Origin of the sequence: Aliivibrio sp. S3MY1, assembly GCF_028765575.1 — a bacterium.
Lineage (GTDB): Bacteria > Pseudomonadota > Gammaproteobacteria > Enterobacterales > Vibrionaceae > Aliivibrio.
Genome location: NZ_JARACO010000001.1, coordinates 115,343 through 346,028, shown reverse-complemented (window position 1 = coordinate 346,028; position 230,686 = coordinate 115,343). Strand labels below are relative to the sequence as shown.

Here is a 230,686-nt window from a genome sequence, read left to right as displayed (position 1 = left end):
ATCTATGTCTTTAAATACATCAGTAATAGTTTCATCTAATGTTCTCGGAGTTTGGTTATCCCAACCAGAGAGATCGACAAACTTGGCGTTAATGCCAACGGTTTTTAGCTTTAACGCCGTGTTAAAGGCACTGTGAGCTTCACCAATAGAAGATAGAAATTCACGCACTTGAGGTAAATAACGACGCAATGAAAACTGACCGTATTGACAGGTTTCAAGAATATTAGAAATACAAGTTTTAGCTTCATCAATTCGTGAGCAAATGAATTTATCAGCTCTTAAACGATTTAGCGGATCAATAAATAGATGTTCATTGGTTAATAGCATACGATTTTTCACATACTCCAATGCTTCATCCCAGCTGTCGTCGCGCTTAGCGATCAGCTTATAAACACCAGGTTTACCTGTTTTTTTGCACTCAAGTAATGAATCGGTAATGCCACCATAGGCAGAGACCACAAAAACGCGATTATATGGATTCTGAGGGCGAAGAAATATGTTGTCTAAAACGGCGTCAAACGCAGTCATAGAAGTACCGCCGATTTTTTCTACGGTATAAGTCATGGGTAAATCCTTTTTGACTTTGAGAGGGAGAATCCTCTTGAGTCACCATGAACCCAAGTGGATTTACTGCTAACTTAAATAAGCACTAGGGGGAATTAGTGCTTAATCTAAGATAGGGTAGACGCCGTTTTTATCATGAACTTCGGCCCCTGTGATTGGTGGATTGAAGACGCACGCCATCACCATTTCTTTATCTTGATAAGCACGCAAGTAGTGTTCGTCATGCTTATCAAGAATGTACAAGGTGCCCGGTTTGATTGGGTAGGTTTCACCGCCAATGACTTCAATTTCACCTTCGCCACTCATGCAATAGACTGACTCTAAGTGGTTTTTGTAGTGAATGTGAGTTTCTGTATTTTCATAAATAGTCGTAATGTGGAAAGAGAAACCCATGTTGTCATTCTTCAACAACATTCTTACGCTTTCCCATGTTTCTGATGCTACGCGTCGTTCGCTATCACGACATTCGTCTAGTGTTCTAACAATCATTGTTTCGTTCCTGATTAAGATGCTTTTTTGAAGTGTTTTTCTGCAATATTATCAATTGCGTTTTCAAAGATGGTTAGGCCTTCTTCTAGCTCTGACTCTGTGATCGTCAGTGGACAGAAGAATTTCACTACTTCATCAGATGGACCTGCAGTTTCAATGATCATGCCGTTCTTAAAACAATCTTTAGCGATATCACTTGAGATAATGCCGTCTTTACACTCAATACCAATCATCATGCCGCGACCTTTTTGTTGAACAAACAATTTAGGGTAGCGTTTTACAGCACGAAGAATGACATCACTGACTTTTTGAGAGCACTGTTTGATGTGTGTTTCAAAATCTGAGTTTGCCCAGTAAATCTCTAGTGCTTTTGCTGCAGTAATGAACGCGTGATTATTACCACGGAAAGTACCGTTATGCTCACCTGGTTTCCATTCATCTAATTCTGGTTTTAGTAAGACAACCGCCATTGGTAAGCCGTAGCCACCAATAGATTTAGATAGCGTAACCATATCTGGTTTAATACCTGATGGCTCAAAACTGAAGAAGGTGCCAGTACGACCACAGCCAGCTTGGATATCATCAACAATCATTAGAATATCGTTGGCTTTACAAATCTTGCTTAAACGCTGTAGCCATTGATTTGATGCGACGTTTAATCCACCTTCACCTTGTACAGTTTCTAAAAGCACAGCAGCAGGTTTATCTAAACCACTTGAGTTATCAGATAGCATGGTTTCAAACAGATTAAGGCCATCGATATCGGCATAACCTTCAAAAGGAATGCGAGTGATGTTGTTTAAGCTAAAACCTGCACCTTGGCGATGGTGTTGATTCCCTGTCGCTGCCAATGCTCCTGCAGTACAACCGTGGAAACCATTAGTGAAAGCGACAATGTTAGTTCGGTTAGTGACTTTACGTGCCAGTTTTAAAGCGGCCTCAACGGCATTGGTTCCGGTTGGACCGGTAAATTGAACTTTATAATCTAGATCTCTAGGTTCTAGGATGTAATTATTCAATGCATTCAAGAAAGTGGCTTTTGCACTTGAGTGCATATCTAAGCCATGCGTAATGCCATCATTTTCGATGTATTCAAGTAAAGCTTGCTTTAAGACTGGGTTGTTGTGACCGTAGTTGAGTGATCCGGCTCCAGCAAGGAAGTCTAAGTAACGTTTGCCGCTTTCGGTTTCTAGCCAACATCCTTTTGCTTTTTGGAAGACAACTGGAAAACTGTTTGAGTATGAACGTACTTGTGATTCTTGCTTCTTGAAAATATTCATGATGAGTCCGTTTATGATTCCTATTTTATTTTAGAGCGATACGATACAAATATTCAGTATCGTGTTTGCCTTTGAAATGGGCTTCTTTGTCTAGAAACGTGGTTACCTCACCTTGGTCACCGTGTTCGGCATCTAGCTTTTTAAATAGCGACCATGAAGCGGTATTGGCTTTGGTGATGGTTGTTTCTACGAATTCGGTGTGTTTGATGTTTTTACGCTGTAAAAGCTCATTTAGCATTGAGTAAGCTAAACCTTTACCTCGGTAGCGAGGAGAGACAGCGACTTGCCAGATGAATAATGTTTTTGGGTCATCAGGCTTATGGTAACCAGAGATAAAACCAGCAAGGTTGCCGTCTTTCTCTGCTAAAACACAGGTCTTACTGAAATGGGTAGATTGAAGGAAATTACAGTATGAAGAGTTGATATCAAGAGGGGGACACTCGGTGATCAATGTGTAAACATCGTCACCGTCTGTCCTTGATGGCTCTCTAAATGTCCATTTTTTGCTGGGTTCAATATCCATGCTTGAACACAAGATTCTGGGCGCTGCAATCGTCATATGTAAATACATATCCTTTGTACTCTAATTAAATTCCTTTTTATTATTGACATTTTCAGAGGCGTAAAGGCAAGTGAATCACAAAAAAAGTGTATTTATTAGTCGTTTAATGCGACATTGATCTCGTTTCTATGTTTTTATTTGGTTAGTGTTCTATGTGTTTTTTGTTGGGTGAAATAGATCAATTTGATGTTTTTTATAAAAAAATAGCCCATTCTAGTGGGCTATTTATCGTGTTTTATTACTAAATATTGTATTTGCTCAATCGAGTGCCGAATAAATTAACGCAAGACAACAGGCTTTTATAGATATCGAAAATCAATCAGAACAAGTAGAAGGCATGGTTGATGGAGATGAGGTTTGAATGCTCATTATGATCCATGTATCTAGGTATTAAAGATGTATGTTCTCTGAAAAACTCAGCTGAGCTTGAGAATTACGGCTAATTTACTTTTTATTGAGTAATATAACCGTTATTCAGACACTTCGAGTAAATAATCTTCAACTTGTTCAGATAGCCAGTCAATAATAACGCCGCGAGGCATGTTACTTTTTGTCATTTCAGCAAAAGATTGCCAATTCATTGCTCGATTATGCTTTAACACTTTTAAAGTACCATCACGTAAGTGTTCATTAATTAATAAAGCTGGCACAGAAGACCATCCTGTTTTATCTAATACTGCATTTCGTAGATGTTCATAAAAAGTCAAAGCAATGTACTTACTTGATTTAGGTTCAGTCACCATTAATTCATCTTCATCAATGTAGTTCATTATGATTTCAGTATTACTTTCTAAATCGGTTCTACTGACTTTTCTTAGTTGGCTTAATGGATGATCTTTATGCGCAACAGACATTAGGCGGATCTGCCCTAATTCATTTTGTTGAACATGCATCAGTTCATTATTTATAGGCAGTAAACCATAAGCGACATCAACAATATTTTGCTCTACCATTTCTTCCAATTCAGGGGATGGAGCAACATAAATTGAAATACTTGTGCTTGGAAATTTACGACTCATTTTGCCCAAGATCTGACGCCAAATAGTCTCAGGTAAAGCATCGTCACGCACAATTCGAATGGTTGATGCAACCCCATGGTTATATTGAAAGCATTTATTCTCGATGTCATTACTGATGAGAGAGATTCGTTGAAAGTCATGAACTAAAGACTCCCCAATTTCCGTAGGAGTAATTCGATTACCAGTACGGTTTAGCAGAGTAACGCCTAATTCATCCTCGAGAGTATTGAGGGCTGCGCTGACAGTAGTTCGACTTTTTTGAAGCTTACGTGACGCTTCTGCAATTGACCCAAATTCAACAGCATATAAGAACATCTCAATTTGACTGGTTTTCATTATGTATACCCGATAAAGAGAATAATAAAGGATGAAGAATGAATGGCGACGAAAAACTCGACGCTGACTGATTATCCTATCACCAATTTTAGATATATGATGCGTGGTATAAATAAAAAAGACGAAAAATAAGTCGATGGAGAACAAAATGTCATATTCAATTAAGAAAGAAAGGCAATTATTATTGGCCTCAACGTTTTCAGCGCTGTTGTTTGCCATGATAGGAATTATATTAGGTACACTTATCCATTCATTAGTTATTGTGTTTGATGGTGTTTATTCATTAGTTAGTTTATTTTTAACATTATTGTCATTAGGTGCGGTGTTCTACATTCGAAAAGAAGAGGTAGCGAAAAATATTAAGCGCGTTAAGGTAATTGAGTCTACTGTGATTTTAGTTAAAGGGATCGCAATTACCTTAATGTGTGTACTTTCATTTATTGCTGCAGTTCAAGCAATCATGCAAGGTGGTCGCGAAGTAAATACTGGTATCGCATTGGCTTTTGGTGTGTTTAGCATGATTGGTTGTTATGGCAGCTATTGGTTAATGAAAACTCAAGGTAAAGAGGTTAATTCAGCATTAATCGATGCAGAAGCAAAGCAATGGTTAATGGATACCGTTATTAGTGCTGCCGTTTTTGTGGGCTTTATGATTGCGAAAATATTATTACTAACATCACTCGCGCATTATGCTCAATTAGCCGATCCAATCATGGTGGTATTAGCTTCAATTTATTTCATCATCGTACCTGTAAAAATGGTTATTAATTCAATAAAAGAGTTACATGAATTAAAGAACCCTTCACTGATGAGCGCTAAGTTCGTTCGTCCTTAGGGGAATCCATAACCACTAAGGTGCCGATTGAGTTGACCTGAGATATCTCTCCAAGTACGTTTGAATGAAACTGCTTATAAGATGAGAGGCTCTCAGTCTCAACACGTAATAGATATTCATTTGCTCCTGTAATATTGTGGCACTCTGTCACTTCTTTCGATTCCATTATCTGAGCTTCAAAATCTTTTTGTGATTGTTTACTGTGATTAGATAATCCAATCGTCACATACGCTACAAATCCCACTCCGCATTTATTTGGATTTAATACCGCCCGGTAGCCTTTAATTGTTTCATTTCGTTCTAATTCTTGTACACGTCTCAGTGTTGCTGATGGTGATAATCCAATACGGTCAGATAGCTCTACATTAGTGAGTCGCCCATTCCTTTTTAACTCTTGCAATATTCTCTCGTCAAACCTATCCATTGCGACTAATCCTTGCGTATTAATTTTATTTTAAACAAATATAGACAGAAAATTTACTCAGTCTCGCATTAAGATACAAGCAGAATTTATTTTTATAAGATGCTTATTATGGATTACACCTATTTACTTGCTTTAACCACATTTGCTTTTGTTGGCGCGTTTACGCCTGGTCCAAATAACATCATGTTGATGACTTCTGGAGCGAACGTTGGTTTTGTGAGAACGATTCCTCATATGCTGGGTGTGATCTTTGGTTTTGCGTTTATGCTGATATTAGTAGGATTTGGTTTAGTTCAAATTTTTCAGACCTATCCACAACTAGAGAAAGCATTACAAATTGTCAGTGCTGCCTATTTATTATATTTGGCGTATAAAATTGCGAGTAGTAAGCCTGTAGATAATATTAATGGCGATTATAAACCGATGTCGTTTTTACAAGCCGCGAGCTTCCAATGGATTAACCCCAAAGGATGGTCAATGGCGTTATCGGTAATGAGTATTTATGCGACCAGCGCTGATATGTTTAGTGTGTTTCTAATCGCATTCGTGTTTATTTGTATTAATGTGCCTACCGTTAGTTTTTGGACAATTGCGGGTAAAGAGCTACAAAAAAGATTGAAAACACCAAAGCATTTGAAGTTTTTTAATTACAGCATGGCAGGGTTACTTGTCGGCTCTATGGTGATGGGTTTTTAATTGGTTTTCTTTGTTAATCGGGTGTTGCTGTCTTGGATGTGTTATCTTTATGTATATCACCTCTAACTACACGATTAACAAGGCTATTCTATGTATCGACATTTCTTTTTGCTTCTCATCACTCTTTTTACTTCATTGTCATTACAGGCAGAAGAAGTGACTTATTCAGAACAAGTGTATTTAGAACGTCCATTAATGGAACGTTATATTTTAGATGAACTAAAAGCTTTACGTATGGATCAACAAGATCTAGAGCGACGTTTAACGATACAAATTACCGATCGCGAGTTGACGGTTGCTGATAAATCATTAAATTATTCAAATACAACGGTAACGTACTTTTTTTATGTCATTGCGGCGGTTGCTTCTCTTATTGCGTTGATTGGATGGCAATCATTAAAAGAAATGAAGCAAAATACCAAAGAGATGGCAGATAAGCAGCTCAATAAAATTGCCCAAGATTATGAGAAAAAGTTTGTAGCATTAGAGCGAGATCTAAAACGTAAAACCCGAATTATCACTGAGAATAACCGTGAAATTGAAATTATCAATGAAGTTCATAACTTATGGTTGAGAGCTCAAAGTGTTCAAACACCTGAACAGAAAATGGATATTTATGATGAGATCCTAAAAGTAAGACCGGGTGATTTAGAAGCATTAACGTATAAAGCGGATGCGGCAATGGAGATGCGTGAATTTCATTGGGCATTGAATTTATGTAATCGTGTTTTAGAAGTGGATGATCAAAATGCACACGCATTATTTCAACGTGCGTGTGCGTATGCGCAATTAGGGGCTGAAGTGCAAGCCATTGATGACTTGCAACGTTCTATTGAGGCAAGTACGTCTATGCGTGAACTTGTATTAGAAGAGACAGACTTTGATCCATTAAGAGGTTTAGAGCGTTTCGAAACACTATTAGAAGAATATGCAAATAACGTATCTTAAATAGGTATCATTTATTCGCCAAGGTGCTCGAAAATAAAGTCTATAAAGCAACGTACCTTGGCTGACATGTGTTTACGACTAGGGTAAACCATGAAGATATCAATGGTTATTCAGAGTAATCAGCAAATAGCTCAACCAGTCTTCCTGTTTCTAATTCATCGGTTAAATGAAAGTGAGGGATGCGTGTTATCCCTTGCCCTGCCAAACTAACGCCATAAATGAATTGTTTGTGGATGAACTATAGTTATCCCATCGCAAACAAGAGCAATATATTTGAAAAGAGCAGGACATTTACTACTCTTTTTATTCAAACTGATTATGAAGGTATTCCTATGAAAATTTTAGCATTAGCAGCAAGCAGCAGTTCAACATCAATTAATAAACAATTAGCAACGTATGCAGCAGGTTTAGTGGCTGGTGCTGAAGTGGAAGCGTTAGACATTAATGATTATGAAATGCCTATTTTTAGTGAAGACAAAGAAAAAGAGTTAGGCCAACCTGAGCAAGCGAAAGCATTTTTCCAAAAAATTGGTGAAGCAGATGCCGTTGTTATTTCTTATGCTGAACACAATGGATCATATAGTGCAGCATTTAAAAATGTGTTTGATTGGACTTCTCGTGTCGATATGAAAGTCTACCAAGGCAAACCTGTAATCATGCTAGCTACGTCACCTGGTCCTGGTGGTGCCGCGACAGTACTTGCTGCTGCAACAGGCTCTGCGCCTTATTTTGCTGCAGAGGTTAAGGGCTCACTTTCTGTACCTAGTTTTTATGATAACTTTGATATAGAAAAAGGTGAGTTACGTAACGAAGAGTTGATTGCAGAACTAAAAACGATTATGTCGACACTATAAAATATCAGAGAAAGACGGAGGCGTATCCACTTTGTGGTTACGCCTTTTTTTATACAATAAATTTTCAGAGTAAAAACAAAAAAGTGAATATATAAAGTCAAATAGGCACCTTTTGCATCACAAACTATCAACAAATGAACAAGCTTTCATCATTCAATACTATTATTTGCAATTGTTATGAATGAGAATGGATAGGCATCAACTATTATATGGTCATGATTTATATAGGACGTTTTTTATGATTAAGAAGTATTTTACTGCTTTGTTATTAATGATGAGTATGATGGCTTCAGCCTACGCTCAATCAGTTGATAACATGGTTACGGTTCAACAAGAGTTAAAAGAAAGAGTGGTACAGTTATCTACCGCTGACCCAGCCGATAAATTGTTTTTCGAAGATGTATTACGTCGTAAAAATGACAAAACTCGAGCGGATATTGAATTACAGCTGCAAGAAAACCCAAGTGCTAAAGGACTTGATGGTGTTGTTCGTTCAGAAATGATCCTTATGGGGGAGCTATTAAAGCTAAGTCATCAAGATTTAGTTGAATTGACTAAAGCGGTTCGTAAAGCGAAAGGCGATGAGAAGGATGATTTAGAATTTGCCGCACAAAAACGTCTTGGCATCATGGATATGTATTATGAAGAAGCATTTAAAACATTATCATGGGGTGAAACACTAAATATTGATTTCACCAAAGAAAAAACAGCTATTTTAAAAGAGCTAACAAACCGTGCTGATTTATTGACAAATATTATTCATTATCTTGAATCACAAAAATCAGACATTGCGAAACGTATGCAATATGCGTCGGTAGAGAAGAAAGATCTGCTAACGCAAGATGCGACGAACTTAACTGAACGAGTTTCATTAATGATTGCGAGTTTAGAAGTAACTACTACATTAATGGAACAAAATAATATCGATATTACAGAGTATAAACAGTTTATCTTCTCTGTAACTGGTGATATCAATAGTGATGTATTAGATATTAGTGTTGCGTATGGTTTAACAGAAGAGTGGGTTACTCGTTTTAAAGATTGGGCGGTAGAGAATGCGCCATCTATTATTGTTAAATTAGTTATTTTCTCGCTTATTCTTTGGATGACAAGTTTCCTTTCTCGACTTGCTAAAACAGCAATTAAGAAAAGTGTGTCTCATTCTAAAATGAAGTTCAGTAAGTTAATGCAGGAGTTCTTTGTGTCTATGGGCTCAAAGTTCATCATGATGATCGGTATCTTGATTGCGTTATCTCAAATTGGCATTAATTTGGGTCCACTGTTAACTGGTTTTGGTGTTGCAGGTGTGGTTATTGGTTTTGCATTAAAAGACACACTATCTAACTTTGCATCTGGTATGATGATTTTGATTTATCGTCCATTTGACGTGGGTGATTTGGTGGATCTTGGTGGTATCGTAGGTAAAGTTAATCGTATGAATCTTGTATCTACTACAATCAAAACAGTAGATAATCAGAATTTAATTTTCCCAAACAATAAGATTTGGGGTGATGTGATTAAGAACGTAACAATCGAAACTGAGCGTCGTGTAGACATGGTATTTGGTATTGGTTATCAAGATGATATTGAAAAAGCAAAAGCCATTTTTACTGATATCCTAGAAAGTCACCCATTGGTACTAAAAACACCAGAATCTATAGTGAAACTGCATACATTAAACGAATCGTCAGTGGACTTTATTGTTCGTCCTTGGGTTAAAACAGATGATTACTGGAATGTATATTGGGAAGTTACAGAAACGGTTAAGAAACGTTTTGATGCTGAAGGTGTAAGTATTCCATTCCCACAACGCGATGTTCATGTTTATAAGCACGATGCATAAACATATAGTGAAGTAGAAGTAACAAAAAAGAGTGGCCAAACGGTCACTCTTTTTTTTGCATTAATTTATGTCATCTTCAGATTTTATTATTATCGGTGTTGGTTTTTTGAATTTCTTAACGATAAATGAAATAACAAAACAGATAGCACCAACAATAAGGGCTGAGCGTAAAATAGTGAAGCTATCATGCTCTAATTGCTGAATATGAGGACCGACAGAGGCAAATAAGCGCAAGCTGAAAAAGGCGAGTAAAATAAATGGGACAATTTTTTTCATGCGTTAATGCTCCGCTCAATGAGATGATGATGTTTAACTAATGAAGTTATCATAACTAAAGCGGAGCATAATTTAATCGTTTTTATCGGTAATGTTAGATTACGATTTTGTTCAAGCTTCTTAAATCACCTCCTTAAAGGGGAGGTGGTGTAATCATAAGGTACTGATGTGATTCTGAGCGCTCGGCAATAATCAAAATAGTTGAAGAAAATTCTTTACAATCTTCTGCACTAAGGTATTATTCATCTCGCTCTGTTGCTCAGAGTTGTTAATGAACATCAAGTAAAGTAAGCCTTAGTATTTCTTCGTAATGTCGTTATTCTCAGTGTTTCCCTTAGCTTTGTCGTCACATTTAATAATTCAAGCTCTAAGCGCATCGCATTATGCGATTTTTTATGAATTTAAATATAAGGGACATTACATGTCTAAAACAACTGGTATCGTTAAATGGTTTAACGAAGAGAAAGGTTTCGGTTTTATCACTCAAGATAACGGCGGCGCTGACGTATTCGTACATTTCCGTGCTATCGCTTCAGAGGGTTTCAAAACTCTTGCTGAAGGCCAAAAAGTTTCTTTTGAAGTTGAGCAAGGCCAAAAAGGCCCTCAAGCTGCTAACGTTGTAGCTGCTTAATTTCAAATAAGTTGCGCAGGTGGTATTCGTACCATTTGCGCTGCTTTTAAATGCTTTATTAATACTCGATTTAGTTCTACTTTGTAAGATATCAACATTTCAAACATCCTCTCCTGTTTCGTACTTGTCTAAAAATCTCTTAGTTACTTCTACCATCTTAGTTTTAATCCAATCATTTTCTGTAACATAAATTCTATTACTCTATTTAAATAATTTTTAGCCTAGCTATTAGCTTTATATCAGGTCTAAAATTAACAAAATTTCTTATTTATAAAATCCAAAGGTATTTAATGAACGTAAATTTTACTATTTTCAAAAATAATGTTTCATGGGACGCTCTAATTCACCAATTAAACAGTGATGTTTTATTACGTAACATACTAATGAAAGGCGAGTTAGACTCGTTTGATATTGATTTTTCATATTGTGAAGAGACAGGTAAAGGCAGTATTACCAATAGTCATAATCAGTGCATTGGTGATTTTTCAATTGCGTTTTAATTAGTTATCACAATATTCCGGTATAGTGCTAATTGAACACAGGGATTTACTCCATTTAACCCTAATCTCGACTCTATTCCAATGTATTTGGCTATGATTTTTACTAGAAAGCCAACAGAAACCGAAATAACAATTATATTAATATTATCCTCTTCTAAAAGTTAGGTATCGTGACACCGACAGTTACTAAAGCCTTGTTGCATAAAACAAGAGTTAAATATTTCTTGGTAGTTTTAGTTATTTTTTATATCAGTAATGTTTCGGTGTGGAATGATAAAGTGATGGGACAGAAGTTTCGATAGGGTATGTAAGTTTTTATAAAATAAAGAGCCCTACCGAAGAATGCGTAGGGATATAATTTAGTAGTAATTAATTTGCTAGAAAGTAAAGGCTAAATTTCCTGATATACCAAATTGGTTATCACCTGCATATGAGCCTGCGAAGTCTAAACTTACGACATCAAATGGGCTAATACCAATTCCCGCAGTTATTGAATTTTCGAGGGTATCCTCTAAGTCAATTTCGTAACCTGCACGTAATTGAGCCCAACCCCACGCATTTGCTTCGACACCAAGGCGAATAAATTGTGTATCATCATCTAGTTTGGTAAATCGTGTTTGTTTTGTTAGATCTGCATCAAGTGCGACAGTAAATAATTCCGCAGCATAAGCAAGGCCTAACGTTGCTTGAGTATTTAACTCATATGTGTCTTTCATTCCATTATATTCAGCGTCAATCTCCTGAGAAATTACGTCTTTAATTGCCAGTGCTGCACGGAAATTATTTTTATACCAAACGGCACCTAGATCGAAGTTGAATGCATTTTTTGTGATTTCACTTTGATCATAATCTTCTAAATCAAACTCAGCGACAGAAACCTGTTGTGCGTAGGTTGTCATTTGCTGAAATTTTGGCGTAACACCAAATGAGAAGCGTTCTTCAGCAATTGTAAATTCTTTTGCAATCGCTAAACCAAATTCAGCATAACCAAATGCCATCATATCGACAGTAGAGTTGGTGTAGCGATCTTGCACATTACTATCATTTGTGATTGTTGGTGCGGCAATAATTTCAGTATAGCCACGGCCGTATAAATTGGTAGCAATCGCTTTTGTTGGTAGAGCAACAGCAAACCCTAAGCCTGCTGTTACTGTTAGCGGCTTATTATTGTTTAATTGGTTAAGATAGCCATTCAGTTCATCTTCCATTCCTGCGGGGGAGCCAGAATTTTCGTATTTTTCAATGGCACTTTGTAAATCATCAATAGTTGTTAATGTATCGTCAGTATCACGAGCGCTTGCATTGAAAGCGGGAAGCAAGAGTCCGAAGTCATCATTATCCTTAAAGCTTGCTGCTAATGCTGGGTTATAAAATGGGGCAACGAGGTAATCGGCAGTTGCAACGCCGGTATTGCCCATGGCGTTTCCGCGAGCATCAGCAACTTGATTTGCTGCTAATAGGTGGTTACTGAATAAAATAGAGCTAACACTTAAGGAAAGCAGAGTTAATTTTTTCATTTTATTTAAGAATCCATTTCAGAGTAGAGTTGTACATAATTAGTGATTATTAATCATAAGTTTGACTATTTTTTAAAGGGAAAAGTGTGATGTAGTTCTCTTTTTTGAGTCTAAAGTATAAAGAGTTGTTTATTCTCTATAAATTGTTTATGTGAATAACTGTTATTTGAATCATAAAAAGAAAGTAAAAATACGTAATACTTTTAAATATTCGTGATCTCGATCCTAGCAAAGAGATCCACACTACTATAAATTGAAAGGTCATTGAGATTTATGACAGCAGCTCAAAGATGAGCGAGTGATTAAAGGATGTATTTTATGAAAAGAACAAGAAAAGCCCAATTGCAACGTGCGCGAATTCAATATTGGAAAGACACTGCAAAAGACACGGCTAAAAAGTGGTAAAAATAGAAAACTCCTGATGATCAGGAGTTTTTTGGTTTTAGGGCTTTCATTTATACTAATGTTTCTTTAAGTTTTTTAATCAGAGTCTGGTATCTATTTGGTAAATCTCTATTTCTCTTTTGAACTAAAAACAAACTCTCTAAAACGGGATTTGTTGGTTGATGTATATGTAAATCCTGTTTATAGGGAAAGGCATCAATCGCACTTTGTGGAAGAACCGTAAATCCAACGCCTTGTGCAATAGGAAGTAAAATCTGGCTTAATTGATTAATATAACTGGTTATTGGTATTTCATTCACATTACCTTTTGCTAGGGCTACATCTTGGCAAAGATCAAAATAAAGTGACAGATAATGTTCTGCATCGGGGTGCTTTATTAATCCTAATGCCAGTAAGGCATCCCAAGTTATGCTCGTGTTTTTATAGTGTTTCGGTAACACTAAACAGAGAGACTCTTTACTCACTTCTTCACTACGAAATAGGGTTGGCGTTGGTTGATGAGTAACAATGCCAATATCAATATACCCTCGTTGGATCTCATCTAATATTTTACTGTTTGGCGCAGCCTCAACATGAGTCACTAAATTGGGGTGGCTCTTTTGTAGATTGATAAATTCTGGATATAGGGATAAAGCTAACGCCCCTGAGCAGGCAAACTTACACAATCCTTTATATGGGTCATCAAAACTTAACGCTTCAACTAGGGTAGCTGCATCGAGTTGCTGCTGGTGTGCATAATTGTATACTAGGCGACCTTGTTCGGTGAGCTCGACGCTTTTCCCCTCTCGCTTTAATAAATCATAGCCACATGCCAGTTCTAGTTTTTTAATGTGCTGACTGACCCCTGGCTGAGTCATAAAGAGTTTTTCTGCAGTCTGAGTAAAATGGCCGATATCAACCAAAGTACAAAAGGTATTAAGCCAAAGAGGATTAAGCATAAATCACCAAGAAAATGAGACCAAAAATAGATAACAAAAGATTATTAGATTGAGAATAATTGATAATTTCTTGTTTGATAAGGGGGTGGTGCGATTTATTTCACCTATGAGGTGATGACTTTTTGTTTTAGGTTATTTACACTCGCCGAAAATAGTTAAGAGGAATAAAAAATGGACTGTCCAAGTTGTGAAGAACATATTGGCTGGGAGTGGGTTGAAGAAGAAGCTATTGAGCCTAATGAGATTTTTGAGTGCCCTGAGTGTGAAGAATCGCTACGCTATCTGATCGATGAAGGGACGTATTTAGGCCCTCAATATAAAACGGTAGAAGTGGTGAGTTAAACATCACTCCTACTATTTAGTGTGGTTATTATGAAAGTTTAAAGGTAGCTACTTTTAAACTTAAATTAACGGCTTGCTCTTTTAGTGAATGGGATTGAGCTAAACTATCTGTTGAATCGATAACAAGTAGGTCTGTCACATCTTTAATGGATGTGACATTTTGAGTTATCTCACCAGTTACGTGAGTTTGTTCTTCAGCCGCTGTCGCAATTTGAGTTGCCATGTCGCTGATTAAAGTAACTGACGAGCTAATTTCTTCGAGCGCTAGTGTTGCTTTATCTACATCTTCTACAGAGCTATTTGCTAGCTCAGAGCTACTTTTCATCAAGTTAACTGCACGACTTGTTGTTTGTTGAAGGATATCAATTGTCGATTTAATCTCTTCAGTTGACGTGTGAGTACGTTGTGATAACACGCGAACCTCATCAGCAACAACAGCAAAGCCGCGCCCTTGCTCTCCTGCTCGTGCTGCTTCAATTGCAGCATTTAGTGCTAATAAATTTGTTTGTTCAGCGATACCTTGAATCGTTGCCAATACGGTATTGATCTCTTGAGAGTGCTGCTGAAGTTCACTGATTACCATACCTGCTTCATTAACTTCATTTGCTAGGTTATTGATTGATGCTTTTGTTTCAATAACAAGAGAATGACCTTTTTGGGTGCTGCTTGATGAGTGTTGTGCCGCTTCTGCCGTTTGTTCGGCGTGAGACGCAATTTCATGCGTGGCTGATGCCATTTCAGTTACAGCGGTAGCAACCATGGTAATTTCTTGTTGTTGAAGATTAAGCTCTTTAACTGAATTATTTACACGGTTAGTACTTTGTTCTGAATCTTCTGTTAACTGTTGAGATTGCTGACGAATATGCTGAATAAGCTGTTGTAAGCTTTCCATAAAGGTATTGAAGTTATTCGCTAGTTCACCTACTTCGTCTTTATTTTCAACATGGATTCGTTGAGTTAAATCACCACTGCCGTTTGCAATTTGTGCAAGTGCTTGAGATACATTGTTTAATGGGCGGAATAAGATATTACACAATAGATTGAATAATAACGTACAAATAATGACAACAATTGCGGTTACTAGAATTTGGCCTGATACAGCATCAAATAGAGGAGCAACGAGTGAGTCATAATTAATTACACTTACAGTAATTAAGCTTGTACCCTCAATTTTTTGAGCATACATAATGTACTTCTCACCATCTAATTCAATAGAGATGTCAGAGCTACTGTTTGTTGCTTGTTGAACTGTTGAAAAATCCAAACCTAAAGTTGAGACTGATTTATTCAGCAGCTTGGTATTTGGATGAGTAAAAATATTGCCTTTATTATTTGCAATAAACATGAATCCTTCACCTGGAATAATCACTTTTTCCATGCTATTTAGGATATCTGTGATCTCAACATCTGCACCAAGAACCACTTGTTGACCATGAAGGTTTAATGCTTTTCCTAAAGAAACAACATTTGCTCCTGTTGCTGCGGCAACGGTTGGATTGTCCATAAATACTTTTGAAGGAGCAGCAACTGCATTTGTGTACCACCCCCATTTTCTTGGGTCATCATTACCAGGTGGAAGGAGCACACCATTTGCATTAGCTTGAGAACCGTCTGGATAAGCGAGGAAGACATTATCAAATTTTGCAGAGTCACGAACTTGTTTTAAATGAACAACGATAGCATCCGCATTTGCTTCTTGAGGTAATGAGGTTAGTGCTCGTTCTTTAGATAAAACCCAATCCGTAACGTATTGATTATAAGATGCTGTTGTACTTTCTAAGCGTTGCTCTACTTCAGTATCTAAACGCCCTAAAGAAGCATTAAATGAAAGGGCTTCAACTAATACTCCCCCGAGTATAATTGCAGCGCTTGCGGAGATAGCAAGCTTGTTTTTAAGCGATAAATTTTTTAGCATGTTAGTTCCATATTTTTAGTTATGTAACGATTATTTAGTGAATAGTGATATTCAAGCGTTGTTATAATAATTTTAAGGTCCAAGATAAATTATCTCATAAATATCACATTGAAAATAAGAATGTAAATGTAAATGTAAATGTAAATGTAAATGTAAATGTAAGAGTTATTTAATTTTTATATATTAAAAGTGCCTTTTTATTTAAATGATAAAATAGCACTACTGTTTGTATTGTTAGGAAACACTTAAATTGAATACGTCATATAAATACACCGTAGCAGGGTGTGCTGCCATTTTATTATGGAGTTTAATTGTTGGGTTGATTCGTAATGTGACCGAGCAATTAGGACCGATTGGCGGTGCTGCAATGATATACAGTGTTGGTTCGCTGTTTTTAATGATTGTTATTGGGTTACCAAAACTTAGTTTGTTTTCACCGCGTTATTTACTGATTGGTGGTGGTCTATTTGTTAGTTATGAAATGTGTTTATCGTTAGCGCTTGGTATGGCAAACAGTCGTAATCAAGCGGTTGAGATGAGTATTATTAATTATTTATGGCCTTCATTGACAGTTCTTTTTGCTGTGCTTGCTAGTAATAAGCCCGTAAGTAAGGTGATTTACCCTGCAATACTCTTGTCTTTTTTTGGGGTGGTATGGACATTGAGTGGCGATGACGGCTTATCTACTTCTCAGCTAATGGCTAATGTGGCAACTAATCCTATTAGTTATATGTTGGCATTGACGGGCGCATTTCTTTGGGCGATTTATTGTAATGTCACTAAAAAACTAGCGAATGGTAAAAATGCAATTACGTGGTTTTTTATCGCAACGGCGGTGTCCTTGTGGTGCAAATATGCAACCAGTGATGAAGGTGCAATCGTCATGAGCTGTGATGCAATAATTGATTTATTACTGGCTGGAATAGTGATGGGTAGTGGTTATGCGTTATGGAATATCGGGATTATTGGTGGCAACATGGTACTGTTAGCAACGTTCTCATATTTTACACCTATTTTTTCTACGTTCTTTTCTGCGTGGATTCTAGACATTGATCTAACAATGCAGTTTTGGCAAGGGGTTATAATGGTGACATTAGCGTCATTAATATGTTGGTGGCTTACCCGAGAACAAAGGTAAATATAAGCGATACATAGTAAGTGAAGCCCTTTATTTGCAACAAGGAATGTTTATGAAAATCGAACACAATTTCTCCAACCAAGCTATTGATGCGTTTATTAAAATCAGCGCGCTTTCTGTTCTGGTCTTATGGTGCTTTTCTATTCTTAAGCCTTTTTTATTATTAATGGTGTGGGGCGGTATTATTGCGACGGCTCTTTACCCCATTGTTGCTTATCTTGGTAAAAAAACGCCAATCAGTGAAAGTAAGTTGAGCATACTCTTAACCATCATTGGTGTCGCATTGCTGCTTATTCCTTTAGTCGCACTATCTACGGGGATTTATACCAGTGGAACGGAGTTATTTTTAGGGTATCAGGATGGAACTATTGCGATACCAAAACCAAAAGAGAGCATGCAAGAGTGGCCAATTATTGGGCATGAGGCGTATTCGTTTATGTCTCTTGCGTCTTCAAATCTTGAAAGCCTGTTATTTAAGTACAGCGCAGAAGTCAAAGTCGTTGCGAGTAAGGCTGCTTCTTTAGTCGGCTCTCTTGGCGGTGGTTTTATTCAGTTTATTATCTCAACCATCATTGCGGGTGTTTTCATGGCAAATGCCGCTAAATGCGAGCGTGCCTTTATTCTTATTTCAAATCGCTTAACCGGAGAGCATGGTGAAGCGCTAACGAAATTATCAAAAATGACGGTGAGAAGTGTCGTTCAAGGGGTTATTGGTGTTGCCGTGATACAAACGGCCATGGCTGGACTTGGTATGGCCGTTATTGGCATTCCGGCGCCAGCTCTGGGGTTGTGGGTATTCTTAGTGCTTGTTTTTGCTATTATTCAATTACCACCGATTTTAGTGCTTTTACCTGTTATTTTTTATGTTTTTAGTGTTGATACCACTACATCGGGCGTGTTATTTGCTATTTGGTGTGTATTGGTGAGTAGCAGTGATGCAGTATTAAAACCAATATTATTGAGCCGTGGCTCTCATATACCAATGATCGTTATTTTGCTCGGGGCATTAGGTGGGATGGCGATGTCGGGTATCGTTGGGTTATTTGTAGGGGCGGTAGTTCTGAGTTTAACCTATCAATTACTAACAGTATGGCTAAATAGCGAAGCGAAAGGGGAAAATACGTAGTTCAGGGCTGTGGGTTAACCATATAGATTGATGAACACAGTTATGTATATGATTTATCGTTAATTGTAATAAATCATATTTATAGACTATGAGAACTATTTCCTCCTGATATAGTCTTATTAAGAGTTAATTTTTGGAGTAGATAATGGCGAACATAGTTGTATTGCATGGTTTATATATGCATGGTGTGGTAATGAAGCCTCTTGCGGAACGATTGAAAAAGAAGGGACATACCGTACAAATCATTAGCTATAATTCACTGCGTATTAATGAAATGGTACTGTTTAAACGCATTCATAGCTGTTTATCTGTATCTAAAAAAAATGTCGTTCTTGGACACAGTTTGGGTGGCATTTTAGCCGTGCATTTTGCTAACTATCATCAAGATATTAATACCCCTCTAGACGCCATTGTAACCATTGGTTCTCCACTTCAAGGGGCTTCTATTGCGAAAGAACTTCAAAGTAAAAAATTGGGTTTTATATTAGGAAGCTCGCAGGCACAGGGCTTGGTAGATATAGCTAAATTGACCGCTAATTGTCCTATTGGATCTATTGCAGGGACATTACCTATTGGGTTACGCCCGCCAATGATTCGAGATCACCAACCTTCAGATGGGACAGTGACGGTTCAAGAAACTTTACTTCCAGAGTTGACAGATCACTTGTGTTTAAACTATTCCCACACGAGTTTGCTTTATGCGACAGAAACAGCAAAGCAAGTGGATTACTTTATTGAGAATCATAAGTTTAAAAAGGAAGAAGAGGCATGAGAAAGTAGATAGTCCGTTATCTACCTCTATAATGTTCGATAAAGTATAGATTAATCCAATTCTTGATCTTCAAGTTGGCGTTCTTTTCGTAATCGAGCTTCTTCCATTACGGCGTTGATTTCAGCCATTAAGCCATCAATATCGGCATCTTTACCATCATCAATAAATACGCCCGTAAGCTTTGTATTTGGTGTTAATTCACCACTTTCATACAGTGCCCACATTTCTTTTGCGTATTCAGAGCCAAGCAGCTCTGGAGCGTATTGACCGTAGTACGTTGTCATGTTGTTTACATCACGCTCAAGCATCCATTTTGCATTGTTGTTTGCAGAAGCATCTACCGCTTGAGGTAAATCGATGATCACAGGACCAAGATGATCGACTAAGACGTTAAATTCAGATAAATCTCCATGCACAATCCCTACACATAACATACGAGTGACGTATTGGATCATTAATTCATGGTCACGCAGGGCTTGTTCTTTGGTTAATGTAATGTCGTTTAAACGAGGGGCTACAGAGCCCTCATCGTTGGTCACTAATTCCATTAAGAGAACACCATCAAAACAGCCATAAGGCGTCGGTACACGAACATCAGCTTCAGAGAGCTTGTATAGCGCATCAATTTCTGCGTTTTGCCATACCTTCTCTTGCTCGTCTCGTCCGAATTTAGAGCCTTTTTCCATTGCACGAGCTCGACGGCTATTCTTGACTTTTCGTCCTTCACGGTACGCTACCGCTTGTTTAAAGCTACGTTGTTCAATCTCTTTGTAGATTTTGGCACATTGAATATTATCGCCACTACGTACAATGTAGACCGAGGCTTCTTTACCACTCATTAATTGGGTTAGAACTTCATCTATTAAACCATCTTCAACTAATGGTAGTAATCTGTTTGGTATTTTCATTGCACCTCATATGAGCATAGATAGACGTCGCAACTTGTGACGTATTTTTGAGCTATGTATAAATTTATGTAGGGCATTATGCCTATATTTCTCTTGGTCACAAGTTTTGCTTGGTAGTTATTTATTATCTTGTTTGTGATCACACAGTGATTTCTTCTCATTCAGACATAATTTATAGACTACAGATCCGATCTAACACAAGTTTTGTAGCGGTTATTTCTGGTATGTTTTTATCTCTTTCGTAATCGCATAGCTTCTTTTTCTTAGATTGAGAATAGGCTAAGTCGCGATGTTAAATAGACATAAGGCAGTTAGAAGATGGATATTTTATTATTAAGTAACGGTAAGATCGCGGGTAACAATTTTGTGATGGAATTTGCAAGTGAAGCGATTGTTGAGCAAATTAAACGAACAAAAGCTAAGAATCTTGTGCTTATTCCTTATGCCGTTATTCGCTCTAGTCATGATGATCGTGTTGCCTTGGTTCAACAAACATTTGATCACCTTGGGTTAGATTGTAAAGTTACTGGTCTACATCGTTCAGAAGACCCAGTAAAAACCATCCAACAAGCAGATGGTATTTTAGTGAGTGGTGGCAATACTTGGGTGTTAAATAAGACTCTGCATGATTTAGGTTTAGTTGGTCCAATTCGTAAAGCGGTATTAACTGATGGGGTTCCATACATTGGTTGGAGTGCTGGGACTAACATCGGTTGTCCAACGATTCGCACCACCAATGATATGCCTATTATTACCGGGGTAATCCTTCCTTCATTGAATCTAGTGCCATTCCAAATTAATCCTCATTATCTAGAAGCATCAGTTGAAGGGCATTTTGGTGAAACTCGTGACGAGCGTATTCAAGAATTTCTAGAAGTGAATAAACATGAGCCAGTAGTAGGAATACCAGAAGGCACATGGTTACATATCCATGATGGTAAGCTGAGTTACCACACTGCCAATGAAAAACCACTTAAGTTATTCTCTCACGGTAAAGATCCTGTTTATTACACTGCTGAAGACGATGTACAGTTCTTAATGGAACACAGCTGCTAAATCATGAGCTTATAGAGTGATAAATTAAGAGAGGCCAAGTTATCAAATAACGTGGCCTTTTATTTTTTAGTTATCACTGAGGCTTGCAAGTACCACATCGGCCGCTTCTAATGCGCCTTCTAAATAACCGCCATTCTCTTGTGCGGCTTCTGTTCCTGCAAAATACCAATAAATAATCATCTCCCATTTGTTCAAGTTGGTATGCCGTGTATAACCCACTAAGTCCCGCACCAACAATAAGATATTTGGTTTTCATTATTCGTCTCCTACGCTTGTAGCTGATGTAAGTGGTGGCTTGTTTTTATCCATACGAGACACTTTATTTGAGTAGTGGTAGCCTGTAGTGAATGCCCGATAGGTAGACGTAACCAATCAAATTTTTGATAGTTACTGCCTTGATGAGTAAATTCGCCCTCTACGACAAGAATTTCTATTCCACCGTGGTTTTCTAGTTCAATGCTTTGTTCTTCTTTCCACTTTTCAAGGCGAACGGTCTCTTGCTTGAAGTCGTGTAGAGGCTGAAATAATACGCCTGTACGATTATTGTCTTTAACAAACTCTTGTTCTAGAGTTTTGATATGTACCGGCGTGGTATCTCCTTCTTGATATTGACCTAGCTTTACTAAAATCATGCAGCCATCTTTTACTATTGGCGCGTGAGATGTGCCGACAGGGTTGCGTATATAAGTGCCAACAGGATAACAGCCATGTTCGTCAGCAAATGTCCCCTCAAGCACTAAAAACTCTTCACCACCAGTATGAACGTGTGATGAGAAATAGCTGTTTGGTTCGTAATTTACCAAGGTTGTTGCGATTGCAATTTCACCGCCATCACGCTCTAACATTTTTCGTGATACTTCTTTAATAGGTGATGGGATCCATGTTGATGCCGTGAAAAAAGCATTTGCTTGTAGCGATAAGTCAGTATGTAATTTCATGATAAACCTGCGTGAATAGCGAGTAATTAAGTCTATTGTGTAATGTTTATCTAGGCGTAACAAATCAGAACTTCTACACTATCGATAAAGAATTTCTTTAGCGTCTTGTTATGGGGTAAATAGAATATTATGAAAGTTAACCATTTGAATGGGCTAAGAGCCTTTGAAGCGGCAGCAAGACATCTGAGTTTTTCTTTAGCGGCAAAGGAGCTAAATGTCACTCCTGCAGCGATAGGGCAGCAAGTGAAATTACTGGAAGAGTGGCTTGGTGTCTCTCTGTTTGAGCGACGCTCTTCTGGGGCTTCTCGTTTAGTATTAACCAAGGAAGCTCTGCAAGGTTTACCTGATATTACACGTGGATTTAACGCTTTATCACAAGGGCTAAGCCAGTTAAAACCGATAGAGCTCAACCCTATTTTAACGGTTGCTGTTAGTCCTGCTTTTGCTGCTAAATGGCTATTAATGCGTATTGATGACTTTCAAACATCACACCCTGAATGGGATCTTCGGTTAGATACCAATATTCGAACGCTTGATTACCTTGCTGAGAGCATTGATATTGGCGTCCGATATGGAAAAGGGAATTGGGAAGGGTTAGAAAAAGTATTACTAATGACGGAATCTGTTTTTCCTGTTTGCTCACCTGATTTAGTAAAGAAGGGGTTGTTTAGTTTAGATAACCTTGCAGATTTTCCCTTATTGCATGATTTGTCTTTACCCAAAGAGAGTGGGTTCCCTTCTTGGTCTAGTTGGGCAAAGCAAAATAATATCCATACTATAAATACAGAAAAGGGACTGAAAATTAATAATTCAGCGTCTGTTATTCAAGCGGCGATCAGCGGGCAAGGCATAGCATTAGGTCGAAGTGTATTAGTGCAAGAGGATTTAGAGTGTGGTCGACTGGTTAAGCCCTTTTCTGACTTGAAATATCATATCGAATTGGCGTATTACATTGTCTGGAAACCAAATGGACTGGAACATGAAAAAGTTAAGGTATTTAAAGATTGGTTGCACAGCCAACAATGAAACCAAAGTACCGATATGTAGGCTTAAATCAAACCAAATGAAGATAAAATAAAGATCCCAAGCGTACAAGTGACCAATGATGTCACTGTCGTTTGGGCTATTATGTTAGCAGCCAGTGTTGAATTTCCACCCATTGCTCTTGCCATGACATAACTAGCGGCAGCAGTTGGAGCTGCACTCATAAAGAATAAAAGTCCTAAATCTATCCCCCTAAAGCCGAATAATATCCCTCCTGTCGTAATTAATAATGGACTTAATATCAGCTTATAACTACTTGCAAACCACGTTGCTAGGCTGTCTTCTTTCATTGAAGTTAGATTGAGTGAACCACCGGCGCATAATAGTGCTAGTGGTAAGGTCATGTTAGCGAAATATTGTCCTGCTTGAGTAACCATCTTAGGAATTGGAACAGAAAGAAAAGAACATACAACGCCCAATAAAATCGAGAGAATTAATGGGTTCTTAGTCAATGTTTTTACAATTACACCAAATGCTTGTTTTTCGTTATGTTCATCTTTTGGTGTCAGTGCGATCACGGCTTGAATATTGTAAAGCACGGTTGTAGCAGCAACATAAATAGCGGCTAAGGCAACCCCTGGATCACCATAAGCATTGGCAACATAAGCAAGGGCAATAATTGCGGTATTAGCTCGAAAGCCACCTTGGATAATCACGCCATGATCTTGTTTGTTTTTAAAGACAAATCGAGTTGAGACCGTAGTAAATAGGAAGAACATAAAATTGGCAATCAAGCCATAAATAATCAAACGGCCGCTGGATGAAAAGTCATGATCTGCATTCACGATGCTTAAAAATAACATCGCAGGTAAGGTTACTTGGAACACTAACTTTGACGCGACTTCAATAAAATTATCGTTAATTAAAGCGATACGTTTAAGTACGACTCCCAAAAAAAGCATTAAGCAAATTGGGCCTGTAATTGACGCTGAAAACAGTAGTTGAGTGATTAAATTATCCATGACATCCTTGAGCTATGTAATTTATCCTTATCCATTGTAATAGAAGGAGTGACAACTACTCCGCCCATTCCCCTTTGTCATACTCTTCTTTGACTGATTTAGCCGCATCGCGTGAAGCATGGCCTATGGCTGTGGTTACATCACGAGTTGTATGTCCAATGGTTCTGCCAGCCTCTTTGAATTCTGCACAACCAGTTAGTCCTAGTAATAGGAATAATAAAAAAATTCCTTGTTTTGGCGCTAGCATAGTGACCTCTATCAATGAGTTCTTACTGTTCTCATTTATGTTAAATATTCTTACTTATGGTTATATCAAATTGCGGTAAATAAAAGAATATTATTTATCATCACTAATGAATGGCTGTTTTAATTTAGGGGTTATGAAATAGCAATAAAAGCGACATAAATCTTCAATATTACTGTCATCAAGTCTCTTTAGTCTGCTTCTTATTATATAAAACGGTCGCATAAAAATAACAATTTCAAAAGGGAAGTAGGATGAGCAATTTTGTAGAGAAAGAATCAGATTTTAGCAATATGGTGAGTGCACGTTTATCTCGTCGAGGTTTTCTGATGGGTACAGCAGCGGCAGGCGCTGGCGCTTTTTTAGCGTTAAACCCAGTAGCAAAAGCCATTGCTGGTAGTATGGATAGTCCATTATTAAACTTTGAGGCTATTCCCACATCTACCAGTGATTCCATTATTCTTCCTAAAGGCTATAGCTCTAATACGTTGATGTCGTGGGGCGATCCTATCTTTGCTAACGCTCCACAATTTAACCCTGATGGAAAGAAAGATTCAAAAGCTCAAGCACTGCAATTTGGTGATAATACCGATGGCATGAGCGTGTTTCCATTGTCAAAAGATCGTGCCATTCTTGCTGTAAATAATGAATACACTAATTATGAGTATTTATTTGCGCATCAGGGTAAGGCTATGACGGCTGATGATGTTGCCAAAGCACAAGCGGCGGTAGGGATAACCATTGTTGAACTTGTAAGAAAGAACGGTCAATGGACGATGGATCCAACCGGTAAAGCAAACCGCCGTATTACCGCAAATACAGAGATGTTAGTCACAGGGCCAGCAGCAGGTCACGATTTATTAAAAACCAAAGCAGACCCAACAGGAAAAAAAGTCTTGGGTACTTTCAATAACTGCGCAAATGGTGAAACACCTTGGGGCACTTATTTAACCTGTGAAGAAAATTTTGATTCCTTTTTTGGTTCAGAAACAAACGTAAAAGTAAGCGCAGACGACAAACGATACGGTATTGATGCTGAACAGAGTAAATATCAATGGCATAATTTTGATGACCGCTTTGATGTTGCTAAAAACCCAAATGAACCAAATCGTTTTGGTTGGGTGGTTGAAATTGATCCGAATGATCCAACCTCAACCCCATTAAAACGAACCGCGCTAGGTCGATTTAAACATGAAAATGCCGCATTAGTAGTGAATGATGATGGCCATGTCGTGGTGTATCTTGGTGATGATGAACGTGGTGAGCATTTGTATAAGTTCGTATCAAAAGATAAATACCAAGAAGGTAATAACGCAGCCAATCGTAACCTTCTTGAAGAAGGCACCTTGTACGTTGCTACATTTTCAATGAAAGACGACAAGTTAGAAGGCGATGGCCAGTGGCTAGAACTCACTTATGGTAAGAATGGTTTAACCAAAGAAAACGGATTTAATAGCCAAGCTGAAGTGATGATTTTTGCTCGTCGAGCAGCAACACAAGTGGGCGCAACCACAATGGATAGGCCTGAATGGGTCGCCATTCATCCAGATAAAAAACACGTTTTCTGTACATTAACGAATAATAAATATCGTGGGGTAAAAGAAGGTCAAGATGTCGATGGCGTTAATCCACGAGCTGAAAATCATTACGGTCAAATTGTGCGTTGGGCACCAACTAATGCAAATCATGTGAGTGATACGTTCAAATGGGATTTGTACCTAATAGCAGGGAATCCAACGGTTCATAAAGGCAATTTGTACGCTGGCAGTGACAACATCAATAAAGATAATATGTTTAATAGCCCTGATGGTATTGGTTTTGATAAAGCAGGACGTCTATGGATTCAAACTGATGGTAATTACTCAAACAAAGGGGACTTTGCAGGACAGGGTAATAATCAAATGTTGTGTGGTGATCCTAAGACTGGAGAAGTGCGTCGTTTTTTAACTGGGCCGATTGGCTGTGAAATTACCGGACTCACTTTTTCTGAAGATCAAAAAACCATGTTTGTTGGTGTACAGCACCCATCGGGGCATTTTCCACAAGGGGGGAATAACAAACCACGCTCAACAATTGTGATGGTAACGAAAGATAACGGTGGTGTGATCGGCAGTTAGGATTTCTATATTTAGATACCAAAAGTGGCTTCATTACGAAGCCACTTTGAGTGAGAATATTTAAATGTAGAGTAATTTAAGTATTATTCTTCGTCTTCTTCTACAGTCCAATAGATAACGACCTCTTTCTTACCCCATTGTCTTGCTTTTTTTACATCGTCACCCATGTAAATATCAATTTTCTTTTTCCAGCGCTTATTCATTTTATCAAGAACTCGGTATGTACCATCAAGCCCTTCGATTCTTACTTCTTGATTGTGAGTCAGCCCCATCTCGATAAGATCTCTTGATACAGCAATGGATTTCATTCCCGGTTTAAGGGTGTCTCCCCAAGCAGCAAGGTTTGGTGTGTCATCGGTTTCACCGACACTTGATGTGTATGCACTTGCGGTTACTTTTAGAGATTGTTCGCCCCCTGTGCAGCCAAAAAGTGAAGTCATAACGAGTGCTACAAGAAGATAAAAACGAATTTTCATGATTTTTCCTTTGAATATAGGGGGGAATGCGTGATAAATGTATCCGCACATAATCCCTTTTTTTTATTGGTGCATTGAAAGCTAATGAGTCAATTTGAACGGTTAATAAAAGAACACTGAGCCAAAGGGATGACTCAGTGTTTATTTATTGGGTTATTGTTACGATCTTGCGTTTACATCATCACCAAGCTTGCTGTTCCTAAGAAAGCAAAGAAACCGACCACATCGGTCACGGTAGTTAAAATAACAGAGCCTGCAAGCGCAGGATCTAACTTAAACTTATCTAAGGTGATAGGAATAAGAACGCCAAACAGAGCCGCGGTAATAATATTTACGATGATCGCGAGTGAAATTGTGGCACCTAACGCGAACGATTGGAACCAAGCACCAGCAAGACCACCTATGATTAATGACCATAACAAACCGTTGATTGAACCAATTCCCAATTCATTTTTTAATAATGCAAAACGGTTACCTGGGGTGATTTGATTCAGTGCCATTGCACGAACCATTAAGGTTAATGTTTGGCTACCAGCAATACCACCCATAGAAGCCACAATCGGCATTAACACTGCAAGCGCAACTACTTGGGTGATCACATCTTCAAATAAGCCAATGGTTACAGAAGCTAAGATAGCGGTGAGTAAATTAATACCAAGCCAAACGCCACGCTTTTTTGAACTTTTAATGATAGGGGAGAATAAATCATCCCCTTCATCCATACCTGTACCGGCCATTAAGCGAGTTTCGTAAATTTCACGTTGAGTATTAATCGCAAACTGCCAATCTAATTGACCGATTAAAATATTTTCATCATCAACAATTGCGACGCTTGGTACGGCTGAGTGTTCAATAGCTTCAATACTTTCACTTAATGGTTGGTGAACATTCAGTACTAAACAATCTTCTAGTTTTAACGTATTAATTTTAACAGAATCATCAGCGGTTAAAATATCCGTGTATTGCACAATACCGTGAAATTTATGCGCTCGATTAATCAAGTGCATGTATTGGTGTGATTGAAATAAATTGGTTTTTAACAGTTTTTTAGCTCGACCTACGCTGACGTTAAAAGGCAGCGTTGCAATTTTACGGTCAGCCCAATGACCAACTTCGTCATCGTCGTATTGTTTTGCATCGTCATACAAGTCTAACTCATCACGGCTAATAAGCTGTAAAGCAAGACTGAAAATATCGTCAGGGAGAGACTCCGCCCACTCAATTAACGATAAGTTATCCAGTTTAGCTAAGGTGAAGTTTAACTCTGCATCTGACAGTTCTTCTAGAATTGCTACACGAGCATCAGCACGCATTTCAGTTAATACTTCAATGTGCATCTCTAATGGCAGGTGACGCCATAATTGCACACGGTCATCAACTGGAAAAGACTCTAAAATACGGGCAATAGAGCCGGTATCTAGCCCGTGTTCTACAAATTCACTCAGTAAGCGTATTTGTTGCTGTTGGTCGTCGGCATTGAATAGCGTTTCGAGTTGGAATGATAAATCTTGATGTTCGTTCAATGTCGTACTCCGTGGATGGAAGCAGGATTTAAAAGTAATCTGTGATTATAGTAACTAGAAAGCGTTTATTAAACCCTTTAATACAATGATTTACCTAAGTTATAGATAAAATTAAGGACTCAGTAGAGCCCTCAAGCTTGTTACTATACTTAATCTGAACAAGTTAGACGCTTTTTGTGACCATATTGGGGTCAATTGCCGTAATTTGTTCGATAAGTTCAGCTTTATCACTTTTTTCTTGCCACACTAAATATAGCGCTTGTTCCATCACTGGTGCGTCTTCAATTACATAAAGATCGCCATTATCGACACTTTGATTAATAACTGGTGCAGGTAAGTAACCAACACTTGGGTGTGTTATTAAGTAATCCAAAGCCATTCTCGATGAGTGAGTGTGCAGAATGGGTGTTTTTTGTAATTCATTTATCTTGCTATGTTGAATAGAAAAACGTGCACCCCAATCTAAATACACCAAAGGTAAAGGTTGAATGCTGCTTATTGTGCTATGAGCTTGGTTAGAGACCAGTTGCAATTGATAATTACGAATTTTGCATACTCGAATACCATCTATTTTTGGGGGCTCACTAGTAATAAATAGATCGACACTTTTATCGAGTAATGATTTAGCGAGCTCTTGTCTAGGAATAGATTCTAAACGTAGAGCTAATCCTTGAACGGTATCGTAAATACTGTTGATCCAATTAGAAATACCATCGAACTCCCAAATGAGAGCACTCGCACCAATAGTTACTTGGGAGTTATAATCTTCGGTAAGCGCGACATCTTGCTTAGCTCGCCCCCACGTTTGTAAAATAGCCTCAGCATAGGGTAACAATCGTTCTCCAGCTGCAGTCAATTGAACATTATGACGTTGACGAGTGAATAATGGGTTTCCTAATTGTGACTCCAATTGGCGAACACGGAAACTCACGGCAGACTGTGTGAGAAATAAATGCTCTGCAGCACGCCCAAAATGGCGAGTTTTTGTGACTTCTAAGAAGGTTTTAAGCAGATCAGTATCCAAGGTATTCATCTCTTTGATGGTGATATTAGCCACAATAAAATATTTTAATTGAAAGCGCTAATATTTTTTGTTTTACAAGGCGCTCACTCTGAATTACATATACGTTTTCTGTGGTTATAAAGAAGCATCAAGTGAGAATAACAGCGAAATTTTATGATGATAAAAACTTCAAAAGAGGTTTTAGCCGTAGTGGTTTTACAATTCGTGAAGCGACTATTTTAGAAACGTACGGTCGCACCATGCAATCTTTGCTAAATGGTGTGTTTGTGCCTGAATCTGATGCAGAGCACCGTTTTGTTGAACAGGTAAAGGATCAACCTACGGAGATCTCTGAATTTGCTCAATGTTGGCTTAAATATCAAAACAAGATCAATTTTAAACCAAAATTCTATACATTATGTAGCACTCAACGTTCGTCAGCAGATAGATCTGATGACAACGATGACTCGCCATCAAACGATCTTGATTAAATAATTTTTCAAGTATCAATAAAAAACCGGATATTTATATACCGGTTTTTTTATGTTTATATTACTTCAAATATGGTAAGAGCTCTTTTGCCATAAACTCAGCAATCCATAGTTGCGCTTCAGGTTTTGGGTGCAGCCCATCCTTCATCATCCACTCTGGTTTTATGATCACTTCTTCTAAGAAAAAGGGCAGAAGAGGAATGTTATGTTTCTCACTTAATGCGGGGTAGAGTGATCCAAATGCTTGGCTATAGCGTTTTCCATAGTTAGGTGGCACTTGAATTTGCATGAGTAACGGTTTTGCATTGGCAGCGGTAATTTGAGTAAACATACTCTCTAAATTCGCGCTAATTCTTTGTGGCGGAAAACCTCTCAATCCATCATTAGCGCCCAATTCGATAAGGACGTAGTTAGGCTGATGCTGTTTCAGAAGGGTGGGTAATCGATCTAACCCATTTCCTGTTGTATCACCTGAAATACTGCCATTAACAACCTTGGTTATTTTATCTCGTTTCTCTAGTTGTAGAGGCAGCAGTGAAGGCCAACTTTGCTCAATTGGCATGTTATAGCCAGCGCTTAAACTATCACCAAGGATAAGTAAGGTTTCGCTATAGGCTTGCTTAACAATAAATAATTGACTGCTCAGTAGAGCAATCAAAAGAGTGAGGATTTTACGCATGTTCAACCTTTAATTAATCGAGTCGCAATAGAATAACAGAAATAGGGATACCGACGTATAAGGAACAGTTAAAGAAGTGTAAAGGAAATTGATGATCACGAGTCTATTGGGTATAAAATACGCGTAATAGCATAAGAACCTAGATAGTAAGAACGACTTCAAAAGGAAAGGACAATGACCACAGCCATAAAAGTGAGTTCAGTAGGAAAATCAGTGATCTCAAATGATGCAGAACTCATCATTTTAAAAGACATCTCTTTTGAGGTTCAATCAGGACAAAGCGTAGCGATTGTGGGAACTTCTGGTGCCGGTAAATCAACCTTAATGACCTTGCTTGCTGGATTAGACACTCCAACGTCTGGGGATATTGAATTATTAGGGCAAAGTTTATCTCAATTGGATGATGAGGCTCGTGCTCAAATACGCAGTGAATCGATTGGTTTTGTTTTTCAAAGCTTCTTACTTATCCCTTCTTTAACTGCGCTTGAAAATGTCACCTTACCTGCGATTTTACGTGGTGAGGGGGAAGATATAGCAAAAGCAAAACAGTTGTTAGACTCCGTTGGCCTTGCAGGGAGAGAAACACATCTTCCCTCTCAACTTTCAGGTGGAGAGCAGCAACGTGTGGCATTAGCGCGAGCGTTCATGACTCAGCCTCGTATTCTTTTTGCAGATGAACCAACAGGTAACTTAGATCAATCCACTGCGGAACATATTATTGAACTCTTATTTGAGATGAACCAAAAACATGGCACCACATTGGTTCTTATCACTCATGATCCCAAATTGGCAGAGCGATGTGAGCGAACACTTACCATCAATGCAGGACAGATCCACGAAGAGGTGAAGTGAAATGAAGGAAAAATCATTAGCGCCAAGCTCTTCTCGAAATAGAAAGTCTTCGGGGAAAAATCGAGCGTCTGGCAACAAAATGATATTACGTTGGAGTTGGCGTGAGATCTGGCAAGGACAGTTGTGGCCTGTAATGGCTGCATTAACCTTGATCGTTGCTTGTGTTGTCGCCTTGTCTGCATTGGCGATTCGAGTAGAAAAAGTCATGACAGATCAAGGTCGCTCCATGATGGCGGCGGATCTGGTATTCAGTTCAGCCAATCCAATCCCTGAATTGATCTTACAACAAGCGCAAGAGCAGGATGTGACGTTATCCTCTCAAGTGCGTTTTCAAACCATGGCATTCAGTGATTCAGGAATGCAGTTAGTGAGTGTGAAATCGGTAGAAAGTAATTACCCACTTCGCGGTGAGCTCTTATTAAACGGGGCTGATAACCAAATCCATAGCCAAGTTAAACCGGGAGAAGCGTGGATAGCTGATCGCCTTTTATCATTACTTGAACTCAATATTGGTGATGTTATTGCCATTGGTGATGCTGAACTGCCAATCAGTGGCGTGATTGAATCAGAGCCAGAGTTAGCGTTTAACCCATTTAGAACCATGCCAAGTGTGTTTATTCATCAGGCAGATTTAGATAAAACCGGTGCTATTCAGCTTGGCAGTCGAGTTCAATATCGCACTTTATTTAAAGGTAATGATAGTGCGATATCGTTATTGCAAAGTGATTATGAATTGCAAGCAGGAGAGCGTTGGATAAGCGAAGAGACTCAAGGTCGAACCGCTGATCTAATGCAAAAAGCCAAACAGTATTTGTCACTGACTATCTTGATGGTGATATTAATGGCATCCGTCACCTTGGTATTAACGTGTCAGCATTATGCGACCAGTCGTGCTAATACGGTTGCCATGTTAAAAAGCATGGGTGCAAGTAAGCAGTGGTTGAAACGGTGGTTATTAAGCCAAGTAGGTTTGATGTTCTTTACTGGCGTAATTGCAGGTTCATTGATCGGTCTTGGGTTAGAGTTGTTACTGCGTATCCCACTGGCAGGAATTTTACCAGAAGACTTACCAAGTTACGGTTGGCAGCCATTTGCGTTTGGCTCGGTTGTGGCGCTGTTTATCGGCTTACCGGCTTTAGGCATCCCGCTATTGCGTTTATTAGACACTCCTGCGATAGCGGTACTTCAATCTCAAATGACCGCATCGTCTAAAAAAGGCTTATGGTTAATTGCAGTTCCAGTAGTCGCTTTCTTATTTATGTACGGAAATAACAGCCTAGTTTGGATGGTATCAGTTGGCTTAGTGGTGCTGTTTGTTTTACTGGCTGGTATTAGCTATGGCTTAGTACATCTGTTTGGACGCTTTAAATGGGGGGCGGCGATGACCCTAGCGCTTAGTCGCATTAAACGTTCTCCAAAAAACAGCATGATGCAATTAGCCGCATTGTCGGGTTCATTGATGTTAGTTGCCGTGATCTGGTTAGTAAGAACCGATTTATTGGGCGATTGGCAACAAACGCTTCCACCAGATGCACCGAATGTATTTGCGATGAATATTGCCCCTTACGAGCAACAAGAATACTTACAAGCATTAGATAATGAAAAGCTAGACAGATCGGATGGTTATCCAATTATTCGTGGGCGGTTAACTGAAATTAACGGGGAAAGCACCAAAAAGAAAATGAAAGGCGAAGGACAAGGCTCAGATGCACTACGTCGTGAGATTAACTTTACTTGGCGTGATGAGTTGCCGGTTCATAATCAAGTCACAGCAGGTGTATGGACGAAAGAAAATGGAGTCTCTGTTGAGCAAGATGTGGCGAATGATTTGGATATTCAAATTGGCGATACGTTGAGTTTCTCGGTAAACAGCCAGCCTTTTTCTGCGGTAGTTAATTCGATTCGAATTGTTGACTGGCAGAGCATGAAACCGAACTTCTATTTTATATTTACTTCCGATGTTATTGCTGATTTACCGGCAACTTGGCTTGTAAGTTTTAAGGTTGATGACAATGAAAATTCCTTGTTGAATCAATTGGCTCGTGATTACCCAACCGTGAGTTTGTTGGATTTTAGAACCATGGGTGGAAAAATCCAAGCGATGCTCGCGCAAATTACGTGGTCGTTGAGTGTATTGGCAGGTTTGGGTGTGGTGAGTGGCGTATTGTTGATATTCACTCTACTGCGTTTAAGTCTGTATCAACGTCAGCGTGAAATTACCCTTTATCGAACGCTTGGAGCAAGTCGTCAACGCATTAGTCAGACGTTATGGTGTGAGTATGGGGTAATGGCATTAGCCGCAGGTTTTGTTGCGGTGATGGGAGCAGAATCCATCGTATTTAGCTTAGTGAAGTGGGGCTTTAAACTTGAACCCACATTGCACGTAGGTATGTGGATTGTGCTGCCGTTACTCGCCATGATGATTGTATTTATGAGCTTAGTAAGTGTGATAAAACAGTTACTAAAACCGTTAAAGTAAGCAGCTATCATTCGTTAATTTAATAATATGATTGAAGGAAGACGGTATATATTATTCCTTCAATCGGCTCTTTGATATTTGTTAAGATTAATCTTATGCACTATATAACGTTAATCTAAAACGCGTTTAATGATAATCTGATTTGGAAATTGTGTGGTTATATTATTAATTGTATAAGGTGACGTTCCCTGTTTAATATCATTAATAGGTGCTTCTGTTACCACTTCAATGGTTACACCAAATTCATGAGCTTTGGACTCAAATTTATCAAACACTTCTTTTTCTTGTTTAGTTAACTTGGTTAAATCTTTACCTTCTAATTCTAGTACTTGATCTAATAATAATTGGTCTTCTAATTTCATTTTATATCTTCTCGCTGAAAATGTTATTTTGACTCTACTCCTTAAATTTTATAATTAAAAGTATAAATATTTACTGAAGAATAGGCTTTAAGGGTCTTTATATCAATGAGTTAAACTCTGGTTATTTAAGGTTTCAATATTGTTTTATTTGCACTTTATAAACGCCATACATATCAATTTTGTTATTTAAAGTAAGCTAATTAAATAGTGTTTTTTACTTCAAATAGACTACAGTTAATAAGAATAAAGAAACAGTTGATATGGAATTAAACTAAGGGTAATGTGAAAAATAGAGGATGTTAGAACTACTAACTATTTATAACTCATATTTAATAAAGTCAATAAGTTGAGTTATAAATGTTAATGTGGTTTTAATTTTACATATATAACATTAACGGTATTTAATTATGAAAATGAGAAATGTTTTATTTACACTTATATTAGCATGTTCATCTACTCTTGCATTGGCTAACGATCAAACCGCGAATTATCAGGATCAATTCTCAAAGCCTGTTGATGGGATAAATACAGTAGAATCTGTATTGAATGCCAGTGCTGTCATTGAAGATACGCCAATTTTACTTTCAGGGTATTTAGTTGAGCCTGTAGGTAAAGAAGTGTATGTATTTAAGGATGATACAGGAACAGTAAATGTCAAAATTGACGGTGATAAGATGCCAAGCTTGCAAGTCAAACCAAACGATAAAGTGACGCTGAAAGGTGAAGTAAATAAAGAAGATAATTACCTTATTTATGTAGATAGCATTACTGTTGATTAATAAAAATATGGGTCATTATGGTATTGAAACATATTAACCCTGTGAGTATGAGAGGCAATACATTACACTGCCTCTCTTGCTTATTTAAAGGATTATTATGAAAACTTTATTTTTAACTGTAGCCCTGACTTTTTCTGCGGGCGTTGCTGCAAATACAACGGCAGAGTCAACGGATATGATTGGTGATCAATCAATGGTTGTTAGCGCACCTGTAGATATGAAAGCCGTCATGAAAGAGATGAGATTAGAGTATAAGTTAGGTGAGCGAGCGACCTCTATTGAGGATATGAATCAAGTTGTGACTAAACTAGAATCTCTCATTGAACAGTTAAAGCAGGGCGAATACACCCCAGAAAAACAAGCCATGTATCAAGAAGGGTTTAATAAGTTATCGGTTTCTGTTGCTCTGGTTAAAACAGAGCTGGATGCGGGTGATTTAGAGAAAGCACAAGCGGTCCTTGAGCAAGTTGACGAACTACGAGTTGAATACCACAAAAAGCGTAATCCAAGTATTTGGAGTAAGATCTTTGGATAATAAAGCCTAGATCTCAAGAATAAAAAAATGGAGCCAATTAGGCTCCATTTTTACTATTCTTCGATATAGAGCGATTAACTGTTATACATTTTATCGAAATTCTTCTGATTCCAACCAACCATCACTTGATCACCAATCTTAAGAACAGGGATAGTGCAATTCTAGCGTAGAATAGTTTAACTATTCAGTTAACTTAATCCTGACAATATAAAACTACCGCCATATATTTTTTTTGCGTATTATTCCACAAAACAATTAGAGGAGAACCCTACATGGCAAGAATTACAACAGAAGAAAGAGAAAGAAAGAAAGCTCAGTATGACGCGCTCATATTAAGTATCTTTTTAGAAGAAGGGTGGGATGCGATAACCTACGACAGACTAGCGAAAGACTTAGGCATAGGTAAGAGTTCAGTACAGCGTTATTATGAGAACCGTATGCTTTTTGCAACGGCATTACAGGGTAAGTTAATGCCAATGGCACTACGTAGACTTGATATGACAAGCAAAGAAGCATTTATAGATAGCTGGGAATTGGCTATTAATGATGACCAAGACCATGTCTTTCGTGAAATAGTTCGTATGTTAATGACAAATATACTTCATGTGGGAACATCTAAAGCAACGGCAATGGCTGTGAATCGCTTAATTTCAGTATTGAGTACTAGTATTGGTGAGAATGAAGCAGTTGAGGCAGTAAAGGCATCTCTAGGGTTAACAATGTTTGTTTATATGAATCAGTAACTTAATGTAATTCAATTAATGAGCGATAAAATAAGATTAAATTTATTGCGTACTAGTATTGACACTTGGTTCTGTATCTGTAGAATGGCCGCCAACAGAGAGGGGAAACAACTTCCCTCTTTATTTAAATATAAAGTGTACAAGTACACATTATTACTTACAGGAAAAGTATTATGAAAAAGTCAATCTTAGCGTTATCAGTTCTTTCGGTTCTTTCTTTCGGTGCTTCGGCAGCAGCGCCTACAACAATCTCTGATGTTTTAGTTAAAAAGCTAGATGGTGTTGAATTTACAGAAAATCTACCAGATGGTGTTTCTAAAATTAGTAAAGTTGTAGTTGATACTACAACTGGTGTTATCACTTACTCAACATTCGATTCTTCTGGTGTAGAAACAACAGGGCTAACGTTTGATACACAGAATCCTGATGGTGATAACGCAACTACTGATGCTTATACTGGTGATAACGTTTTTGCTAAACTGGTTGCTAACCACGAGAAAGGTTCTTTCTTACCTGTAAACGGTGAACTACCAGTAAACGGTGATGATAGAAATTACAACGATTTACGTTCTGGTAACCACAACGCAGCAATCAAATTAAAAATAAAGAAAAACACTGATGCAAACGGTTTTGCAAATATGGATATTGCAGCTAAACACGGTATTGAAGACTTATCAGTTGTAGAGTTTACAGTTGATGGTGATAAAATCACGGTTGATACAAATGGTTCTGCGCCAAACGGTGAAATTGTTCTTTCTAAAGAGCAAATGGCAAAATCAGCTAAAGACGCAGTACTAAAAGAATCACTAGTACGTAATCCAGTAGGTGAAGTACCTGTTACACCAGTAACGCCTATTGAACTACGTGATGATAAAACATTTAATGAACTAATGGGTAAGTGGGGTAAAGATTCTTCAATTGAAACAATTGAAAACCCTAATACTGGTGAAAGCATTAAAGTACTAACGTTTGTTTCACCTATCTCTGGTGAAGAACGCCAGATTAATCTATCTGACCTTAATGAAACTGAAATTGAAACTCTTAAAGTTGCAATGCGTGAACATGGTAATAACCTTGATTCTCATACTAAAACAGAAGTTCGTACGCATATTCGTACTCAGATTGAAAATCGTCCTGATGTAATTACAGATGTGCGTAAGAAAGAACTTATCAACGCAATGCTTGTAAAGAATGATGCAGGATTTAAATTAGAAGTAGATTCTAATGGTGATTTAGTTAAAAAGTTCTCTGATGGTACAACAGCAGATGAAGTAGTGACTTCTGATGATATTGCAAATGCGAAAGCGAAAGTTAAAAAAGAAGTTGAAAAACGTACTGATGCAGGTACACCACCAGTTGAAAACCCAGTGGTAGACCCTGCTAAAGCAAAAGAAGCAGTACAAGAACTTGTTTCTTACGGTTACTCTTCAACAGCAGTAGCTCAACAGCAATCAGAAAGTATTGCAGATAACGCAGCAAACATCGATAAACTATTCAACGTAACAGATGAACTACGTGAAGACCTTGAACTACAAGGCGCACGTAACATGGCTGCAATCTCAGCACGTGCATTTACTACAGAAGAAGGTCAATTCTCAGTTGGTGCAGGTCTTGGCGGTTCTGGTTCTGAAAACGCAATGGCGATTGGTGGTGCATACCAAATCAACGCTGAATGGTCTGTAAACTCAACGGTAGCATTCGATACTGGTTCGAACGTAGATTACGGTGTTGGTGTTAACTACACTTGGTAATATTCCTGTAAGACAATAAACTAGGTTCTCTCAGGGATTAGTCTCCTTCATTTGCCAAGGTTTCCCCTCTACATCGAAAGGTGTAGGGGGTTTTTTAGTTAATGGTTGTCTTTATTTTGATATTACCTAATTGTTATAAATTTCTCTTATTAAGAGTATGGTTAAATTAACTGTTATACATTTTATCGAAATTCTTCTGATTCCAACCGACCATCACTTGATCACCAATCTTAAGCACAGGGATAGAACGAGCACCCATGGCTTGTAATTCTTTGCGTCCTCGTTGCATTTTTGCATTGGTTAATCTATATGCAATTTTTTTAGAATCAAGGTAGCGCTGTGCGTCTTTGCAATGTGGGCATTTGTCAGCGACATATAAAACAACACGTTTCATTATTATCTCTCAGTTAAATCTAGTGATACAGATAGCGTAGCTTATACAAATAGGTACGGGAATAGTTTTCGACGCTCTTCAGGCGTTAACGCTTCTACTCGGGCAATATTTGTATCAGGAATAGCTTCAGGGTTTGGATAGTGTTTTAGCACCTTTTCCATGCTCTCTTCACGAATAAGGTGAAGAACTGGATATGGAGAGCGATTTGTTAAATTCTCATCATCTTCAGGTTCAGCGCCGCCAAAGCAGTAGTCAGGGTGGAAAGTGGCGATTTGGTAAATACCTTCCCACTCTTGCTGTTTAATAAGCGCATCAACCCAATCTAAGAAGAAGTTATAATTCATAAAATCTTGCAGCATGTTAGGGATAGCAACGAGGGTTGTTTCTAATTCTTCAGCAGTTTTAGAATCTAAGTTCATTAGCTCTTGAAGCACATCTTCAAGCAATACTTCTTCTGTTGTTGCTTCAGATACAAAAATTTTGATTTGCTTATTACGGTTTGGTTTTGCAGCAAACGGGCAAAGATTAAGGCCTATCACCACATCTTCTAACCATTGTTGAATGTCTTGTTCGATTTTTTGAATACTCATATCTGACTTATTACTACTCTTGTTATTTTCAGCAAGAATAACAGATTATTCATTCATTTTCTGTAACTAGAAAGACTAAATTTTACCTACATAAATTGAAAATAGGGCGTTCCGATTGAAGATTGATTGAACAGACCTTCTTCAAATTTATCAGCACTAATGGGTTTTGAATATAGATAACCTTGAATAGAGTCGACGCCTTCAAGTGTGACAAATCGTTCTTGGTTATGATTTTCAATGCCTTCTGCTGCGACTTTTAACGTTAGTTTTTTTGCAATATTAATCATGGCGCAAACAATATTTTGGTCATCAGTACAATGTTCAATATTATCAATGAAGCTCTTATCAATTTTTAGCGTATCAAAAGGATATTTTTTGAGGTATTGGAAAGAGGCGTAACCAGTACCAAAATCATCTAGAGCGATAGCTATGCCCATGTCGTGAAGCTGGTTTAACGTTTCAATGGCTAAAGCTTCATCAGCAATAAGACCACTTTCAGTCACTTCTAATTCTAAATTTCGTGGTGGTAATTTATAGAGTTCTAATAAGTGCTGAACATGTTGTACAAAGTTAGGGTCTTTTAATTGAACGGCAGAAATATTAACGGCGGTTACTAAATTTGGAGAATGTAAAATCCATTCAGAGGTTTGCTGAATTGCATTTCTTAGCGCAAAGTTACCCAGTTCATAAATAAGACCATTACGCTCAGCTAACTGAATTAAAACATCATTAGAAATAGCGCCTAAATGAGGGTGATTCCAGCGTAATAATGCCTCACAACCTAACCAATGTTTTGTTTGAGGACATACTTTTGGCTGATAGCTTAAAAAAAGATCATGATTACGAACGGCTTCTAATAAATAGGTTTCAATTTTATGTTCAGATAAACTGGATTTAACAGGTAAAGAACTGCCTGAAATAGTAAATGTTTTACCTAAATTTTGACACTCGACCACAGTATTATAAGCACATTTAAGCAACTCATCTCGAGAGGTATTTTCTTTGGAATGAACGGCACCAATATAGCTTTGCAGATGTATTTGTTCTTTATTATTAGAAAAGTATGCTTTTCCTATTTCAGACAAATGCTGGCACAATTGAGGAAGCTTTATTTTATCTGCATGAATGATTAATAAGATATCAGAAGAGTCTAAACGACCCGTTACGGAAGTATCTGTTATTTTGGTTAATTTAGAACGATATTCAGTTAAGAGAAGATCAAACACATAGTGTCCATGCTCGTGTTGAATAGTTCTACTATTGGCAAAGTGGATCTGTAATAGGATGAATTTTTTATTATTGTTGATCAGCGTATCTATATGGCGATATAGAGCCATAGCATTTAGAAATCCAGTGCCAACATCATGATTCTTATGGTATTCCACTTTTTGCTCTGCAGCTCGGCGACAATCAATTTCATTGGCTAATTTACAGTTCACTTCATTAATATGCTTATTATTAACAGTAATTTCTTGTTGTAATTTTTTATGATTATTGAGTAAATCAGTATGTTGAAATAAGATATTTAATTGTGCTTCTATGGATTTTTGGTAAGTTTGTAATAATTTTTGAAAGTTTAAATTGAATGTGTTTTCTTTATTATCAAGAACACAGACAGTACCAAAAGGAGTATTGTCTGGCCAAAAGATTGGTAATCCACAATAGGAAATTATATTAAGTTCTCTGTCAGGATTATGGTTCCATTTAGTGTCTTTTAAGGTGTTAGCTACGATTAATTGCTCACGCTGTTCAATCGCATACTTACAATATAAATTTTGGTCTAACGCTTCTTTATCACCTTTAACATAAGGGTTACCTTTAGAGTTACTGGATGAGATAACCTCTATATCATCCTTACTAATACGCGTGATAAGAGAGGCAGGAACATGCATGATATCAGAAAGAACATCGAGCATGTTTTGCCAATCAGATTGTATTTTTTCAGGAATGATAATTGAAGACGTTAGTGACTTCTGCATCTTTAAGGAACCTAGTAACCAAGAAAATAAAATAAGTAAGATTCTGTTCATAGTAACAGGTAAATACGATTTTTGACGGTCTCATATTTAAGAATTCAAAGTCTTACTATTTATATATTAATTATTACCGGATCTCATTATTTAATAATTATAATCTCATTGACCTCGGGCAAAGAACATTACTTTTACTGTCATTAATAAAATAGAAATATCCGATTTTATCCAGCTGGAAATTGATCTAAGAGAGAGTGCATAGCTATGATCAAATCCTACCTTTGAACGAACATCCTCTATACAGGTGTCATAACCTTGATTTACTTGGGCAAGTCCAGTAATTCCTGGTAGTACTCCATAAGTACGTTCACTAAAATAAGGGATCTCTTGTTCTAGTTTATTATAAAATGTTGGTCTTTCTGGCCTTGGACCCACAAGTGACATATCGCCATTCAGTACATTAAAAAATTGTGGTAGTTCATCTAATCGTGTTTTTCTTAAAAATTTACCAACTAGAGTTACTCTGGTATCGTCTTTAGTCGCTAATGTTGCTCCTGTTGCTACTTCTGCATCTTGTACCATACTTCTAAATTTAATCATTTCAAAAACATGTATCTGCTCAGGCATTGCTTTACCAACTCTTAATTGGCGATAAAAAACAGGACCTCTTGAGTTAAGCTTGATAGCCAGTGCAATAAAAGGAAACATTGGTAGGGTAAGCAACAAGCCAATGAGCGATAAACTCACATCGAAAATGCGTTTAACGCGAATAATCGGTTGGTTAATAGTGTAATAAGAATCGATCATAATCAGCTCCTTTTATTATTTATGCACATGAGTCCAAGAGGATTTTGGTTTATTGAAAAGATAGGTAAGACCACCAAGTAAGTTCGCTGTATGCCCAATGACAAGATAGGTTAAGGTTTGGCAGTATTTATTTGAGAAAATACGAGGAAATAAGAAACCCATAAAACCTAGGCTGTATCCTAATGTCTGTCCAACAAAGGCACTGAAAAATAATGGATTAGATAGCAATAATGCTGAACCAATATAAGCCATTATCATAAAATAGGGCATGGTAAATCTAAGCCCTTTTCCTGAGAAAAAAGTAAATGCAGTGCCTTTATATTTGGGATTAAATAAAGGAAATAATCGTAGTAGTTGTTGAAGGTTACCGGCTGATATTCTTAAGCGTCGTGAGAAATCCTCATTTTGAACAACTCGCTCGAGTTCTAATGCACGAATACTTGGGTCATAAATTGCTTGATAACCTTGTTCGACAATTTTCATTGGCAGAATAAAGTCATCATTGATGGTGTCTTTATCCAAGGTGATAAATAGCTCATGTCGAAAGAGATAAAAAGCACCATGAGACCCTAAGCTTGACCCTAGAGTAGCCTCTTGTTGTTTAATTCTGGTTTGGTATTCCCAATATTTTTTTTCACCCTCAGAGCTTGGTTTTAGCAAATGGTAGGTTGGATTAACGACACCAACGGTTGGGTCCTCAAAATGCTTCGCTGCAATTAATAAAGCGTCGTAAGAGAGCAGGGCAGAAACATCACTAAGGGCAATAATATCGCTATTATATTGAGGAATTAATTGGTTGAGTAAGGCGACTTTTCCTTGGTTTTCTTTAAACACCAGAACTTCGATATGTACATCAGAGCAGATAGCCTCTTGAATCGTATTATGTGCAATAACTACCGTATCATCTGTACAACCATCACAAGCAATAATGATTGTGAGTTTGTTTGATGGGTAATCAATGCATGCTAAGTTTCTAATCTTATCTGCTATCCATTCTTGCTCATTATAAGCAGGGATAATCATAGTAACTTTCGGTAAAATATGATCTTTTTTTGATTTATGAAATCCTCTTGGCGTTATTTTTATACCATGTGGAGGGTGTTTTTTTGAAAACCACTGTAAGAGTATTGGGTATAACGCATGATGGTATACCACAGCAATAATACTGATAGAGGTTATTATAATAAGGATATTATTCATATAGCTACTCCCGGAAAGTAGAGGCTTTCATACGCTGTTGCCATCGATCTTGCATGGTTATTATGTAAAATATAATGCCTTGGGCTGCCTGTTTTAGGGAGGGTAGTAATACTAATAATTGCAGTCGTTAATGTCATGGGTAAGTTGTTGTTGACCAATTGACTGTATTTAGGGCACAAGGTTTCAGAGACTCCTCCGACATGATTAGCAACACAAGGAATACCACACGATTGTGCTTCTAGAGTTGATAGCGGAAACCCCTCGTTATTTGAAGGCAGACAAAATACATCTAGCGCCTGATAAAATGTAGGCATGTGGTCGATATGCCCTAGAAAATGTACTCTATCTTCTAATTTATATTGGGTAACTAAGTGTTGTAAATATTCTTTTTGTGACCCAGAACCAGCGAGAAGTAAATGGTATTTTTTATCAAGAAATAGCATGGATTCTATGAGATTTGACTGCCCTTTAACTGCTTCTAGGCGCGCGGCATTACCAATAATAATAGCGTGATTTGGTAGGCATACTCCCAGTGTTTTTCGTGCTTTATTTTTATCACCAGCATTGAATTTATAAGGGTCAATACCATTTTTTATCGTATAAATAGGATAGTTTTTAAAGATATTATGTAGGTTTTTTTTTACGAAATTGGCGTCAGCAACGAGGGTCGGTTTCGATAAAAGGAGGATTAACTTTTGTATATAACGATCTTTTTTTTCATTTAAATGCCATGCGTCATGTTCAGTATGAATATGTTGCACTTTAGTGCTTAGTTTGGCTGCCAAACTAGAATATAGCATAGGACCAATATGGTGAGAGTGAACTACATCAACATCATAACGAGTAAAAATACGGACGAGTTGTTTTATTATTTTTAGAGATATACCCGGAACTTTTTCTAAACAGATTATCTGCTCTTGATATTGAAGCAATCTTGGCCAACGTTTAATTGTGTTAAGGAGTTCACCTTCTAAGCTCACTACCATGATGCGATAATTTGGATTAGTAAATGCCAACATATCTAGCACCATAGTTTCTAGCCCTCCAGGAGAAAGATGCTGAACAACATGAACAATTGTTTTCATAGTAAGCTCCTTATTCTTATTTGTTTTAATAGAACTGCAGAGTTCATGCCATAAATATTAATGTTAATTTTCAATGTGTTATTTATTTTCTGTTGTTTATTTTCAAATTGAGAATGAATATAGAAATCGTTTTGATGACATAACAATGAATTTGAAAATAAACGTGACGTATAATGGTGATCTGAGTGGATTACTTATATAAAAATAGCTGAAAGCATTTAACTTCCTGAGGTAATATACGACTTAATACTGGCGCATCACTCAGTTGTTGTATTTCATCTCTTCTTCGTATTGTTGTGTCACATAGTTCTGCAATGACGGCCATTCCAACGCCAAGTGCAATCCCTCCTGCGAACCCTGCAATAACAAAGAGAATATTAGGTAAGTTTGATGGGCTGTTTGGTTTGTAGGGTCTATCTATTATTTTTACTCGTTTTTCTTGCTCAAAGACACCAAGAGATCGAGTTAATTTCGCCATTTCAAATCGTTCTACTAAGTCATTGTATAGTTCACGTTTTAAGATTAAGTCTCGTTGCAGTTGATATAACTCTTTTTCATTCTCTCCAAATAGTGACGCTTGTTCTTCTATCTCCTTGATCATGCTTTCGAGAACGCGCGTTTCTTCACTTAATGCATCGACTTTACTGGTGGCCTTTTGTAACTCCTCAAGCTGAGAGAGTAAAATGGGTGGTGCTTTGGCAAGATCTTCAACACTGTTGCTGCTGGCGATATCCCACAGCTGTTCACTGCTCAGCCCTGGTTGAGTTTGAGAAAGTAGGCGAGTTCGTTCTTCTTCTAATCGGTTAAGATTTCTTAGTTTTCCTTGAACTTTACTGTGTTGAGGCGTGTATTTGGCTTGAAGTAAGGTTAACTCTCCACGAATCCTAATGATTTGTTCTTCTATTTTCCCAATAACTGGATTGGTTTTTGATAATTGTAAGTCAATAGACCCTAAGCGTTTTTCTGCACCAGCAAGCTCTGCTTGACGCTCATATAAGCGCTGTTTGAGTTTGGTTAAGCGATCTAAACTGGTGATTTGCATTTCAGGAAGAATGGTATTTTCACGGTTTTTAAATTCAGCAAGTTTGCCTTCCGCAAGATCTAATTCTTTACGGCGTTGATCTATATTGTCTGATAAGAATTGACTTGAATCTTTCAGTGATGAACGCTCTGGAGCCAATAATTGTTCAGTAAAATGGCGACTCACGGTTTCTAGTGTTTCTTTCATACCTTCAGGTTGATTGGATTGGTAATCAATACGGATTAAATCTTTCCCTGCCATAGTGACTGATAGGTTGCTAGATAAAAGAGCGATGGCGTTATCGGTAGATTGGGGTGACATTGATTCATGCACATAGCCCCTCTCTTTGGCGACTAACCCTAAAATATGTCGACTGTGTAATAGGGTTTGTAGTGAACTTAATCGCTCTTTTAGCATGCTTGATACGGCTAAATCTTCAAGAAATGGATTCATTTTTGCCGTTTCTTGGATCAGCATACTGGTATGAGAGTGGTAATATTGGGGCGCTAGTTTTCCAATTACCAATCCAATAATAGGCATCAGTAAAATAGGAATAGCGATCAGATAGCGACGACGCCATGCTGATTCAAACATAATAAGAAAACGTTGGCTTAATGTGATCATAATGCCTCCAACCAAGCCTCAAGTTGCTTGGCTTTTGCTTGCCATGTATGTGACTTGATGAGTTTCGTGTGTTGCTGCTTTCGTTTATGAAGTGTTTCTTTATTATGTCTTAGCCATTCTTGTTGGATAGAGTTTAAGCTTGAGTTGAATTCGGCGAGTGAATTTACAGTGTGAATCGCTGATTTATAAGGATGTAACGCCGGAAAATCAGTACTGATAATGGGGGTTCCTGTTGCTAGATATTCCAAAAGTTTAAGAGGGTTACAGGCTCTTATTTGCTCGTTATCGATAAATGGTAATAGACTTACTTGCCAATGCTGACTGTAACGTGGTAATTGGCTATGAGGTTTTGCTCCCATAAGATGTACATTGTCACGTAGTGTTATTGGGTTATAAGTTAATTCATTTTGTCCAATAAAAACAAAGTGCCAATCTGGATTGATCTCAGTGATTTGATTAATTAACTCATAGTCGAGCCATTTGGATAAACTGCCATAAAATCCAGCAATAGGCCTGCCATCGTTAGGTAAATCCTTTGCTCTAAAAACGGGTTGGTTAAATAAAGTAAAATCGACACCATGAGGTAATAATTGTACTTTTTCTTCAGGAAATTTATGGCATAGTGTTAGGCTAGCTGCGAGAATCAGGTCTGATTTTTGTATGAGTTTTTGCTCATGTTGAAGAATAACCTGGTGATCAACACCAGCCAGAGCGCCAAAATCATCTCCGCAATAATACACAATGCTCGATTCCCCTAAGCTGCCGCAAACATCTGCGACAGTCGGTAGCGAGGTCCATAAAATAGGGTGGTTCAGCTGTGCCTTTTTTATGAGGGGCTTTAATTGGCTAACGATTAATTGTTTGGCTATCCATCGAGCAAATATTCCTTTTGGCGCTGGAATAGTTTTGATATTAACCGTTAGAAAAGGCGCGAAGTGAGTGCTTTCTTCAGCGCTTATGGTTGATTGTGTCAGCTTCGTCCACACACGCTTAATATCATGTAAAGACCAATTAGGTTGGCGTAATCCAATGGAGTTTACCCAAATCACTTTACGAGTCAGTGACAGCTGTTTAATTAAATGTTGGGTGCTAGAGGGTAAACCGCCCCAATCTTCACCAAAAACGATAAGATCATGCCTCATAATCAATGTCCTCTCTGCTGCTGGTTGCTGTATTTATCTCTAGAGGTTTAATGACTTTTGCAGGATTTCCTCCAGCCAACACAAACGAAGGAAGACTTTTAGTTACTACGCTGCCAGAGGCAACAATGGTGCCTTCACCAACCGTCACATTACCAATGATGCTCACTCGAGAGCCTAGCCAGACGTCTTTTTCTAAAATAATGTCCCCGACTTGGCTGTCTAAGTCTGCCTTACCTTGTGCGCGGTCGGTTGGTTCAATAGGATGGCCAGGATAACCACATAGGAAGCCTTGTCCTGCAATACGTACGTTATCGCCAATCACAACTTTATTGCCAACTGCAATGGTGGTTTGCCAACAAATATCGACATTATCACCTACGGAGAGAGTGGGGTTCGCTGAGTTTGTGCGACCGCTAAAGGTGGTTTGCCCTGAAATGCGACAATCATTACCTATGCTCATCGTCAGTGGGCCGCTAAAAAAAGGTAAGCCGCCGTATAGCCGTGTGCGTTTACCATAGCTATTTAATCGCCCTTTAAATGCAGGAACATAAAATACAAGATGAGTGAAAGCTTGCCATTGAGTAATAATGATTTTATGTAGACCATAAAAGAGTTTATTAAGAATTTGAGGTGTTGGTAGCTCAAAGTGACGAATGGTTTTAGCAATGTGAAATAGCGTTGTTGCTAATGGGCTTTCACCATTTTTTAGCCATTGCTTTAGGCGATAGACAGATAATGTACTCATCATGGCATTCCTTTTTTGATAACGCTTTATAAAGAGTATTTCATGGATTGTGCCAATTATTTTCCATTTGTTTTTCAATGTATTATAGTTTTGTATTTTTAACTTATTGGTTTTTCTCATTTTGAGAATCGTTTTGAGAATCGTTTTGAATTTCGCTTTTTCTCGTATCTATCTCTATTTCATTGAGCGCAATCTCACAGGTTTTAGTCACTGCAACCACTAAGGCGGCTAAAATATAAATCGGCCAATTAAAACCTTGGGTTAAAAAGGTTCCAGATACAATAGTTCCAATTAAACCTGCAAATATAGCTTGAGCACTGGCGTAAATGGCTGGATTTATTTCATCTTTTACCGCTTTTACTGATGTTAAAGTACGATTGGCACTTTTAATAAGTACGACGATTAAAGAGATAAAAACGCTAAGTCCAAGAAAGCCTGTTTCAGCAAGTACGCCAAACCAAGTACTATGAACCGCATGATTTAAGCCATCCCAATGAGGGCTGTAATAAAAGTAATTGGAATAAAAATTATCTAACCCGACGCCAGTGATAGGATTGTTTACCGCCATTTTAAAAGCGGCTTCCCATGCGTATAAACGTCCCATTGCAGATGCATCAATCCCAGCTTCTGCAGCGCCTCCTGATACTCTCTCTGAGATCCCTGCAACCACAAATAAAGCCCCACTAGCCATCACGGCTATCGTCATTAATAGCACTTTTGATTTGATTCTTTGTAATCCGTAGATCCCAAAGACTGCGATCATACCTAGTAATCCACCTCTACTTTGCGTTGCGATGACGGCCCAAAATAGAATAGGGATAGCGATAAAGCCAATCATACGATGGTGCCAAGGCAATTGGTGAGTAACCAATAAAGCAACAGCAAATGAGATGGGAAACATAAGTACTAAGGCTAAGTCATTGGGATCACCAAGCATAGAGCCAAACTCTCGTCCAATAGTGACACGAGTTCCCTCAATTAGCCCAATACCTCCAAGTTTGTTTTGAATAGCAACGATACCAACTAATGCTCCTGCAATGGTGATAGCTTTTAAGGTGAATGCGATTTGTTGTGGTGTTCTTACTAATATGGCAATGGCAAATGTCATTAATATTATTTTCCAGTAAATGTTTTTGAAATACTCAATGGCAAGAAGGCGGTTACTAGAAAATATGACACCAACAATGACTATTACTAGGAAAAGAGTAAGAAAAGTGAACTCTTTACACCAAAATAGTTTAATTTGACGAGTGATCCCCACTTGCCAGATAAGAGCTGTGAGTGATCCGAGTGAGAGGAATAATGGAATTTTTAAAGAATAAAGCTGTGGAAAAACTTCATGTATGCGGAAAAAAGAAAAAATCACAAAAAATAGCACAATAATAAATGGACGATTAAGGGTATAAAGTGCAGCAAGTGAAAGGACACTTAAACTTATAATCCAAGAAGGATGAGGATAAAAGTGCCATATTCCTCCTATAAATAATGAGCAGGCAATTGCTGTAAACCATTGCAACGTTTTTGATTGAAGTGATGCGTTATTCATATTCATAGGCATTTCTCGCCTTGTTCACTTTTAGGTAGAGTGACCAATTGTAATTGCGAAGCTAAAATGACGACAGATGTGGTGCAGAGTGCCGCCATCATTAATTGAATACCAACAGAAAATGAAGAAAGACTTAGCGCAATGGATACACTGGTAATGAGTAATAGTATGCTTAATTTTCCTAACGAGTAAGGTAATGGATGAGCGCTTTGAGAGAGTATAAAGGTGAGTATTACTCGTATCGTTTGAGCTAAGATTAGGGAGCTAATAACGCCACTCATGCCGTAAATAGGTGTAAGAACTAGAATAGCAATCATGCCAAGCCCTGTGGCAAAACTGTTAATCCATAATAATTTTTTAGTCTGTTTCTCTGCTAATGCACCAAGGTTGATTAATTCATTTAATTCTTTAATTGCAGAAACGATGATCAAGGCAATAGCGATGGTTTTGGCTTGTTGATAACTTGCTGGCATTAACCACTCAATTAGTAGAGGAGCGAGGTAACAGATAAGAATAGTGAGCCCGCATAATAGAACGAGACTACTTTGAGTCATTTTAGCTGTGATTTCTTTGCCTTGTGATTGTAAATAATCAAAGCGCTTGGGCATCCACCACATGCAGAATGGTTGCATTAGTAATGTTAAGGCTAAAGCGAATTTAAGAGCGACGGCATAAAGAGCCAAATCAGAAAGAGAGGTGTTTTCGGCTAATACCCAGCGCTCAAATCCATTAAGCCCAAAAGCGACTAAGCCACTGGTCATAAGAGGTAAACAATAAGGAATACAAAGGGAGGTGATTTCTTTATTAAAGATAAAACCGGTACCACGTACTTTCTTATTTTGTTTAGTTTGTAGATAAACCAATGCAAATATTTGCAAGGCTGCACTCATAAATCCAGCCAGAAGAATGGCCGTAATGCCATAACCTTGATAAAGAACAACCACAGTTAGTAATGCTTGCAATAAGGCACGACCAGTCGTCAGGTAGAAGAATAATTTGGCTTTTTCTCGCATTCTAAGTGAGGCTAGAACGACAGCAATCATGCCCTCAAAAGCCAATGGCATTAATAACAACTCTAATTCAATTGTATTGGCATATTCTGGTTTCCATTCACTGAAAAATGGACTTAATATCCAGATAATAGGGAGTGATATTGCGCCAACTATCATGGTTAATGTGAAAATTTCACCCGTAATTCTTCGTTTTTTATGTGGATCTTGTTCTGTACCTGCAAATCGATATAGGGCTTCATGTAATGAAAAACCAAGAACAACACTTAAAATCATTGCAAAAGTAGATAATAGCTCTAAGCGTCCAAGTTCATGCTGGGAAATATGGTTAGCAATAAAAGGCAGCATGAAAAGAGAAACGCCCTTCATTAATACAATACTACTGCCATAAAGAGCCATGTTTTTTAATGTCGGTGACAAAGGACATAATTTCATTGCTTCACCTCATTTAAAGCTAATGCTGCTAAAGGACGCTTTTCCATTGCAAATTTAATTGATAAGTAGCATTTCTCAGCTTGGTAACCTTGAGACAAATGAGCACCAGATTGACCTAATTGGGTGATCAGATTGAGATCGCTACCTGCCTGTGAGATGCGAAGTTGCAGTGAACTTATGTCATTAGGTTGGTATTTAAGGCAGTTTTTATTATGGGTTAATACTAAATCCCAAAACGCACCATCTGAGGGGATGATCACGCACATTCCTGCCATTAATGCCTCTAAGATAGAGAGCCCAAAAGGTTCTTGATGGCTAGTTGATACAAAAATATTAGCCTGAGCACGTAATGTATCTAAATTAGATGGTTGGTGATGCCAAGTAATGCTTTCTATCAGCCTAGGTGCTCGTGTAGTAGGTAGCACATTGTTTTCAGGTGTCAAATAACAGATATTTGTTGGAATTCGTTCATCCGTAGGAATGTTTTCGGTTGTTTCTAACAGTAAATCTAACCCCTTCCATTTCAATAGTGAAGCGGCCCAAAATAAACTTGGTGATTGATATTGGCATGCACTTGGGCGGTTTTTTTTAGCTATCCCATTAACAAACGATTCAAAGTGGTGAGTAGCAAAAAGTTGTTCTTGTTTCGCTGTTTGTACTGATAACTCATCTTTTCGCCATACTTGTTTAAGTGCGGTAAGCAAAGAGGGGTAAGTACTTTGAAGATAGAAAACGTGTTCAGCGTGACAGAGGCATAATCCAATGGAGCGAGATAACCCTACTGGACCATGGATCAATTGAGTAATTTGATACCCTAAAAAACACTTCATTATATAAATAGGCATATCAATCCCTGGGCCAGATGCACCAACGGCGACATCAATTTTTCCGTAAAAAAGTCGCGCATAAAATAACCAAAAACAAAAATAGAGCTGTCTAGTCCAATAGCTTTTTCCATATTCTGAAACGGGTAGCCAGTTAGGGTGGGACATCTTAATTATTTCTACATTTCGTAGTAACCAAGAGCTTGGATTAGCGGTTAGAATTGTTACGCGGTTATTTTTACGATTAAGCAAATCCAACATTTCACGGGTGGCAATTTTTGAACCTCCCGAATAGGTTATTGGGTCAAGGACTAAAATATGATTAGATTTATTCATGATTTTCCTCCTTGTTTTGGAATAACTTTAGAATTTGAAGAAAAAAGCTTATTAATTAACAGGTTAGATATGTAAGCTAGATTTGAAAATACAGGGTGAATCGCTTGTGTTAATGGGCGCGCATAGGGGGTAGTTGCTGTTGTGCTTAGTTGCTGCTCATACACAGCTTCAAATTGTTTGGTGTATTGTGAGAGAGAGAAATAGCGGTAAACGGTTTCTTTTCCTTTTCTGCCCATCTCTTCAGCAAGGTGAGGATTATGAATAAACACCATAATTGCTTTGGCAAAAGAATCACTGTCTTCTGGTTGGGTTAGTAATCCTGTTTCATAGTGGCTGATCACCTCTGGAATGCCACCAACCATAGGGGCAATCACGGGTAATTGAGCTAGTGAGGCCTCGATTAATGCTAAACCAAAGGCTTCATCTCTTGCTCCACTTATGTAGGCGTTAATGTTGCTTTTTAATAGGCCGACAACATTGCATTGTTCTCCTAAAAAATGCACATTGTTGCTTAAATTCAGTTGTTTTGCTTGATGTTCAAGTTGGGCTCTTTCTTCCCCTTCGCCAATAATAACGAGATGGATGTTAAGCATGGTAGCATCAATTTTATTTAGGCTTTCAATAATTAAATCAACACCTTTCCTATGGATTAGTGAACCTGAGGTTGCCAGAACAAAGGCGCTCTTATCAATATTTAATTGGTCACGTAATAATGTGGGTTGTTGAGTATTTAGCTTGTTTGTATTTATGCCATTAGGGATTATTGTTATTCCATTTTTATCATAACCATCTTGTAATAAACTTTGACCAATCGCATTGCTGACGGTTACCAATTTAGGGCTAAGATGAATGCCTAAACTTAAGCGATCACGCAATGGATATTGAGTGTGAAGGTGGGTAACTAATGGCGTTTTAGTATGACGAGCGACCATATTCATCCACTGGCATGGCGCTGCGCTATTACAGTGAATCAAGTCGACCTGATGGTGCTTAATTATCTCTTTTCCTTGTTGGTAGAAATCGTGCCAATTTAAGAAAGAGAAACGAGGGGCTTGCCATCCAAGTAATAAAGTAAAGGGAGTTACATAACTCGCACTTAATTGTTTTTGTACTTTATCAACAAGACGCTGTTGGTTACACCATAAAATGCAGTTATATTTCTGGTGATTAATGCTTTTAATTAGATTGATTAAGCAGACTTCAGAACCACGGATCCAATCATCACCATAATGAACAAACAGTAAGGTTGTTTTTGTTTTCTTAGACATCGCACACCTTCCTTGCATTTCTCTTGATATAAGAGATAGAGCAAAGGCAGTGCCAGATTGCGGTTGTTGCTATCTATTTGATATTAAAGGTTAATATTTAAATGTAGGTGAATGTTTCTCAAATTGAGAATAAGAGTTTTCAATTTGAGAAGAGGATTTAGAGAGGAAAAAGTGAGGGGTTATATTCCGTAAGCCTTTAATACTATAGGTACAATCGTTTTGGTAGAGAATTGATCTTGAATGGTTTTTTGTGCAGCTTGTTGAATTTCTATTTTATTAATAGGTGATAACTCAAGCCAGTGAGAGATCGTTTGAGATAAGTCTTCTGGCTTAACAATCCATCCATTTCTTTCTGACTGTATGAGTTTACTTATATTACCCACAGGGGTTGATATTACGGGTATGCCTCTTCCCATTGCCTCTAATGCCGTTATGGGTAGTCCTTCGTAGCGAGAGCTGATAATCAGTAAGCCAATTTCATTCCAAATGGTTTCCATTGAATTTTGCTGGCCATGGAAAACAACATTGCATGGGAGTTGCTTGATGAGTTCTTGCTCCATTGGACCTGAACCATAAAGATGAAAAGAGTTGCTAGGGTGTTGTTTTGCTAATTTAATGAATCGGTCAGGGGCTTTTTCATGACTTAAACGACCAACAAAAGCAATTTGCTCTCCAGTCGATGATCTTAAATTTGTGGTATCAATAAAGTTATTTAAAACGGTAGTCTGACTCGGTATTCGTTGGTTAATTCGCTCGCTTACTGCAAAATTATGATGACTAAATAGAGCGCTCCATCGATCAATTATGTCATACAAAGCCAGTTTTCCTTTGCCTATTTCACCGGCATGAAAGGTATTAATAAATCGTATTTTTCTTTGAGATGTCAGTAAGGATAAGCGCAGTAATCGAGAATATATTGCGGCCTTGTAACCATGCGAATGGATAACGCGAGGGCGATGATGCCTAGTGTAATCTAAAAGATCACGTAAGGTACCATCTAAAAAACGATACGAAATATTCGCATTGTTTAGTGCGATGGTGAGCGGGTGGTTTTGTTCATATTTACAGAGAAAGATAACCTGTACCGAACGTTGAAATTGCTTTAGCCCCTGTGCAAGTTGCAAGATGTGGGTTTCGATCCCCCCCACATCTCGACTATCAAAGAGTAACCAGACATCATTTTCTTGTTTATGAATCTGACTCTTCATAAGCTTCCCACGCTTGTTTTTTTCTATATAAAGTTGATGGACTTAGCTCAAGTAATACTGCGGCATTAAGGACATTACCATCACAGTGATCAATGGCATTTTGAATAACTTCTCTTTCTATATCTGCCATTGGACGAATTGAATTGGTATTTATCGCGTCATGTTGCACAGAATTAGGAGTATCAACGGAATCAAATGGTTGAGTATCGACTGCTTTCTCAGGGCCTAGTTGAGGTGGTTGTTTTTTCACTGATTGTTGAGAACTCGTTAGCGGTGGTTTTATCGTGGGTTTTGATAATGGTTGATTCAACGGCGGTGGAAGATGTTCTATCATTACGTGTGTTTCGTTATGCAGAACAACCACATTACGAATAATATTTTGCAGTTGACGCACATTGCCAGGCCAAGAGTAGTTGCAAAGTATTAACTCAACATCCCGTTTTATGGCGATGAATTTTTTATTATCTTCTTTGGCGTATTTCTTTAAGAAGAAGGCGGCAATATCAATGATGTCTGTTCCACGTTCACGAAGTGGTGGCATTTGAATTGGAACTACATGCACTCGATAGTATAAATCTTCTCTAAATCGCCCTTCATTTACCTCGGTTAATGGATCTCGATTAGTCGCACAAATAATACGTAAATCAGTACTGAGTTCTTTGCTTCCTCCTAGCGGTGTAAAGCGGCCTGTTTGTAAAAAACGCAGTAATTTCTTCTGCATTTCTAATTCCATCTCACATAACTCATCTAAAAATAGAGTTCCGCCATTGGCAAGCATAGCTGCGCCTTTTCGATCTGTTGTTGCGCCTGTGAATGCTCCTTTAACATGACCGAATATTTCACTTTCCATTAAATCTCGGGGAATAGCGCCACAGTTAATGGCAACAAAAGGTTTATTGTGGCGTTTGCTTTGATAGTGAATTGCTTCAGCGCATACTTCTTTACCTGTACCACTTTCACCATAAATGAACACACTCGCAGTGGTAGGGGCAACCGCATCGATAATTTTATAAACCGCTTGCATAGGAAGACTTGAACCAATAAAACCTTGATATTTTTTCCGGTTAAATGTGTTTTGTAGATCTTCGACTAAACCTTCAAGTTTTGCTCGTTTAAGATGGTTACGAATTGACGTTTTCAATCGTTCTGCTTGAATGGGTTTTTCAATAAAATCATCGGCACCGCTTTGCAGTAAATTAACCGCAATGTTAATAGTACCGTGTGCAGTTGCTACAATCACGGCGGTTGGTAATTGATTTTCTTTCATCCATGCAAGTACATCTTGCCCTGACATATCTGGCAATTTTAGATCTAGAATTGCCAGTTGTGGTGGATTCTTTTTCATAAACTCGATGGCCTCTCCTCCAGTAGTTACATGAAAGAAGTCGTAAGGTTCATCTTTCACGTACTGTTTATAGAGAATAGCCAGAGAGGTTGAGTCTTCAACTAATAGTACTTTTTGTAGCATAAGCAACATCCTGTTTTACTTAGCAATTCTATAATAGTTTAATGTATTAGATTGTACTGTTATTTTCATTTTATTTTGTGAAGCCTTGCGCGTTTCGTTCTTCTAGTGCTAAAAAAGAGTTCATGGCGATATCAGGTAATAGCGCTGATTTTTCAAAGGCTTCATCAAACTGTTGTTGTATACAATGTAGCTCAATCTCTCGTGAAATGGCAGATAAGGCAATGTTTCCGAGAGTTAGCGCACTACTTCCTAGTGTATGAGCTTCAAATTCGAGAGCGTAGAGATCTTTTTCTTTTCCTGCTTTGCTTATGGTTTCCACTCTTACTTTTGACTCTATAATATAGAACTCAATTAACTCTGGCATAACACTGGCATCGGTATCTCGAATTATTTGCTGGATAATTTCTTCATCAATGTATTGTGGTTTTTGATTATCGATCTTATTTTCTCCATTTTTCACAGTAATTCCTTTTTCTGTTAAGTCATACTCAGTGGGTGATAAATACTGATTAATGCATTCTAATAGTTTGGTTCTATTAAATGGTTTTGACAAATAATCTGTCATTCCCGCTTCAATAAAGCGCTCCTTATCACCAGTGAGAGCATGAGCTGTTAATGCAATAATAGGTAAATATTGGTGCTTTTTCGAGAGTGAACGGATATTTTTTGTTGTTTCTATTCCATCCATCCCTGGCATTGAAATATCCATAAAAATAAGGTCATATGATGTCTCTTTGACCATCGAGATAGCGTCTTCACCATTGCTGGCGATATCAATATCATATCCAGCAAAGTGAAGGGTATTTTTAATCACGATTTGGTTGGCATGGTTATCTTCGACTACAAGTAAGTGTGCTTCTTTATTTGCTACTTTTAGTGTCGGAATGCTGATGGCTTGTTTATGTGCTTCTATGATTTCAATCTCTTCAGCTGTTGAGAGATCAAGCATGATAGTAAAGGTAAATTCACTGCCTTTTTTATATTCACTTTTTACTTTTATATCGCCATCCATCATGTTTACAAGGCGCTTAGTGATTGCAAGCCCTAGACCAGACCCCTCATGCGAGCGAGAAAAACCATTATCAGCCATCGTAAATTCTTCAAATAAGTTATCTAGTTGTTCAGTTTTAATACCAATACCAGAATCTTTAACTGTACAATTTAGTTGCAATCTGCCATCGATTGGATGAATCTCGATAGAGACAATAATGCTGCCGTTATTGGTGAATTTTAAGCTGTTCCCAATAAGGTTAAGCATGATTTGGCGTAAGCGATTGATGTCCCCGCTAACATATTCAGGAACACTATTTGGTAGTGATAAGGTTAATTTGAGTTGTTTTTTATCGGCTTGAGCTTGAAAGCTGTGAAGAGCATGTTGCACACATTCATGAAGATTAAATGTTTTATTATTTAGATAAAAGGTATTGGCTTCCATTCGAGAGAAATCCAAAATATCATTGATGATAGATAATAACAGCTCACTAGAATCGGTCGCGGTTTCTACAAGTTCACGCTGGGTTGGCTTTAATTGATTATCTTTTAAGATAGCTAATATGCCTAGAACGGCATTCATTGGTGTTCGGATCTCATGGCTCATTGATGCTAAAAATCGGCTCTTACTTTCATTTGCGGCTTCGGCTTCTTTACGTGCTTGTTTTAAGTCATGATAATTTTGCTCAAGGCTATAAGACATGGAGTTGAAGGCTTGTGCCACTTCTTCTAAATCCCCACTTGATTCAATATTAACTTGTGTCCCTGGGCCTTTTTCTTTTACTGTATTAACCGCAATTTTTAATTTATTTAAATTACGAGTTAACATATTCCCCAATAAGAAGGAGAGTCCAATAATAAAGATTAATTCGATTGAAGCGATAGCATATATCCACGATTTTGATTTATCTAAAAAGGAGTTCATTCCATGAGTACCAAACCCAACGTCTACTTTACCAAGTGAGCTTGTTCCATTTTTGATGATGGTTTGGATATCATAGCTGCCGTCTGAGGCGTTATGCAATATCGGACTATCGGGATTTGGGATCTCATGTAACTTAGGCCCCCCTTGTGTAATAAGGGTTCCTTTGGCGTCGTATATTTTCACATAACAAATGTTGCCAAGCGCGATGAGATCATTCATTAAGGTTGTTATGACTGTCTTATCACCTGAATGTAAGGGCTCTTTTATTGCTTTGGTGAACATATGTAGAGTAGCTGCTGATCTTGAGATCAATTGTTGTTCGCTAGAATCCGAAAGAAACGTTACAGAGCTGAAGACTAATACCAGTAACATAAGACTCTGAATAATTGTAATACTAATGATGGTTTTTAGTCTGAATGTCATAATAAACTCCTTGGCTTTATGTATTTACATTGGTCACATATTTTATTGCTTTTCAATGATAAGTAATAAAGCGTCATCGTTTGGTGGTGTACCTGCAAGTGAATCGAAAGTCTGCATTACGGTTTCAATAGCCGTTTCTAAAGGTAAATTAATCGTATTAATAAGCTGTTCTTTAATTGATTGTTCTAGTGTTTGACGCTCTGATATTGAGTTTCCTGATTCAAATAATCCATCGGTAAATAGAGCAAGTCGTTCACCTTTTTGTAGGGTTACCTCTGTTTCTTGGTATTGGGTGTGAGGCAGTAAACCAAGCAAGATCCCTTCGGTTGGAACGGTAATGAGATTTGTTTTGAGTATTGGTTCTGTTTTTTTTATATGAAGCGGAGCTGGGTGTCCGGCACTGCTCATTTTCACTGTGGGCCCATTTGTTAGGCTGATACAACAACTGGTCAACATAGTTTGAGATAACAGTTGATCGTTATAGGCGCTATCTGACAACACAGAAAGCAATTGAGCAGGTTGGGTTAGGGGGGAGCTTTGCATTAGGCCTCGGATATAACCGGCATAAGCGTAAGCAAAAAACTTAGCACTTTCATCATGGCCCATAACATCGGCCAACAACAATTGAGTGGTGTTTTCGTCACTCATTGATAATACAAAATCTCCGCCTCCATGCCCTGTATTTTTTTGTTTTATTGCTAATTTCCAGTCGGAAGAATTAAGCGTTACTTGCGGTAATAACGTGTGTGTTATTTTTTGATTTACTTGCTGTGAAAGTGAACGATATACCTGATTAAATCGAGCAAGAACTCGCAAGACTGAACGGATTAAGGTTTCTTTTTTAATCGGTTTTTCTAGGTAATCATCAATACCAAGATCGGCGGCATCCATTAAGGTATTGTTATCTTGTAGATGAGATAAAAATATGAAGGGGATAGATAAGGTTTTTTCTGATTCTAAGCGTTGCCTTAACTCTAACCCGCCCATTTTTGGCATTTGAATGTCTGAAATTATCAAATCAACCGTTTCATTTTTGAGGAAATTTAGGGCTTCTTCCCCATTCGTTTTAATCACGACATGAAACTGTTCGCGCAGGTAAGCTTGGTATAGTTTACATTGGATGGCGTCATCTTCTACGATAAGAAGGCGAGGTCGTCTTTGCTCTCCTTCGCGACTCCATCGCATGGTAAGTACATTTTCTTTTTCAGTGCTGTGGTAGCTAATATCATTCGTTTGGCTTTGAATGATATCAATACCACGACCATTGCATTTTAATGAAAAATCACCAATGTCATTCTGTTTTTCTTGTAAGGTTGGGTCCCAAGGTTCGCCATCATCTGTGACACTCAGTTGCCAATGGATTTTGGTTTTTTTTAAGGTGACTGTGAGGTATTGACTTGGCTTATTAGGATGAAGCACAAGGTTAGTGCTCCATTCAGAAAAGCAAAGTAGGCATTGGTGTTTGAATGTTTGTTGGAGATTTAACTGATCAAGCACTTTAGACAGTGATTGACGCAGCACTCGAACTGACCCTAGAGAGGTTGGTTGGGTATTTTCAAAAAGTAAAATAACGTCAGACATCATTACACCACGGTAGATAAGAATCGATTATTTTGGACAAAAGCGATTAGTTTGCTAGTTATTGCATTGGGAAGAAAGCGCAGTCGCTCAATTTCTCTGCAAATTTCATTTTTTAGTCGAGGTTGGTATTTATCATTAAAAACGTGACCGATGAGGTTTGCATGATGATTGTCTAACGATTTTAAGGCTTCTTTTAATTCGGTCTGTAATGTTTGACCGGATAGCACCACCATTATGGTGCCATCACAACAGCCTGCAATACTTTGTGCTGGAATGTTATTGGCATTTAATTGAGAGAGAGCAGAGCTGTCGATGATGATTTTGTCGAACTCTTCACGCCATTTTTTTATTTTCTGATTTAGCTTTTTGGGCTGACGTAGCTCTACTGTTTGTGCTTTGTTTTGTGGCACAGGAACACCAAGAACGACTTGAGTATTATGCGTAATATAACTTAAGCAATGCGATGTCTCCGCCTGATCATCATTAATAATTTTCTCTAAAGGTAAGGCGGTTAAACTCGGGTTTTGTAAGTTTAAATCAACCAAAAGTGTGCGATAACCCGCAAGTAAATGCCTTTCGGTTAAGGCTTGAGCAAGAGAGCTTACCCCCTCACCAGGGTTCGTTGAGGTAATGCACAGTGAGTGGCATTCGTGTTTTTCTAATTGTAAAAACACCTGCTCTATTTCCATATGGCACGAAGGAATTCTCATTATAGTGCTCCTATTAAGGCGATGGTTGCGACGACTTGAAAAACATCTTTCATTACAACACGTACTTGTTCCATTGTGCTTTCGTCTTTATTTGGAATATAGACGGTATCACCCGCTCTAAGTACGGGAATGCTTCTAAAGTCAGCAGTACGGCTAAATTTAACAAGATCAAAGGTTCTTGCTTGCCCTTCATCCAATGCGTGATTTACAACACTGATCTTTTCAAGATAAGCGACATCACTTGGTCCGCCAGCTTCCGCTAATAGATCAAGTAATGTCATTGAATCATTAAAACGGTAACGGCCGGGTTTATTAATGGCACCTAGTACACGGATGGTGCTCTCTTTACTTTCATCAACCCAAATACGATTTTTTTCTGGGATGTAAATGGTGTCGCCTGTTTTTACTTTTGGCAGTAGAGATTCATCACCAGTTTCAAAATATAAAGCCAGATTCAATTTACTGACTCGTGCGTAGCTTTTATCTCGATGAGTAATGCGGATGTTATGAATATCCGCATCCATTGTTGGCCCATCCGCTGCTGAAAGAATGTCTAGAAAGTGCATGTCGTTGGTAAAGCGGTAACGACCTGCGGCATTGACCTGACCAAAGACATAAATTGAGCTATCAGAGCTTTGACGTACCCATTGTGATTTATTATCTGATGGATCTTGTGGTAAATCGTGAACTCGAATAGTCGCTCCTGCACGAATAGTAGGCAGTGCTGAATCCGGTTTACCTTTTGAAATAAAGGAATCTAGGTTAAAGGTATAAACGTGATTTTTTCCACTGGCATCTGGGGTGACAATCTCAATTCGAGTGGTATCTCCGCGTAATGTTGGCCCGCCTACATGCGCTAATAAATCAAGAAATGACATTTCATCTGACCATTCAATACGGCCTGGGTGTTGTACTTCACCTAGTACTCGTACGGCACGGCTTGGCGCAATTTTTAACCATGATTTTTCGTTCATGTCAGTCTTTTCAGGAACAAAGATAGCATCTCCAGCTGCAATTGCAGGGGGGCGCATATAATTCGTTCCTTCGGTATACCCTGATAAATCAAAATTAATCACAGCTCCGTTGGCTTTTATTACACGGATCTGACGAGATTCAGCAAAACGTGTTGGGCCTCCGGCATTGGCTAAAATATCCATAAAAGTGGCGCCTTTTTTTCCTTCAAAAGCACCTGGTTTTGCTACTTCACCCATGACATACACCATGTTTGAGCCTGACTTAATTTCTTCTTCTTGTTTAGGAACAAAGACGGTTGATCCAACTTCAAGTGGTGGCAATAGGCTGTCATCTCCTGAATCTAAATAAAGCTTTAGATTAAATAGAGCGGGTTGGTTTTTAGATATCACACGAATTTGCTCTACTCCGGCATAACGAGTAACCCCCCCCGCTCTCATTAGAACATCAACCAGATTAGTCCCTGATTTATATGAGAATGTCCCCGGTGAATTCACCTCACCAAATACCTTGATGGCTTTTTTCCCATCCGCAGCATCACCGGCTTGAGATAGTTTTGCAGGGTCAAATTCTTGCTCGATATTACCTACCATAGGAGAGGCTGGAATAAATAGGGTATCCAATGATTGAAGTGTAGGCAGAAGAGATTGGTTACCTGAATCTAAAAAGGCTTTGTAGTTAAAGGTAGTGACTTTATTTGAACGACGTAACTGTAAACGGTTAAGTTGCGCACCAGAGCGTAAACCGCCAGCAGCATAAAGAGCGAGCTGAACAGAGTCTCCATCAGTTAATGTGTATTCTCCTGGCTGTTTTACATAACCTTGAATATTGATGATTAACTGACGTTTACTGATAAAGACTTGAAGGTTAGTCAGATCTTGTAATATGGTTTTAAGACTTAATGTGATGCTAGATACCATCTGGGTTTCCGTTTTTCCTGCCACAAAAATAGGACCTACCTCAGGTAAAATAACGCGTCCCTGCTTATCGACGTGAAAATTTTTATTTAGAGAGTCTTCACCCGGCAGCATTATTGAGATGACATCACCGACTCTTACATGATTGTTAGTATCATTAGCAACCGTTAAAAAAGAGGTATTTAACGCTAAAATGAATAAAATCATTTGGAAAATACGCATTTTAATTTCCTCCATTTGAGTGGTTGTTCTCTAACATTAATGGTTGATCTAATTGCAGTAACTCAATGGTAACTCGACGGTTGGTTAGTCTAACGTGAGGCTCTGTGCCTGCTAGATATGGGTCATTTGAGCCAACAGAATCTACGTGTATACGATCAATAGATAACCCAAAAATACTTAAGTAGCGTTTTACCTGTTTGGCTCTATTAAGAGCAAGATCTTGGTTAAAATCTTCTTCACCCATGCCATCTGCATGGCCTGTGACTAACAATTTGAAGTCTTGATGCTTATTAAGAAGTTGCGATGCTTCTGATAAATTCACTACATATTTTGGATTTAGTTCGGCTGAATTAAACGCAAATTGGTTGTCTCTGTTTAGTAAGTCATAAATAGTTTGTGCTAACTCAATATCTGAATTTCCGTTGTTCGAATCGGAGGGTGGAGCGCAGGTTTCTTGGCGTTTTACGTAATCTAACTGTCGTTCTAAACGTTTTAATAGGTTACGTTGAATGACTAAATCATTGGCGGCATCCAGTTGTAAGCCTCCTTCTAATTCACGAGCTATTCGAGCTTCATTTTGTTTGGCTTGATGAACGGTAGCAGGAAAGCACCATTCTGCTTTTTCTAAAATGAGAATATCAAGATGACGAGCGGCTAATTCCCAATCAAACCGTAAGCCATGCTCTGGGCCTAGGGGTTGATCTGGCATCACAGGAGAAAATGCCGCTTGTGGATAGTTCTCTGCTTCGCCGCCTCTTCCTGGTTCTGCAAATGAAGAACAACCAGACAGTGCAAGTATTCCTAAGCTAAGGACGAATAAGTGGTGTTTATTCATGATGATACTCCCTGTCTTATTGTTTATTTACAGTGACTAGTGCGTTGTATTATTTACTGGAATGGCATTTTCAATACGTAATAACTTTAGTAATTCCAAAGGTTGTCCGTGTGCATTTTGAATTTGCATGGTGCGTTCTTTTTCAATTAAACGTTTGTACAGATAAACAATGGCGCCGATACCTGACGAATCAAGAAAAGCCACTTGAGCAAGGTCGATTTGTACTTGGTAGTGTTCTTGTTGAAGTACTTCGTCAATTGTTGGTTGAATATCTCGGCAACCAATGGCATCCATATCACCTTGAACGGCTAAAATAAGAGTTTCAGTATTTGATTCAAATTGATGTAGTTCCATAATCAGCTCCTAAGGAAATATCCTTTTGTGTTTGTATTATGATTAGAGCAGTAACTGTGCCACTTTTTTTTATAAATATAATCATTCACTTATCGGTATTTGTGTGTTTTTTAATTGCGATAGTAGAGTTGATTCTCAAATTGCAATGCAGTTTGCATAATGAGAAGTTGGTAATGAATAAATAATAGTAATAAGAATTAATTAATATGGAAAAATAGAGGGATAAATCAAAAATGTCTGGAGGAATATCGCTTAATAAAGAAAGGAGATTAGTATTTAGTCTGATATTCAAAATGAAATGCATTTTCATAATTAAATAATAAGAAAACGAAAAAACACTTATAATCATCGAGTTAGTGTTGGTATGTTTTTTGATGTTGATGGCTATCTGTGCTTATCTTGTACTCAAGATGGTCATACGATGGATGTCAGCCGTTACAGAAAGAGTTTGCTATTGATGGAGAGCCGCTTGCATGGAATGAATATATGGCTTTAATTGAAATAGCTTTTTAGATTATAACCCCGCTTTTATTTAAAAAGAATATGCTTTCAAATCTGAAATTATAAGTTCTAGATCCTATACTTAGTAAATATGGATAGAAGTAATAAAGGGATTAAATAATGAGAATAATGATATTAGCGGCCTGTCTTTTATTCAGTACCATGGTGTTAGCTAAAAAGACGTTAATAGTCGGAGTAGTGCCTCAATTTGAAAGTCATAAAATTCGTGAGATATGGCAGCCAGTGATCGATGAGTTATCATATCGAACTGGTCTTGAGTTGAAGCTACAACAGGCTATTGATATTCCGAGTTTCGAAAAAGAGTTGGCAAATGAAGTTTATGATATTGTTTATTTAAATCCATATCACTTACTCATGGCTAATGATGAAAATGGTTATTTGCCGATTATTAAAGATTCAACACGTTTATTATCAGGGATATTGGTCGTTTCGAAAGAATCAGGAATAACCTCTATTGAGCAGCTTAATAATCAAGAAATAGCTTTCCCTGCACCTAATGCGCTTGGAGCTTCATTAATGACTAGAGCGGAGTTGACTCGCAAAAATATAGAGTTTACGCCTGTGTATGTCCACAGTCATTCATCAGCTTATCTCAATACAGTATTAGGTGTAAGTAGAGCTGGTGGTGGGGTTGTTCATTCATTGAAGCAACAAAAACAGAGCATACAAGATAAATTAACTATTTTATATCAAACGTCAAAAGTAGCACCGCATCCTATTGCACTCCACCCAAGAGTTATAGAACAACGTCAAGTTTTTTATGATGCTTTTAAAGGCATGTTTAGCTCTGAATCTGGAAAAAACAAGCTGAGTAAAATTCCTATGCGTGGTGTAGAAGCTGCTGAGCTATCTGATTATGATAATCTTAAAATGCTTAATCTAGAGCAGTTTATAGAGAGATAACCTGTGAAGATTATTACTAAATTCATCACGTTATACTCTAGTATTTTAGTATTAGCTTTATTGTGGTTGCATTTTATCTGGGCTCCAGCCCTTCTTGAAGAGCAGCGTGAGCAGTTCGTACAGTTTGAAACCGCTAAACTTGCAATATTGAGTAATGCTATTGAGGGTAATATTATTACTCAAGATCTTGCCGTGCTTTTTATGACTCTTGAAACGGTACTTTTAGAGAATCAGCACTGGTTGGGCTTAGTTGTGAATAAGACTGATGGGACACGGCTGTTTCCCTTAGAGATAGATGAATTAGCTAATACTATCGACGAAACCATTACATATTCAATTAAAATAAAAGAGGATGAGTTAGCGGTTATTCACTTATCTTTAAGCATGAAAAATGTAATAGATATGGTTAATGCTTCTGTTTTACCTATTTATATTGGGGTGATATTGGTTTATCTATTATTTACAGGATTTACTCTGTTTATTATTTATTACCTTATATTTATTCCTTTAAATCAATTGCGATGTAACGTAGAGCAGGTCGCGAGTGGAGACTTGCATATACAGTTTCAAAATCACAGTCATGATGAAATAGGGCAATTTAATCATTCGTTGAGCAAATTAGTGATAGAGATTATTGAAAAAAGTCAGAGTTTAACCGAGAGTGAAAAACGATTAAAAGTACAGAAAGAGCGAGCAGAAAATGCTAATGAGGCAAAAAGTAATTTTGTCGCAGCCATGAGTCATGAGATTAGAACCCCAATGAATGCCATTATGGGAAGTGCACAATTACTAAAATTGGCATTAAAAGAAAAAGAACAATTAGATAATGTAAATCAATTACTTATCTCTAGTGAGTACCTACTAGCTATTCTAAATGATGTGTTAGATATTTCAAAAATTGAAGCCAATAAAATCAATTTGGAATATATGCCATTTAATCTACTTAGGTCTCTAGAAAAAGAGTGCCTACTCCATCAACCATTATTAAATAATACAGAGGTTAAGTTATTTTTTAAACCTGATGAAAATGCAGTTGAATGGGTTGTTGGTGATATGACGCGTTTAATGCAAATAGTAAAAAATTTAATTACAAACGCAGTTAAATTCACACAACAAGGTGATGTGACAATAACTTATGTAACTAAAAGGCTAGGTGATAAAGCAGAAATAAGCATTACTGTAGCCGATACAGGAATAGGGATTGCAGCGAGTAAACAACAACAAATATTTGAGCAGTTTTCTCAAGCTGAATCTTCAATTACACGACGATTTGGTGGTTCAGGTTTAGGGCTAACGATAGTTAAAAGGTTATTAGATGCGATGGGAGGAACCATCTTAGTCGAAAGTGTAGAAGGAGAAGGAAGTCTGTTTAAGGTTGTTCTTCAGCTTACTGTTGAACCTTCAAATAATCGACAATTAGATGAAGTTCCAAGTCACATTGAATTTGCCCGACCTTTAAAATTACTTATTGTTGATGATAATAAAGTGAATGTACTAATTTTTTCAAAGTATTTAAAATTGGCAGGCCATGAGTTTGATGTTGCTCATGATGGTAGGACCGCAGTACAAGCGGTAAAAGAGAATCAATATGATGCAGTTTTGATGGATTACCATATGCCGCTAATGGACGGAAAAGAAGCAACGTTAGCTATTCGCAAACTTTCTGATAGCAAGAAAGACACCGTTATTATTGGTTGTACTGCTGATGCATTTAATGAAGTAAGACGAGAGTTGATCGAGTGTGGACAAAATGATGTCATAACAAAACCTATCAAACCAGAAGAATTCTACCATGTATTGAATAAACACGTAATTTAACTAGCTTGACTAGTATAGTCAGTTGCCCCTATTAACTGAGTAAGTTATGAGCAGCTCTACGTGATAAATTAAGCAATGTGGTGTCTTTTAGTTGATATGAATCGTCATTATTTACATCAAAGTGAGCGGTGCTGATCTCTTCAATATACCCTTCGTGGGTGTGTAGAGCCTTGAGTACAGCGTCCCTTCTTTTCATTAAATGTTCAGATAAAGGCATGTTATTAACTAGTGAAATTAAAATACTGATCGTTTCTGGCTTATCTAAACTAAGTAAAATATAACATTCTAATAAACCGATACAGAGTTCAGAAGAGTAAGGAAATTGGACTAATGCTTTTTTATAAACCTCTTGCCTAGTTTGTATATTTTCATCTTGTAAATTGTCAGCAACTTGAAGAGTATTTGAAAGTATCTCTAGAGACTCTTTTAATTCTTTATCATGTTTTAAAAGATTTAAAGCATCAATACAGTAATCATTAAAATGGTGCTTAGTTTTCATTACGGCATTGACTTTCTCAAGTAACCAAAGCTCTCCACAAAATGACAATAAATACAGTAACTCAACCAATACAACAGAGTTAAGTTGATGTAAATTATCAAAGAATGGTTGAACGGATTTCAACATCATTCGTTTTGCTTTGATAATATCGTTATTATTAATTAGACGCTTACATTCGCTAAAGCTAAAAAGTACAGTCATCTGTTTTTTCTGTGTTGAGGTTAAGCGGTACTCAGAGCGTCGAACGAAGTTTTTTTGTTCAAGAAGTAGCTGTTTTTTATCGAATTCGGATTGGGAGTGTTGAATATACTCATCGTAGTAATTAAAGCATTCAGCTATATACACACACCAATTTTGATTGGCAATTGGTAAATGGTTAGCCAATAGATGAGAGGCTTTAATAAAATAATTTTTGTTATTACAAGTTAAAGCGAGTTTTAACACGCCTAAAGCTCGAACTGAAATGCTTGGTGTTAGATCTAAAGCAGAACTGGCAGATAAAAGAGCATTTTCAAAGTGGTGCAGTTCTATTTGCAGTTCGACGAGTAAATCGAAGGCATCTACAAATAGAGGATATTGTAGACATAGTTTTTCTGTGTTGTTGATGATTTTCGTAACGGGAGTCAAGCTCAACTCATACTCAAGTCGTAATCGAGTTAAAATGTAGTTACGACGATGAATAAACTCAGGATTTAGGCAAAGTTTTAGGAGTTTTTCTTTTTCATTTGGAAGAAATAAATTGAATAAAAACTGGTCTAATTCATTGATATTTTTAATCTTTGCATACTTAATCGCTTGTTCTTTTTGAACGGATAAGTCTGGAGTATTATTAGGTGAATGTAAACTCTTAAACATTTGATATTCATCATATGCGTTATTTACTTTATGACTAAGAATGGATTTACTTACGGGTTTACAAAGATAGTCTCCATTTCCTTTTGAAAGAGTGCTTAATACTGTTTGTGTAGTGTGATCACCTGATATTGTAATTACTCGTGTATAAGCTTGAATAAACCCCTTTTCTTTTAGTAAATCATAGAGCTCAGAACCGTTAAGGACTTGTTCTAAATGATAGTCAATGAATAACAGGGAGTAATGCTTCTTAGAACAAAATTTAACCGCTTGTTGATAAGAATTTACACGATCAATAGAGTTAAAACCTAACTGAGATAAAAGCTTCGATAGGTATAAAGAGGAGACCTGACAGTCATCCACAATCAATATATTAAATTTGTTTGTGTTTAGTTTATTTTTGTTTAATACAGTCATTATTATAACCTACTTCATCTTCATTATTTTTTCTAGTAAGACTTCTTTCTTAAATGGTTTTGCAACGTAATCATCCATACCTGATTCATAGCATTTAGAAATATCTTGGTCGAGGACACTGGCAGTTAGTGCAATGATAGGCGTCTTTTTTCTTTTCTGTTTTTGTTCTACTTCCCTTATTTCTTTTGTGGCAGAGAATCCATCTTTGATTGGCATCATGCAATCCATTAAAATTAAATTATAGGACTCGTTTTCTGTAAATTTTTCAACAGCTTCTTGCCCGTTGTTGGCAATCTCGAAGGTATAACCTGAGCTGGTTAAAAATAGCGAGGCAACTTTCTGGTTTACTAGATTATCCTCAACGATCAGAATATGTTCTTGTGTTTGACTTCCGGAGGTTGGTTTATCCTCTGGACTATTTATAGATTCGTTAATAATTTTGTGTATTAAATTCACATCTTTTTGGTTTGAGTTTTCAGAGTGGAAAACTAACGAGTTAATTAATGTTTTAGTAAATCGGTAGCCAAGCAAAGGATAGGTAATTAAACCATCAATGATAGATTCGTAATTTGTCGCTCTATTTTTTTGTTTTTGTATCAGTACAATTGGAATATCTTGATGCTGCTGGCGAAGAGTTATTAGACTATTTTTACAGCTCATATCCATGCGTTCATCAACGCAGAAAAGTAAGATAGCTTCTTCACCCTCAAATAGAACAATGTCATCAGAGGTATTTGCTCGTATGACTTTGGGTAGATTATAATAATTGCATTCATTGGCAACCTTCTCTTCAAAGTGACAGTCATTACCAAATAAAATAATAGATGTATGCTTCAATTCATTTAATGGTAGCCGTTTTTCTGAGGCGATGGATGTTTTAATCGAGAATGAAAAGGTACTACCTTGCCCTTTTTCTGACGTTACGATTAATTCACTATCCATCAGAGTAATGAGTTGACGTGAAATGGCTAACCCTAATCCCGTTCCGCCATATTGACGAGTAATAGAACTGTCTTCTTGCGTAAATGGTTCAAATATTTTTTCTTGTTCGCTTTTTTCTATACCAATCCCAGTATCTACAACCGCGATATTGATGTAACCATTATTTCTATCAGTAGGAATAAAATCTGCGCTGATGGTAACGCTTCCTCTATGAGTGAATTTAATGGCGTTAGAGGTTAAGTTCATTAAAATTTGTCTAATTCTATGATCATCAAGAATTAAATGATCTGGAAAATTAGGAGAAAGTTTAATATCGAGATCAAGATTCTTTTCTGTTGCTTTAGATATACCAATCGAAACCGTATCAAAGATAACCTCTCTTAAGTTTGTTTCATGTTTATGTAGGGTTAGATTGCCGGCTTCAATTTTTGATATATCTAAAATATCATTAATTAGAATTAACAATGTCTGAGATGAGGTTTCTATCGTATTTAAATAATCATGTTGGATGGGGGATAGTTTTGTTTCAGAGAGAATCCCCGACATGCCAATGATGCCATTAAGTGGAGTTCTGATTTCATGAGACATATTTGCTAAAAAAGAGCTTTTCGCAAGGTTGGCTAGCTCAGCTTCATTTTTAGCTGAAATGATTTTTTCTTCATTTTGAGCTCTCTCAAATACTAAGGTGTTGAGATTTCGTGAGAAAACAGATAATTCATCGTTGCCATCGACTTTAATTTGAATGGTGTAATCATGCTCTCTTTCTATCAGTGCCATTGTCTTAGTTATATTCCTCAAGTAAGTAATGATACGTTTAGATAAAGAAATACCAAGATAGGAGATAATGATAAGAGATAGAATGAGCAGGCTAATGAACGTTAATATTGTAATATGTATTTTTTTTAGTTGATTTATAAGGTCTTGTTTAAGATCTGCTGTTATTCGATGTATAACCGATTGAATGAGTAAAAGGCGATGATTCAACGCCTGTGTACCAGAGTTTATTTCATTAATTGTGTAGTCTTTTGCTTTATCTCTTATTACATCATTACGAAAATTCATACTTAAAGCAAAGCTATCATTACTGAATGTTTTTAATAGTAGGTCGATATCGGCTGCATTAGCATTCATGGAAATAAATTGCTCAATATATAGATCTTGACGATAAAAGAGAGAGTTAAGTTCGTCATGATATTGAGTTTCAGGTGTATTTAGATCAAGGTTAATATACCAGTTCTCTTTTGTGGCCCAAAAGCTTAGCCATTGCAACTGTAAAATAATCTGTTGTTTTTGATTGATAATTTCTGATGGCGTTAACAAGAGTTGTTTATTTTCGAGTAAATATACTCTATTTAATACATCTGAAATCCAATTGGACCATTCCTCTATATCAATAGAAGTAAAATTATTTATTTCAGCGTTAACTTCGATAAGCTCATTAACTGCATTATAGAGGTCGGGCTTATTTACTCTATCAATTTGTGAAAGTAAAAGGTTAAGAGTAATTTTTGATGATGACTTTTCTACATCATTATTATTGGAATATAAAGCATTTAAACGAAGATTATGCATAGCGGTAACATAACTAGAGATAGTTTCATTTAAGAGTAAGCGTTCGTTTAATGTATTGAGGGTATTTAAATTCAGTCGTTGTGTATTTATCTCTTTTACAGAAAGTCCACACAATATAATTAGAGGAAGAATGACTAAAGTAAGTAGCCTTGATTTTACTGAAAACTGATTCATTAATGACATAAAACATAATCCTTGTTGGAAAAAGTCATCCATATTGACCTATATTAATTAGCATAGGATATTAAATCTAAAAGGGTAGTGATTTACGTGATTTTTTTGGAAAAAAATAAGTCGGTTTATTTATTTTATGCGTTGATTTTACTATATTTTTTCTATATGCCTTCAGTATACTCAACTGAAAGTACGGAACCCTACGCTATTTTTTCAATGCATGATGCCTATGACACATTTAGTAAAAGTAAGGCCAGAATGATTTATCGTGGGAAAATAAAATCGATAGGAAAGAACAAAATTCAGCTTTCTGATTGGCCGGATAATGCGATAGAGAAGAAGGAATTTTATGATGCTTTATTAGGACAAACCTTATCTCAAGTGAACGGATATTGGGCCAGTTTGGCCTTTTCTGGAAAGGCAAAGCAACCGAATACTATTGATACTTCTGATATATCTGCATTGGTTGATTGGCTACAACAACACCCTAATGGTATTGGATATGCACCTTTATCTCAATTACCGAAAGGTGCATATGTACATGTCATTATTTCTAAGGAATATTAATAATGTTAAAAATAATAATAAGTATTGGATTTATGATTTGGGTATATAGTTTTCCCTCTAGTGCGAGCATTGATATAAGTGACAATTTAACATTGAGTGGATTTGGTTCTACATCAATAGCTAAGGCAACAAGTGAATCACCTCTATTCGTTAATAGAGAAATTACAGATGATACCTGCTTTGATTGTGATACAACACTAGGCTTGCAGTTGGATTATACGTTAACAGATGAAATAAATGCATCAATGCAAGCGGTTAAGAGACCAAAAGATGAGTGGTCAGAGCTGGAATTGGAATGGCTTTATTTAAGTTATAGCACAAATAGTATTGAAGCAAAAATCGGGCGACTCAGACTTCCTCTGTTTTTAACATCAGAATATTATTATGTATCTCAAGCTTATGTTTGGGCTCGCCCGCCGCAAGAGGTTTATGGCAGTGTTCTTGGTATCACTTCCTTTGATGGGATTAGCGTAGCTTGGAATCACTACTTATCTGATGAACTGTTACTAACCATAAGTCCTTATTATGGAGGATATAAAGAAATCGGTGTTGAGATGGGTAGCAGTGATTTTGAATTTGTGACAAATAGTTTAATGGGATTATCTATTGATATAATAGGCTTTAATTACCGAATACACTCTAATGTATTAACGTCTAATTATGATCAAGAGATATTTGTAGATGGAATGAGAGTATCTAACCTTAAAGATCAAGATCTTTTGATATATAGCCTTGGTAGTGAGTATTCTTATAATGAATTTCAATTTATGGTAGAAGCTCAAACAAGTGATATTCAAAGTAGTTGGTATACCAGTATTTCTTATACATTTGATTTACTTACACCTTATATAGTTTATTCAGAAAGCTATGATTGGAAGGAAAACTATAGTATTACTTCTGGCTTGAGATACGACATAACATCAAAAATTTCAATTAATACAGAGTGGCAACGAATGAAATTGAAAGGTAACTCAGTATCTAATTCAGGGCAGTTTACTGATAACCGTGGAGATAATGAATCTTCATTAGTTACTTTTATTGTTAATTTTATATTTTAAAATATTGTTATGATTGTCAGAGTACACCTTTATTTTACGTGTCAATATTATGGCGTCTTAATAGTGATAATTCATGTTAAAAACTTGTGACCTAATCCACAAATACTATACTCCGCATGTATATTAGCTCTTATCGAATTGCGTGTTGTCTTTATCTAGGCCATAGTTAATTGTGCCTTCTGAATATGAAGAAGGATAAAAATAATTAGTTTGCTAGGTTCAAGGATGCATTATGGTTAGCTCAAATAAAGGCAAGAAATCAATAAATAATGATGCGTTAGATAATTATGCTATATATTTTAAAGAAATAAATAGGTATCAACTACTTACTGCATCTGAAGAGCTAAGTTATAGTCGATCATATAAATTGGGTTGTATGGATTCAAGAAATAAATTAATTGAATCAAATCTGCGTCTTGTTGTTAAAATAGCTAATAAATATCGAAATCGAAATCAAAGAGACCTATCTCCTTTAGACATTATCGAAGAAGGTAACTTGGGGCTAATGAAGGCTGTTGATAAATTCGATCCAGACTTAGGTTATCGATTTTCCACTTATGCGGTGTGGTGGATTAAGGAGTCGATTGAAAGTGCGCTATTTAACCACTCAAGAACAGTACGTCTTCCTGTTCATATCATAAAAGAGTTAAATACGTATCTTAGAGCTGCTCGCGAGTTAACAAAATCACTTAAAAAAGAACCTTCAATTAGTGAAATATCTGATTATTGCGAAAAAGATATGATTAAGGTAAATAAGATCATGGGGCTAGTTCCCGGAGTATCGACTTGCCGCTCTGCATTAATTGAAGACAGTTCACCCGTTCATATTGATTTATGCTCAAATGATAATGAAAATAATCCAGATGAGTACTTATCTAAGAATAATCTTGAAGATAATTTATCATTATGGCTAGATACGCTTCATGGTAGGGAAAAAGACATCATAATCAATCGTTATGGCTTGTTTGGCAGTGATATAAAAACGTTGGAAGAGTTAGGCCTAGATTTGAAATTGTCAAAAGAAAGGGTAAGGCAGATACAGTCTGAAACATTAATAAAGTTAAATACTATATTTAAAACAAATAAATTAAATCTAGAAAGTTCTCTTGGATGAAACATTTGATTTTTATCTTTGGGGGGTGGTTATCTTAGTAAGATTTAGGTGGTTTTTATGGATATAAATTTATTATTTAAGGTATTAACTGTTTTTAATGTGTTATCCCTTTTTTTCTCTATTTACTTTATTTATAAAATAGGTGAGTTAAATTTCAAATCAATAAGAATATATTTATCAATAATTGCATTTGTTTACATTATAGGATTTATATATATTGAGGCTTATTTTATAAAACATAGCTTTACTGATGAATCAGATACGCTTACATTGATTGTAGTTACAATTTCAGCTCAGATGCTACTTCTTATTCTTTATACAGTAATACGATTGCTTGCTTATGTATCTTTACCAAAAGAAGGAGGTAAAGAGGCCCTATTTGAGTTGAATTCTAATGTTTCAGCATATAGAGGGGTTATATCAAGTAAGATTAATCTTTGTATTCCGTTTAATGTAATGAAAATTAAAATTCTAAATTATAGAAAACTTACCGATATATCATCAGAGAAGTTATTTAATAAGACCATGTCTTATTCAGTTATCGCACTAAAAAAAATATTAAAAAATAAGCATTTAGATTTTTATTTTGATACAAATGAAATTATTATTATTGGTTATTCAACAGATAGAGAAGAAATAGAACAACTTGCTAATACAGTATATGAGTTATTAACATATCCTATTTTAATTAAAAACCAGAATATAATACTTCAACCAGTAATCGGTTGTGCTATATCATCTGCTGATATTGATAGTAGTGAGGAGTTTTTAAAGCGAGTTGATATTGCATGTTATAAGGCAAAAAAACTAGGCTTAGTCATCGATTTTTATAGAAGTACCTACTCTGATTTAATTCACGAAGAAGTCTTTATTTTAAGTAAATTAATTAAGGCTATTTCGAATGATGAATTCGAGCTTTATTATCAACCTATTGTTAACAGTATAGATAAAACAGTTCATGGATACGAAGCTCTTATCCGCTGGCCTCAAAGCGATGGAAGTATGATCCCTCCAGACAAGTTCATTGCTATTGCTGAAACGAATAATTATATCAAAGGGATTACTCATTGGGTTATCAAACAAGTTTCTTATGATATTGCAGCTTTCAAAAGGGAAAATATACATCCTCAAGTCCATGTCAATATATCAACTCTCGATCTCCATGATAACGATCTTTACAATCAATTATTTGAATTAGTAAGCAATAAAAAGTTAGAGCCATCAGATCTTATTTTAGAGGTGACAGAGAGTGCGTTAATGTCCGATGTTGATGCTGCTTATCTTATGCTATCTAAGTTTTCTGAGTTAGGCTTTTACATCAGTATTGATGATTTTGGTACGGGTTTTTCCTCGCTTTCATTACTTAGAGTCCTATCATTTAATCAAATTAAAATCGATCAATCTTTTATTCGTAATATGGCTATTGGTAACAGTGATTATGCAATCGTAGCTTCAACGGTTTATTTGGCACATAGTTTAGGTTGTAACGTCGTAGCTGAAGGTGTAGAAGATTTTCATTTATTTGATGAGTTGAAAGAACTCGGGTGTGACTATATTCAAGGTTATTGTATTAGTAAGCCTAAAGGGTTTACTGAGATACTTCATTGGTCTTTACGAGAGATAGAGATTAAAAAGTTAGCCGCTATTGATTAATCGCCGCTGTAAGATTGAGGTTATTTTGCAATAAGCGCAATTATTTTTGAACTATATCATATAGCCATAGTCATAACTTAAACTAAACAGTTTAGTTCAATTTATTAGGCGATTTATGAAATATAAGATAAAAATACTTGTGTACATAGTTTTTCTCGGACTTTCTAACCAAGTTGTAGCAGCAGATGGCGATTTTACGGGGAATATCAAATTTACTGAAAAAGGCTCTAATAGTATTCAACTTACGCACTTTATTTTACCTAATGTACCTAAAAATTATAATTCAGGAGTTAAAATTGTAGAACATATTAAGCAATTAACATTTATGGAAAAAATTGAATCAGCTCGTGATAAGTAATTTATTTATCTTAATTATTACTGGTGGAATATTTTCTGCCAATAGATATATTTCTATTTGAAGTGAAAAATTGTATGAAAAAAAATATTTTAACAATATTGGTCTTTACAACTATAATCATTGGATTACCAGTCAAGGCTGCTTATGTAACTAAACTTGAGCATAAAACAATACAAGGAAATTCATATGAATTAAAAGATGAGGCTTATAATTATGGTATAAATAAAATGCAAGAATTACAAAGTATGTCCTCATTCCAATTAAGTAAGAAAATTAAAAAAAACATATTATCTACACCTGGTTTAAATTCACTTAAATTAACTAATTCTTATGTAACAGTAGATGAATTTATTGATTCAACAGGAATGTTACGATATAAACCGAATGTAAATATTAGCTACAAATTTAAATATAGGGATAACTAATATTTATTCTTTTTACGGCAATGTTTAAAATGAAGTATTTTAAGTTAGATCTAATAATAATGGTTGTATTTAATATATAGAGATAATAAATGAATTATTTAAAGCAATTTCTATCAGGTTTTTTATCAACACTTATCTTTCATCAGGGAATTGTTGCTATTGGATATGTTTTAGGCATTTTTCCAAATGTTCCTTATAATATAGCTTCAACAGAACCATTTGGAATACCTAGTATTGTTTCAATTTCTTTATTTGGTGGAGGTTGGGGGGTTATCATTTGGTACTTTATTAAAAAGTTTAAAGGTACTACTCTTTGGGTCTTAAGCTTTGTTCTAAGTGGGTTTTTACTTACTATGTTTTTTTCTATCATCATTGCACCATTTAAAGGTATTGATATTAATATAGCAAGATTTCTTACTGGTTTTATACTTAATGGGTTCTGGGGAATAGGCAATACGTTATTTGTTAGATTGTTTAAAAGTAATAATTAAATACCAATCAGTTTAACTAATGGTCTTTTAGTTCGTAATAATGCTTTAATTCAAATACAGCTAAAATGAGCCATAGCTTCATTATCATGTAACATTAAAGATGATCCTAATGTAATGAAAATAGAACGCGATCTTACAATGAGCGTGTAATGGTTGTGATATCTTGTAGAATAAGATATATGCAGTTCAGGATCGTATAATAAATGAGTTTAATCTTAGGGATAAAAAATGAAAAAATTAGTATCAATCGGAATAGTTCTACTTTCGGCATCATTTTCAGTAGCAGCTTCTGAAGGTTTGGTTAAATATGAAAGTCATTATTCAGTAAAAGAAACGGCTGATCGTTTTGAAAGTATTGCTAAGAATAAAGGATTAACGTTATTTGCCAGAATGGATCATCAAAAAAATGCTCGTGGAGTGGGGTTAAAATTACGACCAACAGAAGTAATTATTTTTGGTAATCCTAAAGTAGGCACTCTTTTGATGCAATGCTCTCAGGATGTTGCTATTGATTTACCTCAAAAGGTATTGGTTAGTGAGGGGGCTGATAATAAAGTTTGGTTATCTTACAATAACCCTAGTTACTTAATGAAACGTCATGAGATAAAAGGTTGTGATGAAGTAATTAATAAAGTGTCAGATATTTTAAGTAAGCTGTCAAAAGCCGCAGTCACCAAGTAAGAATGGACTAAATCTCAGTGTAGTCGAACATAATACTCAAACGACGAATCACAGTAAACATCGCCAAATTTGGCGATGTTTTTTAGCTCCTTATCATGCTTTAATTCAAATATGGTTAAAATGAGCCATAGCTTTATGGTCATCGTTAGCTAGTCACGCAGGTCGTTTTATTTTTTGACGGATATCTGGAAAATCAAAAGCTAATGAATGGTATAAAACTTGTTCCAGAGTTAAAAGGTGCATTCCAGCTCGACATTAAGTGTAACGTGAAATATTAAGCTAGATAGGCTTTCATTTGCTCTGCAATGTCATTAAGTCCTTTAATTGCAATGTTAATAGTATCGATATTTGGCGTGGTATCATTTTTAGTTAAATATTCGATCTCTTTAATATGGCAGGTAACATTAGTGTCGCATAAATTGCCTAATGCACCAGATAGAGAATGAGCAGTATTGTATAGTTCATTCAAATTATCATTTTCATAAGCAAGTCTAATATCTTGAGTTATCGACTCATTTTCACTTAAATACAAAGTAAATAATTGCTGAATGATTTCATGATCACCTTCAAACATTTCTTCTAACATATTAATATTAATCATTTTTTAGTCCTTTACTCATCAATTATTGATCCTAATATAGGATATAAGTTTTTTTTAATCAAAAATATCCTAGACTATTTTTATAGCAATTGATGTCATAAGGTATGCATAAAGCGGTTAATTACTTTTCTCTTATTACTTGATTTTTTAAATGAATGACTAATTTCATCGTCATTAAGAAAAGTTAACAGAATTTCAAGTAGAGATAAAATTGGAAAATAGTATGTCCATGCTCCGTTTTAATAAAAAAGCTCCTGAGGAAGAGCATATAAAGCAAAAGTGAATAACCAGACATAATCTATAATAAGTAACACAAGGTATAACTGTTAAGATGTAGGTAAAGCTTAGGAGATGTATGTTAGAAGAACAAAAAATATTATTCATGAATATTCAACTCATCAAAAAATAAGTATTAGTGTGGGTGTTGCCCTGGTTAGTTGTAAAGAGAGCGACTCAGAAAGTGTACTATTACAAATGGCAGATAAAGAATTATACAAAGCGAAAGATAATGGCCGTAATTGTATATAATGCATAGCTATTTGATCGTGCCGTTTAATTGTTCAAATGTGTTAAAAATCAAACGATTAGGCTTAGTTTTAATCAGTTGGTTGTTTTTTTTCAAAAAAGACTTGCGCCTGTTCTCATTTTCTCTATAATGCGCCACATCACTTGATGAGGCAGATGCTTCAGAAGAGTCCCGTGGAGGGATGGCTGAGTGGTCGAAAGCACCGGTCTTGAAAACCGGCAACCGTTAATAGCGGTTCTAGGGTTCAAATCCCTATCCCTCCACCATATTACATTGTTGAGCTAAAAGCTTGATGATAAAAAAGATATAGTGTGCCGACTTAGCTCAGTAGGTAGAGCAACTGACTTGTAATCAGTAGGTCACCAGTTCGACTCCGGTAGTCGGCACCATATATACTTTATAAGATACAATACCTGTTCCCTTTTAGTTCAGTTGGTAGAACGCCGGACTGTTAATCCGTATGTCGCTGGTTCAAGTCCAGCAAAGGGAGCCACATTTAAGAACGCCGCTTGATAGCAATATCAAGCGGCGTTTTTGTATTTGTTGATTATGAAATAAATAATTATTATATCGAATATACTTCTGTGTTTTTCTCATCATTCGTTTCGTTTCGTTTCGTTTCGTTTCGTCACGTCACAACACTAGAAAACCCAACATTGCATTCAAGGATGAACAATACCAATAACAATATCAGTAAATTAATTGCGTTGATATAAAAACCCTCTCAGTAACTGGCCCCCCAATTATTGGGGGCCGTTCAGTTAGAGGCTTTTTTTGCATAACGTGTGTAGTGCCTGAAGTGCGCTCTTTAGTTTTTTCTTACTTCAACTAATTTATCGGCTTCTAATTTTTCTTTTAGCCACAAACCAGATGTTTTCATTGCATAAGCAAAGAGAACCCCTAAGATTAGAGATGGAATAACAAGCAGCCAGTTACCATTTGAAGCAAAGGTTGCACAAGAACCAATAAAGGTACCAGGAATAAAACCTAACCAACTCTTCTTTGCTTGTGCGCACATAAAGAAAGCAACAATAGCAGTAATAACATAACTAACGATCTCTAGACTTACTATTGAAGAAAGCTTGATTATCACCATAGCCCAAAATACACCACTTAGATTTGTTGCAATGCTTAACCCTATGCCTTTTAGTCCATCAGTCGGAGAGGCAAAGTAGGTAGTACAACCAAGAAACCCAGCCCAACTTAATAGACCTAAGCTAACCGCTACCCAGCCCCAGAGACCAGAAAGAATGCCTGTAGTAATGGCAATGGCAATTAGTGTACTCATGGTTATACCTATAAATAGCTTATTTGTTAATCACCTATAATAATGTCTTTAATTTCGATTTTTAGTGATTAATGTCTCTTAAATTAACTGTGGTTACATTCCTCTCTTTTGAAAATGAGACTGCAATCGATTACTACTTGGTTGTGTGCGGATGTAAACAGAATTATTGAATTTTAGTTTTATCATTCATATCTTTGTAAAACTTTATTTCACTGTGAATTAAGTATTTATAGAGTCGAAATATGTCTTGTTTGTCTTAAATATTTATTTTGTACCTCAGCGGGTAGAGGCTTATTGTGGGTGACTTCACATAATGATAATTATATTTATAGTGAAATAACGAGTATGCCGTTCTGTTATATGTTGATATAAGTCTCATTATTTTAATTTATACCGTAAAATATAGAATTAAGTGTGATTCAAAGCATAAATTGGATTTATCTTAATTTGTAAAGTTAAAAAACTTTTGTATTGTAATTCCAGATTTGAACTTTAATTACTTTATTTTTAGGAATGGAATCATGTTGAAAAGAACCCTTCTTTCTACTGTTATTATGGCAAGCTTAGCGGCTTGTTCTTCTACTTCTTTTGAGCAATCAACCGTTAACCAACTGGCTGAAAACCTAGATATTAACTACACCGTTATTACTAACCAAGGCGCTGATGACGGCCTTGCTTGTAAAGAACTTCAGGCAGAATGGGCATCATGTAACAAAGTAAACATGACAATCACTAACACCGGTGAAGCGGTTGATTCTGCTGATTGGACAATTTATTTCCACAGCATTCGTTTAATTCTAGATGTAGAGAACGACCAATTTAAAATTACTCGTGTAACGGGTGACTTACACAAACTTGAACCAACAGATAAATTTGATGGTTTTGCTGCTGGTGAAGAAGTGGTTATTCCATTGATTGCTGAGTACTGGCAGTTATTTGAAACTGACTTCATGCCAGGTGCATTCGTAACGGCTCCAGGTGCAGAAGCTCGTAATATCATTTCTTTGGATACTGAAGATACTAGCGAGTTTGTTGATGAAATCATCGGTGTTCAACTAAAACGTACGCTTACAGATAATAACGTTATGGCTACAGCAAATACGCGTTTTGAGAAAAATGCTGATGTAGCAGAAGTCGATGCGTCTTCTCATATTATTCCAACACCTTTAAAAACAACGCTAACGAACAAAACGGTTGATTTAGCAAAAGGTATAGCTATTACTGCAAATGGTATTGATGCAGACCAACTAGCTGCATTAAACCAACGTGCTGAACTTCTGGGTCTTGAAACTTCTGGTGAATATCCAGTGTCTGTTTCTGTAGATAAGAAACAATTCAAAGATGGCGTATCTGGTGCGTACAAATTAGATGTCACTGAAGGCAAAACAACGGTTGTTGCGTTTGACCAAGCGGGTGCATTCTATGGGGTACAATCTTTACTTGCTCTAGTAAGTTTAGATAGCTCAGAAATTCCGACTCTAAACGTAGAAGATGCTCCACGTTTTGAATACCGTGGCGTAATGGTTGATGTTGCTCGTAACTTCCACTCAAAAGAAGCGATTCTTGCGACGGTTGATCAAATGGCAGCCTACAAGCTTAACAAATTACACCTTCACCTAACAGATGATGAAGGCTGGCGTTTAGAGATCCCAGGTCTTCCTGAACTAACGGATATTGGTGGTAATCGTTGTTTTGATGAGACAGAAACATCTTGTTTACTACCTCAACTAGGTTCTGGTGCAGATTCAGATAACTTTGGTTCTGGCTACTTTACAACCGAAGATTACCTAGAGATCTTAACTTACGCGAAAAACCGTAACATTGAAGTGATTCCAGAAATCGATATGCCAGCTCACTCACGTGCAGCAGTTATGTCAATGGAAGCTCGTTACGCTCGTCTTGCCGCGGAAGGTAAGATGGAAGAAGCGAACCAATACCGTCTGATGGATCCAAAAGACGAATCAAACGTAACAACGGTTCAGTTCTACAACAAACAAAGCTTCATTAACCCATGTTTAGACTCATCTTCAACGTTTGTAGATAAAGTGATCACTGAAGTGGCAGCAATGCACAAAGCAGCTGGTGTACCTCTATCAACATGGCACTTTGGTGGTGATGAAGCGAAAAACATCAAACTTCATGCTGGTTTCCAAGACATCAACGATGAAGAAAAAGTAGCATGGAAAGGTGACTTAGACTTATCTAAGCAAGACTTCCCATTTGAAAAATCGCCACAGTGTCAGTCTCTGATTGCAAGCGGTGACGTTGCAGATTTCGAACATCTACCAAGCCATTTTGCTGAGCAAGTATCTAAAATTGTTGCAGCTAAAGGCATTCCACACTTCCAAGCGTGGCAAGATGGTCTGAAATATTCTGAAGGTGCTAATGCATTCGCAACTGAATCAGTACGTGCAAACTTCTGGGATACTCTATACTGGGGCGGCGGTGCTTCAGCTTACGAATGGGCTGAAAAAGGTTATGACGTAGTTATCTCTAACCCAGATTACGTTTACATGGATTTCCCATACGAAGTTGATGCGAAAGAGCGTGGCTACTACTGGGCAACTCGTGCAACAGATACACGTAAGATGTTCGGTTTTGCACCAGAAAACCTACCTCAAAATGCGGAAACATCCGTTGACCGTGACGGTAATGGCTTTGAAAGTGCGGGTACAGTAACACCTAAGAAACCTTTCTACGGTTTGTCTGCACAACTTTGGTCAGAAACAGTACGTACTGATGAGCAATATGAGTACATGGTGTTCCCACGTGTTATCGCAGCAGCAGAGCGTGCATGGCATGAAGCATCTTGGGAAAATGAATACAAAGCAGGTGTTAAATACTCTCTAGAAACAAACCTAGTGAACAAGAAAGCACAGCTTACTGATTGGACGAACTTTGCCAATACTATGGGTCAACGTGAATTAGCGAAGCTTGAAAGAGCGGGTATTGATTACCGTCTACCAATCCCAGGTGCAGAAATTGCAAACGGCGAACTAAGCATGAACATTTCATTCCCAGGTGTAACGCTACAATACTCTGTAGATGGCGGTAAAACATGGTCTGAATACGACAATGCAAACAAACCAAAAGTAACGGGTGACGTTCAAATTCGTTCAGCATCATTTACTGGCGAGCGTGTTAGTCGAGTAACTAGCGTTAAATAATTACGCTAGAAAAAATTAGAAACAGTCATTAAATAATCAAGCGGCACTTCTTTATAAGAGGTGCCGTTTTTCTTTTCTTTTCTTTTCTTTTCTTTTATTTATGGGGTTTTATCCAGTCTTATCCTATGCTTGTTGATTAATTGTTAATGGCGAGTTTGGAGAGATATAAATGGATTTAAATAATGTATCAATCAAAGGGCGATTATTTGGCAGTAACCTTGTTATTTGCTTTTTATTAGTGATGCTAAATGTGGTGGTGTATCAGTCAATTTCTACCATGGAAAAGGCGTCAGAATGGGTAGAACATACAGAAGAGGTTATCGCAAACAGTAAAGGTCTTGTTAATTCGATGGTAAATCAAGAAACAGGGCTAAGAGGCTTTGCTATTGCAGGCCAAGAAGATTATTTAGAACCTTATATTAGCGGAAAAGCGGATTTTAAAACTTATTATCAAGTCGCAAAAAAACTGACATCAGATAATCCTGCCCAACAAGTGCGTTTTGATGAGGTTGCAGCACAAGCAACAAATTGGTCGGAATATGCGGAATCTATTATCCAATTAAGAAGAAATATTTTGGCAGGGGAAGAGGTTAATAATCAGCTTACAGAATTAATTAAGTCAGGTATTGGCAAAGAGAAAATGGATGGATTGCGTGCAGAAGTCGATACGCGAAGCTTTGGAATGGTCGGGAATATTATCATTAATGCCATGGTTAATATGGAAACGGGTTTAAGAGGTTATATTCTTAATCGTGAAGAGCAATATTTAGAGCCATACTATACTGGCCTAGAAGTGATTAAAAAACAAAATCAATTTATAGAAGGGACTGCGCTATCTAAACATGTCAATGGATGGATAAGTGATTATAGTGAAAAAGCCATACCTCTTGTAAAAAAATCAAATAACTATAAAACGATGGCAGATCTTTATACCGAGCTTGATAAAAAGAAAGGCAAAATCTATATGGATGATCTTCGTAGTAAGGTCTCAGCTATTATAGATGTTGAAGCGGGTTTAATGGTTCAAAGAAAGGTTGAATCAAGCAGTGCTGCTACGATGGCAAATAATGTCATTATTTTTGGTAGTGTGATTGTTGTTATATTAGCACTTCTTTTCTCATACTTTACCGCGATGAGTATTACAAAACCAATTCAAAAAGCGGTTGATTATGCTAAGCAATTAGCTGCAGGTGATTTGAATATTACAGTAGGTAAACAGGGTTCGAATGAATCAGGAACATTACTACTTGCGATTCAAACCGTTTCAAATAACCTAAAAGAAATGATTGGCCAAATAGCGGATACCAGTAATAAGTTGAATGAATCATCAAACTATCTGAGCAATGCACTGGATAAAACAGGTAATGGCGCTAAAGAGCAATTAAACCGAACAGAGCAAATCTCAGACGCAATGCAGCAGCTGTCTATTGCGGTTCAAGAAGTCTCTCAAAATACAGTTAATGCAGCACATGTCGCGACGAATGCCGATGAAGAGGCACAAGCCGGCTTTAGTGTGATTCAAAATACCATTCAACATATTGGGCAATTGGATGAAGAGATAAAGCAGACCTCTTCCCAAATTACTAGCCTAGCAGAAGAAACGAATAATATTGGTAAGATCTTAGAGGTTATTGGTGGTATTGCAGAGCAAACTAATCTACTTGCATTAAATGCGGCGATAGAAGCGGCAAGAGCTGGTGAGCAAGGTAGAGGATTTGCAGTGGTTGCTGATGAAGTTAGAGTGTTAGCAAAACGAACTCAAGAATCAACAACTGAGATTCACACCTTGATAGAACGAATTCAAAGTGGCACAACTGGGGTTGTAACAAGCATGGAGCAAAGTACCCGTTTATTAACCTCAAGTATCGATTCGGCTAATAAATCAGGCGATGCGTTTTCTGCGATTACAGAATCAATTACTAAAATAAACGATATGAACACGCAAAGTGCAAGTGCATCAGAAGAGCAAAGTGTTGCTACTGAGCAAGTGAATGAGAGCATGCAAGCGGTGAATGGGATCTCTCAAGAAAACCATACGATTATGATGGAGACAGTTAAATCTTGCGAAGATCTAGCTAAATTATCTAACGTTTTAAATGATACCGTTAAGAAATTTAAGATGTAGTTATTGAGTTAAGCCGTATTTCATTAATAACCCCCTCAATAAATAAGATTACTAAGGGGGTTATTTATCCTGATAGTCTTTTTGTACATTAATTTTCAGACAAGCAAGTTTATATCAGATCATTTAAATTACCGTCTTTAACGCTAAGCTGATATTCAATATTCCACTTATTTTTAGTAATGTCAGTACTAATGATTGTTTTTCACAAACTCTAAAAAAGTACGGTCTGCTTTTGATAGATAACCGTTCTTTCGCCATGCAATTGAAATATCTAAAAAGATAGGTTCACTAAAGGGTATTGAGACAATATTGGGTTCGTTTTCTGTGGCTAGTTCAAGCAAAGCACTAATAGCAAAATCGCGTTTTACTATTTTAAGAATGACCGCTAATAAATTGGTTTCAAATGAAAAGTCAGCCGTTAGGTTCTCTTGTTTGCAAATGGAATCTAGCTTTTCACGATGAAAGTAACCTTGCTTAAACATGACTAACTCTTGAGAGAAAAACTCAGAATAGGAAAGACTTTTCTTATTGGAAAATTCATGGTCACTACTTACAACTGCCATCATTTGTGATCGTAATAAATGATCGGAATCTAGTTCATCAGGTAGGTCTATCACTTGGGTAATTCCGAGATCAATCTCGCCATCAAGTAGCATTTTTTGTATTGACTGCGCGCCAGCTTCTACCATCGTGAGTTTTAATTTTGGATAACGGCTCTTAAATGCCATTAGTACCTCTGGAAAATAGTAAGTTCCCATGATACTCGGTACGCCGAATCGAACTTCTCCCTTCTCTAGCCCCCTCAGTTCTTTCATCGCTAAACTGGCATCATCGAGTTGTTGTAAGATCAGTTTTGCATGACTAAGCAGTGTTTCCCCTTCGTGAGTTAGGGATATTTTTCGTTCATGACGACGGAAAAGCTCAAGTTCTAATTCAGTTTCTAACTTTCTAATTGCTACACTTAATGCGGGTTGAGCTATATGTAAGCTCTTAGCCGCGTGAGTGATGTTTTTATGCTCTGCAACTGCGACAAAATACTTTAGTAATCGAGTATCCATACGAACTAATCACCATAATCAAAAACTATCAAATTAATAATTATTATATATTTTCACTATTACATCGAACTTGCTACTGTTTTGATATTGTTTCTTAATGGCGATCACTGAGATGATTGAATTTCGTAGTAAGGCGTATTATCAAGTAAGTGCAGCTCTGGCATTTGGGTCATTTATTATCTTTTGTAACCTGTATTTATTTCAGCCGATGTTACCGGTGCTGGCTGAGCACTTTACTGTCTCGGCGACTCAAATTAATTGGTTACTTGCCGCTGGGACACTGATGTTAGCCCTTAGCTTGCTACCGTGGGCGATAACGTCTGATTTTATTGGTAGACGTAAGGCTATACTGATTAGTTTATTCTTACTTCCTGTTATAGGGTTAACGTCGTTATTAACTGAGAGTCTTGTCGTTCTTATTTTAAGTCGTGCTGTGATGGGCATGGCATTAGCTGGTTTTGCTGCTGTTGCTGTGGCTTATATGGCCGATACTTTTACAACAAAAGCCTTTAGTTATGCCATTGGTGCTTATATTAGCGCGAACTCATTAGGTGGTATTTCAGGGCGCTTATTTGGCGGAGTTATCACGGATCATTTTAGCTGGCAGAGCGCGGTGGTTTTAATGGCGATGATAAGTTTGATTGGGGCAATTGTTGTGGCTTTAGCTTTGCCTAAAGAAGAGAGTCTGCAAGCAGAGAGAGTTTCATTATCTGATTATCATCGGGTTCTTATTCAGCATTTAAGAAATAAACGAATTTTTTTAGCTATGCTGATTGGCGGTGTTAATTTTGCTTTATTCGTTAATCTATATTCGGTAACTGGCTTTCGTTTGATTGCAGCACCTTATTCGTTACCTTTAAGCGTGACGTCGATGATTTTTCTTTGTTATTTATCAGGAACAATGAGCTCTCGTTTAGTTGGGTTATGGTGTCAGCGGTTCAATGCTATTTCAGGTATGTTTATAGGAAGCTTACTTAGTCTAATAGGTATGGGTATCACTAGTAGTGAATCACTTATTGCGATTATTTTAGGATTAAATATGTTGAGCTTTGGGGCTTTCTTTACCCATTCACTCGCTTATGGTTGGGTGAGTCAAAAAGCTGAAACGGCAAAATCAACAGCCACAGCCTTATACTTAGTTCATTATTATGTCAGCGGCAGTTTAGGTGGGTTTTATTTAATGTACTGTTGGCAGCATGGTGGCTGGGAAAGCGTAATGCTTGGGGCTGGAGTGCTTTATATCGTGATTTTTGCATTATGTTGGCGCTTATATCATTACGCCCATACCAAGGTGGCATGGGCGTAAATAAGCTTAATATTACTTATAGTTCAAATATTTTAAAGCTATTTTTACCTGAGCGTTTTATCTCATACATTGCAGCATCGGCATTGTGCATAACATCATTAATACAGCCACCATGTTCAGGGAAGAAAGCAATACCAATACTTGTACTTAGGTGGTAAGACATTTCTTCCAAGATTAATGGTGCATGACTATTTTTAATAAACTGCTCTACTTGTGAAATTGCAGTTTGGTGTTCAGTCAGATCGTAGATGAGTACTGCAAACTCATCGCCGCCGAGACGAGCCACATAAGCGTTATCAGAAAATGCGCTGTATAGGTTTTTCGCTATTGCTTTTAGAGCTAAATCTCCCGCACTATGACCAAAATTATCATTTAGATCTTTAAAGCCATCTAAGTCGATATAGATTAGTGCGAGTTTAGTGTTATCTTGCCGAGCACTTTGCATTTTCCAATGAAATAGCTTTTTAAAGTAGCCGCGATTTATTAAACCAGTAAGACTGTCATGATGCGCTAATTTCTTAATTTCATTATGATTCATTCGCTTTTTAAGCTGCAACTGTGCGATTAACAACGCGATGAGTAAAGAGAAAAGAAATAAGTAAATTACGATGAGTAATTCACTTTTATCAATATTTTCTAAGTTCCAAATTGGTACGCTGGGTACAAAGGTAATTAAACGCCAGCATGAATCTTGATTAATAATAGAAACCGATTTGTTTGTTTCGATATATTTAGGGTATGAGAAAACAGAATCAAAAGTTAATATTCCTGAACCAATAACATATTGACCTTGTTGACGATCTTTAAAGCATTGATATGTTTTTTGGTAAATAGCAGAATATTTTTTATCTGCATTTTCACCAAACATAAATGCAAACTCTAGCTCAGGCCTTTTATCATAGATAAGAAAGTAATCATCACTATTAATCAGCATATGATGATTTCGTTGTTCTAATGAGAACAGTTTTAAACCATCTAGCAGATGCTCAGCTAAATAATTCAATATTACTACCCCACGTTTTTTACCATATTCATCGAATACAGGTGTCGTAAGGCGGATCATTGGCTTATACGGTTGTTCAATTTTTCCATGTTCAATATTTAAATCAAGGATAGAGATATAGATTTCACTATCTTTTAATTTTAAGCTGTCTTTAAAGTAGTATCTATTACGTTTGTTTTGTAACTGATTTTTAGGAATGATGCTTGGAATGCCATTGTTGTAATTGATACGGATGATTTCATTTCCATCCAGGTCAAGATAGCGTAATTGATCATAAAGTCCTTTTCTAAGGCTTAATGCAAGTGTGCTTAGCTCAGCCAGTTTAATCAGTTTCTTATCGTGTCTTTGATAGGCTTTATTGATCTCAATGAAGTCAGAAAGCAACAGGAGATCTTTCCCTATGCTGTTAAGAGTCATTGCAATATATTTCTGCTGAGCTGAAATTAATGCACGTTGCTCTGTTTTTATTTGATTGATTTTTATTTCACTTTCCGAGTATTTATAGAAGTAAAAAATAGAAAATAAGAAAGAAAATAAACACAGAAACAAAACAATAAAGCGTGGCCAAAAAAATAGATTATTGGACTTATTAAATGTAATCACTTTAACTACCTAACTCAACATTAACAAAGACATCATTTGTATAACAGGTTCTCTTGCGAGGGTATTATTTGTAGACGTTATAATTTGACGGGCTCTATAGTATATGAATAGTTCTATCAATGCCAAGGTGGTAGTGGTTAGAATGAAAATTAACCTTAATTGTATTATTTTTAGGAATGAATTTTTATCATAGATAATGAACATTATTTGTTGTTATTTTCCTTTCTATTTAGTGGTTGAATTTACAATTAACTAGCAAGGCTGTTACTTTTCGTTGCTTTTATTTTATGTTGAAAGTGGTGGGTGAGCGGATAAAATGAGAATAGAGAGTGTAAGTATTGAGTTTTATTTAAATGGTTTAAATTCAATAGCTAACATCTCTATTTTTAGGGTCGAGGCAGGAGTATTAGGGATTAACTAGGTTTAGGGTAATTAATACTAACGTACTCAGGTTCTTCTATTCCTGCGTCTTGGTTTAATACGCGTGTTAGCACGAAATAGTAGTTTGCTAATACATTGGTGAATCGAGGCAGTGTTTCTGGAATGTTTTTCGTGGTTAATTTATCTACTTGAACCAAAGCGCGTACTACTTTTTTACTTAGGCTACGGCACTGGTGAAGTTGAATAACAGGGCCTGTACCTCTTGGAAGAACAAAGCGCTTAGCATCATCGTTAACTTGAGATTTAAAATGTGACATTTCAGACAGTAGTTGTTGAATGTCTTCTTCAAAAATCCCGCATTTACCACGAATTGATCCATTCAAATTGAATATTTTTGGTTGCAAACGCTCTAAGGACTCTCGAACGTCTTGATTTGATATTTGAGAAAGAGCGAGGCCAGTATAGGTACATAACTCGTCAGTTAAAATCTCAAAATCACACAGTGGACTGTCTTCAAAAATGAATGGATAAGAGAGTTCACCGACATTGCCAGATGCTTTAAGTGTCATAGTTACATTACTTATTAGTGGGTTATGAAGAAGTACACTTTACCATGAGCTAAGAAAACATAGCGAGTTAATCTGAGTTTAATAGATAGAATATATTATCGTGGCGACGTACAATATCGACCACTTCGGAATACGGTGAGAATCCGTAACGGACGCGCCACTGTGAGAGTCTCAATGGGATTTGAGTCAGATACGAAGTGCTTAATTTTATGCTCTATTACTCAGAGCTATAATGTACGCGATTTACAGGAGTTGCCATGCGTTGGCTTGCGTTAAAATTATTTATTATTGCCTCTTCTTTTTTGTTTTCTTTCTCATCGATGGCAGAGACTATTTATCCGTTAAGTGTGGTAGATGGTCTAGGAAATACGATGATTATCGAAAAAGAGCCTAAGAAAATCTCATCTAAAACTCTATTTACTGATGCGGTGTTATTAGAGTTGGTGGATGACAGTTTACTATCCAGTTTGACTGATCTCGCTAATAATCCTAACTATTCTGCGGTAAAAGATATTCTTCCTAAATCAGTCCCGTTGTTAGCCCTGAATGTTGAAATGATCATTGCTAATCGCCCTGATATTGTGTTTGCGGCTAACTGGAGTGATGCTTCAAAATTGGCGATTATTGAAAGTGCAGGAATTCCTGTTTATCGAATTCAAACACCTAAAACAATTGCAGAGATCGAAACTGAGATCTTACGTGTTGGCGAGATAGTTAACAAAAGTGAAGCGGCTAAAAAAGTCGTTGCCAAAATGAAAGCGCGATTAACTCAAGATGTGATTAAGCCAAAACAAAGATTAACAGCGTTAGATTACAATCCGTGGGGAACATCAAGCGGACAAGACTCAACATGGGATGAAGTATTAGAACAAGCGGATTTGGATAATGCGATTGAAGGGTTAGTCAGTGATAAGTACGGCCAAGTTCCTGTATCAAAAGAGATGGTGATTGTGCTTAACCCTGATGTGTTGTTTATTCCTGCATGGGTTTATGGCGATAAGGATGGGGCTGAGCAGTTTAAGCAAGAAGTAATGTCTGACCCATCACTACAATCTGTCACTGCAATTAAAGAAGGGCGTGTGTATCAAATACCTCATGTATTAAGAAGCGTTTATAGTCAGTACATTATTGATGCTGTTCTTTTTGTTAATCATTCTGCGTATAAGAAACCCTAATGCCTTTTTATCGTTTAACGTCATTTCAAATTATTATTTCGGTCAGTCTGTTTATTGGTCTGTTTTTGGCGTATCTCAGCCTTGGAGCAGTGCATATCCCAGTTCTCGATATATTGGCGATGTTTAAGAGTTACTTACTTAATGGTAGCGAACTCGCAGCAAAAGAATACCCATTAGCTTCTGCGATTGTCATGCACATTCGCTTACCAAGAGCGTGCGCTGCTATTCTGGCTGGTGGCGCATTGGCGTTGGCGGGAGCTTGTACTCAGGGCTTATTTAAAAATCCATTAGCCAGTCCAGATGTGCTAGGTGTGAGTTCTGGCAGTAGTTTTGGGGCTGTTATCGCAATTGTATCTGGCTTCTCGTTTATGAACCCGATGTGGTTACCTATTTTTACTACGGTGGGGGCATTAGCGGCATCAGCATTTATTTATGTTTTAGCCTCTCGCAGTTCGTCGTCTCAAATTTTGTTTTTGATCTTAACGGGGTTAGCACTTTCTAGTTTATTAGGCGGTGCTCGAATGGGTTTGTTATTAATGGCTCAGCAATACGAAGTCAGTCAATTTGTCTTTTGGGCAATGGGTGGCCTTGATGGGCGTATGTGGCAACATTTATTATGGCCAACGCCAGTTATTATTGTCGTTGCAATTTTGCTCTTAAAAGAGAGCCGCGCCTTAAATTTATTAGCATTAGGTGAAGAAAGTGCGCATGGCATGGGGCTTAATGTAAAGCAGACTCGATTCAAATTGCTCATGTTCGCCACCTTGCTTACCGCAATGTCGATAGCGATAGCCGGGCCAATTGGCTTTATTGGCTTAATGGTGCCGCATTTGGTGCGTTTATTGGTTGGGCCTGCGCATGAAAAACTGTTGCCGTTCTCTGCTATTTTTGGTGTTATTTTCTTACTTTTATGTGATTTGTTAGGTCGTTGGGTTATCGCGCCAAATGAGTTGAAAGCGGGGATCATTACGTCGTTTATCGGTGGTTGTTACTTTATTGGTTTAATTATTCGATTTCAAAGAAAAGGGCGTTTAGCATGAGCAAGATCAATTCAACAAAGACGCTACTAAACGTATTAAATCTAAGTTACCAAGTTGGTTCAAAAACACTTTTAAAAGACATTTCTTTTTCTGTGAATGCGGGTGAGTTAGTCGGTATTATTGGCCCTAATGGCGCGGGTAAAAGTACCTTAATGAAATGCATCAGCGGATTTCAAAGCTATTCACAGGGTGAAATATCAATTAAAGGTGAGTTGTTATCGACTCTTTCTCATATTGAACGTGCATTAAGCATGAGCTACTTACCCCAATACAGTGAAGCGGCGTTCCCATTCAGTGTGATGGAGACCATTGGTTTAGGATTTCATGCGCGTCAGCAACAAGAAGTCATCTCTCCTATAGTCATTAAAGAAAAAAGCAAAGCGGCGTTAGAGATGGTTGGAATAGGACATTTAAGCGCTCGAACCGTGACAGATTTATCTGGTGGTGAAAAGCAACTAGTTCATTTTGCCCGATCATTAGTGCAAGGAACGCCATTAATGTTGCTTGATGAACCAACGGCTAGCTTGGATATTGGTCACGAATCTCAGCTAATGAATGTACTTCATAAAGAGTGTCAAAATGGAAAATCTGCCTTGGTTGCGATTCATAATCTAAATACCGCCGCTGAGTTTTGTGATCGTTTAATCTTGATTAACCAAGGCGAAGTGATGGCTGAAGGTAAGCCTAATGAGGTATTAAGTGAAGAGAATATCCGAGCCTTATATCAAGACTTGGTGATGGTGTCCCATCATGCGGTGACAGGGAATACGATAGTGTCGCCGTATAAGAAGTAATCCAACATTTAGAGAGTAAATATAAAAAATCCAGAGCCTTGTTTGAGTCGCTCTGGATTTTTGTTTATTGGTGAGATGAAATTATTCACACGGTGGTGCCATGTGAATTAATGCCAAACCGCCAAGTGATGTTTCACGGTACTTACGGTTCATGTCTTTACCCGTTTGGTACATGGTAGCGATTACTTTATCGAGTGAGATAAGGCATTTACTTGTACGCTTTAACGCCATACTAGAGGCATTAATTGCTTTCATTGACCCCATTGCATTACGTTCGATACAAGGTACTTGAACAAGGCCACCAATCGGATCACAGGTCATACCTAACGAGTGCTCCATGGCAATTTCAGCAGCCATACAAATTTGCTCATTACTGCCGCCGCGAAGTGCTGTTAGTCCTGCTGCTGCCATTGAGGATGAAACGCCGACTTCACCCTGACAACCCACCTCAGCACCAGAAATCGAGGCATTGGTTTTGTATAAAATACCAATCGCACCAGATACCGCTAAGAAGTCTTTTAGTTGTTTCGTATCTAGCTCTTTAATGAATCTATGGTAATACATCAATACACTAGGAATAACGCCTGCAGCGCCATTGGTTGGTGATGTTACTACTTGGCCGCCTGCTGCGTTTTCTTCACTTACTGCAAACGCAAATAAGTTAATCCAATCCATGATCTCCATTGGATCATTCTCAATAGAGGCGTTTGCTTCTAGCTTTTTGAGTAACGCAGGCGCACGGCGAACCACGTTTAGGCCGCCTTCAAGGATACCTTCAGTTTGAAAACCACGATCGATACAAAGGGACATTACTTTCCAGATTTGGTCGGCTTTTGCATCAATGACTTCCATCGGTTGAAAAGCGACTTCATTACGTAATACAAAAGCGCCTAAGCTTAATCCTTGCTCTTCTGCTTTCTCTAGCATCTCATCTGCAGATTTGAATGGGAATTCAACCTCAACGTCAGCGATGCTTTTACCATTGATTAATTCATCAGCGGTTGCAATAAAACCACCACCAACAGAGTAGTAGGTTTCGATGGCAAGTTGTTGTTCTGCGGCATCAAAAATTGAAATTGTCATGCCATTTTCATGTAAAGGTAAGTTAGTTTTATGAAACAGCATGTCAGTGTCATAATCAAAAATGATTTCATGAATACCTGCAATATGTAATATCTTATCTTCAATCGCTTTTTTCATAGCCAGATTTGCACTGGTTATTTTGATGGTATCTGGGCGGTTACCAAGTAAACCTAAAATGGTTGCACGGTCAGTGTGGTGGCCGATCCCCGTTAAAGAGAGTGAGCCATATAAATCAACTTGAACACGAGAAACTTGCGCTAAATGTGGTTGAATAAGTTGAGTAAAATTATACCCAGCAATCATAGGGCCATTAGTGTGTGAGCTTGATGGCCCAACGCCAATTTTGTAGATATCAAAGATAGACAGCATAAGACATTACCTATTTAAGAGTTGCACACCAAGAATATAAACGAGCGAGCATCGCTTACTGGTTTTACTATTATAATTATTAAGTTTAGTTGTTTTGTAGATTTTAGGAGGGACGAACGTAATATTAGTGACTTAAAATAAACAACCGAGAAAAAGAGCCTAAAGAGTAGCGTTCTATTATATTATGTACTGAATCATATATTTTTACTTGATAGGCAATAATGGATCTTATTCAACTCTCTCGCATTAACTTTAAGCACCTTGCTGCGTTGCATGTCATGCTCTCTACACACAGCGTAACGCAAAGTGCTGAGATATTATGCATGAGCCCATCAAGTGTGAGTAAAACCTTATCTCAATTACGACAATTGTTGGATGATGAGCTGTTTTATCGTGACGGTACGAAATTAATTCCAACCTCTTATGCGTTAAAAATTGGACCAGTATTGCATCAAATTTTAAATAATATGAATGGATTATTGAACCAGTCCACATTTAAACCTAAAGACTTTTCTGGTAAGTATTCACTCTCTATGAGAGAAAGTACTTTTGAGATATTTGCACCAATTATTAGTGATATTTTATCCAATCAAGCACCTAACTCTCATATCGATATCCATTCAAAAGAGCAATTGGGGTTTGATGCCTTATTAAATGGCCAAGTTGATGTGATTTTGCTGCCACATGATAGAAGTCAGCCACCAACAACTGAAAAGCAGTTGGTTTGGGAAACGGTGATCGAAGATGAAATGGTTTGTCTTATGAGCGCTGACCACCCCTTAGTAAATAAAGAGCTAAGGGTTGAAGACTATTTAACCTATAAACATATTGGTATTTTTGATAAGGAATTAAATGTCCCTTACTTTGAGCAATGTTTAGCTCAGCAATACCAACCAAGGGATGTCGCAATTTCTGTGGCTGATTTTGGCAGTGCAGCAACCTTGTGCCATCACACTGAATTTTTATTTACGAGTTCTAAAAAATGGGCAGAAATGGCAAGTCAGGCAAAGGGGTTAGTGATAAAACCGATGCCATTTGATTATGGACAGGTGGTGTATAGCATGGTTTATAATAAATTAAGTATCAATGATCAGGCGGTAAGTTGGCTCTGTGATCGCATTAAGGAAAAATAAGAGATTATAACTAAGTAATTAATGTTACTATTTTTTGAATGATATTGGCGTAGCTATTATCGTCTATGCTTTATAACCAATTGTTTATCAAGGTAGTAAAATGGATTTACCACAAGAAAAGATCACCGCAGAACACTCTTTAGAACGTATTTACCCAAAACAGCTGAATCAAGATGATAAAGGTCATCAAGATGTGTTGGAAATCCATTTAGAACGCTATCAATTTGCCTCTGAACAGTTACGCGGCAGTTCTATTTTAGATATTGCTTGTGGGTGTGGTTATGGCACTGCATTAATGGCAGAAGCTCATCCTGATAAACAATTTGTTGGTGTCGATGTTGACCCAATGGCGGTTAACTATGCCAGAGAGCATTATCAAGCGGATAACTTACGCTATGAATGTGGAGACGGTATGGACTTCCAACTTTTGCTTAGTGGCGATAAATTCCAACAGTTTGATACGATCATTAGCTTAGAAACGATAGAGCATGTGCCTGAGCCTCAAAAGATGGTAACGCACTTACTAACGCAGTTGAATGAACACGGTATTATGATCGCATCGGTTCCGACCACGCCTACGGTTGATGGGAACCCTCACCATTTGCATGATTTTACAGTGGCCTCTTTTTATCGTCTGTTTTCAGCTTCAAATTATCAAGCGGGTGAAACGTTTGAGCAGATCCAATATTGGGAATTTAAAGGATTGTTTTCTAAAAAAGAATCGAAAGAAAACCGCTCACAAGGTGTCGGTCGCAATATCGTTAAACACTATATTAAAAAACCGAGCGCACTGTTTTATAGAGTGCACTCGATCCTTACTAAAGGGCTAAATAACCGCTATTTGACTGCGGTATTTTCTAAATAAGCAATAACCAAAGCATTAAGTATAAATCGATGGGGTGATCACTGAGCGCCCTAATCGAGTCACTAACTTGGCTTCAAACTCTTCCATCTGTGCTTTACTGCATTTATCCCACTCTAACGCTTCGCCAATCACACCATGATGTTGGAACGCATTTAAACGGATAGTGATATGATCTGGTAGTGTTTTTAAATAATCGCTAACGGCTTCTATCTCTGTTGATAAATCGGTTTTATTCGGAATATACAATAAACGAACTTCGTGTAATTTTCCGTGTTGAGCCAATAAATTAATAGAGTGCAATACGCGATGGTTTTCTCTGCCGACTAACCATAAATGGGTGTCGTTTTGCCATGCTTTTAAATCAATCATGGTGCCATCAAGATATGGTAAAACCTTGTTCCAACCTTGCTCAGACAGACTGCCATTGCTGTCTATGAAACAAGTAAGGTGGCTTAATGATTTTTCGGTTTTGATGGCTTTAAAGTATTCAATAATGAAAGGTAATTGTAAGGTCGCTTCACCACCAGAAATCGTAACCCCACTTAAAAATGGCGCGTGTTTTTTGGTGAATTCAATCAGCTTTCCTACCGTATACGTTGTTATTTTTGGGTTTGATTTACTTGGGCAGACATCAATGCATTTATCACATTGAGTACACAGCGCTTCATTCCATATGACTTTCTTGCTTGGTGAATCATCAAAGGTTAATGCACCTGTTGGGCACGGTTCAACGCAATCACCACAATGATCACAGTGATTAATGGTATGAGGGTTATGACAAGTTATACAATCGTAATTACAGCCTTGTAAGAAGATCACAAGGCGGTTTCCTGGGCCATCAACACAAGAAAAGGTCAGTACTTTACTGACCAATCCTGTTTTGTTGTAGTTGATGGTATCGCCAGAAAAAAGCTCAGCGTTAACCATAGTAATGATTTCTTATTCTGCGTACGTAGGTGTCATCTCTAGCGCTACAACACGAGGTGTACGGTTCAATACTTCCGTGTTTTTCGCCGCTTCTGCTCCTAAAAACGTCGTATTGGTTCGAGACCCTTCAGCGTCGTACTTAGCAATATCAGACAGTTTTACCATGTAACCTGTAATACGAACTAAATCGTTAGAAGCAACATTGGCGGTAAACTCACGATAGCCTAATTGCAGTGCGCCTTTTGCTAGGTTAAACATCGCTTCAGGATTTGATTTAACCGTTTCATCAATGGTCAAGATATCACTGACACCAGAGGTGTAATATTGATGGTGCTCAGCAGTGGCTTGCACATAAGATACTGGATCTGGCTCTGTGCCATAAGGGATACGAACACCTGGAGTGACCTCAATGTCTAAGCTAATGCCACCTTGTGCATGAAGCAATGCTTTACCGTGATAGCCGTGTTTTACCTCGGTTGAATCAACAATTTCTGAGAGTTGTTTTGAAATAGCATGGCCTAATTGATTTGCTATTTCATCATGACCGTATTTTGCTTCAACGCCTTCTTTTTCCATAAGAATATTGACGGCTTCAGCCATGCCGTAAATACCAAACATTGGAGCGAATCGGTCTTCACTAATCAATCCTTCTTTGGTTAAAAAACCCTCAAAGAAATTTGATTTTTCATGTAAGAATGTACTTCTTGTATTAATTAAGCCAAACATAACGTTGCAGTAATTAGGTAGCACGTTATCAACAAAGTCCACTTTATTTTGGGCTTTTTTCGCCACTTCTTTTAAGTTCATGCGGACAAGAGTATTAGAGCCACCTGCTAACGGTAGCGAGTTGTAGCAACTGACGATGCCAAAGCCGGTGTTATTGTACGCTTTTGCGTGTACTGGGTAATTTGCAATGTGAGGTTTACTGCACTCACAAATATTTGAAGCCGCTTGACGAAGCAGATCATCTGGTGTGATCTCAGCATCGTACATAAAGGTTAAGTTAGGTGCTATTTGCTTTAATTCAGCATCAACACGCAAGATAGTACGGCAAATAATGTTATCTGTTGGGCCAATGTTTACGTGCATGAAGGCATCAGGTAGCGTGCGATCAAGCATGATCCAAAAACGTTTTATTTTTTGGTAAATTTCTTCATCACTAAGGGTACCAACAAAAGGCATGAGCACAGTATCAAGTTGGCCAAGATAAACAGGGATAGAAGTAACAGAAGGGACATGATGATAGATTATAGTGAGTAAATTTAATGCATCATCAAAATCTTCGGCCGCAGATAGCTCTAGGTATTTTGAACCTTGAGATAAAAACTTTGCGTAATCAGGCAATACATAGCGAGGTTTAAAAGGGGCGTGGCCCTCAAACATATCACACAGGATGCCATCATCCAGTGCTTGCTGGGTATCAGAGTCAATTTCCATATAAGGCAAACTAGCCTCAGCTTCTAATGCTAAATATTGTGATTTCTGTTTTGGAGAAAGGTTTGCATCGGTAATGATGCTATAGAAACGTTCTTGACTCATGATAGAACCCATTTTATTAGTATGGGTTTATTCTAATGGAATTGTTCAGTTTCGTTTAGTGAAAGTATGCGAACTACTTATTTCTATTTTGGAAACACAAAGGTGTTGGTAGTCCTAAGACGCTTTTATTTTCAGCAAGACGTTCAATCGCGGCTACCCATAAAGCCAGGTAAAACAATAACTGATTTAGCGCTGAGCTATGCTAAAATAAACGCATAATACGTATCGAATTTATCGCCGTTTTTAATTTTTATCTAAAGTACCCTTATTGTTATGCCAAAATTTCTTATATTAATCAGTACCTTATTTTCATTCTCTTCGCAGGCCGGAATGCTTGAGTTTTGGAGTGTATTTGGTGACAACGTCGATCAAGAATTAGCGAAAGAATTTGAAGCGAGAACAGGTAATCAATTAATTATTCGTAAGTTCTCGATTGATGAAATGAAAGCTGAATTGCTATTAGCATCAAGATCGAAAAATTATATGCCAGATGTCGCATGGGTTCCGTCGGATTTTTTAGGTTTGCATAAATTTATAGGCATTACACCGATTCCTAAAATATGGATAAAACAAGATCAATTAGAACCAGCAGCAAAACAAAGTGCAATGGTTGGTGATAGTTATATGGGGCTTCCTTTGTTTCTTGGTAATCATCTAATGCTTTTTTATGATAAGAGCAAAATTACTACACCAATTACGACATGGGAGCAACTGCAAGTATTGTCTGAAAAAGAACCAGGTAAACTGCATATTAGTTATAGCGTAAGAGATATGTATTTCTTCGCAGCATTTTTCAGCCTGTTTCATCCAAATATACCTTTAGATCAGCTTCATTTTGACGATGAGAAGTCCTCAGAAGCGCTCATGTTTTATTATAATTCAGCATTACTTAACCATTTGGATTATGAGTGTAATAGTTTGTGTAGCCGTCAATTATTTATTGATAGTAAAGCATCGTATTTAATCGATGGTGATTGGGCCGTGAGTCATTTAATTGAAGAGTTTGGGAATAATTTAGGGATAGCGTCATTGCCTAGTTATCAAGGGGTCCCAATGCAATCATTATCTGGCGGAAAAGTGTTAACAATGACGAAAGTAAGTTTTCAGGATCCTGAAAAAAGAGCCATGATTAAACAGTTAATACAATTGGCTCAAGATAAAGCATTTTTAACTAGATTAATTAATGAGCATCAATATATATCAGCGTCAACAGAAGTGAATCAAACCGTCATATTACCGAATAAAAAAATAATGAATGCTGTTTATCAACAATACTTACAATCTCAACCTATGCCAACGAGTTTACGAGTTTCATTTGTGTGGGAGGCGTTAGCGAGAGGTGTCTCACGTCATTCTGATGGTATGCCTGCAAAAGATACGATGATATACATAAAAAACCTCATTGTTCGATTTACAACGAAAGTGGAAGGATTATGATTTCTCGTCCTTATTTTAGTTTACGTAAAGCATTTACTTATGTTTTGCTTATCGCTTCACTTGCTCCATTGATCTTTATTAGTCAGTTTTTAACAAATAGCATTAGTGAGAAATTATTAAGTCAAAAAGAGCAACAAATACAAAATGCCGTATCTACCATTGCGCAAGAGATTGTGGTGGAGTTTGATAGGATTCAACAAAGTTTAAATTGGTTATCTCGTGATCGATTTAATATCCAAGCACTAGATAATATTTTATATTCTAGTGTGGTAACGCATAATCTCGTTCGTTTTAGTGAACTATCAGGATTGATTAATAGTGTTTATATTTTGAATGATAAATGGGAACCTTTATATGATCTTAATGGACGTCCTTATTATTTTGAAAATAGTCAGTTATTAAGAGAAATAAGTGTCGATACATCGATATATGAACAAGGCTTAACGAAGGCTCATTTTTATACAGAATCCAATTTAATTAAAGGGACGGATTTAGCCAAAGGCATCGCTTTGGTCACCCCTATGCTGGCTTATAATTTAGAAGGCTCAGGTCGTTACCGAGCTTCTGGTTATGTTGTTGTCTTAATTTCATTCGATACGATTGAGCAGAGCTTTCAGCATTTTTTATTGAAAGATGAGAATTTTAATTTAAACCAGCATTTAGATACGCACGAAAATGTAAAATCTGAGATGACGGAAAATGGTATTTTAGAGCGGGTCTTCGTACTGAATAATTCGTCATTTTCATCGCCATTAACCCTTGATATTACTTATCAATTTTCAGATATGGAACGTCTTAAAGAGATGAAATCATCTTTGCTGGCTTTATTTACGGTTATTGGATGGACTTTTATTACCGTTCTTTTAATTGCAATGGGGATCACTCGTTGGATCTCTAGAGAGTTTATCGATATAGAAAACACCATAGTCAGTTATGCATCCAACAAAGAAGTAAAGGGTAAGAAATTTCAATTCTCAGAGTTTGATCGAATGGCGTTAGTATTAAGTAAAATGAGTATTACGATTCGAAATCAATTGAATGAGCTTAAAAATAAAAACGATGAATTAAACGATTCCAAAAAAGTCATTGAACGAAGTAATAAAAAACTCTCTAATTTTAATCAAGAGCTTGAGGTTCAAGTAACAAAACAAACCGCTCAACTTAGTGACGCTTTAACTAGAGAGGAATTACATAAGAATAATTTAGCAGCAGTGATAGAGTTTGGTTCAATTTATAAAACATTGAGCTATCGTGAGCTTCCTCAAAAGGTTGAGTGTCAATTACAGCATCTGTTTTCTGATACTCAGTGGCAGCTACGATTTAAACCATTAGGAGATAAAGAAGGGATTCAAATATTGTCTAGTAAGGATAAATGTCTAGCCAGCTTACGTTTTGTATCTAGCCCGCAATTAGAAGTAAACCAATTAGTATTTAAGCTGTTTGTTAAACAACTGTCATCATGGTTGGAGCTAGTTGACGTAGCAAGAAGTGATGCATTATTACAATGTGGGAACCGTAAGGCTTTTGATGAAGATTTAGCTCATTATCAAAAACGTTATAGAGATTCAGAAGCTGCTTGGAATTTTGGGCTATTTATCCTAGATGTTAATGGCTTAAAAGCGATTAATGACCAATATGGCCATGATTTAGGGGATGAATTAATTCGAGCAAGCAGTTCTCTCATTTCTGGGTTATTGAGCGAAAATGAGTCTTTCTATCGAATCGGTGGTGATGAGTTTGCTCTTTTAACTAAGGGAATGACAAGAAAAGAATGCACACTTTTGGCTGAACAATTACAACTAAGCCAAGAGAAGTTGAAATTCTTTGATAAGGAAGGAAATGCATATGATGCGCATTACTCCATTGGTTGGGCATGCTCTGATGATACAGCCTTGTTTAAAATGTTCACAATTGCTGATGAGTCTATGTACAAAGACAAGAGGGCGTTTTATTTACAATAACCATGTCTTCTTGATTAATTCATTGGTTAACCATTCGCACGCTTTACCATCGTTATCTTTATGCCATGCAATGAATAATGGTGGGTTAACTCTTGGTACTGTGCATTTCTTCTCAATCAAAATACCTTCGTTTAGTTGTTGTTTAATTAAATGACGAGGTAAAAAACCAACGCCAAGTCCCATTGTTTGAGCCTCAATTTTAGCCTGCATGGTTTTAAAGCGAATTTGTTGTTTGCTTTTAAATAAACCAGTATCTCTGGTGGGCAGTAATAAAGAAGAATCAGATACAATCAAAGAGGGATAAAGCAATAAATCACTGGCTTCAATAGGTCGTTCTATGAGGGCCAAAGGATGGCTCTGGCTTACTGCAAATAGAAAATCGACTCTACCAATCTCTTTAATTTGATATTCGCCTTTTGGTAAGTGATCTGAAACGCCAATGGCAATATCGGTACGATTACTATGCATGGCATCCCAACCGCCACCAAGTGATTCTTCAGAAATAGTAATATTGGTATCATGTTCTAATTTATTGAACTCAAAAATAGACTCTAGCAAAGGAGCTAGCGGGATAATGGTATCTCTTGAGATGGTAATGTTTCTTTCCCACCCAGAATCAAGCTGCTTTACTGCTGATTCTAATTTATCGGTAGCGATTAGAATTTCTCGCCCTTGCTCTAGGATCAACTTACCTGCAGAGGTTAGTTGGGCTTTCTGTTTTGAGCGATCAAACAAAACCACACTAAGGTCATCTTCGAGCTTTTTAATGGTATAAGTGAGTGCTGAAGGGACTTTAAATAAGGATTTAGCTGCGGCTGAAAAACTGCCTTTTCTATCTATGGCATCTAATGCTCTTAGTGCATCAAGTGTGATGGGTGATTGCATAAGGTCCCTCATTCTAAAGGTATTGAGTCGAAATATGACAGGATTGAATTAATACTAGACCGCTTACCTTATCATGCCAATTTTACATTCAAAAAATTTGAACAATAAGCTCAAATACTTCCAATTTTCTTTATGAGCCGGTTATCTATACTGATTAGCAACGACAGAGGGATCTCCTCTTAGACTTAATTGGTAAGGAAATAAAATGAAACAGAAAATTGATCAGCTATTAGCTTCAAACGCAGGCTTTAGCACATTAGCGCTTCGTATTCCTGTGGGGATTATCTTTATGGCGCATGGAGCCCAAAAACTGTTTGCGTGGTTTGGAGGTTATGGTTTATCTGGCACGGGGCAGTTCTTTGAATCAATAGGATTAGCACCGGGTGTCGCAATGGCATTTTTAGCAGGCAGTGCTGAGTTTTTTGGTGGCCTATTTATTATTCTTGGTTTACTGACTCGACCATCGGCGTTGGTATTGGCATTTACTATGTTGATTGCGATTGTAAGTGTTCACTTACCTAATGGATTGTTTATGTCTAATGGTGGTTATGAGTTTGGTTTAGCACTATTAGCAGCGAGTGTGTCTTTAATGTTATCTGGTGGCGGTAAAGTCGCGGTAGATAACTGGTTAGCAGATCGACTTTCTGTGCAAAAGTAAACTTGAGTAATAATAAAGGAGAAGATGATGTTTGAATTAAGAAAAGCGAATGAGCGTGGAAGTGCAAATTTTGGTTGGTTGAATGCCAAGCATACCTTCTCCTTTGGTCACTACTATGATGTGAATCACATGGGTTTTGGTCCATTACGGGTCATTAATGAGGACCGAGTGAATCCTGAAGGTGGCTTTGCAACTCATGGTCATGAAAACATGGAAATTTTAACCGTCGTATTGTCAGGTGCGATTGCCCATAAAGACAGTATGGGGCAAAGTGAGAAACTTGTACCTGGTGAATATCAGCTGATGTCTGCAGGATCAGGGGTTCAACACAGTGAGTTTAATCCTTCCTCAAGTGAAGAATTGCATTTATTACAAATCTGGTTACAACCGAATGTATTTAATGGCGAGCCGAGCTATCAACAGAAACCTTTCCCTCAAGAACAAGGCTTTGTAGATATAGCAACGCCAACAGCGAGTGGAGGCTCATTTTTAATTAAGCAAAATGCGGTGATAAAGCAGCTTATTTTAGAACCCAATACTCAGCAATCACTTTTTATTGAGTTAGGTAAAAAGGTCTTTGTACAAAGCATTAATGATGGGTTGTCAATTGGCGAGATGGAACTAAGTTCTGGTGATGGGCTTAAAATAACGCAAGAGACAGAATTAGTATTTAGCAATAACAGTTCCGAAAAGGCTAAGGCCATTATTTTTGTTATGTAACTGTCTTTATTATGTATCGTTACTGATGGGTTACGCTCTAAATGAACCGCTGTTTTTTTTTAAGAACTGGCGGTTTTTTATGTCTGATAAATACGCATAGTTACTGATTTTGTTTATTTTGAGGCATGTACCAAATTTAGTTCTACGTTATCAGTATCTTACCGTAATTAACAATGTTAACTGTTAGACAAAAAACAGATAAAGCTCTAATTCGAACGCTCGAATGCGCATTATGTTCGTTTGTGTCACATTTATGTCATGCACTTCGCGTTATCATCGCTCCCATCTTCTAACACGTTAAATAGGTTAACAATGAAAACATTAATAGCGCATCGTGGAATGTCTTCTCTTGCTCCTGAAAATACCCTTTCAGCTTTCTCTTTATGCAAAGACCATGGTGTTCAATGGTTTGAATGTGATGTGGATATTCTTCAAGACGGTACAGTCATTATTTCTCATGATGATACGTTAGATCGTTGTACTGATAAAAGCGGTCGCTTATGTGACATTAGTAGCGCTGATTTATCTTCTATTGATGCCGGTAGTTGGTTTAGTGATGATTATATTGATGAGCGTTTACCTACTGTTCAACAATTAATCGCAATGGCGAACGAAAAAGAGCTGAATCTAAACATTGAAATTAAATCGTGTTCAGCCAGTGCGAAGCTAAGTCATTTGTTGATTGATAATTTGATCATTGCTCTTAAAGAATTATCGCCAGAAAGAGAGCTGATTATTTCAAGTTTTAACCACCTTGTATTATCAGAGTTTAAGCGTAAAAGTCCTGAAACTAAAATTGCGTGTTTGTTTGAAAGTCATAACTTATGGGATGACTGGAATTCAATTATTGAATGGTGTGAAGCGGATTATATTCACCCTGAAGAGAAAGGCCTAACTCGTGAAATGGTACAAAAATTCAAAGCGTCTGGCATAAAAGTCAACGTTTGGACCGTTAATGATTTAGCGCGTGCCAATGAACTGTTTAACTGGGGAGTTGATGGTATTTGTACTGATATAGCGCATAAGTTCCCTTCGAAATACAAAGCTAAAAAATAATAACTAAAAAATAAAACAATAACGTGAAAGGATTACCTCTATGAACTTATTTGAAAAAATAGGCTTTACTAGCCGAAATCAATTGTTTGGCTTCTTCTCTGTCGTGATGTCAGGTCAAATTATTTATTCGGCTTTTGAAGCTTTCAAGGGAACATTTTACAACTTACTTTTAGACGTTCTGCAAATAGACAACACCCAAATGGGGATCTTGTTTACGCTGATTGGTTCGGCGATGTTCTTCTATATTCCGGCTGGCTGGGTCAATAACCGTTTCTCTGTAAAATCTATTTTAATCACCAGTTTGACCATTCGATTTATAAGTATGATGACCATCATCTTTTTACAGCCAGGTTTTAGTGTATTAGTGGTGATCGCTGGTATTTGGGGGTTAGTTGATGCGGCTTTCTGGCCATCAGTTGTAAATGGTGTAACGTTAATGTCTGGCGATAAAAATAAAGGCATGGCATTTGGCTTGTTAGAATCTGTGCGACGCGCGGCTGAAATGAGTATGAATGCTGCTATCGTTGGTATTATGGCTCTGGTTGGCGGATCTATTCTTGTATTTCAAGGCGCGATTGTTTTCTATACGTTACTTATTCTTCCTATGATTTTCTGTGTGTGGAAATTTGTGCCAGATAATCACATGGAGATCAAACAAGGTGAAAGTAAAAACAAAGAAGCCCTAAAAGGTTTATTCCATGTGTTGAAAATGCCAACAGTATGGTTGGCGGCGATCACGTCTCTAACGGTATATTGGATTTACATCACCCTAATTTACACGGTTCCTTATCTACAAGCGGTATTTGGCTTATCGACAGCACAAGCGGCTATCTTCGGTATTATTAATACCGGTGCAATGGGTGTAGTTGCTGGTTTGGTTGCCGGTTCTATTGCTGACTTTGTCTTTAAATCTTCAATTAAAATGATGTTCTTTGCATTAGGTTTAACCGCAGTTTGTTTAGGCGTCACTATTGCGTTGCCTAAGACTGAAGGCATGCTAATGATGAACATGGTGCTACTGATGTGTTTCTCATTCAGTATTTTCTTAGCAAAAGGAATTATCTTAGCACCAGTGGCTGAAGCTGGAGTACCAAAAGATTACAGCGGCTCTGCAATGAGTGTGGGTTCGTTTGCGGCTTACGCTTCTGTGTTCTGGGCTTATGCATTGAATGGCTGGATTATCGATACTTACCCTGCGATTGAAGCGTATCAAATGATCTTCGGTATTGGGTTAACGGTAGCGGTACTTGGTATGGTGTGTTCACTTATCCTGATTTCACTGAAAAAGAAAAACGGTGATGATCAAGAGGGCAAACTGGTTGAGTCAGAAGCTTAATTATCTAATAAATTAAAACAAAACCCCAGAGTGTGAAAGTGCTCTGGGGTTTTGTTTATTAGGTCTGTTTATTTATCAATATACCGTGAACGATTAAGCGTTCAGTACAAACTCTTCAATCACTTTAGCGACGCCGTGATCATTATTGCTAACGGTAATATGGTTCGCAATCTCTTTAATGTCATCAGTCGCGTTCGCCATTGCAACGCCAAGACCTGCGTATTTGATCATATGCCAATCATTACCCGCATCGCCCATGCAGATAACTTCATCTGCAGTAATACCAAGATGATCCGCCAGTGCTTTTACGCCGACGCCTTTATTACTGTTAGGGTTTAAAAACTCCAAGAAGAAAGGCGCACTTTGTACAATAGTAAACTCTTTGTATAGCTCTGCTGGCAGTTGTTTGATGGCGGTTGAAAGCAGTTCAGGCTCATCAATCATCATCGCTTTCATGATTTGCTCGTCATCGGCTAGTTCTTCAAAATCAATCACGGTGATTGGCATGCCAGTAATGCTAGATTCATGCTCAGTGTAATGATTTAATTGTGGGGTGATTAAGCCCTTTTCTTGAGAGAAAGCATGAACATGAACACCAAGCTTTTTAGCTAGTTTAGCAATGGTTTTTGCATCAACGCCCGTAATGATTTGGCTGCGGATCACTTCTTCACTTTTTACTTTTTGAACCAGTGAAGCATTGTAGCTAAGAACATAGTCGTCCTCAGTAGTCATTCCTAATTCTTCAAGTTGTGGTTTCATGCCATTTAATGGGCGACCTGAAGCTAATACAACCACAACGCCTTTTGCACGAGCTGCAGCAATCGCTGTTTTGTTTTCTGCTGAGATTTGTTTATCTGAATTAAGCAGAGTGCCATCCATATCCAGTGCGATCAGTTTATACATCATAGTTACCATTGGATTAAAAATACTATTAGCTAGCTTACCTGAATTTTATGAAAAAAATACTATATACTGTGGCTGATTTTTACTACTGATACAGGCTAATGAAGTTAAGTTCTCGTTTAGATACCATAAAAAATAAAGTAACCGATCACTATGATCATATTTGGGATTGCTGTTGTGATCATGGCCAACTAGGTGTTGCCTTATTAGCCTCTCACCCTAAAAGTATGATCCACTTTGTTGATGTGGTGGATGAGTTGATGGTTGAGCTTGAAAGTCAGCTTCAAAAACATGCATCGGCAATTCAATCTCAGTGGCAAGTGCATTGTATGGATGTAGCGAAACTACCGTTAATCAAAGGGAAAAAGAACCTGATTATTATTGCAGGCGTTGGTGGGGACTTGTTGATTGAGTTGGTGCGCTCTATTCAGACGCGTAATAATGGTATTGAGCTGGAGTTCATTCTTTGCCCGGTATTACATAATTATATGGTTAGATGTGAGTTGATAGAGATGGGCTTTGGTCTGATATCAGAAACATTAGTTAAAGAGAACAAACGCTTTTATGAAGTGCTGCATGTTAGTAATCAGGCTGTTGAATCTATGACAGCTGTTGGAAGTAGAATGTGGGATTTATCTGATGGTGTTCATCAAGAATATCTAAACAAGACTATTTCACATTATCAACGAATGGAAGCGAATCCTAAATGCACGAGTAGGGTAAGTGAACAGTATCAAGAGCTTATAGGTAAGTAAGTCTTTGGTGAGTAAAAGCTAACGCAATTGAATAATCGTTAGCTTTGTTCGTTTTAATTAATGCTTTTTAAGGCGATGAACTTCAATACCAAACCCTAACGCACTGTAAGCCAGTAACGAGTAACCAAGTAACTCGGTGCCTTCTTCTGCTAAGTTTTTTATGGTTCGAATATAGTGTCCATCAAGCAATGTTTGCCATAAATAATTCATTCCTGCTAATCGAGAGAAAACAAGAATAATCACCAATGCACAGCTGAGAGTGTAAAAATAGCGGCTATCAAAAAATCTCGCAGAAGTAGACAGTAGTCCTTTTCTATTTTTAAATGCTAGGAACAGACAAGTGAAAGCAACGACTAAGGCTGGAACCAACCAGAATCCATGATAAACCTTGTCCAGAACCCCGTCAGACTCCCTTATAAACATACAACTAAAGAAACCAATGATCAGCGTAGCAAAGGCTCGTGCTTTCTTGTTCACTACAGCGATGTAAGTAAAAGAGACGATCACAACGAGTAGCAAAAATTGCTGATAATACTCTGTTAATGAGTTTTCACTAAGCCCATTCTTTAAAACGATGATATCAGTACGAATAACAAGATAGGCAATAGCAGCGACAATACATTGGATAAAAAATTGCAGTAATCCTTTTTGGATTTTTTTGATATCTGGATGTGTTGAGTAGGAAAGAAACATGACAGCCTCAAGTGTTATTGACTAATTCATCACTATAGAGGGTGTAAAGCAATCTGTATGTACCCATTTATTAAAAATAGGATTCCATATCAAGAGGCTGTCATGTTGTAAATTTCTTATGAAACGTAATTCATAATATAAAACAGAGAGGTTGTTGATATCACAACCCACAAGCTAATACCAAAGATCAAGGGTTTTGCGCCCGCAGCTTTGATTTTTTCAATCGAAATACCACAGCCGATAAAGAATAAACACAGAACTAAGAGCTTTTTCGATACATCAAAAATACCATTATAGATCAGGCTAAATTGCGGTAAGTTATCACTAATTATAATAGCTAAGCAGTAGAAAAGGATGAAGTAAGGGATCGTAATTTTTTTACTGTTGCTACGAAAAAGTAGAGCACTAATAAAGGCAACTGGAACAATCCATAATGCACGCGCTAATTTAAGCGTAGTGGCTGTTTTTAACGCTTCTTCACCGTATGCTGAGGCAGCGCCAACCACGGATGAAGTATCATGAATCGCAATGGCAGCCCAAGTACCAAAGGCGTGTTGGCTTAGCTCTAATGCATGACCAATGACAGGGAAAATGAATAGTGCAATTGAGTTCAATACAAATACGGTAGCTAAAGCAAGAGCTGTCGATTCTTCATCTGCATTAATAGCAGGGGCAACCGCAGCAATAGCGCTACCGCCACAAATAGCAGTGCCAGATGCGATCAGATGGCCCGTCACTTTATTCAGTTTCATCAATCGTGCAAATAACCAACCTAGAACGAGTGTACCCACGATGGTTGATAAAATAATGCCAATCCCATTTGAAGTTGCTTCTATGGCTTCATTCAGCTGAATACCAAACCCTAAGCCAACAATAGAGTAAGCCAACAGTTTTTTGGTTACTTTACCAAGAGCAAAGGTTGTAGGTACAAAACCAAAGCTTGCTAAAGCAAAACCCATAACTAAAGCAGTAGGTGAACTAACCCAAGGGGTGAGCGTTAATAGTGCTGCAAGATAAAAAGGAAAGTATTGCTGTAAATGGGATTTATTAAAAGTCATGTTTATTATTCGTAAGCATAGATAAAACAAAGATATCACTTTTATTCTGTTTAGTAAGTTTAATAATTCAATATATTAGGTTAAATAAACCTTAACAGAAGTAAGGGTTTTAGAAATAAGTAGTCATGCCGTGTAATAGGCTGGTTTCATTAAAAATAAAAACAAGCTTAAGAGATTTACACTCTTATAAATTTAAGGTAAATCGGCCTACTTTAGGCTTAGATCATCCAAAAGAAGTGTTCTTCGTCACAGGGGTTACCTATCTCCTTTTTATCAACAGTTCGGAGCATAAGTAAAGACAAGCATGAATCGTCGATCCCCTAAGTAATAGTTCGTACCGATATTGTCGATGCTACCAAGTAATTAATTTGGTGTTTATTTAGTCGAAAGGTAGGTTACTACTGCACTGTGATCAGAGCCTGAAAACTGAGGTAGTACTTCACGTTTACAGATAAATAGCGATGGTTCCTCTGAGTTTCTTATCCAAAAATGGTCAATGGCGATCCGTGTAAAATTGGGGATAGGAATGCCTTTGATCTCTCTTGGCCAACTTTGAATAGGAGCTGTTTGGTATTCTTTGTAAGCGTGTTTAAAGCGTTGTGTATTTGCAGATAAATTGAAATCACCAATAATTAAGGTATCAGCATAAGGGGAGTAATCTGCTAGGCGCTCTAAACTTTCGATGAGTGCATTTCTTTCGTGCCAAAGTTGTTCGGTTCTTGGTGATGGTGGGTGAGCGGTATATAAACTCACTGGGCGATGCTGGTTGCTTTGCCATATACCGCTGATCATATAATGACCTGCTGGTGTATTTTGTGCTCTTAAATTCAATGGTTGTTTACTGATGATCATCTGTCCGCTTGGATACCCTAAACCAGGCGTTCCTCCAAATTGATATGGGTATTGATCTATTAACTCCATAAGTCGATCACCATGCCATGGCGCTGTTTCTTGAAGCACCACAAGATCAATATTATTACCTTTTAAATAGTCTAAAAAAGGAGTGAGATCAGGATTGGTGTAATATAGATTATATTGAATTATAACAAGCGGGTTATGGCATTTTTGATGAGAATAACTCGCTTGTGGAGATAGGTATAACCAAGTAAAGAAGAAGCTAAAAGCTAAGAAAGAGTAAAAGTAATAGTGGCGCAATACTAAAACAATAAAAAGAAAAGCATAACCAAAAGCGATAATACTTGGTATTCCAATGATGTTTTCTAGCCACCAAATAGTGGTGATATAAGAGAGTGAAACCCAAAGTAGAGTCGGTAAAATGAGTAGTGCAATCCAAAGTCCTTTTTTATGCATTTAACCTCCATTTGTTACCCTTATGACCCAGGCTGTTTGACTTGTCTTTGTTGTTTAGTATGGGGGATAAAACAGAGAGTTGCACAAATTATTCATGTTAATAATGAACCACAGCAGATCATAAGTTTATCTTCAGTGAATCTTAAGTTTGATATGTGACACTCGTTTCATTCTCTAAGAGCCTGAAGGTATTCTTGTGCTGCCCAATCTGATTTCAACACTTAAAAACCAAAAAATAACCATGAGCATGGTGTCATTAATCACTATTGTTTCTCTTTATTTTGCAATCGTATTTAATTATCCGATTAATGAAAAGATTTACCAACTCTCTCAAGGTAACGGTCTTTTTCTGTTTCTAACACCAGCCATTCTTACCTGTGTTTTTATTATTATTTTCTCAATGATTGCTTTTCCTTATTTGTTTAAAGCGATTGTGATTATTTTAACACTCACTTCAGCCATGGCATTTTATGCTGCCCTGCAATACAACACCATGTTTGACTATGCCATGATAGAGAACATCTTTGAGACCAACGTAGATGAAGCCTCTTCATACTTAAGCTCTGCGTCTATTGATTATTTTATTCTATTTGGGTTGCTTCCAACGCTTTTATTATTAAAAGTGAAAATAGTACGTAATGCATCATGGGCAAAAGAGCTTTTTCATCGCGCCGCATTAATGAGTGTTGCGATTGTAGGATTGTTACTAATATCGGTTTTCTATTTTAAAGACTATGTATCGATTGGTCGCAATAATTCATATTTGAATAAAATGATTAACCCTGCTGACGCTTTTAATACGCTTAAGTACATTAATAATGAATACCTAACCGCACCTTTGGATTACATTACAGTAGGTGAAGATGCGGAAATTATTCCAGCCAAGAATGGTAAACCGACACTAATGATAGTGTTAGTTGGTGAAACCGCGCGTGCGCAAAACAGTGCTTATAATGGATATAAAAGAGAAACCAATCCATACACCAAAGATCTTGGTTTAATTGCCTTTCAAAATGTGTCGTCGTGCGGAACAGCAACAGCCCACTCTTTACCATGTATGTTCTCTAATATGGGGCGTGCTAATTACAATAGAGAGCGTGCCAATAACCAAGATGATGCATTAGACGTGTTGACTCGTGCGGGTGTTAAATCGGTGTGGATAGATAATGATGGTGGTGATAAAGCGGTTGCTAAGAACATTGAAAAAGAGATGATTTCGGGTGATTCATCTTCTGATTTATGTGACGGCTCAAGTTGTTATGATGAAGTGTTACTACAAGGATTAGATAAACGAATTCAAAACACCACAGGTGATCAACTGTACGCGCTGCATATGATTGGTAGCCATGGCCCAACGTATTGGAAGCGTTATCCGGAGAATATGGCGGTATTTACCCCTGCATGTAATCGTAGCGATATCGAAAACTGCAGTGATGAAGAGATCACCAATGTGTATGACAATACCTTAGTTTATACTGATTACGTAATTGCGCAGACGATTGCAAAGCTAAAAACGTATTCTGATAAATATAACGTAGTGATGCTATACATTTCAGATCACGGAGAATCGTTAGGTGAAAATGGATTATACCTTCATGGAGCGCCTTACATGATCGCGCCAAAAGAACAAACTCATGTGCCTTTCTATATTTGGATGAGCGATGATTATGCGAACCAAAAAGGCATAAATAAAGCCAGTGTTATCAGTAAAGCGGCAGCGGGTGGTTTTTCCCATGATAATTTGTTCCATACGCTACTTGGCTTATATGGCGTGAAGACTAACGCGAAAGACAATAGTTTAGATATCATGGCAAACTAGTTACCTTTGAGTTCATCATATTAAGAAAGGGGTTAATCATGAGAATGGTTAGCCCATTTTTGCTACTATCATTATATAAAATAATAAAGTGGTACTGAATAATGAAAATATTGCTAATAGAAGACTCCGAACACTTACGTCGTAGCTTAGTGGTGGGCCTGAGTAACCTTGGTTTTACTATTGATGAAACAGGAGATGGCTCAAAAGGACTTTCGATGGCAATTACCAATGAGTATGACTTTATTATTTTGGATTTAATGCTTCCTAATGTTGATGGTATTACGTTATTAAAAAGCATTCGAAAAATGGGTAATGACGTAAAAGTGATTATCTTATCGGCAAAATCACAGCCAGAAGATCGTGTTGAAGGCTTAATGTCAGGCGCTGATGATTATTTAGTAAAACCATTTTCGTTTGATGAACTGCATGCTCGTATCTTAACCGTAGCTCGTCGAGGTGTGGTAAATCACAATGACGACCACGTAGAAGTTGAAGGATTTAGGCTTGATTTAGCAAAGAAAGAGTTCGAATTTTCGGGTAAGTTGATCGAACTAACAAAAAATGAATACAAGATTGTCGAGTGTATGTTTCGTTCTCGCAATCAGGTAATGACGACAGAAAATATCAGTGATTATGTTATTGGTTCATTTGATTCGATCTCGAAAAACACCATAGAATCACATTTATCCTCCATTCGAAAAAAAGCGAAAGCCGTTGGTGGCGAACTGCCAATCAAAAATAAACGAGGCTTTGGTTATTACGTGGAAAAACGCTCATGTACTCAATAAAAGATCGCTTGGTTAATGCGTTAACCGTGATCATCGGTATCATTTTATTAGTCGTTTTTTTATCTTTAGATTTTATTCTCGATGCCTGGGTTGATCAGCAATTTGACTATGCTTTAGTCGAGAAATCAAATTACTTTAAATCTTTAGTTGAAGTAGAAAGTGATGGCATTGAATTTGAGTATCACAAAGGTTTTATGCCTCAATTTGAGAGAGAAGAAGAGGCTCAATACTTTCAGATTTGGTTAGGTGAGAGCACTTTTGCAAAGTCGCAATCTCTTAGCTACTTTGATGATGGTGACCTGGATTATCAAGATGTCCCTACCCATGAGAGTCGTATTTTTGATATAAAACTTCCTGATGGCAGTATGGGAAAAGCTATCTCAGCTCGATTCCAACCCCAATTATCATCAGATGTAGATCCTACTGATGTGACTTATATTGAAACCATGTATTTAACCTTGGCGATATCGAATCAACGAGTGAGTAATATTTTATTGATGGCAGATCTGTCTCTTATCTTTGTTTTTATTACCGCTATCTTTGGTATTCGAATGGTGGTGATAAAAGTGGTGGATAGAGAATTAGATTCATTGTATTTGCTCAATAAGGAGATTTCAGAGCTTGATGAAAATGCACAAGGTATTCAATCTAATCCAAAAGAAAGTAAAGAGATCTCACCAATTAGAAAAGAGCTCAATCGATATATTGAGTTGAATATTCAGAATGTAGCCAATGAAAAACGCCTTTCTTCTGATATTGCTCATGAGTTGAAAACCCCGATAGCAGAGCTTATTAGTTTGAGTGAAATGAACATTCGTTTCCCTGATGATGTAAGGATTTCAGCGACTTACAAAGAAGATGTATTATCGATTGCGAATAATATGAAAACCATCGTCAATCAATTAATGGCATTGAGTCAAAGTACATCAGGAAATTATGGGATTGAGAAGAAAGAGGTAGATGTTCGACTATTGACGGAGGAGATCAATGCCGAACTGCAGTTTAAACATCCGACAATGGAAGAGAGGGTTACTTTTTCTTCATCATTAGCCTCTCCAATGATTTATGTTGACCGTTTCAGCTTAGAAACGGTAGTTAAAAATTTATTAGATAACGCTCTATTTTATAGTGTAGAAGGGTCCATAGTGTCTGCGAGCATTGAAAAAGAGGAGGGGGGAAGCATTGTGATTAAGATAAAAAATACGTCTTCTACTCCATTAACTCAATATGATCTTGAGAATATATTCAAACCTTTATATCAGGTAGATAAGTCAAGAACACATACCGATAGACATGGTTTGGGTTTATCTATTGTAAAGAATGTCGCTCAATTGAATGGTTATGATTTAATGGTCGATTATCAAGAGAATAAAGAGATCATATTTATGGTTGTGATACCGCAGACATAATGTCTGTTGGGATAGTCGTGCGATTGCCTTTTATTTAATAAAACAGCAATAAGTAACCATCAAAGTCATCAGGCAGGAAAGAAACCATTGATATTTTTTGATTATTAAATATAACCACAAAGCTCTGAACAATCATAATTTATACACTATAATCGGGACGGATATAATCAAAATACTCTTTAATGGATAAAGGAAAAACAGATGAAAAAGTGGTTGTTATTGCTCAATAGCCTAATACTTTCTTTTAGCGTTCATGCTGCAGATACATGGAAAGAGATAGAACAAAAAGCCAAAGGGCAAATTGTGTATTTTCACGCTTGGGGGGGAAGCCAAGAGATAAACAATTACTTGCGTTGGGCAGATAAAGAGCTACAGCGTACTTATGGTGTCACACTAAAACATGTAAAAGTGGGAGATATTGCAGAAAGTACTTCTCGTTTATTGGCTGAAAAAACCGCAGGGAAAAATGAGGGGGGCAGTGTTGATATGGTCTGGATTAATGGTGAAAACTTTAAGTCCATGAAGAGCAATCAACTGCTGTTTGGTCCATTTGTTAATCAGCTACCAAGCTGGGAGTTTGTGGATAAAACCTTGCCTGTAGACAGTGATTTTTCTGAGCCGACGTTAGGCTTAGAAGCGCCGTGGGGTGTGGGTCAACTTGTATTTATTCATGACAAGCAAGCATTAAGTAATCCGCCACAATCTTTTGCTGAACTGCTTAGTTACAGCAAAGCCTTTCCAAATAGAATTACTTACCCTAAACCGCCAGAGTTTCATGGTACGAGCTTCTTAAAAGCACTATTAATTGAGTTAACTAATAATGATCCTCAGTTGATGAAGCCGGTAGAGCAAGCGAACTTTTCTGAGGTGACTAAATCACTATGGATATATCTGGATGAGCTTCATCAAACGGCGTGGCGCAAAGGTAAGCAGTTCCCATCAGGTACGGCACAATCATTACAATTATTAGATGACGGTCAAATTGATCTTGCTGTTACGTTTAACCCAAATGAAGTGTTTTCAGCACAAGCGAGTGGAAAATTAGCAGACACTACACAAACATACGCAATGGAAGCGGGGGCACTGTCTAATATTCATTTCTTAGCTATTCCATGGAATGCATCAGCAAAAGAGGGCGCTCAAGTAGCGATTAACTTTTTACTGAGTCCTGAAGCACAATCTCGTAAAGGGGATTTAAGTGTTTGGGGTGATCCATCAGTGCTGTCGTCACGGTATCTAACTGGATCTGCAAAAAACACAACGCTATTTAAATCCTTAGCAGAACCACATCCAAGCTGGCAGGTGGCGCTAGAGAAAGAGTGGCTAGTTCGTTACGGAAAGTAAAAATCATCTAAATTACTATAAAATGCTCGTTTTTAATCTATATGATTTAATACGAGCATTTTTTTATCGAAAGCAATGAATTGTAGAAAGCCCCCCTTCGTACATTCTATCTTTAGTGGTATATCTATTGGTAGACTCAATGAAATTAATACGTTAGAAGTTTTTATTTTTAATAATCTCTTTATATTATTTTGTTACGCCATCCTCCTGGTCAGACCTGCTCGTTTGCTTGTTTTATGCACTAGATCTTCTTTTTGATATTCTAACACGCACTTTCTGTGCTCGAACGCTCGTTTCTTATTTGCTGGTGTTTAAATTATTAATAAAAGGAGTACATTTCACGCAGCTTAACGTGAATGCTGTATACCTACTTTAATAATAATTGGGCCGTTTATCTTGAGTATATAGAGCTGTATATACGTTAGATGAAATGAGTACATAACGACACAAAGGAATGAATAATGGCGAATAATAAACAACACACACTTTTTGGCGAATGCCTTGCTGAGTTTATAGGAACAGGGTTGTTAATCTTTTTTGGTGTTGGCTGTGTAGCAGCACTTGTATTGACTGGCGCGGAATTTGGTCAATGGGAAGTTAGTATTATATGGGGCTTTGGTGTTTCCATTGCCATTTACTGTACAGCAGGGGTTTCGGGAGCACATATTAACCCCGCAGTGACGATTGCTCTTGCGGCTTTCCATGGCTTCAATAAGGCGAAAGTTGTGCCATACATTATAGCTCAATTGCTTGGGGCTTTTTGCTCGGCGGCATTGGTCTATGCTTTATATAGCAATTTGTTTGCTGATTATGAAATTGCGAACGGTTTTTTACGAAGCAGTGAAGCTGCATTATCAACGGCGGGTATCTTTTCAACCTATCCAAACCCTTCTTTATCGATACTAGGCGCGTTTGCTGTTGAGTTTGTAATTACTGCTGTTCTTATGTTCGGAATTCTTGCTTTAGGTGATGAACATAATGGGGCTTCTCGCGGTGCAATGAATCCACTTCTTATTGGTATATTAATAGCGGTTATTGGCGGCTCTCTTGGCCCACTGACTGGTTTTGCAATGAACCCTGCTCGTGATTTTGGACCAAAACTGTTTGCTTACTTAGCGGGTTGGGATTACGCATTAACAGGTGCAAAAGAAATTCCTTACTTTATCGTTCCAATTTTAGCGCCAATTGCTGGTGCATGTTTTGGTGGTTGGGCTTATCCAAAAATGATTGGTGCTTATCTACCAAAAGCAGGCCATGGTTGTACTATTCCAAACCAGTGTGAAGCGGAAGAACAAGCCAAAACAGCCGACGCATAAATTAATATTAAAAAACTAACAATTACCTCCCTACGAGTTAATTCACTAAAAATAATATACAAAAGGACTCCATCATGACTGAGCAAAAATACATTGTTGCACTTGACCAAGGAACTACTAGCTCTCGTGCCGTCATACTTGACCACAATGCGAATATTGTCAGTGTTTCTCAGCGTGAATTTACCCAGATTTATCCGCAAGCTGGCTGGGTAGAGCATGATCCATTAGAGATTTACGCCACACAAAGTTCAACTCTAGTTGAAACCTTAGCAAAAACAGGCATTCGAAGTGATCAAATTGCGGGTATTGGTATTACAAACCAACGTGAAACGACGATCGTTTGGAACAAAGAAACAGGGAAGCCAGTCTATAATGCGATAGTTTGGCAATGTCGTCGTACTGCTGACACCTGTGAAAAGCTAAAAGAAGCAGGTTTAGAGGAGTATATTCGTGAAAATACAGGGTTAGTTGTTGACCCATATTTCTCAGGTACAAAAATTAAGTGGATTCTTGATAACGTTGAAGGTGCTCGTGAAGACGCTGAAGCGGGTAAATTATTGTTTGGTACGGTTGATACGTGGCTTGTGTGGAAGATGACACAAGGGCGTGTTCACGTTACAGATTACACCAATGCATCACGTACCATGGTGTTTAATATCAATACGCTTCAGTGGGATGAAAAACTGCTGAAAGAGCTAGATATTCCACTTTCAATGATGCCAGAAGTGAAATCATCATCAGAAGTATATGGTGAAACAAACATTGGTGGTAAAGGCGGTACACGTATTCCAATTGCAGGTATTGCAGGAGATCAACAAGCCGCACTTTATGGTCAAATGTGTGTGGAGCAAGGCCAAGCGAAAAATACCTACGGCACAGGGTGTTTCTTGTTAATGAATACAGGCAAAGAGAAAGTAACGTCTCGCAATGGCCTATTAACAACACTAGCATGTGGCCCACGTGGTGAAGCCTCTTACGCACTTGAAGGTGCAGTATTTATGGGGGGAGCATCAATTCAATGGCTGCGTGATGAAATGAAACTGCTGGCAGACGCAAAAGATTCAGAATACTTTGCAACTAAAGTGGATTCATCAAATGGCGTGTATGTGGTTCCTGCCTTTACGGGGCTTGGGGCACCATATTGGGATGCGTATGCGCGTGGTACGATTGTTGGATTAACTCGCGGCTGTGGTTCAAACCATATTATTCGTGCCACATTAGAAAGTATTGCTTACCAAACTCGCGATGTAATTGATGCTATGCAAGCGGATTCAGGTATCAAATTGTCAGCACTTCGTGTCGATGGTGGTGCGGTTGCCAATAACTTCTTAATGCAATTCCAATCGGATGTATTAGATGTTGCAGTTCATCGCCCACAAGTTACAGAAGTAACGGCGTTAGGGGCCGCTTATCTTGCTGGCTTAGCGGTTGGTTTCTGGGGTAGCCTTGATGAGTTAGCAGATAAAGCCATCATTGATCGCTCTTTTGAACCTCATCATGACGAAGAGAAGCGTAACCAACGTTACCGTGGTTGGAAACGCGCAGTAAAATGTGCGCAAGCATGGGCTGAGTTACATGATGAAGAGTAATTAACCTAATCTGATTATTAATCAAACAAAAGGAGCGCATTTAGTGTGCTCCTTTTTTCATTTGCGAACTTTGTTTGATATATATCACGCATATTTACATCAAAAGCTACCACTATTTATTCCTTCTTTAGTACACTAATTCGAGTTGAAAAATATAAGTCATTGATTGTTCGAAATTAGGGGAGTAATTCATGAAGCAATTATCAAGACATCAAGAAATTGTAAACCTTGTACAACAACATGGATATGTCAGTACTGAGGATTTAGTCGAACAGTTTAAAGTAAGTCCGCAAACCATTCGTCGAGATTTAAATGAATTGGCTGATGAGAACAAAATCCGCCGTCATCATGGTGGGGCTACCATTCCACTAAGCTCAGTAAATACAGCGTATACAACGCGTAAAGTGATGCAGTTAAACGAAAAAGATACGATTGCAGAAGCACTTGCGAAGCATATTCCTGATGGTGCAACCTTGTTTATTGATATAGGTACAACGCCAGAATCAGTAGCAAAAGCATTAGTAAAAAATCATAAAGAGTTACGCGTCGTAACTAATAACATCAATGTCGCTATGATATTGATGGCGAACCCTGATTTTAAAGTGATCCTTGCTGGCGGTGAAGTTCGTAACCGTGATGGTGGAATTGTAGGCGAGGCAACATTAGACTTTATTAATCAGTTCCGTTTAGATTTCGGTATATTGGGGATCAGTGGTATTGATTATGATGGTTCGCTATTGGATTTCGATTATCATGAAGTTCGAGTGAAAAAAGCCATTATTGAAAATAGCCGCAGCGTATACCTTGCGGTTGACCATACGAAATTTGGTCGTAATGCGATGGTGAATTTAGGCAGTATTACTGAGCTGCAAATGATCATTACCGATCAAGAGCCACCAGAAGAGATCGTGGCTATTTTAAAAGATAATGAAATTCCTTATGAGGTAATTTCAAAGTAGTCCTCATTTCTTCTAAATAAAAAATCCCTGTCTTTGATTAAGATCAGGGATTTTTTGTATCTGCATCACAGTAAATGTTCGAAATCGAAAATAAAAAGTGACTCAAAACGAAAGTTAATATATCGTATTTTTATCGTAATTAATGTTCGTTCGCTCATCTGAGTATTTAAGGTCACTACTATGAATAATGAAAGCCAAACATACACAACCTGCGCTGTTTTAGATTTAATTGTAGTCGGTGGTGGTATTAACGGGGCTGGGGTTGCTGCTGATGCGGCTGGCCGAGGTTTAACCGTTGGTCTATACGAAGCGTCTGATTTTGCTTCAGCAACCTCTTCAGCAAGCTCAAAGTTAATTCACGGTGGTTTACGCTACTTAGAACATTATGAGTTTCGTTTAGTATCCGAAGCGCTTGCCGAGCGTGAAGTGTTATTGGCTAAAGCCCCACATATTGCAAAACCAATGCGTTTTCGTTTACCTCATCGCCCATTTTTACGTCCTGCATGGATGATCCGTGCTGGTCTGTTCCTTTATGATAATTTAGGCAAACGAACCACACTTCCTGCAAGTCACTCTGTGAATCTTTCTGCATCGGGTTTACTAAAGCCTGAAATGACCAAAGGTTTCGAATATTCAGATTGCTGGGTTGATGATGCTCGTTTAGTTATTTTAAATGCGATAGCTGCGGAGAAAAACGGCGCAGAAGTAAAGAATTATTGCCGTGTTGAAAAAGCCACTCGTGTGGATGACATTTGGCATGTCACTATTTTTGATGAGCAAACACATACGCGTTTTGAGCGTAAAGCAAAAGCATTGGTTAATGCTGCAGGTCCATGGGTTAAACAATTTTTTGATGATAGCTTAGAAGAAGAATCACCTCGTAATATTCGTTTGGTGAAAGGCTCGCATATAGTGGTTCCTAGAATACATAATGAAGAGCAGGCGTATATCCTACAAAATAAAGATAACCGAATTGTGTTTGTCATTCCTTACATGGAAGATTTTTCAATCATAGGTACTACGGATGTTGAATACAAAGGCGATCCGAGAAAAGTAGAAATATCAGAAGATGAAGTAAATTATTTAATTGATGTAGTAAATCAGCATTTTGTTGATCAACTTCAGCGTGATGATGTTGTGTGGACTTACAGCGGTGTACGACCATTATGTGATGACGAATCAGATTCACCTCAAGCGATTACTCGTGATTACACTCTAGAGTTAGAGCAAGAGTTGGATCAAGCACCATTATTGTCTATTTTTGGTGGAAAGCTAACGACTTATAGAAAGTTGGGTGAAACAGCAATGAAGATGTTAAACCCATATTTTTCTAAAATGGGAAAACCATGGACAAGAAATGTGGCGTTACCCGGTGGTGATTTTGATTATCCTCGTCAACAGCTCGTTAACAATATTTGTGGTAAATACCCTTGGTTAGCTAATGAAACAGTCACACGCTATGTTAATCAGTTTGGAACATTTACATGGAATTTATTAAAACATGTTGAATGCCAAGATGACATGGGACAGGTATTTTCTCAGGGGGTTTATCAGGTTGAAATTGATTATTTAATTGAAAATGAATTTGCTAAGAATATAGAAGATATTTTATGGCGAAGAACAAAACTTGGATTATATTTAAATGAAGAAGAAAAAAATCGAATCGAGTCATATGTTAATAATAAGTTGAATAATTAAATATAAAAACGTAAAAATAAACATGTTTGCAACAAGTGAAACCAGTCAGTTAAGTTGACTGGTTTTTTATATTAAGAATAATTCATAGCTAATTTATTTGAAATTTAAAGAGATAATATTTGGTTTTACAGCCGTTTCATTATTTAATCATAATACGTGACTTTCCTCACAGTAATTAATCTATACTGTATATGACCGTATCAGTTACACGGCATAATCTTCTTTTTATCATACGTAAACCTAAAAATGAGAAAATTTTTTTTTGCATCCCTGTTTATTTTGACTGGTTGTTTTACCAATGAAGAAATAGACACCTCCATAGGTGCAGGATATCAAAATAGCCCTCCAATTATAAACCCATTGAAAAACACATCAATTTTGGTTGAAATAGAATCTAATGTTCAGATTATCGCTTCTGATATTGATGGAGATGCTCTTGCTTATTCTTTCGCAGGGAGTGTTGAAGAATGGATCCATTTGAATCAAGAAACGGGATTAATTACATTCAATCCTAAGTTAGCGGATAAAGGAAAGCATAATTTACCTGTTTCTGTTAGCGATGGTAAGGTTAAAACCACAAAAGTACTGTCGATTGTTGTTGATTTGCCGAACCCTCCCAAAAAATTAATCACGGAATTGATTGATGGCAACAGTAAAGAGGTTGTTTTAAGTTGGGATGGAGTCGCTAACGCGAGTTCTTATGAGGTATTTAGAGACAATAACAAAATAGAAAAGGTAAACACGTTAACCTATGAATTTAAAGATATTGGTATTGGTATTCCTACAACATTATCTGTGGCCTCTTGTATTAATAGTGTATGCGGTGTTCCAAGTGAGCCGATATCAGTAACGACACCTGCGAATAAATTATCACTTAACTTACGAGGATTTGATAATAGTAAGGAAACACATATAACGGTTGAAGTAGACCATCGGCATAATGCATCGCAAATATTTCGAGCAAATTATGATATAAGAAAAAATGGTTTGACTTTTGTGGGTAATGTTTATGCTAATGGGGCATATGCTCCCAGATCTATAGTACGCCAGCCAAGGTTCGGACAAGTATGTCATATTGATAATCTAGGTAGCTACACTGATTCCGGTGGAAAAGATGCCGCTATTCTTGTTGATTGTTTAACACCTGCGAATATAACAGCAATAGAGCCTTCTATTTCTATTCAGGTAGGCTCTAAAAACCAAATAGGCTCTGGTATTGAAGTCAAACGTATATCTGATAATGAAACGATATTGACTGATGAGTTTACCTATTCAAGTTCAAATGATGAAATAGTAAAGGTGAATGAAGAGGGGACGTTAAGCGGAAAGTCTGAAGGAACCGCAAGGATCACCGTTACGCTAAATCCTGATGCGTATGGAGATAGAGCCACGACGTCTTACGAGGTAACAGTCAGTGATTCAACGCATTATGTAATAAATAAAATTGATTTTGGACAAGCTCTAATACAAAAAGCAACGGACCCCTATCAAGTGATGAGCGCAGGAGCGGGATTTATTATTCGAGCTTATCCTGAAGCTAAGACGAATAATAAGGATATGCCAACCTTAAAGTTCTACGTGGTTAATGATGGGGAACCTGAGCAGATCTTTGATATGATTTGCCCAACAAGTCTCGATGATATTGTTACTGCTACGCCTGATTTTGGTTTAGAAAAGAGCTGTTATGCAAAAGTGAGTAGAGGAGATAATCAATTTATTAAAGGCTCTTCTAGCTATTATATTAAAGATGAAAGTTCATCTGATAAATACGTTATTCAACCTAAATTTTCTAAACATAGTGATATTAAAGTAGTCGTTATCCCAGTAAATGTGGACAAAGATGGCGATGGGAGAGGAGAGATTGAAGCCAATATTAATAGTATTGACGACATAAAAAAAGCATTGACAGATGCCCTCCCTTTTTCCGTGGCGGAGGTCTCCATTCGTGAACCCATCGTTTCTTCTAGCGACAGTATTGTAGAAGCTTTAAATATTGCCGAGCGTATTCGACAAGCTGAGAATGGCGGAGATACTTCTATTCATTATTACGCTATGGTCAAAGGAGTTTGTTGGGGGCAGGTTGGCCTTGGTTTTGTTGGAACCAATCACTCGGCCTCAGGACGAGATGCTGATTGCGATAGAAACGTGCAACGAACAATGGTTCATGAGCTAGGGCATAACTTATCTTTAAATCATGCCCCAACTCCAGAAGGTTGTGGTTCTGCTAGTGGGGCAGACTCCTTTTGGACGCAGATACCTCAGCCTTGGGTGGGGGCGAGTGAAGGTAAAATGAACCCTGATGTACCGATTTATGTCAAATCCACAGGAGAGACTCTCCAACCTAAAGTGGATAATATTTGGGATACGACGGCAACAGATGTGATGGGGTATTGTTCAGGCTATCATCTTACTAGCTACCACTATAAAAAAGCAGCGGACTATGCAACGAATTATGCGGGTTATATACCGTTAAGCGCAACTCCTGAAGCATTGACTATGATCCAGGGAGTCATTTCAACGAAGGGAGTGGTCACTTACAAACCGATAACCAGTCGCATAGGCATCCCTTTGGTTCAAAGCGATGTAAAAGCCATATTATCTGTAAATAATAATGGAAAAATAATGGATTATGGTGTTGGTTTAGTTACGGAGGGCGAAAGTAATGAGCGATATTTTACGCTTGAAATCCCAAAATCTAACATATCTGAATTAACCTTAAAGAAAATGGATGGAACGCATTATCCATATAATGAAATAAATCGAGGCAAGACATTATTACGTTCATTTAATCCCGATGTTTCGATTCATAATGGTCGAGTGTCTGTAGTGTGGGATAACAATCAGTATCCATGGGTTGATATAACATCGATTAATTATGATGGAGAGGTAAAGCTGATGACCATTCAGAATCAATTAGGAAATCTAGAATTGGATATTCCAGCACATCATAATGATGGTGAGATCCTCGCTGTATTTAGTGATGGTTTAAATACTAAAACAGTGAGACTAAAACATTAGGTTTAATTAAGATATTCATATAGAACAGGGTTGTGGGCTCGTGCCCACACCCCCGGAATAGTTAAATCAATGCTTCACATAATGGCAAGATTGGGTGGATGGTTGTCATATTGGTATGTTATTCAATTTGCCACTCTGGGTTGGATGTTACTAGAAAATGTAGCGTAAGAAGCAGAAACCGACCACTTAATGCGGCATGAATTCTCTTAAAAAGTTGAAAATGTGCTATGGCATCGAACTACGTTAAACTTGCGCAAGTAAGTTAATGTTAAATTTAAATCTTTTTATTCGCCTGAAGTGTTCTTCAGGCTTTTTTGATTTTATAGAAATACTTGGATTTAAATAAGATCAATTTTACTGGAAAAGTAGAAGAAAAACGGTTGTTAGATTCAAGAACATTCCATGTTCAAGATGTGACTCCAGATATATAGATAACTCTTTAATCAAGCCTCATTATGAGGCTGATTATTAATGATTTTTTTACGTTTTCTTTTATTGATGTACATCTTTTTATCCGCATTATCTAAGGCAGACTGGATATCCATGTCTAATGGAGCTACGCCAAAAGAGTAGGATAAATAGATCTCTCTTTGTTGAAAATGATGTTCAAGATTGGTTCGGATCATTCTCATTTTAGTTTGAATATCTTGAATTGAATGAGAGTCAAAACACAGTACAAACTCATCTCCACCAAAACGAATAAGAAGATCTTCTTTTCTTAAGTTCTGATTGATTAATCGTGCGGCTTCCTTAAGTTGTTGATCTCCAAATTGATGCCCGTATTGGTCATTAATATCCTTAAACCCATCTAAATCAATAAATACCAAGGTGTTATAGGTATTTACATCAATATGATTAAGTTTAGCTTTAGTAAAGCATCCGGTTAATGGGTCAATCGGCGATTGTGCATCTTGGTTATCTTCATAAACAAATATCATGATAAAGGTTTTATCAAAATACTTTATTTTTTGGCGATAAGTATGGAAATGTGTTGTTGTTGAATCGACCTCTACAACCTCATTCGACATTAATATATCAGACTCATTATTGAGTAATTGTTGATCAAGTTGCAGACAAGTTTGATAGTCTGGGAATCGTTGTAATATATCAGATACAGACATCCCAACTAAATCACAACCAAGATAATCAATGTGCTTTTTATTATTGTATATTGCTACACCGTGTTCATCTCTTAGAATAAAAAGGCAATTACAGTGCTTCATTAGATTGGTTGTAAATAGAATCGAAGGACTTTTTATACCATCGAGTAGTTCTTGATATTTTGTATTCAGTGCTTGTAAGTTGAAATTGTTGTAGTCAATACCTAATAAGTTAAATGGGTCCTGTGGCTTTAGGGCTTCTAACGCTTGATTTAATTGGGTATTGTCTTTTGCTACATTGATATTATAAATGAAGCGATCAATTGGTGGTATTGAGTCATTTAATTGATTATCAATAGTAGGAACATATGATTTAAGTTTTTTATCTAACTCAGAAAGCGAGATAGGGTAAGACAGGTAATCTCCTTGAGATATTACTGACCCTAAAGATTGAATTAAATTTAACTGATTAACGTTTTCAATTCCCTTAATCACGACGTTATTACCTAAAAATTTACTTAACTTTTGATACAACGAGCGTAAGAAACAAAATGATAAGTAGTCATCTACGATTGGGCTAATTAATGAGCGGTCGATCTTTATATAGTCAAAGTTAAGACTTAATAATGGATCTGAATTTTTACATTCTGTGCCGTAGTCATCAAGCGTAAAAAAGAGGTTGAGATTTTTTAGTCGCTGCATATTTGAACGTATTTTTTCAAAATTCACGTTTTGATGCTTAAAGTTTAACTCAAATGAGAAACCTTTATGAGTGTTGAATACGGTTTCACAATATTCAATAAAAGATTCAGACTCTAAACTGCTGACAGATATGCTGATTGAGATATGAATATTATCTTGATTTTTCAGACTCAATTTATCGGAGATAACATGAGAAATTACGGCCTTATCAAGCTCTTCTTTATTATTAATCGCTGAAATAAAGTCTAGAGGTAAGTCGTCATAGCCCTTAACTCTTAGTAATGCTTCATAAGAAACAATAGAGCCTTCGAAGAAATTTGGTTGATAAATGAAGTAGATATTCTCAAGCATGATTAAAATTATATTCCAGGTTAAATCCGCGGCTAATCTATCATGCTTAATACCATACCTCCTAGACTAATAGGTGATACAAAGTGTGATCTATGTCACACCTTAAGGGGTGGGTATTTTCAGGGCAACTATATGGGATTGTTGTGTTATTTTTTTAGGGGTTATCTGGTCAAGGATGTATCTAAAGAGTATAGCCTGCTCAGTTATTAAGCAGGCTATTGTGCTAATTTACATTAATGCTTCGCATAGCAAAGAAATAGGATGAATAGTCGTCACATTAGTATTTTCTTCAATTTGCCATTTACAAGTTTCGCAATCGGTAATTGCATAATCTGGTTTTGCTGCTTTTATTTGGTCAAAGATAGTTTTACCAATAGCGATAGAGGTATCGTAATTCTCTGTTTTAAAACCGTAAGTGCCAGCTAAACCACAGCATTCACTGTCTAGTACTTGCACTTCCAAACCGGGGATAGCACGTAACAATTCGATAGTGTAAATATTGCCGCCACTGCGCTCTAAGTGACAAGGTGTATGATACACAATCTTCTTATTTAAGGGCTTCATTTTAGGCCCGCGACCATTCATGATCTCTTTTAATAAAAAGCGCGTAACGTATTCTATTTTCTTCGCTACCTTGCTGTTATCGACATCTAATACATGTGGATATTCTTGTTGTAAGGTGAACGAACAAGTAGAAGAGGTCGATAAAATCGGCACATCTCTACGTTCAATCGCAGCTTCTAAATTAGCCACATTAAACTCGGCGTTTTTTTGTGCTTTTTTATGAAAGCCGTTAGCAATAAGAGGAACACCACAACATTTTTCTTTATCTAATAACTGCACGCCAATGTGCATGTTATTCATGACACGGATAAAGTCTTTCCCCAGTTGTGGATGATTATAATTAACAAAACAACCATGAAAATAATGGACTTGTTGCTGATAAATCGATTGATCTGACACTTCTTTTTTATACCAGCGGCGGAACGTTCCGTGAGAATACTTCGGCAGTGATTTATGATCATGAACACCAATGGTTTTATGCATCACTTTTTTAACTAAGGGGACGCTTGTGACAGCGTTTACAATAGGGGCAACAGGCGTTGCTACCGAGCCAAATAGGTCGGTATGGCTTAATACGAAATCGCGAATTCCCTTCATGTTATAAGCTGGTTTTCCGTGTTTACCACGAGCAACTGCAATCATGTCACCAATTTTAACTCCTGATGGACAAGCGGTTTCACAGCGCTTGCAGTTGGTGCAGAGTTTTAAGGTTTCATCATAATATTCTGGGCTCTTAAAGCGTAAACGCTCACCATCAGGGCCGCATTGTTTTGGACCTGGATAATCAGGATTCTCTTTAGCAACAGGGCAATACACGGTACATACGGTGCATTTTAAACACTGATCAAAACTTGTATTTGCAGGTGCTCTAAAAATTAAGTTATCTTTTGCAAACTTGTCTTTTAATAAGTTTGAATTAAATAATGGGCTGCTCATAATGCGACCTCTTGTGGTTCTTTCATTTTATTGTTTGATAAAGATTCAGGCTGTATTTGCTTGATTATTGATTCAGCTGCATGAAAGCCAGAACTAATCGCAACACCACTGCCACTGCCTTCTAATACTGGGTTATAACCCGATAATATCGCTCCTGCGCAATACAGGTTATCAATCATATGACCTGATTTTATCGCTTGAAGTTTCGGTGTCGTTTTTACCCCCATGCTTAAGAATGGATGTGATTGTGGGCTAAAAAAAGCAGAGCTGTACCAATCTGTGCGAGAAGTTGTCTGGCCCATATCTAAGCCAAAAATAGGCTCTTCCATTGAATCGGCACTTGCTTTTAAGCCTTGGCTAAAGAAACTGCCAGTTGCTAATACAAACTGTTTTGCTTGCAGTGGAAAGTCGCCATGATTTTTAGTGAATATACGGTTTAATCTGTAGTGCGAATGTTCAGGATCTTCTTTATCAACATAAGAAAACTCCCCTTGAATAACATGATCTCCATTGAGTAGAGAGCCACCTTGCTCAATGAAAGCATGTTTCATGGTTTCCTCTAATCGAATCCCCAATAATGATGGCGGCATGGTGGGAACTTCACATAAAGTCAGTTGAGTTAACGCTTCAATTTCTTTTAAAAGTCCTAAGCCTTTTCCGTTACCAAAGACCGCAGGGATCACGACAAGATCGCCGGGATTAGCGTGTTGCTGCAGTGCATGTGCAAATTCTTGTAGGTTCGCTCGTTTTGCTAATAATCGAGAAAGATCAATAGATCGTAATTCACAATGATTACGTTGAATGTCATTAAAAGCAGATAACGAAACAGTCGCTGTTGAAATTTCAACATCAGATAATTGAGTTATTTGCTTTAAGTTATCTTGCGCCAACTTTGGTTGAAAATCACGGAAGCCATCAATCGTCACTAATACGATTTTTTGCACGGTATTGCTTTCTAATGCCATCGGGAATTGATGAACAAAAGGTTGTGATAACCAGGTTGATTTCATTGTACCTAGCGGTGTTAATCGATAATGATTATGTCCGTTTTCTTGAGAGGTTAGTGGAACGCCAATAGTAGATAATGTCGCTTGATACCAATCAATTGCACGGTTTACCGTTTCTTTTCCTAATGTGGCATAAGGGTGTTCAGGATAATGAGTTGAAAATCCATCGATGGCTGACATTGGGTCGATAACATGCGTGCCATCAGGTGTTTTTGCTAATACATCAATAGAGCCTGATGAGAAGTGCAGAGCACTTTGACCTGAGGCAATTACCGCTGTTTTTAGTCCGGCTTCTAGGCAGCGAAGAGCACAGCTTAAGCCTGCCATGCCACCGCCAATGATAATGGTATCGAAGTTCATAATGTTGCCTCTTGTTCTTTTTGTTGTTCTGACGTGATAGCTGTATCTACACAGGTGCTGGTGGTAGGTATGTCGCTTGCTCCAAATAAGCCTTCATAAATCCAATAGCTAAATTCAGCTTCACGTAGTGCATCACCCCAGAAAACGGGTTTGATGCCTTTCCAGCGTTCTTCTAAAAAGTGAGTTAATAATTGACTTGATTGATTGCCAGAGACTTGTCCACATTCTTCAAATAGCCCAGCAGCGCGATACGTACATAATTCGCCTTGGCAAGGTCCCATGCCTAAACGGGTACGACGACGAAGATCAACCAGATTGTGAACATCTAATTGATTGATGGCGTAGTTAATTTCACCTTGAGTCACCATTTCACATTCACAGATAACCGCTTGATCTTTAGCATTGTCTGTTAAGAAGCTTTGCGCTCGTTCACCGTGACGATAAACCGCACTTTGATAAACAGGTTTTGCGAGGCTTGCGGTTTTTTTCGCAGCGATAGAAGCACTGTGTGACCCCGGGAGTGGACGGCTGTGGGTTGTACATTCTTGGGTGTTATTCAGTTTTTTCGCTACAAGATCAGTGGTCATCTCAGCCATCAAACGTGAGGTCATTAACTTGCCACCCGTAATGGTCGTAAACCCGTTTAGTCCATCTTTTTCACCATGATCAAGCAGTACAATTCCACGGCTTATATTACGGCCTGAACCATCATCATCAACAGCGACTAGTGGACGCACACCAGCATAAGCACGAAGTACTCGAGTATTCGCCATAATTGGAGCAAGTTTCGCGCCTTCGCTTAGTAGGATATCCACTTCTTTGGCGCTAACGTGAAGGTCATCTATTTTGTCATAATCAATATGTTCTGATGTCGTACCGATTAATGAAATAGTGTCACCCGGAACTAAAATGTCGGCATCAGAAGGTTTACGGCAACGGTTTATTACTAAGTTATTAATGCGGTAATCTAAGATCAGTAATGAGCCCTTAGCTGGGAACATCTTGATACTTAAATCAGCATATTCACAGATGTTTTGTCCCCAAATACCTGCGGCATTAATCACTTCCGATGCGAATATTTCAATCTTTTGATGGGTTCTAACATCAATACAGTTAACCCCAAGGACGGTATCTTGGTGGCGAATAAGAGACGTCACATGAGTATGAGTGAGCAAACGCGCACCATTTTCTTTCGCATCAAGCACATTTGCCGCACATAAACGAAAAGGGTCAAGGGTTCCATCAGGGACTTGAACCGCACCAATTAGGTTAGGGTTGACGTTTGGTTCAAGTAGTAAGGCTTCTTTAGGGGTGAGTTGTTTTGCTTCAATACCAGCAACTTGGCATGATTCAATAAACTGTTTTTGAAAATCTAAATCATCATCAGGAAGAGAGATAAACAGGCCTTGTGTATCTTCAACACAATGTTTTGCGATGTTTTTTAGTATTTTATTCTCATGAATGCATTCTTTAGCAGATTCATTATCCGTCACGGCATAGCGAGCCCCAGAGTGAAGTAAGCCATGATTTCGGCCTGTGGTACCAGAAGCTAAATCGTCTTTTTCAATTAAAATACAATCGATACCGCGCAAAGCACAGTCACGCATGATCCCAGTACCTGTCGCACCACCTCCAATGATGATCACTGACGTTTCTAATCGAGACGTTTTATCCATTATTCACTCTCTTTTTACTACTTATGATGTATGGTTCTATGATGATATTTATCTTCTGCACTTTCTTTGATTTAGCGCAATTATGCTCGTTCGAGCGTTCGTTTTGTTTTCGTTTTGGTGTGTAAGTCACATGAATTTCATTAAACGAAGGTGGGTTTAGGGGTTTACTCCGATGCTAAAGTGAATAATTTACGCGTTTTCGAATGTAAGTCGGGTAGATTTGCGACTCACTTCAAATTTTATAAAGAACAGGTGATATAATTGGAATAATTAGTAATAAATCTAGGGTACTGAATGATGAAAATAACTATAGATAACCAAACATTCACTATCGATGAAGAGTTAACACTTTTAGCCGCTGCAAAGGAATGCAATGTCGAGATCCCATCACTGTGTGGAAACAACATCAATGGCGAAAAAACACCATGTGATCTGTGTGTTGTAGACGTTGATGGTCAAGGAATTCAACGCGCTTGTGAAACTCAAGCGGTTGATGGTATGCAAGTGATCACTTCGTCTGAAGCGTTAGCAAAACGTCGTCAAAGTGCATTAAACAAAATACTTTCTGATCATTACGCAGATTGCGAAGCGCCGTGTCAAACCGCGTGTCCTGCTGGCGTAGATATACAGTCATATCTGTATCATATATCGCAAAATGATCACCAAAAAGCCATTGAAGTTATCAAACGAACATTACCGATGCCATTGTCGATTGGTCGTGTGTGTCCTGCTTTTTGTGAAACAGAGTGTCGTCGTAGCTTGGTTGATGAGCCATTGGCTATTCGTCAGTTAAAGCGCCATGCTGCTGATGTGGATCTGCATGCTCAAGAATCTTACGTTCCACCGAAAAAAGCGGATAAAGATAAATCCATTGCTGTAATTGGCAGCGGACCTGGTGGATTAACCTGTGGCTATTATCTGACTAATGAGGGTTATCGCGTAACGGTGTTTGAGTCTATGCCTAAAGCGGGCGGTTGGCTACGTTATGGTATTCCTGAATATCGTTTACCAAAATCAATTTTAGATAAAGAAATCGAATTGATGTGTCGTAATGGTATGGAAATTCAAACCTCTGTGAAATTAGGTGAGGATTTCTCGTTATCACAGTTAAGTGATGAGTACGATGCGGTTTGTTTGGCGGTAGGTGCTTCAAAAGCGGTTGAAATGCATTATCAAGGCAGTGAGTTTGGCGGTTGTTATTTAGGTGTTGATTACTTAAAAGATTACGTAACGGGATCAAAATTAACGACAGGCAAGAAAGTCGCGGTTATTGGTGGTGGTAACACGGCGATTGACTGTGCTCGTACAGCGGTGCGTGATGGTGCAGATACCACGCTTATTTATCGTCGTACTCGTGAAGAGATGCCTGCAGAAGATTATGAAGTGGTTGAGGCTGAACATGAAGGTGTTAAGTTCCATTTCTTAACCAACCCTGTTGAAAATATGGCTGATGAAAATGGGCGAGTGACTCAAGTTCGTTTGGAGAAAATGGCATTGGGTGAACCTGATGCATCTGGACGCCGCAGCCCTAAAGCAACCGGTGAATTTTTCATTGAAGACTTTGATACCGTGATTTCTGCGGTATCACAAAAACCGGATTTAAGCTTTTTAGAGAATGACACTATTGATTTGCCACTGACTCGTTGGAATACGGCTGATTCGAATAGCCTAACCATGCACAGTGGTGTGAAAAACATTTTTAGTATTGGTGATTTTCGTCGTGGCCCTGCAACGGCGATTGAAGCGGTTGCTGATGGGCGTATTGCTGCAGCAGCGATTGATCGTTTTTTTAAAGGTGATATGGAAAAGATCCCGACTAAGCCGTTTAATTCTCAAAAAGAGAAAAAGACCAAGCAAGTTGATCCTAAGCATTTCGAACATATCCAAAAAGCAATGCGCGTCATTATGCCAGAGTTAACCGCAGAGCAACGTGAACAAAGCTTTGATGAAGTAGAAACGGGCTTTGATAATCTGGATGCAATACGTGAAGCGGAGCGCTGTTTGGAGTGTGCGTGTCAGGCGAACACTAATTGTGGGCTGCGTGATTATGCGACGGAATACAAAGCGGATGAAACCGATTTAAGCAACCAAAGTAAGCAGAAGTTTGCTATTGATACTAGTTCTGAATTTATCGTGTTTGATGCTAACCGTTGTATTAGTTGTGGTCAATGTGTTGAGGTGTGCAACGAAAAAAGCGTGCATGGCGTATTGAGCTTCATGAAACATGAAGACGGAACTAATGCTTCTCGCCCTGAATGTCGTGCAGGGTTTGAACACGGTTATCAAATGGGTAACTCAAATTGTGTGCAATGTGGTGCGTGTGTTCAAGCGTGTCCTGTTGGTGCATTGGTTGATTCTCGTGATAAATCTCAAGGTCGAATCGAAATTTTAAAACCAGTTGATACCATTTGTACATACTGTGGTGTGGGTTGTAAGTTAACCATGATGGTTGATGAATCAACAAACAAAATCAAATACGTACAAGGGGCGAAATCGTCTCCTGTGAACGAAGGTATGCTGTGTGTTAAAGGTCGCTTTGGTTTTGATTTTGTCAGCAGTGATGAGCGTTTAAAAACACCGTTAATTCGTAAAAATGGTGAGTTAGTTCCTGCAAGTTGGGAAGAGGCGATCACATTAGTTGCTGATAAGTTCAGTGCGATTAAATCTCAATATGGCGGTAATGCGTTAGCGGGGTTTTCGTCGGCAAAAACCACCAATGAAGATAACTACGCATTCCAAAAATTAGTACGTCGTGAGTTTGAAACCAATAACCTTGATCACTGTGCACGCTTATGTCACTCAACCACGGTAACAGGCCTAGAAGCCTCGATTGGTAGTGGGGCGATGACCAATGATATTCCAAGTATCAAACATTCTGATCTGATCTTTATTATCGGTTCAGATACCACATCGGCTCACCCGATCATTGCTTCTCACATTAAACAAGCAATCCGCCATCACGGTGCTCGTTTGATTGTGGCGGATCCAAAGCAAGTGGATATTTCTGATCATGCTGAGCTGTATGTTGCGCAACGTCCGGGTACGGATGTGATGTTACTTAACGGCATTATGCAGCAGATTATTAAGAATAACTGGCACGATCAAGCGTACATTACAGAACGTGTTGACGGTTTTGATGAGCTGAAATCAGAAGTGATGTCAGAGGCGTATTCACCGGAAAAAATTGAGTTAATCACCGGCGTAAAAGCACAAGATGTGATTGAAATGGCACGTTACATTGGTACTGCTAAACGTACTGCAATTTACTATTCAATGGGCATTACGCAGCATACGACAGGGCATGACAACGTTCGCTCTATTGCGAACTTACAAATGCTGTGCGGCAATATTGGTATCGAAGGGGCGGGTATTAATCCACTTCGTGGCCAATCAAACGTACAAGGTGCGTGTGATATGGGCGCGTTGCCAACGGATTTTCCGGGTTACCAAAAAGTCGAGAATCCTGCGGTTTATGAGAAATTTGTAAAAGCGTGGAATAAGCCAAACTTACCAAATAAGAAAGGCTTAACACTAACAGAAATCATTGACGCGGCGTGCCATCAGCAAGTGAAAGGTTTATTTGTCATGGGTGAGAACCCAGTATTGAGTGATCCTGATCAAGCACACGTTATTCACGGTTTAGAGGCGTTAGATTTCTTAGTTGTACAAGATATCTTTATGACAGAAACCGCCGCTTACGCTGATGTGATTTTACCATCGTGTTCATTTGCAGAAAAAGCGGGTCACTTTACCAATACTGAGCGCCGTGTTCAACGCATCTCACCTGCGGTAAATCCTCCGGGTGAAGCAAAAGAAGACTGGTGGATCATCCAAGAAATTGCCAATGCAATGGGTGGTGAATGGAACTACCAATCGGTTGAAGAGATTACTGAAGAGATCACTCAAGTGACGCCTCAGTACCAAGGTATGCATTGGGATGCGATTGGTAAAAATGGACTTCAATGGCCGTGTAATGATGCGAACCCACAAGGCACTCGCATTATGCATGATCAGCAGTTCCTACGCGGTAAAGGCCAAATGGCGGCGGTTCCATTTAGATATGCGGCAGAGCTTCCAGATGAAGAGTACCCATTAGTATTAACAACGGGACGTTTATTAGAGCAGTACCACACAGGCACCATGACACGTAAAACCAAAGGGTTGAACAATCTTGCTGGTCCGCGCGCTATGATGAGTGTGGCTGATGCTGAGCGTTTAGGTATCTCAAACAGTGAGATGGTTCGAGTATCAACACGCCGTGGCACGATTGAAGCGCCTGCATTTGTGACTAAGCGTATGCAAGAAGGCGTGATATTTGTACCGTTCCATTTTGTGGAAGCGGCAGCGAATAAACTGACCACAACAGCGCTTGATCCTCATGCCAAGATCCCTGAGTTTAAAGTGGCAGCGGTGAAGGTTGAAAAGGTATTACAACCAGAACCTGAAATGTGCTAAATAACGGTTAAGGTAAATAAAATGCCCGATGATTTGAGTAATCATCGGGCATTTTTTATATGATGAGTAAAATGTAATTATTTATTGTTGATAGCGTTCAACTCTGCAATTTTCACAATCACATCAACCGCTTGTTTCATGCCATTAATGGTAATAAATTCATGAATACCGTGGAAGTTATAACCACCTGTAAAGATATTAGGGCAAGGTAATCCCATAAAGGATAAGCGAGCGCCATCCGTACCGCCACGGATCGGCTTGATATCAGGTTGCACATCACACGCTGTCATTGCTTCTTTAGCAAGTTCAATCACGTGTGGGTGAGGCTCGACCATTTCACGCATATTAAAGTAGCTGTCAGTTAAAATCAGTTCAACACGACCTTTTTCTAATTTTGCGTTTAGCTCATCGACTTTTTGTTGCATAAAGGCTTTACGCTCAGCCATGCCTTCACGGCTAAAATCACGAACAATATAACCAAGTTTGGTTTTGGCTACGCCTGCGCTCATTGATTTTAAATGATAGAAACCTTCATAGCCTTCAGTGCCTTCTGGTGTTTCATCTGCTGGCATCATCAATTGAAATTGTGCAGCAATGTTCATGGAGTTAACCATTTTTCCTTTAGCTGTACCTGGATGAACGTTTACACCGTGGCAAATAACATCAGCGCTAGTGGCGTTAAAGTTTTCATACTCTAATTCACCAACGGGTCCGCCATCAATGGTGTAAGCCCACTTGGCATTAAACTTTTCAACATCAAATAGATTTGCGCCACGACCAATTTCTTCATCTGGCGTAAAGCCAATGCAAATATCACCGTGTGGGATCTCAGGATTTGCTTTTAGCACAGCAATAGCAGTTAGGATCTCTGCAATGCCGGCTTTGTTATCGGCGCCAAGCAGTGTTGTCCCGTCTGTCGTAATTAGGTCATGCCCAATCAAATTCTTTAAATCAGGGAATTGAGTTGGGTTTAGCTCTTCACCACTAGTACCAAGCGCAATAATATTACCTTGATAGTTTTCAATAAGCTGTGGTTTTACGTTTTCACCTGATGCATCAGGGGCAGTGTCCATGTGGGCTACAAATCCAATAGCAGGCACATCATAATCGACGTTTGAAGGTAAGCGAGCCATTACATAGCCATTGTCATCAAGAGAGACATCAGAAAGATCTAATTCATTTAACTCAGCAATTAATTGTTTTGCTAAGTTGAATTGTTTTTCAGTGCTTGGGCATTGAGGCGCAGAAGGATTGGATTGAGTATCGATACTTACATAACGAAGAAAGCGTTCTACAAGGTCTTTCATGATAATCACTCTATATAATAGAAAAGAAGGCAAAGAGTGAGTATGGATCAAAAAAGAAGATGAATAATTGCGATGGGTCATAAAAAGCAAAGAGGAGTAAGTAGCGCATATATATGCGCTAGCTATATACTTTATTTGTTCTCTTTTGCTTTCAAAATAAAACCAAATTGATTGATTAAATTACTGATTGATTTGAAGAGCATAGTACGCTCTGACTTCGAGTATTTTGATAATTCTTGATGGAAATCGATCACATCAGACATCGTAACACCTAACCAATCAGGGATGTTATCACTACCAGAAACGATCCAGCCTAGATCTTTTTTCAATACAAAGCTGAGTGGTATAAGCTTAGAAATATGAGGGCTAGAAAGGCCACTTGTCCAGTTAATAACGGTTCTCGTTGAAACATCGCATGCAGTAGCTATTTGAGCATTGGAAAGCCCTAGCTCTTTTTTTCTGGCCTCGATCCGTCGAGAAATACTTTCCATAGAGGTGTTTTCATCTAACACAATAAACCTCGGAATTGTAAATTTAATAGAATGATAACAATCCAACACCTAATTTAAATTATATTGCTAACGGTTTTTTATACAAATTAAATATCATTATCGAACTTATTTAGAATATAAGTTCTTATTTAATATTCACTGCATTTTAGATAAAATAATTTAAGTGAGCAGATTCTTAGCGATAATCTGTTTTGTCTTGATGTTAAAATTAAATGTTATTTTGTATAACAATTTAATTTTATTAATAAATATCCAATAAGAAGGTGTCGGATTGATTTTGTGAGTGCATAGTAATCATATTGATTATTTAATGCAAATTGTTTATGCAAAAAAATAGTTAAATTATAAATGTAAAAATATGAAAAACTTATACTTCAGCATGAGTTTTTTATTTATTTTAATATAACTTGTTCACTATAAATAACTATGATTAGATACTGCTATTTTAGTTAATACAGTTTATTGAGGTAAGGAATGGCTGGCCAACGACATATACAGGCATCAGTAACTTTTGAGGTGCTACCTTCCGATATTTATTTATTGTTTGATGCTTTTCGCTCAAATACCGAAACTCGTTCTCATTCACATTCATGGGGACAATTGCAGATTATTAGTGGTGGTATCTTAGAGCTAAAAGCTGAGGGGCAGCGCTTTCTTGCTCCATCTCATTTTGCCATTTGGGTTCCTGCTGGAGTACAGCACCAAAGCTATAATCGAAAACCGATAGCTTATTGCTCTGTTAATATTGTTCCAGAACTGGCAAAAAAACTTCCTGCTCATACTTGTTTGCTAGAAATTAGTGCACTCGTTGAGGTATTAATTGCGGAGTTACGCGATCATAAAATTCAAAAACCAGAAAATGAGCAGCAAGAAAGATTAATTAAGGTGTTATTCGATCAATTGTTAGTTGCCAAACAAAGTGAGCGATTTTTACCCACATCAACAGATAAATTATTGACACCAATCTTAGCAGCGCTTGAAGCGAATCCTGCAGATGAAACATCATTAGGCGAGTGGGCAGAAAAAAACCACACCACAGAGAGAACGTTATCACGCCATTGTCAAAGCGAATTAGGCATGAGCTTTACAGAATGGAGATTAAGGATCCGATATCTTTATTCATTAGAGCTGCTTAGAAAAAAAATGTCGATTAAAGAAGTTGCATTTAGCTTAGGTTATAACCAAACAAGTCCATTTATTACTATGTTCAAGCGTTATTCAGATTGCACTCCAGAGCAGTATAAAATGAAGCACTCAATTTAAATTGCTCTAGCAGTCGTCATTTTTTGCTGCAAATTTAAAGGCAAAAATGGCAGAAAAAGAGTGGATAGATTATCTTTTTGTGAAGCCTTGTAATGAAGCTTTTTATCTCTAAATTGACAAAGGCACAAAAATGATGATGTGATTGTAGGTAAGTATAATTGGTTGTAAATCATACAGTTTATATGTTTAAATACTATGGTTATATTTTTTGGGACCAATATCAAATATTTAAAATATTGATAAATGTATTTCAAGTAGAGGGTCTGTATGAGAGTAAAACTACTTTTAGCTAAGAAAACTACGATTATCATAATTTTAAGTTTTTGTATTTTATCGGTTATTTTGGTTGTTGAAGATCTGAATAAAAAACAAAATACTTATTTAAAAAATCAAATTAATGCGAAAGCTAAAACTGAATTAGCGATAGTTAGAGCGAATATAGAGAGCACTATCCATTCTGATATTTATTACGTTAATAGTTTATCGACATTACTTACGGTTAATCCAAATTCAACCATTAAGCAATGGGATTTGATAGCAATAGAATTGTATCGTGATTCACTAAATATTCGCCATTTTGCAATAGCACCCGATGATATAATTCGCTATGTTTATCCCTTAAAAGGGAATATTAAAGCCTTAGGGCTTGATTATAGAACCATTCCAGAACAATGGATTACAGTACAAAAAGCACGTCATTTAGAAACAATTTTTATTGCAGGGCCCGTTGATTTAATACAAGGAGGAAGTGCTTTTATTGCACGAATGCCTGTTTTTTCTGATCCTCCTTATAATCGAGATTATTGGGGGGGGATCAGTATAGTCATTGATATTGATGGCTTGTTTTACAATTCTGGTATTTTAGACTTAAAAGCAGATTATCATTTTGCAATGAGAGGAAAAGACAGTGAAGGCCCTGAAGGCGATGTGTTTTTTGGTAACCCTGAGATCTTTAATAATCCAATAATTACGGAGACTGTGACACTTCCTCATGGCAGTTGGCAAATGGCTATTAAAGGAAAAAAATTAACTGAGGTTTATCCATGGTATCGAATTAATATAATTCGACTAGTGGGTTACTCCTTTTTTATTTTAGTCTTGTTATCTATTTCTATTATCTTTAGATTGTATGTTATGGCAACTAAGCGTTCTCTTGAAGATGAGCTGACTCAGTTACCTAATCGCCGTTATTTTATGTACACCTTAAATTCTCTATTTTCTAAATCAAAAAAACACGGTACGCCCTTTGCGCTATTGAACTTAGATTTAGATAAATTTAAAGACATTAATGATACTTACGGTCATGCCGCTGGTGATGAAATATTAAGAGAAGTGGCAAGAAGAATGACGAAGGTTTTAAGAACTAATGATGTGGTTGCTCGCATTGGTGGTGATGAATATCTAGTTCTTTTACCAAGGATGCATCAAAAGAAAGATATTCACCTTATCATTAGTAAGATTAAGTCGGTGGTTAGTGATAAACCAATAAAATATAAAGATATTCATATTTATGTGAATACAAGTATTGGTTATAGCTACTTTGAACCTGAAATGAAATCAGTGGATGATCTGCTGCATAAGGCCGACCGCAGTATGTATTTCAATAAGAAGTATTAGCGGATCTGAGTGTCACTGGCCATTCATAAGAAAGAGAGAAAGGTCATCCTTCATTTCAGTAGTGATGACCTTATATTTTGACATTTAGATCACATACTAAAACAACAAGCGAGTTGATAATCATCGCCATTCTTTGCGGTGTATTCTTTATCTTCTTGATGAGCTTTGGGTTGTGATTTTCCATCTCGTTTTAGTAGGCTGATCCAGTGACGCATGGCTGCAAGACTAAAATCTTGAGTAAAGGTTGTGCAGGTTTCCATTTGAATGTCATCAATGACTGAAAGTGTATTTTTACCCGCTTCAGACTTACCAAATATAACCTCAACGTGACTGCCGCTATTGTCTTTTAAAAGAATCGAATCAGGAGATGATCTATGTCCCGTAAAAGCAACGAATTTGCCAGGGTTACGTAGTCCACTGCACCCACCATCCTTAAAGAACACAACTAAGTGATGGTAATCCAATAGATAATTCGTTACGTCTTGGTGCGATCCTTTCGTGAGTGGAAATAATTGGTCTAATAGATTTTTTATTTGATACTGCTTCTCTTCAGTATGATATTTATCCATTCTTTCTACGGCATAGACAGCTTCAGCCATAAACGGAGTTTCTTGTTGTGCATTATTCGTGTTGTTTATATTTGTGATAGCCATAGTCTTGCCCTCAATTTATTGTTCTTAAAGTTAAGTAAGTCACACTGGTCAGAGTTGTTTACTTACTTGTATTGAAGCTTAGCGTATTTTTGATTACAATTTCACAACAAGAACTTAACAGTGTGAATTTTACAAGATGCGTCAGTCAAAAAGTATCATTAGACAGAGTCATTTTCTTGGAACAAAAATTCGTAATCTGAGAAAACGCAATCACTTAACGATGGAAGATCTCTCTACTCGCTGTATTCGAGTTGATCCTGAGAATTCACCGTCAGTGTCTTATCTTTCAATGATAGAGAGAGGAAAGCGGGTTCCCAGCGCTGATATGTTGGAAGTTATCGCGACGGTATTTCAAAAAGAGTCATCGTGGTTCTTGGATAGCGAGCCAGAAGTTCAAGCCATTACGCCAGATAAAGGGCGAAAAGGTGGCATAAGTGGCATGGCACTGGAACCGAGTTTTCTATTCTCTAATGATATTTTACAAATAGCGATCCCTGAAATGCTAAATCAAACGGGGATCACCGGCCGTCAATTTGCACACCTTCTTATTCGAGCCCATCAAGAAAACAATCAAAACCATTTTCCTGATTTAGAACGTGCCGCTGAAGAAGTGGGACAAAAACAATTACCATTGAGTGTTGAGCAGATGATGGATTTGGCTGCGCATCATGGTTTAGTTCTAAAGTGGGTACAAGATACACCAAAGTCTGTTGTTGATGAATTTGGCGTTAATGGTAAAGAGTTACTCACTTCCTTTTTTGAACCACCTTGCACTGTCTATCTAAATGAAGTCTTAAAGCATCACCCAACACGATTGAAATACGATTTAGCGGTATACATTGGTCACTGTGTTTTACATAACAAAGAAGGCTTGAAGAGCTCTTTGTCTGTGGGTAGTCATCGCGTGTTTGATGATGAAATACACCACACAGATAGCTCACTAAACGCACAAGATATTTTGCATGCATGGCGTGATTTTGAATCCAGTTTCTTTGCGGGGGCTTTATTGTGTCCACGAGTTCCGTTTAGGCAGTTACTTGATAGACATGGTTATGAGATAGACGCTCACTGTTTAGCAGGAGTTTCACCTTCTGTGGCGATGAGACGAATGACGGTGGTTTCTCCCTACCCTCATTGGCATTATTTTGATGCATATGCCCCGGGGAAGCTCAAAGCCGTTTATCGTGGCAATGGTATTCCCTTACCTTGGGGTAACATGAAGCAAGTGAATGACCCTTGTCATCATTGGGCGGTATTTAGACGACTATCGGAACCTAGAGAGGGAAGCTCTGCGCAAATATCTATTTTAAACGTGGGTAATGAGCCGAGAATATATTGCTGTGAATCAGTTAACATGACAGATCCTGCGGGCAATAATAGAGTGTTATGTGCGGGGATAGATTTAAACCCTGCGATCGAGGCGCAAGGTAAAGATGCGGTGTCATTGGCTCGTGATCTACAAAAAGCGTGTGTGAAAAATGGTGGTGAAAGCCCAATAGCGAAAGGAATAAAAAGAGAGCTAATTAGTGTCGCTAAAATATTAAATATTAATTGGATCGAACGTGGGTTAGAAGCCGATGCGAGAGTAATTTGTTCTCGTGGAGCTGTTTGTCCAAGAAAACCAAGTTGTTACTCTGAATGTAGAGATTAAGCATGGTTTCTTGTATAAAAATACCCTAATCAATTTGAATAGGGCATTTTTATTATAAATAACTATTCTAAGTTATTTTTTGTGTGATGATTACTCATCAATATCATCAGCATAGCCTTTTGGTGGTGGTGTCCATGCACGCTCTGATTGGTTGTGTTTATCAGAACGATCTTTACTCATGGCATGCTTAATGGTGTCTTCAAGTTCAATGAAGATTTTGCGATAGTTATTATCAAATCGTTCGCCTTCTGAATCATCTAACCACGCTTGATATAATTTATCAGAGCTTTGATTTTCGACCTTTTTGTACGCTATTTTTTGTTGTTCTACATGGAATGGGTGTTGACCTAATCCACGCATGGCTTCTGCTCCCATTTCAAGTGCTGAACGGGTGGTTTCTGATTCAATGAAATCTGCACCAGCACAACGAAGCATATAAGAATGGCCTCTATCGTAAGCACGAGCGAGCACTTTTACTTGTGGGTAAGTGTGCTTAACATACTTAACCAGCTCAACACTGCTTTCTTGATTATCGATAGCAACCACCAACATTGCAGCATGTTCAATTCCTGCAGTATGAAGAAGATCTGGACGTGTTGCATCACCAAAGTAACTTTTTGTATTTACTTGACGTAATGAATCAACCTGATCGGCTTGGTGATCTAGAACGACTGTTTTCACATGATTTGATACTAAGAAGCGATTGACTACTTGGCCAAATCGACCACCACCAGCAATAATTACTGTGCCTTTTTCATCAATGTTATCCGATTCTCTATCATTCGATTTTTGCTCGAAACGAGGTAAGATCACTTTATCAAAAAGAATGAATAACCCTGGGGTAAAGAACATAGAAAGGGCAACCACTAAAGATAATGGTTGTGCGACTTCTGGTGGTAATACATGGTTTTGAACCGTAAAACTTAATAGTACAAATCCAAATTCACCGGCCTGAGCCAAACTTAACGTGAATAACCAACGATTACTGTTTTTGATCTTAAAAATTAAGGCCAAAACATACAGAACTGCGGCTTTTAGTGCCATTACCCCAATCGTTAAACCGATAATAGTGAAGAAGTCATCAAACAGAATACCAAAGTCGATCCCTGCACCCACGGTAATGAAAAACAGGCCGAGTAATAGACCTTTGAATGGGTCAATATTTGATTCTAGTTCGTGTCTAAACTCGGAGTTAGCTAATACTACGCCAGCTAAGAAAGTCCCAAGTGCCGGTGAAAGCCCTACTAAGCTCATAAGAGCAGCAATACCAATGACAAGCATTAATGCCGTTGCTGTAAATATTTCACGCAGTCCAGAGCTTGCCACAAAGCGAAAAAGAGGGCGGCTAAGATAATGACCACCAACCACAACAAGCGCAATCGATGCGGTAATCACTAAGCCATAAGCCCAACCAGGTAGTCCAGCAACAATGCTTATTTCATCGTGGTGTGCTGCGGCTGTTGCGGCGGCTAATTGTGCTTTTTCAATCAGCTCTGGTAACGCCAATAATGGAATAAAGGCTAACATTGGAATAACTGCGATATCTTGAAATAGCAGAACAGAGAAGGCATTTTGACCACCTTCAGTTTTTGCTAGTCCTTTCTCATTAAAGGTCTGTAATACAATCGCGGTAGAAGAGAGTGCAAAGATTAAACCGATAGTGAGAGCAATCGTCCAAGGTTGATTAAAAAACAGAGCAATACCCATGACAATGGCTGTTGTCCCGCCAACTTGTAAGCCTCCTAATCCCATTAAGCGGTTACGCATTCCCCATAGCATTTTGGGTTCAAGCTCAAGACCGACAAGAAATAGCATCATTACTACGCCAAATTCAGCAAAGTGTTGAATGGTCGTTGTTTCTTCACCAACTAAGCCAATGATTGGGCCAATAACTACCCCTGCAATCAAGTAACCTAGGACCGAACCAAGACCAAGACGTTTGGCGATAGGTACAGCAATAACAGCGGCAAAGAGATAAATAAAAGCTTGTAAAAAATATCCCGTCATAATGCGTTAATCCTTAAGGAATTTATCGAATGAGTGGTTTAGTTTAGGTAAGGTTTTCGCCACAGAAATATCTACGCGATCATCAATTAACGCAGAGAGTAAGTTTTTAAATCGTTCTGTGTGTCTTTCTACACGGTCATCTTCTAATGCAGTTCGAGCACCAAAGAGTACTAATGGTGCGATGTATTCCATATTAGTTAAAGAGGCCATTTGTTCAAGAGGGTGCAGCAATTCACGAATGGTAAATTGGTTATAACCATTGGTTTGATAAGCTTCTTCTTTACCACCAGCGGTAATTGCTGATAGAAAGATTTTGCCTTCTAATGATTTTCCTTCGGTACCATAAGCAAAGCCATACTCAAGCACCATATCTTGCCATTCTTTTAAAATAGCGGGGGTTGAATACCAGTAAAGTGGAAATTGAAAAATGATGACATCATGATCAAGCAGGCGTTGTTGCTCTTTATCAATATCGATATTAAATTTTGGGTAGTCGTGATACAAGTCAACCACGGTGACATGGTCGATTTTCTTTGCTGCTTTAATTAGTGATACATTCACCTCTGAGCGATGTTGAGCAGGATGAGCAAATAATATCAATATTTTTTTTGGCTGCTTTGCCATTAAAACCTCTTTGTTTTTACTAAGTTTATAAAGTAAATCTTGAATACTTTACAATCATAGCAATAAAAGGGGCTTAATGGGTATGTGGAACTGATGAAAGATTTATAATAGCAATACCGATACTAATAAATCCAATGCCTAGCCAAACTTTACTGTCTAAGTGTTGGTGATAAAACGCACTTGAAATAAGAGTGACGGCAATAATGGCTAAACCTGCCCAAGAAGCGTGTGCGATAGCAACAGGTAATGTTTTCATTGCTTGGCTAAGAAAGTAAAAAGCACCTAAATGTCCGGTAATAACAATCACATTTGGTACAAGGTGAGAGAGACCATCTGTTGCTTTTAGGGCGACATGTGAAAGAGCTTCAGAAGCTACAGCAAGAAAGAGAAAAAGCCATCCCATTTTATTATTCCTATTTAGAGTTAAGGTGTTGTTGAGTTGGGAATAGTATAGCTATTTCATATCTAATGATAATAGGTGAAATAAATAATTACTTTTGCATATTTGTAATAATAAAGGAGGTGTAACGGTGGACATAATAAATAAGCCCCTCAAGAATAAGAGGCTTATAATTAATATGGGATTAGAAAAAATTAATTGAACGACGACCACTTTCTGGGTCAACTGTCGTTGGAATTTCTGGTTTCTGTTTTTTCTTCTTTTCTTTTTTCTCTTTTTTAGGCTTTGGCTCTATATACTCAGGTTCTACTGGAATAAATTGAGGTTTTTCTTCAACCTCTGGCAGCTCACCAACAGGTGTATCACAGATAACAACGTAATATTCTTCATTGAATTCAATAACATCACCATCGTACATTTTACGACGTTTACGTTGTTCTAATTCGCCGTTCACACCTACATAGCCTTCACTAATCATGTGTTTAGCTTCACCGCCGCCATTCACAACATTAGCAATTTTTAATACTTTATAGAGCTCGATAGGTTGAACATTTACTTCAACGCCAATCGCTTCTACTTCAAATTCTTCTTGATCTGACATGTGGGTCTCTTAGGATTACGAATTATGGCTATTGTAACTGAGAGAAAGGCATCGTCCTAGCGCCTTTCTCTGCTTGCGAGTGAAAGTCTTAATCAACCACTTCAATGTCCGTTTTAGGTACAGAGCAGCATGCTAGGATCATTCCTGCATCTTTAAGGCGCTGATTTAGCGCGGGAGAGTCTTCTTGCTCAACATCGCCAGACTCTAAAGTGACACGACAAGCACCACATAAGCCAGATCGACAACTATTATTAATGCTCAGTCCTGCGGCTTCTGCTTGGTTCAACAGTGGATCTTGTGTATTACCTTTAAACAGATTGCCATTTAAGCTAATAGTGATCTCTTCTGATTTAGTGTCTTCTGTTGCGTTGATTGGATCTACTGTTACTTGTGGAGTTACAGCAATAGAGCCTGAATCTTTATAATATTCTTTTTCTTTGGTTTCCAATACTTCGATCTTATCGCCGACGTTAATCGTTCCTTCATTTTTAGTAATGAGATTTTGACCAAAATACACATTACCAGAAGCATCAGCACGGAACGTTGAGAGGGTTTTTAATGGTTCTTTATTTGAGTGATACTGAGCTGTGTTTGGGTTTACTGTCGTTAAAATACAGCGTTGGCAAGGTTTAACTACTTCAAACTCAACCTCCCCAATACGAATACGCTTCCAAGAATCTTCAATAAAGGCTTCATTACCTGAAACGACTAAGTTAGTACGAAATTGAGCCATGGTGTGATGGCTGCCGCTGCGTTTATTTAGTTCAACAAGAGAGGCTTCACTGATCATTAGTAATGGATAGCCATCGGCAAAGCTCACGTTGGTTTGAATTTTTTCGCGCACACGATTCGATTGTTCGCCTGAGAACAGCAGTTGTGCTTCAGTACCTAAAATAGAAGTGAACCACTGATTGGCTTCTTCTGTGGTGGAGTAAGCCGTAAAAGTATCACTCCAAACGGTTGTATCGACCTCTTTCATTTCTAATTCACTAAAGGTGAAATGCAGGTCAATCAATCCTGGATAACATAGAACTAATCCATCTGGTTCAATAATGGCTTTAATTTTTACCATTTGTGGATGAGTGCGAGCGGTGATCATTTTGCCATCTAAAGAGGCTAGCATAAATCGGCGATCGCATTGTAAGCCTTGCTTTTCAACTTGAGCAGTAGACAGTGAAATCCCTGCGATTGATTTTACAGGGAATATATTGATGTTTGATAAATTTGGCGCTGAATTAATTTGGCTCACGATAGCATCCATTCTTTGTTCAGTTATTTACGTAAAGTGTATCAAAGTCTATTTTATTTTACTGTCTATTATCTATTCATTATGACTGTGAAAGATCATATGAACTAAAAGTGACGGTAGTAATGAAATCTTTCTCAGTTTTTTGTATCTCAAATTCCCAAGCCATTCGCTCACAGATCCGCTCAACAATAACTAAGCCGCAACCATAACCTGCGTTGTAAGTGTTATTTCCATCATGGCAATTGATGATACACAGCTGGTTGTTATCTAGGCTTATTTGAATGTCACCCACGCTGTAACTAAAGGCATTTTTTATCAGATTATTAATCACAACGGTTATAAAACTGCTTGGTGCGAGACATGGTTCGTCTTCAATGATCGTTAATTGAGCCCCCATTTCTTGTTTTGCGAATAGAGGCTGTAGATGGTCAAGTTGTGTTTTTAGAATCTCTTCTATTTGATAATGATGAAAATGATGCGCTTCTATTTCTTGTTTACCTAATAGCAAAAAGGTTTCAGTAAGCAGAGTCATCTCTTCACTTGCTTGATGTAATCGATTAATCGCTTTGAGCGCGACTCTAGGTTGACCGGGTACTTTAGCAAGTAGATCGGCTGAGCCCCTAATAATCATTATTGGTGTTCGTAATTCATGAGAAGCGAAGCGGCTAAACTCTTTTTCACGAGTAAAAAATTGAGTGATATGATGCTTACTTTTTAGTAATGAACGTTCAATATCTTGGGTTTCTTGGTAGTTCGTATCAATAGTAAAATCAGGATGTTCAGGCGACATTAAATCTACTTTGTGTTGAATATGTCGTAGAGGTGTTGAAATACTACGAACAAAGTAGATCCCGTATAAAATCATTAAAATAGTGGTAATAATGCCTAAACCGACAGTAATGTAGTGCAGATTTGCTTCATACTCATCCAGATAATCATCGGCATCATCTTGAAAGAGAATATAGAGTAAACCCTCACCAGAAGGATGATCGATGACAATAAAGTGCTTATCTTCGGTTCCTAGTAATTGTTCATATAACCCTGTCTTTTTGTAATGAGTAAGCCAAAGCGGATGCTCTCTTTCGCTCCAATACGTAGAAAACTCTTCTTCATTAGGCAGTGGCGTATCTTTGCCTAATTGAGCGTATTTTCTGGTGTATTGGCTGGCTTCAGTATCTAACCAGTGGTGTAGGCTAATGATTTCTAATTGATCTTCTGCGATATAAATAACCGCCCAAAAGATCCCGAACATCAAAAAGGTAAGGATGGAAAAGGTCCAACGGATTTTTTTAAAAAAGCTCGGTTGATGTGAGTGATTATTTAAGTCGGTAGCCTTTTCCATGAATGGTCTCTAGTCGTGGTGTATTAAAGCCTTTATCAATGGCGTTTCGAATGGTATATAAATGACTTCTTAGGGCGTCACTTGATGGAGATTCATCTCCCCAAACGTGCTCTACAAGTTCAGTTTTACTCACAATATCAGGCGCTTTTTTCATTAATAATGCAATAATTTTTAGCTGAATTGGCGCCAATTTAATGAGTTGCTCTTGGCGATATAGAGTGCCCGATTTGATGTCCATTTCCATATCTTCAAACATCAATTTACCAATATCAGTACGTCGACCGCGATTAGATAAAGCAAGTAAACGCATATGTAACTCTTCCATTGCAAATGGTTTTACAAGGTAATCATCTCCGCCGACTTCAAAGGCATGAATTTTATCTTCTAGGGTGTCTTTTGCGGTTAAGAAAAGAATAGGGGTACTGCAGGCGTGATCGTTACGTAATGATTCAACTGTGCTGATCCCATCTAATTTTGGCATCATGATATCCATAACGATAACATCGAAGCTCTCTTTTTTTAATATTTCTATTGCTGCAACACCATGGTAGGCGCAATCAATATCGATACCGACCAGTTCTAGGTAGTCAGCAATCGTTTCTGCCACATGATGGTTATCTTCAACAATTAGTACTTTCATTTTTCTTCTTCACGAATCCTTCACACTCATACCGCTATCTTACTCCCATAGAGTGCATTAATTATAAGAATAAGGTAAAAAAATGAAAAAAGTCGCTATTTTATTATTAGGAACTGCAATGTTATCTGGCTGTGGTTCGGATGATTCAGGTGATAGCCGTGCATCAAGCTCATATATTGGTGAAATTGAAGCTGTTAATGCAGATACAATGACAATTAATTCGATGCCATTAAGTTTAGCGAATGCTCGTATTGAATTAAATGGCCATTATGTTAATTCAACAGAACTTGATGCGGGTATGCAAGTTGACGTTGATTATGATAATGGCGTGGCTTATGAAGTAGATATCGAACCTGAGATAGTGGGCATTGCTACTTTAGTTACAGAAGCTGCAATTACAGTGAATGGTCAAGTATTTGAGCACGCAAATATAGCGAAAGATCTTGTCGGAACAGATAACAATCGAGTGATGTTGTTTGGTTATGTAGATCAAACAGGTAAATGGATTATTAATGCTATTCATAAAGCAAATTTCTTACCTGCGGAAGATTTATATGAAGGTAAAATTACCTCTATCCCAACCATTGGCGCATTTGATATGGGTCTAATGAAAGTTAACTATTCGAATTCTAGCATTGACTCAGATGATCGTCATGAATTGAAAAAAGACGCTTGGGTTGAAGTTGAAGGTACTTATGATTTAAGTTCAAAAACTTTTATGGCATATGACGTTGATGTAGAAGATAGTTTAGATCTTGCAAATGCAGAAGTTGAAGGTTATGTAACTGCACTTACATTACATAATAGCGTCGGTTCTATGACCTTAAATGGTAAAACAGTTATCGCTATTACTGAAAATACTCGTTTTGAAGATGGCATTAAATCTGACCTAGCAATAGGCAGAAAAGTTGATGTTGATTTGATTAATAATGCAGGTCAACTACAAGCATTTGAAATCGAATTTGATTAAATAGATATACGTATCGAGATTAACCACTGCCTTTATGAGTCAGTGGTTTTTTTGTTTTTATGTACTATCTAAAAAACAGCCGATGTTTATGCATCGGCTGTTTGGCTTTTAATTAAACGTTGTAATTAATGTTTATGAGCGGTCTCGTATAACTCAGCATCGACTTCTTCGCCTTTTTCTGGACGAGGGACAATTTCAAACTTAGCGTCAGCATTGGTTAGCGAGCCTGTTAGCTTTTGCAATACCGACTTATCACCTTTAATGCCTGCGCTACCATTTTCTAGTAAGGCTTTTAGTGTTGTTTTCTCTAGTAAAATTTGTGATATATCAGCTCGATTGATTAATAGAGTCGCATCCGCTTTCATTTCATTATCAACTAGAATATTGTTTAAGTTACCGTTAGACATTTCTACAAAGTAAGTTTCTTTATCATCAGGTAAAACAACATTTAATGTGAACGGTGTATGTTGAGCTTTCATTGAATCAACACGTACTGCTAAATAATCCAATAGGTTTTCAATCGTCATGTTTGCAAGTACATCCGGTGATGCAGTTTTCGTGACGATTAAGCGTTGCACCGTATTGGTAAGCGATAAGGCCTTTGTTGTTGTTTTCAAAAGCGCGAGTATCAGCAAAGTTTAGTGTTTTAGCAAAGGCTTCATTGTTTTCTATTTATGCATTAGAATCTGTAATCCCTCAATTGCAAATACGATTAAAAACACTGCTCAAAGAGAGTGATATCACTGTTCTTTAAGAGAGCTACCTAGTAATGAAAACGATATTATTGATGCTTTGATGTTAGAGAAAGTGGATTTGGTATTAGATGTGATGAAACCAAGGCAATCATCATTGAGAAGCCTGGTGGTGTCAGAAGATAAAATCTGTTGCATTGCACGATGCGGGCATCCAAGAATAGTTGGAAGTATTACTCGAGATAGTTTTTTTGAAGAAGATCATGCCTTTCTAAATATTCGCCGCTTTAAGCAAACCATCACTGATTATTTAGCTGAAGAGGTACTGCCAAATCGTAAAATGGGCAGTGAGCATACTTCTATGATGGGAATGATGGCATGTGTTGCTCAATCGGACTTTATTGGTATTAATTCGGTTCGTTTGATTTCCCAGTATAAAGAGAGTTTTGGGTTACAACTATTGGATGTTCCTTTTCCTGTACGGGCAACAAAAATCCATATGCTTTGGGCTACTAAGGTTGAAAACAATAAAGCGAATCAATGGCTGCGACAATTAATTATCGCAGCCGAACAGGTTTAGATAATTAAGGCACAAGCCAGGCTGTTTTCTTCGATTTAGAAAGTAACCAACTTAAGCCAAGTGCCCCAGCACCACTTAGAACAACCCAAACCGGAATGACCCACATCGGGTTATGTCCTTGGTACCACGCGTAATTTTTCATTGGCCATAAGAATAGTGGATGAAGTAAGTAAATACCCAGGCTGTAGGTACTAATAAAGCCAACAATCGTTCGAGATTTATCAGGCAGTGATTCACCATAATAACGACAAACAAAAAACAGCATCCCAGCCGCGGCGACGGTATTTATGGTCTTATAAGATAACCATCTACCTACTGTATATTCGCCGAATAGTAAGCTTTGGCTTATTACCATATAAACCGTCGTTGCTAATGCAGTAATACCAATCAACAGCGCGATTATGGTGTTCGTTTTCGTTAATGAAACTCGTTGGTATAGCGCATAACCTAACAATAAGTAACCACTATACAGCCAGATCTCTGTGCTCCAGAATCCTTCAAATTTGACAAGAAAGAAACAGGTAGTAAGTAGCCACACTCCAATAATAGAGAAGAGTGCAGTGTTATCCATTTTTTGAACCATCACTCGAAAAAACGGGATAACAATATAAAGTGGAATAAAGTAATAAAAGAACCCTAAGTGGTAATAGGTGTATTCAAAAGGCAGATCGGTCAGTACCGTTTTTGCTGCTTCAAAATCATAGCCCTGTGCGGTTAATCCTGATAATAAGGCATAAAATACAGACCAAAAAAGAAAAGGTACGAGTACTTTTCCAAGTCGTTTTTTTACATAATAAGGCGCATCAAACTCTCGTTTATCACTGAGCATTAATGCGCCAGTGATCATAATAAACACTGGTACTGCCCAGCGGCTTAAGCTGTTTACCGATACGGCGGTTGCCCATTGCTCAAAAGGAATTGAATTCAATTCATGTCGGTAGGGGGCTAATACGTGAATTGCGACGACTGCAATCGCGGCGATGCATCTTAGTAAATCAAAAAAGAAAACTCTTCCCATTATCTTTCTACTTCTTGTCATTAGTATTTGTTGATAGGTTATATCGTAAAAAAAATTAATAAATGTCTTTATATTGTAAGTGTCTCTATATTTGTGGATTGTAGTCAAAAATATGATGAAAGACTAAATACGGACTAACATTACAACATGATATTAATGTATTATTAACATATCTTACTGTGGTATCAAGGGGTAAACATGAAAACACTTATAGGATTATTGTTATCAGCATCTATTTTTTCGCCGTTTTTACAAGCAGAAGAAGCTATCGTGACACCATATATTGTGGGTGGAATTGATGCTGATGTAGCAAATTACCCATTTATGGCTTCGCTGATGTTTGAGTATGAAAGCCAACCCAATACGATTTATCCTTTTTGTGGTGGCTCTGTGTTAGATGCAACTCATATATTAACAGCGGCGCACTGTGTTTATGATATTTCTGCTTTCAATATTGCAAATACTAAAGTTGCGATAGATGCCAATAATGCACCTGAGATGTTTGCTGTTCAACGAGTCGCAGTTAAAAATATTTATTATCCTAGTAATTATGATGATTCAACTCTTATTAATGATGTGGCGGTATTAGAGCTATCGCAGCCTTTACCGACGTTTTCATCAAGTCATGCAGCGAATTTAGGTGATTCTTCTAACCAAGCTTATAGATCCGCGAGTGAGACATTTACGATTTTAGGCTATGGTCGTTTTGGTTCCAATACACAAAATAGTAATGTTGAATTCATGAAAGCAGAGGTAACTTACGTGAGCCCTGGAAATTGTAATATTTGGGCTAATTTTACAACGTCAAATAAACAGATATGTACAGAAGGTAAACCTATTAACGGCAGTAATTTAGTGACAGCAACTTGCCAAGGCGATTCTGGTGGGCCTTTAGTTTGGAATGGAGTTCAAATAGGGATTGTTAGTTTTGGTCCTGCTGTTTGTGGCGATGAGACTCTAGCTGCTCAATCGGTTTTTACCGACGTCAGTCAATATAAAGATTGGATTATGAAAGCTCAGAATGGTGAAATATCTCCGACTATTTCGGTAAGTAGTAATAGCGGTTCGGGTGGGTTAATGTCCATCATTAGTATTTTGTTTTTAGGTTTGTTCGGGTTGTATCGTCAACGAAACAAATAGGCGAATACCTAAGAAATAAAAGGGCACCATTAACGTGATGCCTTTTTTTATTAAACTGTATCAATTTGAATATATTGTAAAAAAGTAATTAAACGTATTGAAGGATCAGAGAGTTCCATGCTTTTTTCTGCTGCTCAAACTGCAATTTAATTTGCTTATGTTGAACACTAAGAATCGCCAATTCATATTTCTTTGATAACGCATTTTTCTTATTATCAAGAAGCTGTTTTTTAGAATCGTAATACTCTGACATACGTTCAATCAGCGCATCATACTCCGCTTCTAAATGTTCTTTAACGGCATGATAATTATGGAGTGATGTAATTTTATCTTCCGCTTTCTTACGTAACATAAGAGCTTTAGCTTTTTCTATTTTATCTTGAGGGCTAACTCGTAACTTAGTGGTTAAGCCAAACCATGAACAGCTTTTAATAAACCATTTTGTAGGATCATATTGCCACCAGTAAATACCATTACGGTAATCATTTTCAAAAATGTGATGATAATTATGGTAACCCTCACCAAAAGTAAATACCGCTAAAATGCCATTATCACGTGCGGTGTTTTTTTCAGTATAAGGCTGAGAACCCCAAATATGAGCAAGTGAGTTGATAAAGAAAGTTGTGTGATGACTTAATACTAAACGTACCGCACCAACCATAAGCAACATTCCTATAATGTCTCCGTAGATAATGCCAAGAAGCACTGGAATACCAATATTCATAAGAAGAGCTAATGGTACATAATGATTATGTTGCCACATTACTACGGTATCTTTTTGTAGATCACGGCAATTGGCGTAATCATTATAAGTTGCAGGTTGGTAGTGACGTAGCATCCACCCTATGTGTGAGTACCAAAACCCACGTTTGGCTGAATAAGGGTCTTTGTCGTTATTATCTACATGACGGTGATGAACTCGATGATCAGAAGACCAATGCAGTGCACTATTTTGTAATGCGAATGCACCACCTAAAGCAAAAATAAAGCGTAGGGCAGGATGAGCATTATAGGCTTTATGAGACCATAAACGGTGATAACCTGCCGTGATAGATAGGTTACAAAAACTGAAAGCGACTAATAACCAGATCCAATATTCACTGCCTAGGCCGTTGTAATAGGCGTAAAGAGGGGTAGCGACTAAAGCGAGTAATAAACTTGATGTAAATATAAATACATTTAACCAAATAATAGGTGGTTTTGATCCTTGATGCATAATAAACATTCCATTTAAGCGTACAGTTGTGCGCTAGAATAGTTTGTGTAGATATTTTAGTCAAGAAAAGACAGTAATGAATATGTAACAAATGTGATTCATCGCAATCATGCTTATGTTTCATGTATTGATAAATTAAATAAAGAAGAGAAAACTTGATATAATTCGAACTCAATTGGTTAGATAGAAGTAAAGCAGAATGAAAATCACGTTCTCAGAAGGCGATATTATTGCAAATCAGCATGAGTTGGTTGTTCGATTAAATAATATCTCTAGAACCACAATACAGGCAGAGGTAGATGCACTGACTTTAATTGGTGGGGCCAATGTAATAAGTGCAGTAGGAAGTGGTATGAAGTGGTCGATTAAGCTTGATAATAGTGAGCAATTAGAGCTTCTTGCTCAAGAAATTGGTGTGGCTATCGAGTTTTATTAGCAACAGTTTTCAATACGCATTTAATAAGGCAAAACAATTTATTTTTACCTTTTTGTTTTGCTTTATGCATACTGTTATTTGCGTCTTGGATTAATGCTTCAATATTACAATGTTCAGGTGGACAGATGCTGATTTCCTGAACATTAAAATGGTATAGCAATGTATTAATTGTGCAGAGAGCAGATTCATATCTGACAGATACAAAAAAGGCATCGTCTTTCGACAATGCCTTCGTTGTATTGGCGGAGCGGACGGGACTCGAACCCGCGACCCCCGGCGTGACAGGCCGGTATTCTAACCAACTGAACTACCGCTCCAATTTTTAAAATCCAGACTCTATCTGAATTTTGAAAAGTGGTGGAGGGATAGGGATTTGAACCCTAGAACCGCTATTAACGGTTGCCGGTTTTCAAGACCGGTGCTTTCGACCACTCAGCCATCCCTCCAGTGCGGTGAATAATAGTCAGCTTTGATTTTTATGTAAAGTCTTTTTTTGAAAAAAGAAGTTAAGCGTATAAAAAGTAAACGTTATTCTGCGTTTTTCTCTACATCGACTAAATAATCACCTGCTAACCAGTTGCGACCAATTAAAAGTTTGTAATCTAATTTACTTCTATCACGCAGGTTTACGGCTATTTTCTTATCCTTGCCATCAAACTCTAAATGCATTTGAACGGCATAACGACGTTCAACGCCTTGAGCATTACGAATCTTGCTCACTTTAATAATACGTCCCGTATGTTCAGACGCTTCACCTACTTCATTGTAAGTCGTGAATTTAACGGTATCGCCTAAATGATCGCGCATGTCTTCGCTTTCATCGTTTTTTCCAATTATTTCAATATTCGTGGCATGAATTGAAGTGGTTGCCGCACCTGTATCAATTCTAGCTTCGTAATTAGAGCCTAATTCTTTTACGTGGATGGTTTCAATTTGACCTACGATGGTTTTATTAGAGCATGATTCAGCAGCAAAACTGGAAGTAGAAAGTAACAATAAGCATGTAGAGAGGATAAGTTTTTTCATGAATGCCTTTTAATTGTAAGTTTGATGAAATGAAAAGTATCTATAGAAAGAATAGACCTTTAAATCTAAATTGAATTCAATGGTATGTAAAGAATAGGACAGATTTATGCAAAAAATGAAATAAACAGCGGTATCCGTAATTGGTTACCGCTGTAATATGGAGATTAAGCGTTTTGAGATCGGTTTTTCATAATAGAGCCAATGATCGCTAATGTAATAATACCGACGATGGTTAATAGTGAAATTACAGTAGGGACTTCATAAGCAGTACCGACTAAGAACATCTTAATACCGATGAAACTTAGGATAAACGCTAAAGCGGGTTGTAAGTAGCAGAACTTATCTAACATGCCTTGAAGTACAAAATACAAAGAACGCAAACCCAATAATGCAAATACATTTGCTGCAAACACTAAGAAAGGTTCTTGAGTGATAGCAAATATTGCAGGGATAGAATCTAACGCAAACATAATGTCAGTAAACATAATAACAATGACAACCAACATTAATGGTGTTGCTATCGTTTTTCCGTTTATTTTTGTAAGTAACTTATGTCCGTCGTATTTGTCATCAAATGGAATATATTTTTTTGCAAACACGACTAATTTTGATGATGAGAAATCACTGTTTTCTTCGGTATTCGCAAACCACAATTTTATACCCGTAATGATTAAGAACACGGCGAAAATGTATAATATCCAGTGGTATTGAGCTAATAGTCCGGCACCGACAAAGATCATGACTGCACGTAATGCTAATGCACCAATAATACCCCACAGTAAGATACGAGGTCGGCTTGATTCAGGCACGGCAAATTGACTAAAGATTAATGCAAAGACGAATAGGTTATCTACGCTAAGCATTTTTTCAAGTAAGTAGCCTGTAATGAAGGCGATACTAGCATCTTTCGCTGAATAGCTGCTTTCTGGTGCCATTAATGGCCAGTAGACATAAAGAGCGGCGCAAAAAATAAAAGCAAGCACGAACCAGAAAAGTGACCACACTAACGCTTTTTTTAAGCTAGGTGCTTCTTTTCTTGTTTGAAACATATCTAGAGCGAATAGAGCGAGAACAACGAAACCAAAAAGTTCCCAAGTTAACGGTGACATAATAATTCCTTTCAAATAGGTGAAAGGAGTCCCGCTAAAATGAGTGAGTAAACCTTCCACCATAAACAATAAAATTAACGTTATGGTATTTGGTCTTGTCAAAGTGATTGGCATTCATTTGCCCACTTACAGATACCGGAAGCCAAGGCTTCGGGATGACGATATCTGAACAAGATTAAGTATTAAACCTTGTGACTACTCCCCAAGATCTGGATAGTAATCCTCATTTTTGAAATATACAAATAAAAATCACGCTATATGAAATTAATTTATAAAATTGCAGTTGATTTAAGTGTTTTTTTGAAGATGAATCACAAAAATTTTTTCATGTTTTGGTCATTAATGTCGATAATAATAGGTAATATCAAAAATTCAGAATAATGAGGTAGCATGGATTGGATTCAAATCGCTGTCGTTGGGCTAGTTATTTTGCTCGTGTTAGTGTGTATTAATTTATTTTTCGCGAATAATAAACAGAAACAAAAACAGAAACAGAAAGAACGCGATGAAAGTTCATATCGTCGAGCGCTTGCAGAAGCACGAGCAGCAGAGCGCCAAGAGCGTGTGTATAAAGCGCAAACGGGCCATATATCGACTCAATTGTTTTTAGCAAAAGAAGCTGAAATGAACAATTTTGAAGAAGCCTTACACTGGTATGAGATGGCAGCAAAACTAGATAATAATATAGCGATGCGCTCTGTTATTCGTCTGTGTGATAGTCGCCGTGAAGATGTAGAATTACGAGAGAAATCCGTTTTTTGGAGTAAGGTAGTGGCTGCGCAGGAAGGGGGTGCTGAAGAGAAACTTGCTTTAGGTATCGCATTTTTGCAAGGTAATGGTACCGAAGCGAATATTGAAAAAGGAATCAATCTAATTACAGAAGCTGCTGAATTAGATCATATCCCAGCTCAACTTTTTATTGCTGATTGGTATGTTGCAGAATCAAATCCACAACCTAATGCTAAATTAGCCGCAGAATGGAACTTACGAGCAGCGATGCTTGATAATATTGAAGCACAAATTCGCATTGGTAAGCAGTATTCAGAAGGTCGAGGAGTAGCCAAGGACTCTAAAAAAGCAACGTATTGGCTAGAAGTCGCGGCAGAAGCTGGAGATGCTAAAGCACAATATTTTGCGGGAGAAATGGGCGCAGATACTAATGAGAAAGGTAATTCTATTGCTTATATTTGGTTATGGTTAGCTGCAAAAAATGGCATTGAAGCCGCGGTTTCTCGACGTGATCATGTTGGACACCTTGTTGGTGTTGATGCTGTGATTGGTTTACAGAGCATGGCAAAGCCTCTCTTTGAAAAGATGGCCAAAGGTAAAGTAAAAAAACACATCATCATCAAATCATTGGATAAGCTATATCAGCGTGAGAGCTATTTTCCTGATAGCAATGAATTTGTAGTTGAATCTGAATCAAAAGATGCCTCACAAGAGGATAAGGGACAGGAAGAGACTTCAACGCAACAAGATCAGACGTCGACTCAATCAAAAGTAAAAGAAGAGGCGAAAAAAGAGAGTTTGGATTTTAGTCAAACCAAAATGGATAGCAAGGCAAAATTTTAATCTCTTTATTTTAATAATCTGTAATCAAAGGGGCACTTATATTAGTGCCCCTTTTTGTTTCTTTATCAGAGTGTTTAGCGACCTATTTTACTGGTATGAAAAAAGAATAGGGCAGTGATCCGTGAGTTGGTATTTTTTCACATCTGATTGTTCGAAAACTTGTTGGGTTACAGTCATTGCTTCTGGTGAAAGATTAGAAATACCATGGTCAATTAAACGGGTAAACGTGGTGTATTTAGGCCAACCTCGCTTCCACTGTTTTGCAGTGCAGTTTCCTTTGGTATTTTTGGTTAACAGTGTGGGCGTTTTTATCGTTTGTTTATCGATATTTTTCCATAACCAACTTCTTGGGTGAGCGAGGGTATTATTGAAATCCCCTAAAATTAAATACTTGTCATTATTCTCTTCTCGTTCATTCATCCAATTTGTTAATTCTTCGGTTTGTTGATCTAAAGTCGAGCATGCGTAGTTGTTTTTCTTCTGTCCCACGCACCCTGCTTTTAGGTGTACAGACAGAAGATGAAGAGGTTGATTATCTATGCTCGCGATAACATAAGTTGCATAGCGTAATTTACTGCTTTTCTTCTTAGGTAAAAGAGAAAAATCATTAGGGTCATTTACTGAAATCGACCTATGAATTGCAAATCCTGTGTACTGGTTAATACCATCAAATTGTTTTTTAGAATTAGAAGAGCGATCGGAAATGAAAATTTGATAATCATTACCAACGATTTTTTGGATTGCTTTTATAGAATCGACTTCTTGAAAAGCCAAAATTTGACTCTTTGACTGAGAAAAATAGTAACTTAATTGTTCAAAGTCTTGTTGGTATCTCTCTGAAGATTTAAATTTTTCACTAGGGTTAAGTGTCAACCATTCCATGTTCCAGGTCGAAAATGTGATCGCGTTACTAGTAAATGAGCTAAAAATAAGGATGCAAAAACTAAAAAAGTGAGTAATTCGTTGATTCATAAGTCCTCCAGAAATCGCAAGCAGTTTAATTAAAAAATACGCATATAGCACACAAAAAAATGTTTCATTTTCATACATTGCAGTAAATTTGAGAACAATCATAAAGCAGTGGTGAAACTAGAATCACCCTCAGGTGTAGTTTGATCTAGATCAAGGTATTTTATTCTCAGATCGAGCTTAATACACCACATCTTGTGTTAGCTGATCTAATGCACCCACTATTTAGTATTTGGAGCCATTGTGAATATCACTGTAATCAAACGAGACGGAAGCCGCGCAGCCTATAAGAACTCTCGTATTATTGACGCAATTAAAGGCGCGTCAGAGCAGGTAACTCCTGAGATTGAAAGTTATGCACAGTTAGTGGCTCATGCTGTAGAAGTGGCTCTACAGGATAAGAAAGAAGTCGGTATTCGCCAGATCCAAGATTTGGTTGAAAATGAATTAATGCAAGGACCACATAAAGTATTAGCACGCGCTTATATTGAATATCGTCATGACCGCGATATCGCTCGTGAGAAAATCAGTGTACTAAATAAAGAAATCAGTGGTCTGATTGAACAAAGCAATGCAGAACTGCTTAATGAAAACGCGAATAAAGATGGCAAAGTTATCCCAACGCAGCGTGATTTACTTGCTGGTATTGTGGCAAAACACTATGCAACGCGTCATATTTTACCTCGTGATATTGTACAAGCGCATGAGCGTGGAGAGATCCATTATCATGATTTAGATTACGCCCCTTTCTTCCCAATGTTTAACTGTATGCTGATTGACTTAAAAGGCATGTTAACGGGTGGCTTTAAGATGGGTAATGCAGAAATTGATACGCCAAAATCAATTGCCACAGCGACAGCAGTAACCGCCCAAATTATTGCTCAAGTAGCAAGCCATATTTACGGTGGTACTACGATTAACCGTATCGATGAGATCCTTGCGCCATACGTAACGGTTAGTTATGAAAAAGCGAAGAAACTGGCTGAAAAATGGAACATTGCAGATGCTGAAGCATTTGCTCAAGCACAAACAGAAAAAGAGTGTTACGACGCATTCCAATCTTTAGAGTATGAAGTCAATACACTGCATACAGCGAACGGCCAAACCCCCTTTGTTACTTTTGGTTTTGGCTTAGGTACAACCTGGGAATCTAAGTTGATCCAACGTTCTATTTTAGCGAACCGTATTGCCGGTTTAGGTAAAAACCGTAAAACAGCGGTCTTCCCTAAATTAGTATTCGCTATTCGTGATGGTTTGAATCATAAGAAATCAGATCCACATTACGATATTAAAGAGCTTGCGCTTGAGTGTGCATCAAAACGTATGTATCCAGATATTCTTAACTACGATAAAGTGGTAGAGGTGACGGGTTCATTTAAAACGCCAATGGGTTGTCGTAGTTTCTTAGACTTATATGAAGAAAACGGCGAGCAAATTCACGATGGTCGTAATAACCTAGGTGTGGTGAGCTTAAACCTTCCTCGTGTTGCTATTGAAGCAAAAGGGGATGTCGATGCATTCTACAAGTTGCTTGATGAGCGTTTAGTGTTATGTCGTCGTGCTTTAGAATCACGTATTTCTCGTTTAGAAGGTGTGAAAGCACGTGTAGCCCCTATTCTTTATATGGAAGGTGCATGTGGTGTTCGTCTAAAACCAGATGATGATATTATTAATATCTTCAAAAATGGTCGTGCGTCGGTATCGCTTGGCTACATTGGTGTGCATGAAACAATCGAAGCACTATTTGGTAGCGATGATCATCTATATGACAATGCTGAACTTCAAGTTAAAGCATTAGAGATCATTCAGTATCTAAAAGACGCAGTTCAAGTATGGACCAAAGAAACAGGCTTCGGCTTTAGTTTATACGGTACGCCAAGTGAAAACTTATGTTCTCGCTTCTGTAAACTTGATAACACTCAATTTGGTGTGATTGATAAAGTGACAGACAAAGGCTATTACACCAATAGCTTCCATTTGGATGTACAAAAAACAGTCAACCCATACGATAAAATCGATTTTGAAATGCCATACCCAGAGATCTCAAGCGGTGGTTTCATTTGTTACGGTGAATTCCCTAACATGCAACGCAATATTGAAGCATTAGAAAACGTATGGGATTACAGCTATACACGTGTGCCTTATTACGGCACAAATACACCGATCGATGAGTGTTATGAGTGTGGCTACACCGGTGAGTTTGAATGTACAAGCAAAGGCTTTACATGCCCTAAATGTGGCAACCATGACTCAACCAAAGTATCAGTAACACGCCGTGTTTGTGGTTACTTAGGCAGCCCTGATGCACGTCCATTTAACTTTGGTAAGCAAGAAGAAGTTCAACGTCGAGTGAAACATTTATAATGAATTATCACGTCTATCATTCGATCGATGTGATTAACGGGCCGGGTACGCGTTGTACCCTGTTTGTTTCTGGTTGTGAGCACAACTGTAAAGGGTGCTACAACAAATCGACATTAAATCCAAACTCGGGGCATCTTTTCTGCCAGCAGCTAGAAGATAAGATTATTGCTGATTTGAATGATACGCGTATTTATCGCCGAGGATTATCGTTATCAGGCGGTGATCCACTGCACCCAATGAATTGTGAAGCGGTACTTAAGTTAGTCAAACGAGTCAAATCTGAATGCGAAAATAAAGACATTTGGATGTGGACGGGTTACGAACTAAACGAGCTTAATGAAACACAAAAAGAGATCGTGACTCTGATTGATACTCTCATTGATGGCCGATTTGAGCAAGACAAAGCCGACCCGTCATTGGAGTGGCGTGGTTCGAGCAATCAAATTATTCACTATTTTAATAGCATTTAATGTAACCGAGAGGTAATTTAATATTGCCTCTCGGTCGAATACTTTACGTTATGGTTAGATATTCTAATTCATCTTTATAAGGCATTAATGGTTCATAGAGCTTATGATAAGCAGAGCCAACAGCACCTCTAAATTGAATAAGGCTAGGTGGTTTAGAACCTATATTTAGAATATGGTCCATTGCAATACCAGGGTAAGGATCTATGTATATTACTTCCTCAATACCTAGTTGGTATGCTTTTTTTGCACAAAGTTCACAAGGACTTGCTGTTGTAAATAATTTACCGCCTTTAATCGCAGCGCTTCCATATTTTGCTAGTTGAAGAAATGCATTTTCTTCAGCATGTAAAGAGCGAGTATGCACTTGGTTCTTTTCATTATCCACAGTGTTTTGTATTGATTTAAAACAATAAGAAAGGTTTCGACCAGAATCTTTTATGCTGGAAAGGCTATTTAATTTTTTTTCAGCTTCGGATCTAAAATCCTTATTTTGTCTTTCATATAAACTATAGTCAATATTACTTGAAAAACTTTTTAATCCGCATAATGATCTTAAGTTGCAAGGTACTTGCCCTGTTGCAACATCATTCCAACCGACAGATTTAATAGAATAATCGACGTCAGTAACTACAGCGCCTACTTGCCTAGATATACATCCTGAGTTCATTTTGGCAGTATAAGCAATTTGCATAACTCTCTCTAAAGCTGTCGGCGTAACTAGGCCGGGGTGCTTCATTAAGCTAGTATACCAAGCTAGTTGAGCTTTAAGAATATTATGATTGTCAGGTTCATTTTTTGGATTGAAAATATGTATATCTGATATTTCAACACATTTTTTAACATTTTGAATTAATAATTCAATATGATTTTCTTTGTCTTCAGAATACTTACCATTACATCTTTTTTTCTCACATTGTGTTGTATTTTTATTTACCACCCCATACTTAACATCGTTGCAGGTGTCGCATTTTTGCAAAGTTTTTATTGATTTTCCAGACTCTTTCTTATCTATCTCAGTGATTTTATCTGTCGTGAATTTATGTATATTAGTTAAATATTTTTTTCTATCTTCATCGATAGTATTTATAGACATTAAATAGAATGCAGAATATCTGTCCTTGAAATATTTTGCTTCATATGGGTTTCTAATAGCATCAATAACGATATAAGTTTTTTTATGTAATTTTTTATCTAAATACCTTTGTATTTTTATGATTTTATTTATAACTCTAGGTATCTTATATAAATTATCAATGTCTATATTTAAGTGAAATAATGTAGATATTTTACCTGTACTTCTTATCGAATCTCCAGCTTCTTGGTATAGTGTTACATATAGTTCTTTTCTTATTTTTCCCAATTCATTTTTAAATTCAGCAGAAAACTTATGAATTAATTCTTGCCACGCCCCTAATTTATTAGCAACATCTTGTCGTGTTAAATCATTTTCGTTTAAAATATATTTATTAATATCTGAGATATCGGACATCTTTTTTTTATACTTTATAAAGCATTTTTCCGTATTATGAAAATCATCTTCTATATTTTCATATAAATCAGGGTCTAATTGTTTTATGAATTCTATCAATTGGTACTTATCTATATCTAGTATAAAAGCACTTATTAATTCACTTACTTTAATAGTCGTAAAATTTTGTTTATTTTTTTCAGTGTATTTTTTAACTATCTCATAACGTTTTTGATTGAGACCTGTAAAAAAATTAGTACCATTGTATTTTAATTCTTGTGTATCGACAGGAGATACTAGATCACCTTTTTCTAGTAAACTTGCAGTTGTAGTACAGCCAGAGCCTGTTCTACCAGTTAAACCTAATACAATGAAATTACTACGCTCACTTAAAAGATTAGATATTACATTTCTGTTCATTTTACGACCACTTTAAACGCGATAATATTTAGAACTCCATTCTATTGATTTAGCTTTAATAAGGAAAGACTATTTTTTCAATAAGATATTGATAGTATTGTAGTTAATTGCTTTGCATGCAATATTACAGTTTAGCTATCTATAAATGCCGACCCGTCATTGGAGTGGCGTGGTTCGAGCAATCAAATTATTCATACAATTAACCATTTGTAAGAAAATTGTAAAAATACAAACAATAAAACGTGATATTTTCCTATCTGAATGGTAACTTAAATACATTACAGATCATAAGGATATGAAAATATGCTGCAAAATATAGCGACTCCTGCTAAAGATCCCATTCTTTCTCTTTCTATTGAATACCGTGCTGATGAGCGTGACAACAAAGTCGATCTCGGCATTGGTGTTTATCGCAATGACCAAGGTCAAACTCCAATCATGCAAGCGGTTAGTGATTCAGCAAAAGCTATCGCTGCTGAGCAAACCACAAAAGCCTACGTAGGTCTTGCCGGTTGTGAAGTCTTTAATCAGAGTATGGTTGATTTACTGCTACATGACACCTCTGCGTATGAGCGTGTTTCTGCGATTCAAACCCCTGGAGCAAGTGGTGCCTTACGTATGCTTGCTGATCTAATTAAATCAACAGAGCCAGATGCAACGGTTTGGATAAGTAACCCGAGCTACATTAACCATCAACCAGTCATGGAAGCGGCGGGATTAAAGGTTAAGCACTACAATTACTTTAATCCTGCAACAAAACAAGTCGATAGTGCAGCGATGATGGCTGATCTTTCAAAAGCAGGCGCTAAAGATATTATTTTGCTTCACGGTTGCTGTCATAACCCTACGGGGGCTGATATTCGTCTTTCTGATTGGATTGCAATTACAGAATTAGCGCTAAAGAACGGTTTTATCCCGTTTGTAGATATTGCCTACCAAGGATTTGGTGATGGGTTAGAAGCTGATGGGGCAGGTTTACGTTTTATGGCGGACCGTGTTCCTCAAATGTTTATTGCCACCTCATGCTCAAAAAATTTTGGTCTATATCGTGAGCGTACTGGTGCTGCAATGGTTATTGCTGCCAATATCGAAATAGCAATGAATGCCAAAGCAAAACTTCTACAAATGGCACGTGCAACTTATACCATGCCGCCCGATCATGGTGCAGCGATTGTAGGTCGGATCTTAAATGACGAAGCATTAACGTTATTATGGCGCACAGAGCTAGATCAGATGCAAAAACGACTATTGAGTTTGCGCACTGATCTTTGTGCGGCACTACGCGATGAAACACAATCAACAGGCTTTGATTTTATTGAACAGCATAAAGGCATGTTCTCTGTTATTGGTTTCACTCCTGTGCAGATGGCAAGTTTAAAATCACAATATGGTATTTATGCCGTAGGAGATGGACGCATTAATATCGCAGGTATGCAAAAGCAGCACATTGATTATATTGCAAAATCTATAGCCTCTATTGCAAATAAGTAATGGATATTTTTGAAATGTTCACGATACTAAAACAAATGGTTATAAATAAGACAGTAAAGGAAAACGCATGAAGATAACAAAAAAGTGGTCAATGTTACTTTTACCTATTTTTCTTGCTGGTTGTATGTCTACAACAGCAACAACGACACCTGATGAGAGCGCAGATAAGCCAGCGGTAGAGCAACCAGCTACTCCTGAAAAAAAACCAGAAGTAAAGCCTGAGCAGAAGCCGCAAGTTGATCCAAAGCCACCAGTAAAGAAGCCAGATGCTACCAATTTAAAAACGGCAGATGGTAAATTAATCTTAGGTGAAGAAGAGTGGATGTACATCAAAGCAATAAATCATAATGCTAAGGCTCGTATCGATACTGGAGCAACAACCTCGTCCATTTCTGCAATCGATATTCAAATGTTTGAGCGTGATGGAAAAGATTGGGTCAAGTTTAAATTGGCTCATAGTGGTAATAAGACCAAGGCATTTGAATTGCCTGTTTCTCGTATTGTGACGATTCGACAATCGAGTACCGAAGAGAGAACAGATCGCCCTGTAATTGCAGTTTGGGTTCAAATCGGTGATTTAAAAACCAAAACAGAGTTCACGTTGAATGATCGTACACACATGACTTTCCCTGTCTTACTGGGTAGAACTTTCTTTCGTGATGTTGCGGTTGTCGATGTCAGCAAAAAATTTGTTCAACCAAAAGTGAAATTAGCTAAATAAAGCCTATTTATTCTGGTTTAGGTTATCTAGTGTAAATATAATTAGCAAAAAATGCCCAAATTAGATTTGGGCATTTTTGTATGGTTAAAACAGTTTGTAGTTAGAGGCGTTTTGATGTTCTCTAAGTGATTGCAGTAGTGCAATCTGTTTATAGATAACATAGTAACGACTGATATTAGCCACATAGTGAACCGGCTCTTTACTGACATATTTTCTAGCCATGATCTCCACATTATTAAACCAGACATTAGGGTTATAGCCGTGCTTTAGCGCCATCCTACGCATTTTTCTTACATTAGCAGGACCTGCGTTGTAGGCTGCTAGTGAAAAATACATCTGATTTTCTTTGGTTATTTCTGGCCTTAAGAAATAGCGTTTATGGACAAAGTCCATGTATTTTACACCAGCATGAATGTTATGTTCTAGCTGTCTGAAATTCTTGATATTTATATAAGGTTCTTTGGCTGTTTTAGGTAGAACCTGCATAATCCCTACCGCACCCATGTGAGATACAAGTCGATTGTTAAATCTTGATTCTTGATAAGCTTGGGCTGAAATCATTAACCAATCGAATTGGTATTGTTCCGCATATTGCTCGAATAAAAGAGCAAGGCTATTAAATTGTTTAACCGTATTTGGGTTAAGTGCATTTTTAAGCCATTTGGTATTACCAAGGTATTTGTTATAGATAACGTTTCCTAGAAAAGAGCCTTGTTTAATTTTTTTTACGTATTTATTAAGTGCTATTTTTAATTGAGGACTGTTTTTTCTTATTGCCCAACCAATATTTGCATCGGTCCTAATTGGGAGTGATTTATTGATCGTGATATTTTCCATTATGTTTGTCCATAATTGTGATTTATGGCTATCAATAACAGTAATAGGCAGAATATCTTGATTTATCATCTCCATCAATTCGTAATCTTGAAGATTCTCTTCGATAAATTGAACGTATATAGGGGGAAGCCCGTTTTCTGATAAGCTTTTATTAATAACCTGTAAGCTTTCAAAATAACTCGAACTTGCTCGAACCCAGACTTCTTTCCCTGATAGATCTTCGAAAGAAGTAATAGTAGGAACTGATTTTGAACTCACAAGCCACTCTTGGCCGTTACTGATAATAGGATCACTAAAGTCAACGTATTTTAAACGTTGTGGTGTAATGGTTAAATTAGCGACAGCAATATCCCCAAAGCCTGCTTCGAGCGTATCAAAAAGATCATCTCGTGGAACTGGAATAACTTGAATATTTACCTGTATTTTATTTTTACGTAAATGTAATTCAAAATGGTGAAGAAACTCAGCAATTATTCCTTTAGGTTGACCTTTTTCTATATAATAAAAACCGAGATCGGCAGAGACAAGAACTCGTATAGTCCCTTTCTTTTCTAGTACTTTTAAATCTCCGGTATAGGGCACCTGAGCTAATGGGGAAAGCTCAATAGAAAAAACCAAGTAGGGAGTAAACCAAAGTAATAATAGTAATTTATGCAACACTTTCATGTCGTAACATCCTTTTTAACAACATGATAACAAGTTAGGTGCAAAAGAAAGTGAAATCAAGTGTTTTTTGATTGATTTAAAGAATGCTTATTTTTGAAACAAAAAAGCCAGTGAATTAATTATAAATGCACTGACTTTATGTTTATTTTTCTAAAATTGACTCGAAAGGCTAATATTTAGTTTTTTAGTTACTTTAAAATGTACGGAGTCATTTCAGTGTACTAGAACGTAAATCTTGCTGTCATCATCATCTGACCGCCATAGATACCGTTGAATTTAGCTTCAGCACCGACAGAAAGTTTCTCTGTGGAGTGGAAGCGAAAATGTACGCTACCAATATCTTTGTTGGTATCGCTATTAAAGAGTTGACCATATTTTGCACCAACTTCAATTTGTTGCATTAACCAAACTCGAACACCAAAATTAACTTCAGTGAGCATTTGATCGCCAAATTTGTCACTTGACTTGTCTTTTACGTTATGGAGTAATAATTGACCATAAATATCAGCAAACTCATTAATAGGGCCGTTAAAACCGATACCACCATTAATATCCCAGTCACCTTCAAGTTTACTTTCAATTTGTCCAACTAAGTGAGAATTTTCTGTAAATTGTTGGTTAATTTGAGCACCAAATGTACCAGGGCTCGTACCTATTCGGGCTTCAAAAAAGCTATAAGGGAAGTTATTGGCCGTCGCTGCTGACGAAGATAACATGGTTGCCAATATGAGAGCCTTTTTGATGTACTTAGTTGATTCCATAACTTATTAACCTAACATTCATGAATTTGATCTATGATAAAATTCATGCAAAATATAGGCCAGGTTATAAGTTTTTGTGCGAGCTTACAGGATTTGAACGCTATCAACTTCAATTTCTGGTGTACTCCCGCCTTCATATTCACCAAATAAACGCACTTTTGTGGTTTCATTAATTGCTGTTGGTAATGAGATATCATCGTCTAATTCAATTTGGATTTCAGTTGTGCCATCAGAGAATAGGTATTTATCTTTACGAAGATGGCGAATGATTTTTCCATCTACAATGGCATTCTTTTCTGTAAATATACTCGTGTCTTTCAATAACTCTGCAACGCCAATTGTGCTGACTGGTCCCGTATAATTAAATTGTGCTTGTTTGTGATTATTGTGGCCACTGCTGTCAGCTAGCGCGATAGTTGGAGATAAGATTAGAGCTGCAGTAATTGCAATAATTGTCTTTTTCATAATAAATCCTTAATTTGATAATGAATTGTTTTTTAAAATGAATCATATTAAGCGGTGTCGCTTTGATAGAGCTATTAAAACAAAACAAGGTTGAATCTATCGTGAGTAAAATATTCATATTCAATTCATCTAAATTTAAGGACGAAAGAAGATAGACAGAGCCTCCCTCTCAACTTGGAATAATGGTAATATTAGCGACTGAATTTCTAATATAAATAGATGGAATTATGAATGATTTTGCCCCGTTAATGGTTCAAGGTACTACCTCTGATGCAGGAAAAACCGTACTTGTGGCAGGCTTATGCCGAGTTCTTGCCAATAAAGGGATCCAAGTTGCCCCTTTTAAGCCTCAGAATATGGCACTCAATAGTGCCGTCACTGAAGAGGGGGGGGAAATTGGTCGTGCTCAAGCGCTTCAAGCTGATGCGGCAAGAGTAAAACCTCATGTTCATATGAATCCTATTTTATTAAAACCAAATACAGATATAGGTGCTCAAGTTATTGTTCAAGGTAAAGCGATTGAAACCATGGATGCTTGGGGCTTTCAAGATTACAAAAAATTAGCCATGCCTTACGTTTTGGAATCATTTTCTTATCTAACTGAACACTATCAGTGTGTCGTGGTTGAAGGGGCGGGAAGTCCTGCTGAGATTAATTTACGTGAAAATGACATCGCTAATATGGGCTTTGCTGAAGCGGCTGATGTTCCTGTGATTATTGTTGCTGATATTGACCGCGGTGGTGTGTTTGCGCATTTATATGGCACGTTAGCTTTATTATCTGAATCGGAACAAGCACGAGTAAAAGGCTTTGTGATTAACCGCTTTCGTGGTGACATTTCTTTACTTGTTCCCGGCCTTGAATGGTTAGAAGAGAAAACGGGTAAACCAGTATTAGGCGTTATCCCTTATTTGCATGGGTTAAATCTAGAAGCCGAAGATGCGATTAAGAGCGAACAGCAAGAGAAAGGGAAGTTTGTTGTTAAAGTTCCTGTCGTTACACGTATAAGTAATCATACTGATTTTGATCCGCTTCGCTTACATCCAGAGATTGATCTTCAGTTTGTTGGCAAGGGGCAATCATTATCAGGCGCTGATTTTATTCTTCTTCCCGGCAGTAAATCAGTACAAGCCGATCTACATTACCTTAAATCGCAAGGGTGGGATAAAGACATAGAGAGACATTTACGCTATGGCGGTAAAGTCATGGGTATTTGTGGAGGGTATCAAATGTTAGGGGATAAGCTTTCCGATCCACTTGGCCTTGAAGGAAAAGCATCTTCGATTTCTGGGTTAGGTTATTTACCGATTACTACTGAGCTAAAAAAGCAGAAACAATTAACGTTGGTTGAGGGAACGTTGAACCTTCCTGGACAAGCTTTAGTGAACATTAAAGGCTATGAAATTCACGCAGGAGTAAGTACTCGTACAAAAGAAGGCTCTCAGGATAACGATAATAAGTCCCTAATATCAATTACAAATGAAAATACAGTAAGACATGATGGTACAATTAATGATGAAAACACCATTTTTGGCACTTATTTGCATGGTATTCTCGATGAGCCCGCCGCGTTTGAAGCCATTCTGTCTTGGGCGGGTTTACAAGGGACTAAAGCGATAGATATGGGCGCCATTCAAGAAGAAGCCATTGAGCGTATTGCCGAGTCAATTGAAGAGAGTTTGGATCTGTCACAGATTTGGCCAAATTTATTTGAAAAGAAAGCCGCGTATTAGCGTATTAAGGAAAGTATAAGTATGTCTCGATTAACATTATGTTTAGCACTTTTGTTTAGTTCTTTATCAGTATCAGCAAATGTCACGGTTTATGCAGCATCATCATTAACAAACGTGATGAATGATATTGTTGATGAGTACCAGAATGAAACGGGTGAAAAAGTACGAGTCAGCTTTGCTGGTTCATCTTCATTGGCTCGACAAATTTCCAATGGTGCGCCTGCGGATATTTACCTTTCAGCAAATAGTAAATGGATGGATTATTTGATTGAACAAGATCAAATAGACACCGAGAGCAAAGTCGATTTATTACGAAATGTCTTGGTGTTAATAGCCTCAAAAAGTACACCAACAGAAAATACATGGCAGTGGTTTATTGGACAAAAAGGCTTCCGAATTGCCATGGCAGATCCTAGGCATGTACCCGCGGGGCTCTATGGAAAACAAAGCTTAGAAAAACAGTTCCGCTGGCCTGAAGTGAAAGATCATATTGCATCAGGCAATAATGTCCGTTCCGCTTTACTGTTCGTTGAGCGTGATGAAGCGCCACTGGGTATTGTGTATAAAACCGATGCATTGTTGTCAAAAGAGGTCACAATTGTAGAGGAGTTCCCTGCTGATTCTCATGATCCTATTGTGTATCCAATGGCAATAATCAAAAATAAAAACTCAGAGAAGGTCGCTTATTTTTATCGATATTTATTATCTAAAAAAGCCAAAAATATATTCACCTCTTATGGATTTACAACAATTTAATGATACTGACGGATTATGAAGTAGAAGCGTTACTACTGAGTTTAAAAATTGCAGGCATAGCGGTAGGCTTTTCTTTACCTATTGGCATTCTTTTAGCTTGGGTGTTAGCTCGTTGTGAGTTTAAAGGAAAAGCCATACTTGATGGTTTGATTCATTTACCGTTAGTATTGCCGCCAGTCGTGATTGGTTACTTACTGCTTATATCAATGGGACGACAAGGTATCATTGGTAAATGGTTGTATGAGCTATTTGGCCTAACATTCAGTTTTAATTGGAAAGGGGCCGCACTCGCTTCAGCTATTGTTGCATTACCCTTGATGGTTCGCGCGATTCGCTTAGCCTTAGAATCGGTCGATCAAAAATTAGAGCAAGCGGCTCGAACGCTAGGAGCTTCACGAAGCAAAGTATTTACTACGATTACTTTACCATTAATGTTACCGGGGATTTTAACGGGTGCGGTTTTGGCGTTTGCAAGAAGTTTAGGTGAGTTTGGTGCCACGATTAGTTTTGTCTCAAATATAGAGGGTGAAACTCGAACACTTCCTCTTGCTATGTTCAGTTATATTGAAATTCCAGGAGCAGAAATGCAGGCTGCACGCTTGTGTGTTATTTCAATTATTGTGGCTTTAATTTCATTATTACTATCAGAATGGTTAGCACGTACCAGTAAAAAAAGGTTAATGGGTTAATTCATGTTAGTTATTGATATAAAAAAACAATTAGGTGATTTGACTCTTGATGTTCAATTAGCGCTGCCATCCTCAGGTATCAGTGCTGTGTTTGGGCGCTCAGGGGCAGGTAAGTCCTCACTCGCTAATATTATTAGTGGGCTTAGCTCACCGGATTCGGGACGAATTAGCCTTAATAATTCGGTGTTATTTGATTCAGATGCAAGAGTATCGATACCACCAGAACAGCGTCATATTGGTTATGTATTTCAAGACGCACGTTTATTCCCTCATTATAAAGTAGAAGGAAACTTACTTTATGGATGCAATGGTAAAAGAACGTACCTATTTAATGATGTAGTAAAGCTATTAGACATCGAATCTTTGTTGCAACGTTATCCTCATTCTTTATCTGGTGGTGAGAAACAAAGAGTGGCGATTGGCAGGGCTATCTTATCAGAGCCAGCATTGCTTATTATGGATGAACCATTAGCGTCTTTAGATCTACCAAGAAAACATGAAGTAATGCCTTATTTAGAGAGGCTAGCGAAAGAAATTCAAACCCCGATCATTTATGTAACTCATAGTTTAGATGAAATTTTACGCTTGGCTGATCATATGGTTTTATTGAATCAAGGCAAAGTGAGTCTATCTGGAGATATTACTAGCGTATGGGGGTCTCCATTAATGCGTCCTTGGTTAAATGCGTCAGAACATTCTGCATTATTAGAAGGATTTATTACTCAGTTACATTCAGAGCACCCAATGACATTAGTCACCTTGGATAATTCTCAGCAAGGTATTTGGGTGAAATCTCCCTGTGAGTGCATGGAAGAGGGGCAAAAAATTCGCTTACGTATTCGAGCCAATGATGTATCTTTGATTAAACAACAACCAGAGCAAAGCTCGATTCGTAATATTTTACCAGTAGTCATTGAGAGCTTAACCGAAGATAAAGAAAACGATGTGGTGGCAGTCAAATTGAATTTATCTGGGCACGTACTGTGGGCCAATATTACGCGTTGGGCACAAGAAGAGCTTGCATTAGAAGTCGGGCAACACTGGTTTGCGCAAATTAAAGGTGTAAGTGTGACTCAATCAGACTTATGCTCAAAATAATGTTCTTAAAAATAAAAGCCCATAAAGGAAGTAAATATGAAGTACCAATGGATATTATTTGATGCTGATGAAACCCTTTTTCATTTTGATGCGTTTGCAGGTTTACAACGTATGTTCAAAGGCTATGGCATTGATTTTAGTAAAGAACAATTTATTGAATATCAATTGGTGAATAAACCATTGTGGGAGCAATACCAAGATAATGAAATTACCGCTCAGCAGTTACAAGAAACACGATTTAAAGAGTGGGCAAATAAAGTAGGTGTTACGCCAAGAGCAATGAATAGTGCTTTTATGATGGCGATGGCAGAGATCTGTATACCACTAGATGGAGCAAGAGAATTACTTGATTCATTGTTAGCGAATAATGTAAAAATGGGGATCATAACGAATGGATTTACTGAGCTACAGAAAATTCGCTTAGAAAAAACAGAGTTCAGTCATTATTTTGAATTAATTACGATTTCAGAGCAAGTCGGTGTAGCGAAGCCTGACAAACGTATTTTTGAACATACTTTTTCACAGATGGGCTCTGTAGACTTATCTAAAGTATTAATGGTAGGTGATAATCCTGATTCTGACATATTAGGCGGAATGAATGCAGGGGTTGATACATGTTGGCTAAATGCAAGCCACAAAGCATGCTCTGAAGGTATTAAACCAACGTATACCGTTAAGACACTTAATGATTTACAAGTACTGCTACATAATGCTTAGAAGGCTTCTTATGCAGTAAACTGTATTTTTATTATAAAAAAGCCTCATTGTTCAATATCACAATGAGGCTTTTCTGTATCACTTAACCAGAAAATATTATTCTTCTGTTGGTGTTACTTGTTCTGTTTCGGTGTTCTTTGATTCTATCGTCGCTTGTTCAGCTTCAAGTTCCATTTTCTCGCGATCTGCTTTACAAATATATTTTGGTTTATTATGCGATCGACTATTTTTCGTTTGAGTTCTACGGTGCTTTTTTAAAAGAGTCTCTTTGACTTTATTTTTACGGCTCATTTTATTACCACATTAAATCATCAGGAATAACGAATTCCGCATACGGGTCGTCTTCATCCTGTGCATCTTCCGCGATAACGTTGTTAAGTACAACAACTGATTCATCACGCAGTGTAATTTTATCAGCAACACCAGCAGGAACAATTTCATAGTCTTCATTAAAATGAACAATAGCAAGACGGCCTGCAATTAATTGTGTTTGCATTGTTTTGTCTACATACATTTTTTTAACTAGCGTGCCATCAGTAAAGTTATAGCCGATATCGCCATGAGTGCGATCCAGCTTATTTGCTGTGATCAATTGTTTGATTTGTGCCGTTAACTCTTTTTGCTCTTTCTCTGCTTTGTGCTTAAGGCTTAGTTCTTTGTCTTTTTCTGCTTGAGCTGCTTTGTTTAGTTCAACCGCAGCTTTTGCTTCACGATTTTGAACGCGTGATTTTTTTGAAGCTTTCTTTGCTTTTGCTACTTTCTTTTGGTTCACTAACCCAGCTTTTAGCATTTGCTCTTGTAAGCTTAGTGCCATAAATAATTCCTAATAATAACGATGTCGAATTCCGACGATTATCCCATGAGTTGTATGGGATTTAAAGGACATAGAGAGAAGTAAAGATGAAAACACCTTGTATTGCAGCTTGTAAAAACGAAGATGGTATCTGTATTGGTTGCAAACGAACCATCACTGAGATTATGGAGTGGAAATCAATGACAGATGAAGAGAGAGATAATGTGATGGATAGATTGTCTGGAAAAACACCCACACATACTTGCCCAGAATGTACAAAACCTACTCAATGTGACATTAAAATGGGTATGGAAACGTGTTGGTGTTTTGAGGTTGATACTCGTGATGTGGGTATTGTTTCTGAGAACTCTGAGTGTTTATGCCAACATTGCTTATCAAGAAAGCCTATAGCGTGATATTTACGTGCTAAGCTATAGCATAAGTAGATTAAAGTGATGTAGATCAATTAGCAAAGTTGATAAAATAACCTATCCTTTGGGAATAATTAACATGGTTAACAATTATCACATAAAATTAAGCTGACATAATTGTTAATAATTCTACATATTTTATTTCAATTAAATATATTTCTGGATGAACGCAAAAAACTAGTAGATAAAAGGCGTTATCTTGAAAATTTAATTGAAGCACTATTTGTGAGGGATTAAAATCTATGTCAGATAGGTTCGATAACTTGTTAACATTTTCTATATTTATAAAGTAGAAAGATAACTAGGAATAAAATAATTATGAGCAATGCAATAAAGCAAAATGATGGAGCGGAACGTTCATCTGAATGGAAAGCCTTTTTCTTCATCACAGTTGTTCTTTTCCCAATTCTAAGTGTGGGAGTGGTGGGTGCTTACGGTTTCTCTGTATGGTTCATGCAGATGCTGTTTTTTGGTATGCCTGGTCACGGTTGATTCTCTCGTTTAGAAAGAATCGAAACAACAATTAGAATTAGATAAGAAAGAGAAGCAATTATGATATCATTACTTAAAAAAGCTTGGTCGGTTTTTGCCCGTCCAAGTGTACATATCAGCTTGGGTGTTCTTACCCTTGGTGGTTTCGTTGCCGGTGTTATTTTCTGGGGTGGCTTTAACGTTGCCTTAGAAGCGACAAATACAGAAGAATTCTGTGTGAGCTGTCATGCTGACAATATTCAACCTGAATATGCAGGTACAATTCACGATAAAAACCGTTCTGGTGTTCGTGCAACATGTCCTGATTGTCATGTTCCTCACGATTGGACTTCTAAAATTGCTCGTAAAATGCAAGCAAGTAAAGAAGTATTCGCTCACGTATTTGGTTTCATTGATACTCCAGAGAAATTTGAAGAGCGTCGTATCGTTTTAGCCCAGCACGAATGGGACCGTTTTAGCGCGAACAAATCTCTTGAGTGTCGTAACTGTCATGACTATGACGGTATGGATTTCTCTAAAATGCAGCCTACAGCACGTATTCAAATGCAAGGTGCAAAAGAGCGTGATCAAAGTTGCGTAGATTGTCATAAAGGTATTGCACACAGCCTTCCTGCAAATATGGACAGTTCTGGCGGTATGGTTGGTGAGTTAACTCAACTAGCAAGCAACACTAAATACGAAGATGGTCAAACTTACGTTTCTGTTCGTCACCTTCCAATGTATGAAGATGATAAATTGACAGTTGAAGCGGGTCTATTAAACCCTGCCTCTCAAGTGACTGTACTTGAAGAGAAAGACGATGCAATGAAAGTTGCAATTGAAGGCTGGCGTAAAGTTAAAGGTTTCGGTCGTGTTATCCAAGAAGATTTTGGTATGAACATTGCCGTTGGTGCTTTGCTTAAAGATGCAGCTCAAAACGATAAGTTTGTACAGAAATTTGAAACTAAAGAAGATGATCTAACCGGTCTACCTTGGCAGCGTGTAACGGTAAGTCTGTGGATGAAGAAAGAAGATTTCTTACCTGATTACACTACCGTTTGGCAAAAAGCGGAAGAGTCATACAAAACTAACTGTTCAGTATGTCACACTCAACCAGCAGAAGCGCATTTTGATTCTAACACATGGCCAGGTATGTTTGACGGTATGATGGCGTTCGTTAACTTCGATACAGACAGTAAATCACTTGTATTGAAATACCTACAAAAACACTCTTCAGATTTTTCTGACGAAAAACACTAAGAATTAATGGAGTAGATAGAATTATGCCTATTAGCAGAAGAAGTTTTCTAAAAGGTGTTGCAACAACAAGTGCAGTATCTTTAGTGGGTCCAAGCCTACTAATGTCTTCAAAAGCCAATGCAGCAGAAACAACAGGCACATGGCGTACATCTGGCTCGCATTGGGGTGCATTCCGTGCACACATCTATGCGGGTAAAGTACAAGAGATTAAAGCATTAGAAATGGATAAGCACCCAACAGACATGTTGGATGGTATCAAAGGTATTATTTATAGCCCAAGCCGCGTACGTTACCCAATGGTACGTCTAGATTGGCTGAAAAAACATAAGTATTCAGCTGAGACTCGCGGTAACAATCGTTTTGTACGTGTCACTTGGGATGAAGCGTTAGATTTATTCTACCGTGAGCTTGAGCGTGTTCAAAAAGACTACGGTCCATGGGCTCTACATGCAGGTCAAACGGGTTGGAACCAAACAGGTTCTTTCCATAACTGTACTGCTCAAATGCAGCGTGCTGTTGGTATGCACGGTAACTTCATCAAGAAAGTAGGTGACTACTCGACGGGTGCTGGTCAAACGATCATGCCTTACGTACTTGGTTCTACAGAAGTATACGCGCAAGGCACATCTTGGTCTGAAATCCTAGAGCATTCAGATAACATTATCTTATGGGCGACGGATCCAGTTAAAAACCTACAAGTAGGTTGGAACTGTGAGACTCATGAATCTTACGCGTACCTAGAGCAACTTAAAGAAAAAGTAGCGAAAGGCGAAATCAACGTACTTTCTGTTGACCCTGTTAAAAACAAAACACAGCGTTATTTACAGAATGACCACATGTACATTAACCCACAATCTGATGTGGCGTTCATGTTGGCTGTTGCTTACACGCTATACACAGAAGATATGTATGATAAGAAGTTTATCGAAACTTACTGTTTAGGTTTTGATGAATTCATGCAATACGTACTTGGTGAGACTAAAGATAAAGTAGTTAAAACTCCTGAGTGGGCTTCTGAAATTTGTGGCGTATCACCAGAGCAAATTCGTGAATTCGCGAAGATGATGTCTACAGGTCGTACACAGATCCTATTTGGTTGGTGTATTCAACGTCAACAACACGGTGAGCAACCATACTGGATGGGTACGGTTCTATCTGCAATGACAGGTCAAATCGGTCTAGCAGGTGGCGGTGTATCTTACAGCCACCACTACTCAAGTGTTGGTGTTCCGTCTACTGGTTTCTCAGGCCCTGGTGGTTTCCCTCGTAATGTGGACCAAGGTCATGAACCTAAGTGGAATAACAACGACTTTAACGGTTACAGCAACACAATTCCGGTTGCTCGTTGGATCGACTGTTTATTAGAACCAGGTAAAGAGATCCGTTACAACGGCTCTAAAGTTGTATTACCTGATTTCAAAATGATGGTTATTTCTGGTAATAACCCTTGGCATCACCACCAAGATCGTAACCGTATGAAGAAAGCGTTCCAAAAACTTCAAACGGTTGTAACGATTGATTTTGCTTGGACTGCAACGTGTCGTTTTTCAGATATCGTACTTCCAGCATGTACGCAATGGGAACGTAATGATATTGACCAATATGGTTCATACTCTGCACGTGGCCTAGTAGCAATGCACAAACTGGTTGATCCACTATACCAATCAAAATCTGATTTTGAGATCATGACAGAACTGACTCGTCGTTTTGGCCGTCATAAAGAATATACTCGTGGTATGGATGAGATGGAGTGGATCCGTTCACTTTATGCTGATTGTCGCACAGCAAACGAAGGCAAATTTGAAATGCCTGAATTTGATGTATTCTGGGAAAAAGGTGTTCTAGACTTTGGTGAAGGTAAACCATGGGTTCGTCACGCCGACTTCCGTAAAGACCCTGAAGTTAATGCTCTAGGTACACCTTCTGGTTTCATTGAAATCACAAGTCGTAAAATTGCACGTTTTGGCTATGAAGAATGTCAAGGTCACCCAATGTGGTTCGAGAAATCGGAACGTTCACACGGTGGTCCTGGCTCTAAGAAACACCCATTCTGGATGCAATCTTGTCACCCTGACAAGCGTCTGCACTCACAAATGTGTGAATCTGAAGCATTCCGTGCAACTTACGCTGTTCAAGGCCGTGAGCCGGTATACATTAACCCTCTTGATGCAAAAGAAAAAGGCATTAAAGATGGCGATTTAGTTCGCGTATTTAATGACCGTGGTCAGCTTCTTGCTGGTGCTGTTCTTACTGATAGCTACCCAAGTGGTGTTATCCGTATCGAAGAGGGCGCATGGTATGGTCCATTGAACGAAAAAGTGGGTGCAATCTGTACGTATGGCGATCCAAATACACTAACACAAGATATTCCATCATCTGAGCTTGCTCAGGCGACTTCTGCGAATACATGTTTAGTTAATTTTGAGAAGTTTAAAGGCAAGGTTCCACCAGTTACCTCATTTGGTGGTCCAATTATTGTTGAGTAAGACAATAAAAGTTAATTAATAAAAAAGCACCTCAATGTAGGTGCTTTTTTTGTATCTGCTATTCATATCTTAAGTGGGGGGGGAACATAAAAATAAACGTGTTAATAACTTGTTTGTTGTATTTTTTATTTCTTCATAATTAGTGTTTTTTTGCTATGAGAAAAGCAAAATATGTATTATTCTCTCGCCGAAAATATCACATAAGTGAAATCATTAGGATAATGTAAGAATGCTGCAAAAGTTACTTTCAAATTTAAAAACAAAATACCAAATATTAGTTCCAGTTTTAGTAACTATTATTTTTATGATGATAGCTATTTATTTAGTTAACTCTAAATTAGATTTAACTAATAGAAATGTTCAGATTTCAGATCATCGTAGTCAACAATTGAGTAATGTCTCTATTGCCGAGTCACGTTTGTTATCTCTTCGATTAAGTGTAGCTGCAAGTTTTACAAATATTGAATTGTTAGAATTAATCGACTTTGATGATATTAGTTCGCAGATTAGTTCTAACTTTACCAATATGGTAAATCAACAACGAACACTGCAAAATATGGGGGCAGCGGTTAAGTCACCTGAACAGCTTCAATCTGAAGTCAATGAGCTACTCTCCCTGTTAAATAATTATAAAAAACATTCAGATGAAATTGTAAAAATTTATGATAAAAAGAAAAATCATTGGGATAATTTACTGTATTTAACGACTCATATCTACCAGGCAAGTGAACTAATATTTGCACAATCACAAAGTGAAGAGTCAAAGTTATATTGGGAAAAGGTGCTACCTCAAGTATACGATAAAGTAAACCGTATCGAAGTTCATATAACTTCGCTATATAATGACGATTTACATACATCGGTAAGAAATATCCCAAGAATAGATATGGTTAATAGCGAATTTAATGAATTAGCTAAACTGATTGAACCATTAGAACATGCGGATGCTAAAAATATTCTTGCATCAGCATTTAAAACTCAATCTGAAATTAGTTTTGTATTATGGGATACAACTAATGAAATAAGTAAAAATAAAAAAGAGTTAATTGAGCTTGGAGATAGATTATATAAAGAGTTAAATAAAGAGAGTGCTCGTCTAACTAAAATGAATGGTAATATTTCAGAAGAAAATATGTCATTGATTAATGAAAGTCAGAATTTATTATTATTAGCTATAACGGTTGCTGTCATTATCTCTTTAATTATTGGTGTTGTTATTGCTCAGATCGTAACTAAACCAATTTTAGTGCTTCAAGGACAGATGTCAGATATTTCAAATGGTCGTTTAGACTCATTGAATAATCAATCAAGTGACAATGAAATTGGTGAGCTATGTAAGAATACAGACAGCACTGTAGTTCGCTTACAAGATATGATTAGTAGTTTACGTAACGTTGGTGAAGAAGTTTCTTCATCGTCAACAGAACTTGCCGCAATTATGGTACAAAGTGAGGCGAATGCATCAGATCAAAAATCTCAAGTTGATTTGATTGCGACGGCAATTACTGAATTAGCCGCTTCAGCTAATCAAGTGGATGCTTCGGCAAATCAAGCAGATTTTAAAGCTAAAGAAGTGCTGGGAATGAGTCGTGAGGGAGCTAAATCAGCAGCTGAAGGTGTAAAATTAAGCCAAGATCTTGCTATTCAGATGGATGAAACCTCTACTGAAGTTATGATATTAAAAGATCAAACTGACCGTATCAGTGAAGTCATTACTGTTATTGATTCTATTTCAGAACAAACTAATTTATTAGCGTTGAATGCGGCAATTGAAGCTGCGCGTGCTGGTGAAAGTGGTCGAGGTTTTGCGGTGGTTGCTGATGAAGTTCGTGTGCTTGCTGCTAAGACTCAACAGTCAACTCAGAATATTCAAGATATCATTAATAACTTACAGCAAAAATCATTAACCGTGGTTGATTCAGTTAATCAGTCTATTAATATGATCCATAAAACGGCTCAAATGAGTCTAGATACGAATAATCAGTTATTAAGTATTTCTGACTCAATAGAGCTTATTTCTCAAACTAATGCTGAGATGGCAACTGCTGCTAACGAGCAAAGCAGAGCGATTGAATCTATTAGTGAAAACGTAAATGTAATTACTGAGAGTATTAATCAGAATGTAGATGGGATTAGAGAGTCCACTCAAGCAAGCCAACATTTATCTGAACTTTCTGAAAATCAAAGAGAACAGCTACAGTTCTTTAAAGTATAGAGTAATTAAATATACCAAGTCAGTATCAATGATAACTGACTTGGTATTTTACAATCGTCGATTTTAAACTGAGAATAAAGATGAATGAACATGCTGTAAGGAGCATCAATAAAGACTCATTACTCATTTTGGGATTAACAAATGAAGAAATTGAGTTTGTTTTTTGTACGTTTAATTTTTGCTAAGTCTCTTTTTATTCCCTCAGATCTCCCGTCCCTTACTCGTGGCTATTGCTTGTATTCTTAATCGTAGTATTCTATGTAAATTACATAGTTAGCTGTTTAATTTCGTATAGAAATCAGCAATAGGAAGTTCATGATGAATCCATTATTTTTCTTATGCGGACAAGAAACGATTCCTGTTCAAACCGATTTAGTTTATGAAATGCAAGATGATCAAATCACTATGCGTTTCGCTGGTATCCATAACTCTCCTATTGATAGTCACTACCCTGTTCTACAACTGCCTACACAATTAGAACATGATGCTAAGATCTTAGGTGATGGTTTTCAAATGCTCGCTCAAACCGCAGGGCAAGTTGACTCACCACAAGATATTGGACGCTGTCCTGATAATAGTGCCAGTTATCGCTTGTATTCAGAAAAAGCGAAAAAACGGTTTTATAATTATTTGGTTGTTGAGCAATCAGATGGTTTTACTCTATTTGGATTTACCTCATGCCATCGTTTTGCAGGATATTTTGAAATTCATCAACATCAAGGTGTCAGGAATGTAATGGCTTTTCTAGATGGTGAAGATACTAAACCACAAGATTGGGCAAGTAACCAAATGGAAGCGATGACGGTCGTGAAAGCGAACTCATTGGCTGAGCTTTATGAACTGTATGCAGTTAAAGTACAACAGCAGCACCCAATTCGACCTGGTGTAAAGAAAAATGCCCCTGTTGGTTGGTGTTCGTGGTATGCCTATTATTCTGATGTTACAGAGCAAAATGTTTTAGATAACCTTGAAGTAATGTGCAACGAGCAGCCAGAGCTTGAATGGGTTTTGCTTGATGATGGTTATCAAGCATACATGGGAGATTGGTTAACGCCGTCAAATAAATTCCCTAATGGCATTGAAAACGTATTGGCGGAAATTAAAAGTAGAGGCAAGAAGCCTGCAATTTGGATTGCTCCGTTTATTGCTCAACCTGAATCAGAAGTTTTTAAAAATCACCCAGATTGGTTCGTACGTCATGAAAACGGCGAGTTATTAAAAGCAGAAGATATCACTTATGGAGGTTGGCGCTGCACGCCTTGGTATATTCTTGACACCTCTAAACAAGAGGTTCAGGTACACCTTACCGACGTTATCCGTACCATGAGAGAAGAGTGGGGCGTTGAACTTTTTAAACTGGATGCTAATTTTTTTGGCTGCTTAAAGGGTCATAGAGTTCAGTCTGGTATTACTGGAGTAGAAGCGTATCGTTTAGGTATGCAGGCTATTATCAACGGGGCAGGCGAGGCTCTAATTCTTGGTTGCAATGCACCAATGTGGCCTTCTTTAGGCTTGGTTGATGCAATGCGAGTATCGGATGATGTAGATCGAAATCCAGAACGATTTGAACAAATTGCAAAAGAGACATTTTACCGTAGTTGGCAACACCGTAAGCTATGGCAAATAGATCCTGATTGCGTAACTTTGACATCATTATCGAATCAAGGCACCGAGCGAAAATATTATGAGTTTCATCGTAATGTCATTCTTGCATCTGGTGGATTGACACTATCTGGTGATCCATTATTAGAGTTGAATAGCTTTGCAAAAAAGACATGGAAGAATTTACTTTCACGCCATCGCTTAACACAAGATTCAGCTCAGTTTAAATCGTTATCAAACAACCACTGTACATTAAGACTTAATCATCAACATGAACTTCACTGTCTCTTTAATTATGAAGATGCGCCAATAGAGCACGCATTGGTTGCTGATCAGCCTTCAATTTGGCGTGATTTTTGGACGGGAGAAGCATTAAATGAAGAGCCATCACAAATGTTATTGCTTACATTGGAGAATGGCTTAAGCAGTCGCGCAATTTTGGTATCAATTTAATATAAATTCCCCCTATCTTATACAAAATAAAGGTGGGGGGAATTATTTAGCTTCTAACACTCAATCTTAGGTGTCGCAGCACTAATACGTTGCTTTCTATCATGCGTTGGAGCATCAAAGTGGCTGGCTAGCAAACGTTGGGTGATAGAGTGCTGTGGGCTAGCAAAGACTTCCTGAGTTGGCCCTTTTTCTACCACTTCACCCTCATGCATTACCATCACTTTATCGGTAATATGTTTTACCACACCGATATGTTGTGACACATAAATGAAGGAAATAGCCATCTCTTGCTGAAGTTCTAAGAACAAGTTAATGATCTGAGAACGCATTGCCATATCCAAACCACTCAATGCTTCATCTGCGACGATAATTGATGGTTGTAAGATCAAAGCACGAGCCAAACAGACTCGTTGTTTTTGACCAGTTGCCAGCATTTGTGGGTAGAAATAAGCGTGTTCAGGTAATAAACCGACACGTTGTAGAGTATCTTTTACTCGACGCTCTCTCGCTTCTGGCGGCATATTCGTGTTTCTTTTTAGCGGGCCTTCTAAGATGCGGCCAATCTGAATTCTCGGATTTAGCGAAGAGTTTGGATCTTGAAAGATCATACGAATAAGCTTACAGCGCGTTTTAAAATCTTTGTAATCAAGGATCTCGCCATTAACTTTAATGATACCAGAGGTCGGTTCAACTACGCCTGCTAGCATTCTTGCTAAGGTTGATTTTCCTGAGCCATTAGCGCCGATAAAACCTATTGTTTGGCCCGCTTCTAAAGAAAAACTAACTGGCTTTACCGCCTCTTTAATTTGTTTACGAAACAGTCCTGTGCGAAAGACATAATCTTTTTTAAGATCCGTTACTTCAAGAAGCGCAGTCATTTTTCTTCTCCTCAACATTTAATGGGAAATGACAACTAAATTTGTGATCTTTCACTTTTCTACCTTCAGGCACCTGAACACATTTACGTTGAGCGTAAGGACAACGTGGCCCTAAACGACAGCCAATTGGTAAATGTTGCAAGGGTGGAATCGTCCCTGGCAGAGATTCTAATTTCGCTTTATGGGGGATCCCATCTTTACCAAAATCAGGCATGGCTCGCAGAAGTGCATTGGTATAAGGATGTTTTGGCGCCTCCAAAATATCCTTACGACAAGCAGACTCAACCGATTGGCCGCAGTACATTACGGTAATTCTATCTACCCACTGCGTTAAGGTGATTAAGTCATGGCTGATCAACAGAATCGTGGTGTTATTGACTTGATTCATCCGGCTTAATAGACGGAATATTTGTGACTGGGTCACAGCATCCAATTCATCGGTTGGTTCATCAGCAATTAAGATACGAGGCTTATTGGCAATAGCCATAGCGATCATTACTTTTTGACATTCACCATCCGTTAACTCATATGGATAGCATTTCATTATGCGCTTATGATCTTTGATACCCACTTTATGGAGTAGGGCAATAGCGCCTTTCGTACGCCAATTCCAACGCTGCCACCAACGACCAGTAAAGTATTTTGATGGTATCGCTTCTTTTAATTGGTTACCCACGTGCTCTGATGGATCGAGACAGGTCGACGGTTCTTGGAAGATCATCGCCATTTCACGTCCAATCACTCGGCGGCGCTCTTTTGGTGATAGTGCTAAAAGGTCAATATTGCCTAATCGCATTCTATCAGCACTGATCTTCCAGTTATCTTTGGTGATGCCTAAAATTGCTTTAGCGACAAGAGACTTGCCAGAACCTGATTCACCCACAAGGCCACGGATCTCTCCTTCATTCAGGGTTAAACTCATACGGTCTACGGCCTTTACCATTCCTTGTGGAGTTTCAAGTTCGATAGTTAAATGACGAATATCTAATAAAGGCATTACTCTGTCCCCGCATTTAATGCACGCTGAATACCATCACCAACTAAGTTAATGATAATAACCGTAAAGGTAATAACGATACCTGGTAACGTGACTGTCCATGGAGCGGTATAAATTAATTCAATAGAGTCACCCAAAATTACCCCCCACTCAGAGCTAGGCGCCTGTGCACCTAATCCAAGAAAGCCTAATGCAGTAATGTCTAAAATCGCGACAGAAATGGCTAATGTCATCTCCGCAACAATAATACTTAAAATATTCGGTAGAACAGAGTTCCATAATAAATAGAAGTTATTTGCGCCATCTAAACGAGCGGCAAGGATATAAGCTTTCTCCATCTCATTATGTACTGCGGTGTATACAGCACGAATGAAGCGTGGGATTAGTGCTAGCCAGATAGCCAGTAGAATAGTAAATTCGCCAAAGCCTAAAAAAGCGACGAAAATAATAGCGAGAAGAAGCGATGGGATAGATAAGATAGTATCTAATAAGTGATTTAATATACTGGATAATAGACCTTGAGTCATGCCTGCAAAAATACCAATAATACAACCGACAAAGCCGGACAATAGGGCGACAAGCAGGGCATTGCCAAAAGTTAATTGTGATCCCATTAGCAAACGAGAAAGAATATCGCGGCCTAAATCATCAGTGCCTAAGAAAAAAGCGACATCACCCTCAGAGCTCCATGATGGAGGCATCAGTAAATTATCAGATTGCCATTGTGGATCATATGGGCTCAGCCAAGGCGAGGTGATGGTGATAATAATGATCAGTAATAAACACCAGAACCCGAACATAGCTAAAGAGTTGGATCGAAAATTCAACCAAAAACGTTCCATTTGAGTCGGAATATGTTCTTCTTGATAAACACTATTTGAGAGCATAGAACTCTTTCCTTACTAATGGGTTTACTGAAGCACCCAATAAATCCGATAAAATATTAGCGAGTAAAATAAATGAAGCAACGGTAATTACCCCAGCTTGAACAGCAACAAAATCATGTTTAATGATGGCATCTAATAACCAGCGACCAACTCCTGGCCAGTTAAAAATAGACTCAGTTAAAATCGCGGCAGTGAATAAACCAGAGAGTTGGATACCTAATTTAGGAATAATTGGCGGTAATGCGTTACGAATAATGTGTTTGACCATGATTTCAAATTTAGATAAGCCCTTAGTATGGGCGACTTTAATGTAGTTTTTAGTGATCACCGTTGAAACGGAAGAACGCATTAAACGAATTACTTCAGTCATCGGTGCAATGGACAGTACCAAGGTTGGTAGAATGAGATGTTGGATAATATTTTCAAGCATTTCAGCACGATAAGGTGATTTAGAAGCCAATACATCAATGAATGCAAATCCAGTTTTTGTATCAAACTCATACAGCAAGCTATAACGACCAGAAACAGGGGTAATCCCTAACTTTAGACTAAAAAACATCAACACGACTAAAGCGATCCAAAATAAAGGCATAGAATAGCCGAGTAGTGCAATCGATGAAATAAGTGTATCCGTAGGTTTGCCTTGACGGATACCTGCAATGGTACCAACAGGGGTTCCAATGATTAATGCGATGAAAAAGGCAAAGAAGCACAGCTCGATGGTAGCAGGGAAAACACGAAGGATCTCATCCAACATGTTCACACCATACTGGTTAACCCCTAAATTACCGTTGGCTAATTGGCCTAAATAGGTTATCCACCCAGAAAAAAAAGAGGTTTGCGACCAAGCGGATGTTTCGTCTAGGCGTAAAATATTAAAACCAATTAATGTCAGAATTAATAACGTAACAATGAATAAATTAAATCGTCGAATAGTATAAATCCACATTATTTCCCCTCCTTAACTCTAACAACACGATGAAATGGATACGTATTAAATGGGCTTAACGTAAACCCTTTTAATGATGACTGATTAGCTTGATATTTCACGCCATGTGCGAGTGGTATGATAGGCATCTCTTCACTCAATAAATTTTGAATTTGACGATATAAATTAATACGATAGCGTGGCTGATTTGTCTCTTTGGCTAAATCAAGCAAGAAATCAAATTCTTCATTACACCAGTTTGCAAGACCAAACTCCGCTTGTTTTGCATTACAAGAAAGTAATGGCCTTAGCATAGTATCTGGATCTGAACTGTTCGCATTCCAGCCAGTTAACACTAAATCGATATTGTTTTCTGCCAGTTCATTGCGGCTTAAAAGATCACTGGTAATGAGCTTGAGTCTAATTCCAATTTTCGCAAAATCGCTTTGAATGATTTCAGCCGATTTTTTAGGGCTTGGATTATAAGAATTATTATCAAGAGGTACCCACATAGAGAGTTCAATATTCTCTTTTATCCCGGCTTCGCGTAATAAACCTTTGGCATAATTTAAGTCATAGCGAATAAAAGAGCTGTCATCGCCATAAGCCCAAGAAGCGGGAGGTAGGATCGATTCCGCTTCAATACCTGAATTATAGTAGACCGAGTTAATTAAGCTTGAACGATCGATAGCAAAATTGAGCGCCTTACGAACGCGCTGATCTTGTAATAATGGATTTTGAGTATTGATAGCAATAAAGGCAACATTGGTCGCCGTTTGTGAATACAACGTCAGTTCATCATTTTCGATAATAATAGGCAGCTGACTCGATATCGGATTTACCACCACATCACATTCTTGACGCAGCAGTTTTGCTAACGAACCAGTGCCTCGGCTTGATATATCAAAGACAACTTGTGACATCTTAGCTTTGCCTTGCCAATAATCATCATGTCGTTTCAAGCGAACCATTTCATTTTGTTGAAATTGAGATAACTTAAAAGGGCCAGTACCAACCGGGAGAAAATCAATCAGATTTTTCTCATCAGATGCAGCGAGTTGCTGAGCATATTCTTCTGAGTGAATGACGGCATAAGAGGCCGCTAAAGAAGATAAAAAGGTGTTATCAGGTGAAGAAAGGGTAAACTGAATTTGATGTGGATTGATGGCTTTAACTGCGGTAACCATGTGAGAAAAATTGATGCTATCAAACCATGGGTAGTGCCCTGAATTGACATTATGGAATGAGTTTTCAGGATTTAAAATACGATTAAAACTAAAGACAACATCATTTGCGCTAAGAAAACGTGTAGGCGTAAATAAATCAGTGGTATGGAAGGCAACATTGGGTTGTAAAGTAAAGGTATAAACCGTGCCCGTCTCATCAACCTGCCAATCGCTTGCCAAATTAGAAGACGGTTTTTGTGTTATCGGGTCAATAATAAGCAAGCGATCATAAATTTGAGCGCTAATGGCTTCAAGAATACTGTTTTCATCAGAAATTTGTGGATTAAAAGCATCCAGATTTCCTGACTCACAGTAAATGAATCCTGTTTCATGAATTGTTTGTTTAATCCCCGCATCATAACAACCAACAAGGCCAAATAACCCTGTAGCCGCTATGAGTATGCGCGCAATAATTTTCATAATAACCGCAGCTTTTATCAATTTTAATTAATGAACCTGTCATTTTATACCCAAGTGACTGGTTCTGCACTTAAATATCTAAGATTATCCCTTGATTGTGGTCAAGAGTTGGTGCTTTTTCAATAATCCACGAAATTGATGGTAAGTAATGCCTAATTCTTCAGCGGCTTTTCGTTGATGATGCTGTGATTTTAATAGCGCTTGTTCAAGTAGTGCTTTCTCTTGCTCTATCTGAAATTGTTTTAAATTCAATGGTAGCGATATAGCTTGTTCTTCTCTTTTTTGAGCATTGAGTATAGCTGAAGGAGAAGACGTTAACTGAGAGTCTTCCCATGGAGAAAGAAAAGGATTGAGCTGAATGGACTCTATTTGCGCTTCTTCATGGTTATGTTTAAATACAGCACGCTCGATGCAGTTTCTTAATTCACGCACGTTACCTGGCCAGTCATAATCTAAAATTTGCTGCTGTGCATAATAAGAAAACCCAGCAAAATATCTCAAATTCATTTCTTGGCACATTTTTATCGCAAAATGCTCAGCAAGTAACAGCACGTCTTGCTCGCGATATCGTAATGGTGGTAGGTGAATGACATCAAAAGACAACCTATCAAGTAAATCCGCTCTGAATTTTTTTTCTACTACTAAGTCTTGCGGGTTTTGGTTGGTCGCGCAAATCAGGCGAACGTCTGCCTTTAAGGTGTGAGATCCGCCAACGCGTTCATATTCACCATATTCAATCACACGAAGCAGCTTTTCTTGTACGGTTAAAGGTGCGGTTCCAAGCTCATCTAGAAAGAGTGAGCCACCATTAGCGCGTTCGAATCTGCCTTGATGACGTTGCTTTGCTCCTGTAAATGAGCCTGCGTCATGGCCAAAAAGCTCCGAATCTAACGTGCCAGAACTTAAAGCCGCGCAGTTTAAACTCACTAGTGGCTCATCCCATCGCTTTGACAGAAAGTGAAGTCGCTGGGCTATTAACTCTTTACCCGTACCGCGCTCACCAAGAATTAGAATTGGCCTATCTATTGTCGCTAATTGTGAAGCATGATCTAACGTAGATAAAAACGCATCTGATTCTCCAATTAAACAGTCTTTTCTCATGTATCACCCTCGATTTTTGGTCAATATAACTAAATAGTGGTCATTTTAATCATAGCCTAAAATTATCAACGCGTCGATTTTATGTAAGTTATTGATTTTTAATAAGTGAAAACTTGGCATGCATTGTGTAATAGTCATAGTAGATTTAAAAATAGTTATCTAGATTGATATTAATTGAGAGGAATAAATTATGGGTATTTTTTCACGCTTTGCAGACATCGTTAATGCCAATGTAACGTCTTTACTGGATAAAGCCGAAAATCCAGAAAAAATGATCCGTTTAATCATTCAAGAGATGGAAGACACATTAGTTGAGGTTCGTACGGCATCAGCAAAAGCAATCGCAGATAAAAAAGAGCTGACACGTAAAATTGGATCAATTGAAGCACAAGTTACCGATTGGCAAGAAAAAGCAAGTTTAGCTTTGATTAAACAACGCGAAGATTTAGCGCGTTCAGCTCTGATAGAAAAACAGAAAGTTCAAGATGTACTTTCGAGCTTAAAAACAGAATTTATTCTGGTAGAAGAAAGCATTGAGAAGTTAAGCGCAGAATTAACTGAGTTAGAGACTAAATTGACAGAAACACGTGCACGTCAACAAGCATTAGTGATCCGTCAACAAGCGGCGCAGCATCGTAATGATATTAAAGCCCATACACATTCAGGAAAAACAGAACGTGCAATGGCAAAGTTTGAACAATATGAGCGCCGTATTGACGAATTGGATGCAAAGGCAGACACTTACTCAATGGGTAAAGCAAACTCACTAGAGCAAGAATTTGCAGAGCTGCAAGCGCAAGATGAAATTGAAAAAGAATTAGAGCGTCTAAAAGAACAAATGAAGAAAGACGCATAATAGATTACAAGAATTGGTCGAATTTGAATTACTAAGGAGAAAACAATGAGCGGCTTTTTTGCTTTCCCATTGGTTATATTTTTTATTTTTGTTGCACCGTTATGGCTGTTTTTACATTACCGAAGTAAAGGGAAAACAGCGCAAGGTTTGTCGCATGAAGATACGCAGTTATTAAAAACAATGACAGAACGTGCGGATAAAATGCAACGTCGTGTCGAAACATTAGAGAAAATTCTGGATGCAGAATCCCCGAGTTGGAGGGAGCGCTAATGTCAAAAGAACTGTATAGAGATACTCGAAACGGAAAAATTGGCGGTGTCTGTGCAGGTATCGCTCAGTACTTTGGTATTGAACCGTGGATAGTACGTATCTTAGTGGTGTCTGCCGCGTTATTCAGTGCGGGCTTTCTTGTTATGCTGGCGTACTTTGCAGCCATGTTGTTTTTAGATAAAGCACCGGTTGAAATGTACTATCGAACAGAAGAGAAGCGTGAACACACTGTAAAAAGTAAGCCATGGCAAGCGGGTCAATCGCCATCGGAAGTGATTAAACGAGTTGATAAAGACATGGCGAGAATGGAAGCGAAAATTCGACAAATGGAAGGCTATGTAACGTCTTCTGAATATAAAGTCCGTCGTGAGTTTCGTGATCTTTAACTAAGTAGCCATTGATTAATACTTTGTTCATGGGGTGTTCAGATTCAGTTCTGTACACTCCATTTGTTGTTTGTAGTCAGTAGTAATACTTATTTAGTTTGGTATAGAACAAAAAGCGAGATGAAAAATGAGTAGATTAACCAAAGAAATTAATAAATTCGTCAGTCGTAGTATGGACCGTCACGTCAAATTGGCGGTTACAGGGCTATCGCGCGCAGGTAAAACGGCGTTTATTACTTCTTTGGTTAATCAGTGCTTACATGCGGCTTCAAGTGATAAGTTGCCTTTGTTATCCGTGACCCGTGAAGGGCGAATGATTGGTGCGAAACGCATACCGCAATCAAATCTTTCTATCCCTAGTTTTACATATGATGAAGGGATGGATTCACTGCTTACTGAACCCCCAGCATGGCCAGAGCCAACACGCGATGTGAGTGAATTACGTTTAGCCATAAAATTCAAACCTAAATCCAGCTTGTTAAAACATCTACAAGACAGTGCTACCTTATATGTTGATATTGTTGATTATCCGGGAGAATGGTTATTAGATTTACCTCTTTTGGATATGAATTATTTAGCGTGGTCTAAACAGCAGCAATCAAACCTTACGGGTCATAGAAAAGTACTGTCAGAAGCGTGGCTACTAGAAGCGAAAAAGCTTGATCCTTTAGCGCCTGTCGATGAAAAACACATAAGTCATATTGCGGAGTTATTTACTCAATACCTTCATGATTGCAAAGATTCTCAGGGTTTACATTGGGTACAACCGGGTCGATTCGTATTGCCGGGAGAATTAGCAGGAGCACCAGTATTGCAATTTTTCCCATTCATGTTTTTGCATAAATACACCGAAGAAGAGTTAGCAAAAGCGAGTAAAGATTCGAATATTTCGATACTAAAAAAACGCTATAAACATTACCAACAACATGTGGTGAAAAAGTTTTATAACGAGCATTTTAGACATTTTGACCGCCAAATTGTCTTAGTGGATTGTTTACAGCCATTAAATGCCGGTGAGCAGTCATTTAATGATATGCGCCAAGCGGTTGATCAACTGATGCACAGTTTTCAATATGGCAAAAGTTCGATGTTAAAACGTCTGTTTTCGCCAAAAATTGATAAGGTACTATTTGCGGCAACCAAGGCTGATCATGTGACACCAGAGCAACACCCAAATATGGTGTCTTTGCTGCAACAGATGATCCACCAAACATGGCAAGAAACGGCGTATGAAGGCATCAAGATGGAGTGCATGAGTATTGCGTCTATTCAAGCCACCACCGCAGGAATGATAGATGAAGACGGTGACTTGTTTTCCGCAATTTCAGGCGTGAATTTAGAGCAGCAGCCGTTAATGATGTTCCCAGGTGAAGTACCGCAACGTATTCCAACTAAAGCCTACTGGGAAACCAGCCCTTTTAATTTTATGAGTTTTCAGCCTTTAAAGAATGAAAGTGATAAGCCACTGCAACACATCCGAATGGATAAGGCGATGCAGTTCTTGCTAGGAGATAAATTAATATGAGTGAGTTTAAAAAACAGCGTATCTTTCAGGCATCTCCTCAAGATCTAGGGCAAGAGCAAGATACTAAAACCCTTGATAACCTGCAAACTCAAAAGCTATTTGAAGAGAGTGTTAAATTTGTTCCTCAAGCAATTAAAGAAGAGGAACTTGATGGTGTGGATATTGAAACCCCATTAATTAAAAAGAAACCCCATTGGAGCATTAACACTCTGATTGGTGGTTTCCTTGGTTTAACGGTGTGGCAAAGTGTTGATCATGTGATCACTGCCATTCAATCAGCTGATTTCTTATCGCTGGGTTGGGCTGGATTAATTAGTCTGGCGGCCATAATGGGAGTTACAGCTATTGGCCGTGAATTATGGACATTGCGTAAACTTAAAAACCGAGCTGAAATTCAACATCAAGTAACTGAGTTGATTGAAGGTAATGGAATTGGTCAGGCAAAACCGTTTTGTGAAGCGTTAGCTAAGAAAGGGGCAACGGCGAATACGGCAGAATATACGCGCTGGAAGAACAGCATTGAATCGCATCATAATAACGCTGAAGTGTTTGAAATGTATGACAGCATGGTGGTTTCAGAGCAAGATAAACGAGCAAAAGCATTAATTAGTAAACACGCAGGTGAATCAGCATTGATGGTGGCATTAAGTCCATTAGCTGTGGTGGATATGTTATTAGTAGCGTGGCGTAATATTCGATTAATCGAACAAGTTTCTCAAGTTTATGGGGTAGAGCTTGGCTATTGGGGCCGCTTACGTTTGTTCAAAATGGTTTTGCAAAACATGGCGTTTGCAGGAGCAACTGAAATGGTGACGGATGTTGGTGTTGATATGCTATCTACTGGCCTTGCTGGTAAATTATCAACCAGAGCAGCACAGGGGTTAGGTATTGGTTTATTAACGGCACGTTTTGGATTAAGAACCATGAATTTAATGCGTCCATTACCATGGCAAGTGGGTGAAGCACCAAAGCTTTCTGATATGCGTAAAACGATAGTTGCTCAATTAGCATCCAAATTGAGTTCTCAAGATAAGAATTAACTAATACAGTTATCATTCTCATAAAAAAGCATACTATTTACAAATCGATTAGTGATAGTATGACGCCATTAGTCGGGGAGCCAATAGGCTGAGATCGCAATAGCGAACCCGTTGAACCTGATTCAGTTAGTACTGACGTAGGGAACTAATGGTCTTCTTGAAACGATCTCTCTGATCGATTTCTTTAATGAGATAGCACCTACTCGGTATCTTTATCTCATGTGACTGTTTTTCCTGACCGTTAGTTAGGGAAAATAAGTATGCCTTCGTTACACACTACCGCACTTTTATCGACATTATCTGTAACAACACCAATTGTATTAACCATTGCTGGCTCTGACAGTGGTGGCGGTGCTGGCATCCAAGCCGACATTAAAGCGATTTCTGCAACCGGCAGTTATGCGTGTTCGGTGATTACCGCATTAACGGCTCAAAATACGCAAGGCGTGACGGGCATTTATCCAATCAGCAGTGAATTTGTTGAGCAGCAACTTGATGCCGTTTTTTCTGATCTAAATGTGATTGCTGTTAAAGTCGGAATGCTAAGTGATTCTAATATCATTCACTCTGTTGCAAAAAAAATAAAACAATACACACCTCAATACTTAGTCGTTGATCCCGTGATGGTTGCCACCAGCGGTGATCTTCTTCTACAATCTTCTGCTATTGAAAGCCTTAAATCTGAACTTCTTCCCCTTGCTGATGTTATCACGCCAAATCTTCCTGAAGCGGCGGCATTAATTGGTGTTAAAATTCCTCAAAATGAAGATGAAATGACCGCGATAATTAGTGAACTTCGTCAATTAGGTGCAAAATCAGTGTTACTAAAAGGAGGGCATTTAGAGGAAAGTATCAATAGTACGGATTTATTTATTGGTGCAGATTCAGTTGAGCGTTTATCAACGGCACGTATCGAAACCCGTAATACTCACGGAACAGGCTGTACTTTATCTTCAGCCATTGCATCTTATTTGGCTCAAGGCTATGAATTACAAGCAGCCATGGCTTCAGGCAAGCAATACATTACTCAAGCGATTATTCATGCGGATGAATTGAATGTTGGTCAGGGATATGGGCCAGTGAATCACTTCTTTGCTTTACATACTCCAGAGTCATGAGGATAAATAATCGCATTGGTGCTGTCATTTCTAATGAGCGTACAAAAAAGAAACCCCCAATAGTGAGTCATTAGTATTGGGGGTATTTTTATGGCTAAATCTTAATTAGCGTTTAGAGCTGTTTATCAATGATGGCTTTTAACTCTTCAGTTGGTATAAATCCTGGAATAATTTCATTGCCAATAATCAAACTTGGCGTTCCTCTTAGTCCTAGTTGTGTGAAGATTTTTTCACTCTTTTCTACCATGTTTACCTTTTCTTGATTTGGGGTCAATTCCTGTCGTGTATCTGTTAATTCTGCTATTTTCAGGATCGATTTACTGTCATGACGGGATGGTTTTGCCATCATTAAGCGATGGACTTCGGCGTACTGCTCAGGCTTTTTCTCCCACACATTTAAGGCGTACCAAGCCGTGTTGGTTTTTAGTCCTGGAACCATACGTTGCTGGAAAGGTAAAAAGACATTAACCACTCGAATTTCTGGGTATGCCTCTAAAACATCAACAAGACCTGACTCTAAACGTTTACAGTAAGGGCAGTTGAAATCAGTGAAACTGATGATGGTTAATTTCGGATTCTCAGCACCTAAATAAGGGTGCTTAGGGTTGTTGTATAGATAGTCATGATTCAGCGTTAAGATGCTACTTAGTGACTGTTGGCTATCAATATATTGTAATAAATTACTATGTAACCCTTCAATGATTTCTGGGTTTTTACGAAGTAAACCAGAGATCTCCGCTAATTGTTTTTCTTGAGTAGAAGACAGAGTTTCTGCAGAGACAAATGGTGATAGAAATAAACTTGCTGCGATTGATACCGATAATAATAATGATTTCATGACAATAGTAACCTTAAGCAAAAAATAAACGCAGCCACAATCCCATAGGAGTTGTTGCACCAGTTGTTATTGATGATATTTCACCGTCTTTAACGATGACGATGGATGGTGTTGCAGTGACTCCCCATCCCCGACTAATATTTCCCGTAGAATCATTAATAACAGGGAAGTCGTAATCTTTGTAATTCATGAACTTATCTAGTCTAGAGTCATCACCAGAAGTGATCGCAACTGAAATAACTTGATGGTCGCTAGCTAACCAACTCACACTAGGACTTACCATGCTGCAAACTGGACACCAAGTTGCCCAAAAATAAACGAGAACAGGTTCTTTATAGCTCATTTTTGTAATATCAACCCATTCCCCGCCTATCGTATTAATAGACAGTTTAGGTGGGATTTCTGATGGCATATCTTGGCTTCGCCAATAATCTACCGCAACAGAAAATAGTGTAATGAAGGCCGTAAACTTTATGATCTCCTTCAACCAGTGAATGGCCTTTTGTTTTTTTCCTGCCGCTATCTTCTTTGTTGTCATTAGTTTGTTCTCCCTGCATATTCAATTGCTTGAATAACATCGTTACTCGTTAAAATAACAGGTAAAGGCAACCCTTGTGGGGTATTTGGCCCATAAACAACATTAAGTGGAACCCCAAAACGTTGATGACTTTTTAAATAATGGGTCACTTTCTCGCTTGGGTGAGTCCAGTCTCCTTTCATCGCAATAACGTTTTCTTGATGCAGTGTTGAATAGACAGGATCTTGTAAAATCACACCTATCTTGTTGGCTTTACAGGTAATACACCAATCGGCGGTAACATCGACAAAGACGGTTTTCCCTTGAGCTACATATTCATTTATAGAGTGTTGTTCCAAAGATTGCCAAGGGATATCGTCGACAATAGGTGTTACCCAATGTTTTGTTGTCATGCTGCCAATGATCAGTAATGCGCTGCTAAAGAAAACGATAATAGCTAAGATAGCAATAACGGTATTCTTGCCGTGTTTTTTACCTACTTTATATAGTAAGAAAATAATTAATAATGCAGTAATAACCCAAATAGTGGTGCTGCCAAGAAAGGGAGAAAGCAAACTTAGTAACCATAGTGTGGTTATTAGCATCATCAAACCAAAAATGATTTTGACCTTGTTCATCCACATACCAGGTCTTGGCATAAATGAAACAAGTCCCGGCAATAAAGCGAACAATAACCAAGGAAGAGCCATTCCAAGTCCTAACGAAGTAAATATCAGCCACATTTCAACAACGCTTGCACCTAACGCAAAAGCAACCGCAGTACCTAAGAAAGGCGCACTACATGGAGTTGCAAGTAGTGTTGCAAACATCCCTTGAACAAAATGACCAGCAGTTGTGTTATTGCCCTTGCTTGCAATAGAGGTTGAAAAACGGCTTGATAACTGTATTTCAAATATGCCAAATAAATTGGCGGTAAATAACGCAGTAATAATAACCATAAAACCAATGAATATAGGGCTTTGGAACTGGATCCCCCAACCAATGGCGTTGCCTGTAAACTTTAAAATAAGCAAACCAGTCGCAAGTAACCAGAAAGAGGTTAAGATCCCTGCGGCAGAAGCAAAAAACTGCAAGCGAATAGATCGTTTACTTGAGGTTGATGATGCAACCATGCTGTTGAGTTTCATGCCTAATACAGGTAACACACATGGCATGATATTAAGAATTAAGCCGCCTAAAAAAGCAAAAGCTATCATGGTAATAATGCTAGTGTCTGCGATCTGGGTTAGAGGTTTTGCATCGACAATTGCTGTTAATTCATGGGCAAATAATTCATCAGAGGCAGTAATTGAAATTGTTTTACCAACTAAATCCGTATCACCTAACCAATTGGTAACATGATAGGTTGCAGTAATTAAACTACCATCAATCTCTACTATTGGTTGAGAGAAGTAATCATCCGTTATTTCTGGGCCATCAATCAGAATTTGAGGGGTTGCCCAGCCTGCATCATGATTCAGTTGAACTTGCAGTTTCTGTGATACGGCATCAAATGATGCACTAACGAGCGTTGTTGAATCACTTTGTTTTGGAACAGAAGCTAACCCTTGCTGGAATAAGTGCTGAGCGCTCGCTTCGATTTCTAGCTTATTAAGCTCGATAGGAGATAGTCCTAAATCGTAATCAGTAAGAACACAGATATTGGTACAGGTTGGCAGGGTTAATTTTCCTGAAAAATATAACGGTTGATTGATATCTTCAAACGTTAATTCCATTGGAAAAACAACATTATGTTTATAACCAAGGATCATTAACCCCGACTGCTCATAAAAAGCAGGGGTTGGCCAAAACCATTTTAGATTAGATAGGTTTTGAGATTGGCTCAAATCAAGAGCAGGAGAGACACCTCCTTCACCAGGTGAGCGCCAATAGGTTTTCCACTCACCATCAAGTTTTACCTCTAATAAACCTTGAACTTTATTATTTGATTTATCTATTTCACCAGTTAGCATAAAACGAACTTGCGCTGGAGGATGGTCAGGGTGGGTTAACCAACCTGTAGACAGAGGTTGTTCTGTAGCAAATACAGAAAAAGCGGACAACAGTAACGCTGATGCCAATAGCACCGCTGAACGAAATCGAGCGATGACTTTAATTTGTTGAAATGTAAACACGGTTTTACTCCGAAAATAATTATATTAAATAAAGATATAAGTACTTACGGTGTGGTTACTCTTGAAAGGTGCAAAACGCCAGATGTCGCCGAACACCATAAGAGGTGATCGGTTCTGTAAAAAAGTAAGTTGATCCAGTCTGTTTAAGGAGCGCCGCGACAATAAGAAGGGCTAAAATAAACATTGGGATAGCAAGATCTAGATGAATGGTGTGAGCATTGACTAATTGTTCACTGCTACTGCATTGTGAAGCATCATCGTTCTGAACTTGGTCTGAATTGAGAGTGTGGATTTGCTCAATATTGTCAGGTTGAGATGATAAAGGGCAGCTTTTTGATAAACCCAGATTTTGAGAAAAACAAACAAATAGCACAATACACACTAAAATTAGTGACCACGAAGCGATTTTTTGACGCTTGTATTGTAGTAAAGAGAATCTCAAAAGGTATGCTCAATAGGTGTGGATAAGTCATTCATTTTAGATAACTACAGAAAATTAGCAATATTATTTTAGTAAGTACAGGATTTAAACTACAGCGTATTATCTTGTGTATTGTCTTGGTGTGATTTTTGCATGGCGGATAGTGTTAAGCTGTAATTATTAGGATAAGTAGAATGAATTTAACAATAAAAGCAAGATTGTACTTGCTTGCAATACTGCCGATTGTACTTACTTCTGTATTGATCATGACGATGACATATAAAGAAGCAAGTGCATTAAATCAAGCTCAAACAGAGATGACTCGCACCCAAATGATGGAAATGAAGCGAGTGGAGCTTAAATCTTATTTAGATATTGTATCATCAGAGTTAAAACACCTTGAAGCACAAGGAGATACAAAAGAAGAAGTACTTGAATCGTTAAAGTTAGTTAAATTTGCAGATACTGGTTATTTATTTGGTTTTCAATCAAATGGTGTTCGTATTGTACAAGGTGACACTAGCGATATTGGTAATAATATGTGGAGTATGCAAGATAAAAGGGGCAATTACTTCATTCAAGATATCATTAGTGCAGCAAAAAAAAATTCAGGATATACAACATATTATTACCCTAAATTAAATGAAACGGTGGCTCTGCCAAAACTGGCGTACAGCGTATATTTCCCTAAGTGGGACTTAATTGTTGGTACTGGTTTTTATACTGATGATGTCGATGCTGTTATTAATGATATGAAAGCACTGAGTAATAAGCAGTTATCTGACAGTATGCAAACTATTGTTTTATTTACTCTTATCATTATCGTAGTGGTAGCAGCGCTTGGTTCGTTTATTAATAAAAGCATAATGGCTCCAATTCAACAGTTTGACGCATCAATTAAATCATTTGCTTCTGGTGATGCTGATTTAACGGCTCGTATGACTGATTTTACGGTTCCTGAGTTCAGCCAGTTAAGTAAGAATTTCAATCTTTTTGTGAGTTCATTACATCAAATTATTAGTAATGTTTCTTTAGTTAGCCAAGAGGTTGTTGCGGAAACTACCAATATGTCAGAGCGTTCAGCACAAGTGAATGCGGTCGTTACTAATCAACGTTCAGAAACGGAGCAAATTGCTACGGCGATGACAGAATTAACAACGTCATCTCATGAGATATCTTCAAATGCTGAGCAAGCAGCGAATTCAGCACAAGATGCAGATAATAATGCACAAATTGCTATGCGTACCGTTAACGAAGCATCTGAGTCAGTAAAAACATTAGCAGCAGAGCTGGATGAAGCAAGTAATGTTATTTCTAAGCTTGAAGGCGATGTGCAAAATATTGCCAGTACTTTATCGGTCATTCAAGGTATTGCTGAGCAAACTAATCTATTAGCTCTAAATGCGGCGATTGAAGCGGCAAGAGCGGGTGAGCAAGGGCGTGGTTTTGCCGTTGTTGCTGATGAAGTACGTAAGTTAGCGAGCCGTACTCAAGAGAGCACTGCGCAAATACATCAACGTATTGAGGCGTTAAAGTCAGGCTCTGATTCTGCGGTTCAGGTTATGGAATCAAGCAAAAACTTCAGTACATTGACTGTAAATAAAGCGGTGGCTGCGTCTGAATCATTAGGTCACATTTTAGTATCAGTAAATACTATTATGGAAATGAACTCATTAATTGCAACGGCAACGCAAGAGCAGAGTATTGTAGGCCAAGAAATTTCTGAGCGCATTGTTTCTGTATCAGATCAAAGCTCAGAGTCAGCGGAACTAGCGAGCCAGAACCGCGCTGGTGGTATCGTGTTAAACCAAAAAGCTAATGAATTATCTGAGTTAGTTGAACGTTTTACTTTGTAATTACATGAAGTAATGAGTAGATGAAAGCACAAGAATTGAAAAGTTCTTGTGCTTTTTTATTGCGCTAGTGGCTTATTACCACAGCCTAAAGAAGCGCCAATCACTCAATACTCTGATTGTTGATTCAATTGGTGGTGCAAACCAAAAGAGTGTGCCGCTAGCAATAATAAATAGTACCGATAAAGGTAGATTAGAAAAATCAGTTAGTTTTAAGGCTGTGCCGAATGAGCGTTTGATACGAACGTTCGCGAGATCAACACTATAGATCTCATCTAAAAGTAAATGAACAACCCCACCAGCGAAAACAAATGCGCCTGAAAGCCAAGCAATATGCTCCCAGCTTTTAACGTCATCACTTAAAATAAAACACGTAATATTCGTCGTGAGTAAGCCACAAAATAACAAAAATAATAAAGAGTGACAGATCCCGCGATGAATGGTCTGCCATTCAAATACATTACGAATACCAAATTTGATAAACAGATGGATCACAACAGGTAAGCCAATGAGAAGTAAAAATTGCCTTTCGTTAATAGCATCACTGGTAAAATAACGGATACTTAGTAGTACAATACAAATAGTAAATAGATTAAATATAATGTCTAAAGAGGTCGAGTTATCAGAGTCGATATCAGGTAATAGGCCACCAATTGTGCCTAGAAACCATAGCCATAAGGCGGTATTAAGTTCGATGTGGTTCGCTGATAATAGGGCAGCGGAAGTCACACCAGATGCCAATGCGGCAACATTTAAATGAGTACTGAAATTTGCCATAGGTTTTCTAAGAATTCTTTTGTAAAATGAAGGCTGAATTATTGGGATAAGTGATTATGTTTAAAATATTTGCATTACTGTTCATCGCGTTAGGGATCTACATTGGTATGAACTATGGCGATGAAGTTCAAAATGTTATGGATTCAGATGCCTTTGAGAAAGTACAAGAGACCATCGTTGATGGTAAAGATCTTGTGGTAGATAAAATAGAAGACGCAGTTCAATAATTAAGCTGTTTGTCTAAAATAAAAAATCCCCCTTGATGGCTAGCATCTTGGGGGATTTTTGATTCTATAACAGTAAATACTGAAAGCCAATAATTAACTGTGTTTATATACAGTTAATCGTTGGTAAATTTCATTATCGACGTTTATTTAAGCGGTAAGATAGTAATTTCTACACGGCGGTTACACGCACGGCCTTGTTTTGTAGAGTTATCACAAACTGGGTAACGAGCACCGTAACCACGAGCATTAACTCGACCAGCTGCAACGTCTTGCTTAATTAGGTAGGTACGTACTGAATCAGCACGTTGCTCTGATAGTGTTTGGTTTTTAGTTGCATTACCTGAACTGTCAGTATGACCATCAATTTGAAGAGCTGTATCTGGGTATTCAACAAGGATACGGGCAACACCGTTTAATGTGTTGTAGATGCTAGCATCTAATTGGTATGAGCTAGATTGAAAACCAATGCCGTTGTCCATTACGAGTTTAAGTTCGTTTTTGCCTACACGTTCAACTTGAACACCAGAGCTCTTAAGCTCATTACGTAGTGCTTTTTCTTGTTGGTCAAAGTAGTAACCAACACCACCACCCACAGCACCACCAGCTGCTGCACCAATTAATGCATTCTTACGACGTTCTTTCGCGTTATCACCAGTTGCTAGACCGATAGCTACGCCAGCAAGCACACCAGCAAGAGCTCCTTTAGTTGCAGAGTTAGTTTCAGAACCACCTGTGGTTGCATTTTGACGTTGAGTCGCTTGACAGCCAGTTAATCCAATAAGAAGGGCAAGCGCAATTGTGATCTTTTTCATTTTATTCTCTAATAATATACATCTGTGTCGCGCAGTTTACTCATCGAGAATCAAAATGCAATGCTTTAAAAATTCTTTACCTAGTATAAATGCCTAGTAATACTTAAGGTTCATTTATTGATCTAGATTAGTTAGTAATTTTTCACAGATTTGTTTTAATTGTTGCAGCTCTTCTATATCTAGTTGGCTTTTACAATATATAGCATTAGGGACAGAGAGTGCTTGCTCCTTTAATTGGATGCCTTTAGTGGTGAGAAAAACTTGTCGAATACGCTCATCTTTAGTGCTGCGTTGACGAGTAATGATCTTTTTTATTTCTAGGCGTTTTAATAAAGGCGTTAGGGTTCCTGAGTCTAGGTGAAGATCTTGACCTAACTCTTTTACATTGATGCCATTTCTTTCCCAAATAACCATCATTGCTAAGTACTGAGAATAAGTAAGATCGAGTTCCTTTAGCAGTGGACGGTAAGCTCTTATCATGGCATTTGATGCACTATAAAGAGAAAAACAAACTTGATTTTTAAGCAATAGCTGAGGGGAATTACTCTCATCTTGAGTTGGCAGCCCAAGGTTATTATTCATATTCATACCAAAAATAAAACTAGATTGTGTGCAATATACTTGTTTTTTACCTTTAAATCGACTTATACTAATTAAAAATAGGTGGTGCGCAATTTAATTGCGGGAAACTTAATGCGGCGTATTCAGAAATTAAAGGACACCTTTATGACAACGTTATATACAACAACAGCAACGGCTTCAGCAGGACGTAATGGTCAAGTAACGACTGACGATAACATGCTTGATCTTGCGCTAAGCTACCCAAAAGAGATGGGGGGAACTGGTGAAGCAACCAATCCTGAGCAACTATTTGCGGCTGGTTATTCGGCGTGTTTTTCAAATGCGATTCTGCATGTGGCTCGTGAGATGAAAATAAAACTGACTCAGGCACCAGTATCAGCTGAAGTCGGTATTGGTCCAAATGCAAGCGGCGGTTTTGCATTAACAGTTGCCTTAACAGTAACGTTAGAATTAGATGAAGAGCAAGCTCAACAATTAGTGAAAACAGCACATCAAGTCTGCCCATACTCAAATGCTGTGAAAGGCAATATTGATGTGAAATTATCAGTTAATGGTACTGTACTTTAATTCATAGGGATTGATTAAATGAATACTCTATTACTAACCGTAGGTCGTGTACTTCTGGCACTGTATTTCTTAGTTCCAGGTATCATGAAATTTGTATCGTGGGATATGCATATTCAATTAATGGAAAAGCATGACATGCCATTTGTGCCAGTCCTATTGGGGCTTGCGGGTATCTTCCAAATTGGTGCTGCCGTTTTATTAATAGCAAATCGATTTACATGGATAGTTGCTCTGTTATTAGCAGGATTAGTGCTAGTCATTAATGTGTCGCTGCATGATTTCTGGAATTATTCAGGATTGGAAGGCGCACATGAGATGCAAAATTTTATTAAAAATCTAGGTATTTTTGCTGGTTTATTAGTACTCTCTGGTCATTCAATGCCTGAGTGCTGCAAGGCAAAAGATAAATAGTTAAAATAATTATTGTTTAACATTAGAAATGCAAAAGGGATGTAAGGTTAATTACATCCCTTTTTTCTATTTGTTATTTAATGTATGAATTATTCTTCAGCAGTAAAGTATGTAAAGGTGAGCTGAACTCCAAGAGAAGCCTATTAATTAGGTAATTAAAATCCCTCTGGATTAATCAGTTAGGGATTTTTTGTTTCAAGCATTAATGCGGCTTGGTTCTAAGATTTGTAGGATTTATAGGCAAAAAGTGACTATGCTGATTATAGTTAATTCTTAAATCAAGAAGATAAGTGCTAGGTTTTTATGGCGAATAATATGTCACTAAAGAAAAAAAGCATGCTAGCATTAGCTTGTTACGTATGTTTTTTAATTACGATTATCGGCAGCATTACCTATTATGTTGTTGAGTCACCTATTCGTGAAAGTCTAGAAAACAATTTGCATCTAAGAACTCAACTGCTTGCCAGAGAAATAGATGACCCATTAAGTCATTCTCTTTCCACACTACACGCTTTAGTCGGTGTTGCAGTGAGTGGGTATTCTCCCGATATCATTAAAAATATGCTTTCTTCGGTCCTAAAAGAAAGTGATGGCATCATTATTAGTGGCGGTATATGGCCTGAGCCGAATACCTTACTTCCCTCAAAGCCGCTTGCGAGTTTATTTTTCTCTCGAAATGAAGAGGGGAAAGTTGAACTGATAAATGACTACAACATTCCTAGTGCGTCTCCTTATCAAAAAAAATCGTGGTATGTTTCTGTTGCTCATGAAAAGAGCGTCAATCGAATCTCATGGTCAGACGTTTATATTGATCCTTTCACGAAACAAAAAATGATAACCGCCTCTCAGCCTTATTTTGACGAAGGTAAATTTGTTGGTGTTGCGACGATAGACCTCTCATTAAAAGAGCTACTTAGTGTTATTGAAGCTCAAGCAGAAAAGCATAAGTTAGGTATTATCATTAATAATGGTGATACAACCATTGCAGACTATAAGTTTAACGTACAAGATGATATGTACATTGTTAAACACATAATGAATGACTTTAATTGGAAGGTACAAGTTGTAAACTCATATCGAACTGTAGCTGATGATATTTATGAACAAATAATTAATGTTGAATTAGGCATTGTTCCTATTTTGCTATTATGTGTAATTATGGCGTACTACTTTATTAATCGCAGTTTAATTAAGCCTATTGTATTGATATCAGAGCAAATAAATAACACAAGTTCGAGCGATGTTATTGATATTAATTACACTTATAATGATGAAATTGGCAACCTGATCGGGTCTTTTAATAAGAAAACAGAAAATCTAGAGATAGAGAAAGTAAAAGCAGAGGCGTCAACCAAAGCCAAAAGCTCGTTTCTTGCCAATATGTCTCATGAAATGCGAACACCATTAAATGGCATCATCGGTATGTCTGATATTTTAGGTGGAACGGAGCTAAACCCAGTTCAATCTGAGTATTTACAAACCATTGATATCTCCTCTCAAGCGTTGTTGCTATTGATTAATGATATTTTGGATTTATCTAAAATAGAATCAGGTAATCTGGTGCTTGTACCACAAAAATCAAATGTGGCTGAAGTCATTTATGACACCGTCACTGTGATGCTTAGTAAGGCCTCAGATAAAGGGTTAGCACTACAAATTGAGTTAGATCCTGAATTACCTAAATACGTTATGCTTGATGAGCACCGCCTTCGTCAGGTATTGATGAACTTATTATCTAATGCGGTAAAATTTACCGAAACGGGTGCCGTGATTTTATCTATTAATTACGAAGATAATCCCAATAACCGTGGAACTCTACTATTTTCAGTAAAAGACACAGGGATAGGGATCAGAAAAGATAAGTTAGAGCAGGTATTTGAACCATTCACACAAGAAGACGGTTCTATCTCGCGAGAATTTGGTGGAACAGGTCTAGGTCTTGCTATTTGTCGTCAATTGGTTGAATTGCTTGGTGGTAATATTAAGTTAGAGTCAGAAAAAGGGTTTGGGAGTAAATTTTACTTCAGACTTGAGGTTGATGTTGTAGAGCCAAATACAGCTATGCAAGACGACTACAGTGACACTAAGTGTTTAATCATCAGTAATAAAAATCACTATGCATCTAAATTAGAATCAGAATGTAATAAATTGGGTTTACAAACCAGTATCCTTCCTAAGCTTAATAAAGAAGAAGATCTTTCAACACAGTATGATGTGATTGTGTATTGCCAAAACACCTTAACAGCGACAGTAGAAGAGGTGAAAGTACTGAATGAATCCAATGAGCGTGCTGCTATATTATTATGTAAGAAGCAACAAGATGAAAAAGCTGATTTTAGTAATGAGATCGATGGACTGATTATTTATCCTCTTCTTGGTCAGCGGTTTACTAAGTTAATGGCTAATGCAGTAAAGAAAGCCAGCCAGAAAGAGCGGAGTAATGAAGAGGCGAAGCCAAACATAGATGCAGTAGATATCACTAATACTGCCGCTGATATTATAGTAGAAGAGAAAACAATATTGGTGGTTGAAGACAATCTTATTAATCAAAAAGTAGCGTCATTATTATTAGTAAAAGAAGGTTATATTGTTGCCTTAGCTAATGATGGAAAAGAAGCTGTTGATATGGTTAAAGCTCAACCTTCAGCTTATTCATTAATATTAATGGATTGCATGATGCCAATTATGGATGGATTTGCGGCGACAGAGACGATTCGAGCGTGGGAGCAAGAGCAAATGGTAAAACGACTCCCAATCATTGCATTAACAGCCAGTGTATTTGTGGAAGATATTGATAAGTGCTACGAATCAGGAATGGATGATTACGTAGCAAAACCATTTAAAAAAGAGTTGATGCTAGAAAAACTGGAAGCCTATATATAAGCAACGTACGGTTTATCCGTTTTTTCAATACCAACACAAAGAATTGCCATTTGTTATCTTGTTGGTTTTTTGTATTGTGGTTATCAATATATATTGAAATACAGTGCTTTGATTCACACTTTTTTATCTTTCATAAAAGTTACTGTTAACTTGTTGTTAAATTCTAATGTATGGTTGGTTGAATAATAAACCAGTCCATAAACTAAAAAGGATTTTATATGCAAGGCATCGTTGATTTTCTCAATGGCATAATTTGGAGCCCAGTATTGATTTATCTCTGCTTGGGCTCTGGCCTGTTTTATTCTATACAAACTCGATTTGTTCAAGTTCGTCATTTTAAAGAAATGTGTCGCTTGCTGGTATCAAACAAAGAATCAAGTAAAGGGATCAGCTCATTCCAAGCATTAGCAGTATCACTGTCTGGTCGTGTCGGTACGGGTAACATTGCAGGGGTTGCGGCAGCCATTGGTTTTGGTGGTCCGGGAGCCGTGTTTTGGATGTGGGTCGTTGCTTTCTTAGGTGCCGCAACCGCTTACGCAGAATCAACGCTAGCGCAAATCTATAAAGAAGAAGACGAAGGCCAGTTCCGTGGTGGCCCGGCTTACTATATTGAAAAAGCGATGGGTCAAAAATGGTACGCGTGGATCTTTGCAATTGCGACCATTTTTGCTTGTGGTGTGTTACTTCCGGGAGTGCAATCAAACAGTATTGGTAATGCGGTAGAAACAGCATTTGGTACTGGCGGCATGATTGATACAGGTCTAGGTGTGTTTAGTTTTGCGAAGATCTTAACGGGTTCCGTTATTTCTATCATTCTTGGCTTTATCATCTTTGGTGGTGTTAAACGAATTGCTCACTTTACTCAAATTGTGGTGCCGTTTATGGCATTGGCATATATCATTCTTGCATTCGTTATCATCCTACTTAATATCTCAGAAGTACCAACTATCTTTGGTATGATCATCGGTGATGCGTTCACACCTATGGCAGGCTTTGGTGCTGCAATTGGCTGGGGTGTAAAGCGTGGTGTTTACTCAAACGAAGCGGGTCAAGGTACGGGACCTCATGCCGCCGCCGCCGCAAGTGTTGATCACCCAGCACAACAAGGTTTAGTTCAATCATTTTCTATCTACATTGATACGTTACTGGTTTGTTCTGCTACCGCATTTATGATCCTGATCACTGGTGCTTATAACGTTCACGGTAGCGGTGAAGAGGTGTTCTTAGTACAGAACCTTGCAGCAACCGTTGGCGCAAATGGCCCTATGTTCACGCAAATAGCGATTGAAAGTACACTGCCTGGTATTGGTAAAATCTTCATTGCTTTTGCACTGTTCTTCTTTGCTTTTACGACCATTCTTGCTTACTACTACATTGCAGAAACAAACATCGCCTATATCCGTCGAACGTTAAAAATCGATGGCATGATGTTTATTCTTAAAGTCGTTCTAATGTCAGCGGTATTCTACGGTACCATCAAAACGGCCAACATGGCGTGGGCAATGGGTGATGTTGGCGTAGGTTTAATGGCGTGGTTAAACATTGTCGGTATTTTGATTATCTTCTTTATGTCTAAACCGGCACTAAAAGCACTAAAAGATTATGAAGATCAGCAAAAGCGTGGCGTAACCAACTATACGTTTGATCCCGTAAAACTGGGTATAAAAGGCGCAACCTACTGGGAAGGAAAGTTAGAGCGAAACAAAAATAAATTAAAAGAGAAGTAATCACTTAGCTTGATGAATTTATAAGATAACGCCATCTACAGTGATGGCGTTTTTTGTTGGGTTTTAGGATGGACTCTAGCCCCCAAGGTTAATAATTAAAGGCTAGAAATATTAAATGGTTATTATCAACTAGGGTTCTCTTCTATAATTCTACAAGCTTTAGTCACCGCATCATCAATATTCTCTAATCTCCCTGCGCTAACTGGCCCTAAGACGTTTGAATATAAAGTAAACTTCTTATCAAAAGGTAAGTCTAATTGGTCGTACAGTTTCTGTCTAATTTCAGCGCATTGGTTAGGTTCTGCATTTGTTAAGCTGGTTAGAGTGTCATAGATGAGTGATGTTGTATCCATTGATTTATCTCCGTATTGATGACCTATTATTATCGCTAGTATAGGAATGATATTTACAGATACCCATCACACAATGATTATTTTTTGCCCGAAATAACCGGTTAAAACTAAGGCTATATGGTGAGTTTTACTTGACCACTATAACTTGGACCTTCAATATTGTGAGTCTTTCTCGTTTTGATATATCAGTTTCAGGTATATTTACATAGTAATAAATTGTGTAATTACAATGTTATGTGAAATAGAGGTTCTTAGGCAGAATGAAATGTTTTATAGTTCTTGCAAACTGTATTGTTAATTAAAGAGGATTAAATATGAGATATTTATTATTGTGCCTGTCTTTTGTGATTTTTGGGTGCAGCAATCAAGCAGATCTAAAAGCTGATTTACAACAATCAGTTTCTGAAGCAACCCAAGAAAATGAGCCAGTATTCTCTGCCGGGTATGCGGATTTAAACGGTGATGGTTTAGAGGATGCTGTGGTTTTTCTTAAAGGAATGCAATGGTGTGGCTCTGGTGGTTGCACACTTATGATTTTCGAAAATCTGGGTGATAGCTATAAATTAGTCTCTAAATCATCAGTAACGAATACTCCAATTAGTGTGGCTAAAACCGAAACCAATGGGTGGAAAGATGTCATCGTGTGGTCGCGTGGTTCAGGGTTTGTTCTAATGAAGTTTAACGGTCAACAATATCCTCATAATCCGTCTTTAGAAGCTGTCGTTAGTGAGCCACAAATGTTAGAGGCACGTCTGGTTTTAGAGTGATAATTAACAAAGTTATAATTAGGCTTTACAATCTTAGGTAATTCCTTTAGCTTAAGGATAATTATTTTTTCTAGAGTGTGTAAGTTATGTCTACAGGCATCAAAAAACATCAAGCAGCGTTACTGACTGCTTCTAAGCATCATGCTTATGCACTTGTCTCTGTCGTCGTTGTCATTAACTGATACTGACGATTTTGTTATTCGTCAGTTAGGCTGGCGGATAACTAAGACCCTTTCTTTATCATCTTCTAGCCAAATTGATACCCTGTTTCATTTTATAAAAGGTATGTCGTTTGAACAGAAGAGATCTCGCCGCTATCGGCTTTATGACATTTGCACTCTTTCTTGGTGCAGGTAACTTAATCTATCCACCCTTGATGGCACAGCAAGCGGGTGAGCATTGGCTTATCGCGATTGGTGGCTTTCTATTAACTGCTGTTGGTCTTCCGGCGATTACTTTGGTCGTGTTAGGCCGTTTATCTTCTGCAGATAAGCTGACATCAGCCTTACCAAAGTGGATGGACCGTTCATTCTGGTTCTTGGTATTAACCACATTGGGTCCTGCGTTTGTATTGCCTCGTGCTGTTACTGTTGCTTATGAAATGGGCATTAAGCCTTTCTATTCAGGTAATGGGTTAATGGTATTCTCTGCTTTATTCTGTGCTCTGACGTTATGGTTAGCATTAAAACCGGGTAAATTAGTGGATTATATTGGTAAAATCATGACACCAGCGTTAATTGGCATGCTAACTATATTGGTGGTTGCTGCATTATTAAATCCATTAGGTTCTCCAAGCCAAGCGATTGAGATTTATGAGCAAGCGCCTGCGGTAAATGGGTTAATTCAAGGTTATATGACATTGGATGCCATCGCAGCGGTAGCCTTTGGTTGGGTGATTATCCAAACTATTCGTAGCAAAGGCGTTGAGAGCAAAAAAGCCATTTCTTACTACACGTTACGCATTGCCGTTATTTACTCTGTATTAATGTCATTATGTTACTTAGCAATGGGCTATTTAGGTTCAACCTCGTCTGAGATTGCACCAAGTGCGAGTAATGGTGGTGAGATCTTAACGCGTTATGCAGCAGGGGAGTTTGGGGTATTAGGTCAGCTTCTATTGGCCGCCATTACCTTAATGGCGTGTTTAACGACTACGATCGGCTTAACCAATGCGAACTCTGAGTACTACAAAAATACTTACGGCATCACATTTAAAGTGAGTGCTACCGTTATTATGGTATTAACGGCGATCATTTCAAACGTAGGGTTAGAGACGATTATAGAGGTCAGTTTGCCTGCCATTCTGATCTTATGTCCTATTGCTATTGCGCTTATCATTGCGATGATCTTGATGCCAGAGAAAACAAGCATAGACAAGCCTACGATTTCAATGAGCCACACCACGGTAGTATGTATCGCCGCTCTGTTTGGTACGATTGATGCGTTGCATATTTTGGATAAATTACCAGAGGGCATGAACGCGTTTTGTGAGCAATGGTTGCCGTTGTATGCTTCCCATACTTCTTGGTTGCTTCCTGTATTTATTACTATCTTTGTTAATAAAGCCTTCAGTAGAGCAATGCCAAAGCGTGTGGTGATAAATAATTAGTCCCTATAAATAGACCTTGTTGGAAAAATAAAATGCCAGTCAGATTAACTGACTGGCATTAGTTAGGTATAAGGTTGTTCTATAGTTTATAGTACTTTATTAACAGTATTGTTTACTATATCTATAGACTGAGTGATCTCATGACCTAATGCTGAAGGATACCAAACTTCAACCCAAATTTTATCAACATGGTTAGGGAGCATTACCGTCGTTTTAAGCTCTGTTTTATCATTCATTGGCGTCAAAATAAATTGGGATGTGTAATCTACAGTCCCTTCATTGAACTCACTGTAGAGAGACATAAACCCTCGATCACTTTGAGAATTTGCAACAGAAAGGGTGATAGAAACTTCTCGTTCTGTCGCAAAATTAAAGCCTTCAGGTATCGATAATTCACTTGTTCTTATCCCGTCTTTAGTATCAGGTGTTGCGCTTGAGGATGGAGCCGTAGAGCCTGGGGAAGAAGAACCAGATCCAGAATCACTACAAGCAGTGATAACAACTAGGGCAGCAATGCTCAGTAATAAATTAATTCTTTTCATAAATCCTCCGTGTTAGTCAGCAGTTGACCAAGTTTCACTAGCATTAGGGTTTAGGTACCAAGTTGGTTTATCAATACCTCCTGAGGTTGCCCATTCTGCAAAATCGGGATAAGCATCACCAACATCAATATACTCTGAAGGATGATTCCAAGGTGATGAAATCAAGATACCCCACGGTAGATTACCTGTTGTACGGTAATATTTACTAATGGCAGGATCTGAATCATCCTGAGCGATACCGTAGAAACTACTGACCAGAGTTCCTCGTGTAGTTGGAGGAAAGCCTGCGGTATGAATTTCTAGATCTTTACCAGGTGCGGTAGAGAAACTATTACCATGATACAGTCCATAGCCAGCGGCAAAGATGAATGGATCTGCACCATTTAATGGTAATAATGAACTAACGCTTGGCTCACTACCATCATTGAAAGGCAGAGAGATACTAAAGGTCATTTGTTCAGATTCTAATGAAGCACTACAATATGGATTGGTGCGGTGAAATTTACACTCTTCATTAATGATGATGTCATCACGTAAATTTAGTGATGCTACAACAATGAGATCTCCGCCTGGAGAAGCGATACTTTTATCCTCACCTGTAAACGGTGAAATATTCGCTCGAGTGACGCCATTTTTTTCTAAGCGAGCTAATGGAAGATTAATATCAGATTCGGAGAAACCATTCAGTTTCCAACCTAATCCATTACCATAAGAAGCACCGTATGCCATTATAGTACCAGTAAGATCAAATCGTAGAACTTGGTCGTCTTTACTTACAATGGTAGTACGGTAGTAAGCAACTACGTCATTTAAGTCGAAATCACCAATTTCAGGCCAATTATCCTCAAAGGCTGCGGTGTAATAGCCGGAATGCTGAATTGTTGTTCCTGGATCTGTTACGTTAAATACATAATCTTCGACTTCCCCATCACCAACATAACCAGAGCTTGGTATGTTAGGGTTAGTAGATAAACGGAAACGAGTCTGTACTGAGCCAACGATAGCACTATCACTCACTCTAATCGGTACAACTTGTAAGCCATTAACTACTGGATGGTTGGTTAATATTTGTTCTCCTGCATCAAAAGAACCACTCATATCCCAGTCAGCCCAAGCTTGTAAATAACCACTACCTGTAACAGTTACATTAATTAGAGAATCAAGTCCTTTTTCCAAACTAGTTAAAATGGTAATACCGTCATCATCATTACCATTAACATCAAGATCATCACCATTTGATGCAATACCTGGTTGACCATCGGTATCAGCATCAATACTGCTGCCTAGATATACGTTACTGGTCATAGCATGTTCAGCCCCATTATTTGATTTAAGTGTGTTGTAGCTATCAGGAGCATCACCAAAATCAGATTCATCAGAACTACCAATCGGTGGAACAAAATCATCAATATCCCAGTTACCATCAAAAGCAGAGAAAATTGGGTTTGGTAAAGGGCTGTTATTCGCGGTAACGGTCTCAAACTGAAGTGTTACAATAGACGTATTTTTATAAGTAAATTTTACTGCGCCTGATGTGTCAGTTTCATTGTAGTTTGTACCTGGACCTGTGAATAAAACAGAGAGTCCATCAGGGCTTTCTTCTGCTGTGAGGCTGGCTCCTAGAGAACCTGTTTGGTAGCTATAGAAACCTTCGTTTTTGTATACACGGACTTGCTCTGATTGAACGGGCTCACCATCTATATCGTAGCCAATCATTTCAAACTCAGGAATAGTGTAGGGGATTGAAAATGTGCCAGATAGCCCATCGGTCCCATCGTAAAATTCAAAAGTATAAATAAGACCCGCAGGGCCTGGTGAGTTAGTTTGATAAAGGAAACCTATATCGCCACTAGGTTGTGTTGCTCCTTCCTTATAATTTGGAGTGTGATATAAAAAGGTTGCGTCACCAATGATTCGACTACTTATTTTAGCATCAATAGTTTTACCATTGTGGATACCGACATTGAGAAAATGCATTACAGGACCATCGAACGAGGGGCCGAAGCTGTTAGTTAGATTGGTGGATTCTATATGATTAGAAAAATCCAAATCTACAGTGGTTGCGTAGATGGGCGCGCTTGCTAAAGTAAACGCGATAAGAGAAAAAAGCTGTTTATATTTCATAATAAGCCTCTACGTTTATTTGAATGAGGAAATACCCTCAAAACAATGAATAGATACATTGACTTGAAATTATTCGGTAAATAAAAACAACTAGAATTTGTTACTAAGCAAGCTCAACTGACTTTATAGTAAAGCAATGCTACGGATAGTATTTTTTAATTCATTAAACATACCGTTTTCTTCAAGTTAATATCATCACGCAATATGTATGCCGAAAAGTGTTTAATAGGTCAGATTGAGTCTGTAAATAAATAAAATATAATATTATCAGTTGTTTGTGGGCTTTAAGGTTTTGAGGGAGTGTATTGTTTATTTACAATGATAAACAATAAATAGACGATAATTTCATAATAGGAATCAATTTGCTAAGTGAAATGCAATTTAGAAATGCAATTATTTAGCTTGATGAACTTTAAAACGAATATAAATTTAATTGACTAAATTTGATTTAAGTAATGCTTCACCATTATACATAGCATCTTTAGTACTGATATCTAGAGTACGTTTTCCTGCAAATCTAAGCGGTTCTTTGATTGCAACATCATGAGCAAAGATAACCAATTTAGCATTTTTAATATCCAGCGGGGTAATGCGGTTATTAATGCCATCTGCCCCTTGAGTTTCGACCTTTATTTTAATGCCTAATCGTTGTGCGGCTTTTTCTAAACTCTTGGCTGCAAGGAAGGTATGAGCAACTCCTGATGGACAGGCTGTCACTGCTAAAACATCAGCCTCACCTTCATTTTTTACAGCAGTTAAGATAAGTTCACGGATCTCTTTATCCTCATCTTCTACGGCATTTTTCTTTAATGAAATAACAATCAGTGCGGTGGTTAATGCACCCAGTAGCGTACCAACCACATAACCAAACTTCCCATCAACAACGGGTAATACAATCCAGCCGCCCCATGGTGCATGATTTAATACGTTAAACAAAAATCCAGTTACGTTACCAACAATACCACCGGCCACGATAGCTGGGATAACACGAGCAGGATCGGCCGCTGCAAATGGAATTGCGCCCTCAGTAATGCCAATCATTCCCATAATCCCTGCGGCTTTGCCTGCTTCACGCTCTTCACGTTTGAATTTTTTAGGGGATAGAAAGGTCGCTAACGCCATGCCTAATGGTGGGGTACAAATCGCAATACCGACACCGCCCATTAACCAAGGTTGCGTATTCACTTGAGTTTGAGCAAATAGGGTAGCGACTTTATTGATTGGCCCTCCCATATCAAAGGCCGCCATTGCGCCAAGAATTGCGCCTAAAACCACTTTTCCTGAACCCGCCATACTTGCAAGCCATTCATTTAGCAGCGTCATGGTATTAGCGATTGGTGCGCCAATTACCCACATAACCGCAGCGCAAGTGATGAAGGTGCCGATAAGCGGGTAGATAAAAATAGAACCGAGGGACATCATGCTTTCTGGCAGCTTAATTTGCTTTAATGTACGAACGACAAACCCTGCAAAAAAACCAATGATGATTGCCCCTAAAAATCCAGTATTGTATTGCTGAACAGCGATCCAAGATCCAATCATTCCTGGAGCTAATCCCGGTTTATCAGCAATGGAATAAGCGATGTAGCCACCAAGCACCACGGTAAATAAGGTTAATCCAGCAATGCCCATTTGTGCGATATCAGCCAAAATCCCTTTTGTGGGTACGGCGCCATGGCCTGAGATCATGACAGATAAAGAGAGTAAAACTCCACCGGCAACAATAAAGGGGATCATGTGTGAGGTGCCAAAGAGTAAGTGTTCTTTAGCACGACCTAAGCCGCGAGAGAGTTCACTTTTTTCAGCTTGTGGTTCAGCTATGGTTGTTGAAGTCAGTGCTTCTTCTGGTTGAATTGAATCAGTAAACAAGGCTAAAGCTTCTTCTTTGCTTTGCGCGGCTTTTAACTTGTCGGTAAAGCCATCTTCAATTAATCGAATGGATATTTGCGATAATACTTCGATGTGTTGATTGTCGTCACCATCTGTCGATGCAAGCATAAAAAAGACATCAGACGGAAGCCCATCCTCAGCACCATAATCAATACCTGTGCGGCTAATACCAATAGCGACAGAGGGCGTAATGACAGCAGTACTTTTGGCGTGAGGGATAGCAATACCGTCTTCAAAACCTGTATTTCCAATCTCTTCTCGCGCCCAAACATCAGATGTAAATTGTTGTTTATTCGATAGTTTTCCAGCATCGTTTAATATGTTAACCATCTCTTCAAGAATGCTTTCTTTAGACGTTGATTTTAGGTCTAAACAGATAACATTAGTGTCAATAAGAGAGGTGATGTTCATAACGATTCCATTTTTTATCGATAATTTGTTGGCATGTTAGTGGATCTTTGGATTTTAATAACTGGATAAAAAAGGCATTTACTGGATTATTGTACCCTCTGCGATAAAGTGTGAGTTTGCTCCTTATTAATTGATGCTAAAGCACTTTATGATTAATGAGAGAGAAATAGCCAATGTATTGTTATTCAAATTAGTATCTTGTGAATACATTGAGTTATGTGAATTTTTACCAGTTAAGAGTAAATCATGAAAATTGTGGCAGTAACAGCGTGTCCAACCGGAATTGCACACACCTACATGGCAGCTGATGTACTTAAAAAGGCGGCTGCGAAATTGGGCGTGTCAATCAAAGTGGAAACTCAAGGCGCAATGGGTGTTGAAGAAGTACTCACACCTGTGGATATTGTGAATGCAGATCTTGTTATCATTGCATCAGATATCGAAATTGAAAATAAGAGTCGTTTTTTAGGCATTAATACTAAGCAATACAGTATTGAATCTATACTGACAGATGTAGACACTATTTTGAGAAAACACCTTTCATAATGATGTCGACAATTATCGACTATCGCATTACCTTCTTTGTCAAAGAGCAAGGCTTACCACCTCAAGTGGCGAGCCAACTCACTCGGCTTGCTAAAAAGTTTCAAAGCCTTGTATATATCGATAATATTACTCAAAACCTCAGTAGCGATGCCGAAAGTCCATTGGGTTTGCTAAAAATAGGGTTAAGAGCGGGAGATTTTTGCCAATTAGTGACGGTAGGAATAGATGCTGAGTGGGCTAACTTTGTTCTGACTGACTTACTTGCTTCTACCTTTGATTTTGTTGCCTCAGATAAACTGTGTGATTTCTCAGAAACGATTGTTAATACCCGCCCGCAATTAACCCCTAATTGCAAAGTTGATTTCCATTATGTAAAAGCGCAAGCCACCTTATCTAAATTTGAGATTTTAAAAGGCCTGTCGCAGCTCATTTACCCACAAGAGTCTGATGAATTGTTGCTGTCTTTGATAAAGCGAGAAGAGCGCTCATCAACGGCAATGGCAAAACAAATCGCCTTACCTCATGTTATTTCTCCTTATGTTGAAAAACCGACTATTGCAATTATTCGTAGTGATTACTCGGTGGATTGGGCATCAAAAATGGGAGAGGTAAACTTAATTATTGCCTTAGTTCTGCCTGAAAAACCAAGCAAGCCTATGATTATGGCCGCGACCTATTTAACTCGTAATATGCTGTCTGAAGAGTTTAGCCAACGTTTGGTCAATACAAGACAACCAAAAGGGTTGCAGGCGTTGATTCTATACGCCATGTGTCAGTTGTTATAAGTAAAAAAGCTGACTTAACAACAGTGCTAAGTCAGCGTATTTCTATCTTTAGAGCTAACCGTTAGTTATACGCTCTTGCCACTTTCCCGCTAGATTTTAATGTGTATTGGTGCGCGTAAGCTGGAACAAAAATAGAATGCCCTTTAGGTACGTTAACCGTTTCCCCCGTTGAGTGATTCAATGTCATGTCACCATCAATCGCAAACAAGATCTCTGCGCTGTGTGTTTCTAATGGCAGATCATCAGCAGGTGCAAATACTGAGAATTTAAAATCGCTCACAGGGATAGGGTAATTCATCCCTCCATTAATAATGTTAGGTTGCATAATCAAGGAGTCTGCTGGAATGCTTACAAACTCTGTACAATCCATAAGCTCATCAATATCCATGAATTTTGGGGTTAACCCTGCGCGCAATACATTGTCTGAGTTCGCCATTATCTCTAGCCCAGTCCCATTAATGTAAGCATGAGGCGTACACGCATTTAAGTACATGGCTTCACCCGGCTGCAGAGTAATGACATTAAGAATTAATGGGGTAAATAAGCCAATGTCATTTGGGTACTGAATTGATAAATCATCAATTAAAGCAAATAGTTCACTCTGTTTATTATTGTTGGCGAAGTGACCTAGCTCAGTTAATGCTAATTCTTTTGCGGTATCAGTTAATGAAAGAATCGCTTTAAAGAAACATTTTAAGCCTTGTGAGTTTGGTTGTTGTTCAAAACGTGTGATGATTTCTTCAAGAGAAGGCAGATCCATCTGGTTAAATAGGTTGATGATCTCTTGGTATTCTCTAAAGCCATTCATCGCTTTGTAAGGTGTTAAGGCGTATACCAATTCTGGTTTATGATTATTGTCTTTATAATTACGATTAAAGGCATTAAGCGCAACGCCTGATTGTTCTTCTTTATCGTAGCCTGCCATCGCTTGTTGTTTATTAGGATGAACCTGAATAGAGAGTGCTTTTTCTGCTGCTAATACTTTGAATAAGTAAGGTAACTCACCAAAGTGATCTGCCGTTAGTGAAGATAAGTAAGCGGTTTGATCTTGATTGATCAGCTCAGACAATAAGGTTGGTTGCCCATTAATGGTAACGGTAGAGCAGCCATTTGGGTGAGTGCCCATCCATAATTCTGCTTGTGGCTTGTCGCTAGTGTTTTTTATATCAAATAAGGTTTCGATAGAGGTGAAACTTCCCCATGCATAATCTTGAATTACATTGGTCATAGGGTAAAAAAATTGTTGAGTTGATTTATTCATAATGCACTCGATGTTATCAATAAGAGTTTCTCCAGTGTGTTTCAAATCTTGTGTTACTGAATCAAGAGAGAAAGCACTGGAGAGAGGGAAGGTTAGGCTGCCGCTACAGAAAACGATTTAGCTTGGCGCGCTTTTTTAATAGAAACACAAACCAATGCGGTTACGATTGCGCCCGCAGCCATACAAGCCAGTGCTAATAGTGGTTTATTCATGGCACCTAATAGGGCGACAACAGGACCGCCGTGAGCAACGCTGTTTGTAATGCCAAATGAGAACGCCATTACAGCGGCAACCATAGAGCCAAGGATGTTGGCAGGGATAACAGAGATCGGATCTTGTGCTGCAAATGGAATCGCACCTTCAGAAATACCCACTAGACCCATGGCACCAGAGGCTTTACCTGCTTCAATCTCAGACTCTTCAAAGATATTGAACTTGCGACCAATAACCGTTGCTAGTGACATACCCAGTGGTGCAACTGGAATGGCACACGCCATCGCCCCCATGAATTGAGTTTGACCACTCGCAATCATGCCGACAGAGAATAGGAAAGCGACTTTATTGAATGGGCCACCCATATCAAAGCCTGCCATGCCACCTAGAACGATACCAAGTAGAACCACGTTACCTGTGCTCATGTTGGTTAGGAGTACGTTTAGTGAATCCATCAAATCAGCAATCGGTGCACCAATAACAAAAATGAATAATGACGCGATGAATAATGAGCCGGTAATAGGTGCAATTACGATAGGCACAAGAGGCTGAATGAACTTGTGGTAGTTGATGTTGGCAATAAACTTAACAAAGTAACCAACAAGTAAACCCGCAATGATAGCGCCAATAAAACCAGTACCGGCTTCAGCACCATAGAAAGAACCGTTATTTGCAATCCAACCACCAATTAGGCCCGGTGCAAGTGCAGGGCGATCAGCAATTGCGTACGCAATGTAACCTGCAAGAATTGGGATCATTAAGGTAAAGGCAACAACACCAACATCGAGTACTTTGTTCCATAAACTACCCGGAGGGATAGCCATACCGCTTTCTGTCGGTTGACCACCCAGAGCAAGTGCCAGTGCGATTAATAAACCGCCAGTGACAACAAATGGGATCATGTGTGATACGCCATTCATTAGGTAACGATAAATATCTGAGCGTGCTTGAGAAGCGCTGCCTTTGTTATCTGAGCTTGATTTAGTTGTATCAGCAACAAAAGGAGGTTGTGTAAGAGATTGAGTAATTAAGCCTTTTGCATCTTTAATCGGTGCTTTAACGTTGGTTTGGATTAGTTTTTTACCGGCGAAGCGCGTCAGATCTACTTGCTTGTCACACGCGACAATAATGGCTTCCGCCTTGTCGATTTCTTCTGCGGTAGGGCTGTTTTTAACGCCAATAGAGCCGTTAGTTTCTACCTTGATGGTGTAGCCTAATTCTGCCGCGCCTTTTTCTAGTGCTTCAGAGGCTAAGTAGGTGTGAGCAATGCCAGCAGGACAGCCAGTGACACCAATTAAAAAGCCATTGGTTGCTTCACCAGTGTTGGTGTTTTCTGTTTTTTCAAGCAGTAGCGCTAACGCCATTTTTGGTGAGGTTGCGGCTAGGAATTTTTCAATAAATCCATCTTCAATAAGTTTACAAGAAAGTTCAGCCAGTACTTCAATGTGGTGATCTGCACCGTTTTCAGGAGAGGCGATCATAAAGAACAGTCGAGATGGTAGCCCATCTTCAGCGCCATATTCGATGCCTTGCTTGCTGACACCAATCATCACTGCAGGGGAGATAACTGCCGAGCTTTTTGCGTGAGGTAATGCAACGCCTTCTTCAAAGCCTGTATTTCCTAATTCTTCTCTTGCGTAGATATCATTAAGAAATTCCTGCTTGTCATTGATCCGACCTTGTTGCAGAAGATGCTCTGCCATTTCAGAAAAAACGTCGTCTTTGTTTTTTGCTGCAAGATCTAAGCAAATTAGCTGTTCGTTGATTAAGTCAGTAATCATAAGTTATTCCCATTTGGGTGGATGTCTTGTGTGGGAATAGTCTGATTCTGATGAGATAGATTGGTAAGTGTGCGAGAAATGCATTTACTGGATTTTTGTATCCTCTAAAGCCAAGTGTGATTCAGCTCTGATTTTTATAAAACCAAAAAGCTATAATGCACTAGTCAAAAATTACTTAATAAATAATGACTTAGATTGTTATTTTTATGTGATTTCGATGGGTTATTTATCAATAACATCCTGGTTTTGATGTGATTGGTGGATAAAAGTGTGGTTGATTTTAGTAAGTGATGGGCATGGATTTAGTATTTAATACTGTTTTAGAGGCGCTTCTGTCAGAAAGGGAGAGCTTTAATCAGATCTGGTTTGCAGGCGATAAAGTCACGCCTCCCTCATGCTGTTATCAAGTTAACTTTCCCCGTTTAGAGTTAGTGATTAGCGGTGAATATCTAAATCAGATTGAAGATCCAGACATTGGCATTACGGAAGTTAAAATCATGGCGGGTGATGCGCTCTATATCCCACCAAACTGCTGGAATAAACCCGTTTGGAGTGAAGATTGCTCAGTGCTTAGTTTACTTTTTGGTCGCAGACAAGTGGGCTTTAGCTTAGTGAGTAAGCGCAAGGGTGAAGAGGGTTTCTATGATGTGCAAAAATACAGTATTCAGACTCGAACTGGTCATGCGATTGATAATATTTTAGAAGCACTAAATGCCCTTGCTCGTGAACCGAATAAAAACCAGATTGATGAGTATCTGCTTTTGGCATTACTCAGTTACAGTAAATCGATGTTAGGTGAACCAAATGAGGTGATTTCACCGAAAAAGCGCAGTGAAGATCTTTATCAAGGAATATGTATTTATATCCAAGAAAACTTCCATCGTAGTATTGATAGAAATAATATCGCCAGTCGTTTTAATATTTCGCCTAACCATTTATCACGAATGTTTAGACAACAGGGGCATATGACACTAGCTGATTACATCACTTGGGTTCGTATTGAGCGTGCGAAATTCATGCTCAAGAAATATACCTTCCGTTTAACTGAAGTGGCTACGCGTTGTGGTTTTCAAGACGTGAATTATTTTTATCGAGTATTTAAAAAGAAAACCAGTTATACCCCGTCAGATTATCGAACAATGGTGAAGTAAAGGGAGAGTAAGATATTTTTTGAGTGGGAATAATAAATGCATTTAACAGATTGTGAATAGAAGTTTTAGGTGTATACTCCTTTCCTTTTTTATAATCAACAGAATGAAAAAAGTAATCCTATTTATTACTGGAATAGTCATAGTATTCAGTGCCATTGTCTTTATTGTTAGTGATTTGTATCTCAATCGCGATAGCGATGTTAATGCTACGGATTACGAGCAACAGTTATTATCTCTTACTAAAAATTGTGAGCTTTTAGAGTGTGGTATTATTAATGATTTTAATCGTCTTGATAAAAACGAATATCAAAATAATATAGATGATATAGCTGAAAGTATTCGACCTATTATTTACTATCCTAACGGCCCAAAAATTGGTACAGCAATTTTAAATATTGCGTTGCAAGATGGGAAGCTAAATGAAAATTCTCAATTATTGGTTTTAGATAAAATAGCTACGTTACGATATACAGATAATGATCTCTATGGAATGATAGATCCATCATTAAAGTATATAGAAATTGCTCATAAGAGCGGGGATGAATTTAAAATTGCTACTGGAGAATTCAGTTTAGCATTAATTATCACTTATTTTAAAGGTTATGAATTTGCTAATGATATAATTAACTCTATTCAATATAAAGATACATCAGATGAATGGAAAAAATTAAAAACAAGAGCAATGTTAAGCTTAGCTGAAAATAATTTAGCGATCAATAAACCTAAAATCGCGTTGGAGATTATTAAAAATATAGAACAATATAAGACAGCATATAATGAAGAAGATTGGCGTGATTATTATGTTTATCTATTATCTTTGAGAGCTGAATCCTACGATGAGATCGGCTTAATTGAAAAAGCAAATCAGTGTTTAACGCTTGCTCAATTAGAATTAGAAAAAGATCAAAAGATCTTGTTGCTAGATAAAAATATCTTAATAGAAGTCATTAGATTTAAATTAGCATTGAAAAATAGAAATTATTTATTAATTGAAAATAAAAAAGAAGAACTATTAAAAATAGCAGATAGAACTAATCAAATAAGATTCACAAAATTAGTGTATTCGACACTTTTTGATTATTACCTTCAAACAAATAATTTATATGAGTCTTATGATTTAAATAAAAGATATAATAAACTACATGATGAAAGATTGAGTGCCAGTTATCAGCTTTTAATCTCAAACAAATTAAAGATAAATGAAAATAGCAAATTAAATGAAGGGCGCCAACAATCTTTATTTTTTTTAAAAATAGCATTTATAATATTGCTTGTTATCTCGTTGCTATTATTAATGATGATATTTAAAATAAAGTATTTAAATATTGAAACGTATACAGATCCTTTAACTCGCTCTTTCAATAGAAGGAAGTTTATGATCGATTACGAAGGTATTGAAAAAAAGGATCATGCTTTTTTAATCCTAGATATTGATGATTTTAAAAAAATTAATGATAGTTTTGGTCATGAGATTGGAGATGAGGTTTTAAAAAAAGTAGCAAGTGAGATTGCACTAATACTTGGAAATAATCACCAGAGCTACCGGATTGGTGGTGAGGAATTTGTAGTTCTCTTTATTTTTATGGATCCTCAAGCTTGTATTAAGTTGTCCGAAGATATTCGTAAGTGTGTTGAGATGCTACGATGGGATTATGATTTGAAAGTAACAATTAGTGGAGGGTTGAGTTTTTCAGACAAAGAAAAGAATACGTATAAATCAGCCGATGAATTGCTTTATAACGCAAAACGCACAACAAAAAATATCATTTTAAACGATAGTAAATATTAATTTATTACCAAATTAACCCACTGATTTAGCCGCTAATTCGAGTTAGCGGCTTTTTTATATTGTCTAATTGTTACTGTCATCACACTTTGATTTTGTGGGTACAAAAATCCAGTAAATGCTTTAAATGTCAACTTACCACATGCCGCTTTAATTCATATTATTCCCTCATCAACTTAATGCAGTTTGAATTAAGTAATAATTATTATTAAGGGAAATATCATGATCACCACACTAGTAAATACCAATTTAATTAAACTTAATTTAGAAGCGACAACGAAAGATGGCGTGTTTTCTGAGTTAGCTGACATGTTATTAAAAGATAACCGTATCAATAACAAAGAAAACTTTTTAGCGGGTATTTATGAACGTGAAGCACAGTGTGTGACTTCAGATATGGGTATTGCCTATCCTCACTCGAAAAATGCGGCGGTTATTGAACCAGCTATTGCGATTGGCGTATCAAAAACGTCGATTGAATACGGTGCTGATGATGATCAACCAACGGTATTCTTCATGATTGCCTCACCAGAAAGCGGCGATCATCATATTTATGCACTACAAGCGTTATTTGAAAAATTCGGTGATGACCTAATTGCAGATATGCAAAAAGCGACGACCGAGCAAGACATTCTAGATTTACTGATTAACTAACTTTTTAGTATTACTCACTTTAGGATTACTTTTATGTCAACGATGACTGCAACAACTCAACCATCTGGTGATTGGAAACAAACACTGTCGAAATTAAAAGGACACTTGTTGTTCGGTACTTCCCACATGCTTCCTTTTGTCGTTGCTGGTGGGGTGTTATTAGCACTTGCTGTAATGGCTACAGGAAAAGGTGCAGTTCCTGATACGGGTATTCTAGCGGATATTTCTACTATCGCGATTAAGGGGCTTGTACTTTTCCCAATCATTTTGGGTGGCTTTATTGGTTACTCAATTGCGGACAAACCTGCACTAGCGCCAGCATTTATTGCATCAGGCATTATGGCTGATTTAGGTGGTGGTTTCCTTGGTTGTATCGTTGCAGGCTTTATTGCTGGTGGTGTGGTACTTCAACTTAAGAAGCTTCCTATTCCTGCGCATCTAAGTGCATTAGGGGTTTACTTTATTTACCCTCTCGTTGGTACACTAGTTTCTGCTGGTATCGTAATGTGGGGCCTAGGTGCTGCTATCTCTTCATTCATGATTGCAATGAACGAATTCTTAGCATCAATGGCAGGTTCTTCTAAAGCGGTTCTTGGTGCAATACTTGGTGGTATGACGGCGTTTGATATGGGTGGTCCAATCAACAAAGTAGCAACGCTGTTCGCTCAAACACAAGTAAATACACAACCATGGTTAATGGGTGGTGTTGGTATCGCGATTTGTACTCCACCACTAGGTATGGCGCTTGCAACTTTCTTATTTAAGAAGAAATTCTCTAAAGAAGAGCAAGAAGCAGGTAAAGCAGCAGCAATCATGGGTTCAATTGGTATCTCTGAAGGCGCTATCCCATTTGCAGCAAATGACCCAATGCGTGTGCTTCCATCTATCGTGATCGGCGGTATGGTTGGCTGTGTATTTGGTTTCATGACTGACGTATTACTTCATGCACCTTGGGGCGGCTTAATTACAGCACCTGTCTCTAGCAACATCCCTATGTATGTTGTGGGTATTGCGCTTGGTTCACTAACAACAGCACTTATCGTTGGCTTCTGGAAACCCGTGGTTGTAGAAGATGAAACAGTAGTAGCACCTGTACAAGCTCAAGCAGCACCAGTTGCTGGTGAAGGTGAGTACGATGTTCTAGCGGTTACATGTTGTCCTTCAGGTGTAGCACACACATTCATGGCAGCAAAAGCACTAGAAAAAGCAGGTGCGGCTGCTGGTATCAAGATTAAAGTTGAAACTCAAGGCTCTAACGGTCTGGTGAATAAACTGACAGCAAAAGATGTAGCCAACGCTAAGTTCATCATTCTTGCTCATGATATTCCAGTAAAAGAATCTGACCGCTTTGCAAACATTCGTCAAGTTGAATGCTCTACGAAAGAAGCGATGAAAAATGCATTAACGCTTCTTCAAGGTTAATAACAAAAAGCAGAAGAGATTAACTATCTTTTTTGAATAAAAAATCCCTAATCAAAAGCCTCTTGATCCCCCAAGAGGCTTTTTTTGTTTAGAGTATTTTTACTACTACATAAATAAGCGTAATTTTGTGGTGTTAGTTCAAATTTTTAATCATGCAAATAACCAATTAATTTAAACTGAAATATATTTCGTCCGAATTTAACTTAACTGTTTGGACTGTATGAAAAAAACATATATTGCCTGCTTAATTTCTACCGTGTTGACGAGTGGATCTGTGTTTGCGGCTCAAAATAATACCGAGATTAATTATTTCAATCAAAAAGACCTTGGATCAGATACACAAGGTAACCTTCTTGGTAGCGTGAGTTTAGCGCAGAGTTTAACACTGCCAACGACGAATAAAATTCCAGATGATCGCCACCCGCATTTAGTATCATTACGTAAAACATTGGTTATTTTCGAACCATTGGCGAATGAAGTTGAATTGAATGAATCGATAACGGTTATTGCAAAAAATGCACAAGGTGAAACTGTACACCAAGCAGTAATGCAATTACCAACACAACAACCAGCAATTGCAAGCCAACTGGATTTTGAGGTAGATACGACTCAACCAGAACAATTTGAGCGTCATCTTACGCATTACAATGAGATATCATTGATTGCAAATGAAGAAGGTCAACCTGCTTTTAGAGAGCTATTAAGCAAGCATGATACTATTCATGTTGAGTTAAGAGATCATCACTGGGTGAAGCACTTTACCTTGCCTGAAGGGGAAGCATTTACTGATAAATTGGTGACATTCTCTTCTCACGCAGGTTACAACTCATATATTCAATACTCGACTGGCAATGATACGCTAAGCCAAGGAACATCACTGACATACCATAATGTCGATGGCAAATGGTATGGTAAAGGCGACATGGACATCCAAAAGGTTGCTTATAGCGATAAAGCGTACACAGTAGCACTTCCTGCTGAAGTTATGCAGCCGGGCTTAACCTTAACATTCTCTACCAATGAAGGCCAAGAAGGCCTATTAACGGATATTAAACTTGGTGCAAATACTAACTTTATTATCAATGCCGTTGATATCGGTTTATTAACTGAGCCCCGCAATGCGTTTTCATTCGCAAAAGAGCGTGAATTACAGCGTCAATATTTCCAAAATATCCAAGTAAGTAAACTCACGGTAAACCCGTATGAGTCTATTCACTTCCCTGAAATCATGCTACCAGATGGCCGCTTACTGCAAGATTACGATCCAAGTAAAGCGGATGATTACGGCAGTGATTCACATTACCGCGTTGCTCGTGAGCTAGTGTCTGCAGGCATTAACAGTGCAAACTATGGTGTTAACTCATCTAATGTGCGTAGTGCTGCCGCTTGGAATATTGATAATCCATACCATGCTGTTCAAGTGACGGTAAATATGTCTGTGGGCAAGTATTCTGGTGGTTTAATTAACCATGGATTGTTAGGTTCTTACGTGGGTGTTGCATCGGTTGCTAACTCAACAGGTAACGAATTTAGCCATGAAGTGGGTCATGAATTTGGCGTTGGCGCTCACTACCCAGGCGGCTTTAACGGTGCAGTGCATAATCGTTCAACAGAGCGTAACTCTGCATG

Annotated in this window: 200 protein-coding genes, 5 tRNA genes, 3 pseudogenes and 1 riboswitch (2 of these 209 cut by a window edge); of the genes and pseudogenes, 104 read left to right on the top strand and 104 right to left on the bottom strand. The window is 37.8% G+C overall.

Features of this window, described 5'->3' with window-relative positions; all coding sequences use genetic code 11:
* The 5 genes from PVK62_RS01465 to PVK62_RS01445 all read right to left on the bottom strand — a co-directional run.
* Positions 1-564 carry the start of an aspartate kinase gene (locus tag PVK62_RS01465; protein WP_274442819.1) on the bottom strand. It extends 864 nt beyond the left edge of the window, so 564 of the gene's 1,428 nt are visible here — the first part of the coding sequence; it begins with the start codon at positions 562-564; the stop codon falls past the left edge of the window.
* 102 nt (positions 565-666) lie between these two features.
* Complete coding sequence (locus PVK62_RS01460; protein ID WP_274442820.1) at positions 667-1,053, bottom strand: ectoine synthase; 387 nt, start codon at positions 1,051-1,053, stop codon at positions 667-669.
* A 14-nt stretch (positions 1,054-1,067) separates the two neighbouring features.
* On the bottom strand, positions 1,068-2,333 hold the full coding sequence (gene ectB / locus PVK62_RS01455) for a diaminobutyrate--2-oxoglutarate transaminase (protein WP_274442821.1): 1,266 nt from the start codon (positions 2,331-2,333) through the stop codon (positions 1,068-1,070).
* A 25-nt stretch (positions 2,334-2,358) separates the two neighbouring features.
* The gene (ectA, locus tag PVK62_RS01450) at positions 2,359-2,892 is read right to left on the bottom strand and encodes a diaminobutyrate acetyltransferase (RefSeq protein ID WP_274442822.1); all 534 of its coding nucleotides are present in this window, start codon (positions 2,890-2,892) and stop codon (positions 2,359-2,361) included.
* Between the two features lie 473 nt (positions 2,893-3,365).
* Positions 3,366-4,250 (bottom strand): LysR family transcriptional regulator, encoded by an 885-nt coding sequence (locus tag PVK62_RS01445; protein WP_274442823.1) that lies wholly within the window; start codon positions 4,248-4,250, stop codon positions 3,366-3,368.
* Between the two features lie 148 nt (positions 4,251-4,398).
* On the opposite strand from PVK62_RS01445, the gene PVK62_RS01440 reads away from it, so the two are divergent.
* Positions 4,399-5,085 carry a cation transporter gene (locus PVK62_RS01440; protein WP_274442824.1) on the top strand — a complete coding sequence of 229 codons (687 nt, stop codon included), beginning with the start codon at positions 4,399-4,401 and terminating at the stop codon, positions 5,083-5,085.
* On the opposite strand, the gene PVK62_RS01435 is transcribed toward PVK62_RS01440, so the two are convergent.
* Entirely contained in the window at positions 5,066-5,509 is a 444-nt protein-coding gene (locus PVK62_RS01435) for an Lrp/AsnC family transcriptional regulator (protein ID WP_274442825.1), read from the bottom strand. The two genes, PVK62_RS01440 and PVK62_RS01435, sit on opposite strands and share 20 nt — an antisense overlap.
* A gap of 108 nt (positions 5,510-5,617) precedes the next feature.
* Here PVK62_RS01435 and PVK62_RS01430 point away from each other — a divergent pair, with 108 nt between their 5' ends.
* Positions 5,618-6,205: a LysE family translocator gene (locus tag PVK62_RS01430; protein WP_274442826.1), complete on the top strand. Its 588-nt coding sequence runs from the start codon at positions 5,618-5,620 to the stop codon at positions 6,203-6,205.
* Between the two features lie 90 nt (positions 6,206-6,295).
* Positions 6,296-7,153 carry a TPR end-of-group domain-containing protein gene (locus PVK62_RS01425; protein ID WP_274442827.1) on the top strand — a complete coding sequence of 286 codons (858 nt, stop codon included), beginning with the start codon at positions 6,296-6,298 and terminating at the stop codon, positions 7,151-7,153.
* An 11-nt stretch (positions 7,154-7,164) separates the two neighbouring features.
* Here PVK62_RS01425 and PVK62_RS17680 read toward each other — a convergent pair.
* Positions 7,165-7,384: pseudogene (locus PVK62_RS17680) on the bottom strand (LysR substrate-binding domain-containing protein); the annotation flags it as partial.
* A gap of 101 nt (positions 7,385-7,485) precedes the next feature.
* On the opposite strand from PVK62_RS17680, the gene PVK62_RS01420 reads away from it, so the two are divergent.
* Together PVK62_RS01420 and PVK62_RS01415 are read left to right on the top strand one after the other, a co-directional pair.
* Complete coding sequence (locus PVK62_RS01420; RefSeq protein WP_274442828.1) at positions 7,486-8,007, top strand: NADPH-dependent FMN reductase; 522 nt, start codon at positions 7,486-7,488, stop codon at positions 8,005-8,007.
* Between the two features lie 238 nt (positions 8,008-8,245).
* Complete coding sequence (locus tag PVK62_RS01415) at positions 8,246-9,850, top strand: mechanosensitive ion channel family protein (RefSeq protein WP_274442829.1); 1,605 nt, start codon at positions 8,246-8,248, stop codon at positions 9,848-9,850.
* Between the two features lie 60 nt (positions 9,851-9,910).
* Here PVK62_RS01415 and PVK62_RS01410 read toward each other — a convergent pair whose 3' ends face one another.
* Positions 9,911-10,126 carry a hypothetical protein gene (locus PVK62_RS01410; RefSeq protein WP_274442830.1) on the bottom strand — a complete coding sequence of 72 codons (216 nt, stop codon included), beginning with the start codon at positions 10,124-10,126 and terminating at the stop codon, positions 9,911-9,913.
* A 421-nt stretch (positions 10,127-10,547) separates the two neighbouring features.
* Here PVK62_RS01410 and cspE point away from each other — a divergent pair, with 421 nt between their 5' ends.
* Together cspE and PVK62_RS01400 are read left to right on the top strand one after the other, a co-directional pair.
* On the top strand, positions 10,548-10,757 hold the full coding sequence (gene cspE, locus PVK62_RS01405; RefSeq protein ID WP_012552262.1) for a transcription antiterminator/RNA stability regulator CspE: 210 nt from the start codon (positions 10,548-10,550) through the stop codon (positions 10,755-10,757).
* 290 nt (positions 10,758-11,047) lie between these two features.
* Positions 11,048-11,257, top strand: a complete 210-nt coding sequence (locus PVK62_RS01400; RefSeq protein ID WP_274442831.1) for a hypothetical protein — start codon at positions 11,048-11,050, stop codon at positions 11,255-11,257.
* Positions 11,258-11,634: 377 nt separating this feature from the next.
* Here PVK62_RS01400 and PVK62_RS01395 read toward each other — a convergent pair whose 3' ends face one another.
* Both PVK62_RS01395 and PVK62_RS01390 read right to left on the bottom strand, forming a co-directional pair.
* On the bottom strand, positions 11,635-12,774 hold the full coding sequence (locus PVK62_RS01395) for a conjugal transfer protein TraF (protein ID WP_274442832.1): 1,140 nt from the start codon (positions 12,772-12,774) through the stop codon (positions 11,635-11,637).
* Positions 12,775-13,229: 455 nt separating this feature from the next.
* Positions 13,230-14,117, bottom strand: coding sequence for a LysR family transcriptional regulator (locus PVK62_RS01390; RefSeq protein ID WP_274442833.1), 888 nt, complete (start codon positions 14,115-14,117; stop codon positions 13,230-13,232).
* A gap of 171 nt (positions 14,118-14,288) precedes the next feature.
* Here PVK62_RS01390 and PVK62_RS01385 point away from each other — a divergent pair, with 171 nt between their 5' ends.
* Positions 14,289-14,459, top strand: coding sequence for a hypothetical protein (locus PVK62_RS01385; RefSeq protein WP_274442834.1), 171 nt, complete (start codon positions 14,289-14,291; stop codon positions 14,457-14,459).
* 28 nt (positions 14,460-14,487) lie between these two features.
* Here PVK62_RS01385 and PVK62_RS01380 read toward each other — a convergent pair whose 3' ends face one another.
* Positions 14,488-16,374 (bottom strand): methyl-accepting chemotaxis protein, encoded by a 1,887-nt coding sequence (locus PVK62_RS01380; protein WP_274442835.1) that lies wholly within the window; start codon positions 16,372-16,374, stop codon positions 14,488-14,490.
* A gap of 250 nt (positions 16,375-16,624) precedes the next feature.
* Here PVK62_RS01380 and yddG point away from each other — a divergent pair, with 250 nt between their 5' ends.
* The 3 genes from yddG (at position 16,625) to PVK62_RS01365 (ending at position 19,410) form a co-directional block, all read left to right on the top strand.
* The gene (gene yddG, locus PVK62_RS01375; protein WP_274442836.1) at positions 16,625-17,512 is read left to right on the top strand and encodes an aromatic amino acid DMT transporter YddG; all 888 of its coding nucleotides are present in this window, start codon (positions 16,625-16,627) and stop codon (positions 17,510-17,512) included.
* Positions 17,513-17,564: 52 nt separating this feature from the next.
* Positions 17,565-18,638, top strand: coding sequence for an AI-2E family transporter (locus PVK62_RS01370; RefSeq protein ID WP_274442837.1), 1,074 nt, complete (start codon positions 17,565-17,567; stop codon positions 18,636-18,638).
* 145 nt (positions 18,639-18,783) lie between these two features.
* Positions 18,784-19,410: a PGAP1-like alpha/beta domain-containing protein gene (locus PVK62_RS01365; protein WP_274442838.1), complete on the top strand. Its 627-nt coding sequence runs from the start codon at positions 18,784-18,786 to the stop codon at positions 19,408-19,410.
* Between the two features lie 50 nt (positions 19,411-19,460).
* Here PVK62_RS01365 and PVK62_RS01360 read toward each other — a convergent pair whose 3' ends face one another.
* The gene (locus tag PVK62_RS01360) at positions 19,461-20,318 is read right to left on the bottom strand and encodes a PA4780 family RIO1-like protein kinase (protein ID WP_274442839.1); all 858 of its coding nucleotides are present in this window, start codon (positions 20,316-20,318) and stop codon (positions 19,461-19,463) included.
* Between the two features lie 318 nt (positions 20,319-20,636).
* On the opposite strand from PVK62_RS01360, the gene pepE reads away from it, so the two are divergent.
* Positions 20,637-21,374 carry a dipeptidase PepE gene (gene pepE / locus PVK62_RS01355; RefSeq protein ID WP_274442840.1) on the top strand — a complete coding sequence of 246 codons (738 nt, stop codon included), beginning with the start codon at positions 20,637-20,639 and terminating at the stop codon, positions 21,372-21,374.
* Between the two features lie 66 nt (positions 21,375-21,440).
* Here the strand turns inward: pepE and PVK62_RS01350 are convergent, their stop codons facing one another.
* Together PVK62_RS01350 and PVK62_RS01340 are read right to left on the bottom strand one after the other, a co-directional pair.
* A complete protein-coding gene (locus PVK62_RS01350; protein WP_274442841.1) occupies positions 21,441-21,569 on the bottom strand; it encodes a hypothetical protein in 129 nt (42 codons plus the stop codon).
* 71 nt (positions 21,570-21,640) lie between these two features.
* Complete coding sequence (locus PVK62_RS01340; protein WP_274442842.1) at positions 21,641-22,312, bottom strand: cupin domain-containing protein; 672 nt, start codon at positions 22,310-22,312, stop codon at positions 21,641-21,643.
* 129 nt (positions 22,313-22,441) lie between these two features.
* On the opposite strand from PVK62_RS01340, the gene PVK62_RS01335 reads away from it, so the two are divergent.
* Positions 22,442-23,338: a LysR substrate-binding domain-containing protein gene (locus PVK62_RS01335; RefSeq protein WP_274442843.1), complete on the top strand. Its 897-nt coding sequence runs from the start codon at positions 22,442-22,444 to the stop codon at positions 23,336-23,338.
* Between the two features lie 23 nt (positions 23,339-23,361).
* Here PVK62_RS01335 and PVK62_RS01330 read toward each other — a convergent pair whose 3' ends face one another.
* Both PVK62_RS01330 and PVK62_RS01325 read right to left on the bottom strand, forming a co-directional pair.
* Positions 23,362-24,318: an AEC family transporter gene (locus tag PVK62_RS01330; RefSeq protein ID WP_274442844.1), complete on the bottom strand. Its 957-nt coding sequence runs from the start codon at positions 24,316-24,318 to the stop codon at positions 23,362-23,364.
* A 55-nt stretch (positions 24,319-24,373) separates the two neighbouring features.
* Positions 24,374-24,565, bottom strand: coding sequence for a hypothetical protein (locus PVK62_RS01325; RefSeq protein ID WP_274442845.1), 192 nt, complete (start codon positions 24,563-24,565; stop codon positions 24,374-24,376).
* Positions 24,566-24,816: 251 nt separating this feature from the next.
* Between PVK62_RS01325 and PVK62_RS01320 the strand changes: the two genes are divergently transcribed.
* A complete protein-coding gene (locus tag PVK62_RS01320; RefSeq protein ID WP_274442846.1) occupies positions 24,817-26,679 on the top strand; it encodes a PhoX family protein in 1,863 nt (620 codons plus the stop codon).
* Positions 26,680-26,762: 83 nt separating this feature from the next.
* Here PVK62_RS01320 and PVK62_RS01315 read toward each other — a convergent pair whose 3' ends face one another.
* The 3 genes from PVK62_RS01315 to hdfR all read right to left on the bottom strand — a co-directional run bounded on the left by PVK62_RS01315 (position 26,763) and on the right by hdfR (position 29,702).
* Positions 26,763-27,155, bottom strand: a complete 393-nt coding sequence (locus PVK62_RS01315) for a 3D domain-containing protein (RefSeq protein ID WP_274442847.1) — start codon at positions 27,153-27,155, stop codon at positions 26,763-26,765.
* A gap of 173 nt (positions 27,156-27,328) precedes the next feature.
* A complete protein-coding gene (locus tag PVK62_RS01310) occupies positions 27,329-28,678 on the bottom strand; it encodes a magnesium transporter (protein ID WP_274442848.1) in 1,350 nt (449 codons plus the stop codon).
* A 163-nt stretch (positions 28,679-28,841) separates the two neighbouring features.
* Entirely contained in the window at positions 28,842-29,702 is an 861-nt protein-coding gene (gene hdfR / locus PVK62_RS01305) for an HTH-type transcriptional regulator HdfR (protein ID WP_274442908.1), read from the bottom strand.
* Positions 29,703-29,833: 131 nt separating this feature from the next.
* Between hdfR and PVK62_RS01300 the strand changes: the two genes are divergently transcribed.
* On the top strand, positions 29,834-30,172 hold the full coding sequence (locus PVK62_RS01300; protein WP_274442849.1) for a DUF413 domain-containing protein: 339 nt from the start codon (positions 29,834-29,836) through the stop codon (positions 30,170-30,172).
* 61 nt (positions 30,173-30,233) lie between these two features.
* Here PVK62_RS01300 and tesA read toward each other — a convergent pair whose 3' ends face one another.
* The gene (gene tesA / locus PVK62_RS01295; RefSeq protein ID WP_274442850.1) at positions 30,234-30,851 is read right to left on the bottom strand and encodes a multifunctional acyl-CoA thioesterase I/protease I/lysophospholipase L1; all 618 of its coding nucleotides are present in this window, start codon (positions 30,849-30,851) and stop codon (positions 30,234-30,236) included.
* A 174-nt stretch (positions 30,852-31,025) separates the two neighbouring features.
* Between tesA and PVK62_RS01290 the strand changes: the two genes are divergently transcribed.
* Together PVK62_RS01290 and PVK62_RS01285 are read left to right on the top strand one after the other, a co-directional pair.
* Positions 31,026-31,703, top strand: coding sequence for an ABC transporter ATP-binding protein (locus PVK62_RS01290; RefSeq protein WP_274442851.1), 678 nt, complete (start codon positions 31,026-31,028; stop codon positions 31,701-31,703).
* A gap of 1 nt (position 31,704) precedes the next feature.
* Positions 31,705-34,182 carry an ABC transporter permease gene (locus PVK62_RS01285; RefSeq protein ID WP_443111748.1) on the top strand — a complete coding sequence of 826 codons (2,478 nt, stop codon included), beginning with the start codon at positions 31,705-31,707 and terminating at the stop codon, positions 34,180-34,182.
* 110 nt (positions 34,183-34,292) lie between these two features.
* Here the strand turns inward: PVK62_RS01285 and PVK62_RS01280 are convergent, their stop codons facing one another.
* Positions 34,293-34,544: a hypothetical protein gene (locus PVK62_RS01280; RefSeq protein WP_274442852.1), complete on the bottom strand. Its 252-nt coding sequence runs from the start codon at positions 34,542-34,544 to the stop codon at positions 34,293-34,295.
* 407 nt (positions 34,545-34,951) lie between these two features.
* Here PVK62_RS01280 and PVK62_RS01275 point away from each other — a divergent pair, with 407 nt between their 5' ends.
* Both PVK62_RS01275 and PVK62_RS01270 read left to right on the top strand, forming a co-directional pair.
* Positions 34,952-35,323, top strand: a complete 372-nt coding sequence (locus PVK62_RS01275; RefSeq protein ID WP_274442853.1) for a YgiW/YdeI family stress tolerance OB fold protein — start codon at positions 34,952-34,954, stop codon at positions 35,321-35,323.
* 97 nt (positions 35,324-35,420) lie between these two features.
* Positions 35,421-35,858 carry a cytochrome b562 gene (locus tag PVK62_RS01270; protein ID WP_274442854.1) on the top strand — a complete coding sequence of 146 codons (438 nt, stop codon included), beginning with the start codon at positions 35,421-35,423 and terminating at the stop codon, positions 35,856-35,858.
* 74 nt (positions 35,859-35,932) lie between these two features.
* Here PVK62_RS01270 and PVK62_RS01265 read toward each other — a convergent pair.
* A pseudogene (locus PVK62_RS01265) lies at positions 35,933-36,013 on the bottom strand (glutaredoxin family protein); the annotation flags it as partial.
* A 117-nt stretch (positions 36,014-36,130) separates the two neighbouring features.
* Between PVK62_RS01265 and PVK62_RS01260 the strand changes: the two are divergent.
* Together PVK62_RS01260 and PVK62_RS01255 are read left to right on the top strand one after the other, a co-directional pair.
* Entirely contained in the window at positions 36,131-36,601 is a 471-nt protein-coding gene (locus PVK62_RS01260) for a TetR/AcrR family transcriptional regulator (protein WP_274442855.1), read from the top strand.
* Between the two features lie 173 nt (positions 36,602-36,774).
* Entirely contained in the window at positions 36,775-38,352 is a 1,578-nt protein-coding gene (locus tag PVK62_RS01255) for a YadA C-terminal domain-containing protein (RefSeq protein WP_274442856.1), read from the top strand.
* A 166-nt stretch (positions 38,353-38,518) separates the two neighbouring features.
* Here the strand turns inward: PVK62_RS01255 and PVK62_RS01250 are convergent, their stop codons facing one another.
* The 21 genes from PVK62_RS01250 to PVK62_RS01150 form a co-directional block, all read right to left on the bottom strand.
* Positions 38,519-38,746 carry a glutaredoxin family protein gene (locus PVK62_RS01250; RefSeq protein WP_045104395.1) on the bottom strand — a complete coding sequence of 76 codons (228 nt, stop codon included), beginning with the start codon at positions 38,744-38,746 and terminating at the stop codon, positions 38,519-38,521.
* 41 nt (positions 38,747-38,787) lie between these two features.
* Positions 38,788-39,336, bottom strand: coding sequence for a DUF1415 domain-containing protein (locus tag PVK62_RS01245; RefSeq protein ID WP_274442857.1), 549 nt, complete (start codon positions 39,334-39,336; stop codon positions 38,788-38,790).
* Positions 39,337-39,422: 86 nt separating this feature from the next.
* Complete coding sequence (locus tag PVK62_RS01240) at positions 39,423-41,315, bottom strand: bifunctional diguanylate cyclase/phosphodiesterase (protein ID WP_274442858.1); 1,893 nt, start codon at positions 41,313-41,315, stop codon at positions 39,423-39,425.
* A 156-nt stretch (positions 41,316-41,471) separates the two neighbouring features.
* Positions 41,472-42,116, bottom strand: coding sequence for a sugar transferase (locus PVK62_RS01235; protein WP_274442859.1), 645 nt, complete (start codon positions 42,114-42,116; stop codon positions 41,472-41,474).
* A 15-nt stretch (positions 42,117-42,131) separates the two neighbouring features.
* Positions 42,132-43,316 carry a glycosyltransferase family 2 protein gene (locus tag PVK62_RS01230; RefSeq protein WP_274442860.1) on the bottom strand — a complete coding sequence of 395 codons (1,185 nt, stop codon included), beginning with the start codon at positions 43,314-43,316 and terminating at the stop codon, positions 42,132-42,134.
* A complete protein-coding gene (locus PVK62_RS01225) occupies positions 43,313-44,401 on the bottom strand; it encodes a glycosyltransferase (protein ID WP_274442861.1) in 1,089 nt (362 codons plus the stop codon). Before PVK62_RS01225 ends, PVK62_RS01230 begins: the two co-directional genes overlap by 4 nt.
* 190 nt (positions 44,402-44,591) lie before the next feature.
* Complete coding sequence (locus PVK62_RS01220) at positions 44,592-46,046, bottom strand: GumC family protein (RefSeq protein WP_274442862.1); 1,455 nt, start codon at positions 46,044-46,046, stop codon at positions 44,592-44,594.
* On the bottom strand, positions 46,043-47,188 hold the full coding sequence (locus tag PVK62_RS01215) for a glycosyltransferase (RefSeq protein ID WP_274442863.1): 1,146 nt from the start codon (positions 47,186-47,188) through the stop codon (positions 46,043-46,045). Before PVK62_RS01215 ends, PVK62_RS01220 begins: the two co-directional genes overlap by 4 nt.
* Positions 47,178-47,933, bottom strand: coding sequence for an acyltransferase (locus PVK62_RS01210; RefSeq protein ID WP_274442910.1), 756 nt, complete (start codon positions 47,931-47,933; stop codon positions 47,178-47,180). Before PVK62_RS01210 ends, PVK62_RS01215 begins: the two co-directional genes overlap by 11 nt.
* 103 nt (positions 47,934-48,036) lie before the next feature.
* On the bottom strand, positions 48,037-49,485 hold the full coding sequence (locus PVK62_RS01205; protein WP_274449328.1) for an O-antigen ligase family protein: 1,449 nt from the start codon (positions 49,483-49,485) through the stop codon (positions 48,037-48,039).
* Complete coding sequence (locus tag PVK62_RS01200; protein WP_274442865.1) at positions 49,482-50,924, bottom strand: lipopolysaccharide biosynthesis protein; 1,443 nt, start codon at positions 50,922-50,924, stop codon at positions 49,482-49,484. Before PVK62_RS01200 ends, PVK62_RS01205 begins: the two co-directional genes overlap by 4 nt.
* The gene (locus PVK62_RS01195; protein WP_274442866.1) at positions 50,921-52,084 is read right to left on the bottom strand and encodes a glycosyltransferase family 4 protein; all 1,164 of its coding nucleotides are present in this window, start codon (positions 52,082-52,084) and stop codon (positions 50,921-50,923) included. Before PVK62_RS01195 ends, PVK62_RS01200 begins: the two co-directional genes overlap by 4 nt.
* Positions 52,081-53,352 (bottom strand): glycosyltransferase family 4 protein, encoded by a 1,272-nt coding sequence (locus tag PVK62_RS01190; RefSeq protein WP_274442867.1) that lies wholly within the window; start codon positions 53,350-53,352, stop codon positions 52,081-52,083. The genes PVK62_RS01195 and PVK62_RS01190 overlap by 4 nt, the downstream gene beginning before the upstream one ends.
* Before the next feature lie 179 nt (positions 53,353-53,531).
* Positions 53,532-54,560: a glycosyltransferase family 4 protein gene (locus PVK62_RS01185; RefSeq protein ID WP_274442868.1), complete on the bottom strand. Its 1,029-nt coding sequence runs from the start codon at positions 54,558-54,560 to the stop codon at positions 53,532-53,534.
* Positions 54,541-56,028 carry a sigma-54-dependent transcriptional regulator gene (locus PVK62_RS01180; protein WP_274442869.1) on the bottom strand — a complete coding sequence of 496 codons (1,488 nt, stop codon included), beginning with the start codon at positions 56,026-56,028 and terminating at the stop codon, positions 54,541-54,543. Before PVK62_RS01180 ends, PVK62_RS01185 begins: the two co-directional genes overlap by 20 nt.
* A gap of 70 nt (positions 56,029-56,098) precedes the next feature.
* Positions 56,099-58,366: a hybrid sensor histidine kinase/response regulator gene (locus PVK62_RS01175; RefSeq protein ID WP_274442870.1), complete on the bottom strand. Its 2,268-nt coding sequence runs from the start codon at positions 58,364-58,366 to the stop codon at positions 56,099-56,101.
* Positions 58,367-58,408: 42 nt separating this feature from the next.
* Complete coding sequence (locus PVK62_RS01170) at positions 58,409-59,947, bottom strand: SpoIIE family protein phosphatase (protein ID WP_274442871.1); 1,539 nt, start codon at positions 59,945-59,947, stop codon at positions 58,409-58,411.
* Positions 59,948-59,949: 2 nt separating this feature from the next.
* The gene (locus PVK62_RS01165) at positions 59,950-60,657 is read right to left on the bottom strand and encodes a CpsD/CapB family tyrosine-protein kinase (protein WP_274442872.1); all 708 of its coding nucleotides are present in this window, start codon (positions 60,655-60,657) and stop codon (positions 59,950-59,952) included.
* Positions 60,657-62,768: an SLBB domain-containing protein gene (locus PVK62_RS01160; protein WP_274442873.1), complete on the bottom strand. Its 2,112-nt coding sequence runs from the start codon at positions 62,766-62,768 to the stop codon at positions 60,657-60,659. The genes PVK62_RS01165 and PVK62_RS01160 overlap by 1 nt, the downstream gene beginning before the upstream one ends.
* A gap of 1 nt (position 62,769) precedes the next feature.
* Positions 62,770-63,603: an OmpA family protein gene (locus PVK62_RS01155; RefSeq protein ID WP_274442874.1), complete on the bottom strand. Its 834-nt coding sequence runs from the start codon at positions 63,601-63,603 to the stop codon at positions 62,770-62,772.
* A gap of 36 nt (positions 63,604-63,639) precedes the next feature.
* Positions 63,640-63,957: an STAS domain-containing protein gene (locus tag PVK62_RS01150; RefSeq protein ID WP_274442875.1), complete on the bottom strand. Its 318-nt coding sequence runs from the start codon at positions 63,955-63,957 to the stop codon at positions 63,640-63,642.
* Positions 63,958-64,578: 621 nt separating this feature from the next.
* On the opposite strand from PVK62_RS01150, the gene PVK62_RS01145 reads away from it, so the two are divergent.
* Both PVK62_RS01145 and PVK62_RS01140 read left to right on the top strand, forming a co-directional pair.
* The gene (locus PVK62_RS01145; RefSeq protein ID WP_274442876.1) at positions 64,579-65,382 is read left to right on the top strand and encodes a phosphate/phosphite/phosphonate ABC transporter substrate-binding protein; all 804 of its coding nucleotides are present in this window, start codon (positions 64,579-64,581) and stop codon (positions 65,380-65,382) included.
* Positions 65,383-65,385: 3 nt separating this feature from the next.
* Entirely contained in the window at positions 65,386-67,200 is a 1,815-nt protein-coding gene (locus tag PVK62_RS01140; RefSeq protein WP_274442877.1) for an ATP-binding protein, read from the top strand.
* 31 nt (positions 67,201-67,231) lie between these two features.
* Here the strand turns inward: PVK62_RS01140 and PVK62_RS01135 are convergent, their stop codons facing one another.
* On the bottom strand, positions 67,232-68,968 hold the full coding sequence (locus PVK62_RS01135) for a response regulator (protein ID WP_274442878.1): 1,737 nt from the start codon (positions 68,966-68,968) through the stop codon (positions 67,232-67,234).
* A 9-nt stretch (positions 68,969-68,977) separates the two neighbouring features.
* On the bottom strand, positions 68,978-71,665 hold the full coding sequence (locus PVK62_RS01130) for a hybrid sensor histidine kinase/response regulator (protein ID WP_274442879.1): 2,688 nt from the start codon (positions 71,663-71,665) through the stop codon (positions 68,978-68,980).
* Positions 71,666-71,761: 96 nt separating this feature from the next.
* On the opposite strand from PVK62_RS01130, the gene PVK62_RS01125 reads away from it, so the two are divergent.
* The 8 genes from PVK62_RS01125 (at position 71,762) to PVK62_RS01090 (ending at position 78,003) form a co-directional block, all read left to right on the top strand.
* Positions 71,762-72,223 (top strand): hypothetical protein, encoded by a 462-nt coding sequence (locus tag PVK62_RS01125; protein ID WP_274442880.1) that lies wholly within the window; start codon positions 71,762-71,764, stop codon positions 72,221-72,223.
* A 2-nt stretch (positions 72,224-72,225) separates the two neighbouring features.
* Positions 72,226-73,281, top strand: coding sequence for a hypothetical protein (locus PVK62_RS01120; protein ID WP_274442881.1), 1,056 nt, complete (start codon positions 72,226-72,228; stop codon positions 73,279-73,281).
* A gap of 232 nt (positions 73,282-73,513) precedes the next feature.
* Entirely contained in the window at positions 73,514-74,395 is an 882-nt protein-coding gene (locus PVK62_RS01115; RefSeq protein ID WP_274442882.1) for a sigma-70 family RNA polymerase sigma factor, read from the top strand.
* Positions 74,396-74,452: 57 nt separating this feature from the next.
* Complete coding sequence (locus PVK62_RS01110; protein ID WP_274442883.1) at positions 74,453-76,048, top strand: GGDEF domain-containing phosphodiesterase; 1,596 nt, start codon at positions 74,453-74,455, stop codon at positions 76,046-76,048.
* A gap of 115 nt (positions 76,049-76,163) precedes the next feature.
* Complete coding sequence (locus PVK62_RS01105; protein WP_274442884.1) at positions 76,164-76,406, top strand: hypothetical protein; 243 nt, start codon at positions 76,164-76,166, stop codon at positions 76,404-76,406.
* Positions 76,407-76,480: 74 nt separating this feature from the next.
* The gene (locus PVK62_RS01100) at positions 76,481-76,831 is read left to right on the top strand and encodes a DUF3316 domain-containing protein (RefSeq protein WP_274442885.1); all 351 of its coding nucleotides are present in this window, start codon (positions 76,481-76,483) and stop codon (positions 76,829-76,831) included.
* A gap of 89 nt (positions 76,832-76,920) precedes the next feature.
* Complete coding sequence (locus tag PVK62_RS01095) at positions 76,921-77,322, top strand: hypothetical protein (protein ID WP_274442886.1); 402 nt, start codon at positions 76,921-76,923, stop codon at positions 77,320-77,322.
* 228 nt (positions 77,323-77,550) lie between these two features.
* A complete protein-coding gene (locus PVK62_RS01090; RefSeq protein WP_274442887.1) occupies positions 77,551-78,003 on the top strand; it encodes a DUF302 domain-containing protein in 453 nt (150 codons plus the stop codon).
* Positions 78,004-78,277: 274 nt separating this feature from the next.
* Here the strand turns inward: PVK62_RS01090 and PVK62_RS01085 are convergent, their stop codons facing one another.
* Positions 78,278-78,604: an Hpt domain-containing protein gene (locus tag PVK62_RS01085; RefSeq protein ID WP_274442888.1), complete on the bottom strand. Its 327-nt coding sequence runs from the start codon at positions 78,602-78,604 to the stop codon at positions 78,278-78,280.
* 351 nt (positions 78,605-78,955) lie between these two features.
* Between PVK62_RS01085 and PVK62_RS01080 the strand changes: the two genes are divergently transcribed.
* From PVK62_RS01080 to PVK62_RS01065, 4 genes are all read left to right on the top strand, one after another.
* The gene (locus PVK62_RS01080; RefSeq protein ID WP_274442889.1) at positions 78,956-79,132 is read left to right on the top strand and encodes a diguanylate cyclase domain-containing protein; all 177 of its coding nucleotides are present in this window, start codon (positions 78,956-78,958) and stop codon (positions 79,130-79,132) included.
* A gap of 173 nt (positions 79,133-79,305) precedes the next feature.
* Positions 79,306-79,396 (top strand) — tRNA-Ser (locus PVK62_RS01075).
* 47 nt (positions 79,397-79,443) lie between these two features.
* Positions 79,444-79,519 (top strand) — tRNA-Thr (locus tag PVK62_RS01070).
* Positions 79,520-79,547: 28 nt separating this feature from the next.
* A tRNA-Asn gene (locus PVK62_RS01065) sits at positions 79,548-79,623 on the top strand.
* Between the two features lie 315 nt (positions 79,624-79,938).
* Here PVK62_RS01065 and PVK62_RS01060 read toward each other — a convergent pair.
* The gene (locus PVK62_RS01060; protein ID WP_274442890.1) at positions 79,939-80,418 is read right to left on the bottom strand and encodes a DUF1097 domain-containing protein; all 480 of its coding nucleotides are present in this window, start codon (positions 80,416-80,418) and stop codon (positions 79,939-79,941) included.
* A 521-nt stretch (positions 80,419-80,939) separates the two neighbouring features.
* Between PVK62_RS01060 and PVK62_RS01055 the strand changes: the two genes are divergently transcribed.
* Positions 80,940-83,585 carry a beta-N-acetylhexosaminidase gene (locus tag PVK62_RS01055; RefSeq protein ID WP_274442891.1) on the top strand — a complete coding sequence of 882 codons (2,646 nt, stop codon included), beginning with the start codon at positions 80,940-80,942 and terminating at the stop codon, positions 83,583-83,585.
* Positions 83,586-83,754: 169 nt separating this feature from the next.
* Positions 83,755-85,710 (top strand): CHASE3 domain-containing protein, encoded by a 1,956-nt coding sequence (locus PVK62_RS01050; protein WP_274442892.1) that lies wholly within the window; start codon positions 83,755-83,757, stop codon positions 85,708-85,710.
* A 188-nt stretch (positions 85,711-85,898) separates the two neighbouring features.
* On the opposite strand, the gene PVK62_RS01045 is transcribed toward PVK62_RS01050, so the two are convergent.
* Entirely contained in the window at positions 85,899-86,768 is an 870-nt protein-coding gene (locus tag PVK62_RS01045) for a LysR family transcriptional regulator (RefSeq protein WP_274442893.1), read from the bottom strand.
* A 112-nt stretch (positions 86,769-86,880) separates the two neighbouring features.
* Here PVK62_RS01045 and PVK62_RS01040 point away from each other — a divergent pair, with 112 nt between their 5' ends.
* Positions 86,881-88,074, top strand: a complete 1,194-nt coding sequence (locus tag PVK62_RS01040) for an MFS transporter (RefSeq protein WP_274442894.1) — start codon at positions 86,881-86,883, stop codon at positions 88,072-88,074.
* A gap of 16 nt (positions 88,075-88,090) precedes the next feature.
* Here PVK62_RS01040 and PVK62_RS01035 read toward each other — a convergent pair whose 3' ends face one another.
* Together PVK62_RS01035 and PVK62_RS01030 are read right to left on the bottom strand one after the other, a co-directional pair.
* A complete protein-coding gene (locus tag PVK62_RS01035) occupies positions 88,091-89,680 on the bottom strand; it encodes a sensor domain-containing diguanylate cyclase (RefSeq protein WP_274442895.1) in 1,590 nt (529 codons plus the stop codon).
* A gap of 413 nt (positions 89,681-90,093) precedes the next feature.
* Positions 90,094-90,630: a cobalamin adenosyltransferase gene (locus PVK62_RS01030; protein WP_274442896.1), complete on the bottom strand. Its 537-nt coding sequence runs from the start codon at positions 90,628-90,630 to the stop codon at positions 90,094-90,096.
* 257 nt (positions 90,631-90,887) lie between these two features.
* Between PVK62_RS01030 and PVK62_RS01025 the strand changes: the two genes are divergently transcribed.
* From PVK62_RS01025 to PVK62_RS01015, 3 genes are read left to right on the top strand one after another with little or no spacing between them, the layout of a single operon-like run.
* Positions 90,888-91,805, top strand: coding sequence for an ABC transporter substrate-binding protein (locus PVK62_RS01025; RefSeq protein ID WP_274442897.1), 918 nt, complete (start codon positions 90,888-90,890; stop codon positions 91,803-91,805).
* Positions 91,805-92,845, top strand: a complete 1,041-nt coding sequence (locus PVK62_RS01020; RefSeq protein ID WP_274442898.1) for a FecCD family ABC transporter permease — start codon at positions 91,805-91,807, stop codon at positions 92,843-92,845. The genes PVK62_RS01025 and PVK62_RS01020 overlap by 1 nt, the downstream gene beginning before the upstream one ends.
* Complete coding sequence (locus PVK62_RS01015; protein ID WP_274442899.1) at positions 92,842-93,639, top strand: ABC transporter ATP-binding protein; 798 nt, start codon at positions 92,842-92,844, stop codon at positions 93,637-93,639. Before PVK62_RS01020 ends, PVK62_RS01015 begins: the two co-directional genes overlap by 4 nt.
* Before the next feature lie 81 nt (positions 93,640-93,720).
* Here the strand turns inward: PVK62_RS01015 and PVK62_RS01010 are convergent, their stop codons facing one another.
* Positions 93,721-95,091 carry an L-serine ammonia-lyase gene (locus PVK62_RS01010; protein WP_274442900.1) on the bottom strand — a complete coding sequence of 457 codons (1,371 nt, stop codon included), beginning with the start codon at positions 95,089-95,091 and terminating at the stop codon, positions 93,721-93,723.
* Between the two features lie 221 nt (positions 95,092-95,312).
* On the opposite strand from PVK62_RS01010, the gene PVK62_RS01005 reads away from it, so the two are divergent.
* Together PVK62_RS01005 and PVK62_RS01000 are read left to right on the top strand one after the other, a co-directional pair.
* Positions 95,313-96,224, top strand: a complete 912-nt coding sequence (locus PVK62_RS01005) for a LysR family transcriptional regulator (protein ID WP_274442901.1) — start codon at positions 95,313-95,315, stop codon at positions 96,222-96,224.
* A 100-nt stretch (positions 96,225-96,324) separates the two neighbouring features.
* Positions 96,325-97,089, top strand: a complete 765-nt coding sequence (locus PVK62_RS01000; RefSeq protein ID WP_274442902.1) for a class I SAM-dependent methyltransferase — start codon at positions 96,325-96,327, stop codon at positions 97,087-97,089.
* 15 nt (positions 97,090-97,104) lie between these two features.
* On the opposite strand, the gene PVK62_RS00995 is transcribed toward PVK62_RS01000, so the two are convergent.
* Both PVK62_RS00995 and PVK62_RS00990 read right to left on the bottom strand, forming a co-directional pair.
* Positions 97,105-98,016, bottom strand: a complete 912-nt coding sequence (locus PVK62_RS00995) for a YjjW family glycine radical enzyme activase (RefSeq protein ID WP_274442903.1) — start codon at positions 98,014-98,016, stop codon at positions 97,105-97,107.
* Positions 98,017-98,028: 12 nt separating this feature from the next.
* Positions 98,029-99,555 carry a YjjI family glycine radical enzyme gene (locus PVK62_RS00990; protein WP_274449327.1) on the bottom strand — a complete coding sequence of 509 codons (1,527 nt, stop codon included), beginning with the start codon at positions 99,553-99,555 and terminating at the stop codon, positions 98,029-98,031.
* Positions 99,556-99,828: 273 nt separating this feature from the next.
* Between PVK62_RS00990 and PVK62_RS00985 the strand changes: the two genes are divergently transcribed.
* Together PVK62_RS00985 and PVK62_RS00980 are read left to right on the top strand one after the other, a co-directional pair.
* Complete coding sequence (locus PVK62_RS00985) at positions 99,829-100,992, top strand: sugar ABC transporter substrate-binding protein (RefSeq protein ID WP_274445348.1); 1,164 nt, start codon at positions 99,829-99,831, stop codon at positions 100,990-100,992.
* Positions 100,989-102,953: a GGDEF domain-containing protein gene (locus PVK62_RS00980; protein ID WP_274445347.1), complete on the top strand. Its 1,965-nt coding sequence runs from the start codon at positions 100,989-100,991 to the stop codon at positions 102,951-102,953. The genes PVK62_RS00985 and PVK62_RS00980 overlap by 4 nt, the downstream gene beginning before the upstream one ends.
* Here PVK62_RS00980 and PVK62_RS00975 read toward each other — a convergent pair.
* A complete protein-coding gene (locus PVK62_RS00975; RefSeq protein ID WP_274445345.1) occupies positions 102,945-103,838 on the bottom strand; it encodes a LysR family transcriptional regulator in 894 nt (297 codons plus the stop codon). The genes PVK62_RS00980 and PVK62_RS00975 overlap by 9 nt on opposite strands.
* Before the next feature lie 205 nt (positions 103,839-104,043).
* Here PVK62_RS00975 and PVK62_RS00970 point away from each other — a divergent pair, with 205 nt between their 5' ends.
* From PVK62_RS00970 to PVK62_RS00955, 4 genes are all read left to right on the top strand, one after another.
* Positions 104,044-104,496 (top strand): DoxX family protein, encoded by a 453-nt coding sequence (locus PVK62_RS00970; RefSeq protein ID WP_274445344.1) that lies wholly within the window; start codon positions 104,044-104,046, stop codon positions 104,494-104,496.
* A gap of 27 nt (positions 104,497-104,523) precedes the next feature.
* Positions 104,524-105,216 carry a pirin family protein gene (locus PVK62_RS00965; RefSeq protein WP_274445343.1) on the top strand — a complete coding sequence of 231 codons (693 nt, stop codon included), beginning with the start codon at positions 104,524-104,526 and terminating at the stop codon, positions 105,214-105,216.
* A gap of 312 nt (positions 105,217-105,528) precedes the next feature.
* Complete coding sequence (locus PVK62_RS00960; protein WP_274445342.1) at positions 105,529-106,272, top strand: glycerophosphodiester phosphodiesterase family protein; 744 nt, start codon at positions 105,529-105,531, stop codon at positions 106,270-106,272.
* 40 nt (positions 106,273-106,312) lie between these two features.
* Positions 106,313-107,608, top strand: coding sequence for an MFS transporter (locus PVK62_RS00955; protein ID WP_274445341.1), 1,296 nt, complete (start codon positions 106,313-106,315; stop codon positions 107,606-107,608).
* A 93-nt stretch (positions 107,609-107,701) separates the two neighbouring features.
* Here the strand turns inward: PVK62_RS00955 and yidA are convergent, their stop codons facing one another.
* Entirely contained in the window at positions 107,702-108,511 is an 810-nt protein-coding gene (yidA, locus tag PVK62_RS00950) for a sugar-phosphatase (protein ID WP_274445351.1), read from the bottom strand.
* A gap of 101 nt (positions 108,512-108,612) precedes the next feature.
* Here yidA and PVK62_RS00945 point away from each other — a divergent pair, with 101 nt between their 5' ends.
* The gene (locus tag PVK62_RS00945; RefSeq protein WP_274445340.1) at positions 108,613-109,266 is read left to right on the top strand and encodes a tRNA (adenine(22)-N(1))-methyltransferase; all 654 of its coding nucleotides are present in this window, start codon (positions 108,613-108,615) and stop codon (positions 109,264-109,266) included.
* 57 nt (positions 109,267-109,323) lie between these two features.
* On the opposite strand, the gene PVK62_RS00940 is transcribed toward PVK62_RS00945, so the two are convergent.
* The 3 genes from PVK62_RS00940 to PVK62_RS00930 all read right to left on the bottom strand — a co-directional run bounded on the left by PVK62_RS00940 (position 109,324) and on the right by PVK62_RS00930 (position 112,328).
* A complete protein-coding gene (locus tag PVK62_RS00940) occupies positions 109,324-109,959 on the bottom strand; it encodes a hypothetical protein (protein WP_274445339.1) in 636 nt (211 codons plus the stop codon).
* A 116-nt stretch (positions 109,960-110,075) separates the two neighbouring features.
* A complete protein-coding gene (locus PVK62_RS00935; RefSeq protein ID WP_274445338.1) occupies positions 110,076-111,017 on the bottom strand; it encodes a YeiH family protein in 942 nt (313 codons plus the stop codon).
* 375 nt (positions 111,018-111,392) lie between these two features.
* Complete coding sequence (locus PVK62_RS00930; protein WP_274445337.1) at positions 111,393-112,328, bottom strand: endonuclease/exonuclease/phosphatase family protein; 936 nt, start codon at positions 112,326-112,328, stop codon at positions 111,393-111,395.
* Positions 112,329-112,518: 190 nt separating this feature from the next.
* Here PVK62_RS00930 and PVK62_RS00925 point away from each other — a divergent pair, with 190 nt between their 5' ends.
* From PVK62_RS00925 to PVK62_RS00885, 9 genes are all read left to right on the top strand, one after another.
* Positions 112,519-114,147: a phosphoethanolamine transferase gene (locus tag PVK62_RS00925; protein WP_274445350.1), complete on the top strand. Its 1,629-nt coding sequence runs from the start codon at positions 112,519-112,521 to the stop codon at positions 114,145-114,147.
* A gap of 101 nt (positions 114,148-114,248) precedes the next feature.
* Positions 114,249-114,935 carry a response regulator transcription factor gene (locus PVK62_RS00920; protein ID WP_274445336.1) on the top strand — a complete coding sequence of 229 codons (687 nt, stop codon included), beginning with the start codon at positions 114,249-114,251 and terminating at the stop codon, positions 114,933-114,935.
* Positions 114,923-116,344 carry a sensor histidine kinase gene (locus PVK62_RS00915; RefSeq protein ID WP_274445335.1) on the top strand — a complete coding sequence of 474 codons (1,422 nt, stop codon included), beginning with the start codon at positions 114,923-114,925 and terminating at the stop codon, positions 116,342-116,344. Before PVK62_RS00920 ends, PVK62_RS00915 begins: the two co-directional genes overlap by 13 nt.
* A gap of 201 nt (positions 116,345-116,545) precedes the next feature.
* Positions 116,546-117,688, top strand: a complete 1,143-nt coding sequence (locus tag PVK62_RS00910) for an ABC transporter substrate-binding protein (RefSeq protein ID WP_274445334.1) — start codon at positions 116,546-116,548, stop codon at positions 117,686-117,688.
* 461 nt (positions 117,689-118,149) lie between these two features.
* Positions 118,150-119,004 carry an MIP/aquaporin family protein gene (locus PVK62_RS00905; RefSeq protein ID WP_274449326.1) on the top strand — a complete coding sequence of 285 codons (855 nt, stop codon included), beginning with the start codon at positions 118,150-118,152 and terminating at the stop codon, positions 119,002-119,004.
* 74 nt (positions 119,005-119,078) lie between these two features.
* Positions 119,079-120,593, top strand: a complete 1,515-nt coding sequence (gene glpK, locus PVK62_RS00900; RefSeq protein ID WP_274445331.1) for a glycerol kinase GlpK — start codon at positions 119,079-119,081, stop codon at positions 120,591-120,593.
* A gap of 191 nt (positions 120,594-120,784) precedes the next feature.
* Positions 120,785-121,552: a DeoR/GlpR family transcriptional regulator gene (locus PVK62_RS00895; RefSeq protein WP_274445330.1), complete on the top strand. Its 768-nt coding sequence runs from the start codon at positions 120,785-120,787 to the stop codon at positions 121,550-121,552.
* 180 nt (positions 121,553-121,732) lie between these two features.
* Entirely contained in the window at positions 121,733-123,250 is a 1,518-nt protein-coding gene (gene glpD, locus PVK62_RS00890; protein WP_274445329.1) for a glycerol-3-phosphate dehydrogenase, read from the top strand.
* 246 nt (positions 123,251-123,496) lie between these two features.
* Positions 123,497-126,268: a putative Ig domain-containing protein gene (locus PVK62_RS00885; protein WP_274449325.1), complete on the top strand. Its 2,772-nt coding sequence runs from the start codon at positions 123,497-123,499 to the stop codon at positions 126,266-126,268.
* 443 nt (positions 126,269-126,711) lie between these two features.
* Here the strand turns inward: PVK62_RS00885 and PVK62_RS00880 are convergent, their stop codons facing one another.
* The 4 genes from PVK62_RS00880 to glpA form a co-directional block, all read right to left on the bottom strand.
* Positions 126,712-128,421, bottom strand: a complete 1,710-nt coding sequence (locus PVK62_RS00880; RefSeq protein ID WP_274442718.1) for an EAL domain-containing protein — start codon at positions 128,419-128,421, stop codon at positions 126,712-126,714.
* Between the two features lie 228 nt (positions 128,422-128,649).
* The gene (gene glpC / locus PVK62_RS00875; protein WP_274442717.1) at positions 128,650-129,921 is read right to left on the bottom strand and encodes an anaerobic glycerol-3-phosphate dehydrogenase subunit GlpC; all 1,272 of its coding nucleotides are present in this window, start codon (positions 129,919-129,921) and stop codon (positions 128,650-128,652) included.
* Complete coding sequence (glpB, locus tag PVK62_RS00870; RefSeq protein ID WP_274442716.1) at positions 129,918-131,288, bottom strand: glycerol-3-phosphate dehydrogenase subunit GlpB; 1,371 nt, start codon at positions 131,286-131,288, stop codon at positions 129,918-129,920. The genes glpC and glpB overlap by 4 nt, the downstream gene beginning before the upstream one ends.
* The gene (gene glpA / locus PVK62_RS00865) at positions 131,285-132,964 is read right to left on the bottom strand and encodes an anaerobic glycerol-3-phosphate dehydrogenase subunit A (protein ID WP_274442715.1); all 1,680 of its coding nucleotides are present in this window, start codon (positions 132,962-132,964) and stop codon (positions 131,285-131,287) included. The genes glpB and glpA overlap by 4 nt, the downstream gene beginning before the upstream one ends.
* Positions 132,965-133,258: 294 nt before the next feature.
* On the opposite strand from glpA, the gene fdhF reads away from it, so the two are divergent.
* On the top strand, positions 133,259-137,419 hold the full coding sequence (gene fdhF, locus PVK62_RS00860) for a formate dehydrogenase subunit alpha (RefSeq protein WP_274442714.1): 4,161 nt from the start codon (positions 133,259-133,261) through the stop codon (positions 137,417-137,419).
* A gap of 77 nt (positions 137,420-137,496) precedes the next feature.
* Here fdhF and pepT read toward each other — a convergent pair whose 3' ends face one another.
* Both pepT and PVK62_RS00850 read right to left on the bottom strand, forming a co-directional pair.
* A complete protein-coding gene (gene pepT / locus PVK62_RS00855; RefSeq protein ID WP_274442713.1) occupies positions 137,497-138,726 on the bottom strand; it encodes a peptidase T in 1,230 nt (409 codons plus the stop codon).
* A 131-nt stretch (positions 138,727-138,857) separates the two neighbouring features.
* On the bottom strand, positions 138,858-139,238 hold the full coding sequence (locus tag PVK62_RS00850) for a helix-turn-helix domain-containing protein (RefSeq protein WP_274442712.1): 381 nt from the start codon (positions 139,236-139,238) through the stop codon (positions 138,858-138,860).
* 474 nt (positions 139,239-139,712) lie between these two features.
* Between PVK62_RS00850 and PVK62_RS00845 the strand changes: the two genes are divergently transcribed.
* Together PVK62_RS00845 and PVK62_RS00840 are read left to right on the top strand one after the other, a co-directional pair.
* Positions 139,713-140,501: an AraC family transcriptional regulator gene (locus tag PVK62_RS00845; RefSeq protein WP_274442711.1), complete on the top strand. Its 789-nt coding sequence runs from the start codon at positions 139,713-139,715 to the stop codon at positions 140,499-140,501.
* A 267-nt stretch (positions 140,502-140,768) separates the two neighbouring features.
* Positions 140,769-142,118 (top strand): diguanylate cyclase, encoded by a 1,350-nt coding sequence (locus tag PVK62_RS00840; protein WP_274442710.1) that lies wholly within the window; start codon positions 140,769-140,771, stop codon positions 142,116-142,118.
* Between the two features lie 89 nt (positions 142,119-142,207).
* Here the strand turns inward: PVK62_RS00840 and PVK62_RS00835 are convergent, their stop codons facing one another.
* Positions 142,208-142,771, bottom strand: a complete 564-nt coding sequence (locus PVK62_RS00835; protein WP_274442709.1) for a hypothetical protein — start codon at positions 142,769-142,771, stop codon at positions 142,208-142,210.
* Positions 142,772-142,907: 136 nt separating this feature from the next.
* On the opposite strand from PVK62_RS00835, the gene PVK62_RS00830 reads away from it, so the two are divergent.
* On the top strand, positions 142,908-144,422 hold the full coding sequence (locus PVK62_RS00830; protein WP_274442708.1) for a DUF3612 domain-containing protein: 1,515 nt from the start codon (positions 142,908-142,910) through the stop codon (positions 144,420-144,422).
* Between the two features lie 90 nt (positions 144,423-144,512).
* Here the strand turns inward: PVK62_RS00830 and PVK62_RS00825 are convergent, their stop codons facing one another.
* From PVK62_RS00825 to PVK62_RS00795, 7 genes are all read right to left on the bottom strand, one after another.
* Positions 144,513-146,429 carry a monovalent cation:proton antiporter-2 (CPA2) family protein gene (locus PVK62_RS00825; protein ID WP_274442707.1) on the bottom strand — a complete coding sequence of 639 codons (1,917 nt, stop codon included), beginning with the start codon at positions 146,427-146,429 and terminating at the stop codon, positions 144,513-144,515.
* A gap of 6 nt (positions 146,430-146,435) precedes the next feature.
* On the bottom strand, positions 146,436-147,053 hold the full coding sequence (locus tag PVK62_RS00820; protein WP_274442706.1) for an NAD(P)H-dependent oxidoreductase: 618 nt from the start codon (positions 147,051-147,053) through the stop codon (positions 146,436-146,438).
* Between the two features lie 73 nt (positions 147,054-147,126).
* Complete coding sequence (locus tag PVK62_RS00815; RefSeq protein ID WP_274442705.1) at positions 147,127-147,456, bottom strand: DMT family transporter; 330 nt, start codon at positions 147,454-147,456, stop codon at positions 147,127-147,129.
* A 181-nt stretch (positions 147,457-147,637) separates the two neighbouring features.
* Positions 147,638-148,054, bottom strand: coding sequence for an RNA-binding S4 domain-containing protein (locus PVK62_RS00810; RefSeq protein WP_274442704.1), 417 nt, complete (start codon positions 148,052-148,054; stop codon positions 147,638-147,640).
* An 88-nt stretch (positions 148,055-148,142) separates the two neighbouring features.
* Entirely contained in the window at positions 148,143-149,330 is a 1,188-nt protein-coding gene (locus PVK62_RS00805) for a YcbX family protein (protein WP_443111750.1), read from the bottom strand.
* Positions 149,331-149,382: 52 nt separating this feature from the next.
* Positions 149,383-150,645, bottom strand: a complete 1,263-nt coding sequence (locus PVK62_RS00800; protein ID WP_274442702.1) for a sensor histidine kinase — start codon at positions 150,643-150,645, stop codon at positions 149,383-149,385.
* Positions 150,620-151,285: a response regulator transcription factor gene (locus PVK62_RS00795; RefSeq protein WP_274442701.1), complete on the bottom strand. Its 666-nt coding sequence runs from the start codon at positions 151,283-151,285 to the stop codon at positions 150,620-150,622. Before PVK62_RS00795 ends, PVK62_RS00800 begins: the two co-directional genes overlap by 26 nt.
* An 82-nt stretch (positions 151,286-151,367) precedes the next feature.
* Between PVK62_RS00795 and PVK62_RS00790 the strand changes: the two genes are divergently transcribed.
* Complete coding sequence (locus PVK62_RS00790) at positions 151,368-152,255, top strand: DUF5666 domain-containing protein (protein WP_274442700.1); 888 nt, start codon at positions 151,368-151,370, stop codon at positions 152,253-152,255.
* A 125-nt stretch (positions 152,256-152,380) separates the two neighbouring features.
* Here the strand turns inward: PVK62_RS00790 and PVK62_RS00785 are convergent.
* Positions 152,381-152,812, bottom strand: a pseudogene (locus PVK62_RS00785) (alkyl sulfatase C-terminal domain-containing protein); the annotation flags it as partial.
* A 238-nt stretch (positions 152,813-153,050) separates the two neighbouring features.
* On the opposite strand from PVK62_RS00785, the gene PVK62_RS00780 reads away from it, so the two are divergent.
* Positions 153,051-153,527, top strand: a complete 477-nt coding sequence (locus PVK62_RS00780; RefSeq protein ID WP_274442699.1) for a LysR substrate-binding domain-containing protein — start codon at positions 153,051-153,053, stop codon at positions 153,525-153,527.
* A 4-nt stretch (positions 153,528-153,531) separates the two neighbouring features.
* Here the strand turns inward: PVK62_RS00780 and PVK62_RS00775 are convergent, their stop codons facing one another.
* On the bottom strand, positions 153,532-154,548 hold the full coding sequence (locus tag PVK62_RS00775) for an acyltransferase (RefSeq protein ID WP_274442723.1): 1,017 nt from the start codon (positions 154,546-154,548) through the stop codon (positions 153,532-153,534).
* A gap of 195 nt (positions 154,549-154,743) precedes the next feature.
* Between PVK62_RS00775 and PVK62_RS00770 the strand changes: the two genes are divergently transcribed.
* The gene (locus tag PVK62_RS00770; protein ID WP_274442698.1) at positions 154,744-155,685 is read left to right on the top strand and encodes a S1 family peptidase; all 942 of its coding nucleotides are present in this window, start codon (positions 154,744-154,746) and stop codon (positions 155,683-155,685) included.
* An 88-nt stretch (positions 155,686-155,773) separates the two neighbouring features.
* On the opposite strand, the gene PVK62_RS00765 is transcribed toward PVK62_RS00770, so the two are convergent.
* Positions 155,774-156,901, bottom strand: a complete 1,128-nt coding sequence (locus PVK62_RS00765) for an acyl-CoA desaturase (RefSeq protein ID WP_274442697.1) — start codon at positions 156,899-156,901, stop codon at positions 155,774-155,776.
* A gap of 199 nt (positions 156,902-157,100) precedes the next feature.
* Between PVK62_RS00765 and PVK62_RS00760 the strand changes: the two genes are divergently transcribed.
* Positions 157,101-157,337, top strand: a complete 237-nt coding sequence (locus PVK62_RS00760; protein ID WP_274442696.1) for a DUF3389 domain-containing protein — start codon at positions 157,101-157,103, stop codon at positions 157,335-157,337.
* Positions 157,338-157,577: 240 nt separating this feature from the next.
* On the opposite strand, the gene PVK62_RS00755 is transcribed toward PVK62_RS00760, so the two are convergent.
* From PVK62_RS00755 to PVK62_RS00740, 4 genes are all read right to left on the bottom strand, one after another.
* Positions 157,578-157,654 (bottom strand) — tRNA-Asp (locus tag PVK62_RS00755).
* 38 nt (positions 157,655-157,692) lie between these two features.
* A tRNA-Ser gene (locus tag PVK62_RS00750) sits at positions 157,693-157,783 on the bottom strand.
* 82 nt (positions 157,784-157,865) lie between these two features.
* Positions 157,866-158,363, bottom strand: coding sequence for an ATP-dependent zinc protease family protein (locus PVK62_RS00745; protein ID WP_274442695.1), 498 nt, complete (start codon positions 158,361-158,363; stop codon positions 157,866-157,868).
* Between the two features lie 164 nt (positions 158,364-158,527).
* A complete protein-coding gene (locus PVK62_RS00740) occupies positions 158,528-159,472 on the bottom strand; it encodes a TerC/Alx family metal homeostasis membrane protein (RefSeq protein WP_274442694.1) in 945 nt (314 codons plus the stop codon).
* 390 nt (positions 159,473-159,862) lie between these two features.
* Here PVK62_RS00740 and PVK62_RS00735 point away from each other — a divergent pair, with 390 nt between their 5' ends.
* Positions 159,863-161,044, top strand: coding sequence for a tetratricopeptide repeat protein (locus PVK62_RS00735; protein WP_274442693.1), 1,182 nt, complete (start codon positions 159,863-159,865; stop codon positions 161,042-161,044).
* 87 nt (positions 161,045-161,131) lie between these two features.
* Here the strand turns inward: PVK62_RS00735 and PVK62_RS00730 are convergent, their stop codons facing one another.
* Complete coding sequence (locus tag PVK62_RS00730) at positions 161,132-162,016, bottom strand: metal-dependent hydrolase (RefSeq protein ID WP_274442692.1); 885 nt, start codon at positions 162,014-162,016, stop codon at positions 161,132-161,134.
* Positions 162,017-162,256: 240 nt separating this feature from the next.
* Between PVK62_RS00730 and nrdD the strand changes: the two genes are divergently transcribed.
* Both nrdD and nrdG read left to right on the top strand, forming a co-directional pair.
* Positions 162,257-164,377: an anaerobic ribonucleoside-triphosphate reductase gene (nrdD, locus tag PVK62_RS00725; protein ID WP_274442691.1), complete on the top strand. Its 2,121-nt coding sequence runs from the start codon at positions 162,257-162,259 to the stop codon at positions 164,375-164,377.
* On the top strand, positions 164,377-164,847 hold the full coding sequence (gene nrdG / locus PVK62_RS00720; protein WP_274442690.1) for an anaerobic ribonucleoside-triphosphate reductase-activating protein: 471 nt from the start codon (positions 164,377-164,379) through the stop codon (positions 164,845-164,847). The genes nrdD and nrdG overlap by 1 nt, the downstream gene beginning before the upstream one ends.
* 43 nt (positions 164,848-164,890) lie before the next feature.
* Here the strand turns inward: nrdG and PVK62_RS00715 are convergent, their stop codons facing one another.
* Entirely contained in the window at positions 164,891-166,735 is a 1,845-nt protein-coding gene (locus PVK62_RS00715; protein ID WP_274442689.1) for a deoxycytidylate deaminase, read from the bottom strand.
* A gap of 303 nt (positions 166,736-167,038) precedes the next feature.
* Between PVK62_RS00715 and PVK62_RS00710 the strand changes: the two genes are divergently transcribed.
* A complete protein-coding gene (locus PVK62_RS00710; protein WP_274442688.1) occupies positions 167,039-168,226 on the top strand; it encodes an amino acid aminotransferase in 1,188 nt (395 codons plus the stop codon).
* A gap of 67 nt (positions 168,227-168,293) precedes the next feature.
* Positions 168,294-168,947 carry a putative ATP-dependent zinc protease gene (locus PVK62_RS00705; RefSeq protein WP_274442687.1) on the top strand — a complete coding sequence of 218 codons (654 nt, stop codon included), beginning with the start codon at positions 168,294-168,296 and terminating at the stop codon, positions 168,945-168,947.
* Between the two features lie 84 nt (positions 168,948-169,031).
* Here PVK62_RS00705 and PVK62_RS00700 read toward each other — a convergent pair whose 3' ends face one another.
* The 3 genes from PVK62_RS00700 to PVK62_RS00690 form a co-directional block, all read right to left on the bottom strand.
* Positions 169,032-170,450: a lytic transglycosylase F gene (locus PVK62_RS00700; RefSeq protein ID WP_274442686.1), complete on the bottom strand. Its 1,419-nt coding sequence runs from the start codon at positions 170,448-170,450 to the stop codon at positions 169,032-169,034.
* A gap of 221 nt (positions 170,451-170,671) precedes the next feature.
* A complete protein-coding gene (locus tag PVK62_RS00695) occupies positions 170,672-171,211 on the bottom strand; it encodes a hypothetical protein (protein WP_274442685.1) in 540 nt (179 codons plus the stop codon).
* Positions 171,212-171,295: 84 nt separating this feature from the next.
* On the bottom strand, positions 171,296-171,676 hold the full coding sequence (locus PVK62_RS00690) for a YgiW/YdeI family stress tolerance OB fold protein (protein WP_274442684.1): 381 nt from the start codon (positions 171,674-171,676) through the stop codon (positions 171,296-171,298).
* Positions 171,677-171,903: 227 nt separating this feature from the next.
* Between PVK62_RS00690 and PVK62_RS00685 the strand changes: the two genes are divergently transcribed.
* Genes PVK62_RS00685 through yjjG form a run of 5 tightly spaced genes read left to right on the top strand, consistent with a single transcriptional unit; the run spans position 171,904 to position 176,669 of the window.
* Positions 171,904-173,409, top strand: coding sequence for a cobyric acid synthase (locus tag PVK62_RS00685; protein ID WP_274442683.1), 1,506 nt, complete (start codon positions 171,904-171,906; stop codon positions 173,407-173,409).
* Positions 173,410-173,430: 21 nt separating this feature from the next.
* Positions 173,431-174,165: a molybdate ABC transporter substrate-binding protein gene (gene modA, locus PVK62_RS00680; protein WP_274442682.1), complete on the top strand. Its 735-nt coding sequence runs from the start codon at positions 173,431-173,433 to the stop codon at positions 174,163-174,165.
* Positions 174,165-174,854, top strand: coding sequence for a molybdate ABC transporter permease subunit (gene modB, locus PVK62_RS00675; protein ID WP_274442681.1), 690 nt, complete (start codon positions 174,165-174,167; stop codon positions 174,852-174,854). The genes modA and modB overlap by 1 nt, the downstream gene beginning before the upstream one ends.
* Positions 174,855-174,857: 3 nt before the next feature.
* On the top strand, positions 174,858-175,952 hold the full coding sequence (gene modC / locus PVK62_RS00670; protein WP_274442680.1) for a molybdenum ABC transporter ATP-binding protein ModC: 1,095 nt from the start codon (positions 174,858-174,860) through the stop codon (positions 175,950-175,952).
* 36 nt (positions 175,953-175,988) lie between these two features.
* Positions 175,989-176,669: a pyrimidine 5'-nucleotidase gene (gene yjjG, locus PVK62_RS00665; RefSeq protein ID WP_274442679.1), complete on the top strand. Its 681-nt coding sequence runs from the start codon at positions 175,989-175,991 to the stop codon at positions 176,667-176,669.
* A gap of 96 nt (positions 176,670-176,765) precedes the next feature.
* Here yjjG and PVK62_RS00660 read toward each other — a convergent pair whose 3' ends face one another.
* Both PVK62_RS00660 and PVK62_RS00655 read right to left on the bottom strand, forming a co-directional pair.
* A complete protein-coding gene (locus tag PVK62_RS00660) occupies positions 176,766-176,960 on the bottom strand; it encodes a DUF2986 domain-containing protein (protein WP_274442678.1) in 195 nt (64 codons plus the stop codon).
* Positions 176,961-176,964: 4 nt separating this feature from the next.
* Positions 176,965-177,483, bottom strand: a complete 519-nt coding sequence (locus tag PVK62_RS00655; protein WP_274442677.1) for a DUF2058 domain-containing protein — start codon at positions 177,481-177,483, stop codon at positions 176,965-176,967.
* An 86-nt stretch (positions 177,484-177,569) separates the two neighbouring features.
* On the opposite strand from PVK62_RS00655, the gene PVK62_RS00650 reads away from it, so the two are divergent.
* The 6 genes from PVK62_RS00650 to PVK62_RS00625 all read left to right on the top strand — a co-directional run bounded on the left by PVK62_RS00650 (position 177,570) and on the right by PVK62_RS00625 (position 186,380).
* Positions 177,570-177,878 carry a DUF1289 domain-containing protein gene (locus tag PVK62_RS00650; RefSeq protein ID WP_274442676.1) on the top strand — a complete coding sequence of 103 codons (309 nt, stop codon included), beginning with the start codon at positions 177,570-177,572 and terminating at the stop codon, positions 177,876-177,878.
* 333 nt (positions 177,879-178,211) lie between these two features.
* Positions 178,212-178,385, top strand: coding sequence for a trimethylamine N-oxide reductase system protein TorE (gene torE, locus PVK62_RS00645; RefSeq protein WP_274442675.1), 174 nt, complete (start codon positions 178,212-178,214; stop codon positions 178,383-178,385).
* Positions 178,386-178,445: 60 nt separating this feature from the next.
* Positions 178,446-179,624 (top strand): pentaheme c-type cytochrome TorC, encoded by a 1,179-nt coding sequence (gene torC, locus PVK62_RS00640; RefSeq protein WP_274442674.1) that lies wholly within the window; start codon positions 178,446-178,448, stop codon positions 179,622-179,624.
* A gap of 23 nt (positions 179,625-179,647) precedes the next feature.
* Positions 179,648-182,110: a trimethylamine-N-oxide reductase TorA gene (gene torA / locus PVK62_RS00635; RefSeq protein ID WP_274449324.1), complete on the top strand. Its 2,463-nt coding sequence runs from the start codon at positions 179,648-179,650 to the stop codon at positions 182,108-182,110.
* 229 nt (positions 182,111-182,339) lie between these two features.
* Positions 182,340-184,325 carry a methyl-accepting chemotaxis protein gene (locus tag PVK62_RS00630; protein ID WP_274449323.1) on the top strand — a complete coding sequence of 662 codons (1,986 nt, stop codon included), beginning with the start codon at positions 182,340-182,342 and terminating at the stop codon, positions 184,323-184,325.
* Between the two features lie 318 nt (positions 184,326-184,643).
* Positions 184,644-186,380: a glycoside hydrolase family 36 protein gene (locus PVK62_RS00625; RefSeq protein WP_443111749.1), complete on the top strand. Its 1,737-nt coding sequence runs from the start codon at positions 184,644-184,646 to the stop codon at positions 186,378-186,380.
* A 53-nt stretch (positions 186,381-186,433) separates the two neighbouring features.
* Here PVK62_RS00625 and PVK62_RS00620 read toward each other — a convergent pair whose 3' ends face one another.
* From PVK62_RS00620 to pspF, 6 genes are all read right to left on the bottom strand, one after another.
* On the bottom strand, positions 186,434-187,258 hold the full coding sequence (locus PVK62_RS00620) for a peptide ABC transporter ATP-binding protein (protein WP_274442670.1): 825 nt from the start codon (positions 187,256-187,258) through the stop codon (positions 186,434-186,436).
* Entirely contained in the window at positions 187,242-188,255 is a 1,014-nt protein-coding gene (locus tag PVK62_RS00615; protein ID WP_274442669.1) for a peptide ABC transporter ATP-binding protein, read from the bottom strand. Before PVK62_RS00615 ends, PVK62_RS00620 begins: the two co-directional genes overlap by 17 nt.
* A complete protein-coding gene (sapC, locus tag PVK62_RS00610; RefSeq protein WP_274442668.1) occupies positions 188,255-189,142 on the bottom strand; it encodes a putrescine export ABC transporter permease SapC in 888 nt (295 codons plus the stop codon). The genes PVK62_RS00615 and sapC overlap by 1 nt, the downstream gene beginning before the upstream one ends.
* Positions 189,129-190,091, bottom strand: coding sequence for an ABC transporter permease (locus tag PVK62_RS00605; RefSeq protein WP_274442667.1), 963 nt, complete (start codon positions 190,089-190,091; stop codon positions 189,129-189,131). Before PVK62_RS00605 ends, sapC begins: the two co-directional genes overlap by 14 nt.
* A complete protein-coding gene (locus PVK62_RS00600; protein WP_274442666.1) occupies positions 190,091-191,716 on the bottom strand; it encodes an ABC transporter substrate-binding protein in 1,626 nt (541 codons plus the stop codon). The genes PVK62_RS00605 and PVK62_RS00600 overlap by 1 nt, the downstream gene beginning before the upstream one ends.
* A gap of 84 nt (positions 191,717-191,800) precedes the next feature.
* Entirely contained in the window at positions 191,801-192,817 is a 1,017-nt protein-coding gene (gene pspF / locus PVK62_RS00595; protein WP_274442665.1) for a phage shock protein operon transcriptional activator, read from the bottom strand.
* A gap of 190 nt (positions 192,818-193,007) precedes the next feature.
* Between pspF and pspA the strand changes: the two genes are divergently transcribed.
* From pspA to thiD, 6 genes are all read left to right on the top strand, one after another.
* Positions 193,008-193,673 carry a phage shock protein PspA gene (gene pspA, locus PVK62_RS00590; protein WP_274442664.1) on the top strand — a complete coding sequence of 222 codons (666 nt, stop codon included), beginning with the start codon at positions 193,008-193,010 and terminating at the stop codon, positions 193,671-193,673.
* A gap of 45 nt (positions 193,674-193,718) precedes the next feature.
* A complete protein-coding gene (gene pspB / locus PVK62_RS00585) occupies positions 193,719-193,943 on the top strand; it encodes an envelope stress response membrane protein PspB (protein ID WP_012551815.1) in 225 nt (74 codons plus the stop codon).
* Positions 193,943-194,329, top strand: coding sequence for an envelope stress response membrane protein PspC (gene pspC / locus PVK62_RS00580; RefSeq protein ID WP_274442663.1), 387 nt, complete (start codon positions 193,943-193,945; stop codon positions 194,327-194,329). Before pspB ends, pspC begins: the two co-directional genes overlap by 1 nt.
* Positions 194,330-194,456: 127 nt before the next feature.
* The gene (locus PVK62_RS00575) at positions 194,457-195,854 is read left to right on the top strand and encodes a YcjX family protein (RefSeq protein ID WP_274442662.1); all 1,398 of its coding nucleotides are present in this window, start codon (positions 194,457-194,459) and stop codon (positions 195,852-195,854) included.
* Positions 195,851-196,894 (top strand): YcjF family protein, encoded by a 1,044-nt coding sequence (locus PVK62_RS00570; RefSeq protein WP_274442661.1) that lies wholly within the window; start codon positions 195,851-195,853, stop codon positions 196,892-196,894. Before PVK62_RS00575 ends, PVK62_RS00570 begins: the two co-directional genes overlap by 4 nt.
* A gap of 63 nt (positions 196,895-196,957) precedes the next feature.
* Positions 196,958-197,055: riboswitch (TPP riboswitch) on the top strand.
* 99 nt (positions 197,056-197,154) lie between these two features.
* On the top strand, positions 197,155-198,012 hold the full coding sequence (gene thiD, locus PVK62_RS00565) for a bifunctional hydroxymethylpyrimidine kinase/phosphomethylpyrimidine kinase (protein ID WP_274442660.1): 858 nt from the start codon (positions 197,155-197,157) through the stop codon (positions 198,010-198,012).
* A gap of 112 nt (positions 198,013-198,124) precedes the next feature.
* Here thiD and PVK62_RS00560 read toward each other — a convergent pair whose 3' ends face one another.
* Genes PVK62_RS00560 through PVK62_RS00550 form a run of 3 tightly spaced genes read right to left on the bottom strand, consistent with a single transcriptional unit; the run spans position 198,125 to position 201,502 of the window.
* Positions 198,125-198,850 (bottom strand): DsbA family protein, encoded by a 726-nt coding sequence (locus PVK62_RS00560; RefSeq protein WP_274442659.1) that lies wholly within the window; start codon positions 198,848-198,850, stop codon positions 198,125-198,127.
* 13 nt (positions 198,851-198,863) lie between these two features.
* The gene (locus PVK62_RS00555; RefSeq protein ID WP_274442658.1) at positions 198,864-199,388 is read right to left on the bottom strand and encodes a protein disulfide oxidoreductase; all 525 of its coding nucleotides are present in this window, start codon (positions 199,386-199,388) and stop codon (positions 198,864-198,866) included.
* On the bottom strand, positions 199,388-201,502 hold the full coding sequence (locus PVK62_RS00550) for a protein-disulfide reductase DsbD family protein (protein ID WP_274442657.1): 2,115 nt from the start codon (positions 201,500-201,502) through the stop codon (positions 199,388-199,390). The genes PVK62_RS00555 and PVK62_RS00550 overlap by 1 nt, the downstream gene beginning before the upstream one ends.
* A 615-nt stretch (positions 201,503-202,117) precedes the next feature.
* Between PVK62_RS00550 and PVK62_RS00545 the strand changes: the two genes are divergently transcribed.
* Entirely contained in the window at positions 202,118-203,779 is a 1,662-nt protein-coding gene (locus PVK62_RS00545) for a methyl-accepting chemotaxis protein (RefSeq protein WP_274442655.1), read from the top strand.
* A gap of 75 nt (positions 203,780-203,854) precedes the next feature.
* Here the strand turns inward: PVK62_RS00545 and PVK62_RS00540 are convergent, their stop codons facing one another.
* A complete protein-coding gene (locus PVK62_RS00540; RefSeq protein WP_274442654.1) occupies positions 203,855-204,553 on the bottom strand; it encodes a metal-dependent hydrolase in 699 nt (232 codons plus the stop codon).
* Positions 204,554-204,609: 56 nt separating this feature from the next.
* Between PVK62_RS00540 and PVK62_RS00535 the strand changes: the two genes are divergently transcribed.
* Positions 204,610-204,780: a hypothetical protein gene (locus PVK62_RS00535; RefSeq protein ID WP_122032018.1), complete on the top strand. Its 171-nt coding sequence runs from the start codon at positions 204,610-204,612 to the stop codon at positions 204,778-204,780.
* 143 nt (positions 204,781-204,923) lie between these two features.
* On the opposite strand, the gene PVK62_RS00530 is transcribed toward PVK62_RS00535, so the two are convergent.
* Complete coding sequence (locus PVK62_RS00530; RefSeq protein ID WP_274442653.1) at positions 204,924-205,592, bottom strand: OmpA family protein; 669 nt, start codon at positions 205,590-205,592, stop codon at positions 204,924-204,926.
* A 114-nt stretch (positions 205,593-205,706) separates the two neighbouring features.
* Positions 205,707-206,174: a MarR family winged helix-turn-helix transcriptional regulator gene (locus PVK62_RS00525; protein WP_274442652.1), complete on the bottom strand. Its 468-nt coding sequence runs from the start codon at positions 206,172-206,174 to the stop codon at positions 205,707-205,709.
* Between the two features lie 144 nt (positions 206,175-206,318).
* Between PVK62_RS00525 and PVK62_RS00520 the strand changes: the two genes are divergently transcribed.
* The 4 genes from PVK62_RS00520 to PVK62_RS00505 all read left to right on the top strand — a co-directional run bounded on the left by PVK62_RS00520 (position 206,319) and on the right by PVK62_RS00505 (position 211,762).
* Positions 206,319-206,741: an organic hydroperoxide resistance protein gene (locus PVK62_RS00520; protein ID WP_274442651.1), complete on the top strand. Its 423-nt coding sequence runs from the start codon at positions 206,319-206,321 to the stop codon at positions 206,739-206,741.
* A gap of 18 nt (positions 206,742-206,759) precedes the next feature.
* Complete coding sequence (locus PVK62_RS00515; protein ID WP_274442650.1) at positions 206,760-207,152, top strand: DoxX family protein; 393 nt, start codon at positions 206,760-206,762, stop codon at positions 207,150-207,152.
* A gap of 315 nt (positions 207,153-207,467) precedes the next feature.
* On the top strand, positions 207,468-210,035 hold the full coding sequence (locus PVK62_RS00510; RefSeq protein ID WP_274442649.1) for a sensor histidine kinase: 2,568 nt from the start codon (positions 207,468-207,470) through the stop codon (positions 210,033-210,035).
* Between the two features lie 218 nt (positions 210,036-210,253).
* Positions 210,254-211,762, top strand: a complete 1,509-nt coding sequence (locus tag PVK62_RS00505) for an alanine/glycine:cation symporter family protein (protein ID WP_274442648.1) — start codon at positions 210,254-210,256, stop codon at positions 211,760-211,762.
* A 125-nt stretch (positions 211,763-211,887) separates the two neighbouring features.
* Here PVK62_RS00505 and PVK62_RS00500 read toward each other — a convergent pair whose 3' ends face one another.
* Positions 211,888-212,115: a PAS factor family protein gene (locus tag PVK62_RS00500; protein WP_274442647.1), complete on the bottom strand. Its 228-nt coding sequence runs from the start codon at positions 212,113-212,115 to the stop codon at positions 211,888-211,890.
* Positions 212,116-212,429: 314 nt separating this feature from the next.
* Between PVK62_RS00500 and PVK62_RS00495 the strand changes: the two genes are divergently transcribed.
* Both PVK62_RS00495 and brnQ read left to right on the top strand, forming a co-directional pair.
* Positions 212,430-212,882, top strand: coding sequence for a hypothetical protein (locus PVK62_RS00495; RefSeq protein WP_274442646.1), 453 nt, complete (start codon positions 212,430-212,432; stop codon positions 212,880-212,882).
* Between the two features lie 292 nt (positions 212,883-213,174).
* Entirely contained in the window at positions 213,175-214,491 is a 1,317-nt protein-coding gene (gene brnQ, locus PVK62_RS00490) for a branched-chain amino acid transport system II carrier protein (protein ID WP_274442645.1), read from the top strand.
* An 86-nt stretch (positions 214,492-214,577) separates the two neighbouring features.
* Here brnQ and PVK62_RS00485 read toward each other — a convergent pair whose 3' ends face one another.
* From PVK62_RS00485 to PVK62_RS00475, 3 genes are all read right to left on the bottom strand, one after another.
* Positions 214,578-215,033, bottom strand: a complete 456-nt coding sequence (locus PVK62_RS00485; protein ID WP_274442644.1) for a hypothetical protein — start codon at positions 215,031-215,033, stop codon at positions 214,578-214,580.
* A 12-nt stretch (positions 215,034-215,045) separates the two neighbouring features.
* On the bottom strand, positions 215,046-217,157 hold the full coding sequence (locus PVK62_RS00480; RefSeq protein WP_274442643.1) for an LruC domain-containing protein: 2,112 nt from the start codon (positions 217,155-217,157) through the stop codon (positions 215,046-215,048).
* Positions 217,158-217,586: 429 nt separating this feature from the next.
* Positions 217,587-219,458: a fructose-specific PTS transporter subunit EIIC gene (locus tag PVK62_RS00475; RefSeq protein ID WP_274442642.1), complete on the bottom strand. Its 1,872-nt coding sequence runs from the start codon at positions 219,456-219,458 to the stop codon at positions 217,587-217,589.
* A 246-nt stretch (positions 219,459-219,704) separates the two neighbouring features.
* Here PVK62_RS00475 and PVK62_RS00470 point away from each other — a divergent pair, with 246 nt between their 5' ends.
* Positions 219,705-220,004, top strand: coding sequence for a PTS fructose transporter subunit IIB (locus PVK62_RS00470; RefSeq protein ID WP_122031986.1), 300 nt, complete (start codon positions 219,705-219,707; stop codon positions 220,002-220,004).
* Positions 220,004-220,789 carry a PTS sugar transporter subunit IIA gene (locus PVK62_RS00465; protein WP_274442641.1) on the top strand — a complete coding sequence of 262 codons (786 nt, stop codon included), beginning with the start codon at positions 220,004-220,006 and terminating at the stop codon, positions 220,787-220,789. The genes PVK62_RS00470 and PVK62_RS00465 overlap by 1 nt, the downstream gene beginning before the upstream one ends.
* Positions 220,790-220,850: 61 nt before the next feature.
* Here the strand turns inward: PVK62_RS00465 and manA are convergent, their stop codons facing one another.
* Together manA and PVK62_RS00455 are read right to left on the bottom strand one after the other, a co-directional pair.
* Positions 220,851-222,050: a mannose-6-phosphate isomerase, class I gene (gene manA / locus PVK62_RS00460; protein WP_274442640.1), complete on the bottom strand. Its 1,200-nt coding sequence runs from the start codon at positions 222,048-222,050 to the stop codon at positions 220,851-220,853.
* Positions 222,051-222,142: 92 nt separating this feature from the next.
* The gene (locus PVK62_RS00455; RefSeq protein WP_274442639.1) at positions 222,143-224,044 is read right to left on the bottom strand and encodes a PTS fructose transporter subunit IIABC; all 1,902 of its coding nucleotides are present in this window, start codon (positions 224,042-224,044) and stop codon (positions 222,143-222,145) included.
* Positions 224,045-224,340: 296 nt separating this feature from the next.
* On the opposite strand from PVK62_RS00455, the gene PVK62_RS00450 reads away from it, so the two are divergent.
* The 5 genes from PVK62_RS00450 to PVK62_RS00430 form a co-directional block, all read left to right on the top strand.
* Positions 224,341-225,195 carry a helix-turn-helix transcriptional regulator gene (locus PVK62_RS00450; RefSeq protein WP_274442638.1) on the top strand — a complete coding sequence of 285 codons (855 nt, stop codon included), beginning with the start codon at positions 224,341-224,343 and terminating at the stop codon, positions 225,193-225,195.
* 103 nt (positions 225,196-225,298) lie between these two features.
* The gene (locus PVK62_RS00445) at positions 225,299-226,984 is read left to right on the top strand and encodes a GGDEF domain-containing protein (protein ID WP_274442637.1); all 1,686 of its coding nucleotides are present in this window, start codon (positions 225,299-225,301) and stop codon (positions 226,982-226,984) included.
* 219 nt (positions 226,985-227,203) lie between these two features.
* Positions 227,204-227,635 (top strand): PTS sugar transporter subunit IIA, encoded by a 432-nt coding sequence (locus PVK62_RS00440; RefSeq protein ID WP_274442636.1) that lies wholly within the window; start codon positions 227,204-227,206, stop codon positions 227,633-227,635.
* Between the two features lie 33 nt (positions 227,636-227,668).
* Complete coding sequence (locus PVK62_RS00435) at positions 227,669-229,057, top strand: fructose-specific PTS transporter subunit EIIC (protein ID WP_274442635.1); 1,389 nt, start codon at positions 227,669-227,671, stop codon at positions 229,055-229,057.
* Between the two features lie 220 nt (positions 229,058-229,277).
* Positions 229,278-230,686 carry the beginning of a M66 family metalloprotease gene (locus tag PVK62_RS00430; protein WP_274442634.1) on the top strand. Its footprint extends 1,858 nt past the window's final position, so only the first 1,409 of its 3,267 coding nucleotides appear in the window; its start codon is at positions 229,278-229,280; its stop codon lies beyond the right edge, outside the window.

Bases quoted from the DNA above. Each gene is read 5' to 3' on its own strand.
- PVK62_RS01460 (WP_274442820.1), bottom strand. From the start codon at position 1,053: ATGATTGTTAGAACACTAGACGAATGTCGTGATAGCGAACGACGCGTA.
- ectB (WP_274442821.1), bottom strand. From the start codon at position 2,333: ATGAATATTTTCAAGAAGCAAGAATCACAAGTACGTTCATACTCAAAC.
- ectA (WP_274442822.1), bottom strand. From the start codon at position 2,892: ATGACGATTGCAGCGCCCAGAATCTTGTGTTCAAGCATGGATATTGAA.
- PVK62_RS01445 (WP_274442823.1), bottom strand. From the start codon at position 4,250: ATGAAAACCAGTCAAATTGAGATGTTCTTATATGCTGTTGAATTTGGG.
- PVK62_RS01440 (WP_274442824.1), top strand. From the start codon at position 4,399: ATGTCATATTCAATTAAGAAAGAAAGGCAATTATTATTGGCCTCAACG.
- PVK62_RS01435 (WP_274442825.1), bottom strand. From the start codon at position 5,509: ATGGATAGGTTTGACGAGAGAATATTGCAAGAGTTAAAAAGGAATGGG.
- PVK62_RS01430 (WP_274442826.1), top strand. From the start codon at position 5,618: ATGGATTACACCTATTTACTTGCTTTAACCACATTTGCTTTTGTTGGC.
- PVK62_RS01425 (WP_274442827.1), top strand. From the start codon at position 6,296: ATGTATCGACATTTCTTTTTGCTTCTCATCACTCTTTTTACTTCATTG.
- PVK62_RS01420 (WP_274442828.1), top strand. From the start codon at position 7,486: ATGAAAATTTTAGCATTAGCAGCAAGCAGCAGTTCAACATCAATTAAT.
- PVK62_RS01415 (WP_274442829.1), top strand. From the start codon at position 8,246: ATGATTAAGAAGTATTTTACTGCTTTGTTATTAATGATGAGTATGATG.
- PVK62_RS01410 (WP_274442830.1), bottom strand. From the start codon at position 10,126: ATGAAAAAAATTGTCCCATTTATTTTACTCGCCTTTTTCAGCTTGCGC.
- cspE (WP_012552262.1), top strand. From the start codon at position 10,548: ATGTCTAAAACAACTGGTATCGTTAAATGGTTTAACGAAGAGAAAGGT.
- PVK62_RS01400 (WP_274442831.1), top strand. From the start codon at position 11,048: ATGAACGTAAATTTTACTATTTTCAAAAATAATGTTTCATGGGACGCT.
- PVK62_RS01395 (WP_274442832.1), bottom strand. From the start codon at position 12,774: ATGAAAAAATTAACTCTGCTTTCCTTAAGTGTTAGCTCTATTTTATTC.
- PVK62_RS01390 (WP_274442833.1), bottom strand. From the start codon at position 14,117: ATGCTTAATCCTCTTTGGCTTAATACCTTTTGTACTTTGGTTGATATC.
- PVK62_RS01385 (WP_274442834.1), top strand. From the start codon at position 14,289: ATGGACTGTCCAAGTTGTGAAGAACATATTGGCTGGGAGTGGGTTGAA.
- PVK62_RS01380 (WP_274442835.1), bottom strand. From the start codon at position 16,374: ATGCTAAAAAATTTATCGCTTAAAAACAAGCTTGCTATCTCCGCAAGC.
- PVK62_RS01370 (WP_274442837.1), top strand. From the start codon at position 17,565: ATGAAAATCGAACACAATTTCTCCAACCAAGCTATTGATGCGTTTATT.
- PVK62_RS01365 (WP_274442838.1), top strand. From the start codon at position 18,784: ATGGCGAACATAGTTGTATTGCATGGTTTATATATGCATGGTGTGGTA.
- PVK62_RS01360 (WP_274442839.1), bottom strand. From the start codon at position 20,318: ATGAAAATACCAAACAGATTACTACCATTAGTTGAAGATGGTTTAATA.
- pepE (WP_274442840.1), top strand. From the start codon at position 20,637: ATGGATATTTTATTATTAAGTAACGGTAAGATCGCGGGTAACAATTTT.
- PVK62_RS01340 (WP_274442842.1), bottom strand. From the start codon at position 22,312: ATGAAATTACATACTGACTTATCGCTACAAGCAAATGCTTTTTTCACG.
- PVK62_RS01335 (WP_274442843.1), top strand. From the start codon at position 22,442: ATGAAAGTTAACCATTTGAATGGGCTAAGAGCCTTTGAAGCGGCAGCA.
- PVK62_RS01330 (WP_274442844.1), bottom strand. From the start codon at position 24,318: ATGGATAATTTAATCACTCAACTACTGTTTTCAGCGTCAATTACAGGC.
- PVK62_RS01325 (WP_274442845.1), bottom strand. From the start codon at position 24,565: ATGCTAGCGCCAAAACAAGGAATTTTTTTATTATTCCTATTACTAGGA.
- PVK62_RS01320 (WP_274442846.1), top strand. From the start codon at position 24,817: ATGAGCAATTTTGTAGAGAAAGAATCAGATTTTAGCAATATGGTGAGT.
- PVK62_RS01315 (WP_274442847.1), bottom strand. From the start codon at position 27,155: ATGAAAATTCGTTTTTATCTTCTTGTAGCACTCGTTATGACTTCACTT.
- tesA (WP_274442850.1), bottom strand. From the start codon at position 30,851: ATGCGTAAAATCCTCACTCTTTTGATTGCTCTACTGAGCAGTCAATTA.
- PVK62_RS01290 (WP_274442851.1), top strand. From the start codon at position 31,026: ATGACCACAGCCATAAAAGTGAGTTCAGTAGGAAAATCAGTGATCTCA.
- PVK62_RS01285 (WP_443111748.1), top strand. From the start codon at position 31,705: ATGAAGGAAAAATCATTAGCGCCAAGCTCTTCTCGAAATAGAAAGTCT.
- PVK62_RS01280 (WP_274442852.1), bottom strand. From the start codon at position 34,544: ATGAAATTAGAAGACCAATTATTATTAGATCAAGTACTAGAATTAGAA.
- PVK62_RS01275 (WP_274442853.1), top strand. From the start codon at position 34,952: ATGAAAATGAGAAATGTTTTATTTACACTTATATTAGCATGTTCATCT.
- PVK62_RS01270 (WP_274442854.1), top strand. From the start codon at position 35,421: ATGAAAACTTTATTTTTAACTGTAGCCCTGACTTTTTCTGCGGGCGTT.
- PVK62_RS01260 (WP_274442855.1), top strand. From the start codon at position 36,131: ATGGCAAGAATTACAACAGAAGAAAGAGAAAGAAAGAAAGCTCAGTAT.
- PVK62_RS01255 (WP_274442856.1), top strand. From the start codon at position 36,775: ATGAAAAAGTCAATCTTAGCGTTATCAGTTCTTTCGGTTCTTTCTTTC.
- PVK62_RS01250 (WP_045104395.1), bottom strand. From the start codon at position 38,746: ATGAAACGTGTTGTTTTATATGTCGCTGACAAATGCCCACATTGCAAA.
- PVK62_RS01245 (WP_274442857.1), bottom strand. From the start codon at position 39,336: ATGAGTATTCAAAAAATCGAACAAGACATTCAACAATGGTTAGAAGAT.
- PVK62_RS01240 (WP_274442858.1), bottom strand. From the start codon at position 41,315: ATGCAGAAGTCACTAACGTCTTCAATTATCATTCCTGAAAAAATACAA.
- PVK62_RS01235 (WP_274442859.1), bottom strand. From the start codon at position 42,116: ATGATCGATTCTTATTACACTATTAACCAACCGATTATTCGCGTTAAA.
- PVK62_RS01230 (WP_274442860.1), bottom strand. From the start codon at position 43,316: ATGAATAATATCCTTATTATAATAACCTCTATCAGTATTATTGCTGTG.
- PVK62_RS01225 (WP_274442861.1), bottom strand. From the start codon at position 44,401: ATGAAAACAATTGTTCATGTTGTTCAGCATCTTTCTCCTGGAGGGCTA.
- PVK62_RS01220 (WP_274442862.1), bottom strand. From the start codon at position 46,046: ATGATCACATTAAGCCAACGTTTTCTTATTATGTTTGAATCAGCATGG.
- PVK62_RS01215 (WP_274442863.1), bottom strand. From the start codon at position 47,188: ATGAGGCATGATCTTATCGTTTTTGGTGAAGATTGGGGCGGTTTACCC.
- PVK62_RS01210 (WP_274442910.1), bottom strand. From the start codon at position 47,933: ATGAGTACATTATCTGTCTATCGCCTAAAGCAATGGCTAAAAAATGGT.
- PVK62_RS01205 (WP_274449328.1), bottom strand. From the start codon at position 49,485: ATGAATATGAATAACGCATCACTTCAATCAAAAACGTTGCAATGGTTT.
- PVK62_RS01200 (WP_274442865.1), bottom strand. From the start codon at position 50,924: ATGAAATTATGTCCTTTGTCACCGACATTAAAAAACATGGCTCTTTAT.
- PVK62_RS01195 (WP_274442866.1), bottom strand. From the start codon at position 52,084: ATGAATAAATCTAATCATATTTTAGTCCTTGACCCAATAACCTATTCG.
- PVK62_RS01190 (WP_274442867.1), bottom strand. From the start codon at position 53,352: ATGTCTAAGAAAACAAAAACAACCTTACTGTTTGTTCATTATGGTGAT.
- PVK62_RS01185 (WP_274442868.1), bottom strand. From the start codon at position 54,560: ATGAAGAGTCAGATTCATAAACAAGAAAATGATGTCTGGTTACTCTTT.
- PVK62_RS01180 (WP_274442869.1), bottom strand. From the start codon at position 56,028: ATGCTACAAAAAGTACTATTAGTTGAAGACTCAACCTCTCTGGCTATT.
- PVK62_RS01175 (WP_274442870.1), bottom strand. From the start codon at position 58,366: ATGACATTCAGACTAAAAACCATCATTAGTATTACAATTATTCAGAGT.
- PVK62_RS01170 (WP_274442871.1), bottom strand. From the start codon at position 59,947: ATGTCTGACGTTATTTTACTTTTTGAAAATACCCAACCAACCTCTCTA.
- PVK62_RS01165 (WP_274442872.1), bottom strand. From the start codon at position 60,657: ATGAGAATTCCTTCGTGCCATATGGAAATAGAGCAGGTGTTTTTACAA.
- PVK62_RS01160 (WP_274442873.1), bottom strand. From the start codon at position 62,768: ATGCGTATTTTCCAAATGATTTTATTCATTTTAGCGTTAAATACCTCT.
- PVK62_RS01155 (WP_274442874.1), bottom strand. From the start codon at position 63,603: ATGAATAAACACCACTTATTCGTCCTTAGCTTAGGAATACTTGCACTG.
- PVK62_RS01150 (WP_274442875.1), bottom strand. From the start codon at position 63,957: ATGGAACTACATCAATTTGAATCAAATACTGAAACTCTTATTTTAGCC.
- PVK62_RS01145 (WP_274442876.1), top strand. From the start codon at position 64,579: ATGAGAATAATGATATTAGCGGCCTGTCTTTTATTCAGTACCATGGTG.
- PVK62_RS01135 (WP_274442878.1), bottom strand. From the start codon at position 68,968: ATGACTGTATTAAACAAAAATAAACTAAACACAAACAAATTTAATATA.
- PVK62_RS01130 (WP_274442879.1), bottom strand. From the start codon at position 71,665: ATGTCATTAATGAATCAGTTTTCAGTAAAATCAAGGCTACTTACTTTA.
- PVK62_RS01120 (WP_274442881.1), top strand. From the start codon at position 72,226: ATGTTAAAAATAATAATAAGTATTGGATTTATGATTTGGGTATATAGT.
- PVK62_RS01115 (WP_274442882.1), top strand. From the start codon at position 73,514: ATGGTTAGCTCAAATAAAGGCAAGAAATCAATAAATAATGATGCGTTA.
- PVK62_RS01110 (WP_274442883.1), top strand. From the start codon at position 74,453: ATGGATATAAATTTATTATTTAAGGTATTAACTGTTTTTAATGTGTTA.
- PVK62_RS01105 (WP_274442884.1), top strand. From the start codon at position 76,164: ATGAAATATAAGATAAAAATACTTGTGTACATAGTTTTTCTCGGACTT.
- PVK62_RS01100 (WP_274442885.1), top strand. From the start codon at position 76,481: ATGAAAAAAAATATTTTAACAATATTGGTCTTTACAACTATAATCATT.
- PVK62_RS01095 (WP_274442886.1), top strand. From the start codon at position 76,921: ATGAATTATTTAAAGCAATTTCTATCAGGTTTTTTATCAACACTTATC.
- PVK62_RS01090 (WP_274442887.1), top strand. From the start codon at position 77,551: ATGAAAAAATTAGTATCAATCGGAATAGTTCTACTTTCGGCATCATTT.
- PVK62_RS01085 (WP_274442888.1), bottom strand. From the start codon at position 78,604: ATGATTAATATTAATATGTTAGAAGAAATGTTTGAAGGTGATCATGAA.
- PVK62_RS01080 (WP_274442889.1), top strand. From the start codon at position 78,956: ATGTATGTTAGAAGAACAAAAAATATTATTCATGAATATTCAACTCAT.
- PVK62_RS01060 (WP_274442890.1), bottom strand. From the start codon at position 80,418: ATGAGTACACTAATTGCCATTGCCATTACTACAGGCATTCTTTCTGGT.
- PVK62_RS01055 (WP_274442891.1), top strand. From the start codon at position 80,940: ATGTTGAAAAGAACCCTTCTTTCTACTGTTATTATGGCAAGCTTAGCG.
- PVK62_RS01050 (WP_274442892.1), top strand. From the start codon at position 83,755: ATGGATTTAAATAATGTATCAATCAAAGGGCGATTATTTGGCAGTAAC.
- PVK62_RS01045 (WP_274442893.1), bottom strand. From the start codon at position 86,768: ATGGATACTCGATTACTAAAGTATTTTGTCGCAGTTGCAGAGCATAAA.
- PVK62_RS01040 (WP_274442894.1), top strand. From the start codon at position 86,881: ATGATTGAATTTCGTAGTAAGGCGTATTATCAAGTAAGTGCAGCTCTG.
- PVK62_RS01030 (WP_274442896.1), bottom strand. From the start codon at position 90,630: ATGACACTTAAAGCATCTGGCAATGTCGGTGAACTCTCTTATCCATTC.
- PVK62_RS01025 (WP_274442897.1), top strand. From the start codon at position 90,888: ATGCGTTGGCTTGCGTTAAAATTATTTATTATTGCCTCTTCTTTTTTG.
- PVK62_RS01020 (WP_274442898.1), top strand. From the start codon at position 91,805: ATGCCTTTTTATCGTTTAACGTCATTTCAAATTATTATTTCGGTCAGT.
- PVK62_RS01015 (WP_274442899.1), top strand. From the start codon at position 92,842: ATGAGCAAGATCAATTCAACAAAGACGCTACTAAACGTATTAAATCTA.
- PVK62_RS01010 (WP_274442900.1), bottom strand. From the start codon at position 95,091: ATGCTGTCTATCTTTGATATCTACAAAATTGGCGTTGGGCCATCAAGC.
- PVK62_RS01005 (WP_274442901.1), top strand. From the start codon at position 95,313: ATGGATCTTATTCAACTCTCTCGCATTAACTTTAAGCACCTTGCTGCG.
- PVK62_RS01000 (WP_274442902.1), top strand. From the start codon at position 96,325: ATGGATTTACCACAAGAAAAGATCACCGCAGAACACTCTTTAGAACGT.
- PVK62_RS00995 (WP_274442903.1), bottom strand. From the start codon at position 98,016: ATGGTTAACGCTGAGCTTTTTTCTGGCGATACCATCAACTACAACAAA.
- PVK62_RS00990 (WP_274449327.1), bottom strand. From the start codon at position 99,555: ATGAGTCAAGAACGTTTCTATAGCATCATTACCGATGCAAACCTTTCT.
- PVK62_RS00985 (WP_274445348.1), top strand. From the start codon at position 99,829: ATGCCAAAATTTCTTATATTAATCAGTACCTTATTTTCATTCTCTTCG.
- PVK62_RS00980 (WP_274445347.1), top strand. From the start codon at position 100,989: ATGATTTCTCGTCCTTATTTTAGTTTACGTAAAGCATTTACTTATGTT.
- PVK62_RS00975 (WP_274445345.1), bottom strand. From the start codon at position 103,838: ATGCAATCACCCATCACACTTGATGCACTAAGAGCATTAGATGCCATA.
- PVK62_RS00970 (WP_274445344.1), top strand. From the start codon at position 104,044: ATGAAACAGAAAATTGATCAGCTATTAGCTTCAAACGCAGGCTTTAGC.
- PVK62_RS00965 (WP_274445343.1), top strand. From the start codon at position 104,524: ATGTTTGAATTAAGAAAAGCGAATGAGCGTGGAAGTGCAAATTTTGGT.
- PVK62_RS00960 (WP_274445342.1), top strand. From the start codon at position 105,529: ATGAAAACATTAATAGCGCATCGTGGAATGTCTTCTCTTGCTCCTGAA.
- PVK62_RS00955 (WP_274445341.1), top strand. From the start codon at position 106,313: ATGAACTTATTTGAAAAAATAGGCTTTACTAGCCGAAATCAATTGTTT.
- yidA (WP_274445351.1), bottom strand. From the start codon at position 108,511: ATGTATAAACTGATCGCACTGGATATGGATGGCACTCTGCTTAATTCA.
- PVK62_RS00945 (WP_274445340.1), top strand. From the start codon at position 108,613: ATGAAGTTAAGTTCTCGTTTAGATACCATAAAAAATAAAGTAACCGAT.
- PVK62_RS00940 (WP_274445339.1), bottom strand. From the start codon at position 109,959: ATGTTTCTTTCCTACTCAACACATCCAGATATCAAAAAAATCCAAAAA.
- PVK62_RS00935 (WP_274445338.1), bottom strand. From the start codon at position 111,017: ATGACTTTTAATAAATCCCATTTACAGCAATACTTTCCTTTTTATCTT.
- PVK62_RS00930 (WP_274445337.1), bottom strand. From the start codon at position 112,328: ATGCATAAAAAAGGACTTTGGATTGCACTACTCATTTTACCGACTCTA.
- PVK62_RS00920 (WP_274445336.1), top strand. From the start codon at position 114,249: ATGAAAATATTGCTAATAGAAGACTCCGAACACTTACGTCGTAGCTTA.
- PVK62_RS00915 (WP_274445335.1), top strand. From the start codon at position 114,923: ATGTACTCAATAAAAGATCGCTTGGTTAATGCGTTAACCGTGATCATC.
- PVK62_RS00910 (WP_274445334.1), top strand. From the start codon at position 116,546: ATGAAAAAGTGGTTGTTATTGCTCAATAGCCTAATACTTTCTTTTAGC.
- PVK62_RS00905 (WP_274449326.1), top strand. From the start codon at position 118,150: ATGGCGAATAATAAACAACACACACTTTTTGGCGAATGCCTTGCTGAG.
- glpK (WP_274445331.1), top strand. From the start codon at position 119,079: ATGACTGAGCAAAAATACATTGTTGCACTTGACCAAGGAACTACTAGC.
- PVK62_RS00895 (WP_274445330.1), top strand. From the start codon at position 120,785: ATGAAGCAATTATCAAGACATCAAGAAATTGTAAACCTTGTACAACAA.
- glpD (WP_274445329.1), top strand. From the start codon at position 121,733: ATGAATAATGAAAGCCAAACATACACAACCTGCGCTGTTTTAGATTTA.
- PVK62_RS00885 (WP_274449325.1), top strand. From the start codon at position 123,497: ATGAGAAAATTTTTTTTTGCATCCCTGTTTATTTTGACTGGTTGTTTT.
- PVK62_RS00880 (WP_274442718.1), bottom strand. From the start codon at position 128,421: ATGCTTGAGAATATCTACTTCATTTATCAACCAAATTTCTTCGAAGGC.
- glpC (WP_274442717.1), bottom strand. From the start codon at position 129,921: ATGAGCAGCCCATTATTTAATTCAAACTTATTAAAAGACAAGTTTGCA.
- glpB (WP_274442716.1), bottom strand. From the start codon at position 131,288: ATGAACTTCGATACCATTATCATTGGCGGTGGCATGGCAGGCTTAAGC.
- glpA (WP_274442715.1), bottom strand. From the start codon at position 132,964: ATGGATAAAACGTCTCGATTAGAAACGTCAGTGATCATCATTGGAGGT.
- fdhF (WP_274442714.1), top strand. From the start codon at position 133,259: ATGATGAAAATAACTATAGATAACCAAACATTCACTATCGATGAAGAG.
- pepT (WP_274442713.1), bottom strand. From the start codon at position 138,726: ATGAAAGACCTTGTAGAACGCTTTCTTCGTTATGTAAGTATCGATACT.
- PVK62_RS00845 (WP_274442711.1), top strand. From the start codon at position 139,713: ATGGCTGGCCAACGACATATACAGGCATCAGTAACTTTTGAGGTGCTA.
- PVK62_RS00840 (WP_274442710.1), top strand. From the start codon at position 140,769: ATGAGAGTAAAACTACTTTTAGCTAAGAAAACTACGATTATCATAATT.
- PVK62_RS00835 (WP_274442709.1), bottom strand. From the start codon at position 142,771: ATGGCTATCACAAATATAAACAACACGAATAATGCACAACAAGAAACT.
- PVK62_RS00830 (WP_274442708.1), top strand. From the start codon at position 142,908: ATGCGTCAGTCAAAAAGTATCATTAGACAGAGTCATTTTCTTGGAACA.
- PVK62_RS00825 (WP_274442707.1), bottom strand. From the start codon at position 146,429: ATGACGGGATATTTTTTACAAGCTTTTATTTATCTCTTTGCCGCTGTT.
- PVK62_RS00820 (WP_274442706.1), bottom strand. From the start codon at position 147,053: ATGGCAAAGCAGCCAAAAAAAATATTGATATTATTTGCTCATCCTGCT.
- PVK62_RS00815 (WP_274442705.1), bottom strand. From the start codon at position 147,456: ATGGGATGGCTTTTTCTCTTTCTTGCTGTAGCTTCTGAAGCTCTTTCA.
- PVK62_RS00810 (WP_274442704.1), bottom strand. From the start codon at position 148,054: ATGTCAGATCAAGAAGAATTTGAAGTAGAAGCGATTGGCGTTGAAGTA.
- PVK62_RS00800 (WP_274442702.1), bottom strand. From the start codon at position 150,645: ATGGAAAAGGCTACCGACTTAAATAATCACTCACATCAACCGAGCTTT.
- PVK62_RS00795 (WP_274442701.1), bottom strand. From the start codon at position 151,285: ATGAAAGTACTAATTGTTGAAGATAACCATCATGTGGCAGAAACGATT.
- PVK62_RS00790 (WP_274442700.1), top strand. From the start codon at position 151,368: ATGAAAAAAGTCGCTATTTTATTATTAGGAACTGCAATGTTATCTGGC.
- PVK62_RS00780 (WP_274442699.1), top strand. From the start codon at position 153,051: ATGTTAGAGAAAGTGGATTTGGTATTAGATGTGATGAAACCAAGGCAA.
- PVK62_RS00770 (WP_274442698.1), top strand. From the start codon at position 154,744: ATGAAAACACTTATAGGATTATTGTTATCAGCATCTATTTTTTCGCCG.
- PVK62_RS00765 (WP_274442697.1), bottom strand. From the start codon at position 156,901: ATGCATCAAGGATCAAAACCACCTATTATTTGGTTAAATGTATTTATA.
- PVK62_RS00760 (WP_274442696.1), top strand. From the start codon at position 157,101: ATGAAAATCACGTTCTCAGAAGGCGATATTATTGCAAATCAGCATGAG.
- PVK62_RS00745 (WP_274442695.1), bottom strand. From the start codon at position 158,363: ATGAAAAAACTTATCCTCTCTACATGCTTATTGTTACTTTCTACTTCC.
- PVK62_RS00740 (WP_274442694.1), bottom strand. From the start codon at position 159,472: ATGTCACCGTTAACTTGGGAACTTTTTGGTTTCGTTGTTCTCGCTCTA.
- PVK62_RS00735 (WP_274442693.1), top strand. From the start codon at position 159,863: ATGGATTGGATTCAAATCGCTGTCGTTGGGCTAGTTATTTTGCTCGTG.
- PVK62_RS00730 (WP_274442692.1), bottom strand. From the start codon at position 162,016: ATGAATCAACGAATTACTCACTTTTTTAGTTTTTGCATCCTTATTTTT.
- nrdG (WP_274442690.1), top strand. From the start codon at position 164,377: ATGAATTATCACGTCTATCATTCGATCGATGTGATTAACGGGCCGGGT.
- PVK62_RS00715 (WP_274442689.1), bottom strand. From the start codon at position 166,735: ATGAACAGAAATGTAATATCTAATCTTTTAAGTGAGCGTAGTAATTTC.
- PVK62_RS00710 (WP_274442688.1), top strand. From the start codon at position 167,039: ATGCTGCAAAATATAGCGACTCCTGCTAAAGATCCCATTCTTTCTCTT.
- PVK62_RS00705 (WP_274442687.1), top strand. From the start codon at position 168,294: ATGAAGATAACAAAAAAGTGGTCAATGTTACTTTTACCTATTTTTCTT.
- PVK62_RS00700 (WP_274442686.1), bottom strand. From the start codon at position 170,450: ATGAAAGTGTTGCATAAATTACTATTATTACTTTGGTTTACTCCCTAC.
- PVK62_RS00695 (WP_274442685.1), bottom strand. From the start codon at position 171,211: ATGGAATCAACTAAGTACATCAAAAAGGCTCTCATATTGGCAACCATG.
- PVK62_RS00690 (WP_274442684.1), bottom strand. From the start codon at position 171,676: ATGAAAAAGACAATTATTGCAATTACTGCAGCTCTAATCTTATCTCCA.
- PVK62_RS00685 (WP_274442683.1), top strand. From the start codon at position 171,904: ATGAATGATTTTGCCCCGTTAATGGTTCAAGGTACTACCTCTGATGCA.
- modA (WP_274442682.1), top strand. From the start codon at position 173,431: ATGTCTCGATTAACATTATGTTTAGCACTTTTGTTTAGTTCTTTATCA.
- modB (WP_274442681.1), top strand. From the start codon at position 174,165: ATGATACTGACGGATTATGAAGTAGAAGCGTTACTACTGAGTTTAAAA.
- modC (WP_274442680.1), top strand. From the start codon at position 174,858: ATGTTAGTTATTGATATAAAAAAACAATTAGGTGATTTGACTCTTGAT.
- yjjG (WP_274442679.1), top strand. From the start codon at position 175,989: ATGAAGTACCAATGGATATTATTTGATGCTGATGAAACCCTTTTTCAT.
- PVK62_RS00660 (WP_274442678.1), bottom strand. From the start codon at position 176,960: ATGAGCCGTAAAAATAAAGTCAAAGAGACTCTTTTAAAAAAGCACCGT.
- PVK62_RS00655 (WP_274442677.1), bottom strand. From the start codon at position 177,483: ATGGCACTAAGCTTACAAGAGCAAATGCTAAAAGCTGGGTTAGTGAAC.
- PVK62_RS00650 (WP_274442676.1), top strand. From the start codon at position 177,570: ATGAAAACACCTTGTATTGCAGCTTGTAAAAACGAAGATGGTATCTGT.
- torE (WP_274442675.1), top strand. From the start codon at position 178,212: ATGAGCAATGCAATAAAGCAAAATGATGGAGCGGAACGTTCATCTGAA.
- torC (WP_274442674.1), top strand. From the start codon at position 178,446: ATGATATCATTACTTAAAAAAGCTTGGTCGGTTTTTGCCCGTCCAAGT.
- torA (WP_274449324.1), top strand. From the start codon at position 179,648: ATGCCTATTAGCAGAAGAAGTTTTCTAAAAGGTGTTGCAACAACAAGT.
- PVK62_RS00630 (WP_274449323.1), top strand. From the start codon at position 182,340: ATGCTGCAAAAGTTACTTTCAAATTTAAAAACAAAATACCAAATATTA.
- PVK62_RS00625 (WP_443111749.1), top strand. From the start codon at position 184,644: ATGAATCCATTATTTTTCTTATGCGGACAAGAAACGATTCCTGTTCAA.
- PVK62_RS00620 (WP_274442670.1), bottom strand. From the start codon at position 187,258: ATGACTGCGCTTCTTGAAGTAACGGATCTTAAAAAAGATTATGTCTTT.
- PVK62_RS00615 (WP_274442669.1), bottom strand. From the start codon at position 188,255: ATGCCTTTATTAGATATTCGTCATTTAACTATCGAACTTGAAACTCCA.
- sapC (WP_274442668.1), bottom strand. From the start codon at position 189,142: ATGCTCTCAAATAGTGTTTATCAAGAAGAACATATTCCGACTCAAATG.
- PVK62_RS00605 (WP_274442667.1), bottom strand. From the start codon at position 190,091: ATGTGGATTTATACTATTCGACGATTTAATTTATTCATTGTTACGTTA.
- PVK62_RS00600 (WP_274442666.1), bottom strand. From the start codon at position 191,716: ATGAAAATTATTGCGCGCATACTCATAGCGGCTACAGGGTTATTTGGC.
- pspF (WP_274442665.1), bottom strand. From the start codon at position 192,817: ATGAGAAAAGACTGTTTAATTGGAGAATCAGATGCGTTTTTATCTACG.
- pspA (WP_274442664.1), top strand. From the start codon at position 193,008: ATGGGTATTTTTTCACGCTTTGCAGACATCGTTAATGCCAATGTAACG.
- pspB (WP_012551815.1), top strand. From the start codon at position 193,719: ATGAGCGGCTTTTTTGCTTTCCCATTGGTTATATTTTTTATTTTTGTT.
- pspC (WP_274442663.1), top strand. From the start codon at position 193,943: ATGTCAAAAGAACTGTATAGAGATACTCGAAACGGAAAAATTGGCGGT.
- PVK62_RS00575 (WP_274442662.1), top strand. From the start codon at position 194,457: ATGAGTAGATTAACCAAAGAAATTAATAAATTCGTCAGTCGTAGTATG.
- PVK62_RS00570 (WP_274442661.1), top strand. From the start codon at position 195,851: ATGAGTGAGTTTAAAAAACAGCGTATCTTTCAGGCATCTCCTCAAGAT.
- thiD (WP_274442660.1), top strand. From the start codon at position 197,155: ATGCCTTCGTTACACACTACCGCACTTTTATCGACATTATCTGTAACA.
- PVK62_RS00560 (WP_274442659.1), bottom strand. From the start codon at position 198,850: ATGAAATCATTATTATTATCGGTATCAATCGCAGCAAGTTTATTTCTA.
- PVK62_RS00555 (WP_274442658.1), bottom strand. From the start codon at position 199,388: ATGACAACAAAGAAGATAGCGGCAGGAAAAAAACAAAAGGCCATTCAC.
- PVK62_RS00545 (WP_274442655.1), top strand. From the start codon at position 202,118: ATGAATTTAACAATAAAAGCAAGATTGTACTTGCTTGCAATACTGCCG.
- PVK62_RS00540 (WP_274442654.1), bottom strand. From the start codon at position 204,553: ATGGCAAATTTCAGTACTCATTTAAATGTTGCCGCATTGGCATCTGGT.
- PVK62_RS00535 (WP_122032018.1), top strand. From the start codon at position 204,610: ATGTTTAAAATATTTGCATTACTGTTCATCGCGTTAGGGATCTACATT.
- PVK62_RS00530 (WP_274442653.1), bottom strand. From the start codon at position 205,592: ATGAAAAAGATCACAATTGCGCTTGCCCTTCTTATTGGATTAACTGGC.
- PVK62_RS00525 (WP_274442652.1), bottom strand. From the start codon at position 206,174: ATGAATAATAACCTTGGGCTGCCAACTCAAGATGAGAGTAATTCCCCT.
- PVK62_RS00520 (WP_274442651.1), top strand. From the start codon at position 206,319: ATGACAACGTTATATACAACAACAGCAACGGCTTCAGCAGGACGTAAT.
- PVK62_RS00515 (WP_274442650.1), top strand. From the start codon at position 206,760: ATGAATACTCTATTACTAACCGTAGGTCGTGTACTTCTGGCACTGTAT.
- PVK62_RS00510 (WP_274442649.1), top strand. From the start codon at position 207,468: ATGTCACTAAAGAAAAAAAGCATGCTAGCATTAGCTTGTTACGTATGT.
- PVK62_RS00505 (WP_274442648.1), top strand. From the start codon at position 210,254: ATGCAAGGCATCGTTGATTTTCTCAATGGCATAATTTGGAGCCCAGTA.
- PVK62_RS00500 (WP_274442647.1), bottom strand. From the start codon at position 212,115: ATGGATACAACATCACTCATCTATGACACTCTAACCAGCTTAACAAAT.
- PVK62_RS00495 (WP_274442646.1), top strand. From the start codon at position 212,430: ATGAGATATTTATTATTGTGCCTGTCTTTTGTGATTTTTGGGTGCAGC.
- PVK62_RS00485 (WP_274442644.1), bottom strand. From the start codon at position 215,033: ATGAAAAGAATTAATTTATTACTGAGCATTGCTGCCCTAGTTGTTATC.
- PVK62_RS00480 (WP_274442643.1), bottom strand. From the start codon at position 217,157: ATGAAATATAAACAGCTTTTTTCTCTTATCGCGTTTACTTTAGCAAGC.
- PVK62_RS00475 (WP_274442642.1), bottom strand. From the start codon at position 219,458: ATGAACATCACCTCTCTTATTGACACTAATGTTATCTGTTTAGACCTA.
- PVK62_RS00470 (WP_122031986.1), top strand. From the start codon at position 219,705: ATGAAAATTGTGGCAGTAACAGCGTGTCCAACCGGAATTGCACACACC.
- PVK62_RS00465 (WP_274442641.1), top strand. From the start codon at position 220,004: ATGATGTCGACAATTATCGACTATCGCATTACCTTCTTTGTCAAAGAG.
- manA (WP_274442640.1), bottom strand. From the start codon at position 222,050: ATGAATAAATCAACTCAACAATTTTTTTACCCTATGACCAATGTAATT.
- PVK62_RS00455 (WP_274442639.1), bottom strand. From the start codon at position 224,044: ATGATTACTGACTTAATCAACGAACAGCTAATTTGCTTAGATCTTGCA.
- PVK62_RS00450 (WP_274442638.1), top strand. From the start codon at position 224,341: ATGGATTTAGTATTTAATACTGTTTTAGAGGCGCTTCTGTCAGAAAGG.
- PVK62_RS00445 (WP_274442637.1), top strand. From the start codon at position 225,299: ATGAAAAAAGTAATCCTATTTATTACTGGAATAGTCATAGTATTCAGT.
- PVK62_RS00440 (WP_274442636.1), top strand. From the start codon at position 227,204: ATGATCACCACACTAGTAAATACCAATTTAATTAAACTTAATTTAGAA.
- PVK62_RS00435 (WP_274442635.1), top strand. From the start codon at position 227,669: ATGTCAACGATGACTGCAACAACTCAACCATCTGGTGATTGGAAACAA.